The organism is Odoribacter sp. Z80 (assembly GCF_009935865.1).
Classification (GTDB): Bacteria; Bacteroidota; Bacteroidia; order Bacteroidales; family Marinifilaceae; genus Odoribacter.
This window is the reverse complement of the sequence record NZ_QWEL01000003.1, coordinates 1-230686: the sequence shown is the minus strand read 5'-3', so window position 1 is coordinate 230686 and position 230686 is coordinate 1. Positions and strand designations below refer to the sequence as shown.

Annotated in this window: 193 protein-coding genes, 4 tRNA genes, 1 pseudogene and 1 riboswitch (1 of these 199 cut by a window edge); of the genes and pseudogenes, 108 read left to right on the top strand and 90 right to left on the bottom strand. The window is 44.1% G+C overall.

Going from position 1 to position 230686, the window contains the following annotated elements:
* Together D1136_RS04500 and D1136_RS04495 are read left to right on the top strand one after the other, a co-directional pair.
* Nucleotides 1-1002: the 3' portion of a hypothetical protein gene (locus D1136_RS04500; protein WP_161876433.1), read on the top strand. 12 nt of this gene lie to the left of the window's left edge; 1002 of the gene's 1014 nt are visible here — the last part of the coding sequence; its start codon lies beyond the left edge, outside the window; its stop codon occupies nt 1000-1002.
* Between the two features lie 62 nt (nt 1003-1064).
* On the top strand, nt 1065-1616 hold the full coding sequence (locus tag D1136_RS04495) for an epoxyqueuosine reductase QueH (protein WP_161876432.1): 552 nt from the start codon (nt 1065-1067) through the stop codon (nt 1614-1616).
* Here the strand turns inward: D1136_RS04495 and D1136_RS04490 are convergent.
* A complete protein-coding gene (locus D1136_RS04490) occupies nt 1611-2420 on the bottom strand; it encodes an ABC transporter substrate-binding protein (protein ID WP_161876431.1) in 810 nt (269 codons plus the stop codon). The two genes, D1136_RS04495 and D1136_RS04490, sit on opposite strands and share 6 nt — an antisense overlap.
* A gap of 351 nt (nt 2421-2771) precedes the next feature.
* Nucleotides 2772-2977: riboswitch (cobalamin riboswitch) on the bottom strand.
* A gap of 197 nt (nt 2978-3174) precedes the next feature.
* On the opposite strand from D1136_RS04490, the gene D1136_RS04485 reads away from it, so the two are divergent.
* The 3 genes from D1136_RS04485 (at nt 3175) to D1136_RS04475 (ending at nt 5314) form a co-directional block, all read left to right on the top strand.
* Complete coding sequence (locus D1136_RS04485; protein WP_161876430.1) at nt 3175-3330, top strand: hypothetical protein; 156 nt, start codon at nt 3175-3177, stop codon at nt 3328-3330.
* Between the two features lie 107 nt (nt 3331-3437).
* On the top strand, nt 3438-4391 hold the full coding sequence (locus tag D1136_RS04480) for a lipopolysaccharide assembly protein LapB (protein WP_161876429.1): 954 nt from the start codon (nt 3438-3440) through the stop codon (nt 4389-4391).
* Between the two features lie 71 nt (nt 4392-4462).
* Entirely contained in the window at nt 4463-5314 is an 852-nt protein-coding gene (locus D1136_RS04475; protein WP_161876428.1) for a PepSY-like domain-containing protein, read from the top strand.
* Here the strand turns inward: D1136_RS04475 and D1136_RS04470 are convergent.
* From D1136_RS04470 to D1136_RS04430, 9 genes are all read right to left on the bottom strand, one after another.
* Nucleotides 5309-6136: an ABC transporter ATP-binding protein gene (locus D1136_RS04470; RefSeq protein WP_161876427.1), complete on the bottom strand. Its 828-nt coding sequence runs from the start codon at nt 6134-6136 to the stop codon at nt 5309-5311. The genes D1136_RS04475 and D1136_RS04470 overlap by 6 nt on opposite strands.
* On the bottom strand, nt 6133-7143 hold the full coding sequence (locus tag D1136_RS04465; RefSeq protein WP_161876426.1) for an iron ABC transporter permease: 1011 nt from the start codon (nt 7141-7143) through the stop codon (nt 6133-6135). Before D1136_RS04465 ends, D1136_RS04470 begins: the two co-directional genes overlap by 4 nt.
* Nucleotides 7144-7217: 74 nt before the next feature.
* The gene (locus tag D1136_RS04460; protein WP_161876425.1) at nt 7218-8129 is read right to left on the bottom strand and encodes a YitT family protein; all 912 of its coding nucleotides are present in this window, start codon (nt 8127-8129) and stop codon (nt 7218-7220) included.
* Nucleotides 8130-8366: 237 nt separating this feature from the next.
* A complete protein-coding gene (locus D1136_RS04455; RefSeq protein WP_161876424.1) occupies nt 8367-8831 on the bottom strand; it encodes a C-GCAxxG-C-C family protein in 465 nt (154 codons plus the stop codon).
* A 131-nt stretch (nt 8832-8962) separates the two neighbouring features.
* Nucleotides 8963-9259 (bottom strand): PG0541 family transporter-associated protein, encoded by a 297-nt coding sequence (locus D1136_RS04450; RefSeq protein ID WP_161876423.1) that lies wholly within the window; start codon nt 9257-9259, stop codon nt 8963-8965.
* Between the two features lie 71 nt (nt 9260-9330).
* On the bottom strand, nt 9331-12492 hold the full coding sequence (locus D1136_RS04445; protein ID WP_161876422.1) for an efflux RND transporter permease subunit: 3162 nt from the start codon (nt 12490-12492) through the stop codon (nt 9331-9333).
* 80 nt (nt 12493-12572) lie between these two features.
* The gene (locus D1136_RS04440; RefSeq protein ID WP_161876421.1) at nt 12573-13610 is read right to left on the bottom strand and encodes an efflux RND transporter periplasmic adaptor subunit; all 1038 of its coding nucleotides are present in this window, start codon (nt 13608-13610) and stop codon (nt 12573-12575) included.
* 24 nt (nt 13611-13634) lie between these two features.
* Nucleotides 13635-14924, bottom strand: a complete 1290-nt coding sequence (locus D1136_RS04435) for a TolC family protein (protein WP_161876420.1) — start codon at nt 14922-14924, stop codon at nt 13635-13637.
* Nucleotides 14925-15037: 113 nt separating this feature from the next.
* Nucleotides 15038-15676 carry a TetR/AcrR family transcriptional regulator gene (locus D1136_RS04430; RefSeq protein WP_161876419.1) on the bottom strand — a complete coding sequence of 213 codons (639 nt, stop codon included), beginning with the start codon at nt 15674-15676 and terminating at the stop codon, nt 15038-15040.
* A 230-nt stretch (nt 15677-15906) separates the two neighbouring features.
* Here D1136_RS04430 and dnaG point away from each other — a divergent pair, with 230 nt between their 5' ends.
* Nucleotides 15907-17847: a DNA primase gene (dnaG, locus tag D1136_RS04425; protein WP_161876418.1), complete on the top strand. Its 1941-nt coding sequence runs from the start codon at nt 15907-15909 to the stop codon at nt 17845-17847.
* On the opposite strand, the gene D1136_RS04420 is transcribed toward dnaG, so the two are convergent.
* The 9 genes from D1136_RS04420 to D1136_RS04380 form a co-directional block, all read right to left on the bottom strand.
* Complete coding sequence (locus tag D1136_RS04420; RefSeq protein WP_161876417.1) at nt 17840-18544, bottom strand: hypothetical protein; 705 nt, start codon at nt 18542-18544, stop codon at nt 17840-17842. The genes dnaG and D1136_RS04420 overlap by 8 nt on opposite strands.
* A 19-nt stretch (nt 18545-18563) precedes the next feature.
* Nucleotides 18564-23312: an efflux RND transporter permease subunit gene (locus D1136_RS04415; protein WP_161876416.1), complete on the bottom strand. Its 4749-nt coding sequence runs from the start codon at nt 23310-23312 to the stop codon at nt 18564-18566.
* Between the two features lie 26 nt (nt 23313-23338).
* A complete protein-coding gene (locus tag D1136_RS04410; protein ID WP_161876415.1) occupies nt 23339-26398 on the bottom strand; it encodes an efflux RND transporter permease subunit in 3060 nt (1019 codons plus the stop codon).
* A gap of 16 nt (nt 26399-26414) precedes the next feature.
* Nucleotides 26415-27473 carry an efflux RND transporter periplasmic adaptor subunit gene (locus D1136_RS04405; RefSeq protein ID WP_161876414.1) on the bottom strand — a complete coding sequence of 353 codons (1059 nt, stop codon included), beginning with the start codon at nt 27471-27473 and terminating at the stop codon, nt 26415-26417.
* A 14-nt stretch (nt 27474-27487) separates the two neighbouring features.
* A complete protein-coding gene (locus D1136_RS04400) occupies nt 27488-28951 on the bottom strand; it encodes a TolC family protein (RefSeq protein WP_161876413.1) in 1464 nt (487 codons plus the stop codon).
* 28 nt (nt 28952-28979) lie between these two features.
* A complete protein-coding gene (locus D1136_RS04395; RefSeq protein ID WP_161876412.1) occupies nt 28980-32291 on the bottom strand; it encodes a hypothetical protein in 3312 nt (1103 codons plus the stop codon).
* A gap of 24 nt (nt 32292-32315) precedes the next feature.
* Nucleotides 32316-33242, bottom strand: a complete 927-nt coding sequence (locus D1136_RS04390) for an ABC transporter ATP-binding protein (protein WP_161876411.1) — start codon at nt 33240-33242, stop codon at nt 32316-32318.
* 156 nt (nt 33243-33398) lie between these two features.
* A complete protein-coding gene (locus D1136_RS04385; RefSeq protein ID WP_161876410.1) occupies nt 33399-34112 on the bottom strand; it encodes a DNA repair protein RecO C-terminal domain-containing protein in 714 nt (237 codons plus the stop codon).
* A 10-nt stretch (nt 34113-34122) separates the two neighbouring features.
* Nucleotides 34123-34707 (bottom strand): non-canonical purine NTP diphosphatase, encoded by a 585-nt coding sequence (locus D1136_RS04380; RefSeq protein WP_161876409.1) that lies wholly within the window; start codon nt 34705-34707, stop codon nt 34123-34125.
* 97 nt (nt 34708-34804) lie between these two features.
* On the opposite strand from D1136_RS04380, the gene rsgA reads away from it, so the two are divergent.
* The 4 genes from rsgA to D1136_RS04360 all read left to right on the top strand — a co-directional run bounded on the left by rsgA (nt 34805) and on the right by D1136_RS04360 (nt 37642).
* Nucleotides 34805-35722 carry a ribosome small subunit-dependent GTPase A gene (gene rsgA / locus D1136_RS04375; protein ID WP_161876408.1) on the top strand — a complete coding sequence of 306 codons (918 nt, stop codon included), beginning with the start codon at nt 34805-34807 and terminating at the stop codon, nt 35720-35722.
* Nucleotides 35723-35787: 65 nt separating this feature from the next.
* Nucleotides 35788-36306, top strand: coding sequence for a DUF177 domain-containing protein (locus tag D1136_RS04370; protein ID WP_202623058.1), 519 nt, complete (start codon nt 35788-35790; stop codon nt 36304-36306).
* A 12-nt stretch (nt 36307-36318) separates the two neighbouring features.
* Nucleotides 36319-36504: a 50S ribosomal protein L32 gene (gene rpmF / locus D1136_RS04365; protein WP_013612694.1), complete on the top strand. Its 186-nt coding sequence runs from the start codon at nt 36319-36321 to the stop codon at nt 36502-36504.
* Nucleotides 36505-36640: 136 nt separating this feature from the next.
* Complete coding sequence (locus D1136_RS04360; protein WP_161876534.1) at nt 36641-37642, top strand: beta-ketoacyl-ACP synthase III; 1002 nt, start codon at nt 36641-36643, stop codon at nt 37640-37642.
* 56 nt (nt 37643-37698) lie between these two features.
* Here the strand turns inward: D1136_RS04360 and D1136_RS04355 are convergent, their stop codons facing one another.
* From D1136_RS04355 to topA, 3 genes are all read right to left on the bottom strand, one after another.
* A complete protein-coding gene (locus D1136_RS04355) occupies nt 37699-38844 on the bottom strand; it encodes a glycosyltransferase family 9 protein (RefSeq protein ID WP_161876406.1) in 1146 nt (381 codons plus the stop codon).
* A 21-nt stretch (nt 38845-38865) separates the two neighbouring features.
* Nucleotides 38866-40989 (bottom strand): peptidylprolyl isomerase, encoded by a 2124-nt coding sequence (locus tag D1136_RS04350; RefSeq protein WP_161876405.1) that lies wholly within the window; start codon nt 40987-40989, stop codon nt 38866-38868.
* A gap of 101 nt (nt 40990-41090) precedes the next feature.
* The gene (gene topA, locus D1136_RS04345; RefSeq protein WP_161876404.1) at nt 41091-43442 is read right to left on the bottom strand and encodes a type I DNA topoisomerase; all 2352 of its coding nucleotides are present in this window, start codon (nt 43440-43442) and stop codon (nt 41091-41093) included.
* A 240-nt stretch (nt 43443-43682) separates the two neighbouring features.
* Here topA and D1136_RS04340 point away from each other — a divergent pair, with 240 nt between their 5' ends.
* Both D1136_RS04340 and D1136_RS04335 read left to right on the top strand, forming a co-directional pair.
* Complete coding sequence (locus D1136_RS04340) at nt 43683-44303, top strand: hypothetical protein (RefSeq protein WP_161876403.1); 621 nt, start codon at nt 43683-43685, stop codon at nt 44301-44303.
* An 11-nt stretch (nt 44304-44314) separates the two neighbouring features.
* Nucleotides 44315-45004, top strand: a complete 690-nt coding sequence (locus D1136_RS04335) for a hypothetical protein (protein ID WP_161876402.1) — start codon at nt 44315-44317, stop codon at nt 45002-45004.
* Nucleotides 45005-45010: 6 nt separating this feature from the next.
* On the opposite strand, the gene D1136_RS04330 is transcribed toward D1136_RS04335, so the two are convergent.
* The 7 genes from D1136_RS04330 to D1136_RS04300 form a co-directional block, all read right to left on the bottom strand.
* Nucleotides 45011-45676, bottom strand: a complete 666-nt coding sequence (locus tag D1136_RS04330; RefSeq protein WP_161876401.1) for a lipoprotein signal peptidase — start codon at nt 45674-45676, stop codon at nt 45011-45013.
* A 36-nt stretch (nt 45677-45712) separates the two neighbouring features.
* Nucleotides 45713-46093, bottom strand: a complete 381-nt coding sequence (locus D1136_RS04325; protein ID WP_161876400.1) for a TraR/DksA C4-type zinc finger protein — start codon at nt 46091-46093, stop codon at nt 45713-45715.
* 124 nt (nt 46094-46217) lie between these two features.
* Nucleotides 46218-49652, bottom strand: a complete 3435-nt coding sequence (gene ileS, locus D1136_RS04320) for an isoleucine--tRNA ligase (protein WP_161876399.1) — start codon at nt 49650-49652, stop codon at nt 46218-46220.
* Nucleotides 49653-49733: 81 nt separating this feature from the next.
* Complete coding sequence (locus tag D1136_RS04315) at nt 49734-51224, bottom strand: NAD(P)/FAD-dependent oxidoreductase (RefSeq protein ID WP_161876398.1); 1491 nt, start codon at nt 51222-51224, stop codon at nt 49734-49736.
* Entirely contained in the window at nt 51214-51654 is a 441-nt protein-coding gene (locus D1136_RS04310; RefSeq protein ID WP_161876397.1) for a GtrA family protein, read from the bottom strand. The genes D1136_RS04315 and D1136_RS04310 overlap by 11 nt, the downstream gene beginning before the upstream one ends.
* Complete coding sequence (locus tag D1136_RS04305; protein ID WP_161876396.1) at nt 51629-53107, bottom strand: hypothetical protein; 1479 nt, start codon at nt 53105-53107, stop codon at nt 51629-51631. The genes D1136_RS04310 and D1136_RS04305 overlap by 26 nt, the downstream gene beginning before the upstream one ends.
* A 10-nt stretch (nt 53108-53117) precedes the next feature.
* Complete coding sequence (locus D1136_RS04300) at nt 53118-54377, bottom strand: aspartate kinase (RefSeq protein ID WP_161876395.1); 1260 nt, start codon at nt 54375-54377, stop codon at nt 53118-53120.
* 167 nt (nt 54378-54544) lie between these two features.
* Here D1136_RS04300 and fbp point away from each other — a divergent pair, with 167 nt between their 5' ends.
* The 4 genes from fbp (at nt 54545) to D1136_RS04280 (ending at nt 58597) form a co-directional block, all read left to right on the top strand.
* Nucleotides 54545-55558, top strand: coding sequence for a class 1 fructose-bisphosphatase (fbp, locus tag D1136_RS04295; protein ID WP_161876394.1), 1014 nt, complete (start codon nt 54545-54547; stop codon nt 55556-55558).
* Between the two features lie 42 nt (nt 55559-55600).
* Nucleotides 55601-57658, top strand: a complete 2058-nt coding sequence (locus tag D1136_RS04290) for an acetate--CoA ligase family protein (RefSeq protein ID WP_161876393.1) — start codon at nt 55601-55603, stop codon at nt 57656-57658.
* A gap of 51 nt (nt 57659-57709) precedes the next feature.
* Nucleotides 57710-57880 (top strand): hypothetical protein, encoded by a 171-nt coding sequence (locus tag D1136_RS04285; protein ID WP_161876392.1) that lies wholly within the window; start codon nt 57710-57712, stop codon nt 57878-57880.
* Between the two features lie 78 nt (nt 57881-57958).
* Nucleotides 57959-58597 carry a flavodoxin domain-containing protein gene (locus D1136_RS04280; RefSeq protein WP_161876391.1) on the top strand — a complete coding sequence of 213 codons (639 nt, stop codon included), beginning with the start codon at nt 57959-57961 and terminating at the stop codon, nt 58595-58597.
* Here D1136_RS04280 and cobC read toward each other — a convergent pair.
* Genes cobC through cobU form a run of 4 tightly spaced genes read right to left on the bottom strand, consistent with a single transcriptional unit; the run spans nt 58592 to nt 61466 of the window.
* Nucleotides 58592-59125, bottom strand: coding sequence for an alpha-ribazole phosphatase (cobC, locus tag D1136_RS04275; RefSeq protein ID WP_161876390.1), 534 nt, complete (start codon nt 59123-59125; stop codon nt 58592-58594). The two genes, D1136_RS04280 and cobC, sit on opposite strands and share 6 nt — an antisense overlap.
* Nucleotides 59122-59898 (bottom strand): adenosylcobinamide-GDP ribazoletransferase, encoded by a 777-nt coding sequence (gene cobS / locus D1136_RS04270; RefSeq protein WP_161876389.1) that lies wholly within the window; start codon nt 59896-59898, stop codon nt 59122-59124. The genes cobC and cobS overlap by 4 nt, the downstream gene beginning before the upstream one ends.
* A 2-nt stretch (nt 59899-59900) precedes the next feature.
* Nucleotides 59901-60938, bottom strand: coding sequence for a nicotinate-nucleotide--dimethylbenzimidazole phosphoribosyltransferase (cobT, locus tag D1136_RS04265; RefSeq protein ID WP_161876388.1), 1038 nt, complete (start codon nt 60936-60938; stop codon nt 59901-59903).
* Nucleotides 60939-60953: 15 nt separating this feature from the next.
* Entirely contained in the window at nt 60954-61466 is a 513-nt protein-coding gene (gene cobU, locus D1136_RS04260; protein WP_161876387.1) for a bifunctional adenosylcobinamide kinase/adenosylcobinamide-phosphate guanylyltransferase, read from the bottom strand.
* A gap of 106 nt (nt 61467-61572) precedes the next feature.
* Here cobU and D1136_RS04255 point away from each other — a divergent pair, with 106 nt between their 5' ends.
* From D1136_RS04255 to D1136_RS04235, 5 genes are all read left to right on the top strand, one after another.
* Entirely contained in the window at nt 61573-62094 is a 522-nt protein-coding gene (locus tag D1136_RS04255; protein WP_161876386.1) for a histidine phosphatase family protein, read from the top strand.
* An 18-nt stretch (nt 62095-62112) separates the two neighbouring features.
* A complete protein-coding gene (locus tag D1136_RS04250; RefSeq protein WP_161876385.1) occupies nt 62113-63588 on the top strand; it encodes a cobyric acid synthase in 1476 nt (491 codons plus the stop codon).
* Between the two features lie 11 nt (nt 63589-63599).
* Nucleotides 63600-64634 (top strand): threonine-phosphate decarboxylase, encoded by a 1035-nt coding sequence (locus D1136_RS04245; protein WP_161876384.1) that lies wholly within the window; start codon nt 63600-63602, stop codon nt 64632-64634.
* Nucleotides 64627-65571 (top strand): adenosylcobinamide-phosphate synthase CbiB, encoded by a 945-nt coding sequence (gene cbiB / locus D1136_RS04240; RefSeq protein WP_161876383.1) that lies wholly within the window; start codon nt 64627-64629, stop codon nt 65569-65571. Before D1136_RS04245 ends, cbiB begins: the two co-directional genes overlap by 8 nt.
* 69 nt (nt 65572-65640) lie before the next feature.
* Nucleotides 65641-66912: an Nramp family divalent metal transporter gene (locus tag D1136_RS04235; protein ID WP_161876382.1), complete on the top strand. Its 1272-nt coding sequence runs from the start codon at nt 65641-65643 to the stop codon at nt 66910-66912.
* Here the strand turns inward: D1136_RS04235 and rimM are convergent.
* Nucleotides 66909-67439 carry a ribosome maturation factor RimM gene (rimM, locus tag D1136_RS04230; RefSeq protein ID WP_161876381.1) on the bottom strand — a complete coding sequence of 177 codons (531 nt, stop codon included), beginning with the start codon at nt 67437-67439 and terminating at the stop codon, nt 66909-66911. The genes D1136_RS04235 and rimM overlap by 4 nt on opposite strands.
* Nucleotides 67440-67449: 10 nt before the next feature.
* The gene (locus tag D1136_RS04225) at nt 67450-68025 is read right to left on the bottom strand and encodes a 30S ribosomal protein S16 (protein ID WP_161876380.1); all 576 of its coding nucleotides are present in this window, start codon (nt 68023-68025) and stop codon (nt 67450-67452) included.
* Between the two features lie 462 nt (nt 68026-68487).
* Here D1136_RS04225 and D1136_RS04220 point away from each other — a divergent pair, with 462 nt between their 5' ends.
* Entirely contained in the window at nt 68488-71016 is a 2529-nt protein-coding gene (locus D1136_RS04220) for an adenosylcobalamin-dependent ribonucleoside-diphosphate reductase (protein WP_202623061.1), read from the top strand.
* A 97-nt stretch (nt 71017-71113) separates the two neighbouring features.
* Complete coding sequence (locus D1136_RS04215) at nt 71114-72097, top strand: bifunctional riboflavin kinase/FAD synthetase (RefSeq protein WP_237566984.1); 984 nt, start codon at nt 71114-71116, stop codon at nt 72095-72097.
* Nucleotides 72098-72114: 17 nt separating this feature from the next.
* On the opposite strand, the gene D1136_RS04210 is transcribed toward D1136_RS04215, so the two are convergent.
* Nucleotides 72115-73353, bottom strand: a complete 1239-nt coding sequence (locus D1136_RS04210; protein WP_161876378.1) for a DcaP family trimeric outer membrane transporter — start codon at nt 73351-73353, stop codon at nt 72115-72117.
* Between the two features lie 177 nt (nt 73354-73530).
* On the opposite strand from D1136_RS04210, the gene D1136_RS04205 reads away from it, so the two are divergent.
* Nucleotides 73531-74532, top strand: a complete 1002-nt coding sequence (locus tag D1136_RS04205; protein WP_161876377.1) for a metallophosphoesterase family protein — start codon at nt 73531-73533, stop codon at nt 74530-74532.
* Nucleotides 74489-74803: a hypothetical protein gene (locus tag D1136_RS04200; RefSeq protein ID WP_161876376.1), complete on the top strand. Its 315-nt coding sequence runs from the start codon at nt 74489-74491 to the stop codon at nt 74801-74803. The genes D1136_RS04205 and D1136_RS04200 overlap by 44 nt, the downstream gene beginning before the upstream one ends.
* Nucleotides 74804-74905: 102 nt before the next feature.
* Here D1136_RS04200 and D1136_RS04195 read toward each other — a convergent pair whose 3' ends face one another.
* The 13 genes and pseudogenes from D1136_RS04195 to D1136_RS04135 form a co-directional block, all read right to left on the bottom strand.
* Nucleotides 74906-76117: an acyltransferase gene (locus tag D1136_RS04195; RefSeq protein ID WP_161876375.1), complete on the bottom strand. Its 1212-nt coding sequence runs from the start codon at nt 76115-76117 to the stop codon at nt 74906-74908.
* A gap of 22 nt (nt 76118-76139) precedes the next feature.
* Nucleotides 76140-76208, bottom strand: a pseudogene (locus D1136_RS11015) (Crp/Fnr family transcriptional regulator); the annotation flags it as partial.
* Nucleotides 76209-76339: 131 nt separating this feature from the next.
* Nucleotides 76340-77893 carry a glycine--tRNA ligase gene (locus D1136_RS04185; protein ID WP_161876374.1) on the bottom strand — a complete coding sequence of 518 codons (1554 nt, stop codon included), beginning with the start codon at nt 77891-77893 and terminating at the stop codon, nt 76340-76342.
* A gap of 180 nt (nt 77894-78073) precedes the next feature.
* Entirely contained in the window at nt 78074-79768 is a 1695-nt protein-coding gene (locus D1136_RS04180; protein ID WP_161876373.1) for a Na/Pi cotransporter family protein, read from the bottom strand.
* 7 nt (nt 79769-79775) lie between these two features.
* Nucleotides 79776-81542 carry a Na/Pi cotransporter family protein gene (locus tag D1136_RS04175; RefSeq protein ID WP_161876372.1) on the bottom strand — a complete coding sequence of 589 codons (1767 nt, stop codon included), beginning with the start codon at nt 81540-81542 and terminating at the stop codon, nt 79776-79778.
* Nucleotides 81543-81715: 173 nt separating this feature from the next.
* Nucleotides 81716-82753, bottom strand: coding sequence for a linear amide C-N hydrolase (locus D1136_RS04170; RefSeq protein ID WP_161876371.1), 1038 nt, complete (start codon nt 82751-82753; stop codon nt 81716-81718).
* A gap of 91 nt (nt 82754-82844) precedes the next feature.
* Nucleotides 82845-83846, bottom strand: a complete 1002-nt coding sequence (locus D1136_RS04165) for an Rpn family recombination-promoting nuclease/putative transposase (RefSeq protein ID WP_161876370.1) — start codon at nt 83844-83846, stop codon at nt 82845-82847.
* Nucleotides 83847-84025: 179 nt separating this feature from the next.
* Complete coding sequence (gene groL / locus D1136_RS04160; protein WP_161876369.1) at nt 84026-85654, bottom strand: chaperonin GroEL; 1629 nt, start codon at nt 85652-85654, stop codon at nt 84026-84028.
* A gap of 43 nt (nt 85655-85697) precedes the next feature.
* Nucleotides 85698-85967 carry a co-chaperone GroES gene (groES, locus tag D1136_RS04155; protein WP_161876368.1) on the bottom strand — a complete coding sequence of 90 codons (270 nt, stop codon included), beginning with the start codon at nt 85965-85967 and terminating at the stop codon, nt 85698-85700.
* A 291-nt stretch (nt 85968-86258) separates the two neighbouring features.
* Nucleotides 86259-86627: a preprotein translocase subunit SecG gene (secG, locus tag D1136_RS04150; RefSeq protein WP_161876367.1), complete on the bottom strand. Its 369-nt coding sequence runs from the start codon at nt 86625-86627 to the stop codon at nt 86259-86261.
* Nucleotides 86628-86629: 2 nt separating this feature from the next.
* Nucleotides 86630-87742, bottom strand: a complete 1113-nt coding sequence (locus tag D1136_RS11010) for a hypothetical protein (protein WP_161876366.1) — start codon at nt 87740-87742, stop codon at nt 86630-86632.
* 27 nt (nt 87743-87769) lie between these two features.
* A complete protein-coding gene (locus D1136_RS04140; protein ID WP_161876365.1) occupies nt 87770-88291 on the bottom strand; it encodes an LptE family protein in 522 nt (173 codons plus the stop codon).
* A gap of 84 nt (nt 88292-88375) precedes the next feature.
* The gene (locus D1136_RS04135) at nt 88376-89608 is read right to left on the bottom strand and encodes a sigma-54-dependent Fis family transcriptional regulator (RefSeq protein ID WP_161876364.1); all 1233 of its coding nucleotides are present in this window, start codon (nt 89606-89608) and stop codon (nt 88376-88378) included.
* A 162-nt stretch (nt 89609-89770) separates the two neighbouring features.
* Between D1136_RS04135 and D1136_RS04130 the strand changes: the two genes are divergently transcribed.
* From D1136_RS04130 to eno, 42 genes are all read left to right on the top strand, one after another.
* The gene (locus tag D1136_RS04130; RefSeq protein WP_161876363.1) at nt 89771-90322 is read left to right on the top strand and encodes an RNA polymerase sigma-70 factor; all 552 of its coding nucleotides are present in this window, start codon (nt 89771-89773) and stop codon (nt 90320-90322) included.
* Nucleotides 90323-90409: 87 nt separating this feature from the next.
* Nucleotides 90410-91588, top strand: coding sequence for a FecR family protein (locus D1136_RS04125; protein WP_161876362.1), 1179 nt, complete (start codon nt 90410-90412; stop codon nt 91586-91588).
* Between the two features lie 85 nt (nt 91589-91673).
* Complete coding sequence (locus tag D1136_RS04120) at nt 91674-95027, top strand: SusC/RagA family TonB-linked outer membrane protein (protein ID WP_237566983.1); 3354 nt, start codon at nt 91674-91676, stop codon at nt 95025-95027.
* Nucleotides 95028-95038: 11 nt separating this feature from the next.
* Nucleotides 95039-96466, top strand: coding sequence for a RagB/SusD family nutrient uptake outer membrane protein (locus D1136_RS04115; RefSeq protein WP_161876361.1), 1428 nt, complete (start codon nt 95039-95041; stop codon nt 96464-96466).
* Between the two features lie 11 nt (nt 96467-96477).
* Nucleotides 96478-97188 carry a DUF4843 domain-containing protein gene (locus D1136_RS04110; RefSeq protein ID WP_161876360.1) on the top strand — a complete coding sequence of 237 codons (711 nt, stop codon included), beginning with the start codon at nt 96478-96480 and terminating at the stop codon, nt 97186-97188.
* Nucleotides 97189-97199: 11 nt separating this feature from the next.
* Entirely contained in the window at nt 97200-98762 is a 1563-nt protein-coding gene (locus tag D1136_RS04105; protein ID WP_161876359.1) for a PKD-like family lipoprotein, read from the top strand.
* Nucleotides 98763-98766: 4 nt separating this feature from the next.
* Nucleotides 98767-99981 carry a thioredoxin family protein gene (locus D1136_RS04100; RefSeq protein WP_161876358.1) on the top strand — a complete coding sequence of 405 codons (1215 nt, stop codon included), beginning with the start codon at nt 98767-98769 and terminating at the stop codon, nt 99979-99981.
* 268 nt (nt 99982-100249) lie between these two features.
* On the top strand, nt 100250-100657 hold the full coding sequence (rpsL, locus tag D1136_RS04095) for a 30S ribosomal protein S12 (protein ID WP_161876357.1): 408 nt from the start codon (nt 100250-100252) through the stop codon (nt 100655-100657).
* A gap of 125 nt (nt 100658-100782) precedes the next feature.
* A complete protein-coding gene (rpsG, locus tag D1136_RS04090; protein WP_161876356.1) occupies nt 100783-101262 on the top strand; it encodes a 30S ribosomal protein S7 in 480 nt (159 codons plus the stop codon).
* Between the two features lie 17 nt (nt 101263-101279).
* On the top strand, nt 101280-103382 hold the full coding sequence (fusA, locus tag D1136_RS04085) for an elongation factor G (RefSeq protein WP_161876355.1): 2103 nt from the start codon (nt 101280-101282) through the stop codon (nt 103380-103382).
* Nucleotides 103383-103441: 59 nt separating this feature from the next.
* Nucleotides 103442-103747 carry a 30S ribosomal protein S10 gene (gene rpsJ / locus D1136_RS04080; protein ID WP_161876354.1) on the top strand — a complete coding sequence of 102 codons (306 nt, stop codon included), beginning with the start codon at nt 103442-103444 and terminating at the stop codon, nt 103745-103747.
* A 54-nt stretch (nt 103748-103801) separates the two neighbouring features.
* Nucleotides 103802-104425, top strand: a complete 624-nt coding sequence (gene rplC, locus D1136_RS04075) for a 50S ribosomal protein L3 (RefSeq protein WP_161876353.1) — start codon at nt 103802-103804, stop codon at nt 104423-104425.
* A complete protein-coding gene (gene rplD / locus D1136_RS04070; protein WP_161876352.1) occupies nt 104425-105060 on the top strand; it encodes a 50S ribosomal protein L4 in 636 nt (211 codons plus the stop codon). The genes rplC and rplD overlap by 1 nt, the downstream gene beginning before the upstream one ends.
* Nucleotides 105061-105072: 12 nt before the next feature.
* Entirely contained in the window at nt 105073-105363 is a 291-nt protein-coding gene (rplW, locus tag D1136_RS04065; RefSeq protein WP_161876351.1) for a 50S ribosomal protein L23, read from the top strand.
* Between the two features lie 5 nt (nt 105364-105368).
* Nucleotides 105369-106193, top strand: a complete 825-nt coding sequence (gene rplB, locus D1136_RS04060; RefSeq protein ID WP_161876350.1) for a 50S ribosomal protein L2 — start codon at nt 105369-105371, stop codon at nt 106191-106193.
* Nucleotides 106194-106212: 19 nt separating this feature from the next.
* The gene (gene rpsS, locus D1136_RS04055) at nt 106213-106482 is read left to right on the top strand and encodes a 30S ribosomal protein S19 (RefSeq protein ID WP_013612519.1); all 270 of its coding nucleotides are present in this window, start codon (nt 106213-106215) and stop codon (nt 106480-106482) included.
* A gap of 38 nt (nt 106483-106520) precedes the next feature.
* Nucleotides 106521-106943, top strand: coding sequence for a 50S ribosomal protein L22 (rplV, locus tag D1136_RS04050; protein WP_161876349.1), 423 nt, complete (start codon nt 106521-106523; stop codon nt 106941-106943).
* A 3-nt stretch (nt 106944-106946) separates the two neighbouring features.
* Nucleotides 106947-107684 (top strand): 30S ribosomal protein S3, encoded by a 738-nt coding sequence (gene rpsC, locus D1136_RS04045; RefSeq protein WP_161876348.1) that lies wholly within the window; start codon nt 106947-106949, stop codon nt 107682-107684.
* A 30-nt stretch (nt 107685-107714) separates the two neighbouring features.
* On the top strand, nt 107715-108137 hold the full coding sequence (rplP, locus tag D1136_RS04040) for a 50S ribosomal protein L16 (RefSeq protein WP_161876347.1): 423 nt from the start codon (nt 107715-107717) through the stop codon (nt 108135-108137).
* 41 nt (nt 108138-108178) lie between these two features.
* Nucleotides 108179-108379 (top strand): 50S ribosomal protein L29, encoded by a 201-nt coding sequence (gene rpmC, locus D1136_RS04035; protein ID WP_161876346.1) that lies wholly within the window; start codon nt 108179-108181, stop codon nt 108377-108379.
* 4 nt (nt 108380-108383) lie between these two features.
* Nucleotides 108384-108641, top strand: a complete 258-nt coding sequence (gene rpsQ / locus D1136_RS04030; RefSeq protein ID WP_161876345.1) for a 30S ribosomal protein S17 — start codon at nt 108384-108386, stop codon at nt 108639-108641.
* Between the two features lie 2 nt (nt 108642-108643).
* A complete protein-coding gene (gene rplN, locus D1136_RS04025; RefSeq protein ID WP_161876344.1) occupies nt 108644-109009 on the top strand; it encodes a 50S ribosomal protein L14 in 366 nt (121 codons plus the stop codon).
* Between the two features lie 76 nt (nt 109010-109085).
* Nucleotides 109086-109409 carry a 50S ribosomal protein L24 gene (gene rplX / locus D1136_RS04020; RefSeq protein ID WP_161876343.1) on the top strand — a complete coding sequence of 108 codons (324 nt, stop codon included), beginning with the start codon at nt 109086-109088 and terminating at the stop codon, nt 109407-109409.
* 181 nt (nt 109410-109590) lie between these two features.
* Nucleotides 109591-110139: a 50S ribosomal protein L5 gene (rplE, locus tag D1136_RS04015; RefSeq protein ID WP_161876342.1), complete on the top strand. Its 549-nt coding sequence runs from the start codon at nt 109591-109593 to the stop codon at nt 110137-110139.
* Between the two features lie 12 nt (nt 110140-110151).
* Nucleotides 110152-110421 (top strand): 30S ribosomal protein S14, encoded by a 270-nt coding sequence (gene rpsN / locus D1136_RS04010; RefSeq protein WP_013612510.1) that lies wholly within the window; start codon nt 110152-110154, stop codon nt 110419-110421.
* Nucleotides 110422-110443: 22 nt separating this feature from the next.
* Nucleotides 110444-110839 (top strand): 30S ribosomal protein S8, encoded by a 396-nt coding sequence (rpsH, locus tag D1136_RS04005; RefSeq protein WP_161876341.1) that lies wholly within the window; start codon nt 110444-110446, stop codon nt 110837-110839.
* A gap of 18 nt (nt 110840-110857) precedes the next feature.
* Nucleotides 110858-111412 carry a 50S ribosomal protein L6 gene (gene rplF / locus D1136_RS04000; RefSeq protein WP_161876340.1) on the top strand — a complete coding sequence of 185 codons (555 nt, stop codon included), beginning with the start codon at nt 110858-110860 and terminating at the stop codon, nt 111410-111412.
* 21 nt (nt 111413-111433) lie between these two features.
* Complete coding sequence (rplR, locus tag D1136_RS03995; RefSeq protein ID WP_161876339.1) at nt 111434-111790, top strand: 50S ribosomal protein L18; 357 nt, start codon at nt 111434-111436, stop codon at nt 111788-111790.
* A 12-nt stretch (nt 111791-111802) separates the two neighbouring features.
* A complete protein-coding gene (gene rpsE, locus D1136_RS03990; protein WP_161876338.1) occupies nt 111803-112309 on the top strand; it encodes a 30S ribosomal protein S5 in 507 nt (168 codons plus the stop codon).
* Between the two features lie 12 nt (nt 112310-112321).
* Nucleotides 112322-112504 carry a 50S ribosomal protein L30 gene (gene rpmD, locus D1136_RS03985; RefSeq protein WP_013612505.1) on the top strand — a complete coding sequence of 61 codons (183 nt, stop codon included), beginning with the start codon at nt 112322-112324 and terminating at the stop codon, nt 112502-112504.
* Between the two features lie 30 nt (nt 112505-112534).
* Nucleotides 112535-112981, top strand: a complete 447-nt coding sequence (gene rplO / locus D1136_RS03980; protein ID WP_161876337.1) for a 50S ribosomal protein L15 — start codon at nt 112535-112537, stop codon at nt 112979-112981.
* A 127-nt stretch (nt 112982-113108) separates the two neighbouring features.
* A complete protein-coding gene (gene secY / locus D1136_RS03975; protein ID WP_161876336.1) occupies nt 113109-114449 on the top strand; it encodes a preprotein translocase subunit SecY in 1341 nt (446 codons plus the stop codon).
* A 122-nt stretch (nt 114450-114571) separates the two neighbouring features.
* Nucleotides 114572-115345 (top strand): type I methionyl aminopeptidase, encoded by a 774-nt coding sequence (gene map / locus D1136_RS03970; protein ID WP_161876335.1) that lies wholly within the window; start codon nt 114572-114574, stop codon nt 115343-115345.
* Between the two features lie 13 nt (nt 115346-115358).
* Nucleotides 115359-115580 carry a translation initiation factor IF-1 gene (gene infA, locus D1136_RS03965; protein ID WP_161876334.1) on the top strand — a complete coding sequence of 74 codons (222 nt, stop codon included), beginning with the start codon at nt 115359-115361 and terminating at the stop codon, nt 115578-115580.
* Nucleotides 115581-115606: 26 nt separating this feature from the next.
* Nucleotides 115607-115723, top strand: coding sequence for a 50S ribosomal protein L36 (gene rpmJ / locus D1136_RS03960; protein ID WP_161876333.1), 117 nt, complete (start codon nt 115607-115609; stop codon nt 115721-115723).
* A 29-nt stretch (nt 115724-115752) separates the two neighbouring features.
* Complete coding sequence (gene rpsM, locus D1136_RS03955; RefSeq protein ID WP_161876332.1) at nt 115753-116130, top strand: 30S ribosomal protein S13; 378 nt, start codon at nt 115753-115755, stop codon at nt 116128-116130.
* Nucleotides 116131-116142: 12 nt separating this feature from the next.
* Nucleotides 116143-116535: a 30S ribosomal protein S11 gene (gene rpsK, locus D1136_RS03950; RefSeq protein ID WP_013612498.1), complete on the top strand. Its 393-nt coding sequence runs from the start codon at nt 116143-116145 to the stop codon at nt 116533-116535.
* A 110-nt stretch (nt 116536-116645) separates the two neighbouring features.
* Nucleotides 116646-117254, top strand: a complete 609-nt coding sequence (rpsD, locus tag D1136_RS03945; RefSeq protein ID WP_161876331.1) for a 30S ribosomal protein S4 — start codon at nt 116646-116648, stop codon at nt 117252-117254.
* 16 nt (nt 117255-117270) lie between these two features.
* Nucleotides 117271-118263, top strand: a complete 993-nt coding sequence (locus tag D1136_RS03940; protein ID WP_161876330.1) for a DNA-directed RNA polymerase subunit alpha — start codon at nt 117271-117273, stop codon at nt 118261-118263.
* 4 nt (nt 118264-118267) lie between these two features.
* On the top strand, nt 118268-118777 hold the full coding sequence (gene rplQ, locus D1136_RS03935) for a 50S ribosomal protein L17 (protein WP_161876329.1): 510 nt from the start codon (nt 118268-118270) through the stop codon (nt 118775-118777).
* Between the two features lie 172 nt (nt 118778-118949).
* On the top strand, nt 118950-120224 hold the full coding sequence (locus tag D1136_RS03930; protein WP_161876328.1) for a spondin domain-containing protein: 1275 nt from the start codon (nt 118950-118952) through the stop codon (nt 120222-120224).
* A gap of 120 nt (nt 120225-120344) precedes the next feature.
* A complete protein-coding gene (gene eno / locus D1136_RS03925) occupies nt 120345-121637 on the top strand; it encodes a phosphopyruvate hydratase (RefSeq protein WP_161876531.1) in 1293 nt (430 codons plus the stop codon).
* 92 nt (nt 121638-121729) lie between these two features.
* Here the strand turns inward: eno and corA are convergent, their stop codons facing one another.
* Nucleotides 121730-122791 carry a magnesium/cobalt transporter CorA gene (corA, locus tag D1136_RS03920; RefSeq protein ID WP_161876327.1) on the bottom strand — a complete coding sequence of 354 codons (1062 nt, stop codon included), beginning with the start codon at nt 122789-122791 and terminating at the stop codon, nt 121730-121732.
* Between the two features lie 378 nt (nt 122792-123169).
* On the opposite strand from corA, the gene D1136_RS03915 reads away from it, so the two are divergent.
* A complete protein-coding gene (locus D1136_RS03915; RefSeq protein ID WP_161876326.1) occupies nt 123170-125011 on the top strand; it encodes a 2-oxoacid:acceptor oxidoreductase subunit alpha in 1842 nt (613 codons plus the stop codon).
* A 45-nt stretch (nt 125012-125056) separates the two neighbouring features.
* Complete coding sequence (locus tag D1136_RS03910) at nt 125057-126073, top strand: 2-oxoacid:ferredoxin oxidoreductase subunit beta (RefSeq protein ID WP_161876325.1); 1017 nt, start codon at nt 125057-125059, stop codon at nt 126071-126073.
* Between the two features lie 80 nt (nt 126074-126153).
* Here D1136_RS03910 and D1136_RS03905 read toward each other — a convergent pair whose 3' ends face one another.
* The 3 genes from D1136_RS03905 to D1136_RS03895 form a co-directional block, all read right to left on the bottom strand.
* Nucleotides 126154-126804 (bottom strand): hypothetical protein, encoded by a 651-nt coding sequence (locus D1136_RS03905; RefSeq protein WP_161876324.1) that lies wholly within the window; start codon nt 126802-126804, stop codon nt 126154-126156.
* Between the two features lie 10 nt (nt 126805-126814).
* Complete coding sequence (locus D1136_RS03900; protein WP_161876323.1) at nt 126815-128497, bottom strand: hypothetical protein; 1683 nt, start codon at nt 128495-128497, stop codon at nt 126815-126817.
* A 90-nt stretch (nt 128498-128587) separates the two neighbouring features.
* Nucleotides 128588-129271, bottom strand: a complete 684-nt coding sequence (locus tag D1136_RS03895; RefSeq protein ID WP_161876322.1) for a tol-pal system YbgF family protein — start codon at nt 129269-129271, stop codon at nt 128588-128590.
* Nucleotides 129272-129460: 189 nt separating this feature from the next.
* Between D1136_RS03895 and D1136_RS03890 the strand changes: the two genes are divergently transcribed.
* The 4 genes from D1136_RS03890 to D1136_RS03875 all read left to right on the top strand — a co-directional run bounded on the left by D1136_RS03890 (nt 129461) and on the right by D1136_RS03875 (nt 133503).
* Nucleotides 129461-130558 carry a DNA replication/repair protein RecF gene (locus tag D1136_RS03890; protein WP_161876321.1) on the top strand — a complete coding sequence of 366 codons (1098 nt, stop codon included), beginning with the start codon at nt 129461-129463 and terminating at the stop codon, nt 130556-130558.
* Nucleotides 130559-130669: 111 nt separating this feature from the next.
* Nucleotides 130670-130960, top strand: a complete 291-nt coding sequence (locus tag D1136_RS03885; RefSeq protein WP_161876320.1) for a DUF721 domain-containing protein — start codon at nt 130670-130672, stop codon at nt 130958-130960.
* 34 nt (nt 130961-130994) lie between these two features.
* Nucleotides 130995-132803 carry a GNAT family N-acyltransferase gene (locus D1136_RS03880; protein ID WP_161876319.1) on the top strand — a complete coding sequence of 603 codons (1809 nt, stop codon included), beginning with the start codon at nt 130995-130997 and terminating at the stop codon, nt 132801-132803.
* Between the two features lie 43 nt (nt 132804-132846).
* Nucleotides 132847-133503, top strand: coding sequence for a LysE family translocator (locus D1136_RS03875; protein WP_161876318.1), 657 nt, complete (start codon nt 132847-132849; stop codon nt 133501-133503).
* Here the strand turns inward: D1136_RS03875 and hydE are convergent.
* Entirely contained in the window at nt 133433-134581 is a 1149-nt protein-coding gene (gene hydE / locus D1136_RS03870; RefSeq protein ID WP_237566982.1) for a [FeFe] hydrogenase H-cluster radical SAM maturase HydE, read from the bottom strand. The genes D1136_RS03875 and hydE overlap by 71 nt on opposite strands.
* A 101-nt stretch (nt 134582-134682) precedes the next feature.
* Here hydE and D1136_RS03865 point away from each other — a divergent pair, with 101 nt between their 5' ends.
* Together D1136_RS03865 and D1136_RS03860 are read left to right on the top strand one after the other, a co-directional pair.
* Complete coding sequence (locus tag D1136_RS03865; protein WP_161876317.1) at nt 134683-137409, top strand: WD40 repeat domain-containing protein; 2727 nt, start codon at nt 134683-134685, stop codon at nt 137407-137409.
* Between the two features lie 99 nt (nt 137410-137508).
* Nucleotides 137509-139110 carry a hypothetical protein gene (locus tag D1136_RS03860; RefSeq protein WP_161876316.1) on the top strand — a complete coding sequence of 534 codons (1602 nt, stop codon included), beginning with the start codon at nt 137509-137511 and terminating at the stop codon, nt 139108-139110.
* Here D1136_RS03860 and rsmI read toward each other — a convergent pair.
* Nucleotides 139107-139820, bottom strand: a complete 714-nt coding sequence (gene rsmI / locus D1136_RS03855; protein ID WP_161876315.1) for a 16S rRNA (cytidine(1402)-2'-O)-methyltransferase — start codon at nt 139818-139820, stop codon at nt 139107-139109. The genes D1136_RS03860 and rsmI overlap by 4 nt on opposite strands.
* A 255-nt stretch (nt 139821-140075) precedes the next feature.
* Here rsmI and D1136_RS03850 point away from each other — a divergent pair.
* The 8 genes from D1136_RS03850 (at nt 140076) to D1136_RS03815 (ending at nt 144808) form a co-directional block, all read left to right on the top strand.
* A tRNA-Glu gene (locus D1136_RS03850) sits at nt 140076-140147 on the top strand.
* Nucleotides 140148-140167: 20 nt separating this feature from the next.
* Nucleotides 140168-140239 (top strand) — tRNA-Glu (locus tag D1136_RS03845).
* A gap of 32 nt (nt 140240-140271) precedes the next feature.
* Nucleotides 140272-140523, top strand: a complete 252-nt coding sequence (gene rpsT, locus D1136_RS03840) for a 30S ribosomal protein S20 (RefSeq protein WP_161876314.1) — start codon at nt 140272-140274, stop codon at nt 140521-140523.
* 154 nt (nt 140524-140677) lie between these two features.
* The gene (gene radC / locus D1136_RS03835) at nt 140678-141376 is read left to right on the top strand and encodes a DNA repair protein RadC (protein WP_237566981.1); all 699 of its coding nucleotides are present in this window, start codon (nt 140678-140680) and stop codon (nt 141374-141376) included.
* A 208-nt stretch (nt 141377-141584) separates the two neighbouring features.
* Nucleotides 141585-142133 (top strand): nucleotide exchange factor GrpE, encoded by a 549-nt coding sequence (locus D1136_RS03830; protein ID WP_161876313.1) that lies wholly within the window; start codon nt 141585-141587, stop codon nt 142131-142133.
* Nucleotides 142134-142273: 140 nt separating this feature from the next.
* Entirely contained in the window at nt 142274-143428 is a 1155-nt protein-coding gene (dnaJ, locus tag D1136_RS03825) for a molecular chaperone DnaJ (RefSeq protein WP_161876312.1), read from the top strand.
* 94 nt (nt 143429-143522) lie between these two features.
* A complete protein-coding gene (gene lpcA / locus D1136_RS03820) occupies nt 143523-144104 on the top strand; it encodes a D-sedoheptulose 7-phosphate isomerase (protein ID WP_161876311.1) in 582 nt (193 codons plus the stop codon).
* Between the two features lie 26 nt (nt 144105-144130).
* On the top strand, nt 144131-144808 hold the full coding sequence (locus D1136_RS03815) for an inorganic pyrophosphatase (protein ID WP_161876310.1): 678 nt from the start codon (nt 144131-144133) through the stop codon (nt 144806-144808).
* Nucleotide 144809: 1 nt separating this feature from the next.
* Here the strand turns inward: D1136_RS03815 and D1136_RS03810 are convergent, their stop codons facing one another.
* The 11 genes from D1136_RS03810 to rlmN all read right to left on the bottom strand — a co-directional run bounded on the left by D1136_RS03810 (nt 144810) and on the right by rlmN (nt 157831).
* The gene (locus D1136_RS03810) at nt 144810-146342 is read right to left on the bottom strand and encodes a YifB family Mg chelatase-like AAA ATPase (protein ID WP_161876309.1); all 1533 of its coding nucleotides are present in this window, start codon (nt 146340-146342) and stop codon (nt 144810-144812) included.
* A gap of 48 nt (nt 146343-146390) precedes the next feature.
* Entirely contained in the window at nt 146391-147209 is an 819-nt protein-coding gene (locus D1136_RS03805) for a UDP-2,3-diacylglucosamine diphosphatase (protein ID WP_161876308.1), read from the bottom strand.
* Nucleotides 147210-147217: 8 nt separating this feature from the next.
* Nucleotides 147218-148381, bottom strand: a complete 1164-nt coding sequence (locus D1136_RS03800; RefSeq protein WP_161876307.1) for a TlpA disulfide reductase family protein — start codon at nt 148379-148381, stop codon at nt 147218-147220.
* 66 nt (nt 148382-148447) lie between these two features.
* Complete coding sequence (locus D1136_RS03795; protein WP_161876306.1) at nt 148448-149908, bottom strand: redoxin domain-containing protein; 1461 nt, start codon at nt 149906-149908, stop codon at nt 148448-148450.
* A gap of 137 nt (nt 149909-150045) precedes the next feature.
* Nucleotides 150046-150936 carry a sugar phosphate nucleotidyltransferase gene (locus tag D1136_RS03790; RefSeq protein WP_161876305.1) on the bottom strand — a complete coding sequence of 297 codons (891 nt, stop codon included), beginning with the start codon at nt 150934-150936 and terminating at the stop codon, nt 150046-150048.
* A gap of 14 nt (nt 150937-150950) precedes the next feature.
* Nucleotides 150951-152900 carry a glucosamine-6-phosphate deaminase gene (gene nagB, locus D1136_RS03785; protein WP_161876304.1) on the bottom strand — a complete coding sequence of 650 codons (1950 nt, stop codon included), beginning with the start codon at nt 152898-152900 and terminating at the stop codon, nt 150951-150953.
* 32 nt (nt 152901-152932) lie between these two features.
* Nucleotides 152933-153700, bottom strand: coding sequence for a creatininase family protein (locus D1136_RS03780; protein ID WP_161876303.1), 768 nt, complete (start codon nt 153698-153700; stop codon nt 152933-152935).
* Between the two features lie 12 nt (nt 153701-153712).
* Complete coding sequence (locus D1136_RS03775) at nt 153713-154159, bottom strand: YhcH/YjgK/YiaL family protein (RefSeq protein ID WP_161876302.1); 447 nt, start codon at nt 154157-154159, stop codon at nt 153713-153715.
* A 16-nt stretch (nt 154160-154175) separates the two neighbouring features.
* Nucleotides 154176-155411 carry an MFS transporter gene (locus D1136_RS03770; RefSeq protein WP_161876301.1) on the bottom strand — a complete coding sequence of 412 codons (1236 nt, stop codon included), beginning with the start codon at nt 155409-155411 and terminating at the stop codon, nt 154176-154178.
* A gap of 84 nt (nt 155412-155495) precedes the next feature.
* Complete coding sequence (locus tag D1136_RS03765; RefSeq protein WP_161876300.1) at nt 155496-156725, bottom strand: ROK family transcriptional regulator; 1230 nt, start codon at nt 156723-156725, stop codon at nt 155496-155498.
* 62 nt (nt 156726-156787) lie between these two features.
* Nucleotides 156788-157831: a 23S rRNA (adenine(2503)-C(2))-methyltransferase RlmN gene (gene rlmN, locus D1136_RS03760; RefSeq protein WP_161876299.1), complete on the bottom strand. Its 1044-nt coding sequence runs from the start codon at nt 157829-157831 to the stop codon at nt 156788-156790.
* A gap of 275 nt (nt 157832-158106) precedes the next feature.
* Between rlmN and D1136_RS03755 the strand changes: the two genes are divergently transcribed.
* The 5 genes from D1136_RS03755 (at nt 158107) to D1136_RS03735 (ending at nt 165263) form a co-directional block, all read left to right on the top strand.
* Nucleotides 158107-160269: a S46 family peptidase gene (locus tag D1136_RS03755; protein ID WP_161876298.1), complete on the top strand. Its 2163-nt coding sequence runs from the start codon at nt 158107-158109 to the stop codon at nt 160267-160269.
* A 14-nt stretch (nt 160270-160283) separates the two neighbouring features.
* Entirely contained in the window at nt 160284-161306 is a 1023-nt protein-coding gene (locus D1136_RS03750; RefSeq protein ID WP_161876297.1) for a branched-chain amino acid aminotransferase, read from the top strand.
* Nucleotides 161307-161615: 309 nt separating this feature from the next.
* On the top strand, nt 161616-163772 hold the full coding sequence (locus D1136_RS03745; protein ID WP_161876296.1) for a translation factor GTPase family protein: 2157 nt from the start codon (nt 161616-161618) through the stop codon (nt 163770-163772).
* A gap of 107 nt (nt 163773-163879) precedes the next feature.
* Nucleotides 163880-164584: a 16S rRNA (uracil(1498)-N(3))-methyltransferase gene (locus tag D1136_RS03740; RefSeq protein ID WP_161876295.1), complete on the top strand. Its 705-nt coding sequence runs from the start codon at nt 163880-163882 to the stop codon at nt 164582-164584.
* Nucleotides 164585-164594: 10 nt separating this feature from the next.
* A complete protein-coding gene (locus D1136_RS03735) occupies nt 164595-165263 on the top strand; it encodes a DUF4159 domain-containing protein (protein WP_161876294.1) in 669 nt (222 codons plus the stop codon).
* On the opposite strand, the gene D1136_RS03730 is transcribed toward D1136_RS03735, so the two are convergent.
* Complete coding sequence (locus tag D1136_RS03730; protein WP_161876528.1) at nt 165238-166911, bottom strand: beta-N-acetylhexosaminidase; 1674 nt, start codon at nt 166909-166911, stop codon at nt 165238-165240. The two genes, D1136_RS03735 and D1136_RS03730, sit on opposite strands and share 26 nt — an antisense overlap.
* A gap of 206 nt (nt 166912-167117) precedes the next feature.
* Between D1136_RS03730 and clpB the strand changes: the two genes are divergently transcribed.
* The 4 genes from clpB (at nt 167118) to D1136_RS03710 (ending at nt 173261) form a co-directional block, all read left to right on the top strand.
* On the top strand, nt 167118-169709 hold the full coding sequence (gene clpB, locus D1136_RS03725; RefSeq protein ID WP_161876527.1) for an ATP-dependent chaperone ClpB: 2592 nt from the start codon (nt 167118-167120) through the stop codon (nt 169707-169709).
* Between the two features lie 169 nt (nt 169710-169878).
* Nucleotides 169879-171339: a decarboxylating NADP(+)-dependent phosphogluconate dehydrogenase gene (gene gnd / locus D1136_RS03720; RefSeq protein ID WP_161876293.1), complete on the top strand. Its 1461-nt coding sequence runs from the start codon at nt 169879-169881 to the stop codon at nt 171337-171339.
* 6 nt (nt 171340-171345) lie between these two features.
* Complete coding sequence (gene zwf, locus D1136_RS03715) at nt 171346-172830, top strand: glucose-6-phosphate dehydrogenase (protein ID WP_161876292.1); 1485 nt, start codon at nt 171346-171348, stop codon at nt 172828-172830.
* Between the two features lie 26 nt (nt 172831-172856).
* A complete protein-coding gene (locus D1136_RS03710) occupies nt 172857-173261 on the top strand; it encodes a DUF2721 domain-containing protein (protein ID WP_161876291.1) in 405 nt (134 codons plus the stop codon).
* Nucleotides 173262-173366: 105 nt separating this feature from the next.
* Here the strand turns inward: D1136_RS03710 and D1136_RS03705 are convergent, their stop codons facing one another.
* The 3 genes from D1136_RS03705 to D1136_RS03695 form a co-directional block, all read right to left on the bottom strand.
* A complete protein-coding gene (locus D1136_RS03705; RefSeq protein ID WP_161876526.1) occupies nt 173367-174470 on the bottom strand; it encodes an aminoglycoside phosphotransferase family protein in 1104 nt (367 codons plus the stop codon).
* A 249-nt stretch (nt 174471-174719) separates the two neighbouring features.
* Nucleotides 174720-174796, bottom strand: a tRNA-Asn gene (locus D1136_RS03700).
* 30 nt (nt 174797-174826) lie between these two features.
* Nucleotides 174827-174900 (bottom strand) — tRNA-Asn (locus tag D1136_RS03695).
* A gap of 288 nt (nt 174901-175188) precedes the next feature.
* Between D1136_RS03695 and D1136_RS03690 the strand changes: the two genes are divergently transcribed.
* From D1136_RS03690 to D1136_RS03665, 6 genes are all read left to right on the top strand, one after another.
* The gene (locus D1136_RS03690; protein ID WP_161876290.1) at nt 175189-176307 is read left to right on the top strand and encodes a PorP/SprF family type IX secretion system membrane protein; all 1119 of its coding nucleotides are present in this window, start codon (nt 175189-175191) and stop codon (nt 176305-176307) included.
* 6 nt (nt 176308-176313) lie between these two features.
* Nucleotides 176314-182154, top strand: a complete 5841-nt coding sequence (locus D1136_RS03685; protein ID WP_161876289.1) for a PKD domain-containing protein — start codon at nt 176314-176316, stop codon at nt 182152-182154.
* Nucleotides 182155-182201: 47 nt separating this feature from the next.
* Nucleotides 182202-182540 carry a PAS domain-containing protein gene (locus tag D1136_RS03680; RefSeq protein ID WP_161876288.1) on the top strand — a complete coding sequence of 113 codons (339 nt, stop codon included), beginning with the start codon at nt 182202-182204 and terminating at the stop codon, nt 182538-182540.
* Between the two features lie 12 nt (nt 182541-182552).
* Nucleotides 182553-183236 carry a DUF2461 domain-containing protein gene (locus D1136_RS03675; RefSeq protein ID WP_161876287.1) on the top strand — a complete coding sequence of 228 codons (684 nt, stop codon included), beginning with the start codon at nt 182553-182555 and terminating at the stop codon, nt 183234-183236.
* A gap of 89 nt (nt 183237-183325) precedes the next feature.
* Nucleotides 183326-184606, top strand: a complete 1281-nt coding sequence (gene purD, locus D1136_RS03670; protein WP_161876286.1) for a phosphoribosylamine--glycine ligase — start codon at nt 183326-183328, stop codon at nt 184604-184606.
* 84 nt (nt 184607-184690) lie between these two features.
* On the top strand, nt 184691-185623 hold the full coding sequence (locus D1136_RS03665; protein WP_161876285.1) for a hypothetical protein: 933 nt from the start codon (nt 184691-184693) through the stop codon (nt 185621-185623).
* On the opposite strand, the gene D1136_RS03660 is transcribed toward D1136_RS03665, so the two are convergent.
* Genes D1136_RS03660 through gldJ form a run of 4 tightly spaced genes read right to left on the bottom strand, consistent with a single transcriptional unit; the run spans nt 185611 to nt 190572 of the window.
* The gene (locus D1136_RS03660; protein ID WP_161876284.1) at nt 185611-186951 is read right to left on the bottom strand and encodes a dihydroorotase; all 1341 of its coding nucleotides are present in this window, start codon (nt 186949-186951) and stop codon (nt 185611-185613) included. The two genes, D1136_RS03665 and D1136_RS03660, sit on opposite strands and share 13 nt — an antisense overlap.
* The gene (locus tag D1136_RS03655) at nt 186948-187694 is read right to left on the bottom strand and encodes a polyprenol monophosphomannose synthase (RefSeq protein ID WP_161876283.1); all 747 of its coding nucleotides are present in this window, start codon (nt 187692-187694) and stop codon (nt 186948-186950) included. Before D1136_RS03655 ends, D1136_RS03660 begins: the two co-directional genes overlap by 4 nt.
* Nucleotides 187695-187706: 12 nt before the next feature.
* Complete coding sequence (gene murF / locus D1136_RS03650; protein ID WP_161876282.1) at nt 187707-188996, bottom strand: UDP-N-acetylmuramoyl-tripeptide--D-alanyl-D-alanine ligase; 1290 nt, start codon at nt 188994-188996, stop codon at nt 187707-187709.
* 55 nt (nt 188997-189051) lie between these two features.
* Nucleotides 189052-190572, bottom strand: coding sequence for a gliding motility lipoprotein GldJ (gene gldJ, locus D1136_RS03645; protein WP_161876281.1), 1521 nt, complete (start codon nt 190570-190572; stop codon nt 189052-189054).
* 246 nt (nt 190573-190818) lie between these two features.
* Here gldJ and ispF point away from each other — a divergent pair, with 246 nt between their 5' ends.
* Nucleotides 190819-191298, top strand: coding sequence for a 2-C-methyl-D-erythritol 2,4-cyclodiphosphate synthase (gene ispF, locus D1136_RS03640; protein WP_161876280.1), 480 nt, complete (start codon nt 190819-190821; stop codon nt 191296-191298).
* A gap of 47 nt (nt 191299-191345) precedes the next feature.
* On the opposite strand, the gene D1136_RS03635 is transcribed toward ispF, so the two are convergent.
* The 6 genes from D1136_RS03635 to D1136_RS03610 all read right to left on the bottom strand — a co-directional run bounded on the left by D1136_RS03635 (nt 191346) and on the right by D1136_RS03610 (nt 198795).
* A complete protein-coding gene (locus tag D1136_RS03635) occupies nt 191346-192728 on the bottom strand; it encodes an aminopeptidase C (protein WP_161876279.1) in 1383 nt (460 codons plus the stop codon).
* 41 nt (nt 192729-192769) lie between these two features.
* Nucleotides 192770-194161 (bottom strand): dihydrolipoyl dehydrogenase, encoded by a 1392-nt coding sequence (gene lpdA, locus D1136_RS03630; protein ID WP_161876278.1) that lies wholly within the window; start codon nt 194159-194161, stop codon nt 192770-192772.
* Nucleotides 194162-194245: 84 nt separating this feature from the next.
* Nucleotides 194246-196228 (bottom strand): glycoside hydrolase family 97 protein, encoded by a 1983-nt coding sequence (locus D1136_RS03625; protein ID WP_161876277.1) that lies wholly within the window; start codon nt 196226-196228, stop codon nt 194246-194248.
* Nucleotides 196229-196321: 93 nt separating this feature from the next.
* Nucleotides 196322-197167 carry a metal ABC transporter permease gene (locus D1136_RS03620; protein ID WP_237566979.1) on the bottom strand — a complete coding sequence of 282 codons (846 nt, stop codon included), beginning with the start codon at nt 197165-197167 and terminating at the stop codon, nt 196322-196324.
* The gene (locus D1136_RS03615; RefSeq protein ID WP_161876276.1) at nt 197157-197900 is read right to left on the bottom strand and encodes a metal ABC transporter ATP-binding protein; all 744 of its coding nucleotides are present in this window, start codon (nt 197898-197900) and stop codon (nt 197157-197159) included. The genes D1136_RS03620 and D1136_RS03615 overlap by 11 nt, the downstream gene beginning before the upstream one ends.
* A gap of 22 nt (nt 197901-197922) precedes the next feature.
* Nucleotides 197923-198795: a metal ABC transporter solute-binding protein, Zn/Mn family gene (locus tag D1136_RS03610; protein ID WP_161876275.1), complete on the bottom strand. Its 873-nt coding sequence runs from the start codon at nt 198793-198795 to the stop codon at nt 197923-197925.
* A 352-nt stretch (nt 198796-199147) separates the two neighbouring features.
* On the opposite strand from D1136_RS03610, the gene asnA reads away from it, so the two are divergent.
* On the top strand, nt 199148-200185 hold the full coding sequence (asnA, locus tag D1136_RS03605; RefSeq protein ID WP_161876274.1) for an aspartate--ammonia ligase: 1038 nt from the start codon (nt 199148-199150) through the stop codon (nt 200183-200185).
* A 96-nt stretch (nt 200186-200281) separates the two neighbouring features.
* On the opposite strand, the gene D1136_RS03600 is transcribed toward asnA, so the two are convergent.
* The 10 genes from D1136_RS03600 to D1136_RS03555 form a co-directional block, all read right to left on the bottom strand.
* On the bottom strand, nt 200282-203578 hold the full coding sequence (locus D1136_RS03600; RefSeq protein ID WP_161876273.1) for a S41 family peptidase: 3297 nt from the start codon (nt 203576-203578) through the stop codon (nt 200282-200284).
* Nucleotides 203579-203843: 265 nt separating this feature from the next.
* Nucleotides 203844-205553, bottom strand: a complete 1710-nt coding sequence (locus D1136_RS03595) for an acyl-CoA dehydrogenase family protein (protein WP_161876272.1) — start codon at nt 205551-205553, stop codon at nt 203844-203846.
* A 26-nt stretch (nt 205554-205579) separates the two neighbouring features.
* On the bottom strand, nt 205580-206599 hold the full coding sequence (locus D1136_RS03590) for an electron transfer flavoprotein subunit alpha/FixB family protein (RefSeq protein WP_161876271.1): 1020 nt from the start codon (nt 206597-206599) through the stop codon (nt 205580-205582).
* A gap of 33 nt (nt 206600-206632) precedes the next feature.
* A complete protein-coding gene (locus tag D1136_RS03585) occupies nt 206633-207505 on the bottom strand; it encodes an electron transfer flavoprotein subunit beta/FixA family protein (protein WP_161876270.1) in 873 nt (290 codons plus the stop codon).
* A 147-nt stretch (nt 207506-207652) separates the two neighbouring features.
* Complete coding sequence (locus D1136_RS03580) at nt 207653-208249, bottom strand: indolepyruvate oxidoreductase subunit beta (RefSeq protein ID WP_161876269.1); 597 nt, start codon at nt 208247-208249, stop codon at nt 207653-207655.
* A 20-nt stretch (nt 208250-208269) separates the two neighbouring features.
* Nucleotides 208270-209862, bottom strand: a complete 1593-nt coding sequence (locus D1136_RS03575) for a thiamine pyrophosphate-dependent enzyme (protein ID WP_161876268.1) — start codon at nt 209860-209862, stop codon at nt 208270-208272.
* A 257-nt stretch (nt 209863-210119) separates the two neighbouring features.
* Nucleotides 210120-210866 (bottom strand): shikimate dehydrogenase, encoded by a 747-nt coding sequence (locus D1136_RS03570; protein ID WP_161876267.1) that lies wholly within the window; start codon nt 210864-210866, stop codon nt 210120-210122.
* A gap of 2 nt (nt 210867-210868) precedes the next feature.
* Nucleotides 210869-211801, bottom strand: a complete 933-nt coding sequence (locus D1136_RS03565; protein ID WP_161876266.1) for a DUF368 domain-containing protein — start codon at nt 211799-211801, stop codon at nt 210869-210871.
* Nucleotides 211802-211821: 20 nt separating this feature from the next.
* The gene (locus D1136_RS03560; RefSeq protein ID WP_161876265.1) at nt 211822-213378 is read right to left on the bottom strand and encodes a DUF4301 family protein; all 1557 of its coding nucleotides are present in this window, start codon (nt 213376-213378) and stop codon (nt 211822-211824) included.
* Nucleotides 213379-213408: 30 nt separating this feature from the next.
* A complete protein-coding gene (locus D1136_RS03555; protein ID WP_161876264.1) occupies nt 213409-213660 on the bottom strand; it encodes a hypothetical protein in 252 nt (83 codons plus the stop codon).
* Nucleotides 213661-213829: 169 nt separating this feature from the next.
* Between D1136_RS03555 and D1136_RS03550 the strand changes: the two genes are divergently transcribed.
* From D1136_RS03550 to D1136_RS03520, 8 genes are all read left to right on the top strand, one after another.
* Entirely contained in the window at nt 213830-214804 is a 975-nt protein-coding gene (locus D1136_RS03550) for a PorP/SprF family type IX secretion system membrane protein (protein WP_161876263.1), read from the top strand.
* 15 nt (nt 214805-214819) lie between these two features.
* Complete coding sequence (locus D1136_RS03545; protein WP_161876262.1) at nt 214820-215989, top strand: DUF1565 domain-containing protein; 1170 nt, start codon at nt 214820-214822, stop codon at nt 215987-215989.
* Between the two features lie 9 nt (nt 215990-215998).
* Nucleotides 215999-216907 (top strand): hypothetical protein, encoded by a 909-nt coding sequence (locus D1136_RS03540; protein ID WP_161876261.1) that lies wholly within the window; start codon nt 215999-216001, stop codon nt 216905-216907.
* 34 nt (nt 216908-216941) lie between these two features.
* Nucleotides 216942-217958 carry a hypothetical protein gene (locus D1136_RS10825; protein WP_202623064.1) on the top strand — a complete coding sequence of 339 codons (1017 nt, stop codon included), beginning with the start codon at nt 216942-216944 and terminating at the stop codon, nt 217956-217958.
* Nucleotides 217958-218815: a hypothetical protein gene (locus D1136_RS03535; protein ID WP_161876260.1), complete on the top strand. Its 858-nt coding sequence runs from the start codon at nt 217958-217960 to the stop codon at nt 218813-218815. Before D1136_RS10825 ends, D1136_RS03535 begins: the two co-directional genes overlap by 1 nt.
* Before the next feature lie 18 nt (nt 218816-218833).
* The gene (locus D1136_RS03530; protein WP_161876259.1) at nt 218834-226906 is read left to right on the top strand and encodes a gliding motility-associated C-terminal domain-containing protein; all 8073 of its coding nucleotides are present in this window, start codon (nt 218834-218836) and stop codon (nt 226904-226906) included.
* 21 nt (nt 226907-226927) lie between these two features.
* Nucleotides 226928-230305, top strand: a complete 3378-nt coding sequence (locus tag D1136_RS03525; protein ID WP_161876258.1) for a fibrinogen-like YCDxxxxGGGW domain-containing protein — start codon at nt 226928-226930, stop codon at nt 230303-230305.
* Nucleotides 230289-230686 (top strand): hypothetical protein (locus tag D1136_RS03520; RefSeq protein WP_202623056.1); only part of this gene is annotated, 398 nt, incomplete at its 3' end. The genes D1136_RS03525 and D1136_RS03520, both read left to right, overlap by 17 nt.

The following is a 230686-nucleotide window of genomic DNA, read 5'->3' as shown; positions in this document are numbered from 1 at the left end:
AGTTTTTGTTGTGGAATGAAAGCAGGAATATGTCTTGTCCTGGTTTTGTGCATCGGGATAGGAGAAGTGGATGCTCAACGGAAACTACCTTCGAAAACAAAGGAACAGAAAGCACTGGAACGGCAGGCCAAAAAACAGCGTGTCGAGAAAGTGCCTGATACGGAATTGAGATGGAATCCCCGGAAAATTCCGGATAAGAGTAAAGGTTTTCCTGAAATTTCTTCCTGGCATACTGGTACAGCAGGCATTTTGCCTTCCGATGCTGCCGAGATCAGCCTTGTTAATCCGAGCAGGATTGGTTTTTCCCGCAAGACGGAATTATTGTTCCGGATAGCGGAGGAACCTATTTTGCCCAATATCGGATTGAAACACCTTTGGTGGGCAAATAAGCGTTTTGCTTTGGCTTCTGAACACTCTTTGTATTATACCTATCCCGGATTGAAGATTTTACAGTGTACGGGTTTTAAATCATTGGTTCCGGATTCTGTTAAAATAGAACATGGGTTTGCCATGCGTCATGAATTTCTGTTTTCCTGGCTGATGAATCCGAAGGTATGGGGATGTCCTGATCCGCCGCCGGAAAGAATCCTTACCATGAGAATCGGTACTGAATTTTATCTGGGAAGGAGGAATGCTGATGTGCATTCATTTGATTATGCTCATTTACTTTACCATACCCGTTTATTGGATGGGCAAGTGCTGTATTATGGCGGATTACAGTTTGATTCATATATGGGGAAGCGGTTTCATTATAGCCTCAATGGGTTATTTTATTCTTTGGATTTAAAGAAAGAATATGCGGCGGAGGCTAATCTCAGGCTGACGGCTTATGTATCGCGTCGTTTGGGTATATCTGTGGCCGCCAAGGGGGCTTATATGAATGTGGGCGACCGGACAAGATTCGCCTGTATTCCTTTGTTGGATTTAACTTATTTAGTGAATCCGGGGCGTTCTGTTATTCAGCATGGTTTGTATAAACGAGGAAAGCGCAGGAGAAATTAAACGCCGGTAATTCTTTATTCGGTCCTAAGGTTTTATCTTTGTAGGGTTAAAATTTGTTTCCGATGGATTTATTGCTTCATACCTGTTGCGCACCTTGTTCTGCAGCTATCATAGAGTGGCTGATGAAGAATGATGTTCGGCCGGTATTGTATTATTTTAATCCGAATATCTATCCTTTGGAGGAATATCATATTCGTAAATCTGAATGTACCCGTTATGCTCAGACTTTAGGGTTGGAGATAGTGGACGGTGATTACAGTCATGAAAAGTGGCTAAAAGACATCAGGGGATTGGAAAATGAACCGGAGCGGGGAAAGCGTTGTTTACAGTGTTTTAAGGTACGTTTGCTGGCAACGTCGCGGTTGGCTTCTGAACGTCATTTGGGGTATTTTGCCACCACACTGGCTTCTTCGCGCTGGAAAAGCCTGGAACAGATTGCAGAGGCCGGGCATTGGGCTGCTTCTCAATTTGAAGGAGTGGAGTTTTTGGAAAAAAATTGGCGTAAAGATGGCCTGAGTGAGCGTCGCCGGGCTTTATTAGCTGAAAACGGTTTTTATAATCAGCAATATTGCGGCTGTGAATTTTCCATTCCGAAGAAGAACGGGGATTTATAGTTTTAAATCCTGAATTAATTTTTCCAGGACGTTTATAAAAGTGACCGGCGTCGGGACACATGCTTCTTCTGCGTCAATCAGGAATAAGCGGTTATGGCTGACAGCCCGGAGATGTGTATATTGTTTCCAGGATTCGATTTCTTGCCTTCCTGCTCCGTTCATGGAGACAACTATAATAATATCCGGATTTCTCAGAAGAACGGTTTCTTTGGACACCATATCGTTTGTTAAGTCATTGAAGATATTTTGTCCGCCCAGAAGTGTAATATAGTCGTTCATAAAACTTCCTGGTAAAACCGAATACAGGGGATTGTTGCCAAGTTCCATGAAAACGGTTTTGTTTTTCATAGGCTGGGGTAATTGTGTCAAGCGTTCGCGGCTCTCGCGGATATATTGCCGGGCAGTTTCGGTTTTGTCACAGAGTTCTCCCAGTTTTTCCAGTTGCTGGCAAAGTTCTTCAAAATCCCGTGGTGGTTGGAAACGTAAAGTACGAATTCCCATTTTTTCTATAGCATTTAAAATCCGGGGAGGAGTAAGTCCCGAGGTAATGACTAAATCAGGTTGCATGCTGACTACTTTTTCGATGTTCACCGTCAGGGCGTCCGCAACAATCGGGATGTTGTCTTTTCGGGCGATTGTACAATATTTGGTACATCCGATGAGTTTGTCCTGAGCTCCTAAGAGATAGAGGTTGTTGGTGACGGACTGTGCCAGGGAGATGATACGGCGATAATTTTCAGCTGGGAGTTTGTAGCAGAAAAAAGCCAAGACAATGAAACTAAGGAAGCTGCAACGTATTTTCATATTGGGAGTTCAGTTTAAACAGATAAATCATGATAAAGTAAAAAATACCTACTTCAAGGGATTTAAGGATTTTCGTTTTTACTCTATTTTTGTCATATCGAAATCAGGAGCGTTTTATTGATTAATTTATAGTTGCGAAGTCACAGGTTTTAACCGGCCTGTGATTTCTTTTTTCAGATTTTGAAAAAAAACACCGGCAGGATGCGGTAAACGGATCCTTCAAATGAAAATCAACGCTATATTGCCGGCCACTTTTGACAATATAACTTCCTGTTGATTTCCATTTCCGGTGTTTTTAACAGTACAGTAAATATATAAGTGCAGGTGTCCGGCTCTAAGTCCGCGAGAGCACAGACGGTTGCTATGATTGGCAGGTCTTCTGACTTGTCTCGGTTCGGACGCCTTCCCGTCGTGCATAAGCAGACAGTGGCAGGAGTATTGTCCGGACGCTTTGTATTGAGATTTACAGCAGCGGGGCCTGTCCGGGATTTTCACCCGATTCCCTTTTATTTCCTCTGTCGAATGGCAGTAGGAAAACCAATCCTGACAAAGATAGGCAAATAATTGAAAAATCGAAACAGATTTTTATTTTCAAATGCTTTTCTTCATTCATGGGAAATTTCTCCGAAAGAATTCACGATTTTTAGGTATTGTTAGCAGTTGCGTGGTAATATATTTTTGACTGCCGGCATGAAGGCGCTGGGGAGGCGGGCATTCATGCCGGCAGATTTATTGAAATTTTAAGCAAATGAAAATGAAGAAAAAAGTAATACTGATTTCGGCCGTGCTGATGGTCCTATTCCTGGGGAGACGGAGCTATGTCACCTGGTTCAGTGTGATACGGGTGGCTTTTGTGAATTTCCAGACGATTTCGATGGGGAACATCGCCAGGGCGAATTGGACAAATTGACCGATGAACTGGAAAACGGTGAGGTTATCTATGTCCCTGAATAAGAAATCCCGGAGAGGATTAGGAGAAAAATATTATTTTTGCTATTTGAATGTAAAGCAAAGATTATGGCTAATTTTTTTAAATCTCTCTTTTTCGGTGAAACGGAAACTTCAGCGGAAGAAAAAGCGGCACGCAATTTTGATGTATTGAAATATGATGGTATCAAGGCGTTAAAAATGGGAAAGAACACTTATGCCATCCGTTGTTTTAATGAAGCGTTGAAGCTGCAGGAAGATGGGGAAGTACTGGAAAATCTGGTACATGCTTATACCCGGGAGGACCGTATGGAAGAAGCTATTTCTGTGGCCGGACGCTTGGTGGAGGCTGAACCCGGAAATGTTCCTGTGTTGTTGTTGCGGGCAAATTTGAACTTTGTAACTGAAAACTATACAGAGGCTATTGCTGATTGTGAGAGAGCTGTAATGCTTGATGCGGCTGATGCGACTGCCTATTTTTTGCAAGGAAAGGCCCAAAAGGCTGCCGGCGATTGGTTGGGGGCTATTGTAAGTCTGTCACAAGCCATCCGTTTAAAAGAAAATTTTGCAGAAGCTCATTTATTGAGGGCGGAGGTGATGTTTGACACAAAGGATTATAAAGATGGGATGGAGGATGCGGAGAAAGTGGTAGGGCTTTTACCGGAAGAGGAAAATGCTTATTTGGTTCGGGGACGTTTACAGGAAGCTTTAGGTGATGGTAAGGCAGCCGAAAAAGATTATCGGTATGTAACGGAACTGAACCCTTTTAATGAACAGGCCTATTTACAATTGGGAAACCTTTATATGGCGTGGGGACAACCGGATGAGGCCATTGCTCTTTTTGACGAAGCTATCGAATTAAAACCTGATTTTGCAAAAGCCTATAACGAAAGGGGACGGGCCCGGCTGATGAAAGGAGATAAAAACGGTTCTTTTGAAGATATGAAGAAAGCAATGGAGCTGAATCCGGATGGGGAGGAAGCCCGGAAAATCAATGGTACTTATTCCAATTTTGAAGATATGTATAAAAACCGGCCTCTTTAACTATTCGTTTCGTTTTAAAACAAACATTTATCCATTTGTTACGTTATATATTGAAAAGTAAAATAAAATATATGAAAACAAATGGATTTATTTTTGGAGCTTTAATAGTGGCCTTGGCAACAGCCTGTGGAAGTAGTAATTCCGATGATAACGGAAATCCCGGATTTCCTACTCCTGTTGTAGAACGGGCATTTCTGGCGAAATATCCGGCAGCGGCCAATGTGAAATGGGAAAAAAAGGGAAGTTTTTCTCAGGTGGATTTTACCCTGAATCAGGTGGAATATGAAGCATGGTATAATGCTTCAGGGAAATGGCTGCAATCCGAACATTCAGTTGTTTATACTACTTTACCTGTAGAGGTAAAAGAGTATGTTGCCAATAATCTGAATTATCCGCCTGCCACCTGGCGTCCGGAGATGTATGCGACTGTACTGGAACGGTTGGATTATCCTGATTGGTATGGGGTAGAGCTGGAGCAAGGCAAAGAAGAAGTGACCCTGTGGACGGACCAGGATATTTTCCGGCATTGGGATGTTATTGCAGATTTTGATGGGAATGATGTGCCGCAGGCTATTCGTAGTTTTATTTCTGTTTCTTATAAAAACGGGTATATAACCGAAGTTGGAAAATTATCGGATGCTTCTTATGTTGTGAATTTATTGGATGGAGAAACGGTGAAGGAAGTGTATTTTAACAGCACTATGGCCTGGCAATATACGGAATGGCCGGTATTGCTGGAAAAAGTGCCTCAGGTCGTAAAGAGCGTTTTGGATAATCCGGCTTATGATATGTTTACAGTGAAGTCAGTGAGTTACCAGCAATATCCTTCCCGGGGATGGTATCATTTTGTGTTAAAAGAGACAGTGGCACCTGGCCGTGACATGACGTTAAACATTGATGGGGAAGGGAATATCGTTTTATAAAGTATTTGATTTACGCGAAGATTCAAGTGCATTGGCAGACACGGGAAAAATAAAGGGTTTGCCGGAAATGGGATTGGGCTGGCTGACGACCATCGTATCGTATACTTCCTCGATGTGGTCGTAAGTCAGTACTTCCTGTGGTGTCCCCTGGGTAAAAATCTTTCCTTTGTTTAGCAGAATCAGGTGGTCGCTGTATTCACTGGCCAGGTTTAAGTCATGAATAATGAGCAGAACGGTGAGGTGATTCTCTTTGTTTAGCCGCTGAATTAGGTTCAAAACCTTCATTTGATGGGAAATATCCAGGTGTGCTGTAGGCTCGTCCAGTAGCAGGATATTGGTTTTTTGAGTCAGTGCCCGTGCGATGGCAGCCAGTTGCTGTTCTCCTCCGCTCAGCCGGTTCATGAATTTGTCTTTTTTATTCCAGGTCCCTGTCAGACGCATATTTTCTTCAGCTATGGCGTAATCTTCCGGGGTATCGAAGAATTGAAAAGGGCTCCGGTAAGGCATACGCCCCATCAGGACATAATCTTCCATAGTCATATTTCCGGCTTCGACCGTTTGATTGACAATGGCTATTTTTCGGGCCCGTTCTTTGTGTGACATTCGGGAGAGTTCGGTATGCTCGATTTCCACGGAGCCTTTGTTTGCAGGCAATAACCCCGATATTCCCCGGAACAGGGTGGTTTTACCAGCCCCGTTCGGACCGATAACCGAAGTAAAGCATCCGACCGGAACTTCAAAATGGATATCAGTAATATGGAATTTATTTCCATAGCCGCAACTGAGTCCTTTTACTTTTATAGCTGATGATTCCGCTTTCATACTGAGTTTTTGTTTCCTCTGGCCATCACTAAAATAAAAAGGACGCCTCCGGTGATTCCGGTAATGACGCCAATCGGAAGCTCATTCGGAGCGATGAGGGTTCGGGCCAGAATGTCACATAACACTAAAAAGATACCACCGCCGAGAAAAGAACTGATTAATAAAATTCTGTAGTCTGTTCCTACAATATACCGTATTAATTGGGGAATAATCAAGCCGACAAAACCGATGACTCCGGCTACGGAAACACAAATGCCGGTTAAGAGAGAGCTGAAAATAAACAGAATGCGTACGCTTTTCTCTGTGTTGACTCCTAACTGTGTGGCTCTTTCCATGCCTAAACGCATGACATTTAGGGTGGGTGCATATCCTATGGAAAGGAGGAGGACCAGAATAGCTATTACACCGACAGCCCCGATCAGAAAACCATTTGTTTCATTCAGGCCTCCCATAATCCAGAACATGATACCTTTTAATTTATCTACGCGGGTAATTGAAAGCATAAGCATCATCACGGAAGAGGACAGGAAACTAATCATCACTCCTGTTAAAAGTAAGGTTTTGATTTGTACCGAGCGTTTTTTCATCGCTATCAGGTAGATCAGGATAAGGGTTCCTAAGGCTCCAAGAAATCCGGATAGCGGTAGGGTCAGGCTTCCCCACATGAATTCAAGGGAGAAAACAATGATGAAAACAACGCCTAAAGAAGCACCTCCGGAAATACCTAAAGTATAAGGTTCCACTAAGGGATTCCGGAAAATGCCTTGCAGAATGGCTCCTGATAAACTGAGCGCACCTCCCACAATCATTCCCAGCAATATCCGGGGAAATCTTAATTTCCAGAGGATTTCGGCCCGGATGTCATTCCCGTTTCCGCATAATATGTGGAACAGTTCTTTGGGGGAATAGTTGATTTCGCCGATACATAAAGCCAGCATTACCGCTGTTCCCGTCAGGCACAAGAGAATGCCCAGGAATAAAAGCCACCTGTAATATTTTTTCTGCATACAAAACCGGTTCCGTTGTGCAAATATACCAATTCACCCCGAAATCCGTATGTTGTAACACAAGAAAGTACGGATTAGTCTTCTTGTAAAGATTTAAAACCTTTTCCCAGAATTTCTTTGGAATCCATGATATTAATGAAAGCGTCGGGGTCAATTTCTGCAATGCGGTGACGGAGTACCATCATTTCCCGGCGGGTGAGGACAGTATAAATCATGTTCCGTTTTTCTCCTTTATACATGCCGACAGCAGGCAATAAAGTGGCTCCCCGGTTGATATCATTAAGGATAACCTGTTTTACCGTTTCGTATTGGTCTGTGACAATCATCAGGGTCTTATGGACGGTAGCTCCGTCTATGACAAGGTCTATGACTTTGCCTTCAATAAAAACGATAATCCACGAATACATGGGCAGGCGCCAGTCTCCGAAAGCGACAACCGTAGTCAGCGTGATGGTACAATCAACGATAATAACCAAAGTCCCTAAAGAGATATGGGTATATTTGTTTAGAATCATGGAAATAATGTCTGACCCGCCGGAAGTAGCCCGGGCTTTAAAAATCATACCTATACCCACTCCGTATACGATGCCTCCGAAGATGGCGGATAACAATTGTTCGTTCAATAGGCTCCGTTCTGTGATTTCCGGTTCCAGCAAGGCTGCATAACCGTAAGTTTGGTGGATAAGCCACATAAAAGCCGGAATGGCAAAAGTGCAGATAATGGTTTTTACACCGAACATACCCCCCAGAAAATAAATACCCAGCAACAACAAAGGAATATCCATGCATAATGCGGCAACCTCAGTTTCCCATCCCCACAAATGATGGAATACCATAGATAAACCATATGTCCCTCCCGGAGCAAAACCGTAAGGCTCTGCAAACATGACTGCTCCTAATGCGAAAACAAAACATCCGCCTAACAACCAGGCGTAGGTGATAAAAAAATCTTTGGAAAAAAGTTTTTCTTTGGTAACGAATCCCATGCTGAATAATGATTAAGGTTTATGATTTTGCACAGCCAAAATTATAAATTGTTTTTGGCATTTTCTTAGCATATCCCAAATTTTGAAAACGGAATATCTGATTGATTATTAGAATTATGCATAAAATTTTATTTGCATATTCATACAAAATCGCACATATTTATACAAAATCCGGATTCCTTTTCGGAAACGTTTGAAGTTTGTGAAGAGAGATTCTTAAATATCCGTATACCATTTTTATTGCCCGTTGGAAGAAGATTTGAGGTATTGGACCCAGATACGGGCAGCTTCTTCTATGGTTTTGGTACAGGGACGTTTTTTGTAATATTCCTGCGTCCTGGCTTCTGGTACAGGGTCGTCATGTTTTTTTTTGCTTAATCCTAATAATTCCGCACAGATTAAAGAACCGTTTCGGTGGGCAAACTCATCGGCCAATTGTTGTACAAGTCTGTAGTTTGCTTCTTTGCCATCTTTATCTTTGCCATCTGTACATCCGGTTTCTAATCCGGCTAATATAAACATACCGCAGGCAGCACCGCAGGTCATTCGCATCCGGCCGATTCCTCCTCCGAAAGAAGCCGACATACGGAGTGCCTGTTCTTCTGTATAACCATACATATCTGCAAAAGCTGCACATATGGATTGTGAACAATTGTAACCTTGTTTAAAGAGTTCGACAGCTTTTTGAATACGGTCTTCCATGGTAGAGGCAATTAATGATTTCCAGAGGTAAAAGTAATAATAAAACTTCTTTTCTTGTCCAGAGGCCGTAAAAAAAGTGCTGACTGTCGGAGACTGTCAGCACTTTCTTTGTCATTTCCCGGTATGGATAATCAATACATGTCCGTAATGTCCCAGACAAAAGCCCGGATACCGTTCTCTTTGTTTACTTCATCCAACTTTTTCACGTATTTTAAAAGAAGAGGTACCATTTCTTCATCTACGATGGTGAGGGTGGCCGAGTTCATTTCCGGCCATGTGTGGCTTCCCATACGGGGTTCACCGTCAGTCGTTCCCGCCCCGTTAATTAAAGGCCATTGGGTGAATCCACGGATTTGCAGTTTTTCGAGGATATAAGCCACCCTTTCTGTTAAAGCCTGGTTGTATGTAATAAATACTGCTTTCTTCATTTTGATTGCTTTTTGATTTATGATTTACGATAACAGACCGGTTAAAATCTGTTATCGTAAATTTGGAATGGTCAATTACTTTTTTGGGGTAGGTCTCTTTCCGGATCGAAATCACTCATAAACTTGAATTGTTTTTCAAGTGCTTTTTTCTTATTCCGGCTACCGCTCTTATCCATGGCAGCATAAGCAGCAGGAACGATAATCATCGTGATGATTGTAGAGAACACCATACCGCCGATTACGGCAACCCCCATAGGACGCCAGGTTTCGGAACCTTCTCCGGCACTGATAGCCATCGGCACCATACCCAGGATTGTGGTCAGAGAGGTCATCAACACCGGACGCAGACGAGAGCGGCAAGCTTGTGCGATGGCGTCATACAAGCGTACTCCCCGTTCCCGCATCAGGTTGATAAAGTCGATAAGTACGATACCGTTTTTAGTTACAATACCTACCAACATAACTGCTCCAAGGGCCGCAACAATACTTAATGTAGTGTTGGTGATCAGCAATGCCAGAATAACACCGGTGAAGGCGAACGGAATAGCCAGCATGATGATAACCGGCATTTTGAAAGATTCGAACTGAGCAGCCATCACAATGTAGACCAACATCAGCGATAATAACAATAACCACACCAGAGAAGAGAAAGATTCCTGCTGATCTTCATAACTACCTCCGATATACATGGTGACATCCTGAGGTACATCCTCCATGTTGTTGATGATGTTTTGTGCTCCGAGGGCAATATCTCCAAGGGCGACACCGGCTGCCGGAGTAATGGATACTTTCAGCAAACGCTGTTTACTTTTACGTTCGATATTAGGTGGAGAGAAATATTCCTTGATTTCGCCTAATTCTTTCAGACGTATTTTTTGACCGTGTCCGTCAATCAGTTGGATATTTTCCACTTCAGTCAGGGAAGAACGGTATTTTTCATCCAAACGGACAATAATGTCATACTCCTCTCCGTTTTCTTTGAATTTACTGTTTCTGAATCCATAGATACGGTTACGCAGATAACTACCTACCTGGCTGGTGGTCAGACCGTGGCGGGCCAGTTTGTCCTGGTCAAGAACGACCTGCAACTCCGATTTATCTTCATCCCGGCTGATTTTAATATCTTCAGCACCTGGGATGTTACGGGCTTGCTGGGCAATGCTGTGAGCCAAACGGGTCGTGGTATTGAAATCATGACCCATAATTTCAATGTCTACGGAGTTTCCGCCCATAGAACCGCCACTGGAAGAAGTACTGACAGTGTATTGCAGAACATCGGGGAAACTTTTCAGGATTCCGCGCACCTGATCGGCAATTTCAAATATGCTTCGGTTGCGTTCTTTAATGTCTACCGTACGTATACGCATATTCAGAATGTTATTACCGGTGCTGTTCATCATGGAAGCAAAAGAAGCTTCTTCCTCACTACCATAGGAGAGGTTTATGATGGTAATTTCCGGAATCTGGGAGCGAATAACGGAATCAATTTGCAAAGCTACATTTTTGGTTACTTCCACCCGCTGCCCGGATTGCATCTTGACATAGACGTTCATAGAACTTTGGTCATTTTGGGGCATGAAGTCGGTTTTGATGAATCTGAGTAAAAAGAATGAACCGACAAACAAAGCGAGCATCAAACAGATGACAACTGTTTTATGATAAAGTACCCACCGGATCAGTTTTTCATAGAAAGCGTCCAGATGGTCAAGCTGGGTAGATACGAAATGATAGAAACTGAATTTGCCGTTAGTGGTTTTTTCCTGAATTCTCATGATCTGGGAACAGAGCATGGGGGTCAATGAAATAGCCGTTACAGTGGACGTACAAACAGTGATACATACAATCCAACCCAATTGTTTAAACAAAATACCTGTCATTCCGGTCACCAAAGTTAAGGGGAAGAATACAGCTACTGTAACCAGCGTGGTAACAATAACCGACAGCCATACTTCATTTGTCCCGTATTTGGCAGCTTCGCGCGGACGGCTGCCCCGGTCAATGTGTTTGGTGATGTTCTCCAGAACAACAATGGCATCGTCCACAACCATACCGATGGCAATAGAAAGCGAAGACAGTGAGATAACATTCAGTGATTCGCCTGTCGCAAACAGATAAATGAAAGCTACAATCAATGAAATCGGGATAGTCAGAGCGATAATAAAAGTGGCCCGCCAGCGCCCCAGGAACAGAAATACCACTAAGACGACGAAGATTAGGGCATACATCAATGTTTCCTGAAGATTGTTGATGGACTTGACAATAAAGTCTGAATTATCCGAGATGATTTGAAATTTAATGTCGGGCGGCAATTCTTTCTGGGCTAATTCCAGTTCTTTTTTTGCTTGTTTTGCCACAGCTACGGCGTTGGCGTCGGTTTGTTTTGTAATCAATAAAACGCCTCCTTTTCCCCGGTTAATGGTTTGTTCCAGGGTAATGTCCTTGATGGTGTCTCTTACACGGGCTACATCGTGCAGAAAAATGGTTTTGTCGTTTTGTGTTCCCAAAACAATATCTTTGATTTGGGCACTTTCTTCGAATTCACCTTCAACGCGCAGGGTGTAGTCCATTTCACCCATTTTCACACTACCGGAAGAGACATCTTTATTTTCTGCCAGAATCTTGTTACCGATTTGTTCCAGTGTCAGATTATAGGCGTCAAGCTGATTGGGGTCCAGGTCCACATATACCACCCGTTGCGGGGAACCGGCAACAATGACGGAAGCAACTCCGTCTACACGGTTCAAGCGGGTGATTAATTTATCATCCAGGATTTTGTCGATACCGGGGTAAGATTCATCGGCTGTCACCGCATAAATCAGGATAGGCATCATAGACGTATTGAAACGCATGATGGTCGGACGGTCAATATCGTCCGGCAAGTTTTGCATAGCTTTATCCACGGCATCGCGCACATCGTTGGAGGCTTCATCCAGATTGACTTCCCATTCAAATTCCAAGGAGATAACCGCCAGGTTGTCATAGGAAGTAGAGGTCATTTCTTTCAGATTATCTACAGAGTTTAACTGGTCCTCCAGAATCTTTGCTACGTTTTCTTCAATATCCGAGGCATTGGCTCCCGGATAAGTTGCCATCACCGTAATATAAGGCGGGTCCATTTTCGGGTACTGGTCCACCGGCAACTGTATATAAGAGGCAATACCCAATACCATAATGGCTATAAATACCATGAGGGTGGAAATGGGCTTATTGACCGCTGTATTGTATATACTCATATTCTTTTAATTTATAAGACTGTTATTTTATAATTTATGGCTTTACGGTTTTTGGAGACCGTAAGGATAAATTAAAGGGATTATCGGGTAACTGATACGGGAGAGCCGTCTACTAAGCGTCCCTGACCGACAACAATCAACTCATCCCCTTCCTGAATCTGGTCGCTGATTAATTCTACTTTATCCTCAAAGCGCTTGCCCAATATCACAGGTACACGTTTGGCTTTCCCATCTTTGTTCACGAATACGTAACGGTCATTTGCTCCCTGTAATTTCAGTACGGCAATAGCCGGAGCCACAACAGTTTCCGTGTTACCGATGAAGAAATTAATGGTTCCGTACATACCCGGACGTAAGGATTCGTCATCGTTTGGAATTTTCACTTCTACGGTGAAAGTACGGGAAGCCGGATCAATGGTCGGATAAACAATACTTACAGTTCCTTCAAATACCCGGTCAGGGAAAAGGCTGCTTTTCAATTCCACTTTGGTGCCTTTTTTCACAGATAGGAAATATTGTTCGGATAAATTCACATAAGCTTTCAGTGGGTTGATTTTTTCAATGGCAATAATAGAAGGTTTGGAAGCTCCGCCGAAAGCAGCTCCGGTATATACTTCTCCGTTTTCAAAATATTTGCCGGTAACCACACCGTTGAAAGGAGCCAGCATTTGGGTATTTTCTTTCAGAAAGTCCACATTTGCTTTAGCTACTTCATATTGTGTGATGGCTGCATCGTATGCTTGCTTGCTGATACTCTGAGTTTCATTCAACATTTTAGCCCGGTTGTATTCTGCTTCCAGGTTTTTCAATTGAACTTCAGCCTGTTGCAGGTTAGTTCTGTCCATTTCCACCAACAACTGTCCTTTCTTGATGCGGTCGCCTACTTCAACATAAATTTTTGAAATTCGTCCGGCCGCAGCGGGTGCGTAATAAACCTGTTCGTCGGCTTGCAGATTCGCTGTATAGTCGAGAGTACGGGCAATGTTCTGTTTTTCCAGTTTTTGTATTTTCACCGGAATCGCTTCCACTGTTTTTGCATCTTTTTCTGCGTCTTTTTTTCCGGAACATCCGGCTAACACAGCAATGGTAAGGGTAGATAAAATAACGTTCTTTATCATTGTGTTTTGTATTTATGTTATTTCTTATTTTAATTCGTTATACAATTTTTCCAATTGAGTCTGGGCTTGTAGCAATGTCAGACAGGCAGAAGTATAGTTATTTTCAGCCGTCAGGTAGTTGTTGTTGGCCTGGGTCAGGTCCAGGCTGGAAACAGCTCCGGCATTGTATTTATACTGGTAATTGTTCAATACCTTTTTAGCTACTTCGATGTTTTCTTTTTGCAGATTATAATCTTCCAATGCATTTCTCAGGGCAAATTTGTATTGTTCTTCCTGTAAATACAATTGATCTTCCAGTAGGCTTTTGTTTAAAACCGTCTGTTCCAGGGTGATTTTTTCCTGGTCCAACTGTGCTTTTCGTTGCAGGCCGGAGAAAATGGGGACGTTCAATGTGAATGTGGCTGAATGTTTTAAACTCATATTGAAGCCCGGAGCCAGCAATTTGTGGTTAAAATTATAGTTTGCTGACAAAGTAGGAGCATAGGCCCATTTTTTTAAACCCACCATTTTTTTCTGGAGCTCTTCCTGGGTTTGCATCAGCTGATATTGTGTATTTTTGTTCAGGTCAAACGGTTGGAGAGCCAGTTGGAGAAAACTGCCTTCCTCCAGAAATTTTTCAAAAGCATCGGTCAGGGTAATGGGGGTTCCGGCTTGTAATCCAAGTTGGAGGCGGAGCAGATTATAGTTAACGTCCACCGTTCGTTGCATAACCAGCAAACTGTTTTTCAATTGTCCCACCGTAATGCGGATTTGGTCTACATCGGTGATTTCTGCCGTACCTGCTTTGTACATATTCTCGGTATGTGCCTGGATTTTATTCATATTCTCCAGGTTTTCCTTTACAATTTCCATGAGGCGCTCACTGGCCAGGATCGTATAATAGGAATTGTATACCGTTTCTTTAATGTCCAGTTCGGTTAAATCTACTTCTTGCGCAGCGATCTGCTTGGCAATTTTACTGGTTTGAATACCCAGAATCCATTGTCCGCTGAAAAGCAATTGCGAAATACTACCGTTTAAAGTGGATGAGGACATATCCATGGAACTGCCCATAATGTCCATCTTCTTTCCGAAGTAGGTAACGTAATCCAGACCTGCGTTAATTTGGGGTAAGCCTTGTGAAATAGCTTCCGTAACCATTTTGTTCCTCAATTCTATATTTTTCTGGGAAACCTGCAGTTCCTTGTTGTATTTTACAGCAAAAGTGACGGCTTGCTCCAATGACAGATTTTGAGGTTCATTGGGGGTTTCCTGTGCTTGCAGCAACCAGGGAATAAGAATTGCCATGAATGTGATTAATACTCCTCTTTTCATTCTGTTTTAATTATTGATTTTATATTTATTTTCCTATTTTTTACAATATCTTGTAGCCTACAAATTGTATGCCACTATTTTAGGGCTATTCCGTTCCTTATTTTATTACAAATTTATATTGTATATTTTTTTGTTTTATTAAGTAATTTTTCTAATTCTTCTATCCCTCGGGGGGTGGCAAAACTGCGGATCACATTTTCTACAATGGTGGAAACAATGATGTCGAGCGGATATTTGATTTCACTCATCAGTTCCGGTTCTCCCAGAAAGGCCATTTGCTTCACAAACAGATATACCTGTACTTCCCGGTGAATATCGTTTCGAAAGTAACTTTCACGAATGCCTTTTTCAATCACTTCATGGAACAGATTCTGAATGAATATCTGGTCCTTTTCGTTTACCCGTTGATAAATATCCGGATGATATTTTTTCAGATCGAAAAGATTGGCTGGCATTTGGCTGTTCAGGCTGGTAATGATGTGGTCCCGGATGGATAGCATGATTTCTATGGAATTATGTTGTTTCAGTTGTTCCAGGTCTTTCTGAATCCGCCGGCTATCTCTGCGTTGTAACAGCACTTGTTCTACCAGGTCGTCTTTGTTGCTGAAAAATTGATATAAAGTCTTTTTTGAAATTTTTAAATGTGAACAAATATCATCCATAGAAGTACTGCGCAGACCGTATTTCAGGAATAATTCCGAAATATTTTCCAGTAATTCTTCTTTTGTCCGGTAGAATTCACTTTCTGTCATATAAATTAGTACACATTTTAGTTTTCTATATCTTGTACGAACAATATATGGAAACGAAATCCGTGTGAAGTGTTTCCGCGAATCGCAAAAGTACAAAAATCGTGCCAAAATGAAATTGAAATCTTGTTAAAAATATTTAGGTAAGATATCTTATAAAAATGGACCTGAAAAGTTTTTATTTATATATGTATGAAATATACTATCAATATTTGTTTTTGTATTTTTGTTGCATGATTGACCAGACGACCATACAAAAAATTTTTGATACAGCTGATATTTATGAGGTTGTTTCCGATTTTGTGAGTTTAAAAAAGCGGGGAGTGAATTATGTGGGTTGTTGTCCGTTTCATAATGAAAAAACAGGGTCGTTCACAGTTTCTCCGGCCAAGGGAATTTATAAATGCTTTGGGTGTGGTAAGGGTGGAAATGCCGTGAATTTCATCATGGAACATGAACAGTTATCGTATGTAGAGGCGTTACGCTGGCTGGCTGCCAAATACAATATCATCATAGAGGAAAAGGAACTCTCCGAACAGGAAAGACAGGAAAAATCGGAACGGGAGAGTATGCTGATAGTCACGAATTATGCGGAGGAATTTTTTGTGGACCAATTGTGGCATACAGATGAAGGGCAATCGGTCGGTTTGGGGTATTTCCGTCAGAGGGGATTGGATGATGAAACCATCCGGAAATTTGGATTGGGATATTGTCCCGAAGTGTGGGATGGTTTTACGAAGTCTGCTTTACAAAAAGGATATAAGCAAGACTTCCTGGTAAAGACAGGGCTGACCATAGAATCGGATCGGGGACTGTTTGACCGGTTTCGCGCCAGGGTTATGTTTCCGGTACGGGATTTGGCCGGTAAGATTATTGCCTTCGGTGGTCGTATCATGACCAACGATAAAAAAAGTGCCAAATACCTCAATTCTCCGGAATCGGAAATTTATCACAAGAGCCGTACCCTTTACGGAATCTTTTTTGCCAAAAGAAGCATTGTACAACATAATCGGTGTTACCTTGTGGAAGGGTATCTCGATGTGATTTCCTTCCATCAGAAAGGAATAGAAAATACGGTGGCTTCTTCCGGAACATCCCTTACTGTCGAACAAATCCGGCTTATCCGAAGGTTAACTTCCAATGTGACGATTATTTATGACGGGGATGCCGCCGGGATAAAGGCTTCTTTAAGGGGGATTGATTTGGTGTTGGAAGAGGGATTAAACGTTAGGGTGGTTTCCCTGCCGGAAGGTGAAGACCCGGATTCTTTTGCTCAGTCTCACACAGCTACCGAAGTCTTGGAGTATATCACTGATCATGAAACCGACTTTATCCATTTTAAAACGAAATTGCTGCTGGAGCAAGCCGGGAATGACCCCATTGAACGGGCAAAACTGATTACCGATATCGTTAAAAGTATTTCTCTGATTCCGGACAATATTACCCGTTCGGTATATGTGCAGGAGACTGCCAGCCGAATGAAAGTGGAGGAGAAGGTGTTATACAATGAGATTGCCCGGATTCGAAAGGTAAAAAATGGGGAATCTGCTGCACCGCTTCCTTATAAGATAGCGGAACAACAGCCTTCTGTTGTGATTTCAGAACGTTCAAAGGCTTACGATGTCACTTCTTGTGAAACGGAAGAAATGATGCTGATCCGCTACCTGTTATTATTCGGCAGTCTGGAGTTTTATGAGGAGAAACAAGAAGGAGCTACTTATTCGGTCAGTGTGGGAGAGTACATTATCAGCGAGTTGGCGGAAGATGAGTTGCTTATGTTAAATCCCCGTTTCAGGGAGATACAAAGCGAATATCGCCGCAATTTCCGGTCTGAAGGTTTTATTCCGGCCAAATATTTCATTGGACACCCGGATCCGGAGATCAGTGCAATTGTGGCTGATATTTTGAGTGAACCTTATGAATTGAGCAAAATATGGACCGTCAGAGAAACTTCTTTCCGGACTGAAGAGATGCTGTTGGCGGCATTACTTCCGAAGATCGTGGATAATTATAAAATGCGCCGGATTGAAATCATGTGCTGGGAAGCAGACGATAAAATACTGGAATGCCAGAACAGAGGCGATATGGATGAATTATTGGACTGGATGAAGAAAAAAAATACACTCGTCAAAGTCCGTACGCGCTTGAATGAAAAATTGAAGCGAACTATATAAACTTTTCGCGGTTCTGGGTTTTATAGAGGCCGGTCAACAGGCACACTAACGTGGCACAAAGAATCAGCAGTCGGTTGTCGAAAACCGTATTGTAGAAAATTCTCGGATTTTTATCTAATGGTACGTCAAAAGGGTTTAGGAAAAGATTCCATTTGCTGATGCCTAAGACTTTGTGAAGTACAAACAGGAGCATACCGATGATGATAATCATAACGGCAGTTCCGTTTCCGTTTCGGATAAAAGTACTGAGCATAAAACAGAGTATGCCGGTAAACAAAGCCGGAACCATAACCTGCAAAGTGAGTTCCACAGGAGGAACTTCAACAACCATCCAATCGGTAAGCATTGCCAGCAGCAGGGTGAGCAAAAAACAAATCGCATAGGCTATGATAAGCCGGAAAAGCCATACTTTATACCGATAGTTCGGTATGCCGAAAATGATCTCTATAATTTTAGCATCCTGATCGTTCTGTATACCGAAACAGGTCGGATAGAAAACCAATAGGATGGAGGGCACCAATAACATGTTATATCCGCTGGCCATGGTTATTTCGTTGTCCGAAAAAAGACTGATGCCGACAGTCAGTATATAGAAACCGATGGCACTCAATACGAAATAAATAAATTTATTCCCGAAGATAATTTTGATATTATACCGGCTCAGTTTCGCTATTGGTGAAAGGATATAGGATTTCATGATGACAGACTGGTGTGGTTTATTGTGTGATAATTTGTTCGTGATTGGCTAATTTAACGTTTCGGAGCAGCCACAAATAAGAATCTTCCAGGAGAGGGGCGGTCCGGACGGCATCCGGTACAGGCTGAACTTCAGATAAACATCTTACTTTAATGTATTCTCCGTTGCGGATGTGGTGAACAATCAGAAGGTCTGCCGGTAGTTTTGCAAATTCCCGGGCCGGAATCTCGAATGTCCAGGTGACGTTTTGCGCAATATTTACCATATCCGAAGGTGTCCCGTGGTATTTCAGCGAACCTTTATTAATAACTCCCACCTGGTTACACGAACTGGCAATGTCTTCGATGATATGGGTAGAAAAAATGACAATCCGGTTCCGGGAAAGTTCCACAAGCAGGTTACGGAAACGGATGCGTTCTCTTGGATCAAGGCCTGCTGTCGGTTCGTCTACCACAAGGATGCGGGGCAGGTTGAGCAGGGTTTGTGCAATTCCGATCCGTTGTTTCATGCCACCGGAGAAACCGCCGATTTTCTTGTCTTTGTTTTCATACATATGTACGGCTTCCAGCACTTCCGTAATGCGCTGTTTCCGGACATCAGGCTGGTAGATGCCTTTCAGTAGGGCCTGATATTCTAAAAATTCCCAGGAGGTGAGATTTTCATAAGTACCGAATTCCTGGGGTAAATAACCGATTAACCCCTGTAATTCTTCTCTTTTCTTTTGAGTATCAATACCGTTGATGAATATTTTTCCGTAACTCTGTTCAAAAATACCGCAGATGATGCGCATGAGGGTGGTTTTACCGGCACCGTTGGGGCCTAATAGTCCGAACATACCCGTGTGAATATCCATAGACACTGCGTTAAGAGCTTTGAAAGGTGCTTTTTTATAGCCCAGAAACGGGATTTTAGCAGTTGCCTGATAAACGGCTTTTTTAATGTTCCGGAAACGTCCTTCTATCTGGTCGATATTAATGTTGTATTTATGGATGCGTTTGGACAGATAATGTGCAGCAATGGAAATATACCAGAGCAGACCCAATAAAGTCGCAATCTTTGAATCGGAAAATTTTACGGCAATGCAGATTAATGAAAGCAGCGGAGAAACGTAGTATACCATCACAGCTGCTGCGTGCATACACTGGAAGGCAATCCGTTTATTGTTCCAGGCAAAATACGATTTGCCGGCAGAAATAACCTGATTGACCAATAACCAGGTGCAAATGGCAAAAACAACAGCCCAGAAAGGTAATGTCTGGTAAGAGTAGGTGAAGTAAACCATAAATGCGGTGAGGGGCAGTAACCAGACAAGCGGCTGCAAGTCCTTTAACGTATGATATTCTTCTTTAATGCCTAATCTTTCGCGTGTACGCTGGCCGGAGAGCCATTCCCTTTGGAATTCGTTGGGGCGGCCGTATATTTTGACCAGATTACGAATGGAGATATGAATTTCTTCTTCCGGAGCGATAATGCGGCTGTTGGCTTGACGTAAACTCGTTTCCATAAACCATGTGGCAGCAGGAATCAGGATTACGGCCCCGGCTAAGTATCCTAAACGTGTGATTAAAGAAGGACTGAGGAAATAAATACCTGTAATAGCCAGTATCAGAAGGGCAGTTTGCAGGATTTTCATAAACAGCCTCTGAGTTCTTAAACGCAACAGGGCATCCTCCAGGCCTGAATACAAAGTGGGAATAATCACTAAAGTCAGCAAAGTACTCATAGTCAGGCCACCGATGACTGTTATCGCAAAAGGAGCACCCAGACCGGCAACAAATTCACCTTTCCCCATGGCTAACGGAAGCATAGCCACAATTGTGGTGATAGCGGTAATCAGAATAGGTCGCAAACGCGAAATCCCTGCTATCAGGAGAGCCCGGGGTTTACGGTTCCCCTGGCGTCGCAATTGGGAAGCATAGTCAATCAGAATAATACTGTTGTTGACGACAATACCGATTAGGATGATAACGCCAATAAGCACGTTGGCATTCATTAACGAATTGCTCGTAAACAGGAGTGCCAGCAAAGAACCGATGGCTGCCAGCGGTATGGCAAACATCAGAACGACAGGAGCAGTCAAAGATTCGAAGACAGAAGCCAGAATCATATAGATGAGGATAAAAGCTGCCAGAATCAGGAAGGTGAACTCGCCGGTTTCATCTTCTTCATGGACGATTTCCACCGCTACCCCTGTCGGGATGTCGGTTTGCTGGACCAATTCGTCGATTTCGTCCCGGGCAGCAGTCAGCACATCTTTCGATTCGTTGACATCCGAATTGAAACGGTAATTGACCGTAATCTCCTGGTCTTGATTAACCCGTATGATATTACTTCGTCCCCATCCCAGACGGATATTGCTGAAATTCTGTAAGTCAATAATGGAGTTCTGGGCATTACTCACCTGGAGATTCCGGAGGTCTTCGAGGTTTCTGACGGGAGTTTCATTTTCCTCCTCTTTTTTGAGTGACAATTCTTTATCTTTAATAATAATATCATATTCCTCCTCTCCGGCTTTGTATTTGATGGAAGTCGTATTTTGCGGGGCGAAATTAACCAGTTCGCTGACGACATGGGTAGGAGCAACGTCATAAATTCCCATCAGGTATTGGTCGAAAATAATCCGGGCTTCCGGTTTCCCGCGGGAATAACTGATATAGGCATAACTTACATTGTCCAGTTCCTTTACCTGATATTCGAGAAGTTCGGCCAGATTAGCCATTTTTTCAAAATCCTGGCCTTTAATGACTATTTTTTCACTTTGGCTTCCCATTCCCATTTTTCTCAGTAATTTATCTCCTCCACCCATCAGAGCACTGCCGCCTCCGCCCTGGAAATTTTCACTGCTTTCGATGGCTTCAAAACTGACATTGCTGATACGTAGTCCCTGAGTTTGGGAAATCACTATATTTTTCAGTTCATCTAAAGATTTCTTTCCGATTTTCTCATAATCTTCGTGAAGCTTGATAGTGACACTGGCATCATTGGCATAAATTTTAGTGCTGTATTGTTTGATTTCGGGAATTTCATCTAAGCGTTCTTCGTAAGATCTGACTACCTCGTCCGTACGGTTAAGGGTATTTCCGTTGGGGAAGGTCAGGTAGAGATTGAATGTATCTGTTTCAATCTCTTTCAACGTATTCATCGTCATTGTCAGGGACAATGCAACCGTCACCAATAAAAGAAGGATGGCAGAAAAAATGACCCCTGCCGGTTTCCTCAGGCACATTTTCAACAGAACAATGTAAATCTGTACCGGCCGGCTATGAATAGAGAGGGTGCTGAAATTCACTTTTTCCCCTTGTTTTCTCATGAATTGATTCACTGCCATGGGAATCAGCAGTAATGCTACAACTAAGGATAATATCAGGGTGGTGATGATAGATACACCGATGTGCTCGCCGATAAGTTTCAACAAAAAGTCATCTGAGAAGAGAAAAGGGAGAAATACCGTTATGGTCGTGGCGGTGGCGGCAATGATTGCTTTGGTCACCTCTTTGGTTCCTTGCACGGCTGCCTGCTCCGCCGGGATGCCGATGGCCCTGAGACGGAATATATTTTCCATGACGACAACCGAATTATCCAATAACATGCCGACTGCTAAGGCTATACCGGTCAATGTAAGGGTATTGATGCTGATCCCGAAGAAATAAAAGAAATAGAAGGCAGAAAAAACCGAGATGGGGATAGCAAAGGCAATGAAAGTGACAATTTTGAAATTGCGCAGAAAAAGATAAAGAATAAAAATCGCCAGGATAGCTCCTGTTATACCCAGATTGATGATGGTATTGATATTTTCATTCATGGTTTCTGCCACGTCGGTATCTACTTTTATGGAAATTCCCCTGGAAGCTAATTCTTCATTTAATTGGCCGATTTCTTTCCGGATGCGTTTAGACAAGTCTATGATGTTCACTAACGGAGATTTGGCTATAATGCAAGTGATGACTTCCTTCCCGTTCACCCGTGAATAGGATTCTTCCTCTTTGATACCGAAATGAATGTCTGCAATGTCTTTTAGCAGCACCGGTCCGGAAGCCACAACGATATTTCCCAGGTCTTCCGTTTGCAGGTATTCTGCTGTTACATTGACAAAATAACGCTTCACATTTTGATAGACAGAGCCGGCAAAAGTTTTTTCCGACATGTTTTTGCTAATCAGGGAACTGATTTGTGAGTTGGTAATGTTTAAAGCCTTGCATTTCTCCTGGTCTAAGAGAATTTCGATGCTTTTTTGCCGGCCGCCGAGGACAACCACGGAAGCAACGCCATCCGTGCTTTCCAATACCGGCGCAATGTCACTGTCTGTAATGTTCCGGACATAATCAATGTCTTCTTCTCCCAGAATCTGAAGTGTCATAAACTGGTCGCTGGCCATGTTGCTCCCTGCTTTATTCACTTGCACCGTAAACTCTTCCGGCAGATTCTTGGCTAAAATTTTGATTTTTTCTTCCAGTTTCAGATAAGCATATTTAATGTTGGTGTTTTTGGTAAAAGAAACCAGGATTCGGGCATTCTGGGTGGAAATCCGGGTATTGATTTCTTCTACGCCTTCCATGCCGCTGATAACTCCTTCTACCGGTATGGCCGCCTGGTTCTTAATATATTCCGGATCAAGTTCTGTTTTGGCAGTGATATTTACATTGAGGGCCGGAAACTCTGCGTCAGGGTATAATTCCATCGGTAAATATCTGTACGAGAACCATCCCATCATGGTTAAACCGATGAATAGCATGGAAATCAGAACTTTACGATTAATCAATTTCTTCATCATCATTGAATATGCATTCCCTTTTCTTACTTTTCTTTTTTGTCAAACAGGTAGTAGACACATGGTATGACTACCAGGGTCATAACAGTGGAAGTAAATAACCCTCCGATAACAGCTAAAGCCATCGGAGAACGCAGGGAGGCTCCTTCTCCGAAACCAAAGCACATGGGTAATAAGGCCAGTATCGTGGTCAGGCTGGTCATCATAATTGGCCGGATGCGCTGTTGTGCGGCGGCTTTGATGGCTTCCGTGAGGTTTAATCCGCTTGATTTCAGTTTATTGGCTGCATCTACTAATAGAATGGAGTTATTTACGGCAATACCAGCCAACATAATGATTCCGATAAAGGCCATCATGTTCAGGGATGCCCCTGTTAGCAGAAAAGCGTAAATACAGCCTACACCGGCTAAGGGAATAGTCAGCAGTATGGTGAACGGATGCCGCAGGGATTCGAATTGCGAAGCCATCACCATATAAACCAGTACGATGGAAAGAAGCAATGCAAACGACAAGCCATTGAAAGATTCTGCCCGCTTTTCTTCTTCCCCTGTGATTTTTGCCGAGTATTTAGCAGGGAATTGGATTTCTTCTAATTTCTCCAGAATATCCGGTGTTACCCCGCTGAGGGTATACTCCTTTTCCAACATGGCAGTCACTTTGCCTGTACGGTTTTGGTTGTTTCGGTTGATTTCTTTCGGAGCCATGGTGACGGAGATATCTGCGATTTCGCCTAACCGGTATTTCTTATCTCCCTGGTTGATTTCTACATTTTGTAATTCTTCTAAGGAAATTTCCGGTACACGGATTTCAATGTCGATGGGTTCTCCTTCTGTGTTGAAATTACTGGCTGTTTTACCGTTTAGTTTGTCCTTTACCTGAGAGGCTACAGAGGCTATATCCACTCCATAGATGCCACTTTTCAGGCGGTCGATGGAGATGTTTACTTCAGGGGCTCCTTTTTCCATGGAAGTATGGATGTTATAAAGTCCCGCTACGGAAGACAGTTTTTCTTTTATTTCCGTACTTAGTTCTTCTATCAGCTCCAACTCCTCCCCTTTGACTTCTATTACAACGGGAGCGCCTTCCGTTCCTAATATGCTTTGCAGGGCAGATTGTTCTTTCTCAAAGGAAATTTCTATCCCTTCGGGAAAGGTGTAGTGATGGTTGAGAGCCGAGATGAGATAGTCTGCGCTGAGTCGGGCGTCATTTTTCAGTTTTACCTTGATTTCTGCCTGATTTTCTTCCTCCAGTTTGCCTCCGCTTTCGCTTTCCGTGTTGGAAGGACCTACCTGTGTGAAAATCCATTCCAGCTCATTGCCGGCCAGGTCAGTAATCATATTTTCAAGCGTGGCGGCGGCATGGTCTGTACTTTGGAGGCGTGTGCCCGGTTCCAGTGTGATGAAAGTGGAAAATTCTTTGGATTCGGCTTTCGGCATGAATTCCATATCCAACAAAGGAACCAGCATATAACTGCCTGCAATCAGAATGACAGATATTGCTACCACTAAATAACGGTGTTTCAGTAATCTTCCGACAAAATTTCCATATCCTTTGATTTGTATGGATTCTTTCTGGATGTTGGGACGGGTAATGTACCGGGATGCCAGCATAGGAATCAGCAAGATAGCTACAAACAGGGAAGAAAGCAGGGAAAAAGAAACCGTCCAGGCCTGTTCTTTGAATAATTCGCCCGCAGCGCCTTGAATATAAACAATAGGCAGAAAAACGACAATGGTAGTTAGTGTACTGGAAGTAATGGCTCCTGCGACTTCGGAAGTACCTTTTATTGCCGCCTCTTTGGGAGAAAGTCCGTTTTCCAGATGACGGTAAATGTTTTCCATTACCACAATGGCATTGTCTATCAGCATTCCTGCTCCTAATGCCAGTCCTCCTAAAGTCATGATGTTAATGGTCAGACCGTTAAAATACATGAGATTGAAGGTGGTTATGATAGACACCGGTATGGATATACTGACAATCAGAGTTGTATTGATGCGGCGCAGAAAGACATAAAGAATAATCATAGCCAGCAAAATACCCATTACGGCAGAATCTTTCACTTCCCCGATGGAAGCTCCGATAAAATCTCCTTGGTTGCTGATGATATGAAATTCATAACCCGGCATGCTTTTTCGAAGCTCATCCAGTTTTGCCGTGATATTTTCCACCGCTTTCACAGTATTGTACTTATTCTCCTTATAAATACTGATACTCAGACAACGTTCCCCGTTATAGCGGGTCAGATTTTTCGGGTCTTTATTTTTCAGTTCTATAGTCGCAATGTCTTTCAGATAGACGGGAGCTTTTATATTGGAGGTTTCTCCTTCCGTGTCCGAAGGGGTTTTAAAGGCAACTATGATATTGGCAATATCTTCTAAATTCTCAATCAGATTAACCCCTTTTATGGTATATTGAATGTCGTTGTGGACAATGATCCCTCCCGACACATTTCGGTTCATGCTTTCAATTTTGGCAGCCACTGTTTCGGCTGTCAGGTGAAAAGCTTCTAACATATAGGCATTGGTTTTGATTTCCACATAAGCCTCTTCCTGACCGTTTAGTTGTAAATCAGCAACACCGTCTAAACGCACAAACTCACTGCGCATATAATTTTCTGCAATTTTGCGCAATTCGTTCATATCTTTAATCTCCTTGTGACTCATGGAGATAACCATCACTGGAGTAGCATTCGCATCATACCGGCTCACATTCAGTGAAGTGATTTCCTCATTCTGGGCAATTTGCGACATACTGCGCTGAAGGTCAAGAAAAGCCGCATCCATATCCTGGTCCCAGTCATATTCCACGGTAATGGTAGCACCTCCCGCTTTACTGCTGCTACTGACGTTTTTTACCCCTTCCTGGCGGGCTGCCATGGACTCTATTCTTTGTACGAATTGTTTCTCGATTTCTTCAGGCGGACGTTCGCCAGCCTGCAAATCAATGTAAAGGGACGGATTTTTTAAATCAGGAAAAAGATCCGTTCCCAGTTTATTATAGGAAATGAGGCCCAACAGACATACTCCGAGGGTAATCATTAATACACTGACCGGGTATTTTACGGCAAATTTAGTTATTCCCATCATAATGGTAAGGTGCTGATTATTTCATTACTTTCACTTTGCTCCGGTTACGCAGCCATTCATAACCTTTGATGACAATTTTATCCCCTGGTTCCAGACCGGTTTCAATTTCAATGTATTTGTCGTCGCTGATACCCGTTCGGATAACTTTCTCGGTAGCACTGTTCCGGTCGACGGTATACACTAATTTCCCTCCACGCCGGTTTTTGATGATATTTTTCGGAATTGACAACACAGAATCTTTCCGTATCGTCACTACGTCAGCCTTGGCAAACATACCGGGACGCAGTTTCAGGTCAGGATTGTCAATGGCGATATAGCCGGAGAAAGTGCGCGTATCTTCATTGATGGCCGGGGAAAGTTGTGTCAGCCGTCCTTTTAACGTATCCGATTTAATATTATAATTCGTCACATGTACCGGTTGACCGACTGCCAATTTTGTTAAGGCATTTTCCGGGAATTGAGTTTCTATATACATTTTACTGTAATCCATTAATTCGGCGATAGTACTTCCGGAAGCCACCTCCACCTGCGGAGTGAAATAGGGCAGGGCGACAATGACTCCCTTGAAAGGTGCCTTGATATTTAATTTATTTAAAGTAATATAGGCATTCTCAAGGGCAAGCTTGGCATTGATGTACGAATTTTCTGCATTGGTTACGTCTTTTTGTGTTGCTCCTCCTTTCTCATACAATACTTTTTGTCCTTCCCATTCTTTTTCGGTAATCTCAATTTGTAATTTTTTACTTTCCAACTGAACGTTATTCTCATATTCCTGATTCTCCAGGCGGACAATCACAGCTCCGGCTTCCACAATATCGCCCAATTGATAAGGACGGCCCGTTTTGGGATTAGTTTGAAGACGGTAAGCTCCGTTGGTTTCCGATTTCAACTCAATGGTTTTGGTTGCTTTGGCTGTCCCCGTTGTTGTAATATACTCCTCGATATTTCTGTATTGTACATCTTCAATCCATACGGGGGTAGTGGTTTCGGCTGCCGAGTTTCCCTGATTATTCCTGCATGAAACAACCAATAGTCCAAAACCGATAATACTGCTGATTTTTAAATATCTGTTCATTGTAATATGTGTTTTTATTTCAAAAGGTCTACGGGTAAATAGGATTTATTGCTTTCAAAATCCCAGAGAGTCTGTATCTTTAAATTAAGGACTTCCAGTTTATAGCTGATAACAGCATTCGTATAGGCTTGTTTGGCGTTTGTCAGCTGGGTCTGGTATTGTTGGAGTTCCATACCCGTAAGGGTGCCGTTTCTGTATTTCTCCAGGTTTATTTCATAGCTGTGTTCCGCATTTTCAATGCTCTTTTTTTTAATTTCAATCTGACGGATTAATATCGGCAGATTCCGGCAAATCTGACGTACCCCTATGGTGATATTCTTCTTCTCCTCATCCATGTCGATTTGATTCGATTCCATAGCCAACTGACTGGATTTTACCTTTGCTTTTTTAGCCCCCCAGTCAAAAATAGGTATGGTCAGGCTGATTCCGATTTGCTCGTTATCCGTAGGATTGTCGTACAGATTTTTCACTTTTCCGCTTAAAGCGTCCATAGCTATGCGGGCAGACAGATTACCTTTAAACTCATTTTCAGCTTTGGCACGGATAATATTGAAAACATCCTGTTCAAGGGTAATCTGCTTTTGCCGGAGTTCCATACGTTGCTCTAAGGCATATTTCGTGGCATCGTCCGAATTTACGTTGACCGTTACAATATCGGTATTGGGCAACACCATGATGTCTTCATCCAAGGAAATACCCAATAAAAGTTTAAAATTGTCTTTTGAGTTTTCATAGTCGATTTCTGCCGAATAAACACTTGATTCACTGGTGGCCAGATTCACTTCTGCCTGATATAATTCTTCCCTGGCAACCAGACCGGCTTCCACCTTGTTTTTGATGATGTCGTAATTTTGTTTTTGATTGTGATATTCATCCCGGGCTGTATTCAGGTCTTTTTGTTTCTGATAAACACTGTAAAATTGAGTTGTGACGTTTTTCTCTATGTTTAACTCCTGCATGGCATAGCTCAATTTGGCATTTTCTAAAGCATACTCCAATTCCTTCAACTGCATCTTCGTCCGGTTGTAGGTGAAAAGAGGTTGCTCTAACCGGAGGGACAGATTGTGATTGAAAGAAGTATTTTTTCCTCCGGAAGTTTTGTTGGAAGCGTCCTGCCAGGATAAATCATTTACAAGGGAAATGGTTCCGTCGGTCCACTTGATAGGCTGGCGGATGCCTAACGAAGCGGAAGAACTCATGATTTCGTTGGCATACCAGTTGCTATTATAACTGTCGTATTGATTATTACGGGTGTAATTGAAAGGATTGATATCCAATGAGAATTGGGATTTCAGTGAGGCATCCTGTGCTTTTAGGTTTAACTCTCTTTGTTCAAGACTGAGTTTACTTTGAATCAGCGAAGGACTGTGTTCAAAAGCAATACTCAGGGCTTTATCCAGTGTTAAAATCTCCTGGGCAAAAGAATGACTCATGCCCGAAAAAAACAGAAAAACCAGGATGAAGGTTTGTTTTAACATAGAAGGTTTATTTAATAAATGATTCATTTTATTCATTGATTCTTGTAAATTTAACAGCGTCTGCGATGACATAAGAACCTGATACATCATCTGTCAATGTGATTTTCACCTCTCCTTTCGGGAAATAAAAACTGCCTAATGACACCCATCCAGAATCTTCTTGTTCCATATCAAGCGTAATGGATTCTTTTTCCTGGTCATATGCCACTACATAGGTCTGATTTCTCTCTTCCCGGTCCCTCCGGTTACGGCGGCCGAAATTCATACCGAAGGAACCTCCGGTCTTGGGATTCCAGACAGATACGTCGTAATAGCCTTCTCCGGGAAGTTCTGTCCGCCATTCTACAGAATTCAGCCCGCTGCCCTTGCTTTTGTAAACGGCGGACTGGACAGTTTCCCCATAGCAATAGTCGGCAGCAATGGCGGTCCATTTTGTTGGCGTCCACCACGGCATGAAGTTTTTATACTTTTCCTGTTCCTGTTTTTGGAAAAGGTCTTTTAACTTATGTCGTTTATTGGAAGCAATGGTTTGAAAACCGCTGTCTTCATTGTCTATGATGATTTCATGGGGATTAGGGGCAAAGAGAGCCGGAGAGATAACGAAACTTCCGGCGAGCGTGTCCGAAATGATATTCTCGATTTTGGAAAAATTGAAAATATGAGTTGTCGGCAGATTATGTGAAATATTCGTATTGATGGTGATGCTGGCGGGGCGGTTGTCTGCAATAATTTTAATTTCACGGGCTTGTTGTGCCGGAATCTGGTAATTTCCCGTTTTGTCAGGTTCTATGCCTCCCTGAAAACCGCCTCCCTGCCGGATTTCGGCTGTGATGATAGCGTCTACATCGGAAGGATTATAAACTTTAAACCTGATTTGATATTTAGTTTCATCATCTATGACAACCTGATTGGCATCCACTTCCCGTATCAGAATGGTCGGTGAATGGTCTTCCGTATACCATTGGGGGATGAAGTCCGAAAGGGAAATCCCGAATTTTGCTTCAAATTCTGCTTCAAAAGTTTCAAAAGGTATATCAGAAAAATGGTTCCTTTCAAAAAAATCTTTCAGGAAACGATTGAAGTCATCCCGTGGTATTTGGGTTTGAATGTAATTTCTCAGGGCAATACTTTTTAATTTCAACAATTCGTAAAAAATTTCCGGTTTTAATTCCGGACTCGAAATGGCATCCCTGAAACTATGATTCTCCAGATACAGGTTTGCCCTTTGTTTATTATTGATGATACCTTCCCAGAAATGGAATACGTTAGAGGTGTTTGCAACATTTTGTACCGTATTCAGGACTATGTCCAGAATAGGATATTGCTCGGAAAGGATGAAGCCGGTATGAGAATAAAAAAGCGGAGTGATATTCAGTTTGTTTATGTACTGGTTTTGCCAGTCCCATCCGTATTGTATATTTTCATTGAAAAAATTTTCCATGAACCTGTTGAAGACCTGAATGGCGGTTTCTTCTTCGCTGAGAGGCATTTGATTGTGACGTCCCCGGCGGGCTACCCGCCTTTTTTCGACATTGAAATCAGAATTCAGGGTAGCGCCTCGTTCCGGAATAAAAACGATTTCAGGCATAACGTATTCAGTATATCCTTTCCAGTTTCGTACATAGGTGGCAAAATGCACAGGAGTTTCTGCCAGTACGAATTTGCTGAAAGGGTAGTCGCGGCCATTTAAAAATTCCGCATCATTCTTAAGATCCCGGATGACACCGGGCAATGTATCATGTAAAGCGGAAAAATGAGAAGAAAAATAATCATGACCTTTGAAATAGTAGATTTCATAAAGGGTTGAATCAATTTGTAAAGATTTCTTGTCATAATCGGCAATCGTCAGACTGATGCCGGGCAGGGGATGCCGGTTGGTAAAAATGATTGTATCGCCATTTGAGGTGCTTTCCCCTTGCGAAAGCACTGTTTTCTCTTTTGGCGGAATGACCGTCAGGGTGTAATGGACAAAATTTTTCTGGATGTTGTATGGTTCTGCAGGATGGACAGGGGCAATTGTTACGGGATACCAGATACATTCGGGAGTCAGCAGGGTAAAGTCCTGCTCTAACCAGGCATACCGTTTGCCCAAACGATAGAATGCCTGGGGAACGGTGTTGTCGGTATAGTCTTTTTCCGATACATCCGTATAGCAAATGTTTTCATCAATGCTTCCCTGATAGTGGAGGGTAAAGGTGAATTCTTCTCCTGCATCCAGTTGCTTATGAATGAGGATAACCTGGTTCTCCCGGGTGAAGGTCAATTCCTCGTTTCCGGCTTTTAAACCTTTCACTTTCAATGAAGGGTTCAGATAAAGGATAATCTCTTCGATAGATTGGGAGTGCCTGTTTTTCACTTTTAGAATACTCTCTCCCTGGAGTTGTTTTCCTGTAGGAACGATGGTCAGGTCATGGTTGATGACGGAAACCGGGTTTGCCCGGGAATATTTGTTGAAAGTAGCAGCATATTCGTTGCGCAGACGGATCTGATGGTTGTAGTCAAGGACATAAAGCAAACCCGCTGCTATTCCTGCTAATACTAATAAACAGCTGATTGCATAGATTATGGAATTTTTCCACGGTTTATGCGGAAGTCTTTTTACCAATGCGATGGTAAAACCGATAAAACCTGCTCCGCTAAGCAGGTAGATGGTCCGTTGCAGCAGAAACAATCCTAAGTTGCTGTGGCCGGTGACGTCTGAAAAAATGGTGGGGATACATGTTCCGAAAAAATCAAAGACACCGGATAAAGTATCGGAAAGATAAAAAAATATGGTACCGGTGAGACCTAACATAAGAATAAAGGTCACTGCCTGATTTTTCAACAGGCACATGACTGTGAAAGACAGGCCTAATACAAAAAGCAAGGAGGGCAGCGAAATGGTAAACAGGTAAAATACATAAGGGAACCAACTGAAAGGGGAGTGGTTGATGACGATATTGAAAAAGGCAGTGATGAACAGGGAAAGCAGGTTTAAACCGAGAAATACTTTTACGATTCCCCAGGTTTTTCCTATGATGTAGTCCGCATTGCTCATGGGCCGGACATAGATGACCTCTGCCGTATCTAACTTTTTATCTCTTTTCAGAAAACTTCCCGCAAGGAAAATAACAATAACGGATTGGGCGATGTTATAGAAAAAAATATTGCAGAAAGGCATCAGAGATGAGACTGCCAGGCGGGGCCATACCGTGTCTAAACCAAAAACTGAACTTTGATACCCTAACGTAATCAAAGTGATGCCTAATAAAGCCAATAGGGCAAAAATCCGGAAAAGCCAGCTTCTTTTCAGCAATTTAACTTCATATCGGGCTATGATATTGATATTGTGCAGAGTCATTTTATTTTTCTTTCGTCATTCAGGTTAATTAAATAGTTCGCCTCCTATCTTTTCACTGTACATGTCCATCTTATCCTTTAGCAGATAGTCCATAAAATAAACATAAGCATGTTCGATGTTGGGTGTGACGGGTTTGCCGCAGAACCCTTCCATTTCTTCTGCTACTACCTGGATTTCCCAGCCTCCTTCTGTAGGAATGGTGGAAATAATCGGATATTTTTCCTTAACCTGTTGCAATTCATGGTCTGTAACAAAGATTTCCCACACTTTGCCTGTAGCCAGAGCTATCATGTCGTCCGGAGAGCCTTCAAATTTCAGTTCTCCCCGGTTCAGTAAAGCCAATTTCTTGCACGTGCTGGATATATCGCCGACAATGTGGGTGGAAAGGATAATAATAACATCTTTATTGCTCACGTCCGACAGGATATTCCGGAAGCGGATCCGTTCCTCCGGGTCTAATCCGGTGGTCGGCTCGTCAACGATAATGACTTTCGGGTTTCCCACAATGGCTTGCGCTATACCAAGCCGTCGCTTCATACCGCCGGATAAACGGTTCGCCCACCGGTCGCGCACTTCATAAAGCCCCACTTTCCTTAACATTTCATCCACCACTTCGGCCCTGTGCCGCGTTCCTTTTATACCGGCCAGACCTGCCCCGTAATCTAAAAATTCCCAGGTCTTTAATTTTTCAAAAAAACGGAAATCCTGCGGCAGGTAACCTAATATCGAACGGATGGCTTTCCGGTCACGCAAGATGTCATAATCATCAAAAAGAATGGTTCCTGAGGAGGGATTCTGTAATAAGGTCATAATTCGCATCAGAGAAGTTTTTCCGGCACCATTAGGACCTAATAATCCGAACATTCCGGGCTCTATCTCTAAATTCAGACTGTTTAATGCCTTGTGGCCGTCCGGATATATTTTAGTAAGGTTTTTAATTTTTATATTCATAATGCAGAATTACACCTAAATAGATGTGATAAAAGTAATAAAAGATGTTAAGTTTTGGCTTTCCAAAACTTGTTTTTGCATTTTTTTAACGACATTACCATATATGAGACAGTAAAACCGGAGAAAAGTTTATTCCTGACGCATGTTCCTTCTCTATTATTTAAAAACTTCCCGGATAATCTGAATGCTTCTGATGTTAAAATTCAGGTTCAGATGAATGCTGTAAAACAGTAAGACAACATCTAAAAGGATATTGCGGGCTTCCCGGTTTAACGGAATATCTTTTAGTTTTCCCGTTTCGCAGGTACAGAGTTGATAAATCACTTTTGCCGTGTGAGGTCCGGAAAGATAAGGCCGGACGATATCCGGGGGACAGAAATGTCCCTCCTGTATGTCAAATACATATCCCTCCTGCCAGGTGGAGGTATTGATATGAAAACCCAACGGACCGGCCAGCCGGTAAAGAAATAACAGATTAAAATTGGCAATGTCCCGTTGTGTGGTGTTAAGGTATTCTGCCGACCGGCTGATGTAGTGGAAAAGCACTTCGTTTTTCCCTTCCTGGCGCAGAATCAGATGGAGGATCTCACTCCATAATAATAAAATGTTCATCCGGAAAATGTCGGAATAAAGGGCGGGTAGATTGATCAACGGAGAAATGGTACGTAATTTATGAAGTCCTCCCTTTTCATTGACGAAATATTCTATTTCAACCAATTGCATTAACTGTATGGGCTGATTTTTCCGCTTGAATACAAAAGACGGGGAGATAAAAGAAAGCGCTCCCTTCTCCAATGAATAGACGTGGATGATTTTCTGGGTATCTGTATATTGGCTTGTTTTTAATATGATGGCTTTGACCAGTTCCACTTTCCTTTTTTTAATTCCGTTCCGCTGTCTTGAGAAATTCTGCCAGTTGCCGGGTGGCCTTGCCCCGGTGACTGATTTTGTTTTTTTCTTCCATAGGCATTTCTGCAAAACTTTCCCGGTAACCCTCCGGACGAAAAATAGGGTCGTAGCCGAATCCGGCTTCGCCTTGCTGTTGAGGCAGGATTTCTCCGTCCACCCGGCCTTCAAACAAATGCTCCTGCCCGTTCAGGATTAAAGCGATCACAGTACGGAAACAGGCTTTCCGGTTTTTCTGTCCTTCCATTTCCGACATCACCTTTTTCATATTTTCGAGGGAATCTTTTGCCGGTCCGGCATAGCGGGCAGAGTAAATCCCCGGACGATTATCCAATGCTTCTACTTCTAAACCGGTGTCGTCGGCAAAACAATCATATCCGAAATGTTCTTTGATGTAACGCGCTTTTTGCAAGGCATTGCCTTCAAGGGTGTTCTGGTCTTCAGGAATATCATCGTGGCAACCTATTGTTGCTAAGGAAATGATTTCGTGTTTCCCTTTTAAGAGCCGGCTGATTTCTTCCAGCTTGTGGGTGTTATTTGTTGCAAAAACCAATTTCATGTCATCTGTGTTTTTAGCTTCTTTCGTTTCTGCAAAGTTAAAAATAATCGTTGAATCATTTTATTTTTTAGCTTTGTCATGGCCTAATAATGTTTTTATGAAAGAAGGTATCGTTGTAAAATCGACCGGAAGCTGGTATTTGGTTCGTCTGGAGGACGAAAGAACAGTAGAATGCCGTATTCGGGGGAAATTTCGTATGGGGGAGATCCGGACTACCAATCCTGTTGCTGTCGGGGATCAGGTGGAAGTGGAAGAAAATGGGGTAGAGTCTGTTATTACGGGTATCCGGCCGAGACGAAATTACATCATTCGCAAATCCACCAATTTGTCAAAGGAAGCTCATATTCTTGCCTCCAATGTCGACCAGGCCTTGTTGGTGGTGACAGTAAATCATCCGGTTACCTCCACTGTTTTCATTGACCGTTTTTTGGCTACTGCGGAAGCATATGCCATACCGGCTGTGTTGGTTTTTAATAAAATTGATTTATATGAAGGTGAAACCCGCGATAAAGGGGAGAGTCTCATGGCCATATACCGGAATATCGGTTATAAATGTTACGGAATATCGGTGACAACGGGAGAAAATATGGATGAAATCCGGGAACTGGTGTGTCATAAAGTGACTGTATTGTCCGGGTTGTCGGGTGTCGGGAAGTCTTCTTTAATCAACAGCCTGGCTCCCGGCCTGGGATTGAAGACTGCGGTCATATCGGATGCCCATGATTCCGGAAAGCATACCACCACTTTTGCAGAGATGTTTCCTTTGAAAGAGGGCGGATTTATTATTGATACTCCGGGTGTACGAAGTTTTGGTACGGTAGATATGAAAAAGGAAGAGATTTCCCATTTCTTCCGGGAGATTTTTGCTAAAGCCGGAGATTGCCGTTTTTATAATTGTACCCATACGCACGAACCGGGATGTGCGGTTATGGATGCAGTAGGGAAGGGTGAAATCAGTGAAAGCCGCTATGCCAGCTATTTGAGTATGCTGGAAGATAGCGGGAAATACAGGTAAGATATTTTTTACTTTTTGTTTTTTAATTTCTACTTTTTCTATTATCTTTGCGCCGTTTTACTTCTATGTTAGTGGACAGATTGAGAGAATATAAGATAGCGTTCAGGGGATTGGGAGAGGGCAAACACTCTTTTGAATTTGTACTGGACGAGGCGTTTTTCAGTTGTTTTGAAGCCACGAAGGAAACAAAAGGCAGAATAGACGCGAAGGTGGAGATTGTGAAAAGTTCACTTTTAATGGAAGTCAGGCTCAGCATGAAAGGCTCGGTGATAGCTCTTTGTGACCGCTGTTTGGGTGAGGTAAACATTCCCCTGGAAGGGAAAATGAATCTCTATGTGAAACAAAGCGAGCGGGAAGAAGGGAATGAAGATGATTATATTGTCGTATCGCCGGACGATGATTTTCTGGACTTGAGTACATATCTTTATGAGACTTATATGCTCCATTATCCCATGCGGGTTGTTCATCCGGAAGGACAATGTGATGAAGATATGAAAGACGTCTTGCAAAAATATGTAAGAAAAGAGGACGAAAAGCCCATAGACCCAAGATGGAATGAACTGAAAAAATTAATTAATAACTAAAATAACAAAGAAATGGCACATCCCAAACATCGAACCTCAAAACAGAGAAGAAATAAGAGAAGAACGCATGATGCGATTACGGTAACGGCTATTGCTAAGTGTTCTAACTGTGGTGCTGCTGTACAGTATCATACGGTATGTCCTGAATGTGGATATTACAGAGGAAAGTTGGCTATTGAAAAAGCAGTAGTAGCATAATCTTGCCACCAGAAGAATTGTTTTAATTATACAAAGCCGGCCTCCTATCATTTAGGGGGCTAAGCTTGTTTAAATCATTCAGGATATACCCTTGGCAGATTGAGGGTATATCATATAAATCTTGATAACTATGCAGATGAATAGGCAGAAAGCCGTCATTACCGGTGTTGGGGCGTATTATCCCGACTATATTCTCAATAATGAGGAACTGAGTCGGATGGTAGATACTTCCGATGAATGGATTATGACCCGGGTTGGAATCAAAGAGAGAAGGATTCTGAAAGATTCCGCCAAAGGAAGTGCTTGGATGGGAGCCCGGGCTGTGGAAGACCTTTTGAAAAAGACGGGAACCAAACCGGAGGACGTAGATTTGATAATCTGTGCCACTGTGACTCCCGATATGCATTTCCCCGCCAATGCTCAGGTTATCTCGGATATGGTCGGAATCAAAAATGCGTTCGGATTCGATTTAAATGCCGGCTGTTCCGGATTTATCTTTGGATTGGTTACTGCTACTCAATATGTGGAGAGTGGAAGATATAAAAAAGTGGTTTTTGTGGGATGTGAGAAAATGTCTGTGATTACAGACTACACAGACCGGAAGACTTGCCCTTTGTTTGGTGATGCCGCCGCCGCCGTATTGCTTGAGCCTACAGAAGAAGAACTGGGTGTGATGGACCATATCCTGCGTTCTGACGGTATGGGACGGGATCATTTATACATGAAAGCCGGAGGGTCCCTGAATCCCCCTTCTTTGGAAACAGTAACGAACCGGGAACATTTTATTTACCAGGACGGGCAGTTTGTGTTTAAACATGCTGTGACTAAAATGGCGGATACGGCTGCCGAAATTATGGAAAAAAATCATCTGACGGCAGATGATATTGCCTGGTTGGTCCCCCATCAGGCTAATCTCCGTATTATTGCGGCAACCGGTGACCGCATGGGATTGGACCCCTCTAAAGTGATGATTAATATCCAGAAATATGGGAATACAACCTCTGCAACCATTCCTTTGTGTTTGTATGAATGGGAACATCAGTTGCGTAAAGGGGATAACCTGATCCTGGCGGCTTTTGGAGCTGGGTTTACCTGGGGTGCCGTTTGGTTGAAATGGGCTTATGATCCTCAAAAATAGACTTTTCTTTCTATACATAAACAACCCCTGGAAGTATCTGCTTTCAGGGGTTGTTTTTAATCCACTTTTCTGACGGCTTCTGCCAGCATCTCAGGAGTAATGTCTTCCATACAGCGGTGAGCGCGTTTGCAGGTAATACCGTAATAGCAGTCACAACCACTCGGCGGTTCTATAATGATTCCCCGGTGATACATATAGAATTCATGACTGTTAAAGATATTATTTATCAAAACCAGTTTCTTCTCCAATGCTGTGGCAATGTGCATCATCATCGACACCTGAGTAACGACGATAGTACAAAGCGAACTCAGCGCAATGAACTCTTCCAGCGAAAAGTGACCCGGATAAAAAATCTTTGTTTCCTGTGCCATTTCCTGGTTTAGGGCATCCTCAGCTTCTCCTCCTATGAACATGACAAAATATCCTTGTTTTTCCAGCAGACGGCTTAATTCCATCCAGTTGGCTTTGGTCCATAGGCGGGTTTTCCATCGGGCTCCGCAACCTGTATTCAGGCCTACAATTTTCTTCGTGCCGGCAAGTTCCCGGATATAATCAAAACGGTGAACTAATTCCGGGTCATAATTCAACAGATAGGGTTCATCATTGAAAGTGAGGTGGCAAATTTCAAAGATTTCTTCCAGATAATGTTTTTTATTTTCTCTGGAAACCTGGTCGAACAAACCGGTCATTAATTTGGCTTCTGCAGCCGGTGTTGCTAAAGCAATATGATTGTCCTCCCACGTATAACCATACTTTTCGCAGGCTTCCACTTCTTTCAGTAACAGACAGGCTTCCTGTTCCTTGTCCAGGTTAATGGCTATATCGTATGTATTGTGCCGGATATTAAAGACAGAGGTAAAGTCATATTTCAGAATTTCATCAATTTTGTCCGGTGGCAGTACCGCAGGGGAGTGAGTCAACCACGTAATATGGCAATTGGGGTAAAGTGTTTTATACTTTACAACAAGGGGAGTGGTACGGATGACATCGCCTGTAGCTCCTAACTTGATAATCAGAATTCGTTTATCCACGGGGATGTAACTGCGGCAGGTATCGCATATCTCTCCTTTTTGCTTGTTGGGAAGGCAAGGGATATAACCTTTGAAATATTTGCAATTGAATTTTAGATCTTCAATGTTCATCATGATGGCCTGAATATGCTTTTGAAATAGCAATGCCAGACAGGGGTTTCTGTCTGGCATCGAAGATAACTTTTGTGGCTGTTAATAGAACTTATACCTTTGGTCTTTTACTGCTCCGTTTTTCAGGATAGCCTGCAGGGCCTGGTAATTTGACCGGTAGTTGTTTGCCTGTTGCATGGCATTTTTAGCTTGCATAAGCATTTCAGGAGTAATTTCATCAGAAGAGATGCTATTGACAACTACTAAATATACTCCTTGGTTTCCGGCAATCGGGGCAGAAATCTCTCCTTCCGGTAAAGTTACTGCCGCTGCTATTACCTTAGGTTCTATACCTGCTCCGGGGATTTGGAAAGTATTAAAACTGATATCGTTGGCTTCTTTTACTTCTGTCCCCGTTTTCTGAGCTATGGAAAGAAGGCTTTCGCTGCTGCTTTTGGCCGCATTTAATTCTTTCTCCAACAATTCGGCTTTCTTTTTCTGAATCAGAATTTGTTTAATTCTTCCGGCTACTTTTGAAAGCGGGGAAATACCCTCCTCGTCTATTTCAGTCAGTATGGCTACAGTATAAGTATTTCCATTTTCAAAAATGATGGAACCGTCCTTCGTGTACACCATTCCCGGCTCTTCGGTCAGGTAAATCTGGCGGATCATATCCCGTGCATTGGTCATCCCTGCAATGGTTTTCTCATTCTTGTCCACGGTTGCCAGACGTTTGATAAGATTTGATTCCTCTACCTGTTTGTTAAAGTCATCCGGACTTGCAATATTACTTGCAAAAGTACGTGCATTGTTGTAAATGGCATTTGTTGTCTTGGTAGAAGGAATAATTTCTTTTTCTATGGTAGCTATTTGAATCTTTTCTACGGGTTTAGCCCGGTCAGTAACCTGAACTACGTGTGCCCCGAATTGAGTCAAAACCACTTTGATTTCATTTTTCTGTGCGAAGAAAACGGTATCACTGAATGGTTGTACCATTGTTTTCTGGTCGAACCAACCCAGGTCTCCGCCGTTGATTGCAGAATTCTGGTCCGCTGAGTTTTCCCTCGCTATTTGTTCAAAGTTTGCTCCCTTGCGTAATAAATTGGCCAGACTGTCGGCTACTTTTAAAGCTTCAGGGTAGTTGTTGTTTTGCGGGGCAATCAGGATGTGACGGGCTCTTACGGAATCCGGCAACATTCTGGTCTGTGCAATCCGGGAAATTTTGTAAGCATTGTTTTCCATGTAAGGTCCAAATACTCCGGATTGATGGCTGAACAGAAAGTCGGCCAGACTGTCATTGGCAATTTCTGATTTCTTGTAATAATTCTGGTCCGCTTTTTGGTCGGAAGTCAGATTAACAAAATCAATGGGGTCGCTTGCTTCCGTAAATTCCTCCACCAATTCTTCCACTGCTGCTTTCGTTTCAGTGAAATCTTCCCCCGAAGGTTCAATATCGAAATTTACATAAGCAATTCTTCTGGCTTCGGTTTGCGGAAATCTTTGCTGATATTTGTTGTAATAATCTTTAATCTCGCTGTTGCTCACCTGAATGGTTGAGTCATCAATCGTGCTGTAATTTTTAACAATATAACTGATGTCCGTTTTAGTAGCATTTCCTGCGACATTTTCTTCTGCCTGTACATCTGTGGTAAACAATGATTTGGCCAGAAGAGCATTGTATTTTTCACTTTTCCGGTTTTCTCCGGCTTCTTTTTCCATGTTTAACCACACTGCTTTGTCACGGGAATATCCCGGAGTCTCAATGATATTCCTGATAGTCATACGGGCACGGTCGATATCCATTACGCCAGTGTTCGGGTCGGTGAATTGCTGGCGGATAAACGGACTTATGTTTTCTCCGAGCAAAATGTCATACAACTCTTCATTTCCAACTGTCAATCCCAGCGCTTCATATTCCTGGTTCAACAGTTTTTCCATAATCATTTTTTGCCAGGTATTGTTTCTGAGCATAGTTTGCTGCTCTTCGTTAAGAGCAGACAATCCGTTCATCATTTTTACCAATTCTTCGTTTTTGGCAACCTCATTTTGGTAATCCATAATGGAAATGTCTTCTCCTGCAATTTGACCAATCTGGTTCTTTTCATTTCCTAATATTTGAGAGCCTGAACTTAATGCATCTCCTACGATAAATGCCAGCAGGGATACTCCGATAACAATACTGACAAGTAATCCGCCGCGATCTCTGATTGTTTGTAATGTTGCCATTTATATGAAATATTTAACGTTTTTAACTTAGTTAAGTCATTTTGAGGCTACGAAGATAGACAAAAGTGTAGTGTTGTGCAAATATTTTGCCTTCTTCTTGTTTATGAGGAAGCTGATGAACCTTTACTTTTCCTGGCAGTCGTTTTCCCTTTTTTCCCGGTGGTGTTTTTCCCGGCTTTTTTCTTGCTGCCTTCTTTTTCTATCAACTCCATGCATTTTTCCAGAGTCAGTTCTTCCGCCTTTTGTGTTTTGGGAATTTTATAGTTGGTTTTATTGTATGAAATATAGGGTCCGAACCGGCCGTTTAACACTTGTACTCCGTTGTCAAAGGCTTTAATCAGACGATTGCGGTCAGCTTCCCGCTTTTCCTCAATCCGTTGAATGGCTGTTTCCAACGTGATGGTGCCGGGATCATCTTCTCCTTTTTTCAGCGATACATATACATTATTGTGTTTGATATAAGGACCGAAGCGTCCGATTCCGATTGCAACCTCATGGTCTTCGTATTGCCCCAGTTTGCGTGGAAACTTAAATAAAGTCAAGGCTTCTTCCAGGGTGATGGTTTCCATAAGCTGGCCTTTTTGCAAACCGGCATACCTTACTTTTTCGCCTTCACCGATTTGAGCCATCGGACCGAATCGTCCGATACGCACGCTGACGGTTTCTCCTGTGGCAGGGTCAGTCCCCAATATGCGTTGTCCGCTGTTTCGTTCAGAATTTTTTAGTGTAGTTTCCACCGTTTCATGGAAAGGAGAATAGAACTCACCGATCATTTTCTGCCATTCTACGGAACCCTCTGCAATGTGGTCCAATGATTCTTCTGCTTGGGCGGTGAAATTATAATCCATGATATTTTTGAAATGCTCGGACAGGAAGTCCGTGACGACCATACCCATATCCGAGGGGAAGAGTTTTTTCTTCTCTGCGCCGAAAATCTTCCGGATGGCTTTTGTTTTAATCTCGTTCCCTTTTAATTCGGTTTGTTCCACATTCCGGACAACGCCGTCCCGCGATTCCCGGATGATATAACCCCGGTTCTGAATAGTAGTGATGGTCGGAGCATATGTAGAAGGACGCCCGATACCCAAAGCTTCCATTTTTTTCACCAGACTGGCTTCCGTGTAGCGGGGCGGGTGTTGGGTGTATTGTTCCGAAGCGGTGATGTGAATCCGGTTCAGGAAATCATTTTTGTTTAAAGCCGGTAATAAATCGTTGTGTTCGTCTTCGGTTTCGTCATCGTGTGATTCCATGTATACTTTCAGGAAACCGTCGAAAATAATAACCTCTCCGGTTGCGGTAAATGGAATGGAATGATTGGACAGATGAATGGTGATATTGGTTTTTTCCAGTTCGGCCTCTGCCATTTGAGAAGCTAAAGTCCGTTTATAAATCAAGTCGTATAATTGCTTCTCGTTGTGGTCGCCTTCAATTTCCGGTTTATTCATATACGTGGGCCGAATGGCTTCGTGAGCTTCTTGTGCCCCTTTGGTTTTGGTGGCAAAATTGCGGGGTTTGGAATATTTCTCGCCCAATGTCTCACAAATGACGGCTTTAGCACTTCGGATGGCCAGATCGGAAAGATTGACTGAATCGGTACGCATATAAGTAATCAATCCGTGTTCGTAAAGCTTCTGAGCGACGGACATGGTTTGCGATACTGAAAAGCCTAATTTCCGGGAAGCTTCCTGTTGCAAAGTGGAAGTCGTGAACGGTGGTGCCGGTTTCCGGATGGAGGGTTTGGTTTCTACACTTCCGACTTGAAACGTTGCTTCTTTGCACGCCTGCAAATAAGCTTGTGTGGTTTCTTGATTGGAAAACCGTTCCTGCACTTCAGCTTTCAACTGGGCTTTGTCGGTCGTTTCAAAAATTCCGGTGACGCGGTAGTACGGCTGTTCCTTGAAAGCATTGATTTCCCTTTCGCGTTCTACAATCAGTTTGACTGCAACGGATTGTACCCGACCGGCAGAAAGCGAAGGTTTCACCTTTTTCCACAACACCGGTGACATTTCAAACCCGACCAGCCGGTCCAATACCCGGCGGGCTTGCTGTGCGTCCACTAAATTTTTGTCAATGTTTCTGGGATTTTGTATGGCATGCAGAATAGCATCTTTGGTGATTTCGTGGAATACGATACGTTTGGTATTCTCCGGTTTTAATTTCAACACTTCAAACAGATGCCATGCTATGGCCTCTCCTTCACGGTCTTCATCGGAAGCCAGCCATACGGTCTTGGCTTCTTTTGCTAATGCTTTCAGCTCTTTGACAACTGTTTTCTTGTCGGAAGAGATTTCATATTTGGGCTGAAAATGATGTGCTATGTCTACTCCTAAATCCTTTTTCTCCAAATCGCGGATGTGGCCGAAACTCGACTTTACGGTATAGCCATTCCCTAAAAATTTCTCAATGGTCTTGGCTTTTGCCGGAGACTCCACTATCACTAAATTCTCAATCATATACTTTCAAAATAGCAGGTACATTACATACCGAAGTTAACGTTTTGAAATCGGCTACAAACCTACGAAAAAAAATTAAAATCCCAGCATTTTTCGTTTTATCGTAACGGAATAAAATGTGGGCGGAGGCATCTTGGAATGAGGAGGGACTGAAAACGGAAGAGATGTAAAAATATTTTGATATATAGTTAGTTAATTTATTTTATTTACTATATTTTTACCACAAAAAATCAGATGGGTGTGAAATTGTTTTTAATATGCGTGTTGGGCTTGGGCTGCTTTTTGGGGCAGGCTGCCGTTCCGGTGGAGGGCATTGTTTATTTCAAGGAAGGGAGCAGTATCGGATTTTCGGGGAATGACCGTGTCTATATTCCCAAAAGGGGCAGAGATGTCAAAGTGTTTCGGAATCTTTTTACCAGGGATAAACAGAAAGAGATTTATCCGATAGAGGGGATTGATTCGATAGTTTGTTGGCATCCGCGGACACCTGAGCACCGGAGGAAATTCATTCCGGCAGAAAGCATCGGTTGGTGTTGGCTCTATTTTTCTACGCCGCATATCTGTGCTTATGTTTATTCCGGACGGGGATATGGCATTGCTTCTAATGGCGGAATCCAGGTTTATCAGCGGAAACGCATTTTCGGTCGTTCTCAGGTGGTTTATTATCTGCGGAAATCGGGTGATACCGCCTATTATTCACTTGGGAGAGTGAAGTCGCGGACGGGAAATGCTTTTCGAGAACGAATTTGCCGTTATGTGGCTGACGATGCGGCCTTGTGTGCTCGTATCCGCAATTCCGATACATGGCGTGATAAAACAGTACTGATGTTGCGGGATTATCACATTGGAAATCAACCTTAAAACATATAATTATGAAATCTTTTTTAGTGATATTAATTTTGTGTATGTGTGTGCGGCAGGTGGATGCACAAAAAGTGAAAGACCAGGAATTTCGTCACGTGGTGGTGACATTGACGTCGGGTGAAAAAGTGGAGGGTTATGTGAAAAGGGGATGGCATGCCGAGGCCTCCAATTTCAAAAAAAGCAATTACTCGTTTAAGATGACTGCGACGCCGGAAGACAAGGAAGTGTTGAAATATACTGCGGATGAAGTTATTAGTATAGATTATACGGAAAAGACAGAGAATGCCCCCGACGGTATCCGTTGGGAATCACGGGAACTGGCATCGCCCTCCATTTCCAATCGTTACCGCACGATGCGTCGTCTCGTATGTTTGCAAAAAGCAGGAGAACATGCTTCCGTATACTGGTGGAAGGACTGGGATGTTACACCGACCCAGAAGGGCGTTCAGCGGCGTTTGGTCACTTATTGGGGACTTCGTTTCCACGATGAAGGTGAAGAAGGAGAAATTGTCTACTCCACGTTATTGGTCAATAGTGTCTTATTGAAGGATAAGAAACCCGGATTGAAAGAATTCAGTAAAAACTGGTTTAAGGGGAAAGAGGGGAAAGCCCGCAAAAAAGAGGCCAAACAAGATGGTGATGCTACCTGGATGTTGGATATGTATGAGGCTTATCTGGCAGAGAATGCCAAACAGTAAGGGGGTTCAGGTGTTGCGTTGCTCGCTGTTTCCCCGGGTAGGGTCTGCTTCGGGGATAACCTCTTTTTTATCCGAAAAAAAATGCCTGTAAAACAGAAGTAATAGCAACACTCCGATGGTAATATAAGAATCTGCTAAATTAAAAACCGGTCGGAAAAAGACAAAGTCGTGGCCGCCCCAAAACGGAATCCACGAAGGCAATGCACCTTCCCACAACGGAAAATAAAGCATGTCTACCACCTTCCCGTGTAAAAAAGAAGAGTAACCGCCTCCGGCTGGAAAGAGGGTCGCAATCTGATAATGGCTGTCGCTGAATATCAGACCGTAAAATAAGCTGTCAAAAATATTACCGATAGCTCCGCAAAAAATAAGGGCGAACGAAAATAAAACGCCTGTCGGGGCTTTCTCCCGGAATAATTTGAGAATATACCATCCGATGGCTCCTACCGCTACAATCCGGAATAAACTCAGTATCGTCTTGCCCGTCCGGCCGTCTCCCAATTCCATACCGAAAGCCATTCCGTTGTTTTCGATAAAAAGGATTTTGAACCAGTCTCCGAAAACGGAGAATTCTTCACCCAGCATCATATGGGTTTTAATCCAGATTTTTACGGCTTGGTCCAGGACAAGCAGGACTGCGATAAAAATAACTAATTTTTGACGCACACTCATCTTCACTTGCTTTTTAGAATCTTAACGCCGGAGCGGTTAAGATTCTTTTCCTTCTTTTGCTTCAATACTCAGGGTTGCGTGAGGCACTGCCCGCAGTCTTTCTTTTGAAATCAACTTTCCCGTGGCCCGGCAAATCCCGTAAGTTTTATTCTCAATCCTGACTAATGCGGCCTCCAGATGCGCAATGAATTTGGCTTGTCTTTGGGCCAAACGGCCGGCTTCTTCCTTCGAAAGTACGGATGCCCCTTCTTCCAATACTTTAAACGTGGGGGAAGTATCTGCGATGTCATTCCCGTCACTTCCGGAGATGACTGCTTTCAGCAAATCATAGTCTTTCTTTGCTTTATCAAGTTTCACAAGAATCAATTCCTTAAACTCCTGCAACTCTTCATCCGAATATCTTGTTTTCTCTGCCATAAGCTAATAAGTTTTTGTCTAAGTTAATAAAAAACATTTAGATGATAAAATGGAAAGGCGGAAATTAAAAATTTCTTCCGATTGTCTCTTCATACGAAAGAAGGATAAGATTGTTTTCCTTCTTTCAACTTACTTTTTCAATCTGGATGAAAGTCCGGATTTCGTCAATTTCCACTTCTTTTGCATTCTCATCTTTCCTGTCACTGAGCTCCACTTTTTCAGCCAGCACCTGGCTTGCTATATAAGAGGAAAAATGTTCTACGGCATCATTGATTTCCGGGTGCCGGCCAATCAAAAGCGTAATCTTGTCAGTTACATCAAAGTCACTTTCTTTCCGCAAATTTTGTATCCGGTTGATCAATTCCCTGGCAATGCCTTCTTCTTTCAGTTCCTGCGTTACATTGATATCCAATGCTACGGTCAGGCGGCCTTCATTGGCAACCAACCAGCCCGGAATGTCTTCAGAAAGAATTTCCACATCTTCCAACCCCAATACAATACTTTCTTCTCCGATGTGTAATTCATAACGCCCGTTTTTCTCAAATTCAAAGATATCGCTTTGCTGCATCTCGGCGACCAAAGCAGAAATCTGTTTCATGTATTTACCGTATTTCGGCCCCAAAGTTTTGAAATTGGGTTTGATCCGCTTCACTAATACTCCTGTGGTATCGGTAATATATTCTATTTCCTTGACATTGACCTCGGAAAGGATAATATTTCTTACAGCATCCAATTGTTCTATCATTTGCTCATTCAGGATAGGCACAATGAGCTTGCTTAACGGTTGACGTACGCGCAGTTGCACTTTGCGGCGCAATCCCAAAACCATGGACGATATCTGTTGAGCCAATTCCATACGTTCTTCTAAGGCATTGTCGATTACACGTTCATCTGCCTGCGGGAAATTGGCTAAATGTATGCTGCCTGAATGCCGGCCTGTCACACTGTTCAGGTCTCCGAACAATTTTTCCATATAGAATGGGGCAATCGGAGCAGACAACAAGGCTACGGTTTCTATACATGTATAGAGAGTCTGGTAGGCCGAAATTTTATCTTCAGAGTATTCCCCGCCCCAGTATCTTTTCCGGGAAAGTCTTACATACCAGTTAGACAGGTTCTCAATGACAAAGTCCTGAATTGCCCGGCCTGCCCGGGTCGGTTCATAATTCTCATAGGCCTCGGTGACATTTTTGACCAACGTATTCAGCAGGGAAAGGATCCAGCGGTCAATTTCCGGACGTTTGGCTAAAGGAATTTCGGCTTCTGCATAAGAAAAATGATCCACGTTCGCATACAGTGCGAAAAATCCGTAAGTATTGTATAGGGTGCCGAAAAACTTGCGTTTTACTTCATCAATACCGGCAACATCGAATTTTAAATTATCCCAGGGCTGGGAGTTGGTGATCATATACCAGCGCAAAGGATCTGAGCCGGAATCTTCGATGGTAATGAAAGGGTCTACGGCATTTCCTAAACGCTTGGACATTTTATTGCCTTTCGCATCCAGCACCAGACCGTTGGAAATGATGTTTTTGAAGGCCACGGAATCAAAAGCCATGGTAGCTATGGCGTGTAAGGTAAAAAACCATCCCCGGGTCTGGTCCACGCCTTCGGCTATAAAATCAGCAGGAAAACGCAAATGCTTGTCAATATCATCTGCATGTTCAAAAGGATAATGCAATTGAGCGTAAGGCATAGCGCCTGAATCAAACCACACATCAATCAGGTCTTTCTCCCGGATCATCTTCTGACCTGTCGAAGAAACCAGGATAATATCATCCACATAAGGACGGTGCAGGTCTATCTTGTCGTAATTTTCTTTGGAATAATCCCCCGTTACAAATCCTTCATAAGGGTTCTTTTCCATAAAGCCGGCCCGGATGGATTTTTCAATCTCCTCCATCAATTCGGCGACGGAACCGATACATTTCTGTTCATTCCCGTCTTCGCTAATCCAGATGGGGAGAGGTGTACCCCAGTAACGGGAACGCGAAAGGTTCCAGTCTACCAGGTTTTCCAGCCATTTGCCGAAACGTCCTTCCCCGGTGCTGGCCGGTTTCCAGTTAATGGTTTTATTCAATTCAATCATGCGGTCGCGGACAGCAGTGGTCTTGATGAACCAGGAATCCAGCGGATAGTATAAAACCGGTTTGTCTGTGCGCCAGCAATGCGGATAATTGTGTTCGTGTTTTTCTACTTTGAAAGCCTTGTTTTCCTTTTTCAGCATAACAGAAAGGTCAACATCCAAAGTTGCGTCATTTTCCGTCAGGTTCGGGTCATAGGCATTCTTTACATAACGGCCTGCATATTCTTTGTAAAGCTCTGTGTTCACGTTGTTGCTGACAAATGCAGGGTCTATTTCTTCCAATATGAATAAACGGCCGCGTTTATCCACCATCGGCTGTTTATTTCCGTCTTTATCCACCAGCAACATCGGAGCAATACCGGCTATTTTGGCCACACGGTCATCGTCCGCTCCGAAAGTCGGGGCGATGTGCACAATTCCCGTACCGTCTTCCGTCGTTACATAGTCTCCCGTGATTACCCGGAAAGCATCTCCTTCCGGTTTCATCCAGGGCATTAATTGTTCATAACGGATACCTTCTAATTCCGGACCCTTAAACTCTCCGACTTTTCGGTAAGGAATCAGTTTATCCCCGGCTTTATAATCTTCCAGGGGCATCCCTTCAGCCTTGGGATTGAAATAAGCGTTGAAACGGTCTTTGGCCAGCACTACCGTAACAGGCAGGTAAGTATACGGATTATAGGTCTTAACCACATAATACGTAATGTTCGGACCCACAGCTAAGGCTGTATTGGAAGGTAAAGTCCAGGGAGTGGTCGTCCACGCAAGGAAATAAACGTTGTCTTCTCCGGAAGCAAATAACTTTTCAGACTTTTCGTTGCGAACTACTTTAAATTGGGCGACACAGGTGGTGTCCTTCACATCCCGGTAACACCCCGGCTGGTTTAGTTCGTGGGTACTTAAGCCTGTGCCTGCAGCAGGCGAATAAGGCTGAATGGTATAACCTTTATATAAAAATCCCTTGTTATATAATTTTTTCAACAGAAACCACAAGGTCTCAATATACCGGTTATCATAGGTAATATAAGGATTTTTCATATCTACCCAGTAACCCATTTTTTGAGTCAGGTCTTCCCACTCTTTGGTAAATTTCATCACATCGGCCCGGCATTCTTTATTGTAGTCTGCCACACTGATGGTTTTGCCGATAGCTTCTTTCGTAATGCCTAATTTTTTTTCTACGCCCAACTCCACCGGTAATCCGTGAGTATCCCAACCTGCTTTACGTTCTACCTGGAATCCCTGTAGTGTTTTGTAACGGCAAATAACATCCTTAAGGGTTCTGGCCATGACATGGTGAATCCCCGGCATCCCGTTGGCAGAAGGAGGACCTTCAAAAAAGATAAAGGAAGGATGCCCTTCACGCGTTTTCAAACTCTGTTCGAAGGTCTTGTTGGTTTCCCAGACCTTTAATATTTCTTTATTCACCTGGGAAAGGTCCAGGCCTTTATATTCAGGAAATTTCTTACTCATTAGACAGAAATTTTAGCATGATCGAAGAATAAAATGCAAATATAAGTAAAAATGTTCAGTTATTTTTTATTTCTGAATGTTTTACTTACTTTCATGATAAGCCTCTTCTGTGTTGATAGACCAGATTTCTTTTTTGTCTTTTTGAGGATCTGTCAGGCAATCTACTACGGCGATGGCTGTCAACATAGAATGGTCCTGGTTATTGTATTTATGCATACCGTTTCTCCCCATCAGGTAAAGATTGTCAAAACCGGAAAGATAGTCGATCACCTCCGGTAACTTTTTATAACTGCCAAAATAGGCCGGGTAGGCTTTCGGTACCCGGATTAAATGTGCATCCAGGACGTCTTCCCGTCGGATAATGTCGATACGGCAGAGTTCTTCTATGGCAAAATCAATGAATTTACTGTTTTCCATATTCCACATTTCATCCCCTTCATTGACGAAATACTCTAATCCTATCCAGATTTTATCCGGGTCGGCTACCATGTAAGGACTCCAGTTGTTGAAAATTTGCAGGCGTCCTAATTTTACTTCCCTTTCCTGAATGTAAATCCACGTATCGGGCACCATTTTTTCCTTGAGTTTCAATTTATCCAATAACAGCCCTACGGTCATAAAATCCCGGTAAATCAATCCGTCTGTGATTTTCCGGATATTTTCCGGAACCGGACAATTGAATGACTGGATCAAATCTTTTATCGGCATACTCGAAAGGATATAATCCCCTTCGAGGATGGTTTCGCTGCCGTCAGGCCCGGTGGCTTTTACGCCTTTGACCTGCCGGCCTTCAGTGATAATCTCTTTTACTGTATGGTTAAGCCGGATTTCTCCCCCCCCCTCGGTGATCTGGCGGGCTACTTCTTCCCACAATTGTCCCGGGCCTAATTTCGGATACAGGAATTGTTCAATCAGGGAAGTCTCTGTATCTTTTTGTTCTATCGACCGGTTATGTTTGAAAATACTTTTGAATGCATGCCCGATGGCCTTGCCAACAGAAAGCCCTTTCACTCTCTGGGCTCCCCAGTCGGCGCTGATGGCGTTGCATTCTATGCCCCATACTTTTTCCGTATAATCTTTGAAGAAGGTTTTATAAAGCTCTTTTCCGAAACGGTTGATAAAAAAGTCTTCCAATGATTGTTCCTGTTTCCGGGGAAAAAGGCGGATGGCGATGTAACTGCAACCGATTTTAACCAACCGGACAAAGCCCAGGTTACGGATGGTATTTAATGATAAACTCACCGGATAATTGAAAAAACGGCGTAGAAAGAATATGCGGGACAGCCTTTGCCTGACTAACATGAGTTTCTCTTCCTGCGCCGGAGAATGGTGTTGGTCTTCGACCGGCAGGATGTCTTTCCACCAGCTCATGATGGTATCTGATTTGGAAAAAAAACGGTGCCCTCCCATATCCATCCGGTTGCCTTTGTAGTATTCCGTGCGCGAAATACCGCCCACCATAGAATAAGATTCCAGCACAATGGGATGTATATCACTCCTTTTTAAGAGTTCATAGGCAGAAGTTAATCCTGCAGGGCCACCTCCGATAATAATGGCTGTTTTATTTTTCATGAGCTTTTGTTGTTTTATAGTTATTGAATAAAGCGTATTTTCTGGCAAAAAAATTCCAGAACAAAGTAAATAAAGTGGCCAGCATCTTGGAAAGCAGATAATGGGCCTGGCAAATTTCCGTAAAGAAATACAGGAGTCCGATATTGATAAGAAGACCTATCCCTCCGATAATGGCAAAAATCAGAAACTCCCAGAAGCGGTTTTGTAATATCTTTTCTGTAAATACCCATGTGATACTCAGCAGGTAATTGACGATAAGCCCTGCTAAAAAGGAAATAGTGGCTGATAACAGGTAATAAATATGCCCGTATTCCGTGAGCGCATAAAGCAAACCAAAATCAATCAGGAAAGAACTTCCTCCGACTAAGGCATATCTGAACAATTGGATGAAGATATTATCGGCTTTATTTCTTAATAGTTTCTGGAGCATCCGGTTGTTTTTTTATTGGTAAATGATTCAGCAACAGATAAATGACAAATGATTTTACACTCACCAACGGGAGAAAATACCTTGCCGCAATAGGACTGCCGTAGGTGACGGCTCCGATGTAAGTGATTCCGAATGTCAGCAGAAACCAGAAAATAATTCGCTCATGGCGGCTGAATTTTATTTTTTTAATATGTACCAAGGCTGCTGACAAAAGAATGAAAATAAAAATCCATCCCACTAAATTAATCAGAGGTACATGGGGGGCCGGGATTTTCATAAAGTCCCACCGCGCTGAAATATCCGTATTTTCTGCCAGCCGGTAATAGACGATTTCTTCTTTGAAAATCTCCCGGTAGTTATAATTTGCATATCCCTCGGTCGGAGGATAAAAAGAACACCATAAATTAGGCAGAAAATAATGGCGCAGGTAACTGAACGGGTAGTGCGAAATCAGATAGTTTCCGTATCTTCCGAAATCGTCGCCGGCTTTTACCCAGGTCCTCAGGTAATCCGACTGGTTTTGCTCCATCATGTGGAACAGGTATTGTTTCAGGGGGAGATTCTGACTCCATAAGAAGCTTGCGCTTGGGCCTTGGGCCGTTGTCCGGGCGATTTCCTCCTTCTGGTGCATGACAAACTGATGCAAAACCCGGAGCCTTGCATCCGGGAGTTCGTTAGTTTTCAGATCAATGTGAGGAATGACATGCAGGGCATTATTGGCTGTCTGCCAGCCGGAGAAACCTGTAGAAAACTGGCGCTTCCCGACAGTTGCCTCCATGGAATTGCAGGTTTGGTTATAAAAAACCAGAATGGCAAAAACCGAGAAGAAAACAGGAAGCAGGCTTCTTTTCCTCAGCAACCAGATAAAGAAAGGAAACGACAGGAACGGATAAAAAAATGCAATATAACGGGTATGGAGCAGCCAAAAAAGGAGAAGGGCATGTAAAATGCCGGAGAAGATGGCTGGTCGCATCACGACCCAGATTGCCGTAGTAAGCCAGAAAGTCGTTAAAGTGGCGAACAGCGAATCACTGAGCAGACTGTTCGACATGTAAAAGTAAAAGGGAGAAAAACAGCACAGGCCTATAAAAGTATAATACCATACATTTCGTTTCGGGGGCAGAAAAAAAGAAACCGTCCATATGAAAAAGACGACAGAGGTGAAGTGCAGGATATGTTGACAGATAAAAACGGCATGAATGCTGGATGAAACAGCATGCAACACCTGCAGGAACCAGGAAAAACCGAAAGGACGGTAAACATAAAACAGGTCTCCTATGGCCGCCGCAACATATCCTCCAGAGTCGCTGGCTGTCATGTCAGGGAAAGGATAGCAAATCTTCAGAAAAAAATAACCGGCAATAAAATATCCTAAGATAATTTTTAAGTCTTTCAAAGCTTGGGGTGTTCGGATAAATTTCGCGAATGAAAGGCCGTCCTTCTGTTTTTTCATAGTCAATCCTTTAATTGCTGGCAACAACAAATCGGGCGGTTAACCGGCTTCTTTGTTCTACCAGGATATTCCTGTGGTCTGTCAGTTTATGGATGATATCTTCCGTATAATGGCGAATAGTCAGCAGACGCACGTTTTTATTATATAGCACCTCATACTCCTCATGAAGTTCATTGATGAAACTGTCGAAAATGGCTTCATTTAAGTCAATGCAGAAAGAAAAACTGATGGCCGAAGTCTGAATCAGATTCAGCCGGAGCCGGTATTTGGCTAAAATAGCAAATATGCGGCTTAACTTCTCTTCCGCAATGAAAGAAAAATCCCGGGGAGAAAGAGTAAGCAGCAATTGGTTGCCTTTATCAATAAAAATAGGAGGTAACTTTAACTTTTCATCTAATTCGCGGATAACTGAACCATGGCTGCCGGGATAAAGGAATGAACGCACATATAGCGGAATACCTTTATTCTGTAAAGGTTTTATGGTTTTGGGATGGATGACTTTTGCACCGCAGTTCGACAGTTCAATGGCTTCTTTATAAGATAATTTGCCGATAATTTCAGTATCTTCATAAAGTTTCGGGTCGGCATTCATGATGCCGGGTACGTCTTTCCAGATGGTTACATCCTCCGCATCCAGCAGGTTGGCCAACAAAGCTGCCGTATAGTCCGATCCTTCCCTGCCTAAAGTAGTTGTCTGGCTCGTCGTCGTACCGGCAATAAATCCCTGGGTGATATACATGAAAGTGTCCTGGAAGGTAAATGTCTTCCGGCACAATTGTGCCGAGAGTTCCAGATTTACACAAGCATTCCGGTAGTTTTGGTCAGTAATAAGGCATTTGCGTATATCTATGAATTTTGCTTTCCGGCCTTGCTTTTCCAAATAAGCGGAAATAATGGTGGTGGAAAACAATTCGCCGAAACTGATGATTCGGTCATATTCGTAATCATAAGACAGGGAAGGTTCTCCACGCAGGATTTGTTCCAGTTCAGCATACAGAGGGTTTACTAAACGGTCGGTTTCCGGCGAAGAACTGCCGAACAAATCCTTGATTATATGCTGATGAAAATCTTTGACATGCTGAAATGCCTGGGCAACATCCCCTTCTTTTCGGAAATAGGCATTACAAAGGACTTCTAAAGCGTCTGTCATCTTCCCCATCGCCGATACTACGATAATCAGGTTTTCCTTTTGAGTATTGACAATGTTGAATAAATTCCTGACTCCTTCCGCGTCCTTAACGGATGCTCCTCCAAATTTATATACATTCATGTTACTAAAATTAAGACGTCTGCATTTCAAGCCGCTAAGTTAGATATTAAAATTGAAAAAAATAATTTCATTCCGGTTTCACATGCCCATACTTTTTCATGAAAACGTTTGTATCTTACAAATTATCATTTTAGATTTGTAATAACTAACAAAATAGACTTTACAGCATGAATAAAGTAACAACTTTAAATCAATTTATTATTGAACAACAGGCCCATGTGCCACAGGCTACGGGAGGTTTCTCCGGATTATTGCATCACGTGGGAATTGCTGCCAAGAAAGTCAACAGGGAAGTCAACAAAGCGGGGCTTGTCGATATCCTCGGCAGGGCAGGCGTTGAAAATATACAGGGCGAAGACCAGCAAAAACTGGACGTGTATGCCAACGAAACATTTATCGGGGAATTAAAAGCAAGCGGTGAATGTTGTGCGGTCGCTTCCGAAGAGAATCAGGACATTATCGTTTTTGACGAAGGTTTGTCGCGGGACGGGAAGTATATCTTTTGTATGGACCCGCTGGACGGTTCCTCCAATATTGATGTGAACGTTTCCATTGGTACCATTTTTTCCGTGTACCGGAGGAAATCTCCCTTAGGAGAAGTAGCCAAATTAGACGATTTTTTACAAAAAGGCTGTAAACAGGTGGCGGCCGGGTACGTTATTTATGGCTCCTCTACCATGTTAGTATATACAGCAGGCAACGGGGTGAACGGATTTACACTCGATCCTTCAATCGGAGAATTCTGCCTCTCCCATCCGGACATAAAAACGCCTGAGGATGGCACCATCTATTCCATTAATGAAGGAAATTATGAGAAATTTCCGGTAGGCGTGAAAAAATACATCAAATATTGTCAGGAAACCGATAAGAAAACCGACCGGCCTTATACCTCGCGCTATATCGGTTCGCTGGTAGCTGATTTCCACCGGAACCTGCTGAAAGGAGGTATTTTCATTTATCCGGAAACCAAAACGCATCCCAACGGGAAATTGCGCCTGCTTTATGAATGCAATCCGATTGCTTTCATTGCCGAGCAGGCCGGTGGGGTGGCTTCCGACGGAGAACGGCGGATTTTGGAACTGATGCCTGAATCCATTCATCAGCGGATTCCGTTTTATGTCGGCTCTAAAAATATGATGAGGAAAATCACGGAATTTCTGAAGTTTTTTAACAATATCTAAATTCAGATTTTCGTGCAAATGTAGGAATTAAATAATTAAAGTATGATAAACAGACAGTTATTGAATCCTGCCAGTATTGTGGTGGTCGGTGGTTCGGATGATATTCAGAAACCGGGTGGTAAAGTGCTGAAAAACCTGCTCGACGGACAGTTTAAAGGAAAACTGTATGTGGTGAATCCTAAAATGGATGAGGTCCAGGGGGTGAAATCCTGCCGGGATGTCAAAGATTTGCCCGAGGTGGAGTGTGCTATCCTGGCTATTGCTGCGAAATACTGTCCGGCAGCTATAGAAACTTTGGCAAAAGAAAAGAATACCCGTGCTTTCGTCATTTTGTCTGCCGGGTTCAGTGAAGAAAATGCCGAAGGAAAAGCTTTGGAAAAACAGATTGTAGATACCGTTGATTCGGTGGATGGAGCTTTGATAGGTCCCAATTGTATCGGTGTATTGACCACAAACTACAATGGTGTATTTACAACGCCCATACCGAAACTCGATTCCCGGGGAGTGGATTTTGTATCGGGTTCCGGGGCTACAGCCCTGTTCATTATGGATGCCGGAATGCAGAAAGGAGTGAAGTTCTCCAGTGTATTTTCGGTGGGAAATTCCGCACAGTTGGGCGTGGAAGAGGTATTGGAGTATTGGGATGAATCTTTTGATCCGGAGACCAGTTCCCGTATCAAATTGATGTATGTTGAGAGTATCGACAAACCGGATAAATTGTTAAAGCATGCTTCTTCCTTAATCCGCAAGGGATGCCGGATTGCTGCCATCAAGTCCGGAGGCTCGGCTGCCGGTAGCCGTGCGGCCTCTTCCCATACCGGAGCATTGGCCAGTTCGGATGTTGCCGTAGAAGCTTTGTTCCGGAAAGCCGGAATTGTCCGGTGTAACGGCCGGGATGAATTAGCCACAGTTGCTGCTATTTTCAGCTATCCGGAATTAAAGGGAAAGAATATGGCTATTGTTACGCATGCCGGAGGACCTGCGGTGATGTTGACCGATGCCTTGTCGGACGGCGGTATGGAAATTCCGCATCTGGAAGGACCGAAGGCCGGGGCTTTGCTGGAAAAATTGTTTAACGGTTCGTCTGTCGGGAATCCGATTGACTTTTTAGCTACCGGAACAGCAGAGCAGTTGGGCGTTATTCTGGATGCCTGCAATCGGGATTTCGAAAACATCGACGGTATTGCTGTAATTTTCGGTAGTCCGGGGCTTTTCCCCGTATTCGACGTGTATGATGTATTGCGTCAGAAGATAGCTGTTTCTCCGAAACCGGTCTATCCGATTTTTCCGTCTTCTATGGTGGTGAAGGAAGAAATCGATGAGTTTGTGAGAAAGGGAGGGGTATATTTCCCTTATGAGGTAAATTTCGGGAATGCTTTGTGCAAGATTTTCCATACTCCGGCACCGCAGCCTGTTGCTCCGGAATTGCCTGTTGTTGATGAAGCCCGCATTCGTGCGGTGGTAGATAATGCCGGGAACGGTTATCTGGCACCCGGACAAATCCATGAATTGTTGGATGCTGCGGGGATTGCCCGGGCCAGGGAAGGGGTGGCCGATACAGAGGAAGAAATCGTGGCATTGGCAAAATCCATCGGTTTCCCGTTAGTGATGAAAGTGGTGGGACCGGTCCACAAATCTGATGTCGGAGGGGTAACCCTGAATGTGTGTGATGAAGCTACCGTTCGCAGCGAATTCCGGCGAATGATGCAAATCAGGGATACACGTGCCGTTATGCTGGCTCAGCAATTGTCCGGTACGGAAGTATTTATCGGGGCGAAACGGGAACCGAAATTCGGACACATGGTGTTGTGCGGACTGGGCGGTATCTTTATCGAAGTGCTGAAAGATGTGAAAGCAGGCTTGGCCCCGATAGCCCAACCGGAGGCTTTGGACATGATTCGTAGTTTGAAATCGTATAAGATTATCCAGGGCGTACGCGGACAGCAACCGGTGAACGAACAGAAATTTGCCGAAGCGGTTGCCCGGGTATCTATGCTGGTGAAAGCGGCGCCTGAGATTTTTGAAATGGACTTGAATCCGCTGTTGGGAAATAAAGAAAATGTGGTGGCGGTGGATGCGCGCATCCGGATCGAAAAATAACAGACAAACCGGATTTTGATTAAATTTGCTGTTGTCAAAGATTAGGGTAACATGAGAAAATGGAAAGAGTATACGTTACAGGAAAAAATGATGATTATAGCCATCATTACCCTGTTGATTGCGGTGTTGTTCAGTTGGAAACGGGTCTCTTCCGGTTTCGGCGAAGGAATGAGCAATTTCTATAAAACTTCTGTAGATTCGCCGCGTCGGACGGGAGAATAGGGGGGGCTGAACACTGTACCGGGTAAAACCGTTTTGTCTTTCAAATCGTATAAGTAGCTAAACTAAATGATAAATACGATGGAAAAGGAACAAAAAGACCAGTCCGGAAATTTTCAGCTGAAAGCGGATTTAGAAGGGAATTATCTGCTTAATAAAGGACATAAAGCAGAAAAAAATATAGGTATATTTTATGCTCCGTCGGGAGGAAGTGTACACAAGGTGGCGCGCCTCATCAAACAAAAGTTGGCCGGAGAACAGCCCGATATTTTTGTCATTTCAGAAATTACTCCTTTCAAATTGTTGGATTACCGGAATTTAATCTTAGTGTGCTCAACGCTGGGACGAAACACCTGGGAGATGGAACAAAAAGATCCCTGGTCCTCTTTCATCCCCCAAATGCTCCGGTTGCGGCTGGAAGGCCGTAGGGTAGCTATTGCCGGGCTTGGCGACCATGTGAGTTATCCCAATAATTTTGTGGATGGAATGGGAATTCTGGCCCAGACTGTTGAAGAAATCGGAGGTAAGCTGATCGGTGCAACCGAAACCCGTGATTATGTTTTTAATGATTCCAGGGCTTTAAAAGAAGGCCGGTTCATAGGCCTGCCTTTGGACGAAGATTATGAATCGGATAAAACAGAGGGTCGGATAGAACAATGGCTGGAGAAAATAAGACCGGAAATGAGTATCGAGTTGGAAGAAAAAAGAAACCGGTTATAGTGTGAGTTCAAGCGTGTTTACACTGCCATAGGCCACGTCCGGTAGAAAAGAATCTTTCAACGTACACATGCCGGCATACACCATAGCACATGCAATCACGCCCCGATGGGTGAAAATGCCTGCATGGAGGCAGTTCTTCCGGAGAAGGTCATCCAAAAAATGGCTCACCCGCTGGTATTGGTCCGTGTAACTCTCGGCACCTCCGGCGGGGAGGTGAATCCAGTCGTTGTACCATTCCTGGAGGGCGGGATCGTCGATTTCATCCCATTTTCGCATTTCCCATTGTCCGAAATTCAGTTCTTTCAGTCGTTCGTCAATTACCGGAGTAGGAAAACCGCAATAAGCGGCCAATTTACGACAGCGCGACAGGGGACTGCAAAATACGGCATCGAATGTTTTGTCGGCAATGTTTTTGCGGATTGTTGCTGCTTCTCCGGTGAAACCGGGGGCTGTTTCTACATCGGTCTGTCCATAGCAGATGCCGGGTTCAACGGCAACTTGGGTATGGCGGATAAGGGTGATTTTCATATAACCGGATTTTGAAGCAGGATGAGCGCGGTGAGATAGAAAACTATTTCGGCAATAAGGACGGTGGCACCGCAGCAATCACCGGTATAGCCGCCGATTTTATGTTTCAGATAACCTCCGGTCAGGAGGACGGCAATCCCCGTCGGCACTAAAGGAAGAAACGGTGCTTCCAGCATCCAAAGCAGGGCCAGAGTAGGAAGCCCGATGAGCAGGTATTCAGGAAACCGGATCTTGCGGTAAAGTACTTTCACCTTACTTTCCTCTTCGGTGCGGGCGTATGGCAGGGCATTCATCAGGACCGATGTGCAAAGTTTGGCGCTGACATCAGCACCAAGGATAATGCCAAGCGGTACATATTCATAGATATAGAGGCAGCCGTGCGGTTGCCGCAGTTCGTAAAGCAGGGAGACATACAGCAGAAAATAAAGGATGAGTCCCATCACACCGTAGCCCCCGATGTGTGAGTCCTTCATAATGCGGAGAATACTTTCTTTGCCGTGTCCGCCGCCGAATCCGTCGCAGAAATCGCCGAATCCGTCTTCATGAAGTGCGCCGGTGAGCAAGATACGGGCGATTACGGCAAGCACACAGGCAACGAGTGCGGGCACATAAGGGGTGGTGAGGCGCAACACTCCCCATGTGGTCAGTCCGGTCAGGAAACCCACTACAGGCCAGTAGAGCAATATCCCGGTATAATGTTTTTTATCCACCTGCACAATTCGCCAAAGGGGAATCCGGGTAAACATCATGACGGCTGCCAAAAAAGATTTCATGGTTAAAAATATTTTGTGATCTGTGCCTGCTGGAAAGTAGTCATTTCGTTTATCATGCGAACAGCCGATTCAATAATCGGGTAAGCGCAGATGGCTCCTGTACCTTCGCCCAGGCGCAGGCCGAGATTCAGCAGCGGTTTTGCGCCGAGAGCCTCCAGTACGAGCTGATGTCCGGCTTCGTCGCCCTGATGACCGAAAATACAGTATTCCTGTACTGCCGGATAAAGTTGTTTGGCAGCAAGCACACAGTTGGTCATGATAAAACCGTCAACAATAATCATCATCCGGTGTTCGGCTGCCCGGAGCATGGCCCCCACGGCAGCTACCATTTCATAGCCTCCGAACCAGCGGATGATGTCCTGCGGTGAACCGTCTCCGTGATAGTTTTCCATCGCTGTCCGGAGTACGTTGTATTTGTGTTCAATACCTTGCGAATTTAGTCCGCTGCCGGCACCGACGCAAGCCTTCAAAGGTATGCCGGTGAACCACGTCATCCACAACGAGGATGATGAAGTATTCGCAATTCCCATTTCACCGAAACTGATGATGTTGCTTCCCTCATCGCAGGCCATGTCCACTACCTCAGCCCCGATTTCGATGGCCCGTTCCATTTCTTCTTCCGTCATGGCAGCCTCGTGCAGATAATTGCGGGTCCCTTTCCGGATTTTTCGGTCTATTAACCCCGGCAGTTCCCTAAAATCGGCATTCACCCCGCAATCTACCACTTTCAACCCGAAATGATGTTGCCGGGAAAACATGCCGACCCCTCCGCCGCCTTTCAGAAAATTGGGAACTTGCTGCGCAGTTACCTCCGGAGCGGAAAAACTTACGCCTTCCGTTACGATACCGTGGTCGGCGGCAAAAATAACGTTCTGCGGTTTGCGCAGTTCCGGTGTTAGCGTTTGTTGTATCGTTCCGATTTGCACGGCCAGCTCTTCCAGGCGTCCTAATGAGCCTTTCGGTTTTGTCAGATTGTCAATTTTATCTTGTAATGCCGGTACCATCGTTTTATCCGGCTTTTGAATATTAAAAGCTTTCATTTTTGTTTTTCATTCTTATTTCACTTTCAAGGCTATTCCGGAGACCATAAATATAACTTCATCGGCTTTTTCTGCCACATATTGGTTCATCCATCCCTGCAAATCCGTAAAGCGGCGTTGAATAGCATTTTCAGAAACTCCGCCCAGTCCCAGTTCATTGGTGACAAAAATAAAAGTAGCTTCCTGTGCTGTAAAAAGGTCGAATTCAGCTTTCAGCTCATTTAAGCTGGTAGTCACATCAGAGCCATTGTCAAAAAAGAAATTGGTAGCCCAAAGGGTCAGGCAATCAATAACAATCACACGGTGAGGCAGGTGGTGTTTACTTAATTGTTTCTCTTCTTCTATATTGGTCCATTGGGGTCCGCGGTCCTGTTGGTGCCGTTCAATCCGCTGACGATATTCTTCATCCCAGACCCTGGACGTGGCCAGATAAACCGGGTGGGAGGCTAATTGAAGGGCCAGCCGTTGGGCATAAGCACTTTTTCCCGACCTTTGTCCGCCCGTAATCAGAATGATGTTTCTTTTCATGATGAAAATTTTGACTGGTAAAGATAGAATTTAATTGTAAATGTTGGTTGGTCACTTTTAAAGTTTGTAAACTCTATTTTTTTACCTTTGTGCAAACCTTGTTGGTATGGAAAAAACCGTTTTGTTGCTCACCCGGCATGGGGAGACTTTGGAAAATCAGAAGAATATTTTACAGGGCCAATTGCCTGGTACCCTTTCCCCGTTGGGCATACAACAGGCTGAAATGCTTGCCGGCCAGCTGGAAGGGGAGCCGTTGGATGCGATTGTTTCCAGTGACCTTGAACGTAGTTATAAAACAGCGGCTATTATCGGAGCCTCCCGGGGAATGCTGCCGGAACCGACAATTTTGTTGAGGGAAATGAACTGGGGCATTTATACCGGGGAAACTTTAGAAGAGGTGGATTGGCTGCATTTGCCGGAAAGTGCTGAGTCCCTCGAAAAGCTCTATCAACGGGCCGGGGCATTTGTCGGATATTTGCAACGGAAGTATGCAGGAAAACGTGTCCTGGCAGTAGGGCACGGAGCTTTCAACCGGGCTGTCCTGACTTGGTTGAGGGGTGGAACGTCACTGGAAATGCTGGAATTGCCAATCATGAAAAATACGCAAATCATCCGGTTGGTCTGCTGAATCAAAGAATTGTAGTATATGAAGTTAAGACCTCTTATGTTTGTGGGTACCGGCTCGGATGTCGGGAAAAGTGTACTGAACGCAGCTTTTTGCAGGATTCTTTTGCAGGATGGTTATACTCCGGCTCCCTTTAAGGCACAGAATATGTCTTTGAATTCTTTTTCTACGCCGGAAGGCGGGGAGATGGGAAGGGCACAAGCAGTCCAGGCGGAAGCGTGTGGGATTCTGCCGCATACAGACATGAATCCGGTTTTGCTAAAACCTTCCACTGACCAGACGGCACAGGTGATTCTGAACGGCCAACCCGTTGGAAACAGGTCTGCCCGCGAATACTTCCGGCAGGACAATACGACTCAGCTATTTCCGCAAGCCTTAGCCGCTTTCCGGCGGTTGGAAGCGAAATACAATCCGATTGTACTGGAAGGAGCCGGAAGCATTTCGGAGTTGAATCTCAAAGACCGTGATTTTACTAATATGAGGATGGCCCGGGAAGTCGGGGCTGCCACTTATTTGGTGGCCGATATTGACCGGGGAGGAGTATTTGCCTCCGTGTATGGTTCTGTCTTGCTTTTGCCGGAAGAAGAAAGGGAATGCCTTAAAGGAATTATCATTAATAAGTTTAGGGGAGATGTTTCGCTTTTTGCGGAAGGAAGGGAATTGCTTCAGCAGCTGACAGGAATTCCTGTTGTGGGGGTGATTCCTTTTTTCAGGGATATTCATATCGAACAGGAAGATTCCCTGGAACTGAAAACAAAAAATACGACTGCCGGTGTGGGAAAAATAAATATTGCTGTTGTATTGCTTCAGCGAATGTCTAACTTCACCGATTTTAATGTTTTGGAACAGGATGGACGCTTCCATTTGTATTTTACAACGGAAGCTGCAGAAATTCGGAAAGCGGATATTATCATTCTTCCTGGAACGAAGAGTACTATTGCAGACTTGAAACACCTCCATTCGTCAGGAGCTGCCGAAGCCATCATTCAGGCCCGGAAAGAAGGGAAAAAAATAATCGGTATTTGTGGGGGCTACCAGATGATGGGTATGAGGGTGGAAGACCCGGACCATCTGGAAGGGCCGGAAGCAGAAGTGGAAGGTTTGAAAATACTGCCTTTGGTTTCTGTCATGAGAAATAAAAAGGTAGTATGCCAGAATCGCTTCCATTTTAAAAGGTATGCCGGCTGGTGTGAAGGTTATCAGATACACATGGGAGAGACTGTATTGGTGCAGGGCAATGGAAAATTTTCTCCGTTGAATACCACGGAAGACAGGACTCCGGAGGGATATTGGGCCGATGATTGCTGCTGGGGAAGCTACATGCACGGCATATTGGATAATACGGTGGTGTTGAATGATTTAGCGGCCGGTTTCGGGGAATGGGACGAAAGTACTTTTGATTACAAAACTTTCAGGCAACAACAATACGGGCTTTTGGCTGAACAGGTCCGGCAGGCAGTGGATATGGAATATATTTATTCCACTTTAAAGATTTAATCGGGGAAAATATGATTTTCGGACATGGTGACGACTTGTATAGAACAGAGGTGGAAATAAAAGCAAACTTTTCTACGAATGTATGGTATGGGGCAGACCTTGGGTTTCTGTATAAATTTCTGACCGCACATCTGAAGCAGGTATTTCATTATCCTGAACCCGATGCGGGTTCTTTCCGGAAAGCGGTGGCGGCTTACCATGGTATGGAGGAAGGGAATGTACTGGTAGGGAATGGTGCTACAGAATTATTTTATACCATTGCGCATGCTTTTTCACAAAAACATACTGTTATTCCGGTTCCTTCCTTTACAGAATATGAAGATGCCTGTACATTATACCGCCATCGGGTTGAATTTGTTGATTTTTGTGGAATAAGGGATATACCGGCATCTGTCGGTTTGATGTTCATTTGCAATCCGAATAATCCCGACGGACGGGTCTGGAAAAAAGAGGAGATAAAAGCTTTGCTGGAAAATCATCCGGATATGGTTTTAGTCGTAGATGAGTCGTTTATTCATTTTGTACCGGGAAGGCCTTCTGTCCTGCCTTTTCTGAAAGAATACCCCAATCTGCTGGTGGTGAGGTCCATGACGAAATGTTATGCTATTCCCGGTTTACGTTTGGGATATATGTTGGGGGCTTCGGAGCAGATACAGAGGATAGGTGGTTTCAGACATCCCTGGTCTGTCAACGTTTTGGCCATAGAAGCCGGAAAATATCTGTTGCAGGAAGGGGAAAGGATTTTACCCGATGCGTCGGACCTCTGGCGGCGTCAACGGAATTTCTCAGCCGGAATTGCCGCGATTCCGGGATTCCGGCCTTTGCCTTCGGGTACATCATTCTTTTTGATTGAAACAGACTATGACAGCCGGACATTGAAACGTTACCTTTTACAGGAGCATGGCTTGTTGATTCGTGATGCCTCAAATTTCCGGGGACTGAATAACCATTATTTCCGGGTGAATACGTTGACAGACGAGAAAAACCAGTGGTTGGTGGAGGCCTTAAAACAGATGGATATTTCAAAATGGGTCGTTTATGAATAGCTTAATTGTTTTGTTTCCTCTTGTGGCGGGCTATGTGCTTGATTTGCTTTTGGGTGATCCCCGCCGGTTGCCCCATCCCGTGGTGGGATTCGGATATATGATTGCGTGGGTGGAGAAGCATTGGAATTGTGGGGTTGGCCGGCAATTAAAAGGTGCGGTTATAGCTTTGCTTTATCCTGCGATTGTGTTTGTTGCAGCCTGGACGATAGGGTGTGGGGCAATGTTTGTCGGAATGTGGTGCTATATTGCCGTGGCTGCCGTTTTTGTTTTTTATGGTTTGGCAAGCCGTAGCCTGATACAGGAAGGGGGGGAAGTGATAAAAACATTAAAAGAACAGGGGATTGAAGCAGGGCGTAAACGTCTTTCCTGGATTGTCGGCAGGGATACTTCCCAATTGTCCGTCAAAGAAATTTATACAGCGGTACTGGAAACCATGGCTGAAAACCTGAGTGACGGTGTGGTGGCACCCTTATTTTATTATGCACTGGGTGGTTTTCCTGCTATGATGGCGTATAAAATGGTGAATACCCTCGATTCCATGATTGGCTATAAAGATGAACGTTACAGGCAATTCGGTTGCTGGTCAGCCCGTTTGGATGATGTACTGAATTATATACCGGCTCGCTTGACTGCCCTGTTGATGGTGGGTGTAGCGTATCGTCCCGGGCTTGTGCGGTTTGTGCTGCGGTATGGCCGCATGCATGCCAGTCCGAATGCTGGTTTCCCGGAAGCTGCGATGGCGGGAATCCTGAATTGCCGGTTCGGAGGGGCACATGTCTATCATGGAATTCTGGTCGGAAAACCTTACATCGGCGACTGTAACCGTGAATTAACTGAAGAAGATTACCGGAAAGCCGTTGGTATAAACCGGACGGTGACCGCAACTATGGTGGTTTTGACAGGATTGTACGTATTATGGATGAATACTATAAAATAATGATAAATACTTTACCGATTATTCCGTATTTTTGCATATAAGAAACAATAATACAAAACCTGAGTAAAGATGGGATTCGGTTTTATCCGGAAATTTTTACATGCGGACAGACACCAGCCGCGATTCGGAGGACTTGAGATATTGAAATACATTGGTCCGGGATTGTTGGTTACCGTAGGATTTATAGATCCTGGTAACTGGGCATCGAATCTGGCAGCCGGAGCAGATTATGGTTACACTTTACTATGGATGGTGTCACTGTCTACAGTGATGTTGATTATCCTGCAACACAATGTGGCTCATTTGGGGATTGCAACGGGTTTGTGCCTTTCGGAGGCGACTGCAAAATTCATCCGCCCTCCCTATGCCCGGGGGATGTTGTGGACAGCTATGGGGGCGTCTGTATCTACATCATTAGCGGAAATTCTGGGTGGGGCCATTGCTTTGGAGATGCTGTTCCGGATACCGGTAAGAATAGGGGCTATTCTGGTAACGGTTTTTGTCACGATCATGCTTTTTACCAACTCCTATCGGGTAATTGAGCGTTGGATTATTGCTTTTGTTTCTATCATAGGCCTGTCTTTCATCTACGAACTTTCTTTGGTACATATCGACTGGGGAGAGGCAGCCCGGGCCTGGGTTACTCCTTCTTTTCCTTCAGGGTCAATGGTCGTAATCATGAGTGTCCTGGGGGCTGTGGTTATGCCGCACAACCTGTTTTTGCACTCGGAAATCATCCAGAGTCGCCAATGGAACCTGAAAGACGACCGGGTGATTCGTAAACAATTACGCTATGAATTCTGGGATACTTTCTTTTCCATGATGATCGGTTGGGCTATCAACAGTGCCATGATTCTATTGGCTGCGGCTGTTTTTTTCAGGAATGGCAGTTCTGTGAACGAATTGCAGGATGCCAGCGTATTATTGCAACCCCTTCTGGGAAATCATGCTGCGGTCATTTTTGCGGTGGCACTGTTATTTGCCGGAGTTGCTTCGACAATCACCTCAGGAATGGCAGCCGGTTCGATTTTTGCGGGGATTTTCCGGGAACCTTATGACATCAAAGACATTCATTCCCGTTTGGGAGTATTGCTGTCGCTGGTGGTGGCGCTCCTGGTGATTATGCTGGTTTCCAATCCGTTTATGGGGTTGATATACTCTCAGATGGTTCTGAGTATCCAGTTGCCGGTTACTATTTTTCTGCAAGTATACCTTACCTCTTCTGAAAAAGTGATGGGCAAATATAAAAATCAGGCTTCAACTAAGTGGGTACTTTATATTTTGGGAGGAATTGTTACCTTTTTGAATATCCTGTTATTTGTCAGTATATTCAGAAATTAATTCAATTCTGTCAGTTCCGGCGGAATCTGGACTTCCAGCCGGCGGTGTTTCATATCCACATCTGTGATATAATGTCCGGAAAAGGGTAAAAGGACCTCTTTGCCTGAAATGGCCAGAGTAAGTACAATATTGCCTGAATAATCAGCAACGTCCGTTACCTCCCCCTCGGCACTTGAAACCCGGTCTTTTACCTGAAACCCGATTAAGCAATAGATATCCTCTTCCATTTCTTCCTCTTCTCCTTCCAGCAATGTTTTTTCAAGCAAAACATCACATCCCGTTAAGCGTTCGGCTTGGGCCAGTGTATCTACATAATCGAATTTAACAATATAAGAAGTATGGTTTCTGGGATTTAATCCGTTTTCGGAAATAAAAAAAGGAACCGGTGCCCCGTCCAATTGGAGGAACACCGGTTTATCTGCATATTTTTCGAGCAGATTGCTGTTTGTTGAAATAATTACACTCCCGTCCAGGTGGTGGGTTTTGGTTACTTCGCCTATTTTAATGCAATCTTCCCGTGTAATCATTGCAAAGAAGTTATTCTGCAGCCGGAGTTTCTGCTTCTGCAGCCGGGGCCTCAGTTTCAGCAGTCTCTTCTGCCGGAGCGGCAGCTGCTTCCTCTTCTGCTTTCTTAGCAGCTTCTGCAGCAGCTAATTCAGCTTTTTTCTTTGCAATGGCTTCTTCCTTAGTAGCGCGTACTTTAGCTTCAGCTTCCAGACGAGCTTTAGCTACAGAATCGCCGGCTTGAGCCAGTTTCTGGATTTTTGCCTGAATCTTTGCATTTTTTTCTTTCACCCAGGCTTCGAATTTGGCTTCGGCAGCAGCTTCATCAAAAGCACCTTTCTTTACGCCTTCCAGCAAGTGTTTTTTCAATAATACACCTTTGTATGACAAAATTCTGGTGGTTGTTTCAGTTGGTTGTGCACCTACCTGTAACCAATACAATGCTCTGTCAAATTTGAGCTCGATAGTAGCCGGATTGGTGTTCGGATCATAAGTTCCGATTTTTTCAATGTAACGACCATCGCGCGGTGCTTTGCTGTCTGCTACCACTACATGGTAGAATGGACGTCCTTTACGTCCGTGTCTTGCTAATCTGATTTTTGTAGCCATTTTTTTAATTTAAAAAATTAATACTCTCCCATACCCGATGGGAGCCGCAAAGATAAGTCAAAAAAATGAAAAGTAAAAAATAAACGGGGTGATTTATGGAAGGTGAATCAGAGGTTTTTTTGCGGGAAATTCATCCGGAAGGCTATTTAGGAAATAGGTACGGCAAAGGAGGAAACAAGAATAAATGTTCGGAAGAAAATGAGTATAAAATAAACAGATATTTTCCTGGATATTTGTTTTTTTTAAATTTTATTTATATTCAGAATATTATTTTGGAAAACTTTCTGTATTTAGTGTTGAATTTAAATATTTGATTATTAATGATTTAATATTTTATTTTGGAAAACTTTGATAAAAATGTTGTTTGAAAGTTTTCAGATTAATCCTCTTTTTCTATATCTTTGCAACGTCCTATTGCAGAATAATCGAATAAAAAAATAACAGGCTATGAATGAACATGTAATGAAAGAGCGGGAAACGTATACGCAGGAAGAAGCTTTTCAGAGTTCACTGACTTACTTCAACGGGGATGAGTTGGCAGCCCGGGTTTGGGTAAATAAGTATGCTTTGAAAGATTCTTATGGAAATATTTTTGAAAAGAATCCGGATGATATGCACCGTCGCCTGGCGGGAGAGATTGCCCGGATAGAAAACCGTTATCCGAATCCGTTGAGCGAAGACGATATTTTTGAAGTGTTGCGCGATTTTAAATATATCGTGCCCCAGGGAGGGCCGATGACCGGTATCGGCAACGAGTTTCAGATTGCTTCCCTTTCCAATTGTTTTGTCATAGGTAACGAGGGGCCTTCCGATTCCTACGGCGGGGTGATGAAAATCGACCAGGAACAGGTGCAGCTGATGAAACGCCGCGGTGGAGTCGGACATGATTTATCCCATATCCGTCCCAAAGGCTCGCCGGTGAAAAATTCGGCGTTGACTTCCACCGGTATTGTACCTTTCATGGAACGTTATTCCAATTCCACCCGGGAGGTAGCCCAGGACGGACGGCGCGGAGCCTTGATGCTGAGCGTTTCCATCAATCACCCTGATTCCGAAAGTTTCATTGATGCAAAAATGACAGAAGGGAAAGTGACCGGAGCCAACGTATCTGTAAAGATTGATGACGAGTTCATGCGGGCGGTGATCAATGAACAGGAATATCTGCAGAAATATCCGGTGTATTCCGACGATCCGAAATATACCAAGAACATCAATGCCAAACAATTGTGGAATAAAATCGTGCATAATGCCTGGAAATCGGCAGAACCGGGCATCCTCTTTTGGGATACCATCATCCGCGAGAGTGTACCCGATTGCTATGCGGATAAAGGATACCGTACCGTTTCTACCAATCCTTGCGGAGAAATTCCGTTGTGTCCGTACGATTCCTGTCGTCTGTTAGCCATAAATCTTTATTCCTATGTACAGAATCCCTTCACCAAAGGGGCTTTCTTTGATTTTCCCCTGTTCAGAAAACATATAGCTGTTGCACAGCGTATTATGGATGACATCATTGACCTTGAATTGGAAAAAATTGATGCCATCCTCGATAAAGTACACGCAGACCCCGAAACGGACGAGGTGAAAGGCGTGGAAATCCGTTTGTGGGAAAAAATCAAACAGAAAGCCAAAGAAGGACGCCGTACCGGAGTGGGTATCACTGCTGAAGGCGATATGCTGGCTGCCCTCGGTTTGCGCTATGGCAGCGATGATGCCATTGATTTTGCAGTGGATATACAGAGGACACTGGCCGTGGAGGCTTACCGCGCATCCGTATACTTAGCCAAAGACCGCGGCAGCTTCAAAATTTATGAAACCCGCAGGGAGGAAAACAATCCTTTCATCAGACGCCTCAAAGAAGCGGATGCCGATTTATATACGGATATGGTGAAGTACGGACGTCGTAATATCGCTTGTCTGACTATTGCTCCTACCGGAACTACCAGTCTGATGACCCAGACGACTTCGGGAATCGAGCCCGTTTTCCTGCCCGTCTACAAACGCAGAAGAAAAGTGAATCCGAATGACCAGAATGTGCGGATTGATTTCGTTGATGAATCGGGCGACAGTTACGAGGAATTTATCGTATTCCACCATAAATTCTCCGAATGGATGAAAATCAACGGGTACGATACGACTAAGCACTATTCCGATGAAGAAATCGACCAGTTGGTGGCCGAATCTCCCTACTATAAGGCTACTTCCAATGACATCGATTGGGTGGCTAAGGTTCGGATGCAGGGACAGGTGCAGAAATGGGTGGACCATTCCATCAGCGTTACCGTCAACCTGCCTTCGGATGTGACCGAGGAATTGGTGGGACAGCTTTATATCGAGGCTTGGAAGAGCGGATGTAAGGGATGTACGGTCTATCGGGACGGTTCGCGTGCCGGTGTCCTGGTGTCTAACAAAGATAAAAAACAAGCAGCCTCTCCTGAGGCAGAAATGCCGGCAAAACGACCGATGGAATTGGATGCCGATGTGGTTCGTTTCCAGAATAACAAGGAGAAATGGATTGCCTTTATCGGTTTGTATAACGGACGTCCTTACGAAATCTTTACAGGTATCGCCGATGATGAAGAGGGGATTATGCTCCCTAAAGCAGTGGTTTCCGGTAAGATTGTCAAACATTATGACGAGGAAAGAAATTCCCGTTACGACTTCCAGTTCCAGAACAAACGCGGATTCAAGACCACGGTGGAAGGGTTATCTTACAAATTTGACAAAGAATACTGGAACTACGCGAAACTCATTTCCGGAGTGTTGCGTCACGGTATGCCCGTTCATCAGGCAGTAGAATTGGTGGCTTCCATGGAATTCGACAATGAGAACATCAATACCTGGAAAAACGGTGTTGAAAGAGCATTGAAGAAATACATACCGAACGGAACAGAGGCTACCGGTGAGAAATGCGAACATTGCGGTGCTCCGTTGGTTTATCAGGAAGGTTGCCTGACCTGTAAAACCTGCGGTTATTCCAAGTGCGGATAGACAGGGCGTTTCCGGATAAAAAAGAACAGCGGTTGTAGCGGAATTTCAAATAAAAGGCTATAACCGCTGTTCCTGTTTTACAATTTCTTATTTTTGCATGCGGAACAGAAGAATGAAAGTAGGAATGCAGATTCATTACGGAACGGAAAATATACATATCCTTCGCCCGGTGGTCACCATCGGCAGTTTTGACGGTGTACACAAAGGGCATGTTCAGGTGATAGAATCCTTAAAGAAAGTGGCAGGCCGCTTGCAGGGGGAGACGGTTATCATCAGTTTTGAGCCCCATCCGCGCGAAGTGTTGTATCCGCAGGAAGAAGCGCCCGGCATCCTGACTTCTTTGGAGGAAAAAGCGGAAATCCTGGATGCTTTGGGGGTGGAACACCTCGTCATCCTTCCGTTTACCCGTTCGCTGGCCGACCTGGAATACGATGAGTTTGTCCGGCATATTTTGGTGGACTGTTTGGGAATAACTGGATTGATTATCGGTTATGACCACCGCTTCGGTAAAAATAGGGAAGGCACTTTTGAGCGGTTGAAGGAGCTGTCGGCCCGGTACCGTTTTTATTTGGAACAGGAGGAAGTCTATGAGGAACATCAAATTAACATCAGTTCCACCAAAATCCGGAATGCCCTGCAAATAGGGGATATTGCCCGTGCAAACGAATTCCTGGGCTATTCCTATACCCTGTCCGGCAAGGTGACGGAGGGTGATAAAATCGGCCGCACGCTGGGCTTCCCGACTGCCAATATACAGTTGAAAGACATCCGGAAACAACTGCCGGCCTCCGGGGTGTATGCCGTGAAAGTGAGGGTGGGGGAGGAAACGTATGGCGGAATGCTCAATATCGGTGTCCGGCCAACGGTGAGCAGTTCCGGTATTGCCCGGATAGAAGTGCATATCTTCGGTTTTCATCAGGATATTTATGGCGGGGAACTGCATATCGCTTTGGTTGCCCGCCTGAGAGGAGAACGCAGATTTAATGATACCCAGGGGTTACAGCAGCAGCTCATCCGGGACCGCAGGGCGGTTTTAGCCTGTCTGCACCTTCCCTTCCCGACGGATGAAAATGGCGGGTAACAGGAAGGTCCTGCCGCTCAGAACCGGTACTGAACCATGATATTTATCCGGTTGCCATTCCCGTAGCGGCTGTCGAAATTGGTCCGGCGGCCGTATTCATACTCTATGCCCGTCGTGCCGAATTCCGTAAACATCCAGAGGAGGTTGGCTGCAGCATATTGGGCGTATTTATAATCGGTGGCCGTCAGCGTTTTGCGGGTTTGCATCCGGGTGTAACTGTAAATCAGTGAGGAATAAAGACGGGGATTCCAATTGTGCTGTATGGCTCCGAAAACGCCCCACACCGTGGGAGCGATAAGTTTTCCTTCTGTGTGGTTGCCGGGAATCAGGTCATACCCCAGCACACTGATGTCCTGAATGTAATGGGCGATTCCCTGTCCGTACACCCCCTGGAACATAAAACGGTTGTTTTTATTCAGGGGAATGTTTCCGCTGCCCGTCACGCCCCAGCCTGTACGTATTTTGTCCTTGTCCGTCACCGCATTCCCGTAACTGATGTTTCGCAGGATGGCTGCGGCTTGCAGATGCCCGTTGTTTTTCAGGGTATACCGGATGTTGAGGGGAATGTCCGGGATCTTTTGGCGGATGCTTTTGGCGTGGTTGCCTGTGGTGTAGGAAGGTTCTGCATACTCTAAAGCCAGTGAGGCTTGGAAACGGGCGGAGAACGGAACAGTGTAGCGAATCATCGGCTGGCGCACCTCGATGGCACTGCCCGGCCCCTCCTGGTCGATGGTGGAGGGTACCGATGTCATGTCTCCGAATGTGCTCCACGCTTTTCCTACGGTGAGACCTTTGAATTGCACGAAAGCTTGCTGTAATTTCGGGGTATTGTCCGGTCCTTCAAATTGCATTTCTATGTAAGAAACCAACCTTCCGGCCCTTGTATTCCCGAGCAGTTTAAAAAACAGTGTCGATTGCTCCAATGTCATGCCGTAGCTCGCCCCGGATTGTTCTCCGTTGGGGGTAATCTGCGATGTGATGAACGAATTGTAATCCGGCAAACCATTGAAATCATACGCTGCATTCATCTGGACATAACCGCCGATTCCGAAAAGAAAGTTTTTGTTGTCGTCGAAGAAGATAAAACGGGGTGCCGCCGGGTCTTTGAAAGCCAATGGAAAAGCCTCTTTCATCAAAGTGTAGAAATTGTGGGTGTCCCGCTCCTGCGACACAGAAACCACATTCACCTTTTGTGCCTGAACGCAAATCCCGGCCGTCAGCACGGCCAACAACGCAATTGCCGCTTTTTTCTTCATCTTCTTGTGATTAAATTGAAACCATTTTCCGGTTTCAGGTATACGTACCCGGCCGGAAAAAGTAAAGGAATAAGGTAATCTTTTGTCGTTCTGTTCGGTCCATGTATTTTGAGCGCCTTTCCCGGATGTTGATTTTATTGTATCTTTATGGGGTGAATCCAATAAATGAATATGCTGATGAAACGAATTGCAGTGATGTTTTTACTGACTTGGTGTATGGGCCGGCCGGCGGAGGCGGGAGGTCCGGAACTGAGATTTAACCGCGAGGGGAAATTTAAGATAGTACAGTTTACCGATGTGCATTTCAGATATGGGAATCCTGCTTCGGATATTGCGTTGGAGCGGATAAATGAAGTGTTGGATGCGGAAAACCCGGATTTTGTCATTTTTACGGGAGATGTCATTTATTCCGCCCCGGCAGAGCAGGGGATGAGGACTGTGTTGGAATTGGTAGCCAAACGGAAAATCCCTTTCGGGGTGGTCTGTGGAAATCACGACGATGAACAGGGAATGTCCCGCGGGGAATTGCTGGAAGTCATCCGGACGATACCTTACAATCTGACTGCTCGGGCGGATGGAATCAGCGGAGAGACCAATTTTATATTACCCGTGAAATCTTCCTGCGGGGACAAGGCGGCTCTCGTGTTGTATTGTTTTGACTCCCATTCCTATTCCTCGGTGAAAGGAGTCAGGGGATATGACTTTTTAAAACCGGACCAGATAGCGTGGTACCGCGACAACAGCCGGAAGTATACCGAAGCTAACGGGGGACGGCCGTTGCCCTCTTTGGCTTTTTTCCACATCCCTCTGCCGGAATACAATCAGGCAGCTGGCGATGAGGAAGCCGTGCTGGTTGGTACCCGGATGGAAAAAGCCTGTGCTCCGGCGCTGAATAGTGGTATGTTTGCTGCCATGAAAGAACAGAGAGATATAGTCGGGATATTTGTGGGGCATGACCATGATAACGATTATGTTGTGGACTGGAAAGGAATTTTATTGGGGTATGGACGTTACACCGGGGGAAATACCGTGTACAATGACCTGCCCAACGGGGCACGTGTGATTGAGATGACCGAGGGACGGCATGGGGTGAGAACCTGGGTGCGTCTGAAAGGAGGCAGGGTGATTAATCCGGTTGACTATCCGGAAGATTTCAGGAAAAAAGGAGACCCGAAGTAGAGCCCTGCGGTATTATTCCGGACTTTCCGGTACTCTCCCTTTTGCCCGGCATCCTCTGGGAAGCGGTTCATATCGTGACATACGCCGGGGTTTGTCTTGCATCGCTGCGGATGTGGAGCGGTATTGGTGCGGTACTCCTGCGGTGGCGACCGGAGGAGTACCGAAGGTATACCGGAGGAGTACCGCACCAATACCGGAGGAGTACCGGACCTATAGAGGCCAATCCCCGGCGGAACCATACGTAGGAATCCCCGGCAAATTTCAGGCCTGAAGATACACGGGGACGGGCTTTTGTGTCGGCAGGAGATAAAAATAACCTGAAAATCGGGAAAGACAGATATTGATATGCCGGTAATTTTTACCTATGGGGGTATTATTCTGAACGCGGTATATGGGAGGCCTCTCCGTGCTGTTTCCGGGACACGATGAACTTTTTGGCTAACCACTTCCGTACCGGTTCGTCATATACCTTGAGGTATACATAAGCCAACAATATATTGCCGAGGCATACCCCGACGGCTACCGGCCAGGTGTCTGCCAGCGTGAAAAGCTGCTGCCTGATGAGCCAGGCATAAAAAAGGTACATGGCCGGATAATGGATGATATAGAGCGGAAAGGATATATCCCCGAGAAACTTACAGATACGCGAGGATAGCGGGTCCGTAGTATGACCGGAGGCCCCTGCCCACACCAATACGGGGAATACGACGATGATGCAGAAAGATTCGTAAACGCCGTTCAGACAGATCTTTCCTTCACTCCCGATGTGTGGGATGAGAAACAGGGCCCACAGGATGGCCGAGCAAATCCAGAAGGCACCCTTTATCCTGCCCGGTTTGAAACGGCGGGACAACAGAATCCCCATGGAGAACGGGAAAAGCATGCGCAGCAAACCGCTGCCGAATCCGGCGTCGTACATGCTCCAACCCACGCCGATGTTGCCGTAGCCCGATACATTGAGCCATGCAAAAGCCGTCAGCCCTATTCCCAGCAGGATAACGAGCCACGTCAGCGCTTTCGTGGAAAGACGGCGTATAAACAGGGCGTAAAGCAGGTTGCCGATGTACTCGAAAAAAAGCGACCATGCAGGACCGTTCAGTGGAAAGGCTTCGCTGTTGCCGCGCACGTCCCAGCCTGCTCCCGGCACGACCGGAATGAGGAACAGAGCACACAGCAATGCAATCATCACCGTCGGTACGGATACGTGTGTACCGTCCCATTGCGTGCTCCCTTGCAGGAAAAAGCAGACGGCCCCCCATAATGCGCCCAGCACCACCATGGGATGGAGCCTTATCAACCGGCGCTTGAAAAAGTTGCCTAAGGTCAGATGGCTCTTCCAACGGTCGTCATAGGCATACCCGATGACAAAACCGGACAGCATGAAAAAGAAATCCACCGCCAAATAGCCGTGATTGAGTCCTCCCACAACCGGAGTCCCCCCGGCGAACGCGAAACCTTCGTATACGTGATACCACAACACCAATAGGGCCGCTACGCCCCGTAAACCGTCTAATAGTTCATAATGGGGTTTGCTGTCGGTGTACGCTGCGGAAGAATTTTTTTGTAAGACTGATCCAGACGCCATGTGAAATGTATTTTAATAACTATTCCTCGCCGTTCACCAACCAGAAGGAACGGGTGATCCCTTTTTCAATGAAATAGGCCGATTTGTTGAATACACTTGCTGCGAAGGTTTGCAGACCTTTTTCCAGTATGGGGAAAGAAAAAAGTCTCGGAATTTGATTACCGGGACTTTTTCTTAGTTTATTATTACTGTCGGGCATTACCGCATTTGGGAGTTGTGAGATTACCCGTTTATTTTTCTGAGTAAAGTCTGCATGTCGCATTTTTCTTTCAGGATGCCGGAAAGCCGGTCAATGGCAACGCGTTCCTGTTGCATAGTGTCACGGTCGCGGATGGTGACGGCGTTATCTTCCAGTGTCTGATGGTCGATGGTGATGCAGAACGGTGTACCGATGGCATCTTGCCGGCGGTAGCGTTTGCCGATGGAGTCTTTCTCGTCGTACTGGCAGTTGAAATCGTATTTCAGCAGGTCCATGATTTCCTGGGCTTTTTCCGGGAGACCATCTTTTTTCACCAAAGGCATCACGGCCATTTTCACCGGGGCAAGGGCTGCCGGCAGGCGCAGGACTACGCGCGAATCCTGTTTCCCATCCTTACTTAGATCCTCTTCGCAATAGGCGGCCGACATGATTTGCAGGAACATCCGGTCCACACCGATGGAGGTTTCAATGACATAGGGAACGTACGATTCGTTCAGTTCGGTGTCGAAATATTGGATTTTTTTGCCCGAGAATTTCTGATGTTGCGACAGGTCGAAGTCGGTGCGGGAATGAATACCTTCCACTTCTTTGAAACCGAAAGGAAACCTGTATTCGATGTCTGTGGCCGCATTTGCATAATGAGCCAGTTTTTCGTGATCGTGGAAACGGTAATTTTCTTCGCCGAAGCCGAGCAACTGATGCCAGCGCATCCGGGTGGTTTTCCATTTTTTGAACCATTCCAATTCGGAGCCTGGACGCACGAAGAACTGCATTTCCATTTGCTCGAACTCGCGCATCCGGAAAATGAACTGCCGGGCTACGATTTCGTTCCGGAACGCCTTACCGATTTGTGCTATTCCGAAAGGAATTTTCATGCGTCCGGTTTTCTGAACATTCAGGAAATTCACAAAGATGCCCTGTGCCGTTTCGGGACGCAGGTAGATTTTACTGGCACCTTCGGCAGTGGAACCCATTTCGGTGGCAAACATCAGGTTGAACTGGCGTACTTCCGTCCAGTTGCATGTCCCTGAAATCGGGCACACGATTTTTTCATCTAAGATAATCTGGCGTACCTCGTTCAGGTCGTTGTTGTTCAAGGCGTTGGACATCCTTTCGTGGAGGGCGTCGCGTTTGCGTGCATGTTCCAGAATCTGGGGATTGGTCTGGCGGAACAGCGCTTCGTCAAATTTCTCGCCAAAGCGCTTGCGGGCTTTTTCCACGTCCTTTTCTATCTTCTCCTCGTATTTCGCAATCTGGTCTTCGATGAGCACATCCGCCCGATACCGTTTTTTGGAATCTTTGTTGTCAATCAACGGGTCGTTAAAAGCATCCACGTGGCCGGAAGCTTTCCAGATGGTGGGGTGCATGAAAATGGCGGAATCAATCCCGACGATGTTTTCGTGCAACCGGACCATGGATTCCCACCAGTATCTCTTGATATTGTTTTTCAGTTCCACGCCGTACTGCCCGTAGTCATACACAGCCCCCAGGCCGTCATATATGTCCGATGACGGAAAAACAAATCCGTATTCTTTGCAGTGGGCTACCAATTTTTTAAATACATCTTCCTGTGCCATAATGCTTGTGTTTTAATATCCATGTACAACCGGTTTGTGTCCGGTCGGTACACATATGATTTGACGGTGCAAAAGTAGAATAAATTTGTGAATGTATAAAACAAACCGGAGGGGTTCAGTGCCGGGAAGAGAAAGAAATATTGCAAACCGTTATTTTCAGAATCGGTTCCCGTCGCCGTATTATTCGTCGTATCCGATTTCTTTGACCGCCTGAGTGACGTTAATGGCGAAGTCGCCGATTTTCTCGCATTCGGAAAACATGTCATTGTAGAGGATGCCGGTGGGGTAATCGTATTTTTTCTCTTCAATGGCAATCAAGTGTTCCTGTTTCAGGACAGTCCGGTAATCGTTGATGGCTTTTTCCATTTCATAGGCTTTTTTGGCGTTTACCGTTTTGTATTCCATGGCCAGGTTGTTGCACATGACGTCTAAGGTTTCCTCCACCAGGGCAAACATATGCTTCAGTTTCCGGGTCAGTTCCTCCGGGAAAGTGACGTGCTGCTCGTTACGCCGGTAGATGGTTTTGGCAACGTTCAGGGAGGAATCAGCGATGCTTTCAATTTCGGAAACAATTTTAAACATGGACCGGATTCGTTTGGAGTTCTCCGTAGAAAGTTTCGACTCGGACACTTTGGTCAGGTAGTTCGCTATCTCAATTTCCACGTTGTCGCTTTCGTCCTCCATTTTAGTCAGTTTCTCAAAAGGCTGGTCGAAGTCTTTCGGGGAAAGGTCCAGGCATTCGGTTACCCGGTGGAACATGTCGCGGGTGTTTTTACCATAAAGGACGATTTCTTCCTTGGCCTGGAACAGAGAGGCATCGGGGGTTGACAGCAACCCGATTTTAATGTGTTTGAGGGTGAAAGCGTCTTCTCCCTTTTCTTTCATGGGAATGATTTTACTGACAATGCAGGCAATCCATTTCGTAAACCAGATAAGGATAAGAAGATTGGTGATGTTGAATACGGTGTGGAAGAGCGACAGGGCCATCGGTGCCGCTTCGATCTGGGTGGTGGGGTTGCCGATTCCCAGAAAGACGCTCAATTGCTCAATCCACCGGAGAAAGAAGGGAAAGATGGACAGTACCCAGATGACGCCGAATACATTGAAGACGAAATGGGCGAAGGCTGCCCTTTTGGCGGTTGTATTAGCCACCATCGCCGCCAGGTTTGCCGTAACGGTAGTACCGATGTTTTCCCCTAAAACCATGGATGCCGCAATCTCGAAACTGATCCATCCGTTGGCGCACATGACCAACGTAAGAGCCATCGTAGCCGAGGAGGACTGAATCAATATGGTCAGTATTGTACCAATCAGTACGAAAAGGATATAGGACGCATATCCCATATCGGCATATTCCTGCAGGAAAGTAAAGATTTCGGGATTATCCTGGAGATTGGGCATGGAATTTTTCAGGAATTCCAGACCGATAAACAGAAGGCCGAAACCGATGATGAGTTCCCCCCAGCTTTTGCGGGAGCGTTTTTTGGAAAACAACAGGGGGAGACACAGACCGATGAGCGGCAGGGAAATTTCGGACATGCTCACTTTGAAGCCTAAAACTGAGATGAGCCAGGCGGTGATAGTGGTACCTACATTGGCTCCCATGATGACCCCGATGGATTCAATCAGGTTCAGCAATCCGGCATTGACAAAACTGACTACCATGACTGTGGTGGCGGAACTGCTCTGGATGATGGCGGTAATCAGTATACCGGTAAGGACTCCTTTTATCCGGTTAGAGGTCATGGCCGACAGGATTTGCCGCATTTTGGTGCCGGCTACTTTTTGCAGGGCCTCACTCATGAGTTTCATACCGAAGAGGAATACCCCTAAGGAACCGATGAGTTTTAAAAAGTCAAAAAAGCTATAATCCATAATTTATTTATTCATCGTGTCCGATTTCCTTGATAGCTTGGGTTACGTTTATGGTATAATCACCGATTTTTTCACATTCGGAGAACATATCGGCGTATATGATTCCCATGGAATAGTCGTACCTTTTTTCTTCTACAGCGATTAAATGTTCCTGTTTGAGGATTGTACGGTAATCATTGATGGCTTGTTCCAGGCTATAGGCCTTTTTGGAGTTTACCTGGGTGTATTCTGTGTTCAGGTTGGAACACATGGTGACGATGGAGTCGTCAATCAGGGTAAACATGTGTTTCAGTTTGTTGGACAGTGCTTCCGGGAAAGGAATGTTTTGTTCATTCCTGCGGTTAATGGCTTTGGCCACATTGAGAATGGAATCGGCAACACTTTCTATTTCAGATACGATTTTGAACATGGCTCTTACCCGTTGGGAGTTTTCGGTGGAGAGCTTTGACTCGGACACTTTTGTCAGATAGTCTGCAATTTCGACTTCCACCACGTCGCTTTCGTCTTCCATCTGTTGTAATTGCTCGAACATTTTTTCATATTCTCCCCGCGGCATGTCGAACCCCTGTACCATTTTGTGATACATTTCCAGTGTATTTTGTCCGTACAGCGATATTTCCTGCTTGGCCTGGAACAGGGAAGCGTCCGGAGTAGATAATAACCCGATTTTAATGTGTTTGAGTTTGAAAGTGTCTTCACCTGCTTTCGGGGGAATTATCCGGCTGACGATTTTGGCCAGAAGTTGGGTAAACCAGATCAGTATGGTTACATTAATGCCTTTGGCTAAGGTATTGAATAAAGAAAGTACGAGGGGCATGGCCGCATTGATGGAGGCGGTGACTCCTGCACGTGCTTCGGGAGAAAAGGTTTCCCGGAGTAAAGCCGGGTCGGAATAAATGGGATTATACCGTGAAATGTGCAAGGTGACGCATAAATCCCCGATCATATGCAGGAAAGGAGTGAAAATGGCAAATAGCCAGATAACCCCGAATACATTGATGATAAAGTGTGCCAGGGCAGCCCGTTTGGCCTGTACGTTGGCCACGGCTGCCGCTAAATTGGCGGTAATGGTGGTTCCGATATTTTCACCCATAATCATGGCTGCCGCATCCTCATAACCAATCCAGCCTTTGGAACAAATCACTAAAGTCAGCGCGACCGTTGCGGAGGAAGACTGGAAGATAGTGGTCAATACCGCACCAATCAACAAAAATATCATCCATGAACGGAAGCCGAGGAAACTGATTTTCTGGATGAAATCGCCTACTCCCGGATAATCGTGCAGGTTGGTCGGCATGCTTTCCTGCAGAAACCGCAGGGCCAGGAACAGAAGCCCGAATCCGACAAACATTTCACCCCAGTTTTTCCGGGAACGTTTTTTGGAAAATAGTAAGGGTAGGGTACATCCGATGATGGGGAGTGCCAAATCGCTCATGCTGAATTTTCCTAATCCCAGGACTGCCACCAGCCAGCTTGTTACTGTGGTTCCCACGTTTGCTCCGAGAATGACGCCAATGGAACCGACTAAGTCTAATAAACCGGCGTTGACAAAACTGACTACCATAACGGTTGTGGCCGAAGAGCTTTGGATGAGGGCTGTGATAAAAATACCGGTGAGAACACCTGTTACGCGGTTGGAAGTCATTGCCGTCAATATCTGACGCATTTTATTGCCGGCAAGTTTTTGAAGGGATTCACTCATGAGTTTCATTCCATAGAGGAAAACTCCCAGTGAGCCTATGAGTTTCAGCAACTCAAAGATACCATAATCCATTTTAGCACTTTTAAGATTTCGACTATTTGCGACCGTAAAAGTAAAAAACTCGTTTAGATTACGAAAGGATTACAGTAAAGAATTCATGAGGATTAAAAAAAAGAAAGGACGGCAAATGAAAAAGAGTGTCAGGAAGGCAGGGTTGCTTTTGACACTCTTTTTGTAGTGGGGGATTACTTGAACAGGAATTGAAACGGTTGGCTTTCCACAAACCGGGACGCTGCATTGCCTGCGTATATTTCTCCGTCGGCCAGTTTCAGTTTTTTCACCGGTGCGCCGGGAGAAAAATCTAAGTCTGCGAAGGTAATCCAGAAAATATTCGGGTTTAGGGTGGATTCGAAGAAATAGACTTTATTTTTCTGGTCGGAGACGGTGCGCCAGCGGGTGGAGGCGATATTCGGCTGGTCCGGGGTGGAGATTCCTAAGGGCACAGACACATTGCGCATCACACTGAACACACCCGCCACCGCTTCCCGCTGGTCGGAGGTCTGCGGGATGGCATTGATGTAAAAAGAGGCGCGGACGAAACGGTCGGCAGCCCGGTTTGTACCCGGAAGCATGGTCAGTCCTCCGATTTGCTGCCAATAATTGTTGAGTGTGATTTGTTGTTCGTAAGTGGGGGAGTTGGTCATAATCTGGCACTCCCGGCCTTCGTGTATAATCAGTTTTCCGTCGATGTATTCGAATATGGCACTATTACCGGTTGGGTCGGAAATTGCCAGATGGAGCCGGGATTTTGCGCCGTTGGGCATATCCGGGGCATCTATCCGGAAGAGTTCTTTCCGCAATTCCTGTACGGCTTCGTCCACGGTAGCAAAATTATCCAGTACGTATTGGGTCCAGATGCTGATACCCATTACCGGACGGGTGTCGCCGGGCCGGTCGTAGGAAGATTCGGTCAGGTAAAGGATGTTGGCTACTAAGCCTTTTTCATTCATACCGTCTGAGGTGCCGATGTCGTAACCGGCGGTGATGACGCTGCCGTATTTAGAGGTCCAGTGAACCGTATTCCCCTTGTCGGCACCGGCCCTTTTCATGCCCCGGGGGAAGAGATAGATGTTGGATTTCAGGTCTTCTTTCCAATCCATTGTCCGGCCGGTAACCACCATATTGTCCGGTCCGAGATAAACCGCCCGTGTGCATGCCTCTGCATTTGAAGATAAGATAAACGACAGGGCAGAGATACCTGCCAGGATGATGTGTGTTTTCATAGTTTCTTTTTTAAGAAAAGAAACGTGTGAGGGGGCGGAAAGATTTATAAATTTTGTAATTATACAGTATAGTTGTTTACAAAGGATAGTTTTATAATTGTGCTATTTCCTCGGCAGAAAGGCCTGTCGCCTGCGTAATGACCTCTGTTGCTATTCCGATAGATTTCATGTTCCGTGCAATCTCCCTGCGGCTTTCGCTTCTGCCTTTGGCTTCACCTTCGGTCAGACCTTCTGCCCTTCCTTCTGCCCTTCCTTCTGCCCTTCCTTCCGCCTTCCCTTCCGCTCTTCCTTCAACCCTACCCTCTGCTCTACCCTCAATTCTGCCCTCCGCCCTTCCGGTGATTCTTCCTTCTTCTAAGCCTTCCATCCATGCCGTATCCATGACGCTGCGCTGTACCCGTAAATCCTCAATATTACGGAGATAGGCGGCGCGGTCCTTCTTGTCTAAGGATGAAAATTTCAGCCGTTCCCGGGCCTCTGCCAGACCGGGAGCCTGGGAATTCTGGCCTATTTCTCCTGTTTTCAGGAAAACAATCCATTCATCCAAAGGGGTCACTGCTTTTTTGTCAAATTCGTTGACACGAAGCACATAATATTCCGGGAATAAATCGCCTGCATCCTGACAGATAAACCGTTCCCGCTGTTGTTTGGATAATTGCAATATGTCATGGTTATGGATACCCCGGAATTCCGTGCGTCCGTGATATACATAATCTGTTCCCTGGCCGAGGTCGAAGTAGACGATATTCACCGAATATACTTTGCGAATCTTCTCATACAGGTCGCCTTCGGAAATGTATTCTGTAACGGCTTTTGAGACTCCGTACAGCATGCGCAGGAAATAGTCCAGTTCTCTGTTGTTCTGCACTTCAACGATAATCAGTTCTCCTTTGCTGTTTTCTGCCAACAGATCGACGCGGTTGAACTTGTCGGTAAATTCCTCTTTGTTGCCTTCGCTTTCCAGGATGTTACAGATGGTGATTTTTTCCTCAAACAGGCTGCTGAGGAAACCTTCAAGTACGACGAAATTGCTTTTGTGGCGGAGCAGACGCTTCATCGCCCAGTCAAAACGTACAAGGTGTGGGAGTGGCATGGCTTTGGAGTTTTAAATGATATGACGAAGATATGACATTTTATTCATATTTCAATAGCTTTGTCGGTGGTCACGTATTGTTCCCGGCTCATTTTTGGGTGTGGCGATTATATGAATTGCTGTTGTGCAAAAAAACGGCCGGAGTTGTCCCCGGCCGTTTGGATGATATGGAAAAAGGATTACATCATTCCCGGCATACCTCCGCCCATGGCAGGTGCTGCGGGTTCGTCCTTCTTTTCTTCCACCAATACACATTCGGTAGTCAGGAACATACCGGCAATAGAAGCGGCATTTTCCAAAGCTACGCGGGTCACTTTTTTCGGGTCAATAACTCCGGCTTTTTTCAGGTCTTCATAAATGTCTTTCCGGGCATTGTATCCGAAATCGCCTTTTCCTTCGCGAACTTTATTTACCACTACGGCTCCTTCTACGCCTGCATTGAAAGCAATCTGGCGGAGGGGTTCTTCGATGGCACGGCGGATAATTTCGATACCGGTGGTTTCGTCTTCAGTTTCACCTTTCAGGCCGTCTAAAGCAGCTTGTGCCCGGATGTAGGCTACACCACCTCCCGGTACGATACCTTCTTCGCTGGCTGCGCGGGTTGCGTGCAGGGCGTCGTCGATGCGGTCTTTCTTTTCTTTCATTTCCACTTCAGAAGCGGCACCTACATATAATACGGCTACTCCACCGGACAATTTGGCTAAACGTTCTTTCAGTTTTTCCTTATCGTAGTCGGAAGTAGAGTTTTCGATTAATTTCTTAATCTGTTCAATTCTTTCCTGGATGAATTCTTTCTTACCGGCACCTTTCACGATGGTGGTATTTTCTTTGTCTAAGGTGACTTTATCGGCACGGCCTAACATGTCAATGGTCAGGTTTTCCAATTTCATACCCTTGTCCTCAGAAGCTACCACACCTCCGGTCAGGATGGCGATGTCTTCCAGCATCTCTTTGCGGCGGTCACCGAATCCCGGTGCTTTTACGGCAGCGATTTTCAGAGAACCTCTCAGACGGTTTACCACCAATGTGGCCAATGCTTCGCTTTCCACGTCTTCTGCAATAATCAGCAGGGCACGGCCGGATTGGGCAACGGGCTCCAGAACGGGAAGCAATTCTTTCATGGAAGAAATCTTCTTGTCGTAAAGCAGGATATACGGATTCTCGAATTCGCAAATCATTTTTTCGCTATCGGTAACGAAATACGGGGAAATGTAGCCGCGGTCGAATTGCATACCGCCTACGGTTTTCACCTCAGTTTCAGTGCCTTTGGCTTCTTCAACGGTGATGACACCTTCGATGCCTACTTTTTCCATGGCTTCGGCAATCAGGTTACCGATGGTTTCGTCACCGTTGGCAGAGATACGGCCGACCTGGCGTATTTTTTCGAAGTTGTTACCCACTTCTTCTTTCTGGCTTTCCAGGTGTTTCACTACGGCAGCCACGGCTTTGTCGATACCTCTTTTCAGTTCCATCGGATTGGCACCGGCAGTAACGTTTTTCAAACCTACATTAATAATGGATTGTGCCAGGATAGTGGCTGTGGTCGTACCGTCTCCGGCATCATCTCCGGTTTTGGAAGCCACTTCTTTGACCATTTGTGCACCGATGTTGGCATACGGATCGGCCAGTTCAATTTCTTTAGCTACGCTTACACCGTCTTTGGTGATGTGTGGAGCTCCGAATTTCTTCTCAATGACTACATTGCGGCCTTTCGGTCCGAGGGTTACTTTTACTGCATTTGCCAGCTCGTCTACCCCTTTTTTCATCAGGTCGCGGGCTTCGATATTGAATTTTATTTCTTTTGCCATGATATTGTAGTTTAATAATTTTGTTTTTACTGTCCGGTTGTCATTATAATACAACCAGGATATCGCTTTGGTTCATTACCAAATATTTTTTGTCGTCAATATGGATTTCCGTCCCGGAATATTTACCGAACAATACAGTATCACCTGCTTTTACTTCCATCGGTTCGTCTGCTTTTCCTTTACCGGTTGCAATGACTGTTCCTTTTTGGGGTTTTTCCTGGGCGGTGTCCGGGATGATAATACCGCCTTTGGTTACAGTTTCTGCTTCAACAGGCTCAACAATGATTTTGTTAAGTACGGTTTTCAGTGTCATGATGTTAAAATTTAAAGTTTATAATATTATTTTAGTTTTCTATTACCTGTCGCAACTGTATAGCGACTTAACGAATCGGTCGTTATTAAGGTTACAACACCTTTCTTAATCATTTTTCATGCCAAAGTAAAATATAATTGTCTTGTTTTTTGAGAATTTATCAAATAAATAACTGATAAATAGGATGAAAGCAAAATGCAGAGTGTCTGTCGGGGATGTGGCAGTCTATGAATAAAAAATGTCAGTATGACTGACATACTGACATTTTATATGATAAATACGGACAGTTTCTTATTCTGTCGGAGCATCTGCGGTATTTTCGCCGGCTGTATTATTTTCTTCTATAGGTGCAGCTCCCGGAAAAGTTGGGATTGCTTGTTGTTGCATGGGCTGTGCATTTAGCTGCTCTTCAATGGCAGATTGTTCTGTAGTTGTATTTTTCGGTATAAAAAATACAGCCAATACACATAAGGTCATCATTCCGCCGGCAAGTGTCCAGGTTGCTTTTTCCAGGAAGTCGGTTGTCTTTCTTACTCCCATGATTTGGTTGGAAGATGCAAATGAGGAAGCAAGGCCTCCGCCTTTAGAATTCTGAACCAGCACAATCAATATCAGTAATATACAAATAATAAATACCAGGACAATAATTGCAGTATACATAGTTATTCTTTATTAGTAAGGTTCTCTTTTATTTTTTCAATTCGGTCTGCAAAGTAAACACTTTTTTCCGGATATTTCAAACTTAATTTTATATAAGTTGCTATTGCTTTGTCGTACAGGTGTTGACGAACATATATTTTGGCCAGTGTCTCGCTGAACAGTTCTTCGCCTGAGTACGGATTTTCCATGGAGAGATCCCTGTTGTCTGCCGGAGAAGCGGTGATTTTAGGCATGACGGGTTCTGTCTGAATAAAACGTTCAATCAGTTCATCTGCATTTTTCCGTTTTTTCCTTGGTTTTTCTTTTTCAATATCCTTCTCCGTGTGGTTTCCGGTTTGTTCTTCCGTCAGTCGGTAGGCTCCGCTTAAAATTTCAGGTATATCCAGATTTATTCCGGCTTCTTCTTTTTCAAAGTCTAAATCGACATCCATGGATAGACTGGGAACCGGTTTGCTTTCGGTCACTTCGGGAGAAGCGGGAGTTCCGGCTACAGAGACGGATTCAATGACATAAGGAGTACTTCCCGTATGCCGGACGATTTCGTATTCTTCGCCGGTGGTGGTTTCATCGGTATAGTCGTCTACCATACCAGGGATATTATCCAGTATAATCGGATTGGAAATGATATTCGGTTCTTTGGCGGGAGGCTGTGGACGGGAAATCGGCCCGGTGGGTCCGGCCTGTGGAAATGACGGTTTGTCCGGCCTGTTTTCCAGATTCAGGGTAATGATTTCCTCTTCTTCCGGTTGCGGGGATTCGGTTTTCGGATAAGCCGGAATGCCCTGGTTGCTGACAACGGTATGTCCATAGATTTCCTGCATGCGTTCTTCTACGCGCTCCGTTAATGCAGATTTTTCGGAGGAAGTACCTTGTTCGAATTCGATTTGACCGCCAAGGTATTTAAAAAGTTGTTTATGGTCAGTGAGATGTACCGTACTGGTACGGAGTTCGTTTCGGAAACGTCCTCCTGCCTGCAGAGAAAGCCCTTTTAAATAAAGTATACGTGCTGCCTGAAAATAAGGGTAACGTCCAAGGAGGGTTTCGAGTTCCCGTAAGTCCTCTTGGTTCATTTTTTCAGGATGGTGTGTAAACTCTATTAATCGTTCGGCTTTCATGTGGCCAGTTTCAATGTTTTTTGGTGTTTACCAGTTGACAAGTGCTTTGGTGTAAATATCGTCAATGATTTTTTCCAGTATTTCGTTTATCAGTGATTCTTCTACGGAATTGAAATCTACTTCGGTAGAATAGTCTGCATAATTGGAGAAAGTGGAATCGAAACCGGCGTCTTCATCTTTGGTATTGATGTATTTTACCCTGATTTCAATGGTCAGCCGGTTGGAAGTCGCTATTTCGTTGGAGGTAATGTCAATCGGTCTCTGATAGTAGTTGGTAATCTGTCCTTCAAAGCGGATGTCCCCGTTATTGTCCGTCATTTGGGTCAGGCCGGTTTTGGAACGCATATAGTTGGTTAATTCGTCGGTAAACAACGAACTGAGATAAGGAACTACCAAAGGAGCTTTGTTAGGGAAGTAATCGACGGAGAAGGTTTTTACTTCCGGGGAAATGGAGGCTCCGGTCATGGAGTAACTGACTTTGTACAGTTTACAGGAGTTACAACAAAGTGCAGCAAGAAGTATAATAAGGAAAAATTTTAATCTCGTCATGTAAAATGAATGTGTTTTTCAAGTACAAAAATAGGAATTTGAAGCCAAAAGCTGAAAGTTCTTTGTTAAAAGCTACAAATAATTTTATTTTTCTAAATCATATTCTTTTAATTTCCTGTAAAGGGTGCGTTCGGAAATACCCAAATCTTTTGCAGCAAGCTTACGCTTACCGTGGTTTTTTTCTAACGCTTTTGAAATTAGTTCTTTTTCTTTTTCTTCAATGGAGAAAGATTCTTCAATAACGGCTTCCGATTCTTGCATGTGTTCATCTTCGGAGAGGTAGGCTGGGGAGACTACCTTGGGCGGAATATTGACGGGCGGGTTGTCGTACAGATTCCTGAGGACGATGGATGTGGTCGGTTCGGGGGCGGATTCTTGTCGGTTGTCATTCTGCATCATACCGTAGACGAGCCTTTTCATGTCGTTCATGTCTTTTTTCATGTCGAAAAGGATTTTATACAGAATTTCCCGTTCGGAAGCAAAACTACCATCTCCGTTATCGTGGGAATTGGTTAAAGTAGGCAACAGTGAATCATTTTCCGGGATGTATTTATGCAAAGTAGGAGCATCTACAATTCTTTCCTGTTCGATAATGGAAATTTGTTCGGTGATATTTTTCAATTGCCGGATATTTCCGGGCCACCGAAAAGCTTGCAGTTCTTTTACTGCATCTTCGGTCAGCCGGATAGCCGGCATGCGGTATTTTTCTGCAAAGTCTGCGGCGAACTTACGGAAAAGGAGGGGAATGTCTTCTTTCCGTTCTCGTAGGGGGGGGATGGTAATAGGTATGGTATTAAGCCTGTAATACAGGTCTTCCCGGAATTTTCCGTTTTTGACGGCATGAGGGATATTCAGATTGGTGGCGGCAATGACCCGTACGTTTGTTTTTTGTACTTTTGAAGAACCCACCCGGATAAATTCCCCGCTTTCCAGCACCCTGAGCAAACGGGCTTGGGTAGGTAAGGGCAATTCTCCCACCTCGTCCAAAAAGATTGTGCCTCCGTCAGTCACTTCAAAATAGCCTTTCCGGTCAGAGACAGCACCTGTGAAAGCCCCTTTTTCATGACCGAAAAGCTCGGAGTCGATGGTGCCTTCCGGTATGGCTCCGCAGTTTACAGCGATATAAGGAGCATGTTTCCTGTTGCTGTAAGCATGGATGATACGGGGGAAAATTTCTTTTCCGACCCCGCTTTCGCCGGTAATCAGTACGGACAAATCAGTGGGAGCAACCTGAGTAGCGATGTCTATCGCCCGGTTGAGTTCTGTATTGTGACCGATTATTTCAAAACGTTGTTTGATGGCTTGTATATCTTCCATAGTGCTTGCTCCTGAAGTTTTTTCCCTGAAACCCCATAAAAAGACGTTTTGACAAAATTACATTAAAAACCCGGAATCCCGAAAAATATGTGTGTTTTTTCTGTTTTGTTGTTTTTGGCAAATGCACTATCTTTGGATGTCAAAAATATCTTTCAGGTTGTTATGGGGAGAGAGACTGAAGCATGCGATGTAAAGATTTTGTTTGAAAATTCTTTCCGGGAATTTTTTAAATCGTTGTGTTTTCATGCAATGAGTTTTGTGAAGGATGAGGAAGTTGCCAAAGATGTTGTGCATGATGTTTTTCTGACGGTATGGGTCCGGCGTGATGAAATTGATTTTGCTCAGCCGATACTTCCCTATCTGCTTAGTCTTACCCGTCACAGAGCCATTAATTATCTGGAACACCTGAAAGTGAAAGTCCGTCACGCCGAACAGAAACCTGAAGCGGAAGAGGTTTATTTACCGGCCGATGATGCCGGACATGAAGAATTGATTCTGAAAATCAAGGCGCGGATCGGAACATTGCCGGACAGGTGCAGGGAAGTGATGTTTCTTTATCTTATCGAGTGTAAAAAATACAAAGAAATAGCGGAAATATTAGGCATTTCTGTAAATACTGTTAAAACCCATATCTCCACTGGCTTAAAATATCTTCGTGAAGAATTTCCGGCTTCGTTACTTCTTCTTTGTTTTCCAGACCTAAAAAATTATTAAAAATAATTTCATTTTAACTCACCCCTTTTTTACTCGTATCTGTGTTATATATACAACGCGGTTTAATTTTCGATAAACGTAGCAGATATGGGACGTCAAGGTGAAGAAACTGACATTGATTACATTCTTTCTCATTTGCAGGACCCGGCAGGTCTCTTGGATCCTGAATTTTTAGTGTGGTTGCAGGTTCCTGTCCACCGGAAACTTTTTGAGGAAATCCGGAATCAGCAGGAAGCTTTCATGCGTTTCAGCATGGAGGATTCCATAGATGTGGACCGGGAGTATGAGCGGCTACAGGCTAAAATTCGTTTTTCACATAGGCGGGGCGGATGGAAATGGATGGTTGCGGCAGCTTGTGTTGTGGTTGTGTTTGGTGTTTCATTGGTTTTCCGGTACACCCGGCCTGTCAGTATGGTTGAAGAAAAGCCGTTGGCATTGTTGGAAGGCAGGAAAACTGCGGAGTTGATTTTGGCGAGCGGTGAGCGTATCCATTTAGAAAAGAACAGGGTTGAACTCCGGGAAAGCAACGGAACTTTGATAGTGAATGATAGCAGTTGCAGCCTGGCTTATCATCGGGATGCATCAGCCGTGGGACAAACAGAGGAGAAAGCTATCGTTTATCATACGCTTGTGATACCGGCAGGGGCTGATTATACACTCACTTTGGCCGATGGCACAAATGTGAGGTTGAATTGTGAAACGAAATTCCGTTTTCCGGTAGAGTTTTCCGGAAAAGAACGTAAAGTATTTTTGGACGGAGAGGCCTATTTTGAAGTAAAAAAAGCCAGGGAGTGGCCTTTCGTTGTAGAGACTGGTTGTATGCAGGTGAAGGTGACGGGAACTTGTTTTAATGTGAAATCTTATCAAAATGAAGAGATTGTTCATACTACTTTAGTGAATGGGACGGTTGAGGTGTTGAACGACCAGGCAGCGGGGAGGCCGGTTGCGTTGGCTCCTTTCCAGCAGTATTTTCTGAATAAACGAACGAACCGGGCGGAGGTAAAACAGGTTGATGTTACGCTTTATACCGGTTGGACGGAAGGTATGTTTGTTTTCAAAAAACAGCGGTTGGAAGAAGTCATGAATATTTTAGCCCGTTGGTATACAATAGATGTTTTATATACCAGTGAATCGGTGAAAGATTTACGGATATCAGCTCATTTGGGACGTTATGAACATATTGATTCTGTGTTGGAATTGTTGCGTGCTATGGATAAGGTAAATGTGGAAAGAAAAGGAAAAGTGGTGATGATTGGCCGAAAATAATTTTAACCAGAGACCGGATCCTGCGCCAACAATTTCCGGCCTCTGGTCAGTTAATAACTAAATTAATTTAACCGTTTACAAAAGTATGAAGAAAAATCGAAATGACGCTTTTCCCGATAAGGGAAATTTGTTGAGAATTCTGCTGCGTATGAAATTAACATTCATATTGCTGGTGTGTGCTATGGTTCAGTTGTTTGCTGTGGTGAATGCCCAGACGGTGAGCTTGAAAAAACAAAATGCTTCTTTAGAAGAGATTATCTGGGAATTAAAGGCGAAAACCCATCTGGTGTTTTTGTATAGTGACGAGGACATTGCATCCGTTAAAGGAATTGATATTGATGTCAGGAATGTGATGGTGGATGAAGTATTGGAAAAATGTCTGGAAGGTACCGGTTTGCAATGCGTGAAAGAGAATGGGGCCATCATTATCAAACAGGTGAATAGTAAGGTTTCCGTTCCTCAGGTGCAAAACCGTAAGATAACCGGTAAGGTGACCGCTAAAGGAGGGATGCCTTTGCCCGGTGTGACGGTGTTAATTGACGGGACGAGTGTCGGTGTGACTACCGATGCTGCGGGAAAGTATACATTGGAATGCCCTTCGCAGGGGGAATGGGTGTTGCAATTTACTTTTATCGGAATGAAAACCCAAAAGCTGCCGGTTGGGGAAAAGACAGAGATTAATGTTATCATGACGGAGGATATGCAGGAGATGGATGAGGTGGTGGTGACCGGTTATTTCCAACGGAAGAAAGACAGCTATACAGGTGCTGCCACTACGTTTTCGGGAGAGAAGTTGCGGGAGATTTCTACCGGAAATGTGTTGTCGGCTTTATCGACGATAGACCCCTCCTTTAAGTTGATGGAAGATATTACAGTAGGTAGTGACCCCAATCATATCCCGGAATTTCAAATCCACGGTAGCGGCAATCTGAAATCGGATTATGAAAACTCTCCTAATATGCCGACTTTTATTTTGGATGGTTTCGAGGTTTCGGCGGAGAAGATTTTTGACTTAGACCCGAACCGGGTATCCAGTATCACTGTGTTGAAAGATGCGGCGGCGACTGCCATTTATGGTTCGCGGGCAGCGAACGGGGTTGTCGTTGTGGAGACTAAAGCCCCGGAAATGGGTGAGTTACGTGTTTCTTATCATTTTTCCGGCGATTTTAATTTTGCAGACCTGAGTGATTACAATCTGATGAATGCATCGGAAAAATTGGAGTATGAGCAATTGGCAGGACTTTATTCGCATTCGAATATCGGAATGAAGGAGGAGTTGCAGGAGGCATACAATGAACGTTTGAAGTTGGTTCAGCAAGGGGTGAATACGGACTGGATGAAGAAGCCTGTCCATGCGCTTGGTTTCGGTCATAAGCATTCTTTGTTGTTGGAGGGTGGAGATGCCCGTTTGCGGTATGGGTTAGACCTGAATTATCAGAATAAGGCGGGGGTAATGAAGGGTTCCGGACGTCAGAATGTCGGCATTGGCATCAAGTTGCAATATCGTTACAAGAATTTGCGGTTTATGAATAATCTGACGTATGACCATGTGAAACAGCAGGATTCTCCTTATGGTACATTTTCGGATTATACCTATATGAATCCGTATCTTTATCCGAAGGATAAAAATGGTAATATCAAACAGGTATTGAAAATCGGTGACGGGGAGGAGTATGAACTGAATCCTTTGTATAATGCTTCGTTGGGTACGAAGTTTGAGAATGCCTATCAGAATTTCATTGACAATTTTTCGGTAGAATGGGATGTTTTAGAAGGACTGAAACTGAAAGGTGCCGTGTCGTTGAATAAAAAAATGACGGTAGGTGACCGTTTTTTGCCGGCTAATCATAATTCATTTTATGAGAAAGATTTAAAGGGAAGCTATAAGAAAGAGGTGACGGATAATTTCTCGTATGACGCCAATGTGATGGCTGCTTATACGAAAGAGGTGAACCGCCATCTGTTCAATGCTACTTTTGTCTGGAATATCAAGGAATCAAAAACTGATTTTTTCAGTACTACGGCATATAATTTTCCGAATGATAAAATGGATCATATCGGTATGGGCGTGGAGTATCAGGAAGGCGATAAGCCGAGCGGTAATTATGAAGTCAGCCGTCTGATGGGGGTAGTCGGTAACTTTAATTACGGGTATGACAACCGTTATCTGTTGGACTTTTCGGTTCGTAGCGACGGTTCTTCTGTGTATGGTTCTTCTAAACGATGGGGTACGTTCGGTTCGGTGGGTGCTGCCTGGAACCTGCACCGGGAGAAATGGTTTGCTGAAACACCCTATGTAAATGAATTGAAAATACGTGGTTCATGGGGGACAACCGGCGGTCAGAATTTTTATCCTTTCCAGGCCATGATGATGTATTCATACAAGGAATCGGCCATTGACGGATTGACATACGATGATTATATCGGGGCATTGTTAAAAGCTTTTGGTAATCCGAATCTGAAATGGCAGCAGACGGAGAAATTGAATGTTGGTGTTGATTTTGCTTTGTTGAACAGCCGGTTGAGCGGTTATTTCAACGTCTACAAGGATGTATCGAAATCGGTGTTGATTGATGTGTTGCTGGCTCCGTCTTTAGGTTTTACTTCCTATAAAGACAATTTGGGCGAGATTGAGAATAAGGGGTTGGAATTGAATCTCCGGGGCGTTTTGGTGAAAGACGCAGAGAGACGCATGCAGTGGGATGTGTTCTTTAATATTGTGAAGAATGAGAACCGGTTGATGAAGCTGAACGATGCACTGGCGGCTTATAATAAAACCCAGGATGATGCGATGAACGAAAAAGTTGAGAAGGGGACCACCCGGGCACCTATGGTGCGTTATCAGGAAGGTAAATCCATCAATATGATTTGGGCGAACGAATCCCTTGGTATTGATCCTAATACGGGAGAAGAAGTGTTTATTGCGCAGAATGGCGATAAAGTCAATAAATGGAGTACGGATAATTACAAGCCGTTAGGATGCAAGGATCCCAAATTTGAAGGGAATTTCGGCACGATGTTTATGTATAAGGGTTTTCAGTTGAATGCTTATTTCCGTTACAGCTACGGTGCTGATGTTTACAATCAGACGCTGGTGGATAAAGTGGAAAACGTAGACCCGAAAAAGAACGCTGACCGCCGGGTGTTGTACGACCGTTGGAAGGTCCCTGGCGATGTGGCTAAATTCAAAGCTATCAGTAATACCGAAGCTACGATGCCGACCTCCCGGTTTATAGAGGAGGAAAATTACATTACCCTGTCGTCATTGAATCTTTCTTATCAGTTCGATGCCGGTCGTCTGCGGCGTTACGGGATTGAGCGTTTGAAACTGTCCTTCATCGGTAATGATGTGTTTCGCGCTTCGACGGTCAAAATGGAACGGGGTACATCCTATCCGTTTGCCCGCAATTATTCAGTAGCGTTACAAGTAACCTTTTAATCAAGAAGCAAATGAAAAAGTTAAGATATTTACCGATATGTTTGGGGATGCTGTTTTTTTCCTCCGCCTGCCAGAATTGGTTTGACGTGTCTCCGAAATCGGATGTAAAGGCGGAAGATTTGTTCCAACAGGAAAGCGGTTTCCGGGATGTATTGACAGGGGTTTATTCACTGATGTCCGCTCCTGAGAGTTACGGATGTCAGCTTTCGTTCGGCTATATGGATGTGCTGGCGCAATATTACAATATTTCCGGTAATACCCATCAGTATATCAAGACAAAGGATTACCTCTATGCGGAGCCTTATGACAAGGAGGTCTTGTCTACAGTCTGGAGCCGGCAATATAAAGGTATCGCCAATCTGAATGCCATGCTGATGTTTATTGATAAGCAACGAAATGTATTTTCAAGTGAAGAGGTGTATCGCATATATAAGGGAGAAATCCTGGCTTTGCGGGGTATGCTCCATTTCGATATGTTGCGGTTGTTTTCTTCCTCTCCGGCCATAGATAAGGAGCGCGAAGCTATCCCTTATCTGGAGTCGTATACCAATCTTCCGCAGGGTCAGCAGACGGTGGAAGGGGTTTTGGAGAAGGTGGTGAAGGATTTGAACGCGGCACGTGAGTTGATGCGTGAGGTGGATCCCTATGGTCCGAATTATGCGGAGTTGGAATCCTTGTATGAAAGTCATCCGTTGTTACGGAACCGGCATAAGCATCTGAATTATTATGCTGTGACTGCTTTGCTGGCCCGGGTACAATTGTATGCAGGTAATCGGACGGAGGCATTGGAAGCCGTCCGGGAGATTGTGGGAGAACCCGGAAGTGAGCCTGTGGTGCCTTTTTCGTTGGCTACTGCGGCGGTAACGAGTGAGCGTTTGTTTAACAGTGAATTGTTGTTTGCTCTGGAAGAAAGGAAAATGCAGGATAATATTGATGTCTATTTCGGGGAGTCGGTGATAAAAAACGGTATTACCAACAGTTCCACGGCTTTGAGTATGAATGTCAATAACCGGAATAAATTGTTTGCACAGCAGGATCCGGCGGATGATGATTATCGGTTGAAGTTGTGGTTCCAGGAAACGAATACTGCTACGGCGGTCATGCCGGCAAAGTATGCCAATTCGGGCTATATTCCTTTGATTCGTCTGTCTGAACTGTACTATATTGCTGCTGAATGTTCTGCGAATCAGGGCCTGGCTTACCTGAACACTTTACGTGCCCACCGGGGTCTGGCTGCCATGACAGGAGTCACAGACCTGCAAGCAGAGATTGCCCGGGAGTATAGCAAGGAGTTTATGTGTGAGGGACAGATGTTTTACTATTACAAGCGCTTAGGGTTGAAAAGTATCGGTGTTTACCGGACGGTAGCGGTTGATCCGGAGAAGGTGTATGTGATTCCCTTGCCGGATGATGAATTGGATTTTGGTTTAATAGAGTAAAAATGCGGATTATGAAATATTTGTATACAGTTATAATGGCAATGCTGGTGTTTGCATCTTGTTCGGAAAATGAACGTATGGTATATACGGATATGCCTGGTGTCTATTTCCCGGATTATGTGACGGGTGCGGACAGTTTGGTGTATTCTTTTCGCATGAAAGGTGCGGAACGGGATACGATTCAGATTAACGTTAAGTTGTTGGGGGATTTGTTGAGTGAAACAGAGGAATATGAAGTGGCCGTTTCGGAAAATTCCTCTGCAGTGGCCGGCAAACATTATGAACCGCTTCTTCCCCGGTTTACTTATGAAGCCGGTCAGTCGGTTTCTTCTTTTCCGGTTGTGGTGCTGAAACCCGGAACGGAATTAGATGAGGCGACTGTGACGCTGGAGTTAGCGTTGGTAGCGACCCAAAGTTTGGCGTTGGGTTATCCAGACCGGGTAAATATGCGTTTGATGATTACCAACCAGTTGGTGAAACCTTCTTACTGGGATATGCCGTTGGCTCTTTATTTCGGGGAGTATTCAAAAGTAAAGCACCAACGTTGCATTTTGCTTATGGGACATGATTTTCCTTTAACGGACAGCGAGTTAATTGGATGGGGTGGATTGAACTTTTATAGTTATTGGATGCAGCAGGGGCGTGTTGTGTGTGAATATTATGCCACTCATACAGAGTATGATGAAGACGGCAATTTGATTACGATGTGGAATCCTTTCTAATTTGATGTATTATGATGAAAATAGCTAAAATATTAGGTGTGGTTTGCATGTTTTCTGCTTTGGCAGGATGTGTGGATGACAAAACGATTGATGAGTTCAAAGAGTTGAATAAGGTCACGATTGAAGGATTGCAGAATCGGTATTCTGTCTTGTTGTATACTCATTTGCAATGTACGCCGGATATCCGTACTTCCCGGAATGATGACAGGAATCTGTCGTATGTTTGGTATGCCTATACTACAACAACCCGTAACGAAGCGGATACATTGGGGCGGGAAAAGAATCTGGACGTGTTGGCGGAACCTTCCCTGCTTACACCGGGGGAAGCCTATACGTTGGCATTGAAAGTAACGGATAATACAACCGGCGTTTTTTACCGGAAAGAAATGGAACTTGAGGTGCGCACGCAATTTACCAAAGGAACAGTACTTTTGTGTGAAGAGGGCGGTTTGGCTGAAATTAATTTCATTTCAGATGATGAAGAAAACACAGTGATTGAAGATGTATATGAAAGTGCCAATAAAATGCTTTTGGGGCGTAATCCGATCCGGATTTTTTCTGTGAATCCGAATGCTTATGCCACTTTCCTGAAGCAGGAATTGATTTTTTGCCGGGATGAAAACGGTGGTGTGGTGGCCAGTCCGCTTTCTTTCGAGAAAATCAAAACGATGAAGGAGGCCTGTGATCATCACTTCGGGACGAAAGAAATGAGTCCGGAATTGTATTATAAGGGAGCGATGATTGATTATATTGTTGTCAATGGTATTGTTTGCAAGAGGGCGACTAATATGCAGGCAATCAACTGGGAACCGGGATTGGTCCTGATGAACGAACCGCGGGAATATCATGTGGCGCCTCAGGTATTGGCTGTCGGTTCGAATCCTGTGTTTTTCGATGAGTTGTACGGGCGTTTGATTGCGCATAATCCATGGAACCAGGGAAGCCTGAAAACGTTTGGTAAAGCGGATAACGATCCGGGAATTTTTGACGGGAGCAATTTAGGTGCAGATTTGGAACTTAAGTGTTGGGGTGCTCTTTCGGAAGCAACTCTGGGAGCTTGGATGCTGCTGGAAAATAAGGCGGACGGTAAATACTGGATGTATAAATTTTCTTTGGAGGGTAACAGTTTCCGCAGCATCAGCAAGACGGAAGTCACAGCTTCTGTTGCCCCCCATTTGCGTGAGGCAATCGGATTTGCTGCGAATCCGGAATATAATGATGTTTTTATGTATGCTACGGAAAATGCTGTTTATTCTTTTGCTGCAAATCAGTTGAATGCTTCTACAAATTTGGCATTGGAAGTTTTGCAGAAGGATATGCAGGCTGAGAATATGAAAATAACCGGTATTCAATTTGTGGATATTACGGTGGCTGCACCTACTGAGTCCAATCCTTTGGCTACGCGGGTCTCCCAACAGGTGCGTTTGGCTGTGCGTGATTTGAGCCGTGCGGAACGACAGGGAGGGGTGGTGTTCTACGAAGTGAATTCTACCGGTGGTATTCATTTGGACGGTGTGTTCAGAAAGACGGGCTTTTGTGACAGGGTCATTGATATTAACGAAAAATACGAGTAACAGGATGAAAAAGAGTTTAGCGTTGTTGTATTTTTTTATCCTGACTGTCGGAGGCGTTTTTGCGCAGGGCATTGAATTTTTTCACGGAACATATGAAGAAGCGCTTCAGAAAGCCCGGGCAGAAGGAAAGCAGATTTTTGTAGATGTTTACACTTCCTGGTGCGGTCCGTGTAAAATGATGGCTAAGAATGTTTTTACCCGTCAGGAGGTGGGGGATTATTATAACAGTAAATTTGTTTGTCTGAAGTTGGATGCGGAAAAAGAAAGCGGACACGCTTTTTTTCAGCGCTATCGGGCAAACGGTTATCCCTCTTTTTTCTGGTTGGATGCTCAGGGTAATTTATTGGAAACCCGTACAGGTTCTGCTTCTCCCGAGGATTTTATCCGATATGCCGAAGAGGCTGTCGGGTCTGATTTCAGTGTCCGGTTGGAGGCTGCCCGGAAACGCTGGGAGAGTGGTGAACGTTCATTGGAATTGGTGGAGGAATACGTGATAGGATTACTCCGACGGGTACAACCCGACCAGGTGAAAGGCTGTTTGTTAAGTTATTTTTCCACCCTTACGGAAGAGCAGTTGCAGCAGAAGGAGAATTATTCGTTGATGCGGGGATTTATGCGTTTCCCGGAAGATAATATCGTTTTCCATTCTTTGACCCGGTATGCGGATATTTATCAAGGTTATGAGAAGGGGAATGATTTCTGGGTGAACATGTATCGGATGATGGTACGCGCTGGTTCTGCCAATATAAAAGAACCTGAGAAATACCGTGCCCATATAGAAATGATTCGTAAGACAGAATCGTTTTATGCGCCGATGTATCTGGAGATTCTTGATATGGAGCGTATGCTGTTTGAGAAGAATTTTAAGAAAGGTATGGCCTCACTTAGAAAAGTGGCGGATAAATACAGCGATAAACACCCTTATCTGTATGGTCAGTTCTTTTATACTCTTATTATAGCCGGTTTTTTTGACGATACTGTGACAGATCCGGAATGGATTGAACAGGCCATTGGTATTGCGGGAAAGGCGCTGGAACATACTCCTTCTAAGGAGACGTTGCTTTACCTGGCAGCTGCCCATGCTAAAAAAGGGAATTACAAAAAGGCCTATGAACTGATGGCCAGTGAACCTTTTTTTCCTGCTCCTGTTCTTTCTACGGCACTTTACCCTCATTTACATCTTCAGGCCATTCACCGGCAATATTTAGATAAAAAATAAGGGGTGTGAATGAATGCTTTGAAGGCGTGTTTTCATGAGAAGATTTTCTCCGAAACACGCCTTTTGTTTATATTTGGAACAGAAGTTTTATTTTGATTGATTTATGGATGCTCAGGGGAAGTTTGTGGGGATAAGACGGGTAACTTTCTGACAATCTTACCTTTTTTACAAAAAAAAGAAAGGAATATTTGGTAGTTACTAAAAATGAATGTACATTTGCACTCCATTTTGGATAAAAGTATAATAAAATTTAAAGAGTACTTGTAAAATGCCTACTATTCAACAGTTAGTAAGAAAAGGAAGAGTAAAGATCCAGGACAAGAGTAAAGCGCCTGCTTTGGATGCTTGTCCGCAGAGAAGAGGAGTATGTGTACGTGTTTACACCACGACTCCGAAAAAACCGAACTCAGCCATGAGAAAGGTTGCGCGTGTTAGATTGACCAACGGGAAAGAAGTGAATGCTTATATTCCGGGAGAAGGTCACAACCTGCAGGAACACTCCATCGTGTTAATCCGTGGCGGTCGTGTAAAAGACCTTCCGGGTGTGCGTTATCACTTGGTTCGCGGTACTTTGGATGCTGCCGGTGTTACCGGTCGTTGCCAGGGACGTTCTAAATACGGTGCGAAAAGACCGAAACCAGGACAGGCTGCTGCTCCGGCTAAAGGTAAAAAGTAAAAATTAGTGACTAACAGGAATTGTGTTTATGAAGCGTTCCCGAAAAACAGTTGAGTAAATGGTTGGGAAACCGTTGAAGACCAAATAAGGGCAGCTTGACGAACAAATTCGTAAACGAAAAGAAGATGAGAAAGACTAAACCCAAGAAGAGAATCCTGTTACCGGATCCGAAATTCAACGATGTACTGGTGACGAGGTTTGTTAATGACCTGATGGTGGACGGTAAAAAGACTGTTGCGTTCAAAATCTTTTATGACGCACTGGATATCGTTGACGAAAAAATGGCAAAAAAAGAAGAGAAATCTGCTTTGGAAATCTGGAAGCAGGCATTGGAAAATATCACTCCCCAGGTGGAGGTGAAAAGCCGCCGTGTCGGTGGTGCTACGTTCCAGGTGCCTACTGAAATCAATCCGAGCCGTAAGAGAGCGATTTCTGTAAAAAATATGATTCTTTACTCCCGCAAACGTAGCGGACACGGCATGTCTGAAAAACTGGCTGCTGAAATCATGGCTGCTTACAAGGAAGAAGGTGCTGCTTTCAAAAAGAAAGAAGATACCCATCGTATGGCTGAAGCCAACCGGGCATTTGCACATTTCAGATTTTAATTTAGAGGCGAAAATAGATGGCTAAGAGAGATTTACATTACACAAGAAATATCGGTATCATGGCTCACATTGATGCCGGTAAGACGACAACCACTGAACGTATCCTGTATTTTACCGGTGTGAACCACAAAATCGGTGAAACGCACGATGGTACGGCTACCATGGACTGGATGGTGCAGGAGCAGGAGAGAGGTATTACCATTACTTCTGCTGCTACCACTTGTTTCTGGAAGTATCAGGGTGATGAATATAAGATCAATATCATTGATACTCCGGGACACGTTGACTTTACCGTTGAGGTAGAGCGTTCCTTGCGTGTTTTGGACGGTGCGGTCGCATTGTTCTGCGCCGTAGGCGGTGTTGAAGCTCAGTCTGAAACCGTATGGCGTCAGGCGAATAAATATGGTGTTCCCCGAATTGCTTTTGTGAATAAGATGGACCGTTCCGGTGCAGATTTCTTCAAAGCGGTTCGTGAGATCAAGGAGAAATTAGGAGCTAATCCTGTACCGTTGGTACTGCCTATCGGTGCGGAAGATAACTATCAGGGGGTTATTGACCTGGTGGAAATGAAAGCTTATGTTTGGGAAAACGGAGCCATGGAGGCAACAATTAAGGATATTCCCGAAAACATGATGGCAGAAGCTCAGGAATGGAGAGAAAAATTGGTGGAAGCTGCCGCTGTACAGGATGAGGCTTTGATGGAACGGTTCTTTGAAGACCCGGACTCCATTACCGTGGAAGATTTGAAGGCTGTTATCCGGAAAGCTGTGATTGCCATGGATTTTTGTCCGGTGATGTGCGGTTCCTCTTTTAAGAATAAAGGGGTGCAGAATTTGTTGGATGCTGTCATTGCTTATCTGCCGAATCCGTTGGATATTCCAAACAGTAAAGGTACGGATCCGAAAACCGGTGAGGATGTTCATTTCCCGGTAGACCCGGAAGCTCCGCTGTCGGCATTGGCATTTAAAATTGCTACCGACCCGTTTGTAGGCCGTTTGTGTTATACCCGTATCTATTCCGGTAAGATTGAGGCCGGTTCATATGTATATAACCCACGTACTGACAAGAAAGAACGTATTTCCCGTTTGTTCCAGATGCACTCTAACAAGCAACAGCCGAAAGAAGTGCTCGAGGCCGGAGATATCTGCGCTTGCGTAGGTTTCAAAGATATCCGTACCGGAGATACGTTGTGTTCAGAAGAAAAACCGATTGTACTGGAAAGTATGACTTTCCCGGAACCTGTGATTGGTATTGCTATTGAACCGTTGACTCAGAAAGATACGGATAAATTGGGTATGGCTTTGGCGAAATTGGCTGAGGAAGACCCGACATTCCGTGTGAAGACTGATGAGGATTCAGGACAGACCGTCATCAGCGGTATGGGTGAGCTTCACCTGGACATTATCCTCGACCGTCTGCGTCGTGAGTTCAAGGTGGAATGTAACCAAGGTGCACCTCAGGTTTCCTATAAAGAGGCTATTACGATGTCTGTTGACCATCGTCATGTATTCAAGAAACAGTCCGGTGGTCGCGGTAAGTTTGCCGATATCATCTTCCGTATGGAACCGGCAGAAGAAGGCAAAGAAGGCCTGACTTTTGTCAATGAAGTGAAAGGCGGTAACATTCCGAAGGAATTTATCCCGTCTGTTGAAAAAGGATTCAAGGAAGCTATGCAGAACGGTGTTCTGGCTGGTTATTCTCTGGAGGCTTTGAAGATTACTTTGATTGACGGTTCTTTCCACCCGGTTGACTCGGATGCCTTGTCATTTGAAATGGCTGCCAAGTTGGGTTACAAGGAAGCTGCACAGAAGGCGAAACCGGTGTTGCTGGAGCCTATCATGAAGCTGGAAGTAGTTACTCCGGAAGATTTTATGGGTGACATCATTGCCGACCTGAACCGTCGTCGGGGACAGGTTGAATCTATGGATTCCCGTATCGGTGCACGTGTAATCACGGCAAAAGTTCCTTTGGCTGAGCAGTTCGGTTATGTGACTGTATTGCGTACGCTGTCTTCCGGCCGTGCAAGTTCTTCTATGGAATTCGACCACTATGCCGAAGTGCCGAAGAACATTGCCAAGGAAGTTGTGGAAAAAGCAAGCGGAAGAGTGGATTTAATTTAAAAATTAATGTCGGGAGGGAGTTTTCCTTTCCGACCGCTTAAATATAATAATCAAATAACATGAGCCAAAAAATCAGAATTAAGTTAAAATCTTACGATCACAACTTGGTAGACAAGTCGGCTGAAAAGATTGTTAAGACGGTAAAGGCTACTGGTGCTGTGGTAAGCGGACCGATTCCACTTCCTACGCATAAAGGTGTGTTTACTGTTAACCGCTCTACTTTCGTAAACAAGAAGAGCCGTGAACAATTTTTATTATGCACTTTCAAACGTCTGATTGATATCTACAGCTCGACTGCAGGTACTATCGACGCTCTGATGAAACTTGAATTACCGAGTGGTGTTGAAGTAGAGATTAAAGTGTAATTAACGGCGAAACCCTATGTCGTTAGAAAGAAGAATTAACCTATTAAAAAAGAAATGAAATTACCAGGTTTAATTGGAAAAAAAGTCGGAATGACTTCCGTTTTCAGTGTTGAGGGGAAAAGTATCCCATGCACTGTTATTGAATGCGGTCCATGTGTCGTAACTCAGGTGAAAACCATTGAAAAAGACGGTTACGAAGCACTTCAGTTGGGTTTTGATGAAAAGAAAGAGAAACACACGACGAAGCAGCTAAGTGGACACTTTAAGAAAGCAGGCACAACTCCGAAACGTAAACTCGTAGAGTTTGCAGGATTTGCCGAAGAACACAAGTTGGGCGATGTGATTGACGTAACTATGCTGGAAGGCACAGCTTTCGTTGACATCGTCGGTACCTCTAAAGGAAAAGGATATCAGGGCGTTGTGAAACGTCATGGTTTCGGTGGTGTAGGACAAGCTACCCACGGTCAGCACAACCGTCTGAGAAAACCGGGTTCTATCGGAGCATGTTCTACTCCGGCACGTGTTTTCAAAGGAATGCGCATGGGCGGCCGTATGGGCGGAGACCGGATTACTGTAGAGAACTTGGAAGTTTTGAAGGTAATTCCTGAAAATAATTTGTTGTTGGTGAAGGGATCTGTTCCCGGAACTAAAGGTTCGTACGTAATTATTCAGAAGTAATGGAGTTAAGTGTACTAAACATTGCCGGACAGGAAACCGGCAGAAAAGTAGTGTTGGATGACGCTATTTTTGGAATTCAGCCTAATGAGCACGCTATCTACCTTGACGTAAAACAGTTCCTGGCCAACAACCGTCAGGGAACGCACAAGTCAAAACAGCGGAATGAAATTTCCGGTAGTACCAAAAAGTTGAAAAAACAGAAAGGTACCGGAGGTGCTCGTGCAGGTAGTATTAAGAATCCGGAGTTCAGAGGAGGAGGCCGTGTTTTTGGTCCCGTACCAAGAGATTACAGCTTCAAACTGAACAAGAAATTGAAAAAATTGGCTCGTAAATCAGCTTTGGCAGTGAAAGCAAGTGCTGATGCTGTGAAGGTTGTGGAAGATTTCACCTTCGAAGCTCCGAAAACCAAAGAAATGGTTGCTGTAATCAACAACCTGAAAGTAAACAATGGTCGTCTGTTGTTGGTATTGGGGAACGGTGTGAACGAAAACGTACTTCTGTCTGCCCGTAATCTGCAGAATGTAGAGGTAATGAGAGTGAGCGACATCGCAACTTACAACATCATGAAGGCGAAAAACCTCGTTTTAGTTGAAAGTTCTGTGGAGGGCCTTAACGAAATGTTCAATCTTAACTAATCGAAAGAAGAGATGGAAATTATTATTAAGCCCGTTTTAACGGAAAAGATGACGGCTCTCACCGATAAACAGCACAAGGTAGCTTTTATCGTGGCAGAAGGAGCAAATAAGATTGAGATAAAGAAAGCAGTTGAAGCAATGTACGGAGTGAACGTACTGGCTGTAAATACCCAGCGTTATCAGGGTACGGCTAAGTCCCGTTATACCAAGGCTGGAATGATCAGCGGACGTACCAATTCGTTCAAGAAAGCAATTGTGACCTTAGCAGAAGGTGATAGTATTGATTTTTTTAGCAATATTTAAATAACATGGCTGTAAGAAAATTAAATCCTGTAACCCCTGGTCAGAGAGGAAAGGTAGTAAATACTTTCGAACAGGTGACTACAGATAGACCTGAGAAATCATTGTTGAGACCGAACAGCAAAACCGGAGGTCGTAACAACACCGGTAAGATGACAATGAGATATATAGGTGGTGGTCATAAACACAAATACAGAGTAATCGACTTTAAACGTGAGAAGGAAAATATTCCGGCTAAAGTGGCCACAATTGAATATGACCCGAACCGTACTGCCCGTATTGCCCTGTTGGTGTATGCAGATGGTGAAAAACGTTATATCGTTGCCCCGATTGGTTTGACGGTAGGTCAGACGGTTGAAAGTGGCAAGGGTATTGCTCCGGAAGTCGGAAATACGTTGTATCTGTCTGAAATTCCATTAGGTACAATCATCCATAACATTGAGTTGCGTCCCGGACAGGGAGCTGTAATGGCTCGTAGTGCCGGTTCTTACGCTCAGTTGGTTGCGCGAGAAGGAAAATATGCTTCTATCAAATTGCCTTCAGGTGAGATCCGTATGGTTCTGGTAACCTGTAAAGCAACTGTCGGTACCGTATCTAACCCCGACCATTCACTGGAACGTTCCGGTAAGGCTGGTCGTACCCGTTGGTTAGGCCGTCGTCCGCGTGTTCGTGGTGTTGTAATGAACCCGGTAGATCACCCGATGGGTGGTGGTGAAGGCCGTGCTTCAGGAGGTCTGCCTCGTTCCAGGAAAGGTTTGTTGGCTAAGGGCTTGAAGACCAGAGCACCGAAGAAGGCATCTTCGAAGTATATTGTAGAAAGAAGGAAAAAATAACTGATTAAAACTTGATGTTATGAGTCGTTCGTTAAAAAAAGGCCCTTTTATTGATGTGAAGCTGGAAAAGAGAATCCTGGCGATGAATGAGACCAACAAAAAATCGGTTGTTAAGACCTGGGCTCGTTACTCCATGATCTCTCCGGATTTCGTAGGGCATACAGTAGCTGTACACAACGGTAACAAATTTATTCCGGTATATGTGACTGAAAACATGGTAGGTCATAAACTGGGTGAATTTGCACCGACACGTACCTTTAGAGGTCACGCTGATAAGAAAAAGAAATAATAGCGTGATTTAAGTTGAACAAATGAAGATTGTATAAAATGGGTGCAAGAAAAAGAATAAGAGCAAATCAGATGAAGGAAGCCAGAAAACAAAAGGCTTTCGCTGTGCTGCATGATTGTCCTTCATCCCCTCAGAAAATGAGGTTGGTGGCAGACCTGGTACGTGGAATGGACGTACAGAAGGCTTTGGATACACTGAAATTTTGTCCTAAAGAGGCTGCTCGTAAAGTGGAAAAACTATTGCTTTCAGCCATTGCAAACTGGAGCGTGAAGAATGACGGAGCGCGCATTGATGATGCCGCTTTGTATATTAAAGAAATCTTTGTGGATGGTGCAGGTATTCTGAAAAGACTGCGTCCGGCTCCGCAGGGACGTGCTCACAGAATCCGCAAAAGATCCAATCACGTGACTATCGTATTGGGAAGTAAAACTGCCGTTGTTGAAAACACTGTAAAAGAGTAAAGCATGGGACAAAAATGTAATCCAATAAGCAATAGATTAGGAATCATCCGTGGATGGGATTCTAATTGGTTCGGCGGCAAGAATTACGGAGACAAGCTGGTAGAGGATTATAAAATCCGTAAATACCTGAATGCCCGTCTTGCAAAAGCCGGAATCGCAAAAATCGTTATCGAGCGTACTTTGAAGCTCATTACTATCACTATCAATACTGCGCGTCCGGGTATCATTATCGGAAAAGGCGGCCAGGAAGTGGATAAGTTGAAAGAAGAGTTGAAGAAGATCACTGATAAGGAAGTACAAATCAATATCTTTGAGATCAAACGTCCGGAATTGGATGCTGTGATCGTAGGTAATAACATTGCTCGTCAGTTGGAAGGCCGTGTAGCATATCGCCGGGCTATCAAAATGGCGATTGCTTCGACTATGAGAATGGGTGCTGAGGGAATTAAGATTTTAATTTCCGGACGTCTGAACGGAGCTGAAATGGCTCGTGCTGAGATGTTCAAGGAGGGAAGAACTCCGTTGCATACATTCCGTGCCGATATTGATTATGCACAGGCAGAAGCCCTGACCACTTACGGTTTGCTGGGTATTAAGGTATGGATTTGCAAAGGTGAGGTTTATGGCAGACGTGAACTTGTTCCGAACTCATTGCTCCAGAGCCGTGATAACAGTAGCCGTCCCGCATCAGCCGCAAAAGCTGACGGAAAAAAAGGTGGCTTTAAGAAGAAAAGAAAGTAAGTAGTCTTTTAATCAATTAAACAAAGAGCTATGTTACAGCCGAAAAGGACTAAATTTAGAAGAAGCCAGAAAGGCAGAATGAAGGGGAATGCCCAGAGAGGCAATCAACTTGCATTCGGATCTTTCGGTATTAAGGCGTTGGAAGAAAAATGGATCGAAGGACGCCAGATAGAAGCTGCCCGTGTTGCAGTAACCCGTTATATGCAACGTCAGGGACAGATTTGGATTCGCATATTCCCTGATAAGCCGATTACCAAGAAACCAGCCGAAGTACGTATGGGTAAAGGTAAAGGTAACCCAGAGGGATTTGTAGCACCTGTAACTCCGGGAAGAATTCTTTTCGAAGCAGACGGTGTTCCTTATGCAGTGGCAAAAGAGGCTTTACGTCTTGCAGCACAGAAATTACCTATTACGACAAAGTTTGTGGTTAGACGTGACTATGTAGAAGAATAGTCTTCCGGCTATTAAGTGTAAAAAATTAATTTGTCAGAGAGATGAAAAATTCAGAAATTATAGAGATGACCACAGCTGAGCTTAAAGAAAGAGTAGAAACTGAAAAGGCTGCTCTGAATAAGCTGACTATGAATCATACGATTACCCCGATGGAGAACCCGATGCAGATTCGTGCTGCCCGTAAGACTATCGCCCGTATGATGACTGAAATACGTAAGAGAGAATTAACTGAAAAGAAGTAAAGCAATGGAAGAAAGAAATCTTAGAAAAGAACGTATCGGTCTGGTGCTGAGCAATAAGATGGATAAAACTATCACCGTTGCTGTACACTTTAAGGAGAAACACCCGATTTATGGTAAATTCGTAAAGAAGACCAAAAAGTTCACCGCTCATGATGAGAAAAATGAGTGTAATATCGGTGATACCGTGAGAATTATGGAAACCCGTCCTTTGAGTAAAATGAAGAGATGGAGATTAGTTGAAATCATTGAAAGAGCGAAGTAATCATGATACAACAGGAAACCAGATTATCAGTAGCAGACAACAGCGGTGCCAAGGAAGTGCTTTGTATCCGTGTTCTGGGTGGTACCGGAAAAAGATATGCACGTGTCGGCGATAAAATCGTTGTTGCTGTAAAAAGCGCGCTGCCTAATGGTGAAATTAAACAGGGAACTGTTAGCAAAGCTGTGGTAGTACGTGTGACTAAAGAATACAGACGGCCGGATGGTTCTTATATCCGCTTTGACGACAATGCTTGTGTGTTGTTGAACAATGCCGGTGAAATGAGAGGAACCCGTATTTTCGGACCTGTAGCCCGTGAAGTTCGTGAAGGTTATACGAAAATTGTTTCGTTAGCCCCCGAGGTACTTTAATAATTTACGATTTATGGTTTACGATTGAATGCAATGGCAGACAAATCGTAAATCTGAAATCTAAAATGTAAAAACGATGAATAGAAAATTTCATATTAAGAAAGGCGATTTAGTGCAGGTGAACTCCGGTGAAGATAAAGGGAAGCAGGGCAAGGTGCTGGAGGTTTTACCGGAGAAGGAAAGGGCCATTGTAGAAGGTATCAACCTGGTGAGCAAGCATACGAAACCGAATGCCAAGCATCCGCAAGGAGGTATCATCAAACAGGAGGCTCCGATCCATATTTCTAATCTGAATGTGATAGATCCTTCTACGAACAAACCGACTCGCATCGGACGTAAATTGGACGAAAAAGGCAATCTCGTCAGATATGCTAAAAAATCGGGAGAAATCCTGAAATGATTATAGTTTACGATTTATGATTGGGTCTCTGCTCAGTCATGAGTCGTAAATTTAAAACAGAAAATGGATTTACGAAGTGATTTGTTGAAAATATTTTATACCTTTGCCGCCTGAAAATCTGATTTTCGGTAGGCTTAGGTGTGTAAACTGTCAATCGTGAATCAAAATTATGTTAAAATAAATGAAATACGTACCAAATCTTAAGACAAAGTATAACGAAGAAATTGTACCGACTTTGATGAAGGAATTCGGATACAAGTCAGTTATGCAGGCTCCCCGTTTGGAGAAGATAGTAATCAACCAGGGAGTAGGTTCAGCTATTCAGGATAAGAAAATCCTGGAATTCTCATTGAATGAGATTACCGCGATAACAGGTCAGAAAGCTGTTGTAGGTAAATCAACAAAAGACGTATCTAACTTTAAATTGCGTAAAGGCATGCCAATTGGTGTGAAAGTGACTTTACGGAAAGAAAGAATGTATGAGTTTCTGGAGAGATTGATTACGAGTGCCCTGCCGCGTATCCGCGATTTTAAGGGTATTAATAGCAAGCTTGATGGAAAAGGCAATTATACATTGGGTCTCGAAGAGCAGATCATATTCCCTGAAATTGTGCTGGATTCAGTGCATAAAATCATGGGTATGAACATTACATTTGTGACTTCGGCTAATACCGACGAAGAAGGTTTTGCTCTGCTCAGAGAATTTGGATTACCATTTAAAAAGAACTAAAAACAAAGCGAAATGGCAAAAGAATCAATGAAAGCCCGTGAGGTGAAGCGTGCAAAATTGGTAGAAAAGTACGCTGCGAAACGAGCAAAATTAAAAGAGGAAGGTGACTATGCCGCACTGAGTCTCCTGCCGAGAAACTCAAATCCGATCCGCTTGCACAACCGTTGTAAGCTGACAGGACGTCCCAGAGGTTATATGAGACAGTTTGGTATCAGCCGTATTCAGTTCCGTGAAATGGCTTCACAAGGATTGATACCTGGAGTTAAAAAGGCTAGTTGGTAATTATTATTAAAAACGAAAAGAGATGACAGATCCAATAGCAGATTTCCTTACCCGCATCCGGAATGCGGTAAGTGTTGGTCATAAAGTGGTTGAAATCCCGGGTTCTAAATTGAAACTCGAAATGACCAAAATCCTGAAAGAAAAAGGATATATCCTGAATTATAAATGTGAGCAGGATGGAGTGAGAAGCAATATTAAAATCGCTTTAAAGTATCACCCTGAGACAAAGGTACCGGCAATCAAATCTCTGGTACGTATATCAAAACCCGGTTTACGCCGTTATACGAATGTGGAGGAGATGCCTCGCGTATTAAACGGATTGGGTATTGCTATCTTGTCTACTTCTATGGGAGTGATGACTGACAAGGAAGCTCGTCAACGGAATGTAGGCGGTGAGGTATTGTGTTATGTGTATTAATTTTAAAGTGAAGAAGAGATGTCACGTATAGGGAAATTACCGATTCATATACCACAAGGAGTTACTGTAGCAGTAAGTCCGGATAATACCGTCACAGTGAAAGGTCCGAAGGGACAGCTTTCCCAGAAAGTAAGTTCTGACCTGACTGTTGCCATTGAAGGAAATGAAGTGCACGTACAACGTCACACTGAAGATAAGGAACATAAAGCACAGCATGGTCTTTACCGTGCATTACTGCATAATATGGTAGTAGGTGTTTCTGAAGGTTATACTATAAAACAGGAATTAGTAGGTGTAGGTTTCCGTGCTAATGCTGAAGGCCAGGTGCTTGAATTGGGGTTGGGATATTCTCACTCTATTTTCTTGCAATTGCCGGCAGAAGTAAAAGTTTCAGCTGTAACTGAAAAACGTGCTAACCCGATTATCACCCTTGAGAGCTGTGACAAACAGCTGATCGGTCAGGTGGCTGCAAAGATCCGTTCTTTCCGTAAACCTGAACCTTACAAAGGGAAAGGTATCCGCTTCGTTGGTGAAGAGGTTCGCCGGAAAGCTGGTAAGTCAGCTAAAGTTTAATTACTAAAGAGGTAAAAAGTTATGGCTTTAACGAAAGAAGAAAGAAGATTAAGAATAAAACGGAGAATCCGTAAGATTGTCTCCGGAACTGCTGAACGTCCCCGTATGAGTGTTTATCGTTCAAATACGCAGATTTCTGTTCAGTTGATTGATGACAAGGCAGGTAAGACCTTGGTATCTGTTTCCTCTTTATCAAAGGAGATTGCAGAGAAAAAAGGAACCAAGATTGAACAGGCGGGATTCGTTGGTACTGCTATTGCTGAAAAAGCGAAAGCTGCTGGTATCGATGTGGTTGTTTTCGACCGTAACGGTTATTTGTATCATGGCAGGGTGAAAGCATTGGCAGATGCAGCCCGTAACGGAGGTCTTAATTTTTAATAAGTTAGCAGAATGGAACAGAAAGTAAATAATACTGACTTGGAATTAAAGGACAGATTGGTGGCTATCAATCGTGTGACCAAAGTTACAAAAGGTGGTCGTACCTTCAGTTTTGCGGCTATTGTGGTTGTAGGTGACGAGAATGGTATTGTAGGCTGGGGCTTAGGAAAAGCGAATGAAGTGACTACTGCTATTTCTAAAGGTATTGAAGCAGCAAAGAAAAACCTGATTAAAGTGCCTGTATTGAAAGGAACGATTCCGCACGAGCAAGTTGCCCGTTTTGGCGGAGCTCAGGTTTATATGCAGCCGGCTTCTTCCGGTACCGGTTTGGTGGCTGGAGGTGCTATGCGTGCCGTATTGGAGAGTGCAGGTATTCATGATGTATTGGCTAAGAGCAAAGGTTCGTCCAACCCTCATAATTTGGTGAAAGCAACTATTGCGGCATTGAAAGAAATGCGTGATGCACGTACGATTGCTGCCCAGAGAGGGGTTAGTCTGGATAAAGTGTTTAACGGATAATATTTGAGGATCATGGCAAAGATTAAAATCACACTTGTAAAAAGTAAAATCGGTAGCGATAAAACTCAGGTTGGCACTATTCAGGCATTGGGATTGAAGAAGACCAACAGCAGTGTAGAGAAAGAAGCTACTCCGCAGATCCTGGGCATGGTGGCAAAAATCAGCCATCTGGTTCGCGTGGAAGAAGTAAAGTAATATTGTTAAACATTTTAAGGACTAAATACAATGGATTTAAGTAGCTTAAAACCGGCTAGCGGATCGATTCACCGCGAAAAGAGAATCGGCCGCGGACAGGGTTCCGGAAAAGGAGGTACTTCTACAAGAGGACATAAAGGAGCTAAATCAAGATCAGGTTATCATATGAAAATTGGTTTTGAGGGAGGTCAGATGCCTTTGCAGAGACGGGTACCGAAATTCGGTTTTAAAAATATTAATCGTGTAGCTTTTAAAGCAATCAATGTAAATATGTTGCAGGCTTTGGCTGAAAGAGATAACCTGGAAATGATTGACCGGGATATATTGATTAATGCTGGTTTGCTGAACAAGAACGAATTGCTGAAGGTATTGGGTGATGGTGTTATCACTGCAAAACTGGAAGTAAAAGCGAATGCGTTCTCTAAAAAAGCTGTCGAAGCGATTGAAGCTGCCGGTGGCTCTGTTGTCGTTTTGTAAAACGAAACGGGCTTATGAAGTTTCATAAAGTTTATAAGGTTTATAAGGTTCGTAAGGTCATGTGGCTTTATAACTTTACAGGCTTTATAAACTTTATAGGCTTTATAAACTTATAAATTATGGACTTATGAAGTTATTTGATACATTAAAGAACATTTGGAAAATTGAGGAATTGAAAACCCGGATTCTGACGACTCTCGGGTTGATTCTCGTTTACAGGCTTGGAACAGAGATTGTGATACCTGGTATTGATCCTGCCGGTCTGGCTGCTTTGAAGGAACAAACCTCTACCGGAGTGTTGGGATTGCTGGATATGTTTTCGGGAGGTGCTTTCTCAAATGCTTCTATTTTTGCTTTGGGAATTATGCCTTATATCTCTGCCTCTATCGTGGTTCAGTTGCTGGGGATAGCCGTTCCTTATTTTCAAAGGATGCAGCGGGAAGGTGAGAGCGGACGCCGGAAGATTAATCAGATTACCCGTTACCTGACTGTTTTGATTCTGATTTTACAAGGTTCTGCGTATCTTACCAACTTGCATATGCAAATCCAGCCTGAATACTTTTTGCTGAAAGGCTGGTTGTTTACGGCATTTTCCGTAGCTGTTCTGGCAGCAGGTTCTATGTTTGTGCTGTGGCTGGGAGAGAAGATCACGGATAAAGGTATCGGTAATGGTGTTTCTATCATTATCATGATTGGTATTGTTGCCCGTTTGCCTTTCGGTGTAGTTGCGGAATTCGGTGCCAGGGTGAGTCAGCAGGGAGGAGGAATTATCGCCTTTATTATTGAGATTGTAGTATTGTTCTTTGTATTTTGCGGTAGTATATTGTTGGTACAGGGAACCCGAAAGGTGCCTGTACAGTATGCCAAACGTATTGTAGGCAATAAACAGTACGGAGGAGTCCGTCAGTATATTCCCTTGAAGATAAATGCAGCAGGGGTAATGCCTATTATCTTTGCTCAGGCATTGATGTTGCTGCCTATATCTTTTGCCAATTATGCATCTTCCGAGTCTTTGTCGGGTTTTGTAGCTGCATTCTCTAATTTTACGGGATTCTGGTATAATTTCACATTCTTTGTCCTGATTGTTGCGTTTACCTATTTTTATACTGCAATTACGGTTAATCCGATGCAAATGGCAGAGGATATGAAGAAGAACGGAGGTTTCATACCGGGAGTAAAACCCGGCCGGAAGACCATGGAGTTTTTGGATACGATTATGTCAAGGATTACTTTGCCAGGTTCTATTTTCCTGGGGATTGTAGCTATATTGCCGGCTTTTGCTACTATGGCGGGAGTCAATAATCAATTCTCTCAGTTTTATGGAGGTACTTCATTGTTGATTTTGGTGGGAGTAGTATTAGATACCTTACAGCAAATTGAATCCCATTTGTTGATGCGTCATTACGACGGTTTGATGAAGACGGGAAGAATAAAAGGAAAAACACCGGGTGGTCCGGCTGCTTATTGATTGATGAAATAGATTTATGATTTACGATTGGATTCTAGTGGAATTTAATCGTAAATCTGAATTTTTAAATCTAAAGTAAGCACGGAGTTTGTGGGTTGAGTTTTTTTTTGTAATTTCGCGCCATGATTTTGGTAAAGACCAGAGAAGAGATTGAATTACTGAGGGAAAGTAATCTTTTGGTAGGGATGACTCTGGGCGAGGTGGCAAAGCACATCCGTCCGGGGATTTCTACATTAGAACTGGATCGTATAGCAGAGGAGTTTATCCGTTCTCACGGGGCGGAACCGGGATTTAAAGGATATGGGGGATTTCCCAATACACTTTGTATTTCGGTAAATGATGTTGTGGTACATGGTATTCCGTCTGCCCAATGTGTTTTGAAGGAAGGGGATGTGGTTTCTGTGGATTGCGGGACATTGAAGAATGGTTTTTACGGTGACAGCGCCTACACTTTTGAGGTAGGGGAAGTGGCAGAAGAGGTCAGAAAGTTGTTGCGCGTGACCAAGGAGAGTTTATATAAGGGTATTGAGAAGGCAGTTGCGGGAATGCGTATCGGGGATATCGGCTATGCTGTGCAGTCTCACTGTGAAGCAGAGGGATTTTCCGTAGTGCGTGAGATGGTAGGACATGGTGTGGGACGGGATTTGCATGAAGAACCTCAGGTGCCGAATTATGGTCATCGGGGGCAAGGGATGAAGTTGAAGGAGGGAATGGTTATTGCCATTGAGCCTATGATAAATCTGGGGAAACGGCATGTTTATCAGGACCGGGACGGTTGGACAATCTGTACCAGGGATAAGATGCCTTCTGCTCATTTTGAGCATACGGTGGCAATTGGTAAGGACGGGGCAGACATACTGTCTTCGTTTGAATTTGTGGAAAAAGCATTAATATAAATCAATATTGTTTATGGCAAAACAGCCGTCAATAGAGCAGGATGGGGTAATAACAGAAGCATTATCGAATGCGATGTTCAGGGTTGAATTGGAAAACGGGCATGTGATTACAGCTCATATTTCCGGAAAGATGCGTATGCATTATATTAAAATCCTTCCCGGGGATAAGGTAAGGGTGGATATGTCACCTTATGACCTGACCAAGGGCCGGATTACATTCAGATATAAGAATTAAGAATTTTAATTTCAAATTAAATAACCATGAAGGTAAAAGCGTCCATTAAGAAACGTAATGACGATTGCAAGATTGTAAGAAGAAAAGGCGTTTTGTACGTCATTAACAAAAAGAACCCTAAGTTTAAAATGCGTCAGGGTTAATCATTCATTTAGTTAAATTAAAAAGATTTATGGCAAGAATCGTAGGTGTAGATTTACCCTCAAACAAAAGAGGAGAAATAGCCTTAACCTATATCTATGGTATAGGTAGAAGTAGTGCCCGCGCTATCCTGAGTGAAGCCGGCATCGATTATGACCTTAAGGTGAAAGACTGGAACGATGACCAGCTCGGGGCTGTACGTAAGATTATCGGATCGGAGTACAAAGTCGAAGGTGAGTTGAGATCAACCGTTCAGATGAACATTAAACGACTGATGGATATCGGTTGTTACCGTGGAATCCGTCATCGTCTCGGATTGCCGGTAAGAGGTCAGAGTACCAAGAACAATGCCCGTACACGTAAGGGTAAGAAGAAAACTGTTGCTAATAAGAAAAAAGCAACTAAATAATTGAGTTGAATTATGGCAAAGAAGTCTACATCAAGTAACAAGAAGCGGCTGGTTAAAGTAGAAGCCGTGGGACAAGCACACGTTCATTCCTCATTTAATAACATCATCATTTCTTTGACCAATTCCACCGGACAGGTGATTTCATGGTCTTCAGCCGGAAAGATGGGATTCAGAGGATCTAAAAAGAACACTCCGTATGCAGCACAGATGGCAGCAGCCGATTGCGCTAAAGTTGCATTTGACCTGGGTATGCGTAAAGCTAAAGTATATGTTTCCGGCCCTGGAAACGGTCGTGAATCAGCTATCCGTTCTATCCACGCGAGTGGGATTGAAGTAGCTGAAATTATTGACGTTACTCCGCTGCCTCACAATGGTTGCCGGCCTCCTAAACGTAGAAGAGTTTAATTATTTAGTGAACGTGTCAGATTGAGGATGAAAGATTTACGATTAACGAATAAGGTCGGAAATCGGAAGGAAATCTGAAGTTAAAATCTGAAATCAAAAATTTAAAAGAAATGGCTAGATATACAGGACCTAAGTCTAAAATAGCAAGAAAGTTCGGTGAGCCCATTTACGGACCGGATAAAGCACTGGAACGGAGAAATTATCCGTCCGGACAACATGGTTTGGCTCGTCGTCGCAGAAAAATCTCTGAATATGGTATTCAGTTGAAAGAAAAACAAAAAGCAAAATATACTTACGGTTTGCTGGAAAAGCAATTCCGCATTTTGTTTGAAAAAGCAGAACGTGCCGGAGGTGTTACAGGTGAAGTGTTGTTGCAGATGTTGGAATGCCGTCTGGATAATGTAGTTTATCGTTTAGGTATTGCTCCTACGCGGGCAGCTGCCCGCCAGTTGGTATCTCACCGTCACATTACGGTGAACGGAGGGGTTTGTAATATACCTTCTGCTGCAGTGAAAGCCGGTGATATTGTTGCAGTACGCGAAAAATCAAAAGCTCTTGAGGTGATTGAGGAAAGTTTGCGCAGCAATCGGGTGAGCAAATATTCATGGTTGGAATGGGACGGAGCTTCCATGAGTGGCAAACTGTTGAATGTTCCGGAAAGGACAGATATTCCGGAGAATATCAAAGAGCAGTTAATCGTAGAATTGTATTCTAAGTAATAAATTAAAGATATTTATGGCAATATTAGCTTTCCAGAAACCGGATAAAGTAATCATGCTCGAATCTACAGACAAGTTCGGAAAATTCGAATTTCGTCCGTTGGAGCCAGGTTACGGAATCACTATTGGTAATCCGTTGCGCAGAATCCTACTGTCTTCATTGGAAGGCTTCGCGATTACCGGCATTAAAATACATGGTGTAGAACATGAGTTTGCCACTATCCCAGGGGTAATTGAAGACGTTACTGAGATTATTCTGAATCTGAAACAGGTTCGCTTTAAAAGAAAAGTGGAAGATGTTGAGGATGAGAAGCTGACAGTTCTGATTTCCGGACAGGAAGCTTTTAAGGCAGGGGATATTAACAGATTCCTCACCGGTTTTGAAGTGCTGAATACGGATTTGGTGATTTGCAATATGGACGCTTCTGTAAATTTCCAGATGGAAATCACAATCCAGAAAGGACGTGGATATGTGCCCAGCACTGAAAATATGCCGGCGGAAGCCGAAGCGGGATTTATCCCTATTGATGCCATTTATACTCCGATCCGGAATGTAAAATATGAAATTGAGAACTATCGTGTGGAAGGTAAAACCGACTATGAGAAATTGTTGTTGGAAATTGAAACCGATGGTTCTATTGCTCCTACCGATGCTTTGAAGGAGGCTGCTAAGATTCTGATTCACCATTTTATGTTGTTCTCTGATGAAAAGATTTCTCTGGAGTCTGAGGATAAATACGGTAATGAAGAGTTTGACGAGGAAGTGCTTCATATGCGCCAGTTGTTGAAGACTAAATTAGTTGACATGGACTTGTCCGTACGTGCGCTGAATTGTTTAAAAGCTGCTGAAGTAGAAACGCTTGGAGAATTGTGCCGTTTCAATAAAAATGATTTGCTGAAATTCCGCAACTTTGGTAAAAAGTCGCTGACTGAATTGGAGGCTTTATTGGAAAATAACAATCTTGAATTCGGTATGGATGTTTCTAAGTATAAATTAGATAAGGAATAACATCATGAACCATAAGAAGAAATTTAATCACCTGAGCAGAACCAGTGCACATCGCAAGGCTATGCTTTCAAATATGGCTACTTCTTTGATTCTTCACAAAAGAATCAGTACAACCGTGCCTAAGGCTAAAGCGCTCAAAATGTATGTAGAGCCGCTGATTACCAAAAGTAAAAACGATAACCAGAATTCTCGCCGTGTAGTATTCAGCTACCTGGGACAGAAAGAAGCTGTTACTGAATTGTTCAGTGAAGTAGCTCCGAAGATTGTTAACCGTCCCGGTGGATATACCCGAATCCTGCGTACTGGCCGTCGTATTGGTGATAACGCTGAAACCTGTATCATAGAGTTAGTAGATTTTAATGCTACTTATACTGAAGTAAAACAGGAAGTGAAGAAAACTGCAACCCGTCGCCGTCGTTCTTCAGGAGCAAAGAAAGCTGCTGAAGCAACAGTAGTAGAGGAAGCTCCTAAAGCAGCTGAAACATCTGCTGAAGAGGCTCCGAAAGCTGAATAATCAGGAACATTCAGATAGAACCGGCCGGAAATTTACTTCCCGGCCGGTATTTTTATGTTCAAACCTGAAAGAATTGTCTTTTACATTAAAAAATCCAAAAGCCCGAACTTCTCTTTGTAATATACGTTCAACCTGACGTATAAATTAATCAAATAATTAAATAAACAGAGAGATGAAAAAAAGATTTTTACCTGCTGTATTGTTTGCAGCTTTATTGGCTGGAGGGATAGGACTTACCTCTTGTCATAGTGATGACGATGATAATACACCTGGAGAGAAAGCCTCCATTTTTACCATTGAGAATGTGATGACACTGAAAGAGTTTGTTCAGAGCGGTACTTTTAAAGGACAGGGTGCAACGGGCGATATTCTTGTTCCGGGAGAGTCTGCCAGTATCAAGTTTTGTGCTGCCAAAGGCCAATATCTGATGTTTGCCACGATGTACGGTTATTCGAATGACCTTTTCTTTGCACCGGAAAATCCGGGTATTGCTTTGTATAATGCTGACGGTACACCTATTACCGGAGACGTATCTGCCAAGGTAAAGTTGTGGGATAACGGAACCCGGGTAAATGCAGCTCCCGGACCTTCAAATATTCATCCCGGAACAGCAAAAAATGATAAGGTGAAAATGATTAATGGTACCGATGCCGAAGGAAATACTTATCCGGCTGCTTCTGAAATGATGAAGCTGGTATTGACTTATGATAAGACGAAATCTGAGTTTACATTGATTATTACTAATATTTCTAATAATACCAGCAACGAAACTCCTTTCTCTCCTGGAGTATGGGTTGTTTCTAATGTGCTGCAGAATAAATTGCTGAGTGATAAACCTTACTTTATTCCCGGCGAAAGTTCCAGTGCTGAATTGACTAAACTGGCAGAAGATGGAAATGTCAACGATTTGTATGCTGCGGTGAATGATAAAACCGGTATTATTACGACTTTATCACCTACTTTGGTTGTGATTTATACAGGTGATATCAATCCGGTTTATCAATTGGATAAAAAGGATCAGGGGATAGGGTTGAAAGCTCTTGCACAAACCGGAAACGTAAATCAGTTAAAGGAAGCATTGGCTAAATTGCCGTATGTCAGAAATGTATATGTAGCAGGAACTACTTCTTTGTATCCGGGAGAGAAAACTCAGGTGGAATATTCTGCTTATAACGGAGATAAACTGGCTTATGTAACAATGTTCGGTTATTCTAATGACTGGTTTTATTCCAATGGCTCAGATGTGAAAGCTATTACTGCTAATGATATTACTTCTACTGCAAGATTGCTGGATGATGGTACGGCAGTCAGCCAATATCCGGGAGCAGGAAATGCGCAGTATATTTTCGGAGGAACCCCGATTCCTGAAAATAATGTGATCACGGGAGTGGGTGAGACTTTCCCGATTCCTGCTGTAGCTGACGTATTGAAAATCACTTTACGTTAATTATTGGTCCGGTCTGACCGGAAAAATCAACCTGAAAAACTTAGAAAAGAGTTTTTCAGGTTTTTTTGCATGAAGAGAAGAATAATTTATTTTTTAGTTGAATTTAAACTGAATGAAATGATGACTCATATTATTGACATTACAGGACGTGAGATACTGGATTCCCGGGGAAATCCTACAGTGGAAGTGGACGTAACATTGGAAAACGGGGTAGTGGGCAGGGCTGCTGTACCTTCGGGAGCTTCTACCGGTGAGCATGAAGCTTTGGAGCTCCGGGACGGGGATAGGTCACGTTATCAGGGAAAGGGAGTATTAAAAGCTGTGGATAATGTAAATACGGTCATTGCCGATGCTTTGCTGGGATTTGATGTTATGGACCAGATTACTATAGACCGGACTCTGATAAAGCTTGATGGAACAAAAACGAAATCAACCTTGGGTGCTAATGCCATGCTGGGAGTTTCTTTGGCCTGTGCAAAGGCTGCGGCGAATGCTCTGGAGATTCCGCTTTACCGTTATATCGGAGGTTGTAATGCAAAGTTATTGCCGGTTCCGATGATGAACATTATTAACGGTGGTTCTCATTCTGATTCGCCCATTGCTTTTCAGGAATTTATGATTCGTCCGGTGGGAGCAAAGACTTTCCGGGAAGCTGTGCAGATGGGGGCAGAGGTTTTTCATACTTTGAAAAAAGTATTGCATGAGCGCGGATTGAGTACGGCGGTTGGAGATGAAGGTGGTTTTGCACCGGTTTTGAAAGGTACTGAGGATGCTTTGGAGTCAATCCTGGAAGCAATTAAGAAAGCCGGATACAAACCGGGCGAAGATGTAATGATCGGCCTTGACTGTGCCTCTTCGGAGTTTTACCGGAATGGAATTTATGATTATTCTGTTTTTGAGGGTGCTGATGGAACTAAACGAACTTCTGAGGAGCAGGTGTTGTATCTTGAAGAATTGATTGATAAGTATCCGATTGATTCTATTGAAGACGGAATGGCGGAAAATGACTGGGACGGTTGGGAAATGCTCACCAATAGAATCGGGAACCGTTGCCAATTGGTAGGGGATGATTTGTTTGTCACGAATGTGGAATATCTGAAAAGGGGGATAGAGCTGGGATGCGCCAATTCTATTTTAATTAAGGTAAATCAGATTGGAACTCTGACGGAAACATTGGATGCAATAGAAATGGCCCAACGGGCCGGGTATACGACAGTGACTTCACACCGTTCCGGAGAAACGGAGGACGCTACCATTGCCGATATTGCTGTTGCTACCAATTCGGGACAAATCAAGACCGGTTCTATGAGCCGTTCGGACCGTATGGCTAAATATAACCAATTGCTTCGCATAGAGGAGGAGTTGGGAGAAAGTGCTGTGTTTGCGGGTTATCGTTTTAATAACAAGAAATAGAACATAGTTCCCTGAAAATTGAATTGAGGTGTCAGGACTCCGGATAGCTCAGTTCGGTTTTCAGGTAGTTTGAAAATGGCTGTCCGGATAGGTTAAAACCATCTTTTGCGTTTGAAGAAAATAAGCATAAGGATAGTGACGATGAGCATGATCCCCCATAAAATGAAGTAGCCGTAATGGTAGTTCAGAAAAGGTATGTATTTAAAGTTCATGCCATATACTCCGACAATAAAAGTGAGTGGAATAAATACGGCTGAAAAGACAGTAAGGATTTTCATGACATCGTTTACATTGTTGCTGATGGTTGCATTATAACTGTTTTGTTGATCGGAGAGCATGGTGTAATAGATTTCTATGGCTTCCAGTGCTTGTGTGACTAAACCTTCTAAGTCGCGCAGGTAGTTGTAAGTACGCTCGTTGATGAGTTCCGAATCGCTGGTGACGAAGCGGGTCATCAGTTCTTTTGCCGGACGTATGTTTTTCCGGATATAAGCTAATTCGGTTTTGTAATGGTAGATGTTCTCGATAAGTTCTTTGTCTGAATGAAGCAGTAATTTTTCTTGTTCTTCAATGACATTTCCCATTTTTTCTATGTTCAGGATATAGTTGTCTACTAAGGTATCTATTAGGGCATAGCATAGGTAATCAGAGGGATAAGTGCGGATTTTTCCCTGACCGGCATATAAACGCTGGTCTACTTCTTTGAAGTAATCTTCTGTGGTTTCCTGGATGGTAATCAGGTAGTTTTTTCCGACAATCAGGGAGATTTGGTCAATGTGGATTTTGGAGATGTTTTTGTCAAAATTCAGGGATTTCAGGATGATAAACAGGTGTTTGTCGTCTTCGATGAATTTAGGGCGTTCGTCTGTGTTCAGGATGTCTTCCAGAATCAGGGAACTGATACCGAATTTTTTTCCCAACTGTCCGATGAGTTGAGTGTCATGCAGACCTTGAATGGAGACCCAGGTGAGATGATTGTCGGAAAGATATTCTGAAATTTTATCCAGAGATTTGAGATTTCCTTCTTTGATATAGTCTGTGTTGTATTGTGTTACCCGGATATGGGTGTATTCTATTTTTTGCTTTCCGATAAATATAAGGGAACCCGGAGGAGCTCCCTGGGATTTTTGTTTGTTTTTCAGAAAACGGGCCACGGTGATGTAGTTTATTTTTCTTTTATACGGGAAAAGGAGAAATGGGGATATTGAAACTGAAAAAAATCTATTAAAGAAAGGGATAAATAAATAGGAAACAATTTTAACTTTCCTTTCCGCAAACGTAGGCGGAACGGGTGGAAAAAGATGTTTTTGGGATGTGATTATTTGGAATGAATATAATTTGAGACGTTATATGGTGTAAATAAATCCTGAATATGCTTTGATAATGAATGTCTTATAACTAAAAAGAAATTGTTTTGCGGAAACTTGTTTAGTATTTACGATTCGTTACCTTTACCATGTTTTATAACATAAATAAATCTATAAAACAAAGGTTAAAGAACTGTTAAAATATTTAACTCACTTATTTTAATCATGAGTCAAGAGACAAAAGTTATCGAGAAACACGATGTTGTCATTCGGTTTTCCGGAGATTCGGGAGATGGAATGCAATTGACCGGGCAGCAATTCTCGGATACCGCTGCTTTATTTGGAAATGATGTGGCAACGTTTCCGGATTATCCCGCAGAAATCCGAGCTCCTCAAGGGACAGTTGGTGGTGTGTCTGGTTTTCAGGTACATATTGGTGAAGAACAGGTAAAAACGCCGGGTGATTATGCAGATGTACTGGTGGCCATGAATCCGGCTGCTTTAAAGGCGAATTTGCGTTGGGCTAAGAAAGCGGCAACCGTAATTCTTGATGTGGATGCGTTTACTGAGAAACATGTAGAAAGAGCAGGTTATACGGTTAGTCCGCTGGAAGACGGTTCTTTGGCTGATTATAATGTTATTCCGGTGAAAATAACTGACCTGACGATAGAAGCTTTGAAGGAAAGCGGTCTGGATCAGAAATCAGTATTGCGGTGTAAGAATATGTTTGCTTTGGGTATGATTTATTGGATGTTTGAAGAGTCGGTGGAACATACTGAAGCTTTTTTTGATATAAAATTCGGAAAGAAACCGGCTATTGCATCTGCTAATAAGTTGGTGTTAAAGGCAGGTTTTAATTATGCAGCCAATGTGCATGCCTTGGCAACCCATTTTAAGGTGGCACCTGCGGTTATCGAGAAAGGGAAGTACCGGACGATTACAGGTAATAAAGCTACGGCCTGGGGATTGTTAGCAGCTGCTGAAAAGGCCGGATTGCCTTTATTCTGTGGTTCTTATCCGATTACTCCTGCTACGGATATATTGCATGAACTGGCTTTACGCCGGGATTTAGGTGCAAAGACTTATCAGGCAGAAGATGAAATCGGAGGTATCTGTACCGCTATCGGGGCCAGTTATGCCGGTAATTTTGCATGTACTACCACTTCGGGCCCTGGTCTGGCTTTGAAGTCGGAGGCCTGCGGTTTGGCTGTGATGGCTGAGTTACCTTTGGTGATTGTGGATGTTCAAAGGGGCGGCCCGTCGACAGGGTTGCCTACCAAAACAGAACAATCTGATTTGTTACAAGCTCTTTATGGACGTAACGGCGAGTGTCCTATGCCTGTCATTGCGGCCAGCACTTCCGGAAACTGTTTCGACTATGCTTTTATGGCCGGTAAGATTGCCCTGGAGCACATGACGCCGGTCGTTTTGTTGACTGACGGATTTTTAGCAAACGGAGCCCAGCCTTGGTTGATTCCTTCTATGTCGAATCTGCCTGAAATTAAATTGCGCTTAGCTAAGGAAGGTGACGATTATAAACCGTATGCCCGGGATCCGGAAACGTTGGCCAGAACCTGGGCTTTGCCCGGAACGAAAGGGCTGGAACACCGTATCGGAGGGCTGGAGAAGATGAATATCACCGGAACTATCAGTTATGTTCCGGAAAATCATCAGGTGATGACGGATTTGAGGGAAGAGAAAGTGGCCCGTATAGCTGATTCTATTCCTGAACAGGAAGTGTTCGGTAATCCTGAAGGAGGAGAGGTTCTGGTTGTTGGCTGGGGAGGTACTTATGGACATCTTTATACAACAGTGAAGGAAATGAGGGCAGAAGGAAAAGATGTGAGCCTTGCTCATTTCAATTATATTAATCCTTTGCCTAAAAATACGGAAGCAATATTTGCCCGGTATAAAAAAATCATTGTTTGTGAATTGAACCTGGGACAATTTGCGAAATACCTGAAGAGTAAATACCCGCAGTTTGAATATAAACAAGTGAATAAGGTAGCCGGACTTCCTTTTACAGTCGTTGAGTTGAAAGAAAAAATCAATGCATTGATGAAGTAACGGTAAATGGTGATTTACGGAATCTGATTTAAAATTGAAATTGAAATGAGCGAAATAAATTATACCCCCAAAGATTTTAAAAGCGACCAGGAAATAAGATGGTGTCCTGGTTGTGGCGATCATGGAATCATCACTTCTGTGCAAAAGGCGATGGCTGAATTGGGCTATCCGAAAGAATCCTGGGCTGTAATTTCCGGAATCGGTTGTTCTTCCCGTTTTCCTTATTATATGAATACCTATGGTTTCCATACCATTCATGGCCGGGCAGCAGCTATTGCTTCAGGAGCAAAAAATGCTAACCGGAAGTTGAATATTCTGCAGATTTCCGGGGATGGTGATGCTTTGGCTATCGGTGGTAATCATTTTATCCATGCTATCCGCCGGAATGTGGATATTACTATCCTGTTGTTTAATAATGAAATTTATGGACTGACGAAGGGACAATATTCCCCGACGACTAAATTGGGTACGAAAACTAAAACTTCTCCTTACGGAACTATCGAGCATCCTTTTAATCCGGGAGAGTTGTGTATCGGCGCTCAGGGAAAATTCTTTGCCCGTTCCATTGATACAAATGTGGGGTTGACTGCCGAAATACTGAAATCGGCTGTCGAGCATAAAGGTACTGCTGTGGTTGAGGTGTTGCAGAATTGTGTCATTTTTGCAGACGGAGCTCATTCGGCTGTTACCGATAAAGAATTTAAAGAGGACCGCCAATTGGTGTTGGAACATGGGAAACCGATGATTTTCGGTAAAAATAAGGATAAAGGATTGAGATTTTCGTCTACCGGAGAACTGGAAGTTGTGGAAATCGGTAAAAACGGAGTTACGGAAAAAGATATTCTGGTTCATGATGCCCGTAATCCCAATCCTTTCTTGCATTGGATGCTGGTTAACATGAAAGCCCCTGAATTTCCGGTGGCTTTAGGTGTTATCCGGGAAGTGGAGGCTCATACTTATGACGAGGCTTTGGATGAACAGATTGAGGAGGTGAAGCGGATTTCAAAAATCCATTGTATGGAAGACCTGTTAAATAGCGGAGATACCTGGGAAGTGAAGTAGTAGTTTGATTTTTAGATTAGGGAAGTGACCCGTCCGATAACAATCGGGCGGGTTTACTTTTGGTATTTGAAGGGAGGGGATCAGAATTTGTATAGAATACCGATGTTTGCTCCGATATTTAGCATTTTATTGAATCCGGTATTGCCGTGGGAGTATTCATCCCAGGTATATTCGTCTTCAATTTTAGGAACGTAATCGGCCCGTAGTTTAATGTCCATCCACCAGTAGTCGGAAGCCAATTGGAATAATACCCCTCCGTGCAGTCCTCCTCCCGGTGAGAAAAGAAAAAGTTTTTTAGAGACTTCAGGTACCGAATAAGAAGAGAGAGGATTCTGGGAAACTTTGATGTGGGTGAGGTAGCCTCCGAATTGCACACCGAAATAAGGCAATGTTGTGCGGTTCCAGGTCGGAATATAAAAAGTGGCTTCTAATAAAGCCGGTAGCAGATGGCATTTGTATTCCTGGGCAGTGTGGTCGTTGTCGAGGTTTAATTTGGACTTAAACCGGTAATATCCGCCCTCAAAACCGATGCCGATGACTTCGTTGATTAAATATTTGGCTGCAATGTTTCCTCCGATACCGTTTTTTAAAATTTTTCCCATATCGCCTGTCGGATAAAGATAACCGGCATTGATACCTAATAAAAATCCTTTGTCTTGGCGGTAGTACTGGCTGAATCCGGTTTGAAAACAGAAGAACCCGAAAATCAGATATAGGATAGTTTTTTTCATTTCTTTTTAATTATAATTCAGCTTCTTTTTCATGGCGGTCACCCATGCGTTCGGAGATTTCGTCTAAGCGTTGCCGGGCATATTTATCACCAATTTTGATTTCCAGTGCTTTTTGATAATAAAATTTGGCTATGGCATAAGATTTGGTTTCGTAAGCTTTATCGGCTTTCCCGATGTTTTCTTTATAAGCTTTTTCCAGTTCGGCCAGATGGGCAGCCTCTATGAGTCTTTCGATTTCGATGATTTTTTGTTCAATCAATTCTTTTTCTACGGCAGAGATTGCCAATGCTTTTTGATAATAGACTTTTGCGGCTGCATAATCTTTTTGCTGCATGTTTTTTTCTGCGAATGTTTTGTTTTTATGATATTCGGCTTGTTGAGCTTTGTATTTAGAAGAATTGATGATCTGGTAGATTTCGTTTAGTTTTCGGTTGGGATAATCTTCTTGTAGCCCTACTTGCTGGGCTTCCATGTAACGTTGCCGGGCGAGGGCGTAGTTTTCCTGATGGAAAGCTTTATCTGCCTGGGCTATGATGGCTTCGTATTTAGCTCTCAGCTTTTCTAATTTTTCCTGTTCCGCCCGTTGTTGCTCGGCTGCGGCGGCCTGTTGTTTGCGGAGGAGTGCCAGGGCTTGTTCCGCTTCTGTAATTTTTTGTCTGGGATAAGTCTCTGTCGTTTTTAGTGCCAGAGCCTGTTGGTAGGTTTCGATGGCTTTTTCATAGTTTTTAGCAGTCATCGCCTGGTCTGCCGACAATAGAATTTTCTTATACTTGGCCTCTGTCTCTGCAATTTGTTTTTGCTGTTCTGCATTTTGCTGCGCCAATTGTGCTAAAAGACGGTCTATTTCCCGAATCCGGTTTCCTGGATAGGAATCGTCCGGCTGGAGGTTTTGTGCGGTTTGGTATTTTGTTTTTGCTGTCGTATATTGTTTCTCCAGGAACAAACTGTCTGCAGAAGCCAGCAAAAGTTGATAAGCCCGGCGGTTTTGTTGTTCTATGTTCTGGCGTTCTTTTTCCAGTTTCATTTCATTGCGGGCGGAGGCTATTTTCCGGTTTATTTCTTCTTCATTCGGTTTTAGGGCTAAAGCTTTGTTCCAGTTTTCTATGGCTTCGTTCCAGGCTTTTTGCTCAAAAGCTTGTTGCCCTCGTTCGGTCCACTCGGCGTATTGGCGTTCATGTTCTAATGCGGCAGCACCTTTGGATGCCAGTTCCCGTTTTATGGCTTGTTCTGCCTGGGCGATGCGGTCTTTGATTTTTTCCGTGTATTCTTTGTCAAAGATGAAATCATCTACTTCCGAATTGTAGGCCAGTATGGCTACTGCTTGGTCGAAGATGCTCAAATCGACATTTTCTACTTTTGGGAGAAGGTTGATAATGAGTTTGACCGGAGGGAAGTTGGGGTTGGTTTCCAGCACTTCTTCCGGAACTTCTGTATTGATCGTGACAATCTTAGAAATAAAACCTGGCTTCTGGAAAGAGAGTTTGTAATCGGCCCCGGTAGAGAGTTTCAGTTCGAAGCGTCCTTTTTTTCCAATGTTTTGTTCGTGGAGTTTAATGCCATTTTTCAAGACGACCAGACGGGCTCCTTCCGGACTCGTTTCGTTAATGACCACAGAACCGTTGATCAGGATGTTTTGGGCTAAGGTAAGAAAAGGGATTAAAATACAACAAAATAATAGAGCCAGCCGATTCATGATTGGATTGGTTTATACAGATGTGAGACAACACACAAAAATAACAAAAAAGGCAATAAAAATAAAGCCCCGTTGCCGGGGCTTTCCATTTTATTTTTTGAGTTGGGTCCGCTCAATGTATTTTTCTATATCTCTGGCTTCCGGCGAATTGGGGTACTCTCTTTCAATTTGTTCGTAACTGTTCAGAGCACTTTTAAAATCTCCGGCTTTTTCTGCTGCCATTCCGCTTTTCATCAGAAAGATGGGAGTGGAAAATTCATTGGTTTTGGTAGCAGCAGCTTTTGTGTAATATTCCGAGGCTTTTTTATAATCTCCCAATTGCATGTAAGCATCTCCGATGTTGGCAATAGCCATGTTGTTCATCAGTAAATCATCGGAAGAGAATTTTTTCAGGTATTTGATGGCATTTTCATATTCGCCGGTATAGAGGTAGGATAATCCGGCATAGTAATTGGCCAGATTTCCGCTGGGAGTTGAACTGTATTTATCTGCAATTTCTATAAATCCCAGAATATTGCCGTCTCCATTGAGTGCCAGGTTGAAAGAATCTTTTGCAAAGTAGTTCTGAGCACCGAAAATTTGGTTGGAAGCTTCAACGGCTTTGGGTTCGGAAATGAATTTCTGGTATCCGAAGTATACTCCGATGATAATCATTAAAGCTACGATGACATTGACAATCATTTTTTGATTTTTCTCAATAAATTGTTCGCTGCTGGTCAATGCATCTTCCAGATGTTCAAAACCATCTTCTTGTTTTTTCTGTTCTTTTGACATATCTGTTTTTGTTATAAGGTTACTGAATTTCTGTCCGGCAGATACCGGAATCACTTCTTTTCAATAGTGTGCAAAATTAGCTTTTTTAATTGAATATTGAAATATCCGTTATGATTTTTCCCCTCCTTCTGTGAAAAAGATTAATTTTGTACAAGCAGATTTTGCTTGAAAAAAGAAATGACTGAGGGCATGATACTGAAAGAATTGACTGTTATAAATTTTAAGAATATCGCAGAAGCAAATTTTTCTTTTACTCCGGGCTTTAATTGTTTTGTGGGTAGGAATGGGGTGGGCAAGACCAATATCCTGGATGCGATTTACCATCTTTCTATGTGCAAGAGTTATTTTAATTTGCCGGATTTGCAGAATATCCGGCATGATGAACCTTTTTTTGTAGTGCAGGGGAAGTATGAGCGGGCGGGCGAGGAGATAAATGTTTATTGCGGAGTAAAACGGGGACAAAAAAAGACTTTCAAGAAGAATCAGAAAGCTTATGAGAAGTTGTCCGAACACATCGGTTTATTGCCTTTGGTGATGATTTCTCCGGAGGATGTCGGTCTGATAGACGGAGGCAGCGAGGAGAGACGCAGGTTGATGGACGGAATTATCAGTCAGTGTGACCGCAGTTATCTTCATCATTTGATTTGTTACAATAAAACGCTGATGCAGCGTAATTCTTTATTGAAGGCTTCTGCCGGACATGGCCTGGATTATGATAGCATGGAGCTTTGGAATGAACGGTTGGCGGAATATGGTGAGGCTATCATGGCGCGGAGGATTGCTTTTTTGGAGGAATTTCGCCAGGTTTTTCAAACTTATTATGAGTGGATTTCATTGGGACGGGAGGAGGTGGAATTGGTCTATAAGCAATCGGTGGAAAGCGGAGGTTTGTCAAAAGCTTTGCATGATTCGACGGAGAGGGACCGAATCCTGACTTATACGTCCTGTGGTATTCATCGGGATGACCTGCTTTTGAATATAGGGAAATATCCGGTGAGGAAGATTGGTTCTCAGGGGCAAAAGAAGACTTTTCTGATTGCGTTGAAGCTGGCACAATATGACTGGCTGATGAAGATGAGTGGGGTAAAACCGTTGCTGTTGTTGGATGATGTTTTTGATAAATTGGATGCAGACCGGGTGAACCAGATTGTAAAGACGGTAGGAGGGGAGCAATTCGGACAGATATTTATGACCGATACGAACCGGGAACATCTGGATGAAATTTTGAAAAGCCAGCCGGCGGATTACCGTTTATTTTCGGTGAAGCAAGGGGGTATGCCGGAATGATTCTGTTGAAGTATTCAAACCAGGATGGTGGGTATTTTAATTTATGGTGTTATATTTGCATTCAAATCGGGTGTACATAAGAATATTGTGTTTACCATACAGGGATAAGTCATGAAAGAAGGGAAAACCAGACCGATTAATGAACTGGTAAACCAGGTGTTAAGGCAGATGGGGCTGGAACAAAAATTTAAAGAATATGAGGTCCGGCAGTTATGGCCTGAAGTCGTAGGGCAGATGATAGCTTCCCGGACCAAAAGTTTAGAAGTGAGAGACGGACGGCTGTTTGTGACTTTTACCTCTGCTGTCGTGCGTAATGAGATCAGAATGGTAAAGGAAGGATTGGCGAAAGCTTTGAATGATAGGGTGGGAGCAGAGGTGATATATGAAATAATCGTAAAATAAAAGGGAAGAGGAAGTAATTTCTAATGGGATAGTCATGAATTTGATAGAATCAAATGATATAAAAACAGCAGGGAAGCTGAACCGTTTCGGAGGTAATTTCGGAGGAAGTCTGGTTGCCAAACTTGTGATGCATATTATGCGTTTGAATAAAATTAATAAATTGTATTCGGATGTGTATACGAAGGACGGAAGTGTTTTTTTGGAGCAATTGATAGATGCGTTGGGGGTTTCAGTGGAGGTCAGTGAGGAGGACTTGCAAAAAATCCCTCAGGAGGGAGCTTTTATTACTGTTTCTAATCATCCTTTTGGTGGTTTGGACGGCATTATCCTGATTCAGTTATTAAGTAAAATCCGCCCGGACTATAAAGTAATGGCTAATTTTCTCCTGAAAAAGATAGAACCGATTAAGGATTATTTTCTGGGAGTGAATCCTTTTGAAAGCCGAAAAGATATTTCCAGTGCCGGCGGATTGAAAGAGGCTTTGCGTCATTTGTCTGAAGGGAAACCTTTAGGATTATTCCCGGCTGGTGAGGTATCGGCTTATCAGGCGGACTCTAATTCTGTGGAAGACCGGGAATGGAGTGCTTCTGTCCTGAAGTTAATACGGAAAGCAAATGTGCCGGTTATCCCGATTTATTTTAAGGGTTCGAATAGTTTATTATTCCAGGTTTTGGGTTTGATTCATCCCATGTTGCGAACGGTGAAATTACCGTCGGAGCTGTTGAATAAAAAGAACCGGGTGATTAAATTACGGATAGGCAATCCGATTTCCGTGGAAACACAGAATTCATTCGGGGATATTATTCAATATGGGAAGTTTTTAAGAGCGAAAACTTATTTGTTGGGTTCTTCTTTGGAGGTGAAAAAGTTTTTTCTCAAGTCCCAAAAAGCCGGCAAGAAGGTAGAGGCTATAGCCAAAGAAGTTCCGGTTGAAATGCTGAAAAAAGATATTTCGGATATCCAGGAGGATTATTTGTTGTTTTCCATGAAGAATTATTCCGTATATTGTGCGCCTACCATCAAGATACCTAATATTCTGAATGAAATCGGACGTTTGCGGGAGGTTACTTTCCGTGCCGTCGGTGAGGGGACGAACCGGAGTATAGACCTGGATGAGTTTGATTTGTATTATTATCATCTTTTTATCTGGGATAATGATACGAACCGGATAGTGGGTGCTTACCGTGTAGGTAAAGGAAAGGATATTATTGACCGGTACGGAGTAAAGGGATTTTATATCCATACTTTATTTAAAATCCGTAAGGAGATGTTGCCGGTGTTGTATGAATCCATAGAGTTGGGTCGCTCTTTTATTGTAGAAGATTATCAACGCAAACCTTTTCCTTTGTTTATGCTGTGGAAAGGGATTCTCTATTTTCTGATTAAGAACCCGGAGTACCGTTATCTGGTTGGGCCGGTTACTATTAGCGGGAAATATACTGATGTTTCCAAAGAGTTGATTATGAAGTTTATAAAACGCAACCACTGGAATGAGGAGTTTGCCAGATATATTATCCCCCGCTGTAAGTATCGTGTAGAAACGAATGACCCGGATGTAGAGGTGATGGTGGAAGCTTCCGGGGACAATATCGCCACCCTGGATAAAGTCATTGGTGACATAGAACCGTCAAGTGATAAGTTGCCGGTTTTATTGAAGAAATATATTTCTTTGAACGGCCGAATTACCGGATTCAATATAGATCCGAAGTTTAATATGTGTTTGGATGGTTTGCTGATATTGGATTTGTTTGATGTTCCTATGAGTACAGTGGAGGCTTTGTCAAAAGAAATCAATGATGCAACCATATTGACCCGGTTTACTCCTGATTCTCCGGAGTTGTAGTTTCCGGAGGAGAACGAGGCGGTGTATATTTAAATTTTTAGGCATGTACGATGTGGTTTATATTTTCAGGGGAATCCTGATTGGTCTGATGGTTTCCGTTCCGTTAGGCCCCATGGGGGTGCTGATTATTCAGAAGACATTGCAAAAGGGGGCTTTGGCTGGTTTTATTGCAGGGATGGGGGCTGCGTGTGCCGATTTGTTTTATGCTACAGTAGCTGCGTTTGGTTTGGGCTTTGTCATTAATATCATACAATCCCATGAGCTTATTTTACAAATTATCGGTGGTATTTTTCTTCTTATCATAGGATTGAAAATCTATTTTGATAATCCCTTGAAACAAATCCGGATGAAAAAAAGAGTTTCTAAAACGGGTTTGCTGGGTGATTTTCTGACTTTATTTTTTCTGACCGTTTCGAATCCGGTAGCCATTGTGGTTTTTATGGCGGTGTTTGCAGGAGCTTCCGTGTTTGGTAGTGAACCTTCTTTTCGTATAGAACTTTTCGTATTGGCCGGTATTTTGCTGGGAGGTGGTTTGTGGTGGTATGCGTTGTCTACTTTGGTTAACCTTTTCCGTAGGAAATTCCGCCTCCGGGTGTTGATAACGATTAACCGGGTGTCGGGAGTGATTATCACTTTGCTGGGGATTCTGGTGATTTTAACGGCTTTTGAGCCTTTGAGGTCATTGGTGGTGACGCAGTGAGTGTTTTGTTCCGGAAATGCCGGGAATCCCCCCAGTTATCCCATTGAATTTCGCATCCGCAGTTACGTACGCTTTCTATCAGTTGGAGTGTAGCTGCTTCTGCACTTTCATCCGTGTCGGGTTTGTTTTCATATAATTGGTATTTTGTTTTCTGTACTGCCGGAGTGATATTGGGCATGATTATGTTGGCACCAATGGCCAGTGCTTTTTCCCGTCCCAGTGGTTCTATGGCTTGCAGTGCTGTGGTTGCTGCGATGTTGATGTAAGGCATTAATATTCTGAGACAGCTGACCATGTGAAGGCTGAGGTTCAAGCGTTCTTTCAGGGGTATCAGGCGGTTGCGAAAAGACCAGAGGGGAGTTTCCCGATGTTCGAGATAAGGTCCCATGCCTACCATATCAATATCTGTCTGTTTAAAAAATAAGAGGTCGTCGGCCAGGTTTTGCAATGTTTGGAAAGGGAGTCCTATCATAACACCGGTACCTGTCTGGTAGCCGCATTTCCGGAGGGTTTGCAGGCATTTGAGCCGGGTGGAAAAACTATGGTTTTGTGTATGGGGGTGGATTTGCTGGTATAGTTGCTCATTGCTGGTTTCTATTCGTAACAAGTAGCGGTGTGCTCCGGCATCGAACCATCTTCGGTAGGTGTCTTCGCTTTGTTCGCCTAAGGAAAGGGTAATACCTAATTTTTGTCCGCTTTGTTTCTTGATCTGGTATACTATTGATTCTATTTCCCGGACGAAATCCGGGTCATTGCGTTCTCCACCTTGCAGGACGATGGAACCATAACGGTTTTGGCTCGCATAAGAGGCTGCTTTTAAAATTTCCGCTTCATCTAAAGCATATCGTTTGGCTTGTTTGTTGGATTTCCGGATGCCGCAGTACAGGCAGTCTTTGATACAGAGGTTGGAAATTTCAATGAGTCCTCTCAGATGTATATTATTACTTAACAATCTATCTCTCAGATGTTTTGAGTAAGCGAACAACTTTTGTTCGTCTTCTCCCTGGCAGGATAAAAGGTAAACCAGTTCTTCCCGGCTGAAAGTCTTTTGTTTTAGTAGTGATTCTATATTCATCATGTTTTCTTTCCCCGGTAAAGTTATGAATTATGAGCGGGATAATCTGATTTTTTTATTAATTTTGCTTCCAAATAGCCCATTGTATCTGAAGAAAATTTAAAATGAAAAAGGGAATCTGGTTGTCTTTGGGAGCTTTGCTACTTGTTGGTGTGATTGCTTTTGCAATTTGGTATATCAATGAGGAGGGAAAGATGCGTACGGGCAGCAAGGATGCTTTTATTCCCTACAATTCGGCAGTGGTAATCAGTGTAAATGGGGAGGTTTCCTTAAAACCGGAGGTTAGGCAGGCTTTTGCCGAAGGATGGAAACATTTTCGCCGGCGGTTGCTGAGCCGGGTAACGGATACCCTCAGGGCTCAGGGGTATGTAAAAGTAAATCCGTATGTTATAGCTGCCCGGCTTGAAGGGAAAAGTGATTTGGCTTTGTTGTATGTGATGGATAATATGGATGTTTTGTCCCGGAGTGAGGTGGCCGGTTTTCTGAATCAGGTTTATGCGGGAGGAGCGGAAAACATGCGAAAATATGATCGCTACAAGATTTATACCTTAAAAGAAGGCAAGGAAGAAGTTTATTTTTCGGTTTGTGGAGGTATTATTTTAGTTTCTGATTCGGAGTTGTATATTGAAGACGGTTTAAAGCAGTTTGACCGGGAAGAAGAAGGGGAGGCCGTTCATACCCGTTATCAGAATTTGAATAAATATTTTTCAGCGGGTGCCGGGATGAATGTCTTTTTAAATACTGGTTTATTTACGGAAGTTTTGCCTTTGTACTTACAGGTGAAGAAGATTTTTCCTCATGTGGATGTGGCTCGTTTTTTTGAATGGGGGGCGATTGATGCGGATTTCAGGCAGGAGGGGATTTGTTTGAATGGTTTTCTGTATTATGGAGGGATGAAGCAGTCCTTTATGCGCGTTTTAGAAAAACAGGAACCTAAAGAGTCTAATGTAGATGCTATTATACCTTCTCGTTTAATGGCTTTGGGTATGCTGAATATTGCCGATTTATCCTCTTATTTTGCTGCTTTGGAGGCTTACCGGTATGATACGGAGAAGAAAGAAATTGTTTATCGGCGGAAACAGCAATATGACAAGATGTTTGGGAAAGGGGTGGAAGAAGAGTGGAGGAATTTATTGCAAGGGGAGTTTGCGTTGGCAGATCTGGCCTTTGATGGAGTAACTCAGGAGAAGGATGGTTTGCTGATCGTAGCTCTGAAATCAGGGAGTCTGGGCCGAATGTTGCTGGAACGGATGTTGACGGCCTATGCTCGTTTTGACGGGAGAACTCTGGAAGAATATAAACGGGAGTACCGAATAGACCGGGAAAAGGCTTTTGGTTATTTTCAATTTCCTGCTGAAGATTTTGCCTCTGTGTATTGGGGGTATATTTTAGAAGGTATAAAGAATCGTTTTGTATTTGTAGAAGATAATTATCTGGTTTTTGCTTCTTCGGAAAAAGCAGTAAAAAAATTCGTACAGGATTATGTACACAGAAGTTTTATCAGGGATGCGGAATGGTACCGCAATTTAAAGACGAAGCTGGCCGGGAAATACAACATAGCTTATTTTGCCAAAACGGCAGAGGTATTACCTGTCTTTGAAAATATGCTTCAGGCTGACAGGAAGGTTCCTTTTACCCGGAAGACAGAAGTAATGGAGGTTTTTCCATATTTTGCCTTGCAGTGGTCGAATGAAGGGGAGTTTTTATACAATACACTGTTTTTGAGTACGGAGGAAGTGGAAGAAGATTTGCATCCACACGTTTTGTGGCAGACGAAACTGGACGCTCCGCTTCGTATGAAACCGGTGCCGGTGCTGAATCATGTTACAGGAGAGAGGGAATTGTTTGTGCAGGATGAAGGAAATACGATTTATCTGATAAATGATGCGGGCCGTATTTTGTGGAAACTGGCCCTGGAGGAGCAGATCAACAGTGATGTGTGGCAAGTGGATTTGTTTAAGAATGGAAAATTGCAATATCTGTTTTCGACCCCTTCGCGGATGTATCTGATAGACCGGAATGGTAATCATGCGGGTCATTTCCCGGTTACTTTCCGGGCAAAATGTGAGCAGGGGATTTCGGTGTTCGATTATGATGGAAGGAAAGAATACCGGATATTTGCTCCGGGTGAGGACCGGAAGGTGTATTTGTATGGTTTGGACGGAAAGCTGGTGCAGGGATGGAATCCTGCTAAAGCGGATAAGAAAATAGTTTCTAAGGTAGAACATTTCAGGGTTCACGATAAGGATTACATTGTTTTTGCAGATTTATATCGTTTGTATATTCTGGACCGGAAAGGAAAAGAGAGGGTAAAGGTTTCTTCGGTTTTTGAATTGGATGAGCATACGGATGTTTATAAAATTTATCACAATGCTGTGCCCAGATTGTCTTTTCTGGGAAAAGGAGGAAAGGTTTATCAGGTAGATTTCGAGGGACGTACGACAGAGTTTAAAATGGAAGGATTTGGCGAAGGGGGCTGGATGAATGTGGCAGACCTGAAAGGAGACGGTGATTCTGAGTATGTCTTCAGTAATGGAAACCGGATTTTTATTGCCGATGGCAACGGGAAAGTAATATTAAACAAAGAACTTGAAGCAAACGGATTGGATTTTCCTTATATTTATCGTTTCTCCGGCAGAGACAGCCGAATTGGTCTGATGGACCGTGTGGGGGGGAAGATGTTGTTACTGGCGGTTGACGGGAATGTGTCAAAAGGTTTTCCTTTAGCCGGTGATTCTCCTTTTTCTATTGTGTTTTCCGGGAATGACGGTTTTTTCCTTTTTGCCGGTGCAGATAACGGATCTGTGATAAAGTATAAAGTTCAGCGATAATGAACGAATACTTTAAAATCTTACTAAAATTCTCTTTAAAAATTTTTTTTCCCCGAAAAATTAACACAATTTTGCACATAAATGAAAATATACATTATCATGAAATCTTTATTGAGAAAGAGTAGTTTGTTGTTGTTAGGTGTTTTGTTGTGCTGTGGTTCTTGTGGGGATGCGGACCTTTTTGATACGGATAAGTGGTCGGATGAGGTAAAAGGAGAATGGAAACCTAATGTGACACTTTCTGTTGTGAAGGGGAGTTTTACACTTTGGGACTTGATTAATCAGGAGGCTAATGGTGATTCTGTTATTATTCGGGAAGGGGATGAACTGGCTATTCAATATCTGAAAAAAGATATTTATGAAATAACTTTGCAGGATGTGTTTGACATGCCGGCAGAGGATGTATGGTTTGCTGAAACTTATACCCTCGGGAATGAATATGTTCCAAACATTCCTCTGCCTACGGATGTTACCGTAGATTTGCAATTGGATGGATCGTTGCAAAAAATTCCGCAAGGATGTGCTTTGACGAGCATAGAGGCTTCTGCCGATTTTATTTTACCGGCGTTGGGTTTCCCTTACCGGATTGAAAATGTGAAGTTGAATGAGACTGTACTGAAAGAGCGTATAGAGGTGGAAGCAACGGGAACAGCAGTTTCTTTGGATGATTTTGAGATTGATTTGGGTGCTGGCAAGATGGTGACATTGGGTGTTTCTATTACGATTCCTCAGGGTACTGTATTGGATGATTTGACTTTGAATTTAAACTTCGGGTTAAGGGAACTGACCTTTATTAAGGCTGTCGGCGCTATACAGGTTGCAGATATTGTTATTGAGTCCGGGGAGTTTGACATGGATGTGGATTTCCTGAATGAAATCGGAGGTAAATTTAAGTTTACCAAACCGGAATTAAGCATTATTTTACGGAATACCGGTATCGGAGTGCCTTTGAAGGTGGATGCTTCTTTTGTGGGAAGTAATGCAGACGGAGGGTCGGTTGAACTGAAGGCAAATGCGAACGCAACTCCTTATCCTTTGATGACTCAAGGAAATAAGTTGTTGGAGATGGTTCCCGATACTCTGACTTTGAATGCTGCCAATTCTAATATTGTGGATTTTCTGGCACTGCCTCCCCAGGGAAATATTTCTTATTCAGGTACAGTCAAGGTTAATCCGGAGATGGCTGACGGAACCCGTGATCATCAGAATGTCATTTATAATGATCCTTCCGTGGGAATAGCTCTGGATGCTTATGTGTATGTGCCGTTTTCTCTGAGTGCGGACAGCTTGTCTTATCGGGATACTTTGACGGATATTGATATAGATGAGAAGTGGGCAGATAAGATTTTGCACGGAGCGATTCAGATTATGGCAGAAAACGGACTTCCTTTAAATTTACGTATTCCGAGCCTGATTTTGCTGGATGAGAATAATGTGCCTCTTGACACTATTATTTCCGGTGGTGCTGATAATTATCTGAAAGCTGCGCAAAATGGAGCAGTTGCCAGTAGTAAAGTGAGCATTGCGATAGATAAGGAGCAAGCCCGTCATCTGGGAAAAACTAAAAATATTATCCTGGAAGCCATAGCTGCTACAAGTGACTTGAATGGGAGTGGTGTAGATATTAAAGCCGATGCTCAGCTTTCATTTAAGATGAAGGTGGAGGCACAGGCTGAAATAAAGGATATAGGAGATCTTTAATCTTCTTCCACTTCGATTTGAATCTCTTCGTCAGCATTATAACCTTGTCCGGCAACAATGAGTACAATTTCTCCTTTTATTCCTTGTTGGGAATAATATAGGGCTAATTCTTCCAGAGTACCTCTCCGGAATTCTTCGAATACTTTACTAATTTCCCGGGCGACACAAGCATACCGTCCGGGGCCGAAAGTCTGAGCCATTTGTTCGAGAGATTTGACAAGCCGGAAGGGAGATTCGTAAAAAATCAGAGTCCTTTTTTCTTCTGCTAAGGCATTCAGTTTTTTTTGTCGTCCTTTTTTCTGGGGCAGAAAACCTTCAAAGCAGAAACGGTCGCATGGGAAGCCGGAGTTAACCAATGCCGGCACAAATGCCGTCGCTCCCGGGAGGCATTCTGTAGTTATCCCTTTTTCAACACAAGTGCGGGTTAACAAGAAGCCCGGGTCAGAAATTCCGGGTGTTCCGGCATCACTGACCAATGCGATATTTTCTCCTCGTATCAGACGCTCTGCTATCCGCTCTACCTGTTGGTGTTCGTTATATTTATGATGGGAAAGTAAAGGAGTTGTAATTTCGTAATGTTTTAATAGTTTGGCTGTGGTGCGGGTGTCTTCAGCCAGAATCAGGTCAACTTCTTTCAGTAGCCGTAAGGCCCGGAGGGTGATGTCTTCCATGTTTCCTACCGGGGTTGGTATCAGGTATAATTTGCCCATAAGATAGTAAGATTGAATTTTACAAATGTAATGAATTCCGGTGTATTATCGGGAGTTACCCTGTATCATTTTGCAGGGTAACCCAATTTGTTCCGGGTCTTTCTTTGAGAATCTCATTTGTGGAGATGATAGGCATTATATTATCTTGTTGATTTTTAATAAATTGTTTCTTCTGCCTCTTTCTTGAAAAAAAATGGCATTTTTTTTGGTAGGAAATAAATTTGCCGTATATTTGCATCCGCTAAGCAAAACCTTGGTCAGTTCGTCTAGGGGTTAGGACACAAGATTTTCATTCTTGCAACACGGGTTCGATTCCCGTACTGACTACATTACAAAAAAAGACCCATGGTCAGTTCGTCTAGGGGTTAGGACACAAGATTTTCATTCTTGCAACACGGGTTCGATTCCCGTACTGACTACATTAAGAAGTTGAATTTTTATATTTGTAGAGATGGCAAATCATAAATCATCAGAAAAAAGAATCAGGCAGACTGCAACTAAAAGAGCACATAATCGTTATTATGCAAAAACTACTCGTAATGCTGTTAAGAAATTGCGTATGACGACAGAAAAGGCTGTTGCTGTAGAACTTTTGCCGAAAGTGGTTGCGATGCTGGATAAGTTGGCTAAGAAGAATATCATTCATGATAATAAAGCTGCCAATCTGAAATCTAAGTTGGCATTGCACGTTAACAAGCTGTAATTGATTATATAATCGTTATATATTTAGGAGATGAGTGAAAAACTCATCTCCTTTCTTTCATGTCTTTTAGAGGTATATTTGTTTTTTTTCTTTCATTTTTTTTGTAAATTGTTTATCCTAATCGTGGTGTATGATGGATGAACAATACATTTCCATGAAATCTTGGGCTCAAGATGAGCGTCCCCGTGAAAAATTACTTCAGCAGGGAGTTGCTTCTTTATCGTTGAGTGAATTATTTGCTATTCTGTTCCGGTCGGGAGTGGATGGGGAATCGGCTTTGAGTTTGGCGAGACGGGTATTGGCGGATTACCAGAATGACCTGAACATTTTAGCTCAGTGTGAGGTTCGGGAGTTGATGAATAATTATAAGGGGATAGGGATAGCAAAAGCTTCTGCTATTATTGCTGCAATGGAAATCGGCAGACGCCGGAAGCCGAAAGATGCGGATGCTTACACTCTGATTCGTTTTAGTAGGGATGCTTATGATTATATCCGTCGTTTTATGGAAGATTTGAGCCATGAAGAATTCTGGGTGATTTATCTGACCCAATCCAACCGGGTGAAAGGTTGTGAATGTCTTTCGTCCGGAGGTATGGATGGAACGGTTGTGGATGTCCGGGTTCTTTTCCGGAATGCACTGCACAGGAAAGCAGCTTATATCCTGATTGCCCATAATCATCCGGGAGGGACGCTAAGGCCCAGTTCTTATGATGAAATGATTACAAAGAAGATTTTTGAATCGGGAGATTTGTTGAATATCAAATTGTATGACCATATTATAGTGGGGCAAGGGGCTTATTTTAGTTTTGCCGATGAAGGTATGTTAAATTACTGGAGGAAAGCGGGAAGGTAGGTCTGGAAATGTGTAAAATGCCATATTGGCAGGTGAGAGGGGGAATTGTGACAACTTTTGGTAATGGCAAAGTTTTTGCTTAGTTTTGCTTTAGTAATTTTTATGAAATCCGGAATGTTTTTTTTCCGTACAACTTTTAAGCAATAATAAAACAAAATATGAAGTAATTCCTGTGAAGGGAGACTTTAGTTAACTAAAATCAAATGTTATGTCTAAGGATGTGAAAGATAACCAGGAACAAGAAGAACTGAATGAAATGCATGAAGATGCCGGACGGGAGCAGGAGGCTACAGAGAAGGAAGAATGCCGGCAAGCCGAGGAGTCGGACCGAAAATTGGCTGAGCTTAATGATAAATATTTGAGGTTATCAGCAGAATTTGATAATTACAGGAAGCGTACTTTGAAAGAGAGGATGGAACTTACGAAACATGCTGGGGAACAGATTCTGGAAAAAATCCTGCCTGTTATGGATAATTTCGAGCGAGCCCTTAAAAGTATGGAGACAGCAACTGATGTTCCTGCTTTGCGTGAAGGGGTGGAGTTGATTTATGCTAATTTCAAAGATTTTCTGGCTCAGAATGGAGTAAAGGAAATGGAATGTATTCATACGGATTTTGACCCGGAGCTTCAGGAAGCGGTTACTAAAATACCGGCTCCTGTGGAGGAGTTGAAGGGTAAGGTGGTGGATTGCATTCAGAAAGGATATACAATGAATGATAAAGTGATTCGTTTTCCGAAAGTGGTGGTGGGAGAATAAAAAGTGGAGAACCGGTGTGTGTCCGGTGTGAGATTGTTGCTGAAGGTGTTTGAAAATGATATATGTTATAATGTTTTGAAATGTTTGGGTTCGGATTTCAAAGGAATTGAAAATCCGGACCTGAAATTGAATCTGGAGTGATGGCTGAAAAAAGAGATTATTATGAAGTGTTGGGAGTGTCGAAAAATGCCGATGCTGCCGAAATAAAAAAAGCTTACCGTAAATTGGCTTTGCAATATCATCCGGATAGGAACCCCGGAAATAAAGATGCGGAAGAAAAATTTAAAGAGGCTGCGGAAGCATACGATGTGTTGAGTAACGAAGAGAAAAGACGCCGCTATGACCAGTTTGGTCATGCCGGTATGGGTGGTGCTGGTGGCTTTGGTGGTGGCGGTATGAGTATGGATGATATTTTTGCCCACTTTGGAGATATATTCGGAAGTTTTGGAGGCTTTGGCGGGTTCGGTGGTTTTGGTGGAGGGGGACGTTCAGCCCGGCGGGTGAATAAAGGTACTAATCTGCGGGTCAAGGTGAAGATGACTTTAGAGGAAATCGCTACAGGGATAGAAAAGAAAATTAAAGTGAAAAAATATGTAGCCGATACTCATTGTCATGGAACGGGAGCGAAAGACGGCACGTCGTTTACGACTTGTAATACTTGTCATGGCAGCGGTCAGATTACGCGGGTGCAGAATACTATTTTGGGGGCTATGCAGACCACTTCTACTTGCCCTACTTGTGAAGGAGAAGGGAAGATTATCAATGAGAAATGTCCTCATTGTAACGGGGAAGGCGTTCAGTTGTCGGAAGAAGTGATTACACTGAATATTCCGGCGGGAGTTGCTGACGGTATGCAGTTGGCTTTGAACGGTAAGGGAAATGCAGCCCGGCGGGGAGGAGTGAACGGGGATTTGATTGTGTTGATAGAGGAAGCGGAACATCCGGATTTTGTGCGGGATGGTAATGATCTGTTATACAATACTTTTATTGGATTTCCTGAGGCAGTATTGGGAGATTCGGTGGAAATTCCCACTTTGGAAGGTAAGGTAAAGGTGAAGATAGAACCCGGAACTCAACCCGGTAAAATTTTACGCTTGAAAGGCAGGGGAATTCCTGATGTGAATGGATATGGTAAAGGTGATTTGCTGGTGAAAGTTAATGTCTGGATACCTAAAAATTTATCACGGGAGGATAAGAAAGTTATGGAAGACCTGAAAGAGCAAACTTTTTTGAGACCGGTTAATGTAGAGAATAAAAAAGGTTTTTTTCGTAAGGTAAAAGACTTTTTTGAATAATGATTTGCTGAATAGGGTTGTAATATGTAGTTTTGTTCAGCCAATTATCGAATATCCGGTATTTATAAAGAGACGTTGGTGTAACCGAGAATCCATGAATTTAATAAAAAATAGCTTTTTAGATGCACAGCGGGTGCTGAATGATTTTATTGCGGATGAGAGGAATATGAAGCTTGTGTGTGAGGCAGGGGATATGTTGGTTGAGATGTTTCGGCGGGGAGGGAAGGTGTTTAGTTGTGGAAACGGAGGGTCTTTGTGTGATGCCATGCATTTTGCCGAAGAACTGACAGGACGTTTTCGTTCCGACCGTGTGGCTTTACCTGCAATTGCGTTAGCCGATCCTTCTCATATGAGTTGTGTCTCCAATGACATGGGATTTGATTCTGTCTTTTCCAGGTACGTTGAGGCATTGGGGCAGGCCGGGGATGTTTTGTTTGCTATCAGTACTTCCGGAAATTCCGGAAATGTGTTGCGGGCTATAGAAGTTGCTAAAGTCAAAGGAATGAAAGTGATTGGGTTGATGGGGAAGACCGGTGGGAAGATGAAGGATTTGTGCGATGTTTCTATTGTTGTACCCTGGCAAGAACATTCTGACCGGATACAGGAAATTCATATCAAGATTATTCATACTTTAATTGAATATATTGAATATTCATTATTTCAGATTCCGCAGTAAGTCTGAGGAAAAGTTTAATTAGTATTATGGGAAATAAAATTAATGACCCGATAGCCCGTTTGATGGGCTTGCGTTATAAATCACATCCGTGGCACGGCATAGAAGTCGGCACAGATGCACCGGAAGTAGTTACCGCTTTTATTGAAATGGTGCCTACAGATACGGTAAAGTACGAGTTGGATAAGGTCAGCGGATATATTAAGATAGACCGTCCTCAGAAGTATTCCAATGTCGTTCCGGCGCTTTATGGGTTTATTCCACAGAGTTATTGCGGTGATTTGGTGGCGGAATATGCTATGCAGCAGACCCAAAAGGCTGATATTAACGGTGACGGTGACCCTTTGGATATATGCGTGCTGACAGAGAGGACTATTGCTCATGGAGATATTCTGGCCCGGGTAAGGCCTATCGGCGGTTTCCGCATGTTGGACGGGAATGAGGCTGACGATAAGATTATTGCTGTCTTGAAACACGATGCAACCTATAATGTTTATAACGATATTTTAGAATTGCCGCATGTGGTGGTAGACCGTCTGAAACATTATTTTCTGACTTATAAGGATATGCCGGGTGAGGAGTGCCAGCGTAAGGTGGAAATAACGCATGTGTACGGAAAAGAAGAAGCTTATGAGGTTATCCGCAGAAGTTTAGAGGATTATAAAAATCATTTTGAGGGTTTAGAAGACATTCTGAGTAGGGTATAGTTCAATTGCCCCAGGTTTCCCGGTCCAGACTTCTGTATTGTATGGCTTCTGCTAAATGGGGAGGAAGGATGCGGTCTGAATTCTCCAGGTCGGCAATTGTCCGGGATAGTTTGATAATCCGGTCATAAGCTCTGGCTGAGAAACCGAATTTTTGCATAGCCATTTTGAGAAGCTGCATGCATTGTGAATCCAGAGGACAGAATTGTTTTAAAAGTGTTGGGTTCATTTGGGCGTTGCAATGTATGCCGGGATAATCTCTGAATCGTTTGGTTTGTCGTTGCCGGGCAGTGATAACCCGTTGCCGGATAACGGCACTTGGAGTAGATTCCTGGATGCCGGTTATTTTATCCAGCTCTACTGGTACGACTTCTATGTGCATGTCAATACGGTCTAACAACGGCCCGGATATTTTGGAGAGATAACGTTGTACGGCGCTTCCATTACAGGTACATTCTTTGGTTGGGTGGTTGTAATAACCGCACGGACAAGGATTCATGGAAGCAATCAGCATGAAATTAGCCGGATAGTCGACACTGTAGCGGGCCCGGCTGATGGTGATTTTTCGGTCTTCCAGGGGTTGGCGCAACACTTCCAGTACGCTTCGTTTAAATTCGGGGAGTTCGTCCAGAAATAAAACTCCGTTGGTAGCTAAAGAGATTTCTCCGGGATGGGGAATAGCACCTCCACCGATTAAAGCAATGTCGGAGATGGTGTGGTGGGGACTTCGGAAAGGACGGTGGGTGATCAGGGAGCAGTTGCGTGATAATTGGCCGGCGACGGAATGGATTTTAGTGGTTTCGAGCGATTCTTCTGTGTTCATGGGCGGTAAGATGCCCGATAGACGGCGGGCAAGCATGGTTTTTCCTGAGCCCGGACTGCCAATCATTAGTAAATTATGTGCTCCGGCAGCTGCAATCTCTAAGGCTCTTTTTACGTTTTCCTGACCTTTTACGTCTTTAAAATCATAGAATGAAAAATTTTCCTGCAGTTGGGACGAAGGATTAAAAGAGCAGGGAGGAAAGTTTCGGGTTTTATTCAGAAAGGCGATAACATCCCGGATATGACTGAATCCGAATACTTCGATGCCCTCAACAACAGCAGCTTCATTGGCGTTTTCAAGGGGAACGATTATTTGTTTGAAGCCTGCAAACCTTGCATTTATGGTGATGGGAAGAACGCCCTTTACAGGGACCAGACTTCCGTCGAGGGACAGCTCTCCTAAAATGATGCAATGTTCCAGGTTCTCACAGGTGAGTTGTTCATTAGCGGCCAGAATACCTATTGCCAGAGGAAGGTCATAGGCAGAGCCTTCTTTTTTGACATCTGCCGGTGCCATATTGATAATAACCCGTTTACCGGGAATGCGGGTTCCGATTTCCCGTAGTGCCGAATCAATTCTTTGCTGACTTTCTTTGACGGCATTGTCTGGCAGACCAACAATGATAAATTTTGCCCCGGTCAGAATATTAACTTCTAATGTGATGGTGGTAGCTTCAATTCCGTTGACGGCCCCACTGAATATTTTGACCAACATGACACTTTTCTTTATGGGTTAAGTTTCATGTAAGTTAAGAAAATTTTGTTAAACAGACAAGTCTTTCCGGGAATGAAGTTCTGTCTGATTTCCGTCAAAAACGGCATAGCTATAATAAGTGATCCAGTCTCCTGTATTGATATAGCGGCTTTTTTTGCCGATGGAGATATCGAGAGGAAGATGGCGGTGGCCGAAGATGTAGTAATCAAAATACTGTTGGCAGGCTGTCTGCTTACAGAAGCGGACGATTTCCTCCTGGTCCTCTCCCCGGAAAGAATCAGCTTCTATCCGGCCGTTTTCAAGCCGGGAGTGGGAAGACCATTTGCGGGCTAACCAGATGCCGATATCCGGATGAATCCAACGGAAGCAATGTTGCAAGAAAGAATTATGAAAAATTCGGTAAAGAAACAGGTAGCCTTTGTCTGAGGGATTGAGGGCGTCTCCATGTCCTATCAGGAATCGTTTGTTACGGATTGAAAAGATTTCATTATGGGGATGTAACCGTATTCCGCATTCTTTTTGAAGGTAATCGAAGGCCCATATATCATGGTTGCCGGTGAAAAAATGCACAGGAATTCCTGCATCTGTAAATTCGCAGATTTTGGCTAAAAACCGGATGTACCCTTTCGGTACAACTCTTTTATATTCGAACCAGAAATCAAAAATATCTCCTAAAAGAAATAAAATGCCACAGTCGGTCCGGATGGTTTCCAGCCATTTTACCAAGCGGTCTTCTCTGATTTGGTTGTCAGACAAGACGGGAGCTCCCAGATGGACGTCCGAAAGGAAATATGCTTTTTTCCCTTCGGGAAGTTCCAGAGGTATTTCTGACTGGGGGATGGCCGGATGGGTGTGTTTTTTCACCATGATAGCTCTTATCGGATTAAATCTTTTAACCTGTCTTCCAGACGGGAACCGGATAAATTTTTGCCTACAATCTCATATCGGGGATTGATGATATAGTTTGCCGGGATATTTTGAATATTCCACGATTGTGCGGCTCGACTGTTCAATCCGTCCGGGTCCCAGACACAAGGCCAGTTTATGCGGAAATATTTCACGGCTTTTTCCCAATCTGCTTTGTTGGGGTCGAGACACACCTGGTAGATTTCAACCCCTTTGTGTTTGAATTTATTATAAATTTTCCTGAGGTTTTCGATGGCAGCCGGCGCTCCTTCTGCCTGGAGAATAGTGAAATCCAGAATGATGTATTTTCCTTTGAAAGAGCTGAGAGAAAGAGTGTCATTCTGGATGTTGGCATATCGGATTTCCGGTAAAGAACCTTCACTGCTGGCAATCAATTGACGGAGTTTTTCTCCTTGTAGTGTCTGATTAATTTGTTTTAGATGGGTGAGGATGGCTTTGGTGTATGGTGATTCCGGATAGAGGGCCTGCAAAGATGAAGCCACGATTTTATAGGAATGTAAATTTTCCTGAGGAGTGAGAATAAAATTGTCTTTGTCAAATTTTTGATATAAGGCATAATAGGAAGCCGGAGAAATTGCATGCTTTAAAATGAAGTCCTTGGAGAAACTGATCTGTTTCGAAATAACAGAATCCCATTCTGCTGTCAGTCTTTGCCTTTCATTGTTCCCGGAGACATCCTGAGGAAGAGAGGTGTATATTTTTTGTAAAGAATCCATGTGGGATAAAGTGCGTTGATGCTGGAAGTTCAGAAGTTTAATCCAGAGGGAATGGTCGGAGCCGTCGACCCAATAATTCCGGGCAAGACCTTTCAACTGGCCGTTTATTTTTATTTGTTCGTCCGGCATAGCTAAAAGGGTGACGGATTCTCCGCTGTTTGTCCGGAGGTTATAAAAGGTAGGTAATTGGGTTGTCAATTTGAAAGAGAACCGGCCTTTTTTATCCGTACAGGTAGAGTCGACCGGGTAAGTTTTATCTACGTTCAGTTGTTCCAGATAAATTTTTTCTTTATCTGCCCCTTGGATAGTTCCGGATATGCTGACGTTTTTTTTATCTCCACAGGAAATAGCCAGTGTGATGATAGATAGAAAATATAAGATATTTTTTGTGCTCATGACAATAGATTCGATGATGATTTATTTTTACGAAAATACAATATTTTCGGTAAATGCAGTAATTTATTATTCCTTTGTAGGAATATCTATCCCTATTTTTTTGTATTCGTGGACCAGCATATCGGCGTATTGCTCAATGCTGAGTTTTTTGCCGATGATTTTTTTGTTTTTATCGAGCATGTACATAACGGGGGTGGCGTCTACATGATAGTACATTTGAAAGTTGGATTGTCGGTGGGGATCCCAGCAGTTGATGAAATCGAACAATTCATGGTCAATGATGAATCTTTCCCATTTTTCTTTTTCGTTGGCTCCGTGGACGGCAAAGATTTTGAAACCATAGGGTTTAAATCGGTCCAGTAATTTTTGCTTTATCTGGGGTACTTGTTTTTTGCAATGGCCGCAATTTTCCTCCCAGAAAAGTAGCAGGATAAAGGGAGCCTCCGTTTCATGAAGGCTTACCCAATTGCCTTCCAATGTCGGGAGTTTTAGTTCTACAGCCGTTTGACCGATAAGGTTATATTGAGTCAGGGCTATTTCCCGCTCCAGTTGCCTGAGATTTTCCTCGGTTCCTCCGAATTTCACCTGCCGTGAAAGGTAATAGCGTTTTCCCAGTTTTACCCATGCTTCATCCATTCCCATAATTTCGCTTTTTAAAGCATAATTAAAGCAAGTGGCAGTCATATATTGGAACATGGTTGTATTTCCCCGTGCTTTTTCTATGAGTCGGATTGCTTCCTGACAGATGGTATCCGGATGTTGGGGCAGCATTTTGCTGAAATAGTTTTCCAGCTTGTTTTTAAATCCGGGAATCCGGATGTATATGCTATCCTGGAGATTGATTCTTTCCCAGTAATGGTCTTTTTCGTAATAAAGTGTTTTCCGTAATATTTCTACTTCCCGGTCCGGGGTATTTTCTGCTATTTCTTTTGAAAAATCCGGGGTTTCGGTTTGAACGGAAAAGTTGACGAGAGCCATCAGGGCACTTCCCCTGTCACCTCGTCTTAGGGGTACCAGATAATCCTGGACCGTTCGGTCTATGGCTTTTAATTGTTCCAGGTATTTCTTTCTGGTGGTTTCTTCGTTTTTTTGAGGATGTTTGTCGTAAGCATCTTTGAGTTGCTGTTTTTCTCTGTTCTTGGATTGAATAAAACGTTGAAATTTCAAAAATTCCTGATTCTCTGGCGAGCCTTCAATGCGCATACTTCCCTGGATGTCCAGTGTATCTACCCAAACAGAAAAATTTTGTTGGTCACCGATGAGCAGGTCGAAATATTTGGTGCGGGAAAAAACCAGCAGGTAAAGTCCTCGTGCGAGTTTCTGTTGCTCATTCCGGAGAGTTCCTTTTCCTTGGGAGTTGAGTATGACACTATCCTGAACCAACAGTTTGCTGTCTGAGGTATAATATCCCAGTGTAACCTTTTGTCCTGCCATTTGTCTGACATGAATGTCAATGTGGTATTGAGCCTGGGTTACATTTAACTGAAGAAAAAAAATGGCGGGAAACAGAAAAAATAATTTACTCATGGAAGGGGATGCGGTAGTTTATCTAAGTAAATCGTTTATATGAAAAGATTGTCTGAAAACTCTTTAGTGAAGTTGTCAGCCGATTGACGGTAAGACAGCCTCACTAAAGGTTTCAGACAATTTCAGAAGTTTGCGAATTACAAATCCAGGTATTTGCCTTCTTTGTCAAATGCCGTTAAAGCGGCATTTACACCAGGAGTATCTTCTTTGTAAGTTACTCCAAACCATTTTGCATCGGTTTTCAGCACTTTTACCTGTGCTGTGTTATCCTTAATCATTTTGTCTACTACCTTGGGGATGTAGAATTCTGATTTCAGATTATCCTTGTTTGCCGGATAGAATTCGATGAACTGTTTTTCAATTTCCTGGAAAACTTTGGGTGTGAAAGCCCAGAAATTCATGGAAACCAAGTCGTTTGCATGTAATATTTTGCCACTATCCTGGTCTTTGATGGTTCCGTCCGGTTCAATTCCGATTTTCGTGCATTCGGTTACAGAAGTCAGATGCTGGTTGTTATCTGATTCGCATATTCCCCGGGATACGGTTCCGTTTTCAGACAGTGTAGCTGCCAATTGGTAGCCTACCAATCCAAATTCTTCGTCACTGGCTTCGTTGGCGAGGAAATCATGCGCTTTTACAAAAGCATCACTGCCGTAAAAATCGTCAGCATTCAATGCCGCGAAGGGTTCGTGAATAATATCTTTTGCACACCAAATGGCATGAGCTGTACCCCAAGGTTTTTCCCGCTCAATGGGTGGCATCCCTCCGGGCAGGTTTTCCATGCTTTGGTAGCAATAGTCTGTTTCTACCAAGTTCTCTGAATATTTACCGACGAAATCTTTAAATTCCTGAGCAAAACTTTCCCGGATGATAAAAACGATTTTGTCAAATCCTGCATGGACGGCATCATATACGGTATAGTGAAGCAGGGCCTTCTGGTGCGGTCCGAGTGGAGTAATCTGTTTCAGACTACCGAAACGGGAACCCATACCAGCTGCCATGACTAAAAGGGTTGTTTTCTTTTTCATACTGTTAAGATTTATTATTTCAGCGTATCTCCGTGTTTGTGAACATATTTGGCGAATACTTCGATAGCTTCATATTCGGCCATTCCCAGACGGTTGTATATATCTGCTGTGTTCCGGTTGCGGTCTTCTGCACGCTGCCAGAATTCACGGGGATCGTCTCCGGGGAAAGCGGGACCGTTGTTCTGGGAGCCGTGTTTGTAGATGGCTTTCCGTTTGATGGCTAATTCTGCCGGACTGATGGGCACAGCCATGTCTACTTTTTCAATTTCCCATTCCATCCATGCTCCACGATACCACCAAGTGTTACATTCTTTGAACCAATCATCACCGTCAACTACATTATAGGCACGGAGGATTGCATCCAGGCAAACACCGTGGGTTCCGTGCGGGTCTGCCAGGTCACCTGCTGCATAGATTTGGTGGGGTTTCACTTCCCGTAAAAGTTTTACGATAATATCTACGTCTGCCTGGCCTAACGGATTTTTCTTTACTGTTCCTGTTTCGTAAAACGGTAGATTCAAGAAATGTACTCTTTCTTCCGGTACGCCTAAGTAACGGTCGGCGCCACGGGCTTCTGCCCTGCGTAATGCCGCTTTGTATTTTAATAAATCGGAGGATTCGGGTTCATCCAGTTTTTTCAATTCGATATCTTTTTTCATCTGTTTGAACGCCTTTTCCATGGCGGAGAGGTCTCCTCCGGACAATTTGGTGAATGAGCAGGCAATGTCCATCTGCTGGTAGAGGTAGTCGTCTAATACGGCAATACTTCCGGAAGTTTCATAAGCGACATGAACTTCATGGCCCTGTTCCACCAGACGAGCAAAAGTACCTCCCATGGAAATGACATCATCGTCCGGGTGGGGACTGAAAATCAATACCCGTTTAGGATAAGGAGTAGCTCTTTCGGGACGGGTAGAATCGTCTGCATTGGGTTTCCCTCCCGGCCATCCGGTAATGGTGTGTTGTAAATCATTAAATACCTGGATATTTACCTTATTGGCAGAACCGAAAGTTTTAATCAGGTCGCTCATTCCGTTGTCTGTGTAATCTTTATTCTCGATTTTCAGAATCGGTTTGTTGACTTTCTGACAAAGCCAAATGACTGCTTTTCGGATCAGCTTATCACTCCATTCTACTTTACTTACCAACCAGGGCAGATTAGCGCGGGTTAATTCTTCTGCGGCACTTTCGTCAATGACGAACTGAACATTGGGATGAGTTTGCAGGAAAGTAGCAGGCACAGAGTCTGTAATTCCGCCTTCCACCGTTTTCTTTACGATCGGAGCTTTATTTTCACCCCAGGCCATCAGGATAATCTTATGAGATTTCATAATGGTGCCTACTCCCATTGTGATGGCGCGAGCCGGAACTTTGTCTATGCCTCCGAAGTCGCCTGATGCATCTTTCATGGTCAGTTCGTTCAGATAGACCATGCGGGTTTTGGATGTCATGGAGGAACCGGGTTCATTGAAACCGATATGGCCGGTGCGGCCGATGCCTAATATCTGGATATCAATACCTCCGGCAGCTTCAATGGCTTGTTCGTAAGTTTTACAGAAATCTTCGATTTCTTCATTTTTTAGAGTACCATCCGGAATATGAATGTTTTGGGGGTCTATATCAATGTGGTCGAACAGATGATGGTGCATGAAGTAATGGTAACTATGCTCCGATTCTTTCTGCATCGGCAGATATTCATCAAGATTGAAAGTAATGACATTTTTGAAGGACAATCCTTCTTCCCGGTGCATTCTCACTAATTCCTGATAGAGTTTAATAGGAGAGGAGCCGGTGGCCAGTCCTAATACACATTTTTTTCCCTTTGCCGTTTTTTCGCGGATAAGAGTTGCCATTTCCTGAGCTACAGCTTTTACTGCTTCCGAAGGTTTTTCGTAGATCTGAACAGGAACTTTTTCCAGCCTGTCTGCGCCTTCACCTTTTGCGATATAATTTTTTGTAATCATATGAAAGGATTAATTATGTTAATATAATTTGTTTAGTTTTCGATATAAATATTCTCGTTTAGAGCTAATTCGGTGAATAGCCGGCAAAGTTCTCCGGTTACGGCTGCCGCATATTGTTTGCCTTTTGATGCGGTAGCTTTTCGGGGGTCTCCGATTCCGGTGTCTTGAGTCACTTTTTGCCAGTTGCGCGGAATCCAGGCTATCTTATCTTTTAACGAAGAAAGGGCGAAAGGTTTACTTTTTCCTTCTCCGGCCAGGTCAAGCCTCACCCATTCCGGATGATAGTGCAACATTACGGACGTTTCCAGTTCTCCGGCATGGTCGTCTTTTTCTTCAAAAAAATTCCGGGGAGGAACTATGGTAAACCATTCGGTGGTCGCAATCAAAAAATCCGGAAAATCTACGGCAAGGTCCCTGATCATATTTTTAAAATTGTTGCCGCCATGCCCGTTGATGATAACCAATTTTCGGAGTCCTTGATGAGAAAGGGAGGCGACGATATCCGTAAGGATGGCCTTTTGTGTCTCATATCTGGAATGAATGCAGAATTCCAGTTCCCGTTGGCCCGGATTCTGAGAGCCCATGAATACCGGAGGTAGTACCATACAGCGAACTTGGTTCTCGTGAAGAGCTAAGCCGGCAGCATCTAAAGAAATAGCCTGAGAAAGAATGCAGTCAGTCAGGTAAGGAAGATGCTGATTATGCGGTTCGGTGGCTCCCCACGGCAGAATGGCCAAGTGATAGTGGTTTTTTTTCACCTCTCCATAACAGGATATTGTTAAATCTATATTTTTATTCATGTGTATGATTTTTCAAACTCTCACTTTAGCTATCAGTTTGCGGATTTTTCCCTGACCGATTGCCGGAGCATGGGGATCTTCCGGAAAAACAATCACAAATTCTCCCGGATGGAGGTCTGCGAAAGTTGTAGGCTTGTCGGAATATAAGGCGCAATCTCCTTCTTTTTTATAGGCCTGGAGTTCCTCCTGTAAATCTTCAATAGGTTTCCAACCGATAGATTCACGACCTTCCAGAAGAATATGTACATCAATGTAGTCCCGATGTAATTCTAACGGTTGTTTATTTTTTTCTACTCCCTCTAAGGCTACGTTGTTGATAAATAAATCTTCTCCCTGTAAGACGATTTTACCTGTTTCTTCTTTCAGGAGATTGTGGCATTTGACGTAGTCAAACAGGGTTTTAAATAAAGGATGAAGTGATTCAATCCGGAAACTATTTTCTAATTTGGAGATGATCATGGCTTTGATTTTAAAGTTATTGCATATTATCTGTCTTGGGCCGCAGGAAATAGAGTTGTAACCCCAGGGCAACCAACACCACTACGCTTAGCCATGCAAAGCCAGTTCCTAAGTTTCCGCCGTCGGTCCATTTCCCCAGGAGGCTGGTTACCGCTGCTCCTGCAAAAACGCCGGTCATGTTCATAATCCCATAAGCAGCAGCTCTGTTTTTTGCTGAAACAAACTGGCAAAGGATAGGCATGTTGTTTGCATCAAAGATTCCATAGCCTATACCAAATAACAGACCTGCACCCACGACTCCTGTAATGTGATGGCTGAATCCGAGCAACATCAGAGCGGGTACAGTCATACCCAGCCCGATAGCGCCGGTGTAGACTCTGCCCCGGATATTCTTTTGAACCCACCGGTCGGAAAGAATCCCTCCGCAAATCACTCCGATAAAGGAAGATACGGCTATCGTAATTGTTGACAAAGGACCTGCAGATGACATATCTAAATTTAAATTTTCAGCAAATAAAGTGGGTAACCAGTTTTTAGTTGCCCAACCCGGAAGACTGGGGGCCGCGAAATAAAAGAGAATCACCCAGAAAGCAATGTTACTGAATAAGAGAGAGAAACTTTTTCCGATGGAATTTTTCTCCGGACTTCCTTTTAAAGAAACTTTTTCAATTTCAATGTGTTCTTTATTTTCGTGAAGGAATAATATTAAAATTATGGCATACGCAATACCAATGATGCCGAACCAATGAAAGGCCGTATGCCAGGAGTAAGCGGCTGCCACAGTGGCTCCGAAACCGCCTAAAGCCTGTCCCGTGTAAAGTCCTGTCATGTGGATGCCAATGGCCAGAGACCTTGATTTGCCTTCATGCCAGTCGGCAATCAGGGAAAGTCCCGCAGGGATGTATAAAGCCTCACTTATACCCATCAATGCCCGCAACCAATATACCTGGTTGAAGGTGGTGGCATATCCCATGCCGTAGGTTACTGCCGACCAGACAAATAGACTTCCTACAATCAGCCATTTGCGGTTTATCCGATCGGCAACAAGGCCTGCAACGGGACTCATGAAGCCGTAAATCCATAAAAATATAGCCATAAGACGACCGAAGTTAACCGCTGATTGTAACTCCCTGATGTCTATCTGCATGGCTTCTTTCATGGTAGACAGCATTTGCCGGTCCATGTAGTTGAGGAGTGCTACTCCCCATAATAAACCTACGACTGCCCAAGGATAAAATTTTTTAATAGTCATGCTATTGTTCTTGCTTCGTTACAAATGTATGAAAAATTAATTTTTTTTTAAGATAATTTTATAGAGTTTCTGAATAAGTGATTTTTAGTATAGAGAAAAATTTTCTTCAGAATCATAATACAGGTGTTCCATCACTAAGCATAGGGTGCCCAATATGCAGGATTGGTCTGTTAGTGTGCTGATTTGAATTTCACATTGATTTTTAAGCCGGGCAATGGTGTATTTATCAATGGCTTGGCGAATGGAGGACAGGATAAGTTCCCGGGCTTCTGTGATTTCTCCTCCGATAACTATCCGCTGAGGATTGAAAAGATGAATCAGGCTGGCTAATGCTTCTCCGATTTTTTCGCCTGCTTTTTGTAATAATTCAATCGCGAAAATATCGTCCTGGAGAGCGGCCTGTATAATATCGGTAAGGTGGAGAGTACCTTTTGTCCTGGAGGGAATGGCAGTTGCTTTTCCTTGTTCTATTGCCTTTTGTGCGGCTTTTACGATGGCTCTTCCCGAAGCAATGGTTTCCAGGCAACCGGCCTTACCGCAGTAGCAGAGGTTTTCTGAGCCTGGAATACGAATATGTCCCAATTCTCCTGCCATACCTTTGTAACCTGTGTAGGGGCGTGAGTTCAGAATCATCCCGAGCCCTATACATTCGTTGATGTTGATGCACAATGCTTCTGAAACATCCTGTGCCGCACCGAAAGTGTGTTCGGCCAGGGTCATGATGGTGGAATCGTTATCAATGAATACGGGGATACCCAACATATCCTCCAGCATGAGGCGAATGTTGGTATTTTCAAAGTTCAGATAGGTAAAGGAATTGCCGTCGCTGTCGATTAATCCGGGAAGCGAAAGTCCGGCACCCCGAATTTTATGACGGTCGGTTTGCAGTATTTCCAGGGTTTGGTTTATCTTTTCTTTCAGATATTGCAGAATGTGTTGATTGTTCTGGCTTTCTAAGATGGAAGGGAAGACCTGGATTTCACCGATGGGATTTTTATGAAGATTGAAGATGGCAATTTTTAGAAATTCCCGGCCAAAATCAATTCCCATAATGTATGCCGCATCCGGATTTAATGAAAAAATGTGAGGACGTTTTCCTCCGACAGAAGGTCCCTGGCCTTGGTCCACAACCCAGCCTTCTTCAATAAGTTCATCTATGATCCGGCTGATGGTTGGAGTTGTCATATTGGTAAGCCGGCAGATCTCCGGCTTTGAAAGTTTCCCTTTTTTATAAAGGTCGCCTATAATACTTTTCTTTTGTTGGTATCGCTTTTCTTTTAAACCCGGTAAAGAGGTTTTGTTTGCTGATTGCATACATTGTTTTTTTATGATTACAAAGTTAAGAAACTTTGTAAAATAATTTCGAAAGTTTTTTTTTATTTTTTTGCAGCAAGCTGACCGCATGCGGCATCAATATCTTTGCCTTTGCTATGGCGCAGATTGACAATCATATTGCAGCTTTCCAGAAAGCGGATGAATTCATCCCGGTTTTTATCCGGACTGTGTTGAAAACCGGTATTTTCAACTGTATTGTATTCGATGAGGTTAATTTTAACCGGGAATTGTTTGCAATATGTAGCCAGCGCTTTGGCATCGTCCGGTTGATCATTGATGTCTTTAAGCAACAGATATTCTAATGTTGGACGTGTACCTGTTTTTTCTACGAAGTATTTCAGGCTTTCAGCAATTTGTTGCAGAGAATAGGCTTTGTTTACCGGCATAAGCTTGCTACGGGTTATTTCTTTGGCAGAATGGAGGGAAACAGCTAAATGAAAGCGAACTCCGTCATCGGCTAAACGTCGTATCTTATCCGGGATTCCTGCCGTAGAAACGGTAATCCGGTAGGGTGACATGGCCAAACCATCCCGGGCGGTGATTTGTTCGATAGCCGTCATTACATTTTCATAGTTTAACAAGGGTTCTCCCATGCCCATAAAAACAATATTGGAGAGTGTTGATTCTTGTTCTTCGGCTGCTTTTTGGGCAGCTACTACCTGGTCGAAAATTTCTCCGGGGGAGAGATTTCTTTTAAATCCCAGACTTCCTGTGGCACAGAATTTACAGCCGAGTTTGCAACCCACCTGCGAAGACACGCAGACCGTGAATTTCTGGTGGCCGGGGATTAGTACGCTTTCAATGATTTCATTGTCATGCAGGCGCCAGGCTGTTTTTATTGTACCGTCAGTTGCTGTCTGTACTTGAGCCGGGGTAATTTTATCAAAGAAAAAATATTTTTCCAATATTTCCCGGGTTGGTTTGGGTAAATTGGTCATGGCTTCAAAATCAGTTGTTCCCCTTTGCCAGATCCATTGCCATATTTGCTTTGCCCTGAAAGTTTTTTCTCCTTTTTCCGTCAAAAAATCACTGATATGTTGCAGGGATAACTCCCGGATATTGTGTTTTTGGTTGTCTGTTTCCATAATCTGTTTGTTTCAGGAGGCAAAGATAGGGGATTTAATGGGGAAATATAAATTTATATGGCAGATTGTAAATTTGAGGTTTTTGGGCAAATAGAGATATTTATGAATCGTTTTGTTAAATTATAGTGAAAATCTGCTAAGGAACAGATTAAATTATATATTTGCAGTTACCTTGAAGTAAAAGTTTTAATAAAATAGCAAGAGTGGTTTTTTGCTTTAAATATTTAATTAAAAAAGGAAATTGAGTAATAATTTAAATTAAAGTTCGGTTAACAATGAAGAAATTAGGGGTTATCATTTTTGCGCTGCTGTCAGTAATGGGAGCGAAAGCGGATGAAGGCATGTGGTTGTTGTCTAAATTAAAACAGCAGAATATTGAGAAAATGCAGCAGATGGGCTTTAAGCTTACGGCTGAGGATATTTATGATGTTAATAAACCTGGCATAAAAGATGCTATTGTCGGGTTAGGAAGAGCCGGTCAGCCGTTCCGTCATTTTTGTTCAGGAGAAATCATTTCCCCGAATGGATTGTTACTGACGAACCATCACTGTGGTTTTAATGCCATTCAGTCTCATTCTTCTCTTGAACACAATTATCTGGAGAATGGATTTTGGGCTTATGATACAAAAGATGAACTGGCAAATCCCGGCATTACAGCTTCTATACTGGATCGGATGGAAGATGTGACGGACCGGGTGAATGCCGTTTTAAACGACCGGATGAGTGAATCGGAGCGGAATGCGGCCATTGATAGTATTTCTGCTATTATTGTAAAGGAAGCAACGGAAAATACTGTTTTGAGTGGTCAGGTACAACCCATGTTTGAAGGGAATCAGTTTTTTCTGTTCTTATATACCATTTACAAGGATGTGCGTTTAGTCGGAGCTCCTCCTCAGTGTATGGGTAAGTTTGGCGGAGATACGGATAACTGGATGTGGCCCCGTCATACGGCTGATTTTTCCATGTTTCGTATTTATACGGCTCCTGACGGAAGTCCTGCCGAATATTCTAAAGACAATGTGCCGTTGAAGCCCAAACACTTTTTACCGGTGTCGGCACAGGGAGTAAAAGACGGTGATTTTGCTATGATCCTTGGTTTTCCGGGAAGTACCGATCGTTATACGACCAGTTACGGATTGGAGAATACAATGGATGTGACCAATGATATCCGTTATCAGGTCAGGACCGTTAAATTGGGAGTGATGCGGGAAGGAATGGAAAAGGATCCGAAGACCCGTATTCAGTATGCTTCTAAATATGCCAGTTGTGCCAACTATTGGAAATATTCTTTTGAACAGAATAAAGCATTGAAACAACTGAACACCATGGGTAATAAGCAGGCCATTGAAAAACAGTTTGAGGCCTGGGTAGAGGCTGAACCAGCCCGAAAAGCGGTATATGGTAGTGTTTTATCTGACCTGAAACAGGGATATGCCGATATGAAAAATTATGCTGTGGCAATGACTTATGTGCAGGAAGCTTTAGCCGGTCCGGAGGCTCATCTTTTTGCTTACCGGTCCGGAGGGTTGATTGAAAGGCTTTGTGATAAGGGCGAAAGTTCGGAAGAGAAAGCAGAGATAAAAGAAGAGCTTCAGAGAATGGGGAAAGCATTTTACAAGGATTTCAACAGTGAGGTTGACGCGAATTTATTTGCCACATTGTTTAAAGTTTATAGTGATAAGGTCGGTGTTGATTTACATCCCGAGTTGATACATTGGGTGAATAAGAAATACAAAGGGGATTATGCCCGTTTTGCGGCGGATTTGAAGAAAACCTCGTTTTTTATGGATGAGGCATCTTTTAATGCTTTCCTGGAAAAACCGGATTGTAAGAAATTAGATAAGGATTTAGCCTATCGTGCAGGGAAATCTTGCTTTGAGATGATACTCAAATTAGGTGCGTATACAAGAGATATCCAGGAGAAAATAGTAAAAGGAGACCGTTTGTTTGTACGTGGTTTGATGGAAATGGAACCAGAAAAAGCCTGGGCCCCCAATGCTAATTCCACACTTCGTTTGACCTACGGAAAAGTGGGAAGTTATAAACCCCGGGATGCCGTTTTTTATGATTACTATACTACTTTGAACGGGGTGATGGAAAAGGAAGGTCCTAAAGGTGGTGAGTTTGAAGTTCCCCAGCGTTTGAAGGAACTGTATGCAAAAAAAGATTTTGCACCCTATGGTACGGATTACCTGAATGTGAATTTTATTACAGATAATGACATTACTGGCGGGAATAGCGGTTCCGGAGTGATTAATGCCGAAGGTTATTTGATTGGTACGGCTTTTGACGGTAATTCGGAAGCGATGTCCGGAGATATTGATTTTGAGGAGAATCTGCAACGGTGTATCAATCTGGATACCCGGTATATGCTTTGGATTGTAGATAAGTATGCAGGTGCTAAAAATCTGATTAATGAAATGACTATTATAAAATAGAAAATATAACTGTTATGAAGAATTTAGATTGGAGTAAATTGTCCTTCGGTTATTCTAAGGCCGATTATAATGTGCGTTGTATTTATAAGGACGGTAAATGGGGAGAGTTGGAGGTCAGCGATTCGGAAATGTTAAATATCCATATGGCTTCTACGTGTTTGCATTACGGACAGGAAGCTTTTGAAGGAATGAAAGCTTTCCGGGGCCGGGACGGACGCATTCGTTTGTTCCGTTGTGAGGAGAATGCCAAACGTATGCTTCATTCTGCTGAATATGTGATGATGCAAGCACCTTCGGTGGAATTATTTACTGAGGCAGTTGTAAAAGCGATTGAGTTGAATAAGGAGTACGTACCGCCTTTTGAATCGGGAGCCAGTTTGTATATACGTCCTTTGTTGATAGGCGTAGGACCTCAAATGGGAGTTGCTCCGGCCAGGGAATATATGTTTGTTGTCTTTGTTGCTCCGGTGGGCCCTTATTTTAAGGCTGGATTTAAACCCACCAAGGTGATGCTGGAACGGCGTTACGACCGGGCGGCTCCCAATGGTACGGGGCATATTAAAGTGGGTGGTAATTATGCTGCAGGTATGCGTTCCGGCGAAGTTGCCCATCAGAAAGGATATTCCACCGCAATATTTTTGGATTCCAAAGAAAAGAAATACATTGATGAATGTGGTCCGGCCAATTTCTTCGGTATAAAGAACAATACTTATATTACTCCTTTTTCCCATACTATTTTGCCTTCTATTACGAATGCCAGTCTGATGGTATTGGCAGAAGACATGGGGCTGAAAGTGGAACGCCGCCATATTCCGGTGGAAGAACTGGAGACTTTTGAAGAGGCTGGTGCTTGTGGTACGGCTGCTGTGATTAGTCCTATCGGTCAAATTGATGACCTGGAAAATAACAGGAGTATTGTTTTTGGAAATCCTGAAGTTCCGGGAGAATGGTGTACTAAGTTATACCATCGTCTGAGGGCAATCCAATATGGTGATGAGCCGGATAAGTTCGGTTGGGTGAAGGTGTTGGATTTTTGATTTGAAACTTTGGCGGGATTTATTCGGTCCCGGTAAAAATTAACACGTTAATCGGTGAAACGGAAACCGGTTAACGTGTTTTTTTATGAAGCTTATCTTATTTTGTGTTGATGATAACTTTGGCATATGAATGGTAGCCTGTTTTTCTTTCGAGTTGACTGATTGGGCGGATTTGTTGGATATTTGCCGGGGCGCGTAAAGCTACAAATTGGCGGGTATTTTTTTGTTTTTTTAAAATTTCTGTTTAATTTGTGAACCAATTTAAAACGTTTGAGACGGATTTTAAAGAAAAACCTAAAACCTTATACTATGAAAACCTACAATCCTAATGAAATCAAGAATATCGCTCTTGTAGGCAGTGCGGGGTCGGGAAAGACCACATTGGCTGAAGCGATGATGTACGAGGGCGGGGTCATCCCGCGCAGGGGTAGCGTGAGTGCTAAAAACACGGCCTCTGACTACCGGCCTGTGGAGCAGGAATACGGTTCTTCTGTTTTTCCGGCGGTGTTGTACACTGAATGGAAAGAACAAAAGCTGAATTTTATAGATACTCCGGGGGCTGATGATTTTGTCGGAGGGGTTATTTCTGCGCTGAATGTCGCCGATACTGCTGTGATGGTGGTGAATGCCGTGAGGGGTGTGGAAGTCGGGACGGAGATTATCAGCCGTCATGCTCAAAAGCTGAATAAACCGATGATTTTTATTATCAACCAGTTGGATCATGAAAAAGCTAATTTTGAACAGACGGTGGAGCATGCACAGTCTTCTTTCGGAAAGAAAGTGGTTTTGGTGCAATATCCGGTGAATCCGGGTTCGGGTTTCAATGAAGTGGTGGATGTTTTGAAAATGGAGATGTACCGGTGGAAACCTGAGGGAGGTAAACCTGATGTCCTTCCTATTCCCGATTCGGAGAAAGAAAAAGCCGGAGAATTGCATAATGCTTTGGTGGAGGCGGCAGCGGAGAATGACGAGGGGTTGATGGAACTTTATTTTGAGAAAGGCAGCCTGAGTGAGGATGAAATGCGAGCTGGTATACGAAAGGGGTTGATTGCCAGGGATATGTTCCCGGTATTCTGTGTTTCGGCTGAGAAAGATATGTGTGTGCGCCGGTTTATGGAGTTTTTGGTAAATGTTGCTCCCAATGCGGCTTCTATGCCGGGAATGATGACAAAAGACGGACGTTTGGTGCCTTATCAAGTGGACGGTCCGGCTTCGGCTTTCGTGTTTAATACGACGATAGAGCAACATTTGGGAGATATCAATTATTTCAAGGTAGTGTCCGGTGTTGTAAAAGAGGGGGATGATCTGATTAATATGACAACGGGAGCGAAGGAACGCATTGCTCAGTTGTATGCTGTGGCAGGAAAGAATCGTACTAAGGTGACGGAATTGAGGGCAGGAGATATCGGTGCTACGGTGAAATTGAAAGGTACTACCAACGGCGATACCCTGAATGACAAGGATTGCGACTATGTTTTCCCGGAGATTATGTATCCGAATTCCCGTTTCCGCACAGCTGTGAAAGCTGTAAATAAGGCGGATGAGGAAAAGATGGCGGAAGTACTTTACCGGATGCATGAAGAAGATCCTTCTTTGTTGGTAGAATATTCTAAGGAATTGAAACAGATGATTCTGTCCGGTCAGGGAGAATTTCACTTGAATACAATGAAGTGGAGGATAGAACACAATGATAAGATTCAGATTGAGTTTTATGCTCCACGGATTCCGTATCGGGAAACTATTACGAAATATGCCCAGGCGGATTATCGTCATAAAAAACAGTCTGGGGGTGCCGGGCAGTTTGGGGAAGTGCATATGGTCATTGAGCCTTACGAAGAGGGTATGCCGGAACCGGTTTCTTATAAAATCGGCGGGGTAGACAGTAAAATGTCCGTAAAGGGAAAAGAAGTATATGATTTGCCTTGGGGAGGAAAATTGGTGTTTTATAACTGCATTGTAGGCGGGGTGATTGAGGCTCGTTTTATGCCGGCTATTCTGAAAGGGATTATGGAAAAAATGGAAGAAGGACCTTTAACCGGCTCTTATGCCCGGGATATACGGGTGTGTATTTATGACGGTAAGATGCATCCGGTGGATTCCAATGAAATTTCTTTCCGTCTGGCCGGCCGCCATGCTTTCAGTGAAGCTTTTAAGAAGGCTGCTCCGAAGATCCTGGAGCCGATTTATGATGTGGAGGTGTTGACGCCTGACGAGGACATGGGGGATGTAATGGGAGATTTACAGACTCGCCGTGCTTTGATTATGGGCATGGAGGCTGACAACGGTTTTCAGAAAATCAAGGCCAAAGTGCCTTTGAAGGAGATGCAGCGTTATTCTACGGCTTTGAGTTCCATTTCCGGAGGACGGGCTACTTTTACTATGAGTTTTGCGGGATATGAGAAAGTACCGTCAGAGGTTCAGGAGGAGTTGTTAAAGACTTATCAGGAGATGGATGAAGATGAATAAGTAGAGGGATGATGTCCTAAGGTGCCGGTACGCTGATAAAATAAAGCGGCCGGCATTTTTTATTTTAGTGAAAACCTTTAGCTTTGTGAAGTAAATGGTTGAAAATTATGTATTTGTTTTATGCGCCTGATATAGAAGGAGATTATTATACGCTGAATGCGGAAGAGTCCCGCCATTGCATACGGGTGTTGAGGTTTACGGAGGGGGAATCCGTGTCGTTGGTGGATGGAAAAGGAAATTGGTATAATGCTGTGGTGGAACGGCCAGAACTGAAAGGATGCGGTGTCAGGGTAACAGAGAAGATAGAGAATCACGGACAGCGTCCTTTTCATTTGCATTTAGCGGTGGCTCCGACTAAAAATATTGACCGGACGGAGTGGATGCTGGAGAAATGTACAGAGATGGGAATAGATGAAATTACTTTGCTTCATACCGCTCATTCGGAGCGTAAAGTGGTGAAGGATGAACGGCTGGAAAAGGTGCTTGTCTCTGCCATGAAGCAGTCTTTGAAGGCTTATTTGCCCCGGCTGAATCCAATGGTGGATTTCCGGCAAATGGTGACAGAGGAGTGTTCGGCTCAAAAATTTATAGCTCATTGCTGTCCGGGAGAGAAAAAGCGATTGGATGAGGTTTACCAACCGGGGCGGGATGCAGTCATTTTAATCGGACCGGAAGGTGATTTTTCGACAGAAGAAGTGGCTCTGGCTGAGGCCAATGGTTTTATAGCTATTTCTTTAGGGACAAGTCGGCTCCGGACGGAGACTGCCGGGATTGTGGCTTGTCATAGTATTAATTTTATGAATAAGGTATAGGTTTTGGTATATGGAACATATTTGGAAGATTGTTTTATTGGTGGTTTTGTTTGTGTTTGTACCGCGTTGGTTGTGGAGTCAGGATACCAAGGTGAAAATAGCCTTGCTGAAGTATAAGGGAGGCGGGGATTGGTATGCCAATCCGACTTCGCTTCCTAATTTGATCCGGTTTTGTAATGAAAATCTGAATACTGATTTAGCTAAAGAACCGGCAGTCGTAGAACCCGGGAACCGGGATATTTTTAATTATCCTTACGTGCATTTGACGGGGCATGGGAATATTGTGTTTACTCCCGTGGAGGCGGAGAATTTGCGGAAATATCTGTTAGGCGGAGGTTTTTTGCATGCTGATGATAATTATGGTTTGGAGCCGTCTTTCCGGCGGGAGATGAAAAAGGTCTTTCCGGACAATGAGTGGATTGAACTTCCCTGGGAGCATCCTATCTTCCATCAGCGATATGATTTTTCGCAGGGGTTGCCGAAGATTCATGAACATGACGCCAAACGGCCTCAGGCTTTTGGTATTGTTAAAGAAGGCCGGTTGGTCGTTTTGTTTACTTTTGAAACGGATTTGGGGGATGGCTGGGAAGATCCGGAGGTCCATCGTGACCCGGAAAACAAACATCGTCAGGCTTTGGAAATGGGAGCGAATATTATTTCTTATGTTTTTCAGAATTAGATGGTTCGGGTGTGGATGTCAATTCTTTTGAGTTTATGATTTCAAAAGGTACCCGGAAACTCACACCTTCACGTATTAAGTCAAACAGCTGAGGGACAAGTCTTTTCTTAAAACTTTCCCAGTTACGGTTTTCCGGCAGGCTCCATCCTGCTTCTGCCAGAGCCAGTGCCCGGGGATAAGCCATATAGGTGATGCGGTTCATGTCCTGAAGAGCTTCTCCCCAGAGCAATCCTGCAACTCCGATGATATGTTTCTGATGCCCGGCGGGCAAGTAGTAGCCGGGGTCCCAATTGTAGGCTTGTTGCAGAGGCAACAAGGGCATGCCCCAGTTATTGTATTCTGGTAAGTCGCCTTTATATTGGGGATAATCAAAGTAACAATGTTCTCCCGGAGAGGCAATCAGATTTATTCCTGCTTTTCCGGTCAGTTCAATTACTTTCGGTGTGAGTCCCATGCGCCAGGTGAATAAAGTGCAGTCTTTCGGGTAAGGGAACAAAAACTCTTCTGCCGGCATCCGGATGTTATCCAGCTCACACCAGAGCAGGAGTTGTTTCTGGTGTTTTCTTACTGTCTCATGTATCCGGTTAAAGAAATACCCCATAATTTCCCGGACATTTTGAAATCCTTTGGAGTGCATTAAATTTTGACAATCGGGACATTGTCCCCAGTTTTCCTCAATAATGGCTTCATCGCCTCCGAGGTGGATTCGGGGAGAAGGAAAAAGGGAACAAACTTCTTGCAATACATTGGCATAAAAGGTATAAACCTCCTCCTTTGCCGCACATAAGGTACGGTCGGTGGTTTTTCTGGGGATAATGGGAATAGAATCCTTGTTTTTACAGCCTAATCCGGGATAGGCCAGGATGGCGGCTACGGTATGTCCCGGGATATCCAGTTCCGGGATGATTTCAATGTGTTTGCGGGCTGCGTAGTTAATCAGTTCCTGTAATTCCTGCTGTGTATAAAAGCCATTGTGAGGGCCTTGATTGCCGGAATTTTGAGCCCGGAAAGCTCCCGTGGAAGTCAGTTGGGGGTACTTCCGGATTTCTATGCGCCATCCTTGGTCATCGGTCAGATGGAGTTGCAGGATGTTGAATTTATACCGGGCCATCAGGTCGATGAAACGTTTTATTTCCGGAAGCGGTATGAAATGTCTTGCCGGGTCAAGCATCAGGGCCCGGTAGCCGTAACGGGGAGCGTCCTCTATTTCTATGGCTGGCAGCTGGGGATGCAGGTTTTGACCACCATCTCCTAATAAGAGTTGGTCCAGGGTTTGGAGAGCCCGGAAAACGCCTGCCGGAGTAGCGGCTGAGATGGCGATGCGTTGAGGAGTAATGGCAATCCGGTAACCTTCCGGCTGAAGAATAGAGGTATCGAGGCGGAGGCTGATGTTTCTTTTTCCCGCTTCTTTTTCATAGAGGATATGTGTGTTGCTTCCTGTGCGTTTTTGGATGATTTTTTTTAGTTCCGTTGCTTCGTTTTGTAAAGAAGTATCGGTGATGATGATTTTTTCTATGGGCCGGAAGCGGTATTCTCCTTTTGAGGGATTGATATGGGCCGGAACCGGGATAAGAGCTTGGGCGGAAACTATTGTTGCGGAAACGGAAAAGAGCAGGGCGAAAATGAAACGTTGAGGGTGAAATGGCATCATCACGATAAATTTAAGAGTTTGTTTATATGTTCAAAGGTATTAAAAAAAGTTGATTTCAGAGAATATTCTGACTTTCTGTCTTGTTTTTTGTATTTATTATGTCAATTTGGCAAAATATCTCTAAAATGTTCTATGAAACCTTTCTTTGTGTGAATCGGTATAAGATTTGTAATTTCTGTCAATGGAAAGGAGAATGTAAGATGATGAATATGAATAATTACACGATCAAATCGCAGGAAGCGTTGCAGAATGCGGTGGAGCTTGCACAGAGAAAAGGCCAGCAGGCGATAGAAACGGGGCATTTGCTGAAAGGGGTCATGAATGTGGGTGAAAATGTCACGCAGTTTATTTTTAATAAATTGGGGATCAATGGCTCTAATTTAGCGGCTGCTTTGGATCGGATTATAGATGCTTATCCCAAGGTATCGGGAGGGGAAGCTTATTTGTCTGCCGATAGCAACAAGGCTTTGGAAAAGGCTGCCCGGATGGCTGCGGAGATGGGAGACCAATATATTTCGCTGGAACATATTTTATTGGGCTTGCTGGATATGCGCGACAAGGTGTCGCAGTTGTTGAAAGACAGCGGTATGACGGAAAAAGAAACCAAAGAGGCTATTGTGGGGTTGCGGAAAGGGTCCAAGGTAAATTCCCAGTCTGCCGAAGATAGTTACGACGCTTTGGGAAAATATGCCATCAATCTGAATGAACGGGCACGGAACGGAAAATTGGATCCGGTAATCGGCCGGGATGATGAAATCAGGCGGGTATTGCAGATTCTTTCGCGGCGTACAAAGAATAATCCGATATTGATTGGGGAGCCGGGAGTCGGTAAGACGGCTATAGCCGAAGGGTTGGCCCAGCGGATTGTCAACGGGGATGTGCCCACGAACCTGGCTTCGAAACAGATATTTTCGCTGGATATGGGAGCTTTGATTGCCGGAGCAAAATACAAAGGGGAGTTTGAAGAACGTTTGAAAGCGGTGGTAAATGAGGTTCTGGCTTCCGAAGGGGAGATTATATTGTTTATTGATGAGATCCATACTTTGGTTGGGGCTGGAAAGTCCGAGGGAGCGATGGATGCCGCCAATATTTTAAAGCCGGCCCTGGCCCGCGGCGACCTGAGAGCAATCGGTGCGACTACTTTGAATGAATATCAGAAGTATTTTGAACAGGATAAGGCTTTGGAGCGGCGTTTCCAGAAGGTGATGATTGATGAGCCGGATGTGATGAGCGCAATCAGTATTATGCGGGGGTTGAAGGAGAAATATGAAAATCACCATAAAGTGCGGATTACAGACGATGCTATTATTGCTTCGGTGGAATTGTCTCACCGGTACATTTCTGACCGTTTTTTGCCGGACAAGGCCATAGACTTAGTGGATGAGGCGGCGGCTAAATTGCGGTTGGAAATGAATTCCGTACCCGAAGAGATAGATGAGCTGGACCGGAAAATCCAACAATTGGAGATTGAGAAGGAGGCTTTAAAGCGGGAAGGAACCAGTAAAAAGTTGGATGAAATAAAAAAGGAACTGGCTGATTTGAATGATGAACGTACCAAATTGCGGGCTCAGTGGGAATCGGAACGTTCGCTGATTGATGAAATCCAGAAAAATAAAGATGCCATTGAGCAGTATAAGTTCGAGGCGGGACGGGCCGAACGGGAAGGCGATTACGGTAAGGTGGCGGAGTTGCGGTACGGAAAGATGAAAGATGCCGAACAGCGGATAGAAGAGGTGAAAAAGAAGTTGTCAGATATGAAACATGGAGAGTCGCTGATTCGTGAAGAGGTGACTGCCGATGATATTGCCGCTGTCGTTTCGAAATGGACGGGAATACCCGTTAATCGGATGATGCAGAGTGAGAGAGCAAAGTTATTGCATTTGGAAGAGGAGCTGCATAAACGGGTTGTAGGCCAGGAAGTGGCTATTGCTGCCCTGGCGGATGCGGTGAGGCGTAACCGGGCCGGTTTGCAGGATGCCCGCCGTCCGATAGGTTCTTTTATTTTCCTGGGAACGACGGGGGTTGGAAAGACAGAATTGGCAAAGGCCCTGGCTGAATTTTTATTTGACGATGAATCGCAGATGACGCGTATTGATATGTCGGAATATCAGGAAAAGCATTCGGTGTCGCGATTGATCGGAGCACCTCCGGGGTATGTCGGATATGATGAAGGAGGCCAATTGACAGAAGCTGTCAGGCGTAAACCTTATTCAGTGGTATTGTTGGATGAGATAGAGAAGGCACATCCGGATGTGTTTAATATTCTTTTGCAGGTGTTGGATGACGGACGTCTGACAGACAATAAGGGCCGGACAGTTGATTTTAAAAATACGATTATCATTATGACATCCAATATAGGAGCCCATATCATTCAGGAGAAACTGAAAGATTTGAATGATAAAAACCGGGAACAGGTATTGGAGTCAACCAATAATGAGGTTTATGAATTGCTGAAACAGACCATCCGTCCGGAGTTCCTGAACCGTATTGACGAAGTGATTATGTTTACTCCTCTGCAAAAAGCGGAGATTGTGGATATTGTCCGTTTGCAGGTGAGATCTTTACAGAAAATGTTGGCTAACAACAGTATCGGTATAGAGTTGACGGATAAGGCTGTGGAATGGATAGCAGAGGAGGGTTATGATCCTCAGTTCGGAGCCCGTCCGGTGAAGCGGATTATTCAAAGGTATTTGCTGAACGATTTGTCTAAGCAGATATTGGCTGAACAGGTGACTAAAGACCATCGGATTGTGGTGGATGTCCAGGATGGTAAGCTTGTTTTTGTAAACCGGTAAAATCAATGTAACAGACGCTGACGGATAGAAACAGACGGTAGCAGATAAAACGGGATTCCTTCGGGATTCCCGTTTTTATTTTTGGTGTATATATCAGGAGTGGTACACAGGTCTTGTTTCTGAACCTTACCTGTAGAAAAACGTAGTAATAGTGTAAATATTGTTTTATATGAATTTGTCTGATATTGGTTTGGTCGGTTTGGCAGTGATGGGCGAGAATCTGGCTCTTAATTTTGAGAGTAGGGGTTTTCAGGTTTCCGTATATAACCGTTTACATTCCGGGAAGGAGAGTGTAGTGACCCGTTTTATGCGGGGACGGGGAAAAGGGAAGAATTTTGTAGCGGCTTATTCTTTGGCAGAATTGGTGACTTCCCTGAAACGTCCGCGTAAAGTGATGCTGATGATTCGGGCCGGCCAGCCGGTGGATGATGTGCTTCGGGAGTTATTACCCTGCCTGGAGCCGGGGGATGTGATTATTGACGGAGGAAATTCGGATTTCCGGGATACGGGACGCCGGATGAAGGAGGTGGAGGAGAGGGGAATGTTTTATGTAGGTGCAGGTATTTCCGGTGGGGAGACAGGAGCTTTGACCGGTCCTTCCGTCATGCCCGGAGGTTCTGTTGCCGCATGGCCTTTGGTGAAGCATCTGTTGCAGGCTATTGCTGCCCGTCTGGATGATGGTACTCCTTGTTGTGAATGGATAGGGCCGGGAGGTGCTGGACATTATGTCAAGATGGTACATAATGGTATTGAGTATGGGGATATGCAGTTGATAGCCGAGGCTTATTTGCTGTTGAAAGACTACGGACAATTGAAAAATGACCAGATTGCCGGGATTTTTGAAGTGTGGAATAGGGGAGAATTGAATAGTTATCTGACGGGTATTACTTCGGAAATTTGCCGGATGAGGGAAGTTGACGGTAGTTTTTTGCTGGACCACATTCTGGATGTTGCGGGGCAAAAAGGAACGGGGAAATTAACGGCTGTTGCTGCACTGGAGGAAGGAGATCCATTGACTTTGATTGTGGAAGCGGTGCTGGCCCGTTTTTTATCGGCTCTTCCGGACGAGCGGAAAAAAGCGGCAGGGTATTATCGTTCGGAGGTTCGGGGTGGTTTGGGAAAACAGGAAGAGTTGGCCGAGTGGTTGGGACATGCTTTGTATGCTTCCAAACTGGTTTCTTATGCTCAGGGATTTTCTTTGTTGCGGAGGGCTTCTGTTCATTATGGCTGGGGATTGGATTATGGCATGTTGGCTAAGATTTGGAGGAAGGGGTGTATTATCCGTTCTGTCTTTTTGGAGCAGATAACCCGGGCTTATGAGAATGTGCCGGAATTGGAGAATTTGTTGTTTGATGATTTCTTTAGGGGGCGCATGGCGGAGGTTTTGGGAGCTTGGCGGAAGGTTACCGCTATGGCTTTAGTGAATGGCATCCCGGTTCCTTGTATGGCATCTGCTTTGACTTATTTTGACGGATTGCGGACTTCCCGTTCGTCTGCGAATCTAATTCAGGCACAGCGGGATTATTTCGGAGCACATACGTATGAGAGGACAGATGCTTCCCGAGGTGTGTTTTTCCATACGGACTGGAATGAAACCGGAGGAGGTATTTCGGGTACTTATAATGAATGATTTTACATGGAGTATATGAAACCGGACAATCAGATATTGGTCATTTTCGGGGCTTCCGGAGATTTAACCAGACGCAAGTTGTTGCCTTCTTTGTTTGAAGTGTTTGAGCGGGATATGTTGCCGGAGCATTTCGTCATTTTGGGAGTTGCCCGGACTTCCTTTTCCGATGAAGAATACCGGAGGGAACAAAAAGAGAACCTGAAAAAATTTTTAAAGGGGGAGTTGCCGGAACAAGCGAAATTGGACCAGTTTTTAGAGCGGGTGCAGTATTTGACTCTTAATACGGACCAATGGGAAGAATATCATTTATTGGCAGAGCGGATTGCTGCGATTCGTAAGAAGGAAGATATCGGGGACAGAATATTGTTTTACCTGGCCATACCGCCCCGGAATTATGAATTGGTTTCGGCTGCATTAGGGAAATGTGGGTTGAACACTCCTGTTGAAACGGGAGGTTGGCGCAGAATAATTGTAGAGAAACCTTTTGGCCATGATTTGACAACTGCCCGGTTGCTCAACAGACATCTTGTTTCTATTTTCCGGGAGGATGATATTTACCGGATAGACCATTTTCTGGGTAAGGAAACTGTGCAGAATATATTGGTATTACGGTTTGCGAACCAGATTTTTGAGTCTTTATGGAACCGGAATTATATTGATTCGGTAGAAATATATGCATTGGAGACTTTGGGTGTGGAAAACCGGGGAAAGTATTACGAAGGGGCAGGGGCGTTCCGGGATATGGTTCAGAACCATTTGATGCAATTGATGGGATTTGTGGCCATGGAGGCACTTCCTGCTTTTGATGCGGAGTTGATGCGAGATGAGGTGGCAAAAGTGTTCCGTTCGCTTCATCCCCTGACGGCGGATGATGTGGTACGGGGACAATATGTTGCCGGGGAAATAGGTGGTCAAGTGCTACCGGCTTACCGTGAAGAGAAAGGAGTGGCGGCGGATTCCACAACGGAAACCTATGTGGCTATGCGTTTTTATATTGATAACTGGCGGTGGGGAGGAGTGCCGTTTTATTTTTATACGGGAAAACGGATGGGGATGTCAAAGTCAGAAATAAACATTCATTTTAAGAATGTGCCTCACCATTTGTTCAGTGGAATGTGTTCGTGCAGTTCCTGTAATCAATTGGTGTTGAAAGTGGATGCTCCGGAGAGTATATCCCTGCGGTTCGGGTTGAAAGTACCGGGGTCTTTTTTTGAAGTGAAACAGGTGAGCATGGATTTTGCTTACGGGTCTTTGTGCAATACTTATATTGCTACGGCCTATGAGCGGTTGTTGCTGGATGCCATGCAAGGGGATTCTACCCTTTATATCCGTACGGATGCCCTGGAGTTGAGCTGGCGTTTTATTGAGCCGATATTGCAGCAGTGGAGAGAGAATCCGCAGGAGGGATTGGTCTACTATCCGGCGGGAAGTGAGGGGCCGGAGGAGAGAAAGCGGTTATTGCAGCGTCCGGCTGAGGAGTGTACTTTATAATTTGGGGTATTTTAGGAATTATATTTATGGAAGAATTGACTTTGACGACTCCCTCTGTACTGTTTTCGGCTATTTCGCTGATTATGTTAGCGTATACCAATCGTTTTCTGGCGTATGCTGCGGTTATCCGGAATTTGAGGACCGAGCATGAACAGAATCCGACACCGATGACTCAACGACAGATAGATAACCTGCGTAAGCGGCTTTATATGACCCGGTTGATGCAGATTTTTGGGGTAAGCAGTTTGTTGCTTTGTGTAGTTTGTACTTTGTTTATTTACATTGGATGGCAGGAAACGGCGGTGTATGTTTTTGGGGCAGCTTTGCTTTTATTGGTGATTTCGTTGAGTATTTCCATCCGGGAAATCCAGATTTCAGTGAAGGCTTTGGAATACCATATAGATAAAGTAAAAGTGACGGATGAGTCCTGATGTTTCAGGTGGGTTGGGGATTATTTAATAAACGGGCCGAAGTCGTTCCTGTGAAAGAATCAGCTTCGGCCCGATATTTACCGGAGGTTGTTTCCCGGAGCAGGTTTATTGCCTGCTTTTCTTTATTTCTTCTTTTACGATGTCACACATTTGGGTGTAGTTTGCCTCCATGCTTTGCAGTAATTTGTGTTGGGCTCGTGCACGGATCAGATTGTGAGTCTGGCTTTTCACCTTATAGTATTTGTCTCCGTCGATGTAGTCCATAAGGAAGCGTAATACCTGTTCGTAGGTAATGTATTTTGCAGAGAAAGCCAGGTAGTCGATTTCGCTTTGATTGAGGAAGCTGGCTGTTTCCGACAGGTAGCCTTGAGTATATCCCCGGAAGATATCCATGTTTATGGAAACATTATCGAGGTTTTCGTCGTCTTCCAGTCCGGTGTTGGTATAAGAACGCATAGCGTCGCCATAGTCATTCAGACAAGTGCTGCTCAATACGGTATCCAGGTCGATTACACAAAGTACATTGCCTTGTTTGTCAAACAGGATGTTGTTGATTTTGGTATCGTTGTGGGTGATACGGGTAGGGATAGTTCCTTTTTCTACCAGTTCCCAGAAGTGAAGCATCTCTTCGCGGCGGCGTTCAATCCATTGGATTTCACTGGGAACGGTGGCTTTACGTCCCACCGGATCGTTGGCGAGTATTTCGTCCCATTGTTTGAAGCGGTAGCGGATATTGTGGAATCCGGGCAGGATATCAGTTAATGGTTCTTTGAAATCCGACAGCATTGCCTGGAATTTTCCGATTCCCTTTCCTCCCTGATAAGCCAGTTCCGGAGTATCTGCTTTCTGATAGGCAATGGTGTCGCCGATAAATATGCATACAGCCCAGAATTCGCCAGTTTCGTCCTGATAATAGAGTTTTCCGTCTTTGGTGGGAACAACAGTCATTGCTTCACGCATGGGATCTCCTCCGGCGGCAACGATTTTTTTCTTCAGATGAGTAGTCACCCGTTGGATGTTATCCATCATGGCGGGGATATTCTGAAAAATGTTTTTGTTTTTCCGTTGTAAGATATAGTTAGGGGCTGTAGCTTCAGCAGTGGTAATCAGTAGTGTATCGTTGATAAATCCTTCTCCTAACGGTTTTACCGTCAGAATTGTTCCTTCCAATTGAAATTGATTACAAATGTTGTTCAGTTTGTTCATAATTGTATTTTTATTTTATTCAACTTTGCCTTTTTCTCTCCTGTGGCTGATTGTGTTCCCTAAAGTTGGAACCTGTAATGAATAGGGACATATCCATAGTCTTAATACAGGTACTTTATTTTGAGTGTATAAAAATAGTAAAAAATTGACATTTTATAGCTTTCTTCTTCGGAATATTAATTTTAGTTGTTTTGTTATGGAGTGGGGGGGGGTAAAATAAAAAAGCCACCGTTTCCGGTGGCTTGTCCTGCTTGGCTCCTCAGGTAGGACTTGAACCTACGACCTACGGATTAACAGTCCGCCGCTCTAACCAACTGAGCTACTAAGGAATTTGCTTTTGAAGTATGAAAGAACTCCGGCTCCTCAGGTAGGACTTGAACCTACGACCTACGGATTAACAGTCCGCCGCTCTAACCAACTGAGCTACTAAGGAATTTTTCAAAAGCGTTGCAAAAATATGGATTTTTTTGAATGCTACAAAATTTATGCGAAAAAAAATGGATTCTGTTTTTATTTTTCCGCCGGTTAGTGAACGAGAGAAATTATAAAAACGTCGGAAGAACCAGTTCTGAAAACCATTTCGGGCATAGCCAAAGAAATACATTTTGTTTTTTATAGAATGCTTCTTATTAATTTTGAACAAATATAAAAATGAGTTAAGTTTGCCAGATAATGTAACTATATATATTTGATTTCCGAGTCAGGTTTGGCGGAGTGTTTTATGAAAATAAAGAAAAACATAATTATACTAATTGGGTGTTGGATTTGGGGCGGAGTGTTGTTGGCGCAGGATACGAAAGTGACTCATCCTTTTATGTGGAAGTCGTTTAATAATCCGGCTTATACAGGTTTTAACGGTTTGGCAGGCGTGAGTGTCGGGATGCAGAGAGCTTACTGGAGTAATCCGCTGGATTTCCGTTCTTATTTTGTGGCGGCGGATTATGCTTTTCAGGAGAAGCGGACCTTCGGTTTAGGAGGTGTTTCCCTGTTTTATCAGCGCGACCAGGAAGGTTCGTTGATGTATGTCACCAATACCTTTTCTGCGGCGGTTTCTGCCCGGGCGAAAGTGGCGCGTTCCACTGTGCTTCAGGTAGGAATACAACCCTCTTTGTACAACAAGAGCGTTGATCCGTCAAGAATTACCCTGGGCGACCAGTTCGACCCGTTTTACGGACAGATTTTGGACGTATCGCCTGAGTTGATTAACTTTTATGCGGACAGGGTGACGATGTTCGACATTGGGGCTGGTATTTACGGAGAGACAGATTTCAATATTGCCTGGCACGGTGTGGCAAGTCTGGAATATGGTTTTTCGGTCTATCACATTATCGAATCCACCCAGTCGTTTTTGTCGGAGCACGGCTCAAAATCCTCTGAGAAAAATTTGCTGAACCGGCGATATTCCGGTTATCTGTCTTATTCACACCCTTTGATATTTGGTAATCAATGGAATACGATACTTTCTCCTTATTTGATGATGGATGTGCAATCGGTAATGCGTAATCTTCAATTCGGGGTCTATTGGGAGGAAGAACGTTTCGGAATGATTGGATTGGGGTTGCGGAGTGACCAGTATGAGGGGTTGCAGGTGGGTACCTTGTTGTTGCATTTAGGGGCTAATATCATGGCCAATAATGATTCGGGCTGGAAAGTTGGTTATACGTTTGAGATGCCTACTCATCAGGGGACCATGTATAAAAACACCAGTCATTCCCTGTCATTGCATTGGTATTTTAAAATAACACCAAAGCGTTGTGTCCTCCGTTTTGAGCATTCCCCCAATAACACAAAGCGTGTTAAGTCAATGCGCAGTACACGGAAAAGGGCGTTTAAATTTTAATGGGTTATGGAGATGAAGTTTATTATAGGGTTATTGTTGATGTGTGTTTCATTGCTGCCGGGCAAGGGGTATGGGCAAACATCGGCGGATTTGGAGTTGTCATATAGAAATGAATATGTGAATGGGTATATTTTGGTTTGCAATGACGGTGAACCGCCATTCCGGTTCCAATTGAAGAATGAGACCGGCGTTGGTAAATTTATTTCATTTAAATTGTCCTTGGGAGATGGAAGTGATGAGATAGATATGGCGGGACCGGGAGGTTTAAAGACAATAGAATATAAGGAAAAGGGAAGTTTCAATTTGAAATTCATTGGAGAGAGGGCGGACGGGATTAAGGTAATCAGAGGGTATGTATTGAAGATTGTAGGGAAAGTGAATGCAAGGCTGGAGAGGGAGAATGAGTGGGTGAAGTGTTTGGATTCTGATGTTAAATATACATTAGTGATTTTGTCGGGAGATACGGACAGGACCCGTTATTTCCTGGATTATGATGACGGTAGCGGTCTGGATGAGCTGGATCGTTCCAAATTAGTGAACGGTCAGGGAGTGTTTGTGCATCAGTATAAGGAATCTTATTGTTCGATGTTTGGCCATGAGGAGGGTTTTAAAGTTTCATTGACTTATGAGAACGAGTGTTACAGCGGGGAATTGGGTACACTTTCCGAGGCTGTGGCTGTTCCTTTTAATGCGAGGTTTACATTTGACCATCTGGGGAAAAGGGAAGTGTGTACGTATGAGAAACTTGAACTGCGGAATATAACGACAGGGGGAACTGATTCCGATTGTGGTATGGGTGATCCTATTGCGTTCTGGGATTTTGGGAACGGGGAAACATCGGAGGAGTGGGAGCCTTACATTGAGTATAAGCAGGTAGGAATAGATCCTTACAAGATTAAACTGAAAGTCAGCAATAAATATGCCTGTGCCACGGATTCTGTGGAGTATCCGGTGAATTTGATTAACCGGACAGAGGCTATCATGGCATTGGATAAGAATGAACTTTGTGTAGGGGAAGAGTTATTGGTCGAGAATAGAAGTTGGGGAGATCAGGCTACATCTACCTGGTCAGTTGTATCTTTAGACGGTTTTCCGGTTCCCGAGTATGAGGACAGAGGACATCTCCGTCTGAAATTCAATCATTGGGGAAGATATAGAATTACATTGTATGTAGAGAATGTTTGCTCTCACGACCAGACAGATACGGTAGTTACCGTAAGACAGGACCCGGAATTGGTTCGTTATGACCTTCCTGCTCAGAGTTGTCTGCCGGAAGCGGTGAATATGGCTTCTTATGTTTCTGTTGCCTGGAATGGTAATGAGGAGAAAGCGAATTGGACCATTACCCGGAAGGGAGGAGTGGGAAATGCTGATGTCGAGTGGTTGGACGGTACGGGTGCGCAATCCCCTTTTCCTGTTTTTCGTTTCAAACAAGCCGGTGTTTATCAGGTGAAGATGCAATTACCGGATGCAGGGTGTGGTGGTACGAAGTTGACAGGAATGAAAGAGATTGTTGTTTATGATCCCGCGATTTCCGTGAAGATAGATACGACATCGCTGAATATATGCGAGAATGGGGTTGTCAGTTTTACAAATACTTCGGTCGGCGACCGTTTACAATACGAATGGTCGGTAAAACCGTCGGCAAAGACCAGTTTTGCGAATGGTACGAACCCCACCAGTGCTTCGCCGGTGATACGGTTTGACAAGTATGGTGATTATGAGGTAAAATTGCATATGTATACATCTTCGGGGTGTGGGGCTGTGGATATGGTGTATAAGGTGCATGTCCGTAAAGATCCTTCTATATTCTTTTTTGAACCGCCCGAAGCGGTATGCCCGGGACCTGCTTATCCTTTCTTCTTTTCCAGTTCGGTGATATATGAATTTTATAATAATCCGGAGCGGGTGAAATGGACAATTTCACCGGATGATGGCGGATGGGAGTTTTTAGAGGGAGATATCCATACCCCGAAGCCGACTTTATTGTTTCATAAGCCGGGCAATTATAGTTTTACGGTGGAGTTGGAATCGGCTGGTTGTCCGGATAACACGATGTCAAAGATTGAAACAAGAAATATCCGGGTGCGTAATTCTGCGATGTCGATAACGGGGATTGTAACCGATAATCTGGTTTGTGAAGGAGATTCATTGTCGTTTGTATTAAAGGCAGAAACGGCGGAAAACGACCCTCTGATGTATGCCTGGACGGTAACTCCGCCGGATAATACGGTGGCATTCGGAGATTACGGGAATGATAAGCGGGTGGCTGAAATCCGTTTCGGACATTGGGGGGATTATGAGGTCCGGGGTGCGGCCACTGGTTTTTGCGGGACCTTAGACACTACTTTCCGGATTACGGTGCAAAAAGATCCGAAAGTCGCTTTGCGGCAAATTGACGGGGTTTGTATGGGGGAATATGATATGCGCGATTATGTCACTTATCAATGGTTTAATAATGTACCGGAAGTAGGATGGGAAGTTAAGGGTGTTTTGGGTGAAGGTGTGGGTTATGTCGTGGATGACATACATGCCGAATATCCGAAAATTACATTTAATAAACCGGGAGATTACAGTGTGAAAGTCGGTTTGATTTCGCATACCCTGGGATGTGAAGAGGATTCCTTGCAGGATATTAAGACGTTTCATGTTTATGACCCGGAAATATTAGGAAATATTACGATGGTAGGGACTGGTGAAATTTGCGAGGGAGAGACGGTTACGTTCATGAATACAACCAATGCAGATGGTGGGATCCGTTGGGAATGGCGGGTGGAGGGAACAGCGGACGGGTATGTCTTTCAGGATGGAGGCCGGACTTCGACCGAACAATTGCCTGTGATTACTTTTACAAAATATGGGGATTACCGGGTGTTTGTAAAGGCGGTAGGACCTTGTTCCGAAAAGGAATTTCCGTTTTTTCCGGTGACGGTAAGTGGTGTGCCGGAAGTGACGATAGCTGATGTTTTGGCAGTATGTGAGCCTTTTGATTTTAAAGGGAAAGAAGATGCCCGGATTATCATTGATCCGCGCAATGATGCTGTTCGTACAGCCCGGTGGTTGGTTACTGAAAATCCGGATGTAGTTTCCGGAGGATATGAGTATCTGGGAATGTCTGCTGATACGTCGCTTTATCCGGATATTCGTTTTCACAACGGAGATTATACAGTGGAGGTGAAGTACTGGAACCGTTGTCAAACGCCTGGGAAGGCGGTATTCCGGATTCAGGCGGATAAGTTTATACCGATTACTTCCATCCGGGATGATTCCATTTGCACCCGGAGCCGGGAAGTGCGTTTGTTGACGGCGGAGCCCGCAAACGGAATCTGGTCGTTAAAGAATGCAGATATACCTCATGCCGGGGAGATATTGTACAATGAAGGAGACAACTACTATTTTAATCCGCAATTCGGGGCGTATGAGGAATTGGATGTGCCGTTGGTGTATAAGTTGTATAATTTTTCCTGTGTCGATTCGGCGGAAATGAAAATGCATGTGTGGCCTTTGCCTCACGTTGAGGCGGGAATTTCCCGGGAGATGTGTCTGAATCATGCCCCGCAGTTATTGGTGGGACAAGATTCTACAGCTGGCGCGGTGTGGCAGCAGAACCGGGGAAATTGGTATTTGGGGGAGCAATTGCTACCGGAACATCATTTTCAGGCAAATGGTATCGGAGATTTCACCGTTTTTTATCGGTATGAAGATGTGCATCACTGTGTAAATGCCGATTCTACGGTGATGACGGTGCATGCATTGCCAGATACCGCTTTTACGTCTAAACCGCAGTATTGCCGGGGAGTCCTGGCTGATTTTACGGTGAATGAGGATGTGGAAATAAAGCGGTATATGTGGGAGTATTATGCGGGAGCTGTTTGGGATACATTACCGGGAAACGGAGGGTTTGTTTATGATTCGTCCGGATATTACGATGTTACTTTGGTTGCTGAGTCGGTTCACGGATGTCTGGATACTTCTGCCGTCCATCGGATAGAAGTAGTGAATGATGCTCCGCCAGCGGATTTTACTTTCCATGTGGATAGGAAATGTGGTCCTAAAGTGTCGGCTGAAATCAAGGTCGAAGAAGGAGACTACAGCGACCATAATCTGCATTTCGAGTGGGTGTTGGGAAATGGAACGAGGTCTGAGGCTCTTGTCCCGGAAAACCCGCAGGTCTTTTATTCAACTCAGGAAGATACGGTGTATCAATTGAAATTCAGGGTATATAATATTTGTAATGAAACGGAAAAAATAGATTCCCTGAGCGTAGGTTCCTTGCCTCATGCGGATTTTCGGCTTGAGAACGGTGAAAGGAATTGTTCGCCCCTGACTTTACGGGTGCTCAATACCTCTACAGGTTCCCATAATCGATATTTTTGGAATATGGGTGATGGGTCAGAGCCGTTGAATGTGTTTGAGCCGCTGGATTATTTGTATGTGACGGATTCTGTGAGGAAAGTATTTGAAATATCGTTGGTGGCTATCAACGGGTGCGGGAGAGATAGTCTCATGCAGCCTTTAACGGTATTGGCGCAAAGTATCCGGGCTTTTTTCGACCGTCCGAAGGATGATATTTGTGTGGGAGAACAAATTTGTTTTACAAATTATACGAGAGATACGGCACGGGAGATTACTCACAGATACTGGGATTTCGGGGATGAGGTGCGCGACACTTCCTGGAATGTATGCCATGCTTACCGGGATAGCGGGAGGTATAAAGTTTTGTTATATGTGGATAACGGGTGTTCGTCGGATACGACAAGTAAGTTCATAAACGTTATTGGGAATCCGAAAATAGATTTGCAGTTGGAGCAAGAAAACTGTGACCGTGATACATTTCATTTTGCTTTTGCGACAGACCAGCATTTAAAATGGATAAAATGGACTTTGGGGGATGAGTCGGAAATGTTTCTTCCTTCTTTCTCATATGTTTATAAAGAACCGGGAAGTTATCCTGTCCGGTTGGAAGCCGTGGGTGACAACAGGGCTGCCTGCCGTTCAGTAAAAGAGGCTTTGCTGACAGTCCATCCACGTCCGGTATTGCATATTGTTCCCTGGGATACGTTAGTATGTTCTCCTTATCTTTATGTGCCGCAAGTTGAGGGAGAGGCAGATAAAATGATGTGGGATTATGGGGACGGAAGTCCGGAAACATCTGCCGGGGAACACTGGTATGTGAATACGACCGATTCGCTGTTGGGTTATGAGGTTGTATTGCATGCTGTCAGTGATAAAGGATGCCCGGAGGATTATACGGGGTATATGCATGTGGCTGCTTTGCCGCATGCCGTTTTGGAAAAGCGGGTGACGAACGGACGACCGCAGAAAGTAGAGTTGATGAATATGTCTCCTGAGGGATATTTTGATTATATTTGGGTGTTGCCAGAGAATAGAATCGAACATACGGCAGGAAATCAATATTTGGAGTTTATGGAAAACGGAATATATACGTTTTCGTTGATTACCGAGAATCAATATGGTTGCCGGGATACGGCGACATTGGAGCATGAGGTGATGTTGAAAGGGTTGTATTTTCCCAACACTTTTATTCCGCATAGTCTGAATGGGCAGGTTAACCGTTTTAACGGCATCGGGATGGGGTTGGTACGGTATAAACTGGAGATATTTGATCAGCATAGTAATAAGATTTGGGAAACGACGGCTTTGAAAGACGGGAAACCTTCTGAGGGGTGGGATGGTTGCAACAGAAAGGGTGAGCGGCTTCCACAGGGAGTCTATATCTGGCGTGCAGAGGCAATTTTCGGAAATGATGATGTATGGACTGGTAAAAACAACGATTCCGGAATACCTGAAACAACGCAGGGGACTGTATTGCTGCTGAGAGAATAGGGAACAGAAGGGATGCCAATATCGTTGAATTGTAAAAACAGGATATCATGGATTATTTTAAAGAAGTAAATTTTGCAGTGACCGTTTGTGACAAGGACGGCCGGATTGTTGACATGAACGATAAATCGCGCAAGACCTTTCTGAAACCCGGAAGGGAGGAATTGGTCGGAAAGAATGTGTTGGATTGTCATCCGGAACCGGCACACTCGATGTTGGCGGATATGTTGCAAAATCCACGGACCAATGTTTATACCATTGAAAAAAACGGAGTAAAAAAATTAATTTATCAGACTCCCTGGTATGTCGGCGGAGAGTATGGGGGATTTATGGAAGTGTCTATGGAAATCCCTTTTGAGATGAAGCATATGGTCAGGAAAACTTCGTAAGAAATGAATCAGATGGCATCAAGAGAATTAATCGGAAATATCTTTGCCTTTTTGAAGGAGTTAAAGGCACACAATAACCGGGAGTGGTTTGTGGAACATAAGGAGAGGTATTTGCAGTTAAAAGCCGGCTTTGAGGCGCTGACAGACGAATTGATTGCCCGTATCGGTCTTTGGGATGAGGAAGTCAAGGGGTTAAGAGCGAAAGATTGTGTGTATCGTATCTACCGGGATGTCCGTTTTTCTCCGGATAAAAGTCCTTATAAGACGCATTTCGGGACTTATATTTGTGGTTTCCGGGGCCGGAATAGCGGTCGGTGTGGTTATTATTTGCATCTGGAGCCGGGGAATAGTATGTTGGCAGGAGGTTGTTATTGTCCTGAACCGGCTTTGTTGAAACGCCTGCGTCAGGATATTTATGATAACATGGAGGAGTTTACCGGTATTATCCGTGACCCGGAATTTATTGCCGAATTTCCGGAAATAGACCCTACTGACAAATTGAAGAAAGTGCCGGCCCCTTTTCCGGCAGATTTCCCGGAAGCGGATTTATTGAAATATAAACACTATGATGTCGGAGCGATAAAACCGGACAGTTGGTTTGAGGGTGAGGATATGCTGGAAAAAACAGACCGTGTTTTCAGGAAATTATATAAATTCAACCGCTTTCTGAATTATACCATTGATAATATATCTTAATTCGGCAAGTCAGTTGCTTTATTACGCAATGTGTTGCCATATTTTATTACTTTTGCATCATATTGTAAAAATATCAGAATAACAAAAATATGAGAGTTTTATTACTGGGAAGCGGAGGACGTGAGCATGCTTTAGCGTGGAAAATGGTTCAAAGTCCGGAATTGGAAAAACTATATGTAGCTCCTGGCAATGCCGGTACTGCCGGTATTGCTGAGAATGTGAATATCTCGGTGACGGATTTTGAGGCGATAGCTGCTTTTGTCGTTGAAAAGGATATACAGATGGTGGTTGTCGGACCGGAAGACCCTTTGGTGGAAGGTATCCGTGATTTTTTACAGTGCGATGTCCGGTTCAAGGACCTGATGATTGTAGGTCCGGGAAAGGACGGAGCAATCCTGGAAGGAAGCAAAGATTTTGCCAAACAGTTTATGAAACGGCATGGAATTCCCACCGCTGCCTATATGACGGTTACTCCGGAGAATGTTGCCGCAGGGCAAGAGTTCCTGGCTACGTTACGGCCTCCTTATGTACTGAAAGCAGACGGGCTGGCGGCCGGGAAAGGGGTGTTGATATTACAGGATTTAAAAGAAGCGCAACGGGAACTGGAAAGTATGCTGGGAGGAAAATTCGGGAAGGCCAGTAGTCGGGTAGTTATAGAAGAGTTTCTGCATGGAATAGAAATTTCCGTTTTTGCTGTTACCGATGGTAAAGATTATAAAATATTGGGTTCTGCCAAGGATTATAAGCGGATAGGAGAAGGAGATACAGGGTTGAATACAGGAGGTATGGGGGCTGTCTCTCCGGTGCCTTTTGCAGATGAAGCGTTCAACCGCAAAGTGGAAGAAAAAATCATACGGCCTACGGTGGAAGGTTTGAAGAAGGACGGAATCGATTACCGCGGATTCATTTTCTTCGGGCTGATGAATGACAACGGAGGGCCGGCAGTGATAGAATATAATGTGAGAATGGGCGATCCGGAAACAGAAGTTGTCATGCCACGTCTGAAGACAGATTTAGTGCAATTGTTCCGGGCTGTTGCTACGGGTTGTCTGGCCGATACTGCTTTTGCCCTGGATGAGCGGTATTGTACAACGGTGATGTTGGTGGCAGGAGGGTATCCGGGGAGTTACGAAAAAGGAAATGTAATTTCCGGTTTTGAAAAGGTTGAGGACAGTATCGTTTTTCATGCCGGAACCAAACTGGCGGAGGGGCAGATTGTGACTAACGGCGGACGCGTTATGGCTGTCAGTTCTTTTGGACATAAGATGGAAGAGGCTTTGCAACGGTCTTATTGCAATGTAGCGAAAATCACTTTTAAGGATATGAATTATCGTCGGGATATTGGGCAGGATTTGTTGTCCGGTTGTTGATCCGGATAAATATTTTTGATTTATAACCCTGATATTGTGTCACTTTATTCTATGAATGATTTTTTAAAATCCCGGCGTTTATATATGCTTGTTGTATTGCCGTTTTTAGTCATGGCAATTGCTTTTTTAGACGGCTATTTTCCGGGTGAAACCATGAGCAGAGTGCCGGTAAAGGGGAGTATCAATATTGCTTTCGATTATCTGGATAAGTCCTGGTTGTCGGTCATAGGGTCTCTGATAGTGCTGGGAGTGGCTTATCTGATTTTCTTTATTAATGAGAGATTCAAGTTATTGTATCAGACCACTACTTTGCCTTCGCTGTTGTATGTGTTGTTGACTTCTGGTATGTTGGTGAGCCTGGGTATTGATAATCTTTTGATTTCTGTTTTTATTATTATCCTGGCTGTGGAAAGGTTGCAACTTGCCATTAATGATATTAAGGACAATCATGCATTGTATGATTTCGGAATGTTGATTATGCTGTCAGTGGCCGTTTATCCTAAATTTGTCTTGTTGGTTGTGTGGGCTATATGCGTGTTGTTTTTTTCAGGGCGTTCGACTTTAAAGGATATCACGGCTTTGTTGCTGGGGCTTTTGACTCCGGTAGTGTTTTTGACGTTTTATTACTTTTGGATAGGTAGTCCGGTTTCTCTACCGGATAGTTTCGTTTATAATTTATTGGTCGGAGAATATATCCATCGTCTTCCGGTTGTTGAAGTTGTGCGTTTGGGGATGCTTTTGTTCCTTTTGCTGGTGGCATTGTACAATTTATCCGTTCGTTATTCAATCTTGACCGTCAACCAGCGAAGAGGTATATTGTCTTTGGTTTCTATGCTGATTTTCCTGACCGTTACTTTATTTTTAATTCCGGGCAATTATTACGACTTTATGTATGTGATTGCTTTGCCTCTCTCTTTTATTTATAGTCAATATTTCCTGACTTACCGGACAGTTATTTTCGGAAACCTGATGTTTGTTTTATTCCTGGGTGCTTGTTTCCTGACTTACATGGTGTGATGGAATGTCAGAATCTCTCCGCAGTCGGAGGTCGGAAATTCTCCTTTGTGGTAAACTGTTTTTCCGTTAACCAGGGTGGTTTGTACCTGATATTGGAAAACCTGTCCTTCCAGTGGAGACCAGCCGCATTGGTAGAGGATATTTTCTTTTGTTACCTGCCAGGATGAGGGGTGGAAAATACAGATATCGGCTTTATAGCCTTCTCTCAGGAATCCCCGTTTTTCTATGTTGAAAAGCTTTGCCGGGGCATGGCACATGCTGTCTACGACTTTTTCCAGACTGATGGCTCCCTGCGCTGCCAGTTCGAGCATGACGGTCAGGGAATGCTGTATCATGGGGCCTCCGCTGGCTGCCCGGGTATAAGGTCCGCTTTTTTCCGCAAGGGTATGGGGAGCATGGTCTGTGGCAATGACATCAATGATTCCTTCGTTTACTGCCTTCAACAAAGCCTGGCGATCGTTTTCCATTTTGATGGCGGGATTCCATTTGACGAAATGGCCTTTTTCCTGGTATGCCTGGTCGTTGAACCAGAGATGGTGAACACAGACTTCGCCGGTAATTTTTTTGTCGCTCCGGGGGCCTTTATCCAATAATGCAATTTCTTCACTTGTGCTTAAGTGGAGGATATGCAGTCGGCTGTTGTATTTCCGGGCCAATGACGCGGCCAGCGATGAACTTTTCAGGCAGGCTTCGCGGCTGCGGATGAGGGGGTGACAATATGCCGGGATGTCTTCTCCGTATTTTTCTTTGTATAACGCTAAGTTGGCGTTGATGGTAGGGGTGTCCTCACAGTGGGTTGCGATTAACAGAGGACATTCGGAAAACAGCTGCTCCAATGCGGACAGGTTATCTATCAGCATATTTCCGGTGGAAGATCCCATAAAGGCTTTAATGCCGCAAGTAGTGTGCGGATCAGCTTTTTTTATTTCCCGGAGATTTTCTGTTGTGGCCCCTAAATAAAAGGAATAATTGACCAGGGAAGTGCGGGAAGCAATTTCCTGTTTCTCTTTTAAAAGGGAAAGCGTTGTGGTGGGCGGCATGACATTCGGCATGTCCATAAAAGAAGTGACTCCTCCGGCAGCGGCAGCCCGGCTGCCTTCGGCTATGTTCCCTTTATGGGTAAGTCCTGGTTCACGGAAATGTACCTGGTCGTCAATAACACCCGGAATGACGTAACATCCTGTGGCGTCTATAATTTCTGCCTGTTCCAGGTCTGCTTCCGAAAGAAATTCTGTTATTCGGATAATTTTATCATTCTTAATGACAATATGGGCCTTGAATTTCTTTCCTTCGTTAATCAGAGTTCCGTCCTTGATAATTTTTTTCATAGCTTTCCGGCATCAGTTCCTTTTTTGATTTTTCCCAAGAGGGCGCGGATTTTCATTGTAATTACTCCGAATACCGCTTCTTTAATAATTCCCCTGCTCATTTTCGAAGTTCCCAGAGTCCGGTCAGTAAAGATAATGGGTACCTCTTCTAATTTGAATTTTAGGGAATAGGCTGTGAATTTCATTTCTATTTGAAAGGCATAGCCTTTGAACTGGATTTTATCGAGGTAAATCGAAGATAATACTTTCCGGGTGTAGCAGACAAAACCAGCTGTTGCGTCGTGGATTTTCATGCCTGTAATGATTCTGACGTACTTTGAGGCGAAATAGGACAGCAGGACCCGGCTCATGGGCCAGTTCACTACATTTACTCCGGTCACATAACGGGAGCCGATAGACATATCTGCTCCGTGGACGCAAGCTTCGTACAGTCTTATCAAGTCCTGAGGATTGTGGGAAAAATCCGCATCCATTTCGAAAATGTATTGGTATTGATGTTCCAGAGCCCATTTGAATCCGGTGATGTAAGCAGTTCCTAATCCGAGTTTTCCCTGGCGCTCTATCATAAAGAGGGAGGGAAATTCCTGTTGTAACCTTTTGACGATTTGTGCTGTTCCGTCGGGGGAATTGTCTTCTATAATCAGGATGTCAAAAGCGGGCTCTAAAGAAAATACACATCGGATGATATTCTCGATGTTTTCTTTTTCGTTGTAGGTCGGGATGATGACTAATCTCTCATTCACAGTTTCTCAGTCTTATAGATATTCTACGATACGTTCCAGACGGTTGCCTCTGGAGCCTTTGATAAAGATGAAAGAGTCGGTCAGCGGGTGACAGCGGAGTTCTTCCATCAAGGTCTCTGTGTCTTTGAACCAAGTGATAAAATTACATTTATCATTGCAATGTTCAAAATGAATTCCTATCAGAAATATTTTGTCAAACCGGCTTTGTTGTGTAAGGTTCAGAATTTCCTGGTGAGCGGTTAGGCTTTCCTGTCCTAATTCCAGCATTTCGCCGAGTATCAGTATTTTATGGTCGCCGGGCATTTCGCAGAAATTGCTGACAGCAACTTTCATACTGCTGGGATTGGCATTGTAGGCATCCAGTATGACGGTGTTTTTTTCTGTCCGGATCAACTGGGACCGGAGATTGGAAGGACGGTATTCTTCTAAAGCTTTGCGGATTTGCAAAGGTTCTACACCGAAAAAAATACCTGTTGCTGAAGCTGCCATGGCATTGTCAAAATTATATCCTCCCACCAGGTGGGTTTTTATGTAGAGGTCCCCCTTTAAAGTTTTTAAGGCATATACGAGGTAGGGAATGGTTTGTTTGATTTCCCCCTTTTGTAAATCGCCTTCTGCTCCGTATGTGGCACGGTCATGTCCTTCGCTGAGTTGCATGAGCAGAAGGTCTGCTGCATTCACAAATACCTTGCCGTTTTTCCGGAAAATATATTCATAAAGTGCTTTTTTGGTGGCAATGATATTTTCGTAGTTTCCGAACCCTTCCAAATGTGCATGGCCGATATTGGTAATGATACCGAAGTCCGGTTCGGCAATTTCACAAAGGTCCCGGATTTCACCCGGGTGGTTAGCTCCCATTTCCACAATGCCGAATTCGGTCGTTTCGTCCATGCTAAGCAGAGTAAGAGGTACTCCAATGTGGTTGTTGTAGTTTCCTTGTGTAGCAACAGTCCTGAATTTCCGGGACAACACAGCCTGGCAAAGTTCTTTGGTTGTCGTTTTGCCGTTTGTTCCGGTGATGCCTAAGATGGGTATGCCCAGTTGCCGTCGGTGGTGCCGGGCCAGTTGCTGGAGAAACTCCAAGGTATCTGGTACCAGCTCACATCCTTCACAGAAATAGGCGGGTTCGTCTATTACGGCTAACGTTGCTCCTTTCTTCAAAGCTTCTGCCGCGTATTGGTTTCCGTTGAAATTTTCTCCTTTCAGGGCTATAAAAATATCTCCCGGTTGGATTTGCCGGGAGTCTGTGGTTATCCGGTGTCCCCGGATATTGCGGGTATAAAGTTCAGAAAGTGACTTCATAACTGATTGAGATTGAAAAGTACCGCCAGGTTCCGGTGGGACCTGGCGGGCTGTTTTATTTTTGCAATACTTTATTTCCTTTTCCTCCGGTGGCATTTCCCACATGGCTCATTGCACATCGGAATCCGATATCGTTGCTGGAACGTTTTTGGTTCATGTAGCGACGGGCTCCGGGGTTCAGCCAATAAGCCTTGTCTTTCCAGGAACCTCCTTTGTAAACCCGGGCTTCGTCATCGATTAAAGTCGTGATTTCACCTTTGCCGTCATTATAATACATATCCTGAGTTCCTTTGTCGTTTTCGGCAGATTTCCAGTCTACGTCGGCAGAAATACGGGATTTCAGGTCACCGTCGTCAAAGTTCCGGTTGTCGGCGGTCCGGTAATTTTCGCGGGTTGCCAATTCTGCATCCGTTTGATTGCGGTAGCGCATGCGGCCCAGACTGTCTTTGGGAGCCAGGGTTCCGTCTTCATTGAGAAGGGGAGTTTTGAAGACATTTCCGCGATAAGGATTGAATTCTGCCATATCCTGGAAAGAGAGGGTCCGATAGACATCTGCCACCCATTCATTGACGTTACCTGCCATATCGTACAATCCGAAGTCATTCGGCCAGAATGCTTTTACAGGAGAGGTGTAATCCCAACCGTCATTGGCAGAACCGGCAACACCCATATAATCTCCTTTTCCCCGGTTGAAGTTAGCCATCATGCGGCCGCGGCTTTTCTTTTCGGCATATCTGACCCATGAACCGTCCCAGGGATAAATGCGTGCGTTGGAGATGCGTTCGTCTTCCGTATTCCCTATCAATCCGTAGGCGGCATATTCCCATTCGGCTTCGGTCGGCAGGCGGTATTCCGGAAGTAAGATGCCATCTTCCCATTTCACGGGCCGTCTTTCTTTACCTAACCCTTTATAGTTCTTTTTCACCGTACCGGTATATTGACCGTTGGTGTATGTTTCGGTGTTAAAATTGTTTTCGTCTTTTTGGTTGTCCGGGTCGTGTGCCAGAATGCCTTTATCAATCAGTATCTGTTCATTTACCCGGTCTGTTCTCCAGATGCAGAATTCGGTGGCCTGTTCCCAGCTTACCCCTACTACCGGATATTCCGCATAGGCCGGAAAACGCAGGTAGTTTTTTACCATAGGTTCGTTATATCCTAATTGTTCCCGCCATACCAGGGTATCGGGAAGCGCTTTCTTGTATACTTCGGGATAGGTCACATATACTCTTTGCAGCCAAGCTAAGTATTCCAGCCAGTCGATATTGCGGACCTCGGTTTCGTCCATATAGAAAGAAGCAATGCTCACCCGTTTGGGAACGTTGTTCCAGGTTCCCATGACATCTTCCTGGGTACGTCCCATGACGAAAGTACCTCCGGGGATAAAAACAAGGCCGGGACCGGTTTTTTGGGCTTTTACTTTATTATATGCAATTCCGCCGTTTTTACTGTCGTTGTAATTCCAGCCTGTCGTGGCAGATTTCTTTTTGCCGAATATACCCTTTATTTTCTGGCAGGATGTCAGTGATGTCAGGAGGAAACAACAAGTTGCAAAAACTAAAAATCCATTTTTTCTCATGCGTGGAAATATTTTAGCTAATAGTTATATTTCTTTGTCAAAAACACACGTTGCAATTAATCCACAAATATAGATAAATAATGTTTTTGGGAAAAAGGAAATGATTGTATTTTTTTGAAAAAAGCTACATTTTAACTTATATAGTGCTATTTTTTCAGAATTGCTGCTTTTAAAATTCACGGAATGTTATTTTTTCGTATTTTTGAATGGTTTAAGCTATCTTTTTGTCGTTCAATTGTCTATATTATGAAAATTAAAACAGGTATCGGAATAGATGTGCATCGTCTGGAAGCCGGCAGAGAATTCTGGTTGGGAGGAATTAAAATAGAACACGAAAAAGGTTGTATTGCTCATTCCGACGGGGATGTGCTGATACATGCCATTTGTGATGCCTTGCTTGGGGCTACCGGTATGGGGGATATCGGACAACATTTTCCGGATACTTGTCCGGCTTACAAGGGAATTGACAGCAAGCTTCTGTTGGAGAAAACCAAAAAATTGATTGAAGATAAGGGGTATGCCATTAGTAATGTAGATAGTGTGATATGTTTGCAACGTCCGAAAGTACGTCCATATATTGATGAAATGAGGCGGTGTTTGGCTGATATACTTGAACTGGATCCGGAAGATGTTTCGGTAAAGGCTACCACTACTGAACAGTTGGGATTTGAGGGAAGGGAAGAAGGGGTTTCCGCTTATGCCTCTGTCCTGGTATATAAGTTGTAAGAGATTGCTGCGATAAAAAAAGAAGTGCCAGGCCTGGCACTTCTTTTTTAATACATATAGTCCCAAACAGGGAGTTGTACCGGTTGGGTTTTTAATGCCTGGATGGCTTTTTCGTCTAAATATTTTTTATGGACGACCAGACGGAACATATATTCGTCGAACCAGCGGTCGGTAAAAGTAAGATAGCCATTGTGGCCGGAAGCAGCGCCCCAGCTATTTTCAAATTCCCATTTCACAGGCCGGTCTTTTTCATCGGTGTCACATCCGATGAGGGTCATGGCGTGGGATGAACCGCTCTGACGGGTCAGAATGCGGGCTTTCTTATCCATATTCAGTTTTATTCCCAGTAGAGATTCATAGTCATACATGCCGGGGTCTAAGATGCCGGATGTACGATTGAATTGTTTGCCTACGTCGCAGGAGGCATACATGGCTTCGTTGTTTTTTATGGATTTTAAAGCTGCGGCTTTGATGTCTTCATTGGGCAGGTTCAGGTATATCCAGTTAATCCCTTCATGGGTGTTCCGGTAATTCTGGATTTCATAGGTCTGGTAGTATTCCCGGGTGGGATCGTTCATGAGCATAATGTAGTTGTCCGGACTGTAATCGGCCGGGGTAATTTCCCGGTAGAAACGCAGCGGGGTATATCCGGCCAGTTCTTTGATATTACCGGCTTTGTCCTTGTATCTCCAGGTAAATTCCGTCGGTGGTTCGCCCAAACAAAGAGACAACATCCGGTAAACGTCTTTCAGGATTTCTTTCTTTTCGTTCCTCAGGTCTTTGTTTTTTTTCCCGTTCTGCGCCATTTCTCTCAGGCTGTAACCACCTTGGCGGAGTTTTTCATTGATGAGGCTTACCATCTGGGATGTGTTGTTGGAATGTGCAGTCTCGGGCATGACATCTTGTGGAACGACTCCATATTTTTGGGCTGCATTGTAATACAAGTTCCACACTCCGCCATCGCCTACCGGAGATTTGAAATATTCGGTGACTGTGCGGTCATCCATGGGTTTGCCAGTTGTTGCAATGATGTTTTCTAAAAACAGATTGGATTTTTCAAAAATGTCCCAGAAATAGAGATAATTGTGTGAGAAATCAAATTGTTCCAGATTGTATTTTTCCATTACCAGCGGGCGTAGTACGTTCATGGAGGTAAACATCCAGCAACGGCCGGAACTGTATTGGTTGGTAATGCCCTTTACGTTGACACGGTATTTGAAATAATGGTCGATTTTCCCTTGTAAGTCCCAATTCAGGGCGTTGGCTTTCAAATCCTTGTCGTTGGTCAGGATGTTTTGGATGGCTTTGGTGGCCGCATCCCTGGCAAGGCTTCCCCGGATTTCCTGAAGGTCCTGTTCTGTGATATTTTGTGCAAAAATTCCGGAACAGGTAAAGATAAAGCTGGCTGTAATAAAATTTTTTATGTTCATGTCATCAATTGGATTAGTATATCAAATGTAAATGAAACGGATTAAAGGTGGATGACTTCGTCGTAGGCTGCGGCAGCAGCTTCCATCACGGCTTCGCTCATTGTCGGATGGGGATGTACGGTTTTGATGATTTCTTCCGCTTTTATTCCTTTTTTCCGGGCCAGAACCAGTTCGGCTATCATTTCCGTCACATTCGCTCCGACGAGGTGGGCACCTAATAAGGTGTTATCGGCGGCATTGAATATCAATTTAACAAAACCGTCGTTTGCACCGGCTGAGCTGGCTTTTCCGGAGGCGGTGAACGGAAATTTACCGATTTTCAGTTCATATCCGGCCTCTGTTGCTTTGGCTTCGTTCAATCCGACAGAAGCAACCTCCGGATTCGTATATGTACATCCCGGTATGTTGGTATAGTCTATGGGGTCGGGTTGCAGCCCTGCTATCTTTTCTACGCAACAAATGGCTTCTGCCGAAGCGACGTGTGCCAGTGCGGGACCATGCACAATGTCTCCGATGGCATAGATGCCTTCTACATTGGTGCGGTAATAGTCGTCTACTTTGATTTTGCCTTTTTCGAGTTCGATGCCTGTTTCTTCCAGTCCGATATTTTCGATGTTGGGGGTAATGCCCACAGCCGATAATACCATTTCAGCCTCATAGGTTTCGATTTGGTCTTTTTTGTTCCGGATGTTGATTTTCAGCAATTCTCCTCCGGTTTCAATATTTTCTACGGTGGATTTTACCAGTACCTCAATTCCTGCTTTTTTGAAAGAGCGGCCTACCTGTTTGGACACTTCTTCATCTTCTACGGGAAGGATTGTGGGCATAAACTCTACGAGAGTCACTTTGGTTCCCATAGCATTATAGAACCAGGCCAGTTCCGAGCCGATGGCTCCTGAGCCGACTACCAGCAGGGAGGCGGGACGATGGGACAGGGTCAGGGCTTCGCGGTAACCGATAATTCGTTTCCCGTCCTGGGGAATATTCGGAAGTACCCGCGAGCGGGCTCCGGTGGCCAGGATGATGTGCTTGGCTTCGTAAAGATTTTTTTCTCCGTTGGCACCGGTCACCTCTACTTTTTTGCCGTCAGCCAGTTTGCCGTGTCCGGAAATTACAGTAATGTTGTTTTTTTTGAACAGATATTGGATTCCTTTGCTCATTTTATCAGCAACTCCCCGACTACGTGCGATGACAGCTTCAAAATCGGGTTCTGCTTTTTCAATTTTTATTCCGTAGGATTCGGCATGTCGGGCGTATTCCAGAACCTGGGCCGATTTTAATAAAGATTTGGTTGGTATACATCCCCAGTTGAGGCAGATACCGCCTTGTTCGGCACGCTCTACCACTGCAACTTTCAGCCCTAACTGAGCTCCCCGGATAGCAGCCACGTATCCGCCAGGGCCGCTTCCGATAACGATTAAATCATAATTCATATTTTAAAGCGTTTTAAATAATCGGACAATTTTCCTTTTATTACAAAATTAGTAAAAGTTCCCGTATTGCTGTGGGATAAGATTTCAGAATATCCGGGCTGTCCAGCCTCCGCCGGGAGCCATCCGGATGTTGACTTTCCGGTTGGAGGGTACCGGTAGTATTTCCCTTTTGTAATCCCTCCCTGTTTTTGCAGCATTGACTCCGTCCCGGAAGATTTCCATCTGATAATTGCCTTCACCGAGGAAAGAAAGGTCTATTTCGAGTTCCCGGGGGGTCCAGTTGGTCATTGCTCCCACATACCATTCTTTGTTGTGGCGGCGGGCCAGAACCACGTATTCTGCAATTTTTCCGTCCAAGGCGATGGTCTGGTCCCAGATGACAGGTACCTGACGGATAAATTCGGTGCATTCCGGTTCGCGCATGTATTCCGAAGCGTTGTCACACAGCATGCAGAAGGGGGATTCGAAAATGGTGTACATTGCCAATTGATGGCAACGGGTCCCCTGGCTCATCGGTTCGGTGTAGCAGGGACGGTAATTTTTCCGGGAGACGTTGCGCATAGCTCCCTGGGTATAATCCATCGGACCTGCCAGCATACGAATAAAAGGGATGCTCACGTCGTAAGTTACTGCATCATAAGTCTGAGGGGCCCATTTCATTTGTTCCAGGCCGTTGACTCCTTCATATCCCAGCACGTTCGGGTAGGTGCGTTGCAGGCCTGTCGGTTTGTGAATGCCGTGGAAATCAACTACCATTTTGTATTTGGCACAGGTTGCTGCTGTTTCGTATAAAAATTCGGAAATGAGTTGGTCGTCCCGGTCCATGAAATCGACCTTAAATCCTTTGATTCCCATTTCTGCGTAGTGTTTAATTACTTTCTCCATATCCCGTTTCAGGGGATAATAACCGGCCCATAGGATGAGGCCTACATTTTTGTTTTTGGCATATTCGGCCAGTTCCGGCAGATTGAGTTCCGGGACCACCTGAAAGAGGTCGGCTTTGAGGCGGACGGACCAGCCTTCGTCCAGAATGACGTAGGGAATATGGTATTGGGCGGCGAAATCAATGTAGTATTTGTAAGTGTCATTGTTGATGCCGCTTTTGAAATCCACTCCGGAGGTATTCCAGTCGCTCCACCAGTCCCATACGGCCATACCTGGCTTGATCCAGGAGATGTCCTCAATGCGGGAAGGGGAGGCCAGGCTGTAAACCATATCGCAGTCTGTCAGTTCTTTGTCGGAGGAAGATACGACAAAAATGCGCCAGGGGAAAGAGCGGGTACCCTGGGTTTTGGCGATGTAGTTTTCCCGTTCCTTGACCCGGAGCTGAAGCTGGTTGTGGCCTCCTTGTTCCACTACCTTGGGATAAGGGGCGAAATGGGCCTGCAAAGAGGGATGGTCTGTGGTGTTGTTGAGAAACATTCCCGGATAGTTTTCAAGGTCAGCTTCGGTAATGCACAATTTTTTACCTTCCGGCAATTCTACCATCAAGGGTAATATTTTTAGCCGCTTGTCGTTTAACTGCATGATTTTTTCATGGCTGTAAGGTTGTTCGAAAGAATTGGTATATTGCTGTTCGAATGTGGAAGCAGTAGAGTTGACGTAAGCCGTGTATGTGGAAAAATTTTCCGGAAACCGGAAATCTGCTTTTTCGCTGTTGACAATGATATCTCCGGGTTTATGCGTAACGAACCGGTAAGCCATTCCGTTGTTGTAAAGTCGGAATTGCAGGCTGTATTTTCCCTGAAAGTCCAGAGTCATTTCGTTATAGTTTTCTTCAATTGCACTCTTCTTGTAAAGGGGAGAAGGCAGGGTTTGTTTGACAGAATGGCGGGATATTTTCCGTACTTTGGGGTTAAGTCCTAATGTCTCTTTGTTATCTATAGTCATGGACACGGAAGATGGGGCCAGGACCACGGTATTCCCGTGATCCAGTGCAATCCGGATTTGGTCGCTGACCGTAACGGTTGTCTTTAGTTTTTGATTGGGAGACTGTAATGTGTAAGTTTTTTGGGCTATCAGGGAGCATGGGAATACCAGCAGCCACAGAAGTGTCATTTTCTTCATGGTATGTGATTTTAACGGTGAATCCGGAAAGAATGATTTAAAACGTTTTCATTCTCCATGGTACAAAGCTAATAAAAAAACAATACACACTTTTTATTTCCGGATTTTTTGAACCAGCCAACTGATGATAAATAGAATAAGGAAACCGATAACGATGGTAGCTCCTGAGGGTAAATTGGTTTGTGCGGAAATGAAAAGTCCGGTGACCGATCCCAGTGTACTGATGAGTGCCGAAGCGATGAGTTGTTGTTTAAAGTTTTTGTAATAGATTCCTGCGATGGCCTGGGGCAGGGTCAGATACGAGATGACCAGGATGATCCCAGCTAATTTGAGGCACAATACAATGCAAAGGGCGATGAGGATGGTGATGGAAATATCAATTGCATTGATGTGTACATGATGAGTCAGACTGTATTCTTTGTCAAAGGCGATGTAAAATAACGGGCGGAAAAATTTGAGGAAGAAAAGGATAATCAGGACACATAGAAGGGCTGATAAAAGAATCTGGCCGGAAGTGACGGTCAGGATATTTCCGAATAAATAAGACATCAGGTTCGGTGCATATCCCGGAGTGAGGTAGATAAACAGGATTCCGATAGCCATGCCTGCCGACCAGAAGATGCCGATTAAAGAATCTTCACGGAATTTTTTATTTTCGGACAAACTCCAGATTCCAAGAATGGATAATAAAGAGAAAACAGTGGCGCCCAGCATGGGTGAAATTCCGAGGTAGTAGGCCAAACCTAAACCTCCGAAAGAGGCATGTGTGATGCCTCCGCTGATAAAAACCATTCTTTTGGCCACAATGTAAGTGCCTATTAATCCGCAACTGATACCAATGAAGATGGTACTGAAAAGAGCATTCTGAAAAAAATCGTATTTTAGTAATTCAAGCATGGGATGAAAACAAATGAAACGGATAAAAGGGTTAGTCGGCATGTTTTTTGAGAACACGGTGGGGCACCGGACCGTGGGTCAGCAGTTCGAGCGGACAGTGGTAGGATTGCAATTGTTCCGGAGTGATAAGGTTGGAATGGTGATAATGTAATTCCCGGTTGACACAGGCAATGGTTTTTACATAAGAGCAGATTGTCCCCAGGTCGTGGGAGACCATGACAATAGCGATTGTTTTATTCAGTTCTTCCAGTATGGGGTAAAATTCTTTCTCAAAATTGCTGTCTACATACGTCGTCGGTTCGTCCAGGATGAGGAGACGGGGGGATGATATGATGGCCCGGCACAAAAATACTCTTTGCATCTCTCCTCCGGATAAATCTCCTATGGGTGATTTTTTATATGTTCTCATGCCATATTTTTCCAGCAGGGCCTCTGCTTTGAGTCGGTCTGTGCGGGTATAGGATCTGTACAGTCCTTTTTCAGACATCAAACCGGAAAGGACCACCTCAGTTACGTTTATCGGAAAACGCCGGTCGAAGCGGTTGGTTTGGGGAAGATATCCGAAGAGGTTTTGTTTGGGCGTATGATAGATGATTTCTCCGCTGAAAGGTTTCAGCAATCCCAGGATGACTTTCAGTAATGTGGTTTTTCCGCCGCCGTTGGGGCCGATAATTCCGATAAAATCGTTCGGGCGTATGGTGAGGTTAATGTCGTGGAGGACTGTCTGATGGTCGTAGCCTGCTGTGATGTGTTTTAATTCCAGGATGGGATTCATAGCCTAAATTTTTCGGTTGTTTTTAATGAAGCATTTCTCCCAGCAAGCGGATGAGTTTGTTTATTTCCTCTTCCCAATTCTCTGCCAGAGGATCAATGGAGATAACTTTCCCGTTGATTTGGCGGGCTATGGATTGGGCATTGCTTTTGTCAAACTGACTTTGGATCAGAATCAGACGGATATCTTTCTCTATAGCCAGATCAATGATTTCCTTCAAATGTTCGGGACTTGGTTCTTTGCCGTCCTCTTCAATGGATATTTGTTTTAAGCCGTAATCTGCTGCGAAATAGGTAAGTGCAGGGTGATAAATCAGAAATGTCTTTTCCTGTTTTGGAGCCAGTGCCAACTGTGTCTGGCGGTCAATCCGGTCGAGTTCCTGTACGAAAAGGTGATAATTTTTTTCGAATAGTTCCTGTTGTCCGGGATAATGTTTGCTTAATGTCTGAAAAATAGTTGTTGCCATTATTTTGACATTGGCCGGCGAAAGCCAGATGTGTGGGTCGATTCCGTCAGGGCTTTCATGGCTATGGCCACAACTGCCGTTCAGAAGATGGATGTTTTCAGAGTGATTGATCACCGGAATGTTTTTTTGTTTTTCCAGGACCGGATAAAGATGGGTATGTTCGAATGGCAGGTGTCCGATGGTAAAACAAAGGTTGCTGTCATAGAGATTTTTCAATTGTCCGGTGTTCAAATCGCAGGTGGAAGGGTTCATGCCGGGAGGAATCATCACATTTACCTGTAGGTAATCGCCGGCAATTTTTTCCACCATGTATTTTTGAGGAAGGATGCTGACGGTGACCATTCGGTGCCCGGCCGGCCTGGTATTACAGGATGACAGAAAAAAGAGACAATAGAATGAAAATATTGTGATATATAAATGTCTGGTTAGCATTGTATTATTAAAAATTATTCCGGTTTATTCGAGGCCAATAAAGATAATCTAAATAATTTGATATTTGATAGGCTTTCCTATGAATAAAAGTGGATAAATATTAACGCATAAACTGTATTTTGTTAAAATTCATACTGCCGCGCTGCATGTCGGATTTTTGCTTTATATTTGTTTCATCATGTAAGAAAAATGGCAGTTTTAAGTAATCATACCTATCTGAATTATAATTGCAATTCGAATTTGTTGCAATGGGGAGGTTGTTGTTAGAACTGTAAAAATAGAAATTTGAATGAATTAACTGAGGCCTTCCCGAGCGGAGGGCTTTTTTTATGTACTTAAACCTACAAAACAGATGGAACGGTTGTTTTTGCCTGGGGGGTATACCTCAAAGCTGGATGTTTGGCAGACTGAGCATGCCATTAAATTTATCAAGGATACGTTTCAATTGGCTCTGGCTGCTGAGTTAAAGTTGCGCAGGGTGACTGCGCCTTTGGTGGTGCCTTCCGGTACCGGTTTAAATGATAACCTCAGTGGAGTGGAGGCTCCGGTCAGTTTTGAAACACGGGTATTGGCAGGAAATAAAGCTGAGATTGTACAATCTTTGGCCAAATGGAAGCGTTATGCTTTATGGCGGCACGACATTCGGGCAGGTATGGGAATTTATACGGACATGAACGCTTTGAGGCCAGATGAGACGACTGATAATATTCACTCTGTTTATGTGGACCAGTGGGACTGGGAAAAGGTGATTACTCCGGAAGAGAGGACGCCGGCACGGTTGCAGGAGTGTGTGGAACGAATCTATGCGGCTTTGAAGCGTACGGAGTTTTTGTTAAGCGAACAATTTCCGGTGTTGCAGCCTTTTTTGCCCGAACATATTCATTTTGTTCATGCAGAAACGTTGAGACAGCTCTATCCTGGATTGTCGCCTAAAGAACGGGAAAGCCGGGTGGCTCAGGAATATGGTGCAGTTTTCATCCGAGGGATAGGAGGAGCTTTAGGGGATGGCAGTCTTCATGACGGCCGTTCTCCGGATTATGACGATTGGTCTACGGTTACAGAGGACGGTTTGGTGGGTTTGAACGGGGATATCATTGTATGGAATCCGGTGTTAAAGTCTGCTTTTGAGATTTCTTCTATGGGCATCCGGGTGGATAGGGAAGCTTTGGAACGGCAGTTGAAAATCCGGAAAGCGGAAGACCGGAAGAAATTGTATTTCCATTCTTTGTTGCTGGATGGCAAATTGCCCCAAACAATGGGAGGGGGAATCGGGCAATCGCGTTTGTGTATGTTACTTTTGAGAAAATGCCATATCGGGGAAGTGCAGGCCGGTTTGTGGTCAGAGGAAGTTATGAAGGCCTGCGAGAAGGCTGGTGTATTCCTTTTTTAGTCCTGAGGCAGATTTAACGGTGGATAGGGGTGGAGATAAAAATATCCCGAAAGCCAGTATCGGCTTTCGGGATATTTTAGGATATTATACAAAGCTTTATTTGATTTCTTTCATTAGGCTGTTAATAGCTGCTTCAAGTTGGAGATCCCGGCCTTTCAATGCATTTGCCGGGTCATTGGTAACTTTTATATCCGGTTCCAACTGCATGTTTTCCAGAATACGGCCCTGATTGTCTTTCATGCCCACCTGCGGAATACCAAAGACTACGCCGTTAATCATCGTTTCCCACCAAACGGCCGTCATGGTTCCGGGGACAGGCATTCCGATGAGTTTTCCGATTCCCAGTTCTTTGTATGCCCAGGGGAAACCGTGCGCATTACTGTAATTGCCTTCACTAATCAGTACGGCAGAAGGTTTGGTCCATTGAGCGAAAGGATCAATGCCGATGAACTGCCCGCGGGGAACAAATGAGGCAAATTGTTTTCCGCCCAGAAGATGAATTAAATCTTCGTGTAGCCAACCTCCTCCGTTATAGCGGGTGTCTACGATGATTGCCTTACGGTTGCGGTAACGGCCCAGGATGTCGGAATAAGCTTTCCGGAAACTGGGACTGTTCATTCCGGCTACATGGATATAGCCTAATTGTCCTTTGGAAAGACTGTCCACGATGTGCTGGCGTTGTTTAACCCACCGCAGGTATAACAGGTCGTTTTGCGTTCCGTAAGAAATGGGTTTTACGTATTCTTCCCATTCTTTTTTACTTTTTGGATCATAAACAGTGAGTAAAGTCCGTTTGTTGGCTTTTCCTTCCAACAGAGGATAATAGTCCTCTCCTTTTTTAATTTCCTGGTTGTCTATTTTTTTGATAATTATTCCGCTTTTGATTTTAGACTCTGGTTTGTCAAGTGGTCCTTTTTCCAGAATCTCACTGATTTTTAATCCGTTGCCGTTATAGTTCTTGTCGTAAAAAGCACCCAGAGAAGCAATTGCGGGACGATAGATGCCGGCACCATAGCGGGCTCCTGTGTGGGAAGCATTCAGCTCGCCCAACATTTCTCCCAGGACATCTGCAAAATCGAAATCATTGTTGATGTAAGGAAGAAAACGTTCATAAGCTTTTTTGTAATATGGCCAGTCTACTCCTGTGAAATCTTTATCATAGAATTTATCGGAGACTTGTTGCCATACATGGTTGAACAAGGCTTTCCGTTCCTCTGCCCTTCTCAGTTCAAAGTCTGCTTTATAGTGCAGTTGCTTCAATTGGCCGTTCCCCTGGTTGATGGTGAAGACCTGTCCGCCGGAGAGCAGATAAAGGGTTTTGCCATCTTGAGATAATTGCAGAGCCCCGTAACGTCCCATTTTGGATAAGATACGGGTGCTGTTGTTTTCAAAATCCCGTACCCATAAGTCATGTCCGCCTTCAAAAGCTGCCAGGTAGAAGAGTTTCTGACCGTCGTTGGTCAGTACGGCATCTCCCAGATTAGAAGAGTTAATGGTCATTCGGACCATCCGGTCCTCCAGATTATTCAGGTCTAATTTAAGCTCCGGCAATTTGTTCTCTTCTGTTTCTTCCTGTTTGTTTTCTCCTTCGTTCTTTTTCTCTTTTTTCTTCTTTTTATCCGCTTTTTCTTTCTCTTCTTTCTTGGCTTCTTTTTCCTTCAGTTCTTTTTCTTTTTTCTCTTTCAGCTCTTTTTGTTCTTTTGCCAATGCTCTTTCCTCTTTGGACATCCGGAATTCCTCATAAGCTTCAGGATCTAAAAAGAGGGCATAGACATCATATTGTGCACCCCAGCTACCGTGGCTACGCATACCCTGGCGGTCTGTTTGCCAGATAATGGCTTTTCCGTTCATCATCCAACGGGGATTGGCATCGCTGTATCCGCTGTTGGTGAGATTGTGGATTTCTCCTTTCCCGTCTGCTTTTATCAGGGCAATGTCGGGGTGTTGCCATCCTCCTTCTTCAAAAAATTTAGCCAGAATCCACCGTCCGTCCGGAGACCATTCAAAGGATTGGTCGCCGTCTACATAAGAATAATTGTATTTTGCCGGCAGTACAGTTCGGGTTTTCTTATTTTTTAAATTGATTACTTTGATTTCTGTACGGTTTTCCAGGTAGGCAATTTCTTTCCCGTCCGGAGAGAAAGCCGGTTGGAAACAAGCTGTATTTCCCTTGGTCAGTTGTTCTTCTTCGATTTCCCGGGCATAGGCGAACGATTTGTCGTCCTCGTTTTTGAGCCGGGCAATGTAAAGGTTCCATTGTCCGTCGCGTTCGGATGCATAAACGATGGAGCGTCCGTCGGGGGCGAAACTGAGGTTGCGTTCCTGGGCTGGGGTGTTGGTAATCCTTTTGGTGGTACCGTATTCGGCATTGGCGACGAAGACGTCGCCCCGATTGGTAAAAGCAAATTCTTTACCATCCTTTGAAAGAGCTATCTCCCGGGCCCCACCGTTCCAGGTATATTTGCTGACCGTCGGTTCCTGGTTATCCATGATGAGGTGGATAGCTACTTTTTGGGGTTGTTGTCCCGGTTGCATGGTGTATATTTCTCCGTCGTAGTAGAAACAGAGTAAGTCATTGTTGGAACGGCTGAGAAAACGGACCGGGTGTTTCTTGAAATGAGTCAGTTGTCTGATGTTTTTGGGATCGCTTAAAGACATCTGGCAAACATTGAAATCGCCGAAACGTTCGCTCAGGAAATAGATGGTATTATCGTCTGAAGCAATTACAGGATAACGGTCTTCTACTTGTTTGTCAGTTAGATTTGTAAATGTGCCGTTTTGCAAATCATAGCACCAGATATCCCGGCAAACGGAAGAAGTGTGATGTTTACGCCATTCGTCTTCATATCCTTTTTTATCGTGATATAAGATTTTATTTCCGGCTTTGTTGAAACAGATATTGTAGGCTTCGAAAGTCAGGAATTGTTCCGGCCGTCCTCCTTTAAGGTCAATGCTATAAACTTGGCCTCCCGAAGGGAATTGGCCGTATACTTCGTCGGGCATGATGGAGGAGCGGTAAAGGATTTTTTTCCCGTCTGGTGTGAAACATTCAGGTATGGCACCACTGGTGAAGGTAGTCAAACGGGTGGGAGTACCTCCGGTTACCGGAATGGTAAACAGGTCCCTGCCGCCGTCGCGGGTGGAGCAGAAAGCAATGGTTTTTCCGTCCGGAGACCAGATGGGGTGACTGTCATAGGCCGAATGGGTTGTCAGTTGGGTGGCCTGTCCGCCTGTACTGCTAACCAGGAAAATGTCTCCTTTGTAACAGAAAGCAATGGTTTTTCCGTCCGGAGAGATGGCCGGATTGCGGGTCCATAAAGGAGTCTCCTGTGCCACAAGGCTGGAGAAAAGGAGTAGGAATACTCCTGCTAAAAACATTCTCATTGAATTCATGATTGTAGAAATTATTTTAGGAAATGATGATTTAGTCGTATGTTTTAGGGATAAAAGTAATGAATTTGAGGTAAGAATGCACATCCTCTGATGAGTTTAACGAAAAATTGTGAATATTTTGTGTTCTCATCCCTCTCCTTGTATCAGTGCGACTTTTTAAACTTTATGTAGTGGAAAGAAGAATCATTGACGGAATGAAAGATGGGTATATAATCCTAAAAAAAACGCCTTCGAAAAGGCGTTTTTTTAGGTATTTCTGGTAAAGTTAGTTTTTCTTGTAGATTCCCAATTTATCAGGGTTAAAGTTTTGGATAAATTCTGCATGTGCAGCAACCTTGGCTTTTCCGTAATTGATGAAAATCTCTGCCGATTTTTCAAATTTTTCACACCTTTGGGCATCTTGCAGCAACAAATAGCCGATGATGGTGTAACCGGCAATTTCTACTAAACGACGGGCATGGAAATCCGTATATTCCGTGTTTGCGGATTCGGTTACCTTGGCCGTGCAGTTTTCAAGCTGGTCGGTCATACCTTTTAAGGTTTCGCGCAAGTATTCGTGTTCCGGTTTAAGAGGCATTTTTTCATATACCTCCCGGATTTGTCTGGCATATTGTCCGGTGGTTACTCCCCGGATGGCTGCTACCACCTGTAATTGTGAAGTACCTTCATAAATATTGGTGATACGTGCATCCCGGACGTAACGCTGGATGGGATAGTCTTTCATAAAACCAGAACCGCCATGGATTTGAAGGGCATCGTAAGTGATTTCATTGGCATATTCGCTGGCAAATAACTTTTGCAACGGAGTGTAAATGTCTGCCAGTTTTTGGTATTCCTTCATTTCATTGCGTTCGTCTTTGTCCAATGCTCTTTCTTTGGAGATATGGTAGTAGGTTTTGTACATATCTACGAAACGTGCAGTTTCGTAAAGTACGGAACGAACGCCGTGCAGTTTTGCCTCCATATTGGAAAGCATTTCATAGATTGCCGGAAATTCGATAATGGGTTTGCCAAACTGTTTTCTTTCCTGGGCATATTTGAGTCCTTCGCGGTAAGCCGCTTCGGCGATACCTACGGATTGTCCCCCGATACCTAAGCGGGCAGCATTCATGAGGGCCATGACATATTTAATGAGCCCCATTTTGCGTTCTCCCACTAATTCTGCGGGTGCATTTCTGAAAACAAGTTCGCAGGTCGGTGAACCCTTTATTCCGAGTTTGTTTTCAATGCGGCGGACGGTTACTGCATTGCTGTTCCGGTCATAGATGAACATGGACAGACCGCGTCCGTCGTTGGTTCCTTCTTCGGAGCGGGCCAGTACTAAAGAAATGTGGCCGTCTCCGTTGGTGATGAACCGTTTAACGCCGTTCAGATACCATTGTCCATCCTGTTCGTTATAGGTTGCTTTCAGTTGCACGGCTTGTAAGTCAGAACCGGCATCGGGTTCAGTCAGGTCCATTGCGCAGGTTTCTCCGGCACATACCCGGGGCAGATATTTGGCTTTTTGCTCTTCATTGGCAAATTCGTTGATGGTTTCTGCGCAGTCCTGTAAGCCCCAGATGTTCTGCAAACCTGCATCGGCGCGGGCCACAATTTCTGCTGCCATGATGAAAGGAGTGATCGGAAAGTTTAAGCCATTGTATTTTCTGGGCAAGGAAATACCATTCAGGCCTGCCTGGTTGATGACGTCGATGTTTTGCTGGGTCCCTGCGGCATATTTTACATGTCCGTCGATTACCTGCGGACCTTCGGCGTCAACCGATTCGGCATTGACAGCAACCACGTCTCCGCAGATTTCACCTACAATTTCCAATACTTTGTCGTAATTGTCTATTGCATCTTCGAAATCCCGGGGAGCACTTTCGTATTGTTGGGCTTCCGTGTAATTGCGCTCTTTCAAAGCCACAATCTTTTCCATCAAGGGGTGTCCCAGATGGAATTTTATATCTTCATTATCTGTATAAAAATTAGCCATACCTTTGTTTTTACAATTTACAATGTTTATTTGCTGTTCTTTTTGTAGTATTGGATCATTTTGGGAATCACTACGTTCAGGTCTCCGGTAATGACATAATCTGCAAACTTATTGATGGGAGCATTTGCATCTGTATTGATGGCGATTACCATAGCCGATTCCTCCATTCCGGCAGTGTGCTGGATTTGTCCTGAAATACCACAAGCGATGTACAGTTTCGGGCGGACCGTAGTTCCGGTTTGGCCAATCTGGCGCTCATGTTCGCAAAAACCGGCATCCACGGCAGCCCGGGAAGCTCCTACTTCTCCTCCTAATACGGTGGCTAATTCGTGTAATAACTGAAAGTTTTCCTTTGAGCCCACGCCATATCCGCCTGCTACGATAATCGGAGCTGCTTTCAAATTTACCTTTGATTTTTCCATGTGGCGTTCAATCACATGAATCACAAAATCTTCCGGTGAAGTGAATTTGTTGACATCAATGGTTTTGATTTCTCCCTGATGACCGGCATTGAAAATCTCTTTTTTCATCACGCCTTCCCTTACGGTTGCCATTTGAGGACGGCAGTCGGGGTTTACAATGGTGGCAACGATGTTACCGCCGAAGGCGGGACGGATTTGGTAGAGCAAGTTGTGATATATTTTATTATTTTTCTTGTCTTCGTAATCTCCGATTTCAAGGCTGGTACAGTCGGCAGTCAAGCCGCTGTGCAAAGCTGAGGAAACCCGGGGGCCGAGATCCCGGCCGATGCTGGAAGCTCCCATGAAAGCAATCTGAGGTTTTTCCTGCTTGAAAAGGTTTACCAGGATGGAAGTATGGGGCAGGGTTGTGTAAGGAGCTAACCGTTTATCATCGCCAACCCATAGTACATCTACTCCGTATGGGAATATTTGTTTTTCTACTCCTTTGAGATTGTTTCCTAAAACGATGGCTTCCAGTTTGACACCCAATTCCGTGGCAAGGGTACGGCCTTTGGTCAGTAATTCCAGGCTGACATCTGCTACAATACCCTCTTCTATTTCGCAATATACAAATACACTGTTCATAATTTGATTTTAGATTTTTTAAATCGTAAATTATTACCCGATGGTGTGATTAACAATCAACTCTTTCATCATGGCATCAATAGCCTCGTCGCTGGGTTCCAGAACTTTGGCTTCTTTGGCCTGAAATACGACATTTTCAATGTTTTTTACTTTGGTCGGTGAACCGCTCAGACCTAATTCCTGTGCTTCACATTGAATATCGTTGACGCTCCATTCTGTGATTTTAAGGTAAGGACGTTCGTGAAGGAGATTCAGGTAATCTTCGTCTGCATCCTGCATTTCTTGTGCTGCCCGGGCATATTTGTATTTCATGACATGACGCGCATTCCGCGGACGGCAGGAAGCTGCTGAACCATTTACGGTTATAACGCAAGGCATGGAACATTCCACTACTTCCACTCCTCTTTCCAAACGACGTTTAATGGTTATTTTTTCGGATGTACATTCCAGAATATCTTCGGCATAGGTGACCTGGGGAAGGCCTAATTTTTCTGCAACCTGAGGGCCTACCTGTGCGGTATCGCCGTCTATCGCCTGACGTCCGCAGATGATTAAGTCGGTTTTTAGGTTGCGTAATGCACAGGCTAAAGCATAGGAGGTAGCGAGGGTATCGGAACCGGCAAATGCGCGGTCTGATAACAGATAGCCTCCGTCTGCTCCCCGGAACATGGCTTCCCGGATGATTTCTGCGGCCCGGCCCGGTCCCATGGTTAGAATATGTACAGTCGTCCCCTCTATCTTATCTTTGAGTTTTAATGCTTGTTCCAGGGCATTCAAATCTTCAGGGTTAAAAATAGCAGGTAAAGCTGCTCTGTTTACAGTTCCGTCTGCTTTCATTGCATCTTTCCCTACATTTCTGGTGTCGGGAACCTGCTTCGCAAGAACAACAATTTTCAGTCCTTTCATGTTACACGATTTAAATTATTGTCTTTTCAACCGGTAGCACCGGTTGAAAAGACCAGAATTAATATTCCACTTTAATGATATTGCACATTTATATTTGGTGGGTAAAGGTATTAAAATAAAGGTAAAAAATAAAAGTAAAAAGTAAATTTAATAGCTGACGGACTGTTGGTGTTGTGCAAATTCACGGCCGGCTTGTAGAGCTTTCAGGTTCATGGCTACGACATTTTCTCCTTTGCGGTTGAAGATGGTACGGATTCCTTCTGCCAGGTATTCGAAGGGAATATCTATGAACGGGGAAGCTGCTCCCAGCATGACCAGATTGCCGGCGCGGCTGTTGCCTGCGGCTGCTTCGGCTATTTTGTCGGCGTCCAGGACTATCCGGTGGGGTAGAGCGTCCAGGGTGGCCATTAGTGTGGGGAGGTCCGGGTAGTTGGGAATATTGACCAGAGGTGTGGCATTGGTAACAACATATCCGCCTGACCGCAGGTAGGGCAGGTAGCGTAAGGCCTCCATTGGTTCCACTGACAGAATGAGGTCGGCAGAGCCTTTGGCAATCAGGTCCGAATGGATGGGACGGTCGGAAATGCGCATAAAGGATTGCACGTCTCCTCCTCTTTGGCTCATGCCGTGAGTTTCTGCCTGTTTCATGTATAGGTGATTCGAGAGTGCGGCAGAACCCAGAACTGCTGCAATGGATAATATGCCTTGTCCTCCGACTCCTGCCAATATGATGTCTGTTTTCATAATAACTTGGGATTTTTCTTTTAACTTTTATTTTTTTTGGCATCTCTTGCTGCCTTCTGTATGCATACCCTTCGGGGTATAATGACGGATACACCGGGATATTCCAGTTCCTCGCGTATGACACGGCAGAGCTCTTCATGATTTTTGGGTACAGGCAAGAGCACCCGGATATGTTCGGCTTCTACGCCTATGCCTTGACAAATGGATTCAATGCGTCCCAAAGCGGAAGATTCTTGTCCTCCGGTCATGGAAATGGATTCGTTGTCGGAAATCAGGACGGTAATGGGTGTTTTTTCATTGACGGCATCCAAAAGTCCCGTCATTCCGGAATGGGTAAAGGTGGAGTCGCCAATGACTGCTACGGCGGGGAACAGTCCGGCATCACAGGCTCCTTTGGCCATGGTGATGGAAGCACCCATGTCTACGCAGGAGTTGATGGCTTCAAAGGGAGGAAGGGCACCTAAGGTATAACAGCCGATGTCTGCGAATACCCGGCCTTCGCCGTAAGTTGAAATAACTTCGTTCAATGCTTTATAAACGTCCCGGTGACTGCATCCCTGGCATAAGGCGGGAGGACGTGGAACGACCAATTCGGGAACGGGGGCTCCTTCCCGGGTTTCAAAGCAGAGGGCTTTGCCTACCAGGTCCGGATTTAACTCACCGTCCCGGGGTAAACTACCGTCTAACCGTCCTGAAATATTTTCTTTGCCGGGGTAGCCTTTCAACATTTCTTCGACAACGGGATAACCTTCTTCCAATACCAGGATTTGCTTGCATTCCCGTATGAGGCGTTTGAGCATTTTCCTGGGAAGAGGATACTGGCTTACTTTTATGACGGGGTAGATACAGCCTTCATTAAAATTTTCCAACAGATAATTGTAGGTCAATCCGCAGGCAACGATTCCTAACGACTTATCCTGCCCCTCTACGTAAGCGTTAAAGGGAGATTGTTCAGAGGCCCTGATGAAGTCGGGTTGTTTTTCCAGAAGCAGTTTATATTGTTTCCGGGCGATGGCCGGCAGTAAAACAAACTGGCGTTTGTTTTCTGGAAGGTGTAACGGGTTTTCCGGTAGGGAGTCGTGAGTTTCTACTCCGGCCCGGGAGTGGGCCAGACGGGTAGTGAGACGCAGTATGACAGGACTGCCGACAGTCTCCGAGAGTGCAAAGCCGTATCGGGTCATTTCGTATGCTTCCTGTTGGTTAGAAGGTTCAAGAAGGGGGATTTGGGCGAATTTTCCGTATACGCGGGAATCCTGTTCGTTCTGGGAAGAATGCATGGACGGGTCATCGGCAGCCACAATCAGCAGCCCGCCATTGGCACCTGTAATGGCGGCATTCATTAGACAATCGGCGGCTACGTTCATGCCGACATGTTTCATACACACCAACGCTCTTTTTCCGGCATATGACATGCCCAGTGCAGATTCCATGGCTGTCTTTTCGTTGGCGGCCCAGGCCCGGTGGATGTTTCGTCTGATTGCTTCGGGAGAATCCTGGATATATTCCGTAATTTCGGTGGAAGGTGTACCCGGATAAGCATATACTCCGGAGATGCCGCTGTCAATGGCTCCTTGAGCTATTGCTTCCACACCTAATAGTAATTGTTTTTGCATAATATGTGTTTTGAGGATAAATCAAGCTATTCCCTTGCCGGGAAATCGGAAGAAATAAGAGTAATCAGGAACAGGATGGATTGAGACTTAAAGTCCCCAATGGAATTTTAAAACTCCCATGATGTATGCCAATACAAAATAATAGTCAGAAGGGTGATACATCCTGTTTTTGAATAAAATTTAAAACGTTTGCGAATATAGAATATTTTTAAAAACAGGAAAAATATTTTAACATTAATCTTTGGTATGGAGGAGGTTTATTTTTGGATTCTCCAGATTTCCCAGTTCTTTTGGGCTTGGCCCAGCCACATGGCATATCCGTTGCAGGTATGTGCTCCCGCTGCATTTCCCTTTTTCATAAAAGCGGTTTCCGACGGATTGTAAACTAAATCGAACAGATAGTGGTCTGAGGTTAGCAGTTGATAAGGAATATCAGGAAAGTCTTCTGTATTGGGCCAGGTGCCTAATGGGGTGGTGTTGACAAGTAAGTGACAGGAAGGAAGATGGGCAGGGAGGGCATCATAGCTGATTTCTTCGGCTTGACGGGGAGTTCTGGAAACGGTAAGGGTTTCCATATTCAGCGTATGGAGTGCATAACGGACTGCTTTGGCGGCTCCTCCGTTGCCAAGAATTAATGCTTTTTGTGTATTGACCGGCATGAAGGATTGTAGGGCATTTCGGAATCCGAACATGTCTGTGTTGTAGCCGTATAATTTGGTTTTGTTATTGACCCTGCTGACTTTTACGCAATTTACAGCACCGATGGCTTTGGCTTCGTCGCTGATTTCATCTAAAAAGGGAAGGATGGTCTGTTTGTGTGGAATGGTAACATTGAATCCTTTTAAGGTGGGATTGTTTTTTAGTATATGTTCCAGATTTTGGATGTCCTTGATTTCGAAACGAAGGTATTCAGCGTCGATATTCTCATTTTGAAACCGTTCGTTAAAGTACCGGGGAGAACAACTGTGTCCCAGTGGATAGCCGATGATGCCGTAGGTGTCCATACTTATTTTTTGCGCATGTGGCTGATTTTTTCAATCCCCCAGATGAGCAGGAAACCCAGTATACACATTAGAATGGCTTCCCGGATTAAAGCAGGCTGATGAGTGAGTTCGGCAAATTGCCGGGGGGAAATGTTGCTTTCTATCAGGGCTTTTTCTACACCGTGGCTGTCGGTATAGGTTTGGAGGGTTTCTTTCCAGGGCCACACTTTATTTAATGAACCTAACATAAAGCCTGTCAGGAGAGAAATGGTCAGGGTATGGTATTTTTTCAACAACCAGGAAAGTAAATGGGAAAAACTGATGATGCCTGTTATTGCTCCGGTAGCAAAAAGCAGCAGTGTTTTAACATTGAATGTACTGACGGCACCTAAAATATAGGCATATTTCCCCATTAGCAACAGGATGAAAGCTCCTGATATGCCGGGTAGTATCATGGCACAAATGGCGATGGCCCCGGAGAGGAGGATAAACCACCAGGTGTCGGGGGTTTCAGAGGGAGTCATGATGGTGATGAAGTATGCTATGCAAAAACCGCTGATGAGGGACAGGACTGCCGGCAGATTCCATTTTTTGATTTCTTTTGCGACCAAGCCTGAAGAGGCGATGATCAGGCCGAAAAAGAACGACCAGATGTAAATGGGATGGTGTTCCAGGAGCCATGTCATCAACCGGGCTAATGAAAAGATTGAAATACCTACACCGCACACCACGGGAAGTAAAAAGTTGCCGTTGATTTTCGTCCAAAATTCTTTGAATTTAAGACGGAATATCAATCTTATGGCTTCCGGATTTATACTTTTGATGGAATTAATCAATTCCTCGTAGATACCTGTTATAAAAGCGATTGTCCCGCCGGATACGCCCGGGACCACATCAGCGGCCCCCATAGCACATCCCCGTAGTATAAGTAGAAAGATACTGCGTTTTTTTTCCATGTTCTGGTTTTTGACCGGATTTATTTTTTAATGACGTTTCTGTGTTCGAAACGGAATAAGTCAAAGACGGTTTTTACCGGGGTAAAAGTGGTTAAAGGCACTTCTACGAATACGGTAATCCAATTGGCCATTGCGCCGTTCCAAAGACCGGGTAGTTCTTGGACCTTGATTTCTTTGCCCTTGTACGATTTTGATGTAATGAATCCCTGGTCTGCGTCAACAAATTTCAGGAGGTCAAATTTTTTGCCTTTATAATTTTTAATACCGCATACCAAATCTACCGGATTGAAGTGGGTGGAGCGTTCAAATATTTTTTTCTGTTCTTTGTTTTTCAAGTCGATTTGGGCAGATTCTATAATCATCAGACGGGAACTGCCGTCCTGGCCTTTTACCCAAAAAGGACCGCCGCCCGGTTCGCCTTCATTTTTTACCATGCCACAAATACGGATGGGACGATTCAGCAATTGCTGGAGGTGTTTGATGTGTTCTTTGTTGTCTTTGTAGGTTTTTCCCTCTGCTTCTTTGTAGCCGATGCTGTTCAGGAAACGGTCGATTTCCTCTAATTGTGCGGGGGTCGGTTTTTTATCCAATGTAGCCAGGAAACCGAATACTTTGTTTTGTATGTCTATCAGGGTTCCGGCCAGCAGTTTTTTGTATTTTATCGTGTCGCTCTTTGCTCGGTCTGGAATGACGTTGTCAATGTTTTTGATGAAAACAATATCTTCTTTCAAATCGTCCAGGTTGTGAATCAGCGCACCGTGCCCTCCGGGACGGAATACCAATTGGCCTTTTTCGTCTCTTAACAGTTGCCCCTCGGCGTCAATGCTGACTGTGTCAGTGGAAGGTTTCTGTATGGAAAAACTGACTTCGTATTTTACATTAAACATTTTCTCGAATACTTTAGTCACTTTTTTCAGGCGGTTTTTAAATAGGGGCATGTATTCTTCCGCTACGGTGAAATGCAGCCGGGCTGTTTTGCCATTGCTGCAATACAGGGCTCCTTCCACAATATGTTCGTCAAAAGCCGTACGGACAAAATCCCTGTAAATATGAAAATCCACCAGTCCTTTGGGGGTGTTGCCGTAATTGAGTCCTTTTTCCGTGAGGATATATTGCAGGATTTCTTTGAATTCCCGTTTGGCAATCATTTTCTCAATGTCTTTACCGTCTTTCCACAGGGCTGCAGATAAACGGTTGTAAAAAGGCAGTTCATCCAGTTTTTCAAAGAAATAATGCATGGTGCCCGGTCCTTTCTTTTGTATAAATTCCAGAAATCCTTCTTCTGAATCTTCGTAAGTATCCAGAAAATGGAATAAGTCTTTAAACATCCGGGTTGCAGAACCGGAAGCGGGAACCATTTTAATCATGGAGTGATTCTGGCAGGCTGTGTCATAATTTTTCAGCAGAATCTCTTCGTCTTCCGGATTTATGCGGAGGATTCCGTTATCTGTAACAGCCGGTTCTGAAAGCTCTACAAAGTGGAAACCTTTTTGGAAATTTTCCAGTTGGCGGTCTATTTGTTCGGTTTTAAGATCCCGGCGTTTGAATGTTTTTAAATCTTCTTTTGTGTATTTCATGACGTAAACTATGCTTTGGGTCGGATTCCATCAGTCTTCTTCCTCATCATAAATCTCTTCCTGATTATCCAGCTCGGTTTCGTAAAAATCTTCTGCTTCTTCCATTAAGGAATCTATATCATCCTGAATGAGCGGTTCTTCGTCTATCCAATAAATTTTTTGATTGCTGTAAAATCCATCTAAGTCACATTGGATAATGCAACGCGGTTTTTCCGTATGTACCACATAAACCAGGTCGATTGCTTCTTGAGAATTGTCTGCAATAAGAAATTTAGGTAACATGATTTATTGATAAATGTTAATTTGTAGTTTGTGAAAAAATGTATAATGCAAATATAAAATAAAATTAAAGAAAAAATGATTGAAATCTGATATTTTTGCCTGAGGAAGAAGATTATTTAGATTTTTTGGCCTATTTTTGTAAATTGATGTGTGAATTATATCAATGTATATGAAAAAAATTTTATTTATATGCTTAATTTGCAGTCTCTCAGTGCGCTTGTTGGCGCAAAATGAGTTGTTTTCACGTCAGTATTTTTTGAATAATTATTTGGTGAACCCGGCAGTAGGGGGGATTCATGACTATATGGACGCCCGGTTGTCTTATAGTCGCCAATGGACTGCTATCGAGAATTCACCTTCTTCGGTATTATTGACTTTTAATACCAATCTCTCGAAAGAAAAAGACCAGGTGTTGAGGTATTCGTATGCAGACCGGAAATACCGGATTGGGAAGGGGCATTTGGACTACAATTATCGTCGCATTAAGCATGGAGTCGGATTAAAGGCTACTTATGACAAAGTGAATGTTTTTAACTATACGGATGTGTTGTTAAGCTATGCCTGTCATGTTCCCTTGAATCCTTATTTTACCCTGTCGGTAGGAATCGGAGGTGGAATGTCGTTGTCTACGCTTGACGTTACCGGTAATTATATCGGAAACAGTGATGATCCGTTGTTAAATGCAGGAAAAAGGAATGAGATTACTCCGGTGCTTGAGGCCGGAATCTGGTTGTATACGACGGGGCCTTATATCGGCATGTCTTTGTCAAAGTATATGGAAGACCCGTATGATGAGGACGGGAAGACGCGGTATAACAATATATATGCGACTGCAGGGTGGCAATTGGTTTTCCGGAATATGACCTTTACCCCGTCTCTGATGTATTGCTATAACGGTTATTCTGGAGAAGGTCTGGACATTCATGCAGTGCTTTGGTTTTATGATGTGGTATGGGCAGGGGCCTCGTTGCGGAAGTTGGAGAATCCTTCTGCACATGTTGGTTTGTTGCTGGGAAACCGGGTGGAGATAAATTATACCTATGATATAAATAAGAGTGAGTGGGGAGGATCGCATGAAATCGGAATAGCCTATCGGATTTGGAAACGGGCTGATGATTGTAAGAATAAATGGTATTTTAGATAAAAGAAAGGTTCGGTTATGAAGAGTGTATGGTTGATCGTACTGTTATGGTGTATGGGATGGGAATTATGTGCCCAAAGGTTGGTTTATGTGGGATTGGATTGGGGATCGGATTCCGGTTCAGGAGGTATTGAAACGCCTTATCTGTCTTTGAAAAAAGCACTGAGTGTGGCAAGAGCCAATGATGAAGTTCGTTTACTGATTCGGGAGAACGGAAATAAAGCGGTGTTTGAGACGAAAGGAGAATTGGTTATCCCCGCAGGAGTGAAAGTCAGTGGAGGATATAATAAAAAAGGGGAAAAAATATCGGACTCGGCTTTGAAGATTGTTGTTGAGGGAGATGGTTCCAATCGGGTATTTAAAGTGTATGGAGAATTGGAAGGAGTGACAGTTACCGGTGGGAAATGTAAAGGAGCGAACGGGGGTGGTGTTTATGTGGCTACCGGAGGGAAGGTGCAGAATTGCATCATCACGGGAAATACGGCCTCTTATCAATTACCGAAAGTGGGGGACTTGCTGATGAAGGACGGTTCATATATGGATGTGGGGGCATTTACTTATGACCAGATGGAGCAGGTGAAGGGTGTGGTTTTCTGGGTGAATCCTGATAAGAGTGCTGCCTCCCCAAAGGGATGGGCTGTATCGCCCTACACGGATGAACCGTATAAATGGTGGGCGGCGTCAAGTAATAGTATAACCGGAGCGGACCCTGCTTCTTTTTTGAATCTGCAGGAGGCTTTGCTGGATTTGAACGGAAAAGAAAACACGCTTCGTTTTCAGAACAATCCGAATTGTGGCATTATTCAAAGATGCCTGGCGTTTGGCGGTAGCGGGGATTTTTATCTGCCTTCTTTGGGACAATTGTACCGTTTGTTGGTCGGTTGGGATGAGGTGGAGAATACATTTGAAGAATTATGGAGAGTGATTAGGGAGAGTAATGATTTGGTAAAAGCACAGGATTTTTATGGACGTGGAGTGAGGAGTGTGTGGACTAATTCAAATTGTGATAAGGATCATTGGAGTAATGTCACTTTTCATTTTATGCATCAGCAAGCTGCTTTGTTGGCCTCTTCTACTTTATATAATAATAGTATGATATGGGGGTTGGTTGATATTGCGGAGAGGGCCAATATACAGAATCAGCTAGCGAGATCTGAGATTAATTTTGTATACGTTACGGAATTTTAAAGAAAGATTATGTGGAAGGCAGTTTTATTAGCGGGATTATGGATAATGTTTGTTTTATCCCGGAGTGCGGCACAGGGAGTGGGAGGAGGAGTATGGTTGGAAGACGGAGCTACCTGCATCGGTTCTTTGATTTATAAGAATCAGGCTACGGACGGATTCGGCGTAGCCGGGGGGAACGGAGTCTTATTGAATTCTACATTGTCCCAGAACAGCCGTTTGGCTGTAGAAGTCCATTATCCTCAACCGGGAGATATTTTCTGTTCGAACGGAGATATTGTAGACCGTGAAACGTACAAGACCCGTGCAACCAAGGACGCTATTGGAATTGTGTTTTGGTTGAACGGGGATCCTGAGGTGAAATATCCCAAAGGAGCGGTCATTTCCCTTGACGGGCAAAAAAGGTGTTCATGGGGAACCATCGGTGTGTCGGATTGTTGGTTGATGCAGGGTATGGTTGATTTAGGGATTGCACATCCTTATAGAAAAGATACTGCCTGTTACAGGAATACTTCTATATTGGAAGAGTTTTGGGATGTGTATGGAGATGATTTTGAGGCGGGGCATCATTGTTGGAATTACAAAGCTTATTTTCAAACCCATAATCCGAATGATAAAACGAAGAATATTCGTTGGGTATTGCCGACTTTAAAATATTTGAGCAATTTGATGACTGTCCTGCCGAAGGTGATTCCATCTCTGGAAGTGGTCGGACAAACAACCTCTGGGCTTTCGGTGGATGATTTCGTCTGTGCGGAGGATCAAGAGAGCGAGGCTTTTTATTGGAGCAGTTGTGATGGAGGGTCGGCAGATACCTGGGAATGTGTTTGGGTTGTAAATTTTTATAACGGAGAATGTCTAAACGATTTTCGCTCAAATAGAGATATGCAACATTGGGCTCGTCCGATATTTTTATATTAGGCGGTAAGGTATGAGAGGGGTGTTTGTCATAATAATGATGGGGTTGGGACTGTTGGGGCAGGCCCAAACGTTGTATGTTGTGCCGGGAGGAAATGGTGATGGGAGTTCATGGACGAATGCAATGGGGAGGATTGGGGATGCTTTAGCCAAAGCCGGTGATGAAGTTCGGGTGGCTGTAGGAACTTATCTTTTGGATGCGGAGTTGTTTATTCCTGCCGGTAAAACGCTTTCGGGGGGATGGATTGCTGATGCTGGTGTAAAGGCAGAAAATCCTTCGGCCCAAACCATTTTACAGGTAACGGGACAATTCCGCGTGGCTACCGTTGCCGGAATTATCGAGGGGGTTACGGTGCAGGGAGGTGTTGTTCATGCTGCCAACGGGGGAGGTTTATATGTGAGGGCTACCGGGGTTGTCCGGAATTGTATCGTCCGGAATAATGTTGCGGCAGAATATAGTCCGAAGGTGGGGGATGCATGGTGTGGGGACGGTAAATTCCTCCGGAAAGAGGAGATTAATACGGCAAATGGAAAGCAGGTGGAAGGTATTGTTTTTTGGATAAATCCCGACCCGGCAGCTCCTTCGGGACAGCGGGGATGGGTGGTGAATGTAGACCCGCCTGATTATTACGGAGGGTGGACGTACAGTGAGTATTCCGGAAATGTTACGGAAAAAAGGTATAGGACTCTATTGGAGGCTTTGGCAGATACGGCAGGGTATGAACATACGCAAAGAGCAAAGGAAAAAGGGACTGAGGATGACTATCCGGCTGTCTTCTCTTGTACTGACGGCTGGTATTTGCCGGCATTGGGCCAACTGAGGACTTTGATTGCGGAATGGGAACGGGTGGAGGCGACTTATCAGGTAGTACGGAATGCTGGCGGCGGCGGTTATTTCCCTTTCCTGTTGGATAAGGCATCTCCTTACTGGAGTTCTTCGGAGGCGGAAGAGGGAAAAATATGGTTGAATGTTGTGGAACCTGCCGGTCTTGGTGGGGTTCAGGCTGTGGATTGGTTTGAGGAAGGAGGAATATTGTCTGTAAAATCTTTTTGATGAGTAGGTTGTTGGTATATATGGTTTTATGGTTCGGTTTGTTTTCCGGAGTACGCTCTTGGGGGCAAACGATAGAAGGCGGAGGTGTATATCTGGAGACGGGTGCGAGGATGATTAATTCTTTAGTTACGGGCAATAAGGCAAAAGAAGGATACGGTATTGCCGGAGGGGATGCGGTTTTGCTGAATTGTACGGTTTGCCGGAATTTTTCCGTCAGGGAGTTGCGAAGCGGGGTACAGCCGGGAGATATATTTTGTGCCAATGGAGAGATTGTGGATTTAACGGCTTATGAAAGCAGAACAGAGAAAGATGCCATTGGAGTAGTGTTTTGGGTGAATAGTGATGCTTTCATTTTACAGGGGCGCTTTTATGTCATGGCCTTGGAAGAAGCTTTGAAGGCCTGGGGGACAAAAGGGGTCCGGCTGAACGGTACTTATCGGGATAATCCTTTGCAGGATACGGCCTGTTATAGTGTGACTGCTGAGATTCTGGAAAAAGACCCGGCTTCCGAAGCCGCTGTTTATTGCAGTAACTACCGGGCGGAGGGTGAGCCGGCGGGAGTTCGTTGGTGTTTTCCGGCGGGTTATCAGGTGATGGCTATGTATGTTGCATGGCCTGCAGTAGATAAGACTTTGAGGGCTTTGAAGGTGTTAAATCCGGATCGGGTAATTATGCCTTTGGAGGAAGATGTATATTGGTGCGCGACGACCAACCAGGATGTAAAGAATGAAGATGCCTGGGTGATTAATTTCGGGCATCCCGACCGCGATTCGTATGGTACGGCAGGTGCTGTCCAAAGAGGAGAGTCGACAACCCGGGATAAGCAATTCAGGGTTCGTCCGATTTTTGTATATTGATTTTAAGGATAAAAAACTATGATAAAGAGATTTAGTTGGTGTTTTTTGGCAGGATGTCTCTGGGCATGGGGAGTTACAGTTGCTCAGGGGCAATCGGTTTCTGAGGAAGGTGCTGCAGTAAAGCTGGGGACCGGAGCAACAATTAAAAATACCTTGATCTGGGGGAATAAGGGCAAGCAATTGGATTATTCCGGTACTTCTAAATTTACCAATTACATAGAAGGTGTGAATTCGGATGATCCGTTGTTTCAGGATGCGGACAACGGAGATTTCCGTCTGAAATCCGCTTCTCCTTGTATTAATGCAGGTTCGTTGGATGAATTGTTAAAGAATTTATTTGACCTTTGGGGAAATCCGCGTTTGAGTGGAGGGACTTATGATATCGGAGCTTATGAATATAAAACGTATAAGATTACTTTTATCAAGGACCCGGAAATTACTATTGATTCGATAGTGAATGGAGTGACCTATTATGCCAGCAAAGTGGAACCGGGAGGGACTTATCGTTTTAAGGTGAGTAGTTCGGATTTTACCGGAATAGATAAGAAATCCATTATAGTCAAGAAGGTGGGAGGAAATGAAGAGATTCCGCTGGGTGCGGACGGTGCTTATTCCATAGGTCCGGTGAACAGTGACATGACGATTGAAGTGATTTTGACACCGCCGACGGTAGTAACGGTCGTGCCGGTGGAACATGGTACTCTGACCGTATCGGGAAGTAAAAATCATGCTCCCGATGAGGGAAAGAACAGCATGGTGATAGAAGCGAACGAAAAGGTTTCCTTTGATACTGTGTCCGATGCAGGTTATCGTTGTACAGATGTTTTGGTACAATTCAAGGAGCCGAAAGATTCCCCCTGGGTCTCTGTTTTGAGTGAGGCAGGGCTTGGGAAGGTGCATGCTGTGGCCAAAAGCATTAATTGTAAAGCTGTATTTGAGCCTAATAGTTATCCGCTTATAATGAAAGTCAATAATCCGGCATGGGGTACGTTGTCTGTCACGGAGAAGGGAACAGGAACGGTAATGTCCATACCGGAAGGAGTATCGACAAAACAGTATAGTTTACTTTATAATCCGACCGGAGTGTTGGAGATAGCAACGACAGCGAAACCGGGTTACAAGTGGAAGTCGACAACCGTATCGGATGCTGACGGAACGTCCAATTCCAGTTCTTTAAAATTGGGTGAAACGGCTCGTATGCGGGTGGGCGGTGTTTGTATTATGGTCAATTACGAACCGGAAGAGTGTTATGTCCGTTGGAACTGTTTACACGGTGATTTGACTGTGACGGGGCCGGATGGCTCTGTCGGAAGTGTTGAAAGTTACGGCAGTGGCGGAAAACAGGTGAAAGTGAAATATGGAACGGAAATAACGGTTACCCCGGTTCCCAGTAGTGCCGAAGGATATAAATATGTGAATGGTTCGTTGAAAGTCAATCCGGATGGAGGTACTTTGACGGATATTAGTACAACAAAAACCTGGACGGTTACTTCGAATGCTACGTTAACAGCTGAGTTTAGCCTGGAGAAATATTTGATTACGGTAACTCAGAGTGGCCTGGAAGGCAGTCCTACCGATTATTTTACAGCCAGCCCGGCTTTGGCAGCTGATCGTTTGGTGGAATATGGGGCTACTTTGAATTTGACAGCAAAGGCTCCTACCGGCTATGAATGTAAGAAAGTGAAGTTGGACGGAGTGGAGCAGAATCTTTCTTCCGTAAAACTGGGACCAATCAAGGCTGCACATACTGTGGAGTTCATCTTCAACAGAATCGGATATGCTCTTGCTTTTGTAAATGAAACTCCGGATTATGGCACTTTAAAAGTGGAGTGGAAGGAGAAAGGAACGACGGAATGGAAACTTTTGGATAATAGTCCGCAAACGGTTTATTATCAGGATCAGTTGAAAATAACTGCTACGGCAAATGGGGGATATGACCTTGAATACCTGAAATTGAACAGTGGTGCTTTTACTTCCGGAAGCGAACATACGGTGGTGGCAGATGTGAATGTTGTAGCGAAGTTTAAGGCTAAGAAGTTTAAGGTGAAGTTGCAAAAAGTCGTGGTGGCAGAAAATCCGGATGCAACTCCGGAGAGAGGGAAAGTGATGGTGAAAAAGGGTACCACTGCTTTGTTGACTTTGGAAAAAGCACAGAACGGCCCGACAGCAGAGATAGAAGTCGAATACGGAACCGATTTATGGGTGGATGCTGCGTGTGATAAAGGCTATTCTTTGGTTGGAGTTGAGTTGACAGGAACGGAAACGAAAGATATAAGTACTACTAAGAATTTTAAGGTAGAGGAGAATGTGACAGTAAAGGTGCTGATTAAACAAACTGCGGACCTTTATTCTGTGGATTGGAAGGTTTCGAAGCCGACGACGAGCAGCAATAGCTCTTTTAAAGTGCAGTATACTGCTGATGACGGTTTGAAGCAGGATGTTACCAAAGGAAGTAAACTGTATGTGGCCGGTACGGTTTTGAATTTCATCAAGACAGAAGATGCCGGAGAGCAGTTGTTGTATGTGAAGGATGGAGAGAACAATCCTCTTAACTGGGAGGAGAGTTATACCTTAAATGGTGATGTGATGTTTAACGTGAAATTTGTCCGGAAATGTACGATTGTAATCAATAACCCTTCTTCGGGTACAGTGGAAGTTCGTAAAAAAGACGGTACTGTTTTGAAAACGGGAGATATGGTGCTTGCCGGTACAGAGTTGGAAACGAGAATTGTGGCTACTTCCGGAACTTCCGGAACGACAGGTTGTAAGGATCTGAAAGTGGACGGAGTGGCCAAATGGACCGGACCGGTTTCTTTGATGGTGGCGCCTGTAACGACTTCCGGGTGGATCACATATGTCATTCCGGAAGATCATACCGGGGGAAATGTAACATTTTCCGGTACTACGGAGCTTTATTATCAGGTGAGGTATGTTGAGCCGGATTTCGGACATTTGAGTGTGACGGTTGATCGTGTGAGTCTGGTTTCCGGTACCGCGTATTGGTATCCTGCCCGTACTATGATTAAGATTACAGCTTCGGAGATACCTGATAACGGCTACCAGTTGAATGCGGACCATGAGGTAAGAAATAAAGGTGTTATTCCTGAGGATACCATTTTGTTGGATACAACATCTGTTTCCGGTACGTTTGAAAAATCTTTGTCGCTGGACAAAAATCTGGATTTGCTTGCTGATTTTGAGAAGAAAGTGTATACAATTACTGTGGAGGTGATTCATCCGGAGGGAAGTACGGATATCAGTCTGAGCGATGGTATGAATACTTTATTGACAGCGGCGGGAACCACCAAAGTGGAACATGGAAGTAAATTAACATTGAGTGCGACGCCCGCAACCGGTTGGGCAGTGCGTTTATATTTTGATAATGTTGATAAGGTGATCGGTACCACGAACCAGTCGTATACTTATGCTTTTGTGAAAGGGAACGTTACTTTTAAAGCGGAGTTCATCCAAAAATATAAGGTAGTTTATGGGGCAAATATTGCCCGGGTATTGCATGCTGATGGTACGGAAGTGGGGAATGGCGGTTATGCTTATGCCCAGGAAAAACTGAAAGCTGTTTCTGTCAAACCGGCAGTAGGGCAGGAATGTAAAAAACTTAGTATAAAGGAAAATGATGTTCCTGGAAATGTTTTGGGGAGTTCAACGACTTCCGGGGCAGATGGAACAATAGAGTATGCTTTTTCCATGCCGGAGAAAGATGTGTTGGCAGAAGCTGAGATAGGTCCCCGGAATTATGATTTGAGCTATAAGCTGACGGGCACGGGCGGAACTATCGTGGTGAAGAAAGTTGTTGGAGGAGTGGATCAAGTGGTGGCTGAGGGTGAAAAAGTATTGTCATATGGTGATCAGCTGAAAATAGAGGTTACTTTACTTCCGGCCAATGGCGGTAGCGATTCCTGGTATAAGGTGAAATCTGTATCCGGAACAATGGGACGTGCTAATATTTTAAGTTTTAATACTTCTGTTTCCGGTTTGGTTTATACTTATGTGGTTACGGAAACAGTTGACGGGGATGTTAGCTTTTTGGTAGAATTGGAAAGAAAGGTACAACCTTTGGAGTTGGAAATTATGCCGGCCGACCAAGGATTCGGTGTTGAGATACAAATTGACGGAGGAACTCCGGTTGTATACAAGAATGGATATCAATCGATTAGTGTACCGGTGGGAGCAATAGTGGAGGCTCGGGTGAAAACACCGACACCGATGCCGGAAGGTTATGAATTTCTTCATTTCCCTGGAGATGGGAAAAAACTTGTTTATGAAAAAAAGCAAATGCCGATAAATGAGTCTTTAAATTGGTCTTTGGCTTATGCATTGAAAGAAATTCCCTTGAATATACAGGTAATCCCGGCAGGCAGTGGAAGTGTCGTGGCTGTGGATGGCTCCGGAATGAGTTATAATAATTCGGTGGGGAAATACGTTGTGGGGTATGGGGCCAGTTTGACGCAGATTAAAGCGACTCCGGCAGATGAATATTACCGTAATACAGGACTGACAGCCTTGATGGGAGGGATAGACCGTATACAAGGACAGCCCCAGCCTTGTCATTTGGATAAGATTACGGACTCGGTGGGAATAGAAGCTCGTTTTGAGCGTTTGTACAAGATTGTAAAGGCACCTTCCTCCAATGGAGTTTTATCTATTGTTGAGACAGGCACTACAACGGATGCCGATGGTAAATTTTATCCTCAGGGCCAATCTTTCAGTATCTCCGTTGTTCCTGCCGACAAAGATTATGAATGTAAAAAAGTTGTTGTTGTCGCACCGGGATTTAATTTATCCAGGACTTTAGTATTGGATAGTCAGGGAAAAGTGACTTATGTGATTCCGGATAAATGTGTCGCTAAGGATTTGCTTGTGGAAGCGGTTTTTGCTAAGAAAACTTGTCAGGTGACTTTAAAAAAGACTCCGGCAAACGGAGGAAGTGCAGAGATTTGGATAGGGGAAAAAGATGGCGGTGGCACTTTACTGTTGGATTTGAAGTCGACAGATACAGATACGGTAGTGGTTAAGGATGTAGAATACGGTTCTGTATTGAATTTTTATGCGGATGTAGTTTCTTCTGATTTTGAGATTGTCAGCAAGAAAATCGGGAGTACGGCCTATACAGGAGCAGTGACACTGCAACAGGATACTGTATTTGAGGTACGTTTTGGCCGATTATATACGTTGACTGTCGGTTCCAATGTTGTTGTAAAGAGAACGGATAATCAGTCGGAGGTCAGCAGTGGGAGCAAGATTCCGGAAGGGGTGAGCTTGACGGCTCAGGCGGAATTGATAGGACATGATTGTATTGCCTTAACCGCAACGAAAGACGGAGAAGCATGGAAGAAGTGGAGTGATGCAGATACGCTGGGGATTATAAAGAAGGTTTTTGTGATGCCGGGTGGGGATGTAGATGTGCAGGGTAGTTTCCAACTGAAGATGTTTAAAGTAAGTGTTGTGCATCAGCCGGATACTCTGGCATTTCAGGTATTGGATATTGGTGTTGTTTTGGGTGATACGACGTATGATGTAGACCGGAAAAACGGTTCTTTGGCAGGATATTTGTCGGAACTTCAATTGGACCAGACAACATTGCAGTTGCATCCTTGGTATGAAGGACCGATAGAAGTGAAGGCTTTTGTAAAGTCTAATCCGGCCGCTTATGATTTGCAAGCGAACCCTATGGTGGTTAAGGAAGATGTTGTTATTCATGCTATTGCTCACCGGAAGAAAAAGCAGTTGAACGTTGTGATAGACCAGGAGAACGGATCCGGTGGTAATCAGGTTGTAGTGAAACTGGAAGATGGGAAACAGCATATTTTTACTGCTAACAGTAGTTTGACCGTTGAAGTCGGTGCGCCTGTTGAAATATGGACTGTGGATACGAATGGGTATAAGACAATTTTGCTTTCGGCTGATGATGGGACAACTGGTCCGGTAGTGAGCGCTCCTTTTAAATTGAATATGAAGAATATGCCGGATGCGGATGTGACGGTGACCGCCCGTTTCGAATTAAAACGTTATCCGGTCTATTTTCAGGCCAATACGGGAGGTCGCGTAGTGGTGAACAAAGCTTTCGGAGGAGTGATGGAAGGTGTTGTACAGCAATCCGGTGATAAAGTGAAGCATTTTACGGAACTGACTATTGAGGCAGAGCCTTTGAATGAGAGTTATCGTTTGAAAAAAGAGGGTTTGAAAGTATCTATGGGAGGTGTGGCTGTTAGTAATCTGAAATATATTGCTTCCGTTACGGGAGAGGTGGATATTAAGGCTGATTTTGAAAAGGTATATGAAGTACGTCTTTTGCAACCGCAATATGGTTCTCTGGCGGTTCTTCAGGCGGATACCTCCGCTGTCGGGTATCGTTATCCGGCGGGAACAGGACTTACTGTAAATGCGCGGCCGAATGAAGGGTATAAAGTGAGCAGTTTGACGATGAATGGCCAGAAACTGAATCAGATGCCGGAAGAAGGAGGTTCGATTGTGGTAAATATTCCGGCAAATATTTCTAATCTGGATAGTGTAGAATTTGCTGTCGAATATACTTTGAAGGAGTATCAGCTAAAGGTAATTGCTGCAGGAGAAGGAAAGGTTACGGTTTCCGGTTTGCAGGGTGGAGATTATGAGGTGAAGGGTACATCCCGTGTGCGGTCTGCGAGCCATTTCACTCAGGTGACTTTTGTTGTGGAGGCCGGAGGTACTCCTTATTTGTTGGATAAGTTTGATATTCATTTGTCTGATGGCCGGATCATTCCTGTCAGCGGTCAGGATACTACGATTGTGATAACCGGCAATGTGACGGTGGATGTTGAATTTAAGAAATATTACTGGATAGAGTTTAATACGCCTCAATACGGTACTTTGCAAGTCCGGAAGGATGGACGGGTGGTCGGATTCGGTGACCGTTGTCCGGGAGGAGCAATACTGAACCTTTATACCGTACCTGATGAAGGATTCGAAGTGGATTTTCTGACGGCAAACGGAGAGAGTGTGATTAATCATACGGTGGTTTTACCTCAGAATGCAGTATACGATACGTTGAGGATAGAAGCGGGGTATAAGATACGGACCCAGGTACTTACGGTTGTGCAACCTGATAGCGGTTATATTACGGTAGAAAAGTTGGGGGCGAATGGAGTATGGGAGTCTTTGGGTGTTACTGCTCCGGTGGAGTTGGATTATTGGACTCAAATCCGGTTTATGGCTGGTGTCTATAACGAAGGAGGTTATAAAGTATCTGGATTGACGATGAATGGAGAACCGGTTCAAGCGGGTGATATTTGGACCATAAAGGGTGATTGCCGGCTGGAAGCTGTGGTTGAGCCGCGGATGTATACGGTGACTTATGAGCATCCGATGTATGGGAAGTTTGTGATTACAACCGGAGAAGGAGAAGAGGTTATTCCGGGAGCTGAGATAGCCTACCGTACGGAGTTGAAGGTGGAAGTCCGTTTGGATGATTCGGAGGGATATGAGATATCCTGGATTCGGGTGAATGGGGTTGAGATTGAAAATGAATCGGAATGGACTGTGTTGGGAGATGTTAATATTTCTGCTTTGCTTCGGATTAAGCGTTGGCAGGTGACTGCTACTGCTCAGGGGGAAGGCGAGCTTCTGTTGTATAATGAAGATTTGGGACATCTGGCGATACCTGTGGATACGGTCGAACATTATACGATACTGAGAGTGAATCCTCTTCCGTCAAAGGGATGGATGCTTTATAGTCTGGACATTGACGGTGCGGATTTACAAACGGACAGTACGATTATGGTCACGCGTGAGACTTATATCCATGCCGAATACCGTCAGATGGAGCCTTACCGTTTCCCGGTGGCTTTCACTCCCAATGGGGACGGATATAATGACACCTGGGTAATAGAGGGATTGTGGCAATCGCGGAACGATAATACGCTGGAGATATATGACCGTGACCAGAAACGGGTATATAAAGCTTCTCCTTATGCTGATGAATGGAATGGAGAAACGGATAACGGGCATGTTTTACCGGCGGGCAATTATGTCTATAAGTTCAGGACTGCGACAGGAAAGGTTTATATGGGAATGGTTTCTATTGTCAGAAATTAATGTTGAAATAAAGACGGCGTTATGAGATATTTGTTCTTATTGCTGATATGCTTTTGTTTTACAGGTTTACGGGCCAATAATGTCCGGGTTGTCGGGAATATCCAATTGCCGGCCGGTGAGATGGTAAGTGATGATGTGGCGCGTATAAAGTTTACGCTGGAGTGGGAAAATTCCTGGCGGGATTCCTATAATCATGATGCCGTGTATGTCGTGTTGAAATATCGTTTACGTCATGAGAGTCCGGTGGTCTGGCATCAAGTCTACTTGCAGGATAGCGGACATGAGACTTCCGGAGGATTTACCTGGACAGCGGCTCGTGGTGCTGCTGCGGGGAAGAATATGGGGGTGTTTATCTATCGTTCTATGGCTGGTAGCGGCATCTCCCGCGTGAATGTTGACTTGAAATGGAATATTGCACAAACGACACCGGCTTCCGGCAAAGGACATGTGAGTTCCAGTACCATTTATGATGATGAGGTTATTCTGGCTTGTACAGGTATTGAGATGGTGTATATTCCCCGGGGTGCCTTTGCTTTGGGAGATATGGTTTATACTGCTTCGGCCGGGCAGGAGGCTTCCAGTCGTACTTTCCGGCAGCGGGATATGTATATTCCGGCGGCCTATGATTTGGTCAGCAACCGTTATTGGATTGAGACCAACGGGGCGGGAGAGGAGACGAAGACAGCTCCTTTGGCGGCTAATCGGGTGAATGACATTACCAACAGCACTTCGAACTCCTGGGTTGGAAATGGCGGGGATACACAGAGCTGGACGATTGATTTCGGCCGTTTGGCTGACGGAACGGAAATCAGTGAGGCTTATACCGTGAAATACATCAGCATAGAGTCTATTCCGGGGCATGCTCCTACGGCCTGGACTTTACAGGCAGCGAAGAATGATACCCCCGGCGGATGGCATACCTTATTGAATAATGTTACGGATGCGCCTTGGTCTACTGGGCTGGAAAGGGTGTACCCCGGAACAACTGCAATAAAATTGACTCACGATCTGGATAAGTACCGTTATTATCGGATCAAAGTGGAAAAATCGAGTATGCCCAAAGGGGCCTTGCCTGTTATAAAGTCGGTGTCTATGACTGACCGGGATTTGGAAAGGGAATGTGATTATTCTTTTATTGTAGATACCACTGTTGTTCGTTTGGGCGGTCGACGGGGCCTTTGTGCTGAAAATGACGGTGAAACCTGGCCGGAGACTACTCTGGGAAGTGTTTATCCGAATGGTTACCGGGCTTTTTATGTGATGAAATATGAAATGTCTCAGGAGCAGTATGCCAGTTTTTTGCAATTGTTGCCGCCTCAGGCCCAGCAGGCCCGGACCATTGGTAGTGAATTAAGAAATTTACCGATGGGAGCCTATGTGTTTGGTAGTTCGCCGGATGAGGTAAATGCCCGTAATGCTATTGCGTTGGCGACCTGGAATAATGAGGACAGCCGGGATACAGCGTCTTTTGCCTGTGATATGAACCGGGAGGATCCTATGGGAATGGATGGAGACGGACTTCCTTTGGGGTGCAATTATCTGACGCCGGCTGATATGCTGGCTTATGCCAGTTGGGTGGGATTGAGGCCGTTGACGGAGTTAGAATACGAAAAAATGTCGAGGGCTCCTTTTCCTTCGGTGACTCTGGCTGGAAGTTGTGCCTGGGGGAACCGGAAAGTTGTCATTCCCGGCGGATTGAATAACCCGGGAAAAAGCGACGAATCTTTTGACACAGGGAACGTGAATTTCCGTAGTGTAGTGGATGGTCCGGCCCGGGTGGGTATTTTTGCCAAGGGCACAACCGACCGGGAGACTGCCGGTGCAAGCTTTTGGGGAGTTCTGGATTTGAGCGGTAATTTGAGTGAGATTTATTATAATGCCAATAGTAAAGGGCGGACCTACAACGGGACTTTACATGGAAATGGGGTGTTGCCGGCTAACGGTACGGCAAATGTGAGTGGATGGGTGAACGACCCTCAGGCTTTTGGACTGAGAGGAGGGAATTTCCGTTCTACTTCCACGGGTGACCTGGCTACTTCTATGCGTATGTATGCCCGGGGAAGCATCAGCGATATAAATCGTCGCGATTCAACGGTAAGTTTTCGTTTGGGATATACCTGCGATGAACCTGATACACCCCTGGAAAATATTCTGACGCTGGAGAACGGACTGACAACTGCGGAAGGAAGTGTGTGTGATACGGTTTGTGATGGTGGCGATTATGTGATTGAAGGAAATGAACCTCCCGGGACTTATGCTTTGCATTACCTATGGTATAAAAGTGAGAATAAGGGAAGGACATGGGAGTTGTTGCGTGATAGCGGGAGTATTGGCAGAAATCTGATTTTGAGTAACCTGAGAAATATAGGCATGGATGACCATGTTTTGCAGGAATATTGGTTCCGCCGGAAAGTGGTGCGGGATAATAATGAAGGCAATAGTGCTGTGGTGAAGTTGAGGGTGGTGAATCCGGCTTATACGATTTCCCGCTACCGGGATACCATTAATGGCTATGGTACCGGAGCAGGTATTCGCGTTACCGCTAAATATCCTACTTCTTATGCCTGGACTTATTTGGGAAACGGGAATACCCTTACTCCGGATGAAGAAACGGATCTGAGCAGTCGCTATATTCCTAAGAAAGCCGATATGGTATTACCGGATGAGGGAGTTTTGCATGGGCCTAAATATGTGATGGTGAAGTTAAAGGTTTTAGGTCGTTGTGAACGGAGTAATATTTTTGAAGTGGATATTGTCAATACACTGGATAAAAGTAAAATGAGGGTGAAAGATTTCGGTACTTACCGGGCATGGGCTGACGGTTCTTATGCTCCTTCGGCCAACGCTTATCTTCATCCGACGGGAGGATATGAATATCGGGGAGATATTGGAAGCGGTATTTACCGGGTTGATCCGGATGGCCGTTCCGGTCCCATTGAACCTTTTGATGTATATTGTGATATGGAAACGGATGGTGGTGGCTGGAGTGTGATAAAGGTGAATTTCGGAGAGGATGTAGATCATCATGGTACTGAGAGTAATACGCTTATTTATACAATTACTTATAATCTGACTCAGGAGCAGATAGTAGGCTTGCGTGCTGTATCGAAGACCGGTTACCAGTATTTCTCTAAAAAATGCTACCATAGTTTGGCTAATTCCGATGCTCATTGTTCGTGGCATGCTTACGGATATACCTCCGGAAGTACGTTGAATTTCGGGCACTATTATAATTGGCCGAATTACGATCAGTGTAATCCGAATGATGCAGTATGGCGTCAGGCTCATGGAAAAGTGACCGATATTAATCTGATTCCGATCTGGCGTTATTATGGAGACGAAACCGGAGATAGCGGAGAGTATGCTAAATATACCTTTGGAGATGTATATTTCAGGTAAGATAGGAAAGTGGGTCGGAGTGATCTTATTGTGCTGTGGTATTACTCCTCTTTTTGGAGATAATCTGCGGATTGTCTCTCCTGTCAATTGTGTGGTTACAGCCGAAAATCAAGTTGATATTGAAGTGCAGTTGAGCTGGTCCAATTCCTGGCGTAACAGTTGCAATTACGATGCCGTCTATGTATTCGGCAAGTACCGATTGCCGGACTCCGACGAGAAATGGCACCACCTGTTTTTTGATGCGTCGGATGACGTTCATTCTGTGGGAAGCGGTTACGGTCTGTCCGTGATGAACGGCGGTCGGGGTTTGCTTGTGTACCGTTCAGAGGATGGCCAGGGCGAGTCGGCTGTGACCCTCCATCTGCGTTGGTCGCTTGACGG

Bases quoted from the DNA above. Each gene is read 5' to 3' on its own strand.
- D1136_RS03830 (WP_161876313.1), top strand. From the start codon at position 141,585: ATGTCTAAGGATGTGAAAGATAACCAGGAACAAGAAGAACTGAATGAA.
- D1136_RS04115 (WP_161876361.1), top strand. From the start codon at position 95,039: ATGAAAAAGTTAAGATATTTACCGATATGTTTGGGGATGCTGTTTTTT.
- D1136_RS04255 (WP_161876386.1), top strand. From the start codon at position 61,573: ATGGAAAAAACCGTTTTGTTGCTCACCCGGCATGGGGAGACTTTGGAA.
- D1136_RS03750 (WP_161876297.1), top strand. From the start codon at position 160,284: ATGAAGAATTTAGATTGGAGTAAATTGTCCTTCGGTTATTCTAAGGCC.
- D1136_RS04305 (WP_161876396.1), bottom strand. From the start codon at position 53,107: ATGAAAAAACAGAAGGACGGCCTTTCATTCGCGAAATTTATCCGAACA.
- map (WP_161876335.1), top strand. From the start codon at position 114,572: ATGATTTTGGTAAAGACCAGAGAAGAGATTGAATTACTGAGGGAAAGT.
- D1136_RS04100 (WP_161876358.1), top strand. From the start codon at position 98,767: ATGAAAAAGAGTTTAGCGTTGTTGTATTTTTTTATCCTGACTGTCGGA.
- topA (WP_161876404.1), bottom strand. From the start codon at position 43,442: ATGATTGAGAATTTAGTGATAGTGGAGTCTCCGGCAAAAGCCAAGACC.
- D1136_RS04195 (WP_161876375.1), bottom strand. From the start codon at position 76,117: ATGGCGTCTGGATCAGTCTTACAAAAAAATTCTTCCGCAGCGTACACC.
- groES (WP_161876368.1), bottom strand. From the start codon at position 85,967: ATGACACTGAAAACCGTACTTAACAAAATCATTGTTGAGCCTGTTGAA.
- cobU (WP_161876387.1), bottom strand. From the start codon at position 61,466: ATGAAAAGAAACATCATTCTGATTACGGGCGGACAAAGGTCGGGAAAA.
- D1136_RS04290 (WP_161876393.1), top strand. From the start codon at position 55,601: ATGATAAACAGACAGTTATTGAATCCTGCCAGTATTGTGGTGGTCGGT.
- D1136_RS03770 (WP_161876301.1), bottom strand. From the start codon at position 155,411: ATGACTATTAAAAAATTTTATCCTTGGGCAGTCGTAGGTTTATTATGG.
- D1136_RS03620 (WP_237566979.1), bottom strand. From the start codon at position 197,167: ATGCCGACTAACCCTTTTATCCGTTTCATTTGTTTTCATCCCATGCTT.
- D1136_RS03540 (WP_161876261.1), top strand. From the start codon at position 215,999: ATGTGGAAGGCAGTTTTATTAGCGGGATTATGGATAATGTTTGTTTTA.
- D1136_RS04315 (WP_161876398.1), bottom strand. From the start codon at position 51,224: ATGAAAAATAAAACAGCCATTATTATCGGAGGTGGCCCTGCAGGATTA.
- D1136_RS04455 (WP_161876424.1), bottom strand. From the start codon at position 8,831: ATGGAAGACCGTATTCAAAAAGCTGTCGAACTCTTTAAACAAGGTTAC.
- D1136_RS04445 (WP_161876422.1), bottom strand. From the start codon at position 12,492: ATGAGTATATACAATACAGCGGTCAATAAGCCCATTTCCACCCTCATG.
- D1136_RS03610 (WP_161876275.1), bottom strand. From the start codon at position 198,795: ATGCTAACCAGACATTTATATATCACAATATTTTCATTCTATTGTCTC.
- D1136_RS03730 (WP_161876528.1), bottom strand. From the start codon at position 166,911: ATGCCATTTCACCCTCAACGTTTCATTTTCGCCCTGCTCTTTTCCGTT.
- D1136_RS04310 (WP_161876397.1), bottom strand. From the start codon at position 51,654: ATGCTCCAGAAACTATTAAGAAATAAAGCCGATAATATCTTCATCCAA.
- D1136_RS03915 (WP_161876326.1), top strand. From the start codon at position 123,170: ATGAGTCAAGAGACAAAAGTTATCGAGAAACACGATGTTGTCATTCGG.
- dnaJ (WP_161876312.1), top strand. From the start codon at position 142,274: ATGGCTGAAAAAAGAGATTATTATGAAGTGTTGGGAGTGTCGAAAAAT.
- D1136_RS04400 (WP_161876413.1), bottom strand. From the start codon at position 28,951: ATGTTAAAACAAACCTTCATCCTGGTTTTTCTGTTTTTTTCGGGCATG.
- D1136_RS04205 (WP_161876377.1), top strand. From the start codon at position 73,531: ATGAAACGAATTGCAGTGATGTTTTTACTGACTTGGTGTATGGGCCGG.
- D1136_RS04380 (WP_161876409.1), bottom strand. From the start codon at position 34,707: ATGAAATTGGTTTTTGCAACAAATAACACCCACAAGCTGGAAGAAATC.
- D1136_RS03625 (WP_161876277.1), bottom strand. From the start codon at position 196,228: ATGAAGAAAATGACACTTCTGTGGCTGCTGGTATTCCCATGCTCCCTG.
- D1136_RS04390 (WP_161876411.1), bottom strand. From the start codon at position 33,242: ATGAATATAAAAATTAAAAACCTTACTAAAATATATCCGGACGGCCAC.
- D1136_RS04250 (WP_161876385.1), top strand. From the start codon at position 62,113: ATGAAGTTAAGACCTCTTATGTTTGTGGGTACCGGCTCGGATGTCGGG.
- D1136_RS03765 (WP_161876300.1), bottom strand. From the start codon at position 156,725: ATGCAATCAGCAAACAAAACCTCTTTACCGGGTTTAAAAGAAAAGCGA.
- D1136_RS04395 (WP_161876412.1), bottom strand. From the start codon at position 32,291: ATGACTCTGCACAATATCAATATCATAGCCCGATATGAAGTTAAATTG.
- radC (WP_237566981.1), top strand. From the start codon at position 140,678: ATGAAATCTTGGGCTCAAGATGAGCGTCCCCGTGAAAAATTACTTCAG.
- rplN (WP_161876344.1), top strand. From the start codon at position 108,644: ATGATACAACAGGAAACCAGATTATCAGTAGCAGACAACAGCGGTGCC.
- D1136_RS04360 (WP_161876534.1), top strand. From the start codon at position 36,641: ATGAATAGGCAGAAAGCCGTCATTACCGGTGTTGGGGCGTATTATCCC.
- cobS (WP_161876389.1), bottom strand. From the start codon at position 59,898: ATGAAATCTTTTTTGGCAGCCGTCATGATGTTTACCCGGATTCCCCTT.
- rpmD (WP_013612505.1), top strand. From the start codon at position 112,322: ATGGCAAAGATTAAAATCACACTTGTAAAAAGTAAAATCGGTAGCGAT.
- rpsC (WP_161876348.1), top strand. From the start codon at position 106,947: ATGGGACAAAAATGTAATCCAATAAGCAATAGATTAGGAATCATCCGT.
- D1136_RS04420 (WP_161876417.1), bottom strand. From the start codon at position 18,544: ATGAAATCCTATATCCTTTCACCAATAGCGAAACTGAGCCGGTATAAT.
- D1136_RS03635 (WP_161876279.1), bottom strand. From the start codon at position 192,728: ATGAACATAAAAAATTTTATTACAGCCAGCTTTATCTTTACCTGTTCC.
- D1136_RS04495 (WP_161876432.1), top strand. From the start codon at position 1,065: ATGGATTTATTGCTTCATACCTGTTGCGCACCTTGTTCTGCAGCTATC.
- rpsH (WP_161876341.1), top strand. From the start codon at position 110,444: ATGACAGATCCAATAGCAGATTTCCTTACCCGCATCCGGAATGCGGTA.
- rpmJ (WP_161876333.1), top strand. From the start codon at position 115,607: ATGAAGGTAAAAGCGTCCATTAAGAAACGTAATGACGATTGCAAGATT.
- rpsG (WP_161876356.1), top strand. From the start codon at position 100,783: ATGAGAAAGACTAAACCCAAGAAGAGAATCCTGTTACCGGATCCGAAA.
- D1136_RS04485 (WP_161876430.1), top strand. From the start codon at position 3,175: ATGAAGAAAAAAGTAATACTGATTTCGGCCGTGCTGATGGTCCTATTC.
- rplB (WP_161876350.1), top strand. From the start codon at position 105,369: ATGGCTGTAAGAAAATTAAATCCTGTAACCCCTGGTCAGAGAGGAAAG.
- nagB (WP_161876304.1), bottom strand. From the start codon at position 152,900: ATGATTACAAAAAATTATATCGCAAAAGGTGAAGGCGCAGACAGGCTG.
- D1136_RS04475 (WP_161876428.1), top strand. From the start codon at position 4,463: ATGAAAACAAATGGATTTATTTTTGGAGCTTTAATAGTGGCCTTGGCA.
- D1136_RS03675 (WP_161876287.1), top strand. From the start codon at position 182,553: ATGGCATCAAGAGAATTAATCGGAAATATCTTTGCCTTTTTGAAGGAG.
- D1136_RS04465 (WP_161876426.1), bottom strand. From the start codon at position 7,143: ATGCAGAAAAAATATTACAGGTGGCTTTTATTCCTGGGCATTCTCTTG.
- D1136_RS03615 (WP_161876276.1), bottom strand. From the start codon at position 197,900: ATGAATCCCATCCTGGAATTAAAACACATCACAGCAGGCTACGACCAT.
- D1136_RS03590 (WP_161876271.1), bottom strand. From the start codon at position 206,599: ATGAACAGTGTATTTGTATATTGCGAAATAGAAGAGGGTATTGTAGCA.
- rpsK (WP_013612498.1), top strand. From the start codon at position 116,143: ATGGCAAAGAAGTCTACATCAAGTAACAAGAAGCGGCTGGTTAAAGTA.
- D1136_RS04170 (WP_161876371.1), bottom strand. From the start codon at position 82,753: ATGAAAACACACATCATCCTGGCAGGTATCTCTGCCCTGTCGTTTATC.
- D1136_RS03740 (WP_161876295.1), top strand. From the start codon at position 163,880: ATGTATTTGTTTTATGCGCCTGATATAGAAGGAGATTATTATACGCTG.
- D1136_RS04370 (WP_202623058.1), top strand. From the start codon at position 35,788: ATGTTAGTGGACAGATTGAGAGAATATAAGATAGCGTTCAGGGGATTG.
- D1136_RS03910 (WP_161876325.1), top strand. From the start codon at position 125,057: ATGAGCGAAATAAATTATACCCCCAAAGATTTTAAAAGCGACCAGGAA.
- D1136_RS03575 (WP_161876268.1), bottom strand. From the start codon at position 209,862: ATGCAAAAACAATTACTATTAGGTGTGGAAGCAATAGCTCAAGGAGCC.
- D1136_RS03900 (WP_161876323.1), bottom strand. From the start codon at position 128,497: ATGAATCGGCTGGCTCTATTATTTTGTTGTATTTTAATCCCTTTTCTT.
- D1136_RS04245 (WP_161876384.1), top strand. From the start codon at position 63,600: ATGATTTTCGGACATGGTGACGACTTGTATAGAACAGAGGTGGAAATA.
- D1136_RS04165 (WP_161876370.1), bottom strand. From the start codon at position 83,846: ATGCCACTCCCACACCTTGTACGTTTTGACTGGGCGATGAAGCGTCTG.
- cobT (WP_161876388.1), bottom strand. From the start codon at position 60,938: ATGAAAGCTTTTAATATTCAAAAGCCGGATAAAACGATGGTACCGGCA.
- D1136_RS11010 (WP_161876366.1), bottom strand. From the start codon at position 87,742: ATGAAAGCCGAACGATTAATAGAGTTTACACACCATCCTGAAAAAATG.
- D1136_RS04125 (WP_161876362.1), top strand. From the start codon at position 90,410: ATGGGACGTCAAGGTGAAGAAACTGACATTGATTACATTCTTTCTCAT.
- purD (WP_161876286.1), top strand. From the start codon at position 183,326: ATGAGAGTTTTATTACTGGGAAGCGGAGGACGTGAGCATGCTTTAGCG.
- D1136_RS04415 (WP_161876416.1), bottom strand. From the start codon at position 23,312: ATGAAGAAATTGATTAATCGTAAAGTTCTGATTTCCATGCTATTCATC.
- D1136_RS04480 (WP_161876429.1), top strand. From the start codon at position 3,438: ATGGCTAATTTTTTTAAATCTCTCTTTTTCGGTGAAACGGAAACTTCA.
- D1136_RS03535 (WP_161876260.1), top strand. From the start codon at position 217,958: ATGAGTAGGTTGTTGGTATATATGGTTTTATGGTTCGGTTTGTTTTCC.
- D1136_RS03895 (WP_161876322.1), bottom strand. From the start codon at position 129,271: ATGTCAAAAGAACAGAAAAAACAAGAAGATGGTTTTGAACATCTGGAA.
- D1136_RS03580 (WP_161876269.1), bottom strand. From the start codon at position 208,249: ATGAAAACAGACATCATATTGGCAGGAGTCGGAGGACAAGGCATATTA.
- dnaG (WP_161876418.1), top strand. From the start codon at position 15,907: ATGATTGACCAGACGACCATACAAAAAATTTTTGATACAGCTGATATT.
- D1136_RS03685 (WP_161876289.1), top strand. From the start codon at position 176,314: ATGGAGATGAAGTTTATTATAGGGTTATTGTTGATGTGTGTTTCATTG.
- asnA (WP_161876274.1), top strand. From the start codon at position 199,148: ATGGAACGGTTGTTTTTGCCTGGGGGGTATACCTCAAAGCTGGATGTT.
- D1136_RS03530 (WP_161876259.1), top strand. From the start codon at position 218,834: ATGATAAAGAGATTTAGTTGGTGTTTTTTGGCAGGATGTCTCTGGGCA.
- rplW (WP_161876351.1), top strand. From the start codon at position 105,073: ATGGAAATTATTATTAAGCCCGTTTTAACGGAAAAGATGACGGCTCTC.
- D1136_RS04110 (WP_161876360.1), top strand. From the start codon at position 96,478: ATGAAATATTTGTATACAGTTATAATGGCAATGCTGGTGTTTGCATCT.
- ileS (WP_161876399.1), bottom strand. From the start codon at position 49,652: ATGAGTAAGAAATTTCCTGAATATAAAGGCCTGGACCTTTCCCAGGTG.
- D1136_RS03795 (WP_161876306.1), bottom strand. From the start codon at position 149,908: ATGAGTAAATTATTTTTTCTGTTTCCCGCCATTTTTTTTCTTCAGTTA.
- D1136_RS03525 (WP_161876258.1), top strand. From the start codon at position 226,928: ATGAGATATTTGTTCTTATTGCTGATATGCTTTTGTTTTACAGGTTTA.
- D1136_RS04215 (WP_237566984.1), top strand. From the start codon at position 71,114: ATGCGGAACAGAAGAATGAAAGTAGGAATGCAGATTCATTACGGAACG.
- D1136_RS04185 (WP_161876374.1), bottom strand. From the start codon at position 77,893: ATGGCACAGGAAGATGTATTTAAAAAATTGGTAGCCCACTGCAAAGAA.
- infA (WP_161876334.1), top strand. From the start codon at position 115,359: ATGGCAAAACAGCCGTCAATAGAGCAGGATGGGGTAATAACAGAAGCA.
- D1136_RS03690 (WP_161876290.1), top strand. From the start codon at position 175,189: ATGAAAATAAAGAAAAACATAATTATACTAATTGGGTGTTGGATTTGG.
- D1136_RS03885 (WP_161876320.1), top strand. From the start codon at position 130,670: ATGAAAGAAGGGAAAACCAGACCGATTAATGAACTGGTAAACCAGGTG.
- D1136_RS04355 (WP_161876406.1), bottom strand. From the start codon at position 38,844: ATGCCAGACAGAAACCCCTGTCTGGCATTGCTATTTCAAAAGCATATT.
- D1136_RS04435 (WP_161876420.1), bottom strand. From the start codon at position 14,924: ATGAAAAGAGGAGTATTAATCACATTCATGGCAATTCTTATTCCCTGG.
- D1136_RS10825 (WP_202623064.1), top strand. From the start codon at position 216,942: ATGATGGGGTTGGGACTGTTGGGGCAGGCCCAAACGTTGTATGTTGTG.
- hydE (WP_237566982.1), bottom strand. From the start codon at position 134,581: ATGATGAATATAGAATCACTACTAAAACAAAAGACTTTCAGCCGGGAA.
- fbp (WP_161876394.1), top strand. From the start codon at position 54,545: ATGAATAAAGTAACAACTTTAAATCAATTTATTATTGAACAACAGGCC.
- D1136_RS04130 (WP_161876363.1), top strand. From the start codon at position 89,771: ATGGGGAGAGAGACTGAAGCATGCGATGTAAAGATTTTGTTTGAAAAT.
- ispF (WP_161876280.1), top strand. From the start codon at position 190,819: ATGAAAATTAAAACAGGTATCGGAATAGATGTGCATCGTCTGGAAGCC.
- D1136_RS03545 (WP_161876262.1), top strand. From the start codon at position 214,820: ATGAAGAGTGTATGGTTGATCGTACTGTTATGGTGTATGGGATGGGAA.
- D1136_RS03595 (WP_161876272.1), bottom strand. From the start codon at position 205,553: ATGGCTAATTTTTATACAGATAATGAAGATATAAAATTCCATCTGGGA.
- groL (WP_161876369.1), bottom strand. From the start codon at position 85,654: ATGGCAAAAGAAATAAAATTCAATATCGAAGCCCGCGACCTGATGAAA.
- D1136_RS04225 (WP_161876380.1), bottom strand. From the start codon at position 68,025: ATGGCTACAAAAATCAGATTAGCAAGACACGGACGTAAAGGACGTCCA.
- rplX (WP_161876343.1), top strand. From the start codon at position 109,086: ATGAATAGAAAATTTCATATTAAGAAAGGCGATTTAGTGCAGGTGAAC.
- clpB (WP_161876527.1), top strand. From the start codon at position 167,118: ATGAATATGAATAATTACACGATCAAATCGCAGGAAGCGTTGCAGAAT.
- cbiB (WP_161876383.1), top strand. From the start codon at position 64,627: ATGAATAGCTTAATTGTTTTGTTTCCTCTTGTGGCGGGCTATGTGCTT.
- rplV (WP_161876349.1), top strand. From the start codon at position 106,521: ATGGGTGCAAGAAAAAGAATAAGAGCAAATCAGATGAAGGAAGCCAGA.
- D1136_RS03875 (WP_161876318.1), top strand. From the start codon at position 132,847: ATGTACGATGTGGTTTATATTTTCAGGGGAATCCTGATTGGTCTGATG.
- D1136_RS03860 (WP_161876316.1), top strand. From the start codon at position 137,509: ATGAAATCTTTATTGAGAAAGAGTAGTTTGTTGTTGTTAGGTGTTTTG.
- D1136_RS03805 (WP_161876308.1), bottom strand. From the start codon at position 147,209: ATGGTGAAAAAACACACCCATCCGGCCATCCCCCAGTCAGAAATACCT.
- D1136_RS04470 (WP_161876427.1), bottom strand. From the start codon at position 6,136: ATGAAAGCGGAATCATCAGCTATAAAAGTAAAAGGACTCAGTTGCGGC.
- D1136_RS04175 (WP_161876372.1), bottom strand. From the start codon at position 81,542: ATGGATTATGGTATCTTTGAGTTGCTGAAACTCATAGGCTCACTGGGA.
- D1136_RS03780 (WP_161876303.1), bottom strand. From the start codon at position 153,700: ATGAATAAAAATATAGATTTAACAATATCCTGTTATGGAGAGGTGAAA.
- D1136_RS03865 (WP_161876317.1), top strand. From the start codon at position 134,683: ATGAAAAAGGGAATCTGGTTGTCTTTGGGAGCTTTGCTACTTGTTGGT.
- gldJ (WP_161876281.1), bottom strand. From the start codon at position 190,572: ATGAGAAAAAATGGATTTTTAGTTTTTGCAACTTGTTGTTTCCTCCTG.
- D1136_RS04235 (WP_161876382.1), top strand. From the start codon at position 65,641: ATGGGATTCGGTTTTATCCGGAAATTTTTACATGCGGACAGACACCAG.
- rpmF (WP_013612694.1), top strand. From the start codon at position 36,319: ATGGCACATCCCAAACATCGAACCTCAAAACAGAGAAGAAATAAGAGA.
- rplP (WP_161876347.1), top strand. From the start codon at position 107,715: ATGTTACAGCCGAAAAGGACTAAATTTAGAAGAAGCCAGAAAGGCAGA.
- gnd (WP_161876293.1), top strand. From the start codon at position 169,879: ATGAATTTGTCTGATATTGGTTTGGTCGGTTTGGCAGTGATGGGCGAG.
- murF (WP_161876282.1), bottom strand. From the start codon at position 188,996: ATGAAGTCACTTTCTGAACTTTATACCCGCAATATCCGGGGACACCGG.
- rplQ (WP_161876329.1), top strand. From the start codon at position 118,268: ATGAACCATAAGAAGAAATTTAATCACCTGAGCAGAACCAGTGCACAT.
- D1136_RS03790 (WP_161876305.1), bottom strand. From the start codon at position 150,936: ATGAAAAAGAAAACAACCCTTTTAGTCATGGCAGCTGGTATGGGTTCC.
- cobC (WP_161876390.1), bottom strand. From the start codon at position 59,125: ATGAAAATCACCCTTATCCGCCATACCCAAGTTGCCGTTGAACCCGGC.
- rsmI (WP_161876315.1), bottom strand. From the start codon at position 139,820: ATGGGCAAATTATACCTGATACCAACCCCGGTAGGAAACATGGAAGAC.
- lpdA (WP_161876278.1), bottom strand. From the start codon at position 194,161: ATGAATTATGATTTAATCGTTATCGGAAGCGGCCCTGGCGGATACGTG.
- D1136_RS04285 (WP_161876392.1), top strand. From the start codon at position 57,710: ATGAGAAAATGGAAAGAGTATACGTTACAGGAAAAAATGATGATTATA.
- D1136_RS04220 (WP_202623061.1), top strand. From the start codon at position 68,488: ATGAAAGAGCGGGAAACGTATACGCAGGAAGAAGCTTTTCAGAGTTCA.
- rpsL (WP_161876357.1), top strand. From the start codon at position 100,250: ATGCCTACTATTCAACAGTTAGTAAGAAAAGGAAGAGTAAAGATCCAG.
- D1136_RS03800 (WP_161876307.1), bottom strand. From the start codon at position 148,381: ATGAGCACAAAAAATATCTTATATTTTCTATCTATCATCACACTGGCT.
- D1136_RS04430 (WP_161876419.1), bottom strand. From the start codon at position 15,676: ATGACAGAAAGTGAATTCTACCGGACAAAAGAAGAATTACTGGAAAAT.
- D1136_RS04180 (WP_161876373.1), bottom strand. From the start codon at position 79,768: ATGGATTATAGCTTTTTTGACTTTTTAAAACTCATCGGTTCCTTAGGG.
- D1136_RS03550 (WP_161876263.1), top strand. From the start codon at position 213,830: ATGAAAAAAATTTTATTTATATGCTTAATTTGCAGTCTCTCAGTGCGC.
- fusA (WP_161876355.1), top strand. From the start codon at position 101,280: ATGGCTAAGAGAGATTTACATTACACAAGAAATATCGGTATCATGGCT.
- rplD (WP_161876352.1), top strand. From the start codon at position 104,425: ATGGAGTTAAGTGTACTAAACATTGCCGGACAGGAAACCGGCAGAAAA.
- D1136_RS03930 (WP_161876328.1), top strand. From the start codon at position 118,950: ATGAAAAAAAGATTTTTACCTGCTGTATTGTTTGCAGCTTTATTGGCT.
- rplR (WP_161876339.1), top strand. From the start codon at position 111,434: ATGGCTTTAACGAAAGAAGAAAGAAGATTAAGAATAAAACGGAGAATC.
- D1136_RS04490 (WP_161876431.1), bottom strand. From the start codon at position 2,420: ATGAAAATACGTTGCAGCTTCCTTAGTTTCATTGTCTTGGCTTTTTTC.
- D1136_RS03775 (WP_161876302.1), bottom strand. From the start codon at position 154,159: ATGATCATCTCCAAATTAGAAAATAGTTTCCGGATTGAATCACTTCAT.
- rpsE (WP_161876338.1), top strand. From the start codon at position 111,803: ATGGAACAGAAAGTAAATAATACTGACTTGGAATTAAAGGACAGATTG.
- D1136_RS04460 (WP_161876425.1), bottom strand. From the start codon at position 8,129: ATGGGATTCGTTACCAAAGAAAAACTTTTTTCCAAAGATTTTTTTATC.
- D1136_RS03905 (WP_161876324.1), bottom strand. From the start codon at position 126,804: ATGAAAAAAACTATCCTATATCTGATTTTCGGGTTCTTCTGTTTTCAA.
- D1136_RS04120 (WP_237566983.1), top strand. From the start codon at position 91,674: ATGAAGAAAAATCGAAATGACGCTTTTCCCGATAAGGGAAATTTGTTG.
- D1136_RS04335 (WP_161876402.1), top strand. From the start codon at position 44,315: ATGAAATCTTTTTTAGTGATATTAATTTTGTGTATGTGTGTGCGGCAG.
- rpsN (WP_013612510.1), top strand. From the start codon at position 110,152: ATGGCAAAAGAATCAATGAAAGCCCGTGAGGTGAAGCGTGCAAAATTG.
- D1136_RS04440 (WP_161876421.1), bottom strand. From the start codon at position 13,610: ATGATAAAGAACGTTATTTTATCTACCCTTACCATTGCTGTGTTAGCC.
- lpcA (WP_161876311.1), top strand. From the start codon at position 143,523: ATGAATTTAATAAAAAATAGCTTTTTAGATGCACAGCGGGTGCTGAAT.
- D1136_RS03815 (WP_161876310.1), top strand. From the start codon at position 144,131: ATGGGAAATAAAATTAATGACCCGATAGCCCGTTTGATGGGCTTGCGT.
- rpmC (WP_161876346.1), top strand. From the start codon at position 108,179: ATGAAAAATTCAGAAATTATAGAGATGACCACAGCTGAGCTTAAAGAA.
- D1136_RS04140 (WP_161876365.1), bottom strand. From the start codon at position 88,291: ATGACGAGATTAAAATTTTTCCTTATTATACTTCTTGCTGCACTTTGT.
- D1136_RS03710 (WP_161876291.1), top strand. From the start codon at position 172,857: ATGGAAGAATTGACTTTGACGACTCCCTCTGTACTGTTTTCGGCTATT.
- secY (WP_161876336.1), top strand. From the start codon at position 113,109: ATGAAGTTATTTGATACATTAAAGAACATTTGGAAAATTGAGGAATTG.
- D1136_RS04405 (WP_161876414.1), bottom strand. From the start codon at position 27,473: ATGAACAGATATTTAAAAATCAGCAGTATTATCGGTTTTGGACTATTG.
- D1136_RS03745 (WP_161876296.1), top strand. From the start codon at position 161,616: ATGAAAACCTACAATCCTAATGAAATCAAGAATATCGCTCTTGTAGGC.
- rplC (WP_161876353.1), top strand. From the start codon at position 103,802: ATGAAATTACCAGGTTTAATTGGAAAAAAAGTCGGAATGACTTCCGTT.
- D1136_RS03665 (WP_161876285.1), top strand. From the start codon at position 184,691: ATGCTTGTTGTATTGCCGTTTTTAGTCATGGCAATTGCTTTTTTAGAC.
- D1136_RS03585 (WP_161876270.1), bottom strand. From the start codon at position 207,505: ATGAAAGGACTGAAAATTGTTGTTCTTGCGAAGCAGGTTCCCGACACC.
- D1136_RS03880 (WP_161876319.1), top strand. From the start codon at position 130,995: ATGAATTTGATAGAATCAAATGATATAAAAACAGCAGGGAAGCTGAAC.
- rlmN (WP_161876299.1), bottom strand. From the start codon at position 157,831: ATGGAAACAGACAACCAAAAACACAATATCCGGGAGTTATCCCTGCAA.
- D1136_RS03940 (WP_161876330.1), top strand. From the start codon at position 117,271: ATGGCAATATTAGCTTTCCAGAAACCGGATAAAGTAATCATGCTCGAA.
- D1136_RS03560 (WP_161876265.1), bottom strand. From the start codon at position 213,378: ATGAAATACACAAAAGAAGATTTAAAAACATTCAAACGCCGGGATCTT.
- rpsJ (WP_161876354.1), top strand. From the start codon at position 103,442: ATGAGCCAAAAAATCAGAATTAAGTTAAAATCTTACGATCACAACTTG.
- D1136_RS04105 (WP_161876359.1), top strand. From the start codon at position 97,200: ATGATGAAAATAGCTAAAATATTAGGTGTGGTTTGCATGTTTTCTGCT.
- D1136_RS03680 (WP_161876288.1), top strand. From the start codon at position 182,202: ATGGATTATTTTAAAGAAGTAAATTTTGCAGTGACCGTTTGTGACAAG.
- rpsD (WP_161876331.1), top strand. From the start codon at position 116,646: ATGGCTAGATATACAGGACCTAAGTCTAAAATAGCAAGAAAGTTCGGT.
- D1136_RS03735 (WP_161876294.1), top strand. From the start codon at position 164,595: ATGGAACATATTTGGAAGATTGTTTTATTGGTGGTTTTGTTTGTGTTT.
- zwf (WP_161876292.1), top strand. From the start codon at position 171,346: ATGGAGTATATGAAACCGGACAATCAGATATTGGTCATTTTCGGGGCT.
- rplF (WP_161876340.1), top strand. From the start codon at position 110,858: ATGTCACGTATAGGGAAATTACCGATTCATATACCACAAGGAGTTACT.
- rsgA (WP_161876408.1), top strand. From the start codon at position 34,805: ATGAAAGAAGGTATCGTTGTAAAATCGACCGGAAGCTGGTATTTGGTT.
- D1136_RS03600 (WP_161876273.1), bottom strand. From the start codon at position 203,578: ATGAATTCAATGAGAATGTTTTTAGCAGGAGTATTCCTACTCCTTTTC.
- D1136_RS04330 (WP_161876401.1), bottom strand. From the start codon at position 45,676: ATGAGTGTGCGTCAAAAATTAGTTATTTTTATCGCAGTCCTGCTTGTC.
- D1136_RS03555 (WP_161876264.1), bottom strand. From the start codon at position 213,660: ATGTTACCTAAATTTCTTATTGCAGACAATTCTCAAGAAGCAATCGAC.
- D1136_RS04350 (WP_161876405.1), bottom strand. From the start codon at position 40,989: ATGGCAACATTACAAACAATCAGAGATCGCGGCGGATTACTTGTCAGT.
- D1136_RS03890 (WP_161876321.1), top strand. From the start codon at position 129,461: ATGATACTGAAAGAATTGACTGTTATAAATTTTAAGAATATCGCAGAA.
- D1136_RS03755 (WP_161876298.1), top strand. From the start codon at position 158,107: ATGAAGAAATTAGGGGTTATCATTTTTGCGCTGCTGTCAGTAATGGGA.
- eno (WP_161876531.1), top strand. From the start codon at position 120,345: ATGACTCATATTATTGACATTACAGGACGTGAGATACTGGATTCCCGG.
- rpsT (WP_161876314.1), top strand. From the start codon at position 140,272: ATGGCAAATCATAAATCATCAGAAAAAAGAATCAGGCAGACTGCAACT.
- rpsM (WP_161876332.1), top strand. From the start codon at position 115,753: ATGGCAAGAATCGTAGGTGTAGATTTACCCTCAAACAAAAGAGGAGAA.
- rpsQ (WP_161876345.1), top strand. From the start codon at position 108,384: ATGGAAGAAAGAAATCTTAGAAAAGAACGTATCGGTCTGGTGCTGAGC.
- D1136_RS04280 (WP_161876391.1), top strand. From the start codon at position 57,959: ATGGAAAAGGAACAAAAAGACCAGTCCGGAAATTTTCAGCTGAAAGCG.
- D1136_RS04450 (WP_161876423.1), bottom strand. From the start codon at position 9,259: ATGAAGAAAGCAGTATTTATTACATACAACCAGGCTTTAACAGAAAGG.
- D1136_RS03570 (WP_161876267.1), bottom strand. From the start codon at position 210,866: ATGGACACCTACGGCATCATCGGCTATCCACTGGGACACAGTTGTTCT.
- D1136_RS04300 (WP_161876395.1), bottom strand. From the start codon at position 54,377: ATGAATGTATATAAATTTGGAGGAGCATCCGTTAAGGACGCGGAAGGA.
- secG (WP_161876367.1), bottom strand. From the start codon at position 86,627: ATGTATACTGCAATTATTGTCCTGGTATTTATTATTTGTATATTACTG.
- D1136_RS03565 (WP_161876266.1), bottom strand. From the start codon at position 211,801: ATGGAAAAAAAACGCAGTATCTTTCTACTTATACTACGGGGATGTGCT.
- rplO (WP_161876337.1), top strand. From the start codon at position 112,535: ATGGATTTAAGTAGCTTAAAACCGGCTAGCGGATCGATTCACCGCGAA.
- D1136_RS03810 (WP_161876309.1), bottom strand. From the start codon at position 146,342: ATGTTGGTCAAAATATTCAGTGGGGCCGTCAACGGAATTGAAGCTACC.
- D1136_RS03660 (WP_161876284.1), bottom strand. From the start codon at position 186,951: ATGAAAAAAATTATCAAGGACGGAACTCTGATTAACGAAGGAAAGAAA.
- D1136_RS04135 (WP_161876364.1), bottom strand. From the start codon at position 89,608: ATGGAAGATATACAAGCCATCAAACAACGTTTTGAAATAATCGGTCAC.
- D1136_RS04210 (WP_161876378.1), bottom strand. From the start codon at position 73,353: ATGAAGAAAAAAGCGGCAATTGCGTTGTTGGCCGTGCTGACGGCCGGG.
- rplE (WP_161876342.1), top strand. From the start codon at position 109,591: ATGAAATACGTACCAAATCTTAAGACAAAGTATAACGAAGAAATTGTA.
- D1136_RS04410 (WP_161876415.1), bottom strand. From the start codon at position 26,398: ATGATGGGAATAACTAAATTTGCCGTAAAATACCCGGTCAGTGTATTA.
- rimM (WP_161876381.1), bottom strand. From the start codon at position 67,439: ATGATTACACGGGAAGATTGCATTAAAATAGGCGAAGTAACCAAAACC.
- D1136_RS04325 (WP_161876400.1), bottom strand. From the start codon at position 46,093: ATGGCAGAGAAAACAAGATATTCGGATGAAGAGTTGCAGGAGTTTAAG.
- rpsS (WP_013612519.1), top strand. From the start codon at position 106,213: ATGAGTCGTTCGTTAAAAAAAGGCCCTTTTATTGATGTGAAGCTGGAA.